The sequence below is a fragment of the Hydrogenophaga sp. NFH-34 genome (assembly GCF_021401345.1).
In the GTDB taxonomy this organism is placed as follows: domain Bacteria; phylum Pseudomonadota; class Gammaproteobacteria; order Burkholderiales; family Burkholderiaceae_C; genus Hydrogenophaga; species Hydrogenophaga electricum.
Genome location: NZ_JACBGE010000001.1, coordinates 111,125 through 336,876 on the forward strand (window position 1 = coordinate 111,125; position 225,752 = coordinate 336,876).

214 protein-coding genes and 1 tRNA gene (2 of these 215 running past the window's edge) are annotated in these 225,752 nt (G+C 68.1%); 147 read left to right on the top strand and 68 right to left on the bottom strand.

The features are described from left to right. The 5 genes from L0977_RS00560 to L0977_RS00580 form a co-directional block, all read left to right on the top strand. Positions 1–740 carry the 3' portion of an STY4528 family pathogenicity island replication protein gene (locus L0977_RS00560; RefSeq protein ID WP_096450752.1) on the top strand. The gene continues 511 nt to the left of window position 1, outside the view, so 740 of the gene's 1,251 nt are visible here — the last part of the coding sequence; the start codon falls outside the window, past its left edge; the stop codon is at positions 738–740. Positions 741–1,049: 309 nt separating this feature from the next. Beyond that, complete coding sequence (locus L0977_RS00565; RefSeq protein WP_096450750.1) at positions 1,050–1,835, top strand: PFL_4669 family integrating conjugative element protein; 786 nt, start codon at positions 1,050–1,052, stop codon at positions 1,833–1,835. Continuing rightward, a complete protein-coding gene (locus L0977_RS00570) occupies positions 1,832–2,383 on the top strand; it encodes a DUF3158 family protein (protein WP_096450748.1) in 552 nt (183 codons plus the stop codon). The genes L0977_RS00565 and L0977_RS00570 overlap by 4 nt, the downstream gene beginning before the upstream one ends. Continuing rightward, a complete protein-coding gene (locus L0977_RS00575; RefSeq protein ID WP_096450746.1) occupies positions 2,380–2,763 on the top strand; it encodes a single-stranded DNA-binding protein in 384 nt (127 codons plus the stop codon). Before L0977_RS00570 ends, L0977_RS00575 begins: the two co-directional genes overlap by 4 nt. 302 nt (positions 2,764–3,065) lie before the next feature. Further along, positions 3,066–5,096, top strand: a complete 2,031-nt coding sequence (locus L0977_RS00580) for a DNA topoisomerase III (protein ID WP_096450744.1) — start codon at positions 3,066–3,068, stop codon at positions 5,094–5,096. Between the two features lie 525 nt (positions 5,097–5,621). On the opposite strand, the gene arsN2 is transcribed toward L0977_RS00580, so the two are convergent. The 5 genes from arsN2 to L0977_RS00605 are packed head-to-tail and all read right to left on the bottom strand — an operon-like array spanning position 5,622 to position 8,865. Beyond that, on the bottom strand, positions 5,622–6,452 hold the full coding sequence (gene arsN2, locus L0977_RS00585; RefSeq protein WP_096450740.1) for an arsenic resistance N-acetyltransferase ArsN2: 831 nt from the start codon (positions 6,450–6,452) through the stop codon (positions 5,622–5,624). Next, on the bottom strand, positions 6,449–7,540 hold the full coding sequence (arsB, locus tag L0977_RS00590) for an ACR3 family arsenite efflux transporter (RefSeq protein ID WP_096450738.1): 1,092 nt from the start codon (positions 7,538–7,540) through the stop codon (positions 6,449–6,451). The genes arsN2 and arsB overlap by 4 nt, the downstream gene beginning before the upstream one ends. Before the next feature lie 9 nt (positions 7,541–7,549). Continuing rightward, complete coding sequence (locus L0977_RS00595; protein WP_096450736.1) at positions 7,550–8,047, bottom strand: arsenate reductase ArsC; 498 nt, start codon at positions 8,045–8,047, stop codon at positions 7,550–7,552. Positions 8,048–8,059: 12 nt separating this feature from the next. Continuing rightward, positions 8,060–8,524 carry an ArsI/CadI family heavy metal resistance metalloenzyme gene (locus tag L0977_RS00600; RefSeq protein WP_234262732.1) on the bottom strand — a complete coding sequence of 155 codons (465 nt, stop codon included), beginning with the start codon at positions 8,522–8,524 and terminating at the stop codon, positions 8,060–8,062. 11 nt (positions 8,525–8,535) lie between these two features. Beyond that, positions 8,536–8,865, bottom strand: a complete 330-nt coding sequence (locus L0977_RS00605) for an ArsR/SmtB family transcription factor (RefSeq protein WP_096450732.1) — start codon at positions 8,863–8,865, stop codon at positions 8,536–8,538. Between the two features lie 325 nt (positions 8,866–9,190). Between L0977_RS00605 and L0977_RS00610 the strand changes: the two genes are divergently transcribed. The 38 genes from L0977_RS00610 to L0977_RS00795 all read left to right on the top strand — a co-directional run bounded on the left by L0977_RS00610 (position 9,191) and on the right by L0977_RS00795 (position 41,951). After that, positions 9,191–9,442 (top strand): hypothetical protein, encoded by a 252-nt coding sequence (locus L0977_RS00610; protein ID WP_041701432.1) that lies wholly within the window; start codon positions 9,191–9,193, stop codon positions 9,440–9,442. A 25-nt stretch (positions 9,443–9,467) separates the two neighbouring features. Further along, on the top strand, positions 9,468–9,860 hold the full coding sequence (locus L0977_RS00615; protein WP_096450730.1) for a hypothetical protein: 393 nt from the start codon (positions 9,468–9,470) through the stop codon (positions 9,858–9,860). 103 nt (positions 9,861–9,963) lie between these two features. Continuing rightward, a complete protein-coding gene (locus L0977_RS00620; RefSeq protein ID WP_096450728.1) occupies positions 9,964–10,428 on the top strand; it encodes a hypothetical protein in 465 nt (154 codons plus the stop codon). An 80-nt stretch (positions 10,429–10,508) separates the two neighbouring features. Beyond that, positions 10,509–11,225, top strand: a complete 717-nt coding sequence (locus L0977_RS00625) for a DUF5983 family protein (protein WP_096450726.1) — start codon at positions 10,509–10,511, stop codon at positions 11,223–11,225. A 292-nt stretch (positions 11,226–11,517) separates the two neighbouring features. Continuing rightward, positions 11,518–12,315, top strand: coding sequence for a GTPase (locus tag L0977_RS00630; protein WP_096450724.1), 798 nt, complete (start codon positions 11,518–11,520; stop codon positions 12,313–12,315). Between the two features lie 77 nt (positions 12,316–12,392). After that, entirely contained in the window at positions 12,393–12,758 is a 366-nt protein-coding gene (locus tag L0977_RS00635) for a DUF3085 domain-containing protein (RefSeq protein WP_096450722.1), read from the top strand. 413 nt (positions 12,759–13,171) lie between these two features. Continuing rightward, on the top strand, positions 13,172–13,735 hold the full coding sequence (locus L0977_RS00640) for an STY4534 family ICE replication protein (protein WP_096450720.1): 564 nt from the start codon (positions 13,172–13,174) through the stop codon (positions 13,733–13,735). Positions 13,736–13,855: 120 nt separating this feature from the next. After that, positions 13,856–14,485, top strand: coding sequence for a DUF3275 family protein (locus L0977_RS00645; protein WP_096450718.1), 630 nt, complete (start codon positions 13,856–13,858; stop codon positions 14,483–14,485). A gap of 101 nt (positions 14,486–14,586) precedes the next feature. Then, positions 14,587–14,979 (top strand): hypothetical protein, encoded by a 393-nt coding sequence (locus tag L0977_RS00650; protein WP_096450716.1) that lies wholly within the window; start codon positions 14,587–14,589, stop codon positions 14,977–14,979. Between the two features lie 7 nt (positions 14,980–14,986). After that, positions 14,987–15,256 carry a hypothetical protein gene (locus L0977_RS00655; RefSeq protein ID WP_096450714.1) on the top strand — a complete coding sequence of 90 codons (270 nt, stop codon included), beginning with the start codon at positions 14,987–14,989 and terminating at the stop codon, positions 15,254–15,256. 135 nt (positions 15,257–15,391) lie between these two features. Further along, entirely contained in the window at positions 15,392–16,219 is an 828-nt protein-coding gene (locus L0977_RS00660) for a DUF932 domain-containing protein (RefSeq protein WP_096450712.1), read from the top strand. A 501-nt stretch (positions 16,220–16,720) separates the two neighbouring features. Continuing rightward, positions 16,721–17,377: a hypothetical protein gene (locus L0977_RS00665; RefSeq protein WP_096450710.1), complete on the top strand. Its 657-nt coding sequence runs from the start codon at positions 16,721–16,723 to the stop codon at positions 17,375–17,377. A gap of 61 nt (positions 17,378–17,438) precedes the next feature. Continuing rightward, on the top strand, positions 17,439–18,554 hold the full coding sequence (locus L0977_RS00670; RefSeq protein WP_096450708.1) for a DUF6094 domain-containing protein: 1,116 nt from the start codon (positions 17,439–17,441) through the stop codon (positions 18,552–18,554). Between the two features lie 112 nt (positions 18,555–18,666). Next, the gene (locus tag L0977_RS00675) at positions 18,667–18,972 is read left to right on the top strand and encodes a hypothetical protein (RefSeq protein WP_096450706.1); all 306 of its coding nucleotides are present in this window, start codon (positions 18,667–18,669) and stop codon (positions 18,970–18,972) included. A gap of 102 nt (positions 18,973–19,074) precedes the next feature. Further along, on the top strand, positions 19,075–21,357 hold the full coding sequence (locus tag L0977_RS00680; RefSeq protein WP_234262733.1) for a helicase-related protein: 2,283 nt from the start codon (positions 19,075–19,077) through the stop codon (positions 21,355–21,357). 163 nt (positions 21,358–21,520) lie between these two features. Continuing rightward, positions 21,521–22,123: a PFGI-1 class ICE element type IV pilus protein PilL2 gene (gene pilL2 / locus L0977_RS00685; RefSeq protein ID WP_096450704.1), complete on the top strand. Its 603-nt coding sequence runs from the start codon at positions 21,521–21,523 to the stop codon at positions 22,121–22,123. Further along, positions 22,120–22,764 carry a hypothetical protein gene (locus L0977_RS00690; protein WP_096450702.1) on the top strand — a complete coding sequence of 215 codons (645 nt, stop codon included), beginning with the start codon at positions 22,120–22,122 and terminating at the stop codon, positions 22,762–22,764. Before pilL2 ends, L0977_RS00690 begins: the two co-directional genes overlap by 4 nt. Before the next feature lie 9 nt (positions 22,765–22,773). Continuing rightward, positions 22,774–23,496: a TIGR03759 family integrating conjugative element protein gene (locus tag L0977_RS00695; RefSeq protein ID WP_096450700.1), complete on the top strand. Its 723-nt coding sequence runs from the start codon at positions 22,774–22,776 to the stop codon at positions 23,494–23,496. Continuing rightward, entirely contained in the window at positions 23,481–24,065 is a 585-nt protein-coding gene (locus L0977_RS00700) for a transglycosylase SLT domain-containing protein (protein ID WP_096450698.1), read from the top strand. The genes L0977_RS00695 and L0977_RS00700 overlap by 16 nt, the downstream gene beginning before the upstream one ends. Continuing rightward, positions 24,062–24,616, top strand: a complete 555-nt coding sequence (locus tag L0977_RS00705; RefSeq protein ID WP_096450696.1) for an integrating conjugative element protein — start codon at positions 24,062–24,064, stop codon at positions 24,614–24,616. Before L0977_RS00700 ends, L0977_RS00705 begins: the two co-directional genes overlap by 4 nt. A gap of 20 nt (positions 24,617–24,636) precedes the next feature. After that, positions 24,637–26,796: a type IV conjugative transfer system coupling protein TraD gene (gene traD, locus L0977_RS00710; protein WP_096450694.1), complete on the top strand. Its 2,160-nt coding sequence runs from the start codon at positions 24,637–24,639 to the stop codon at positions 26,794–26,796. After that, entirely contained in the window at positions 26,793–27,542 is a 750-nt protein-coding gene (locus L0977_RS00715) for a TIGR03747 family integrating conjugative element membrane protein (protein WP_096450692.1), read from the top strand. The genes traD and L0977_RS00715 overlap by 4 nt, the downstream gene beginning before the upstream one ends. Positions 27,543–27,655: 113 nt before the next feature. Further along, a complete protein-coding gene (locus tag L0977_RS00720) occupies positions 27,656–28,066 on the top strand; it encodes an integrative conjugative element protein, RAQPRD family (RefSeq protein ID WP_096450690.1) in 411 nt (136 codons plus the stop codon). After that, positions 28,063–28,302 (top strand): TIGR03758 family integrating conjugative element protein, encoded by a 240-nt coding sequence (locus L0977_RS00725; RefSeq protein WP_096450688.1) that lies wholly within the window; start codon positions 28,063–28,065, stop codon positions 28,300–28,302. The genes L0977_RS00720 and L0977_RS00725 overlap by 4 nt, the downstream gene beginning before the upstream one ends. A 21-nt stretch (positions 28,303–28,323) precedes the next feature. Continuing rightward, entirely contained in the window at positions 28,324–28,701 is a 378-nt protein-coding gene (locus tag L0977_RS00730) for a TIGR03745 family integrating conjugative element membrane protein (RefSeq protein ID WP_096450686.1), read from the top strand. Positions 28,702–28,713: 12 nt separating this feature from the next. Next, the gene (locus L0977_RS00735) at positions 28,714–29,142 is read left to right on the top strand and encodes a TIGR03750 family conjugal transfer protein (RefSeq protein ID WP_096450684.1); all 429 of its coding nucleotides are present in this window, start codon (positions 28,714–28,716) and stop codon (positions 29,140–29,142) included. Further along, complete coding sequence (locus tag L0977_RS00740) at positions 29,139–29,831, top strand: PFL_4703 family integrating conjugative element protein (RefSeq protein ID WP_096450682.1); 693 nt, start codon at positions 29,139–29,141, stop codon at positions 29,829–29,831. Before L0977_RS00735 ends, L0977_RS00740 begins: the two co-directional genes overlap by 4 nt. Continuing rightward, a complete protein-coding gene (locus L0977_RS00745) occupies positions 29,828–30,757 on the top strand; it encodes a TIGR03749 family integrating conjugative element protein (RefSeq protein WP_267966273.1) in 930 nt (309 codons plus the stop codon). Before L0977_RS00740 ends, L0977_RS00745 begins: the two co-directional genes overlap by 4 nt. Next, entirely contained in the window at positions 30,747–32,219 is a 1,473-nt protein-coding gene (locus L0977_RS00750; protein ID WP_096450680.1) for a TIGR03752 family integrating conjugative element protein, read from the top strand. The genes L0977_RS00745 and L0977_RS00750 overlap by 11 nt, the downstream gene beginning before the upstream one ends. Next, positions 32,200–32,646: a TIGR03751 family conjugal transfer lipoprotein gene (locus tag L0977_RS00755; protein WP_096450678.1), complete on the top strand. Its 447-nt coding sequence runs from the start codon at positions 32,200–32,202 to the stop codon at positions 32,644–32,646. Before L0977_RS00750 ends, L0977_RS00755 begins: the two co-directional genes overlap by 20 nt. Next, positions 32,646–35,540 carry a conjugative transfer ATPase gene (locus tag L0977_RS00760; RefSeq protein WP_234262734.1) on the top strand — a complete coding sequence of 965 codons (2,895 nt, stop codon included), beginning with the start codon at positions 32,646–32,648 and terminating at the stop codon, positions 35,538–35,540. The genes L0977_RS00755 and L0977_RS00760 overlap by 1 nt, the downstream gene beginning before the upstream one ends. Positions 35,541–35,552: 12 nt before the next feature. Further along, complete coding sequence (locus tag L0977_RS00765) at positions 35,553–36,308, top strand: DsbA family protein (protein WP_096450674.1); 756 nt, start codon at positions 35,553–35,555, stop codon at positions 36,306–36,308. Between the two features lie 194 nt (positions 36,309–36,502). Next, positions 36,503–37,090, top strand: coding sequence for a hypothetical protein (locus tag L0977_RS00770; protein WP_096450672.1), 588 nt, complete (start codon positions 36,503–36,505; stop codon positions 37,088–37,090). A 142-nt stretch (positions 37,091–37,232) separates the two neighbouring features. Then, positions 37,233–37,679, top strand: coding sequence for a TIGR03757 family integrating conjugative element protein (locus tag L0977_RS00775; RefSeq protein ID WP_096450670.1), 447 nt, complete (start codon positions 37,233–37,235; stop codon positions 37,677–37,679). Beyond that, positions 37,676–38,626: a TIGR03756 family integrating conjugative element protein gene (locus tag L0977_RS00780; RefSeq protein WP_096450668.1), complete on the top strand. Its 951-nt coding sequence runs from the start codon at positions 37,676–37,678 to the stop codon at positions 38,624–38,626. The genes L0977_RS00775 and L0977_RS00780 overlap by 4 nt, the downstream gene beginning before the upstream one ends. Before the next feature lie 9 nt (positions 38,627–38,635). Continuing rightward, a complete protein-coding gene (locus L0977_RS00785; RefSeq protein WP_198363181.1) occupies positions 38,636–40,048 on the top strand; it encodes an integrating conjugative element protein in 1,413 nt (470 codons plus the stop codon). Next, a complete protein-coding gene (locus tag L0977_RS00790; RefSeq protein WP_096450666.1) occupies positions 40,048–40,407 on the top strand; it encodes a hypothetical protein in 360 nt (119 codons plus the stop codon). The genes L0977_RS00785 and L0977_RS00790 overlap by 1 nt, the downstream gene beginning before the upstream one ends. A 23-nt stretch (positions 40,408–40,430) precedes the next feature. Continuing rightward, on the top strand, positions 40,431–41,951 hold the full coding sequence (locus L0977_RS00795) for a conjugal transfer protein TraG N-terminal domain-containing protein (RefSeq protein WP_096450664.1): 1,521 nt from the start codon (positions 40,431–40,433) through the stop codon (positions 41,949–41,951). Positions 41,952–41,960: 9 nt separating this feature from the next. On the opposite strand, the gene L0977_RS00800 is transcribed toward L0977_RS00795, so the two are convergent. The 3 genes from L0977_RS00800 to L0977_RS00810 are packed head-to-tail and all read right to left on the bottom strand — an operon-like array spanning position 41,961 to position 43,113. After that, positions 41,961–42,335, bottom strand: coding sequence for a DUF3742 family protein (locus tag L0977_RS00800; RefSeq protein WP_096450662.1), 375 nt, complete (start codon positions 42,333–42,335; stop codon positions 41,961–41,963). Positions 42,336–42,355: 20 nt separating this feature from the next. Beyond that, entirely contained in the window at positions 42,356–42,793 is a 438-nt protein-coding gene (locus tag L0977_RS00805; RefSeq protein ID WP_096450660.1) for a type II toxin-antitoxin system YhaV family toxin, read from the bottom strand. Then, positions 42,793–43,113, bottom strand: coding sequence for a type II toxin-antitoxin system PrlF family antitoxin (locus tag L0977_RS00810; RefSeq protein WP_096450658.1), 321 nt, complete (start codon positions 43,111–43,113; stop codon positions 42,793–42,795). The genes L0977_RS00805 and L0977_RS00810 overlap by 1 nt, the downstream gene beginning before the upstream one ends. 166 nt (positions 43,114–43,279) lie before the next feature. On the opposite strand from L0977_RS00810, the gene L0977_RS00815 reads away from it, so the two are divergent. The 3 genes from L0977_RS00815 to mobH all read left to right on the top strand — a co-directional run bounded on the left by L0977_RS00815 (position 43,280) and on the right by mobH (position 47,102). Next, positions 43,280–44,035: a type IV toxin-antitoxin system AbiEi family antitoxin domain-containing protein gene (locus L0977_RS00815; RefSeq protein ID WP_096450656.1), complete on the top strand. Its 756-nt coding sequence runs from the start codon at positions 43,280–43,282 to the stop codon at positions 44,033–44,035. Then, the gene (locus L0977_RS00820; RefSeq protein ID WP_096450654.1) at positions 44,028–44,948 is read left to right on the top strand and encodes a nucleotidyl transferase AbiEii/AbiGii toxin family protein; all 921 of its coding nucleotides are present in this window, start codon (positions 44,028–44,030) and stop codon (positions 44,946–44,948) included. Before L0977_RS00815 ends, L0977_RS00820 begins: the two co-directional genes overlap by 8 nt. 288 nt (positions 44,949–45,236) lie before the next feature. Next, positions 45,237–47,102, top strand: coding sequence for a MobH family relaxase (mobH, locus tag L0977_RS00825; protein ID WP_096450652.1), 1,866 nt, complete (start codon positions 45,237–45,239; stop codon positions 47,100–47,102). Positions 47,103–47,156: 54 nt separating this feature from the next. Here the strand turns inward: mobH and L0977_RS00830 are convergent, their stop codons facing one another. After that, complete coding sequence (locus tag L0977_RS00830) at positions 47,157–47,462, bottom strand: helix-turn-helix domain-containing protein (protein WP_096450650.1); 306 nt, start codon at positions 47,460–47,462, stop codon at positions 47,157–47,159. Between the two features lie 122 nt (positions 47,463–47,584). On the opposite strand from L0977_RS00830, the gene L0977_RS00835 reads away from it, so the two are divergent. Next, positions 47,585–48,205: a substrate-binding domain-containing protein gene (locus L0977_RS00835; RefSeq protein ID WP_232516462.1), complete on the top strand. Its 621-nt coding sequence runs from the start codon at positions 47,585–47,587 to the stop codon at positions 48,203–48,205. Between the two features lie 12 nt (positions 48,206–48,217). On the opposite strand, the gene L0977_RS00840 is transcribed toward L0977_RS00835, so the two are convergent. The 3 genes from L0977_RS00840 to L0977_RS00850 all read right to left on the bottom strand — a co-directional run bounded on the left by L0977_RS00840 (position 48,218) and on the right by L0977_RS00850 (position 51,946). Further along, positions 48,218–50,140, bottom strand: a complete 1,923-nt coding sequence (locus tag L0977_RS00840) for a tyrosine-type recombinase/integrase (protein ID WP_096450646.1) — start codon at positions 50,138–50,140, stop codon at positions 48,218–48,220. Between the two features lie 240 nt (positions 50,141–50,380). Next, a tRNA-Gly gene (locus L0977_RS00845) sits at positions 50,381–50,454 on the bottom strand. A gap of 13 nt (positions 50,455–50,467) precedes the next feature. Further along, positions 50,468–51,946, bottom strand: coding sequence for an NAD-dependent succinate-semialdehyde dehydrogenase (locus tag L0977_RS00850; RefSeq protein ID WP_326491031.1), 1,479 nt, complete (start codon positions 51,944–51,946; stop codon positions 50,468–50,470). A gap of 280 nt (positions 51,947–52,226) precedes the next feature. Between L0977_RS00850 and alaS the strand changes: the two genes are divergently transcribed. Continuing rightward, the gene (alaS, locus tag L0977_RS00855; RefSeq protein WP_234262736.1) at positions 52,227–54,902 is read left to right on the top strand and encodes an alanine--tRNA ligase; all 2,676 of its coding nucleotides are present in this window, start codon (positions 52,227–52,229) and stop codon (positions 54,900–54,902) included. A gap of 57 nt (positions 54,903–54,959) precedes the next feature. On the opposite strand, the gene L0977_RS00860 is transcribed toward alaS, so the two are convergent. From L0977_RS00860 to L0977_RS00885, 6 genes are all read right to left on the bottom strand, one after another. After that, positions 54,960–56,033, bottom strand: coding sequence for an acyltransferase family protein (locus tag L0977_RS00860; protein ID WP_234262737.1), 1,074 nt, complete (start codon positions 56,031–56,033; stop codon positions 54,960–54,962). Beyond that, positions 56,030–56,962: a pseudouridine synthase gene (locus tag L0977_RS00865; protein ID WP_234262738.1), complete on the bottom strand. Its 933-nt coding sequence runs from the start codon at positions 56,960–56,962 to the stop codon at positions 56,030–56,032. The genes L0977_RS00860 and L0977_RS00865 overlap by 4 nt, the downstream gene beginning before the upstream one ends. 28 nt (positions 56,963–56,990) lie before the next feature. After that, a complete protein-coding gene (trmB, locus tag L0977_RS00870; protein WP_234262739.1) occupies positions 56,991–57,722 on the bottom strand; it encodes a tRNA (guanosine(46)-N7)-methyltransferase TrmB in 732 nt (243 codons plus the stop codon). Further along, positions 57,719–58,582: a tRNA glutamyl-Q(34) synthetase GluQRS gene (gluQRS, locus tag L0977_RS00875; protein WP_234262947.1), complete on the bottom strand. Its 864-nt coding sequence runs from the start codon at positions 58,580–58,582 to the stop codon at positions 57,719–57,721. Before gluQRS ends, trmB begins: the two co-directional genes overlap by 4 nt. A 122-nt stretch (positions 58,583–58,704) precedes the next feature. Next, a complete protein-coding gene (locus L0977_RS00880; RefSeq protein WP_234262740.1) occupies positions 58,705–59,835 on the bottom strand; it encodes an NAD(P)/FAD-dependent oxidoreductase in 1,131 nt (376 codons plus the stop codon). Between the two features lie 104 nt (positions 59,836–59,939). Beyond that, entirely contained in the window at positions 59,940–60,899 is a 960-nt protein-coding gene (locus L0977_RS00885) for a LysR family transcriptional regulator (RefSeq protein WP_234262741.1), read from the bottom strand. A gap of 129 nt (positions 60,900–61,028) precedes the next feature. On the opposite strand from L0977_RS00885, the gene L0977_RS00890 reads away from it, so the two are divergent. The 4 genes from L0977_RS00890 to L0977_RS00905 are packed head-to-tail and all read left to right on the top strand — an operon-like array spanning position 61,029 to position 63,516. After that, entirely contained in the window at positions 61,029–61,730 is a 702-nt protein-coding gene (locus tag L0977_RS00890) for a pirin family protein (RefSeq protein ID WP_234262742.1), read from the top strand. A gap of 51 nt (positions 61,731–61,781) precedes the next feature. Beyond that, on the top strand, positions 61,782–62,189 hold the full coding sequence (locus L0977_RS00895) for a DoxX family protein (RefSeq protein ID WP_234262743.1): 408 nt from the start codon (positions 61,782–61,784) through the stop codon (positions 62,187–62,189). A 40-nt stretch (positions 62,190–62,229) separates the two neighbouring features. Continuing rightward, positions 62,230–62,784, top strand: a complete 555-nt coding sequence (locus L0977_RS00900) for a flavodoxin family protein (RefSeq protein WP_234262744.1) — start codon at positions 62,230–62,232, stop codon at positions 62,782–62,784. Between the two features lie 36 nt (positions 62,785–62,820). Continuing rightward, on the top strand, positions 62,821–63,516 hold the full coding sequence (locus tag L0977_RS00905; RefSeq protein ID WP_234262745.1) for a DUF599 domain-containing protein: 696 nt from the start codon (positions 62,821–62,823) through the stop codon (positions 63,514–63,516). Here L0977_RS00905 and L0977_RS00910 read toward each other — a convergent pair. Beyond that, on the bottom strand, positions 63,498–64,214 hold the full coding sequence (locus tag L0977_RS00910) for a phosphatase PAP2 family protein (protein ID WP_234262746.1): 717 nt from the start codon (positions 64,212–64,214) through the stop codon (positions 63,498–63,500). The genes L0977_RS00905 and L0977_RS00910 overlap by 19 nt on opposite strands. A 160-nt stretch (positions 64,215–64,374) precedes the next feature. Here L0977_RS00910 and L0977_RS00915 point away from each other — a divergent pair, with 160 nt between their 5' ends. The 16 genes from L0977_RS00915 (at position 64,375) to fabG (L0977_RS00985) (ending at position 77,832) form a co-directional block, all read left to right on the top strand. Further along, on the top strand, positions 64,375–64,620 hold the full coding sequence (locus tag L0977_RS00915) for an acyl carrier protein (protein WP_234262747.1): 246 nt from the start codon (positions 64,375–64,377) through the stop codon (positions 64,618–64,620). Continuing rightward, positions 64,620–65,885 carry a beta-ketoacyl-[acyl-carrier-protein] synthase family protein gene (locus L0977_RS00920; RefSeq protein ID WP_234262748.1) on the top strand — a complete coding sequence of 422 codons (1,266 nt, stop codon included), beginning with the start codon at positions 64,620–64,622 and terminating at the stop codon, positions 65,883–65,885. The genes L0977_RS00915 and L0977_RS00920 overlap by 1 nt, the downstream gene beginning before the upstream one ends. Before the next feature lie 7 nt (positions 65,886–65,892). After that, positions 65,893–66,177 carry a phosphopantetheine-binding protein gene (locus L0977_RS00925; protein ID WP_234262749.1) on the top strand — a complete coding sequence of 95 codons (285 nt, stop codon included), beginning with the start codon at positions 65,893–65,895 and terminating at the stop codon, positions 66,175–66,177. Next, the gene (locus L0977_RS00930; RefSeq protein WP_234262750.1) at positions 66,174–66,872 is read left to right on the top strand and encodes a hypothetical protein; all 699 of its coding nucleotides are present in this window, start codon (positions 66,174–66,176) and stop codon (positions 66,870–66,872) included. The genes L0977_RS00925 and L0977_RS00930 overlap by 4 nt, the downstream gene beginning before the upstream one ends. After that, complete coding sequence (locus tag L0977_RS00935) at positions 66,869–68,248, top strand: AMP-binding protein (protein ID WP_326491033.1); 1,380 nt, start codon at positions 66,869–66,871, stop codon at positions 68,246–68,248. The genes L0977_RS00930 and L0977_RS00935 overlap by 4 nt, the downstream gene beginning before the upstream one ends. Beyond that, positions 68,235–68,531 (top strand): 3-hydroxyacyl-ACP dehydratase FabZ family protein, encoded by a 297-nt coding sequence (locus L0977_RS25515; RefSeq protein ID WP_326491034.1) that lies wholly within the window; start codon positions 68,235–68,237, stop codon positions 68,529–68,531. The genes L0977_RS00935 and L0977_RS25515 overlap by 14 nt, the downstream gene beginning before the upstream one ends. Further along, complete coding sequence (locus tag L0977_RS00940) at positions 68,528–69,433, top strand: LpxL/LpxP family acyltransferase (protein WP_234262751.1); 906 nt, start codon at positions 68,528–68,530, stop codon at positions 69,431–69,433. The genes L0977_RS25515 and L0977_RS00940 overlap by 4 nt, the downstream gene beginning before the upstream one ends. Further along, entirely contained in the window at positions 69,430–70,002 is a 573-nt protein-coding gene (locus L0977_RS00945; protein ID WP_234262752.1) for a LolA-related protein, read from the top strand. Before L0977_RS00940 ends, L0977_RS00945 begins: the two co-directional genes overlap by 4 nt. A 4-nt stretch (positions 70,003–70,006) precedes the next feature. Next, positions 70,007–72,355, top strand: coding sequence for an MMPL family transporter (locus tag L0977_RS00950; RefSeq protein ID WP_234262753.1), 2,349 nt, complete (start codon positions 70,007–70,009; stop codon positions 72,353–72,355). Then, positions 72,352–72,975 carry an alpha/beta hydrolase-fold protein gene (locus tag L0977_RS00955; RefSeq protein ID WP_234262754.1) on the top strand — a complete coding sequence of 208 codons (624 nt, stop codon included), beginning with the start codon at positions 72,352–72,354 and terminating at the stop codon, positions 72,973–72,975. Before L0977_RS00950 ends, L0977_RS00955 begins: the two co-directional genes overlap by 4 nt. Next, positions 72,945–73,790: a polysaccharide deacetylase family protein gene (locus L0977_RS00960; protein ID WP_234262755.1), complete on the top strand. Its 846-nt coding sequence runs from the start codon at positions 72,945–72,947 to the stop codon at positions 73,788–73,790. The genes L0977_RS00955 and L0977_RS00960 overlap by 31 nt, the downstream gene beginning before the upstream one ends. Next, positions 73,787–74,539: a class I SAM-dependent methyltransferase gene (locus L0977_RS00965; RefSeq protein WP_234262756.1), complete on the top strand. Its 753-nt coding sequence runs from the start codon at positions 73,787–73,789 to the stop codon at positions 74,537–74,539. Before L0977_RS00960 ends, L0977_RS00965 begins: the two co-directional genes overlap by 4 nt. 83 nt (positions 74,540–74,622) lie before the next feature. Then, positions 74,623–75,816 (top strand): beta-ketoacyl-[acyl-carrier-protein] synthase family protein, encoded by a 1,194-nt coding sequence (locus L0977_RS00970; RefSeq protein WP_234262757.1) that lies wholly within the window; start codon positions 74,623–74,625, stop codon positions 75,814–75,816. After that, entirely contained in the window at positions 75,813–76,625 is an 813-nt protein-coding gene (locus L0977_RS00975; protein WP_234262758.1) for a beta-ketoacyl synthase chain length factor, read from the top strand. Before L0977_RS00970 ends, L0977_RS00975 begins: the two co-directional genes overlap by 4 nt. Before the next feature lie 41 nt (positions 76,626–76,666). Continuing rightward, the gene (locus tag L0977_RS00980; RefSeq protein ID WP_234262948.1) at positions 76,667–77,056 is read left to right on the top strand and encodes a hydroxymyristoyl-ACP dehydratase; all 390 of its coding nucleotides are present in this window, start codon (positions 76,667–76,669) and stop codon (positions 77,054–77,056) included. 20 nt (positions 77,057–77,076) lie between these two features. Continuing rightward, positions 77,077–77,832 (top strand): 3-oxoacyl-ACP reductase FabG, encoded by a 756-nt coding sequence (fabG, locus tag L0977_RS00985; protein ID WP_234262759.1) that lies wholly within the window; start codon positions 77,077–77,079, stop codon positions 77,830–77,832. A gap of 15 nt (positions 77,833–77,847) precedes the next feature. On the opposite strand, the gene L0977_RS00990 is transcribed toward fabG (L0977_RS00985), so the two are convergent. Genes L0977_RS00990 through L0977_RS01015 form a run of 6 tightly spaced genes read right to left on the bottom strand, consistent with a single transcriptional unit; the run spans position 77,848 to position 83,560 of the window. Further along, the gene (locus L0977_RS00990) at positions 77,848–79,032 is read right to left on the bottom strand and encodes a cation:proton antiporter (protein WP_234262760.1); all 1,185 of its coding nucleotides are present in this window, start codon (positions 79,030–79,032) and stop codon (positions 77,848–77,850) included. After that, positions 79,029–79,784 (bottom strand): class I SAM-dependent methyltransferase, encoded by a 756-nt coding sequence (locus tag L0977_RS00995; protein ID WP_234262761.1) that lies wholly within the window; start codon positions 79,782–79,784, stop codon positions 79,029–79,031. The genes L0977_RS00990 and L0977_RS00995 overlap by 4 nt, the downstream gene beginning before the upstream one ends. Before the next feature lie 23 nt (positions 79,785–79,807). Continuing rightward, positions 79,808–80,602 carry a glycosyltransferase family 2 protein gene (locus L0977_RS01000; RefSeq protein ID WP_234262762.1) on the bottom strand — a complete coding sequence of 265 codons (795 nt, stop codon included), beginning with the start codon at positions 80,600–80,602 and terminating at the stop codon, positions 79,808–79,810. Beyond that, a complete protein-coding gene (locus tag L0977_RS01005) occupies positions 80,595–81,359 on the bottom strand; it encodes a lysophospholipid acyltransferase family protein (protein WP_234262763.1) in 765 nt (254 codons plus the stop codon). Before L0977_RS01005 ends, L0977_RS01000 begins: the two co-directional genes overlap by 8 nt. After that, positions 81,352–82,185, bottom strand: a complete 834-nt coding sequence (locus tag L0977_RS01010; protein ID WP_234262764.1) for a MipA/OmpV family protein — start codon at positions 82,183–82,185, stop codon at positions 81,352–81,354. Before L0977_RS01010 ends, L0977_RS01005 begins: the two co-directional genes overlap by 8 nt. Before the next feature lie 13 nt (positions 82,186–82,198). Continuing rightward, on the bottom strand, positions 82,199–83,560 hold the full coding sequence (locus tag L0977_RS01015; RefSeq protein ID WP_234262765.1) for an NAD(P)/FAD-dependent oxidoreductase: 1,362 nt from the start codon (positions 83,558–83,560) through the stop codon (positions 82,199–82,201). Between the two features lie 83 nt (positions 83,561–83,643). On the opposite strand from L0977_RS01015, the gene dnaE reads away from it, so the two are divergent. Together dnaE and L0977_RS01025 are read left to right on the top strand one after the other, a co-directional pair. After that, the gene (gene dnaE, locus L0977_RS01020) at positions 83,644–87,222 is read left to right on the top strand and encodes a DNA polymerase III subunit alpha (RefSeq protein ID WP_234262766.1); all 3,579 of its coding nucleotides are present in this window, start codon (positions 83,644–83,646) and stop codon (positions 87,220–87,222) included. Positions 87,223–87,315: 93 nt separating this feature from the next. After that, a complete protein-coding gene (locus tag L0977_RS01025) occupies positions 87,316–89,550 on the top strand; it encodes an ATP-binding protein (RefSeq protein ID WP_234262767.1) in 2,235 nt (744 codons plus the stop codon). A 6-nt stretch (positions 89,551–89,556) separates the two neighbouring features. On the opposite strand, the gene L0977_RS01030 is transcribed toward L0977_RS01025, so the two are convergent. Further along, complete coding sequence (locus tag L0977_RS01030) at positions 89,557–90,543, bottom strand: NADPH:quinone oxidoreductase family protein (protein WP_234262768.1); 987 nt, start codon at positions 90,541–90,543, stop codon at positions 89,557–89,559. Between the two features lie 178 nt (positions 90,544–90,721). Here L0977_RS01030 and surE point away from each other — a divergent pair, with 178 nt between their 5' ends. From surE to rlmD, 5 genes are all read left to right on the top strand, one after another. Then, positions 90,722–91,498, top strand: coding sequence for a 5'/3'-nucleotidase SurE (surE, locus tag L0977_RS01035; protein ID WP_234262769.1), 777 nt, complete (start codon positions 90,722–90,724; stop codon positions 91,496–91,498). After that, positions 91,495–92,319 carry a protein-L-isoaspartate(D-aspartate) O-methyltransferase gene (locus L0977_RS01040; RefSeq protein ID WP_234262770.1) on the top strand — a complete coding sequence of 275 codons (825 nt, stop codon included), beginning with the start codon at positions 91,495–91,497 and terminating at the stop codon, positions 92,317–92,319. Before surE ends, L0977_RS01040 begins: the two co-directional genes overlap by 4 nt. Before the next feature lie 150 nt (positions 92,320–92,469). Continuing rightward, a complete protein-coding gene (locus L0977_RS01045; RefSeq protein ID WP_234262949.1) occupies positions 92,470–93,267 on the top strand; it encodes a peptidoglycan DD-metalloendopeptidase family protein in 798 nt (265 codons plus the stop codon). An 11-nt stretch (positions 93,268–93,278) separates the two neighbouring features. After that, positions 93,279–94,064, top strand: coding sequence for a 3'-5' exonuclease (locus tag L0977_RS01050; protein WP_234262771.1), 786 nt, complete (start codon positions 93,279–93,281; stop codon positions 94,062–94,064). A gap of 35 nt (positions 94,065–94,099) precedes the next feature. Then, positions 94,100–95,530, top strand: coding sequence for a 23S rRNA (uracil(1939)-C(5))-methyltransferase RlmD (gene rlmD, locus L0977_RS01055; RefSeq protein WP_234262772.1), 1,431 nt, complete (start codon positions 94,100–94,102; stop codon positions 95,528–95,530). 85 nt (positions 95,531–95,615) lie between these two features. On the opposite strand, the gene L0977_RS01060 is transcribed toward rlmD, so the two are convergent. Next, positions 95,616–96,002, bottom strand: coding sequence for a hypothetical protein (locus L0977_RS01060; RefSeq protein WP_234262773.1), 387 nt, complete (start codon positions 96,000–96,002; stop codon positions 95,616–95,618). A 301-nt stretch (positions 96,003–96,303) separates the two neighbouring features. Between L0977_RS01060 and L0977_RS01065 the strand changes: the two genes are divergently transcribed. Continuing rightward, on the top strand, positions 96,304–98,541 hold the full coding sequence (locus L0977_RS01065; RefSeq protein ID WP_234262774.1) for an NADP-dependent isocitrate dehydrogenase: 2,238 nt from the start codon (positions 96,304–96,306) through the stop codon (positions 98,539–98,541). 111 nt (positions 98,542–98,652) lie between these two features. Here L0977_RS01065 and L0977_RS01070 read toward each other — a convergent pair whose 3' ends face one another. Beyond that, entirely contained in the window at positions 98,653–99,108 is a 456-nt protein-coding gene (locus L0977_RS01070; protein WP_234262775.1) for a DUF192 domain-containing protein, read from the bottom strand. Positions 99,109–99,297: 189 nt separating this feature from the next. Here L0977_RS01070 and icd point away from each other — a divergent pair, with 189 nt between their 5' ends. The 12 genes from icd (at position 99,298) to L0977_RS01130 (ending at position 113,082) form a co-directional block, all read left to right on the top strand. Continuing rightward, entirely contained in the window at positions 99,298–100,563 is a 1,266-nt protein-coding gene (gene icd, locus L0977_RS01075) for an NADP-dependent isocitrate dehydrogenase (protein ID WP_234262950.1), read from the top strand. A gap of 286 nt (positions 100,564–100,849) precedes the next feature. Further along, on the top strand, positions 100,850–101,416 hold the full coding sequence (locus L0977_RS01080; protein ID WP_234262776.1) for a TRAP transporter small permease: 567 nt from the start codon (positions 100,850–100,852) through the stop codon (positions 101,414–101,416). Next, entirely contained in the window at positions 101,413–102,693 is a 1,281-nt protein-coding gene (locus L0977_RS01085) for a TRAP transporter large permease (protein WP_234262777.1), read from the top strand. The genes L0977_RS01080 and L0977_RS01085 overlap by 4 nt, the downstream gene beginning before the upstream one ends. Positions 102,694–102,743: 50 nt before the next feature. Next, entirely contained in the window at positions 102,744–103,757 is a 1,014-nt protein-coding gene (locus tag L0977_RS01090) for a TRAP transporter substrate-binding protein (RefSeq protein WP_234262778.1), read from the top strand. 35 nt (positions 103,758–103,792) lie between these two features. After that, a complete protein-coding gene (locus tag L0977_RS01095) occupies positions 103,793–104,602 on the top strand; it encodes an SDR family NAD(P)-dependent oxidoreductase (protein ID WP_234262779.1) in 810 nt (269 codons plus the stop codon). A gap of 37 nt (positions 104,603–104,639) precedes the next feature. Then, positions 104,640–105,341 (top strand): GntR family transcriptional regulator, encoded by a 702-nt coding sequence (locus L0977_RS01100; protein WP_234262780.1) that lies wholly within the window; start codon positions 104,640–104,642, stop codon positions 105,339–105,341. A gap of 18 nt (positions 105,342–105,359) precedes the next feature. Then, positions 105,360–106,238, top strand: coding sequence for an isocitrate lyase/PEP mutase family protein (locus L0977_RS01105; RefSeq protein WP_234262781.1), 879 nt, complete (start codon positions 105,360–105,362; stop codon positions 106,236–106,238). A 36-nt stretch (positions 106,239–106,274) separates the two neighbouring features. Beyond that, the gene (locus L0977_RS01110; protein WP_234262782.1) at positions 106,275–107,720 is read left to right on the top strand and encodes an FAD-binding oxidoreductase; all 1,446 of its coding nucleotides are present in this window, start codon (positions 106,275–106,277) and stop codon (positions 107,718–107,720) included. Positions 107,721–107,722: 2 nt separating this feature from the next. Next, on the top strand, positions 107,723–108,538 hold the full coding sequence (locus L0977_RS01115) for an SDR family NAD(P)-dependent oxidoreductase (protein ID WP_234262783.1): 816 nt from the start codon (positions 107,723–107,725) through the stop codon (positions 108,536–108,538). Between the two features lie 232 nt (positions 108,539–108,770). Further along, complete coding sequence (locus L0977_RS01120) at positions 108,771–109,280, top strand: sigma-70 family RNA polymerase sigma factor (protein ID WP_234262951.1); 510 nt, start codon at positions 108,771–108,773, stop codon at positions 109,278–109,280. 55 nt (positions 109,281–109,335) lie between these two features. Next, positions 109,336–110,535: a FecR family protein gene (locus L0977_RS01125; RefSeq protein WP_234262784.1), complete on the top strand. Its 1,200-nt coding sequence runs from the start codon at positions 109,336–109,338 to the stop codon at positions 110,533–110,535. 138 nt (positions 110,536–110,673) lie between these two features. Next, positions 110,674–113,082 carry a TonB-dependent siderophore receptor gene (locus L0977_RS01130; protein WP_234262785.1) on the top strand — a complete coding sequence of 803 codons (2,409 nt, stop codon included), beginning with the start codon at positions 110,674–110,676 and terminating at the stop codon, positions 113,080–113,082. 42 nt (positions 113,083–113,124) lie between these two features. On the opposite strand, the gene L0977_RS01135 is transcribed toward L0977_RS01130, so the two are convergent. Genes L0977_RS01135 through mbhE form a run of 9 tightly spaced genes read right to left on the bottom strand, consistent with a single transcriptional unit; the run spans position 113,125 to position 122,065 of the window. Continuing rightward, the gene (locus L0977_RS01135; protein ID WP_234262786.1) at positions 113,125–114,462 is read right to left on the bottom strand and encodes a sigma-54-dependent transcriptional regulator; all 1,338 of its coding nucleotides are present in this window, start codon (positions 114,460–114,462) and stop codon (positions 113,125–113,127) included. A 4-nt stretch (positions 114,463–114,466) separates the two neighbouring features. Next, on the bottom strand, positions 114,467–115,873 hold the full coding sequence (locus tag L0977_RS01140; RefSeq protein ID WP_234262787.1) for a sensor histidine kinase: 1,407 nt from the start codon (positions 115,871–115,873) through the stop codon (positions 114,467–114,469). 52 nt (positions 115,874–115,925) lie between these two features. Further along, positions 115,926–116,753, bottom strand: coding sequence for a monovalent cation/H(+) antiporter subunit G (gene mnhG, locus L0977_RS01145; RefSeq protein ID WP_234262788.1), 828 nt, complete (start codon positions 116,751–116,753; stop codon positions 115,926–115,928). Next, positions 116,750–117,061: a monovalent cation/H+ antiporter complex subunit F gene (locus L0977_RS01150; protein WP_234262789.1), complete on the bottom strand. Its 312-nt coding sequence runs from the start codon at positions 117,059–117,061 to the stop codon at positions 116,750–116,752. Before L0977_RS01150 ends, mnhG begins: the two co-directional genes overlap by 4 nt. Then, on the bottom strand, positions 117,058–117,387 hold the full coding sequence (locus L0977_RS01155) for a Na+/H+ antiporter subunit E (protein ID WP_234262790.1): 330 nt from the start codon (positions 117,385–117,387) through the stop codon (positions 117,058–117,060). Before L0977_RS01155 ends, L0977_RS01150 begins: the two co-directional genes overlap by 4 nt. After that, positions 117,384–118,943 (bottom strand): Na+/H+ antiporter subunit D, encoded by a 1,560-nt coding sequence (locus L0977_RS01160; RefSeq protein WP_234262791.1) that lies wholly within the window; start codon positions 118,941–118,943, stop codon positions 117,384–117,386. Before L0977_RS01160 ends, L0977_RS01155 begins: the two co-directional genes overlap by 4 nt. Further along, a complete protein-coding gene (locus L0977_RS01165; RefSeq protein WP_234262792.1) occupies positions 118,940–119,329 on the bottom strand; it encodes an NADH-quinone oxidoreductase subunit K in 390 nt (129 codons plus the stop codon). The genes L0977_RS01160 and L0977_RS01165 overlap by 4 nt, the downstream gene beginning before the upstream one ends. Position 119,330: 1 nt before the next feature. Next, positions 119,331–119,741: an MnhB domain-containing protein gene (locus tag L0977_RS01170; protein ID WP_234262793.1), complete on the bottom strand. Its 411-nt coding sequence runs from the start codon at positions 119,739–119,741 to the stop codon at positions 119,331–119,333. Beyond that, positions 119,738–122,065 carry a hydrogen gas-evolving membrane-bound hydrogenase subunit E gene (gene mbhE, locus L0977_RS01175; protein WP_234262794.1) on the bottom strand — a complete coding sequence of 776 codons (2,328 nt, stop codon included), beginning with the start codon at positions 122,063–122,065 and terminating at the stop codon, positions 119,738–119,740. The genes L0977_RS01170 and mbhE overlap by 4 nt, the downstream gene beginning before the upstream one ends. A gap of 226 nt (positions 122,066–122,291) precedes the next feature. On the opposite strand from mbhE, the gene clpS reads away from it, so the two are divergent. The 9 genes from clpS to zapE all read left to right on the top strand — a co-directional run bounded on the left by clpS (position 122,292) and on the right by zapE (position 135,566). After that, positions 122,292–122,639 carry an ATP-dependent Clp protease adapter ClpS gene (gene clpS, locus L0977_RS01180; protein WP_234262795.1) on the top strand — a complete coding sequence of 116 codons (348 nt, stop codon included), beginning with the start codon at positions 122,292–122,294 and terminating at the stop codon, positions 122,637–122,639. An 89-nt stretch (positions 122,640–122,728) separates the two neighbouring features. Further along, positions 122,729–125,071, top strand: a complete 2,343-nt coding sequence (gene clpA, locus L0977_RS01185; RefSeq protein WP_234262796.1) for an ATP-dependent Clp protease ATP-binding subunit ClpA — start codon at positions 122,729–122,731, stop codon at positions 125,069–125,071. Between the two features lie 209 nt (positions 125,072–125,280). Next, on the top strand, positions 125,281–125,883 hold the full coding sequence (locus L0977_RS01190) for an isochorismatase family protein (RefSeq protein WP_234262797.1): 603 nt from the start codon (positions 125,281–125,283) through the stop codon (positions 125,881–125,883). Between the two features lie 160 nt (positions 125,884–126,043). After that, positions 126,044–127,963 (top strand): propionate--CoA ligase, encoded by a 1,920-nt coding sequence (locus tag L0977_RS01195; protein WP_326491038.1) that lies wholly within the window; start codon positions 126,044–126,046, stop codon positions 127,961–127,963. Positions 127,964–128,110: 147 nt separating this feature from the next. Further along, positions 128,111–128,485, top strand: a complete 375-nt coding sequence (locus tag L0977_RS01200; RefSeq protein WP_234262799.1) for an ArsR/SmtB family transcription factor — start codon at positions 128,111–128,113, stop codon at positions 128,483–128,485. Positions 128,486–128,728: 243 nt separating this feature from the next. Continuing rightward, positions 128,729–131,620: a 2-oxoglutarate dehydrogenase E1 component gene (locus tag L0977_RS01205; RefSeq protein WP_234262800.1), complete on the top strand. Its 2,892-nt coding sequence runs from the start codon at positions 128,729–128,731 to the stop codon at positions 131,618–131,620. A gap of 92 nt (positions 131,621–131,712) precedes the next feature. Further along, positions 131,713–132,963 carry a 2-oxoglutarate dehydrogenase complex dihydrolipoyllysine-residue succinyltransferase gene (gene odhB / locus L0977_RS01210; RefSeq protein ID WP_234262801.1) on the top strand — a complete coding sequence of 417 codons (1,251 nt, stop codon included), beginning with the start codon at positions 131,713–131,715 and terminating at the stop codon, positions 132,961–132,963. A gap of 63 nt (positions 132,964–133,026) precedes the next feature. Then, entirely contained in the window at positions 133,027–134,454 is a 1,428-nt protein-coding gene (gene lpdA, locus L0977_RS01215; protein WP_234262802.1) for a dihydrolipoyl dehydrogenase, read from the top strand. A 14-nt stretch (positions 134,455–134,468) separates the two neighbouring features. Next, positions 134,469–135,566 (top strand): cell division protein ZapE, encoded by a 1,098-nt coding sequence (gene zapE / locus L0977_RS01220; RefSeq protein WP_234262803.1) that lies wholly within the window; start codon positions 134,469–134,471, stop codon positions 135,564–135,566. Positions 135,567–135,633: 67 nt separating this feature from the next. On the opposite strand, the gene L0977_RS01225 is transcribed toward zapE, so the two are convergent. Beyond that, on the bottom strand, positions 135,634–136,392 hold the full coding sequence (locus L0977_RS01225; RefSeq protein WP_234262804.1) for a PP2C family protein-serine/threonine phosphatase: 759 nt from the start codon (positions 136,390–136,392) through the stop codon (positions 135,634–135,636). Between the two features lie 135 nt (positions 136,393–136,527). Then, positions 136,528–137,310: an outer membrane protein assembly factor BamD gene (locus tag L0977_RS01230; RefSeq protein WP_234262953.1), complete on the bottom strand. Its 783-nt coding sequence runs from the start codon at positions 137,308–137,310 to the stop codon at positions 136,528–136,530. 60 nt (positions 137,311–137,370) lie between these two features. Here L0977_RS01230 and L0977_RS01235 point away from each other — a divergent pair, with 60 nt between their 5' ends. The 17 genes from L0977_RS01235 to L0977_RS01315 all read left to right on the top strand — a co-directional run bounded on the left by L0977_RS01235 (position 137,371) and on the right by L0977_RS01315 (position 153,961). After that, complete coding sequence (locus L0977_RS01235) at positions 137,371–138,399, top strand: RluA family pseudouridine synthase (protein ID WP_326491035.1); 1,029 nt, start codon at positions 137,371–137,373, stop codon at positions 138,397–138,399. Between the two features lie 192 nt (positions 138,400–138,591). Next, positions 138,592–139,317, top strand: a complete 726-nt coding sequence (scpB, locus tag L0977_RS01240; RefSeq protein ID WP_234262805.1) for an SMC-Scp complex subunit ScpB — start codon at positions 138,592–138,594, stop codon at positions 139,315–139,317. Continuing rightward, the gene (locus L0977_RS01245) at positions 139,314–140,573 is read left to right on the top strand and encodes a pseudouridine synthase (RefSeq protein WP_234262806.1); all 1,260 of its coding nucleotides are present in this window, start codon (positions 139,314–139,316) and stop codon (positions 140,571–140,573) included. The genes scpB and L0977_RS01245 overlap by 4 nt, the downstream gene beginning before the upstream one ends. Positions 140,574–140,657: 84 nt before the next feature. Continuing rightward, on the top strand, positions 140,658–141,083 hold the full coding sequence (gene ndk, locus L0977_RS01250; RefSeq protein ID WP_234262807.1) for a nucleoside-diphosphate kinase: 426 nt from the start codon (positions 140,658–140,660) through the stop codon (positions 141,081–141,083). A gap of 18 nt (positions 141,084–141,101) precedes the next feature. Continuing rightward, on the top strand, positions 141,102–142,265 hold the full coding sequence (rlmN, locus tag L0977_RS01255) for a 23S rRNA (adenine(2503)-C(2))-methyltransferase RlmN (RefSeq protein WP_234262808.1): 1,164 nt from the start codon (positions 141,102–141,104) through the stop codon (positions 142,263–142,265). 53 nt (positions 142,266–142,318) lie between these two features. Further along, complete coding sequence (gene pilW, locus L0977_RS01260) at positions 142,319–143,116, top strand: type IV pilus biogenesis/stability protein PilW (RefSeq protein WP_442786601.1); 798 nt, start codon at positions 142,319–142,321, stop codon at positions 143,114–143,116. Continuing rightward, positions 143,109–143,984 carry a helix-turn-helix domain-containing protein gene (locus L0977_RS01265; RefSeq protein WP_234262810.1) on the top strand — a complete coding sequence of 292 codons (876 nt, stop codon included), beginning with the start codon at positions 143,109–143,111 and terminating at the stop codon, positions 143,982–143,984. Before pilW ends, L0977_RS01265 begins: the two co-directional genes overlap by 8 nt. 2 nt (positions 143,985–143,986) lie before the next feature. Then, complete coding sequence (ispG, locus tag L0977_RS01270) at positions 143,987–145,276, top strand: flavodoxin-dependent (E)-4-hydroxy-3-methylbut-2-enyl-diphosphate synthase (RefSeq protein ID WP_234262811.1); 1,290 nt, start codon at positions 143,987–143,989, stop codon at positions 145,274–145,276. A 22-nt stretch (positions 145,277–145,298) separates the two neighbouring features. Further along, on the top strand, positions 145,299–146,594 hold the full coding sequence (hisS, locus tag L0977_RS01275; RefSeq protein WP_234262812.1) for a histidine--tRNA ligase: 1,296 nt from the start codon (positions 145,299–145,301) through the stop codon (positions 146,592–146,594). 65 nt (positions 146,595–146,659) lie between these two features. After that, positions 146,660–147,331 carry a YfgM family protein gene (locus tag L0977_RS01280; protein ID WP_234262813.1) on the top strand — a complete coding sequence of 224 codons (672 nt, stop codon included), beginning with the start codon at positions 146,660–146,662 and terminating at the stop codon, positions 147,329–147,331. Continuing rightward, positions 147,328–148,461, top strand: a complete 1,134-nt coding sequence (gene bamB, locus L0977_RS01285) for an outer membrane protein assembly factor BamB (protein ID WP_234262814.1) — start codon at positions 147,328–147,330, stop codon at positions 148,459–148,461. The genes L0977_RS01280 and bamB overlap by 4 nt, the downstream gene beginning before the upstream one ends. A 40-nt stretch (positions 148,462–148,501) precedes the next feature. After that, entirely contained in the window at positions 148,502–149,836 is a 1,335-nt protein-coding gene (gene der, locus L0977_RS01290) for a ribosome biogenesis GTPase Der (protein ID WP_234262815.1), read from the top strand. Between the two features lie 85 nt (positions 149,837–149,921). Then, the gene (hfq, locus tag L0977_RS01295) at positions 149,922–150,170 is read left to right on the top strand and encodes an RNA chaperone Hfq (protein ID WP_440589173.1); all 249 of its coding nucleotides are present in this window, start codon (positions 149,922–149,924) and stop codon (positions 150,168–150,170) included. 68 nt (positions 150,171–150,238) lie between these two features. Further along, the gene (gene hflX, locus L0977_RS01300) at positions 150,239–151,432 is read left to right on the top strand and encodes a GTPase HflX (RefSeq protein WP_234262817.1); all 1,194 of its coding nucleotides are present in this window, start codon (positions 150,239–150,241) and stop codon (positions 151,430–151,432) included. A gap of 45 nt (positions 151,433–151,477) precedes the next feature. Next, positions 151,478–152,857 (top strand): FtsH protease activity modulator HflK, encoded by a 1,380-nt coding sequence (hflK, locus tag L0977_RS01305; protein ID WP_234262818.1) that lies wholly within the window; start codon positions 151,478–151,480, stop codon positions 152,855–152,857. 15 nt (positions 152,858–152,872) lie between these two features. Then, positions 152,873–153,760, top strand: coding sequence for a protease modulator HflC (gene hflC / locus L0977_RS01310; protein WP_234262819.1), 888 nt, complete (start codon positions 152,873–152,875; stop codon positions 153,758–153,760). 12 nt (positions 153,761–153,772) lie between these two features. After that, a complete protein-coding gene (locus L0977_RS01315; RefSeq protein WP_234262820.1) occupies positions 153,773–153,961 on the top strand; it encodes a DUF2065 domain-containing protein in 189 nt (62 codons plus the stop codon). A gap of 69 nt (positions 153,962–154,030) precedes the next feature. Here L0977_RS01315 and L0977_RS01320 read toward each other — a convergent pair whose 3' ends face one another. Together L0977_RS01320 and L0977_RS01325 are read right to left on the bottom strand one after the other, a co-directional pair. Continuing rightward, positions 154,031–155,281, bottom strand: coding sequence for a branched-chain amino acid ABC transporter substrate-binding protein (locus tag L0977_RS01320; protein ID WP_234262821.1), 1,251 nt, complete (start codon positions 155,279–155,281; stop codon positions 154,031–154,033). Positions 155,282–155,345: 64 nt separating this feature from the next. Then, on the bottom strand, positions 155,346–156,041 hold the full coding sequence (locus L0977_RS01325; protein ID WP_234262822.1) for a TetR/AcrR family transcriptional regulator: 696 nt from the start codon (positions 156,039–156,041) through the stop codon (positions 155,346–155,348). An 84-nt stretch (positions 156,042–156,125) separates the two neighbouring features. Here L0977_RS01325 and L0977_RS01330 point away from each other — a divergent pair, with 84 nt between their 5' ends. From L0977_RS01330 to L0977_RS01355, 6 genes are all read left to right on the top strand, one after another. Next, positions 156,126–157,757 carry an AMP-binding protein gene (locus L0977_RS01330; protein ID WP_234262823.1) on the top strand — a complete coding sequence of 544 codons (1,632 nt, stop codon included), beginning with the start codon at positions 156,126–156,128 and terminating at the stop codon, positions 157,755–157,757. Continuing rightward, on the top strand, positions 157,754–161,119 hold the full coding sequence (locus L0977_RS01335; protein WP_234262824.1) for an acetyl-CoA carboxylase family protein: 3,366 nt from the start codon (positions 157,754–157,756) through the stop codon (positions 161,117–161,119). The genes L0977_RS01330 and L0977_RS01335 overlap by 4 nt, the downstream gene beginning before the upstream one ends. Positions 161,120–161,201: 82 nt before the next feature. Next, on the top strand, positions 161,202–162,374 hold the full coding sequence (locus L0977_RS01340) for an ATP phosphoribosyltransferase regulatory subunit (RefSeq protein ID WP_234262825.1): 1,173 nt from the start codon (positions 161,202–161,204) through the stop codon (positions 162,372–162,374). A gap of 19 nt (positions 162,375–162,393) precedes the next feature. Beyond that, positions 162,394–163,779 carry an adenylosuccinate synthase gene (locus L0977_RS01345; protein WP_234262826.1) on the top strand — a complete coding sequence of 462 codons (1,386 nt, stop codon included), beginning with the start codon at positions 162,394–162,396 and terminating at the stop codon, positions 163,777–163,779. A gap of 97 nt (positions 163,780–163,876) precedes the next feature. Next, positions 163,877–164,401 (top strand): phosphoribosyltransferase, encoded by a 525-nt coding sequence (locus L0977_RS01350; RefSeq protein ID WP_234262827.1) that lies wholly within the window; start codon positions 163,877–163,879, stop codon positions 164,399–164,401. A 97-nt stretch (positions 164,402–164,498) separates the two neighbouring features. Then, on the top strand, positions 164,499–165,698 hold the full coding sequence (locus L0977_RS01355; protein WP_234262828.1) for a cystathionine beta-lyase: 1,200 nt from the start codon (positions 164,499–164,501) through the stop codon (positions 165,696–165,698). Position 165,699: 1 nt separating this feature from the next. Here L0977_RS01355 and L0977_RS01360 read toward each other — a convergent pair whose 3' ends face one another. Both L0977_RS01360 and L0977_RS01365 read right to left on the bottom strand, forming a co-directional pair. Then, positions 165,700–166,455 carry an NBR1-Ig-like domain-containing protein gene (locus tag L0977_RS01360; RefSeq protein WP_234262829.1) on the bottom strand — a complete coding sequence of 252 codons (756 nt, stop codon included), beginning with the start codon at positions 166,453–166,455 and terminating at the stop codon, positions 165,700–165,702. A 139-nt stretch (positions 166,456–166,594) separates the two neighbouring features. Next, positions 166,595–167,266, bottom strand: a complete 672-nt coding sequence (locus L0977_RS01365; RefSeq protein ID WP_442786598.1) for an arylesterase — start codon at positions 167,264–167,266, stop codon at positions 166,595–166,597. Positions 167,267–167,269: 3 nt separating this feature from the next. On the opposite strand from L0977_RS01365, the gene L0977_RS01370 reads away from it, so the two are divergent. The 4 genes from L0977_RS01370 (at position 167,270) to L0977_RS01385 (ending at position 170,348) form a co-directional block, all read left to right on the top strand. Continuing rightward, positions 167,270–167,980, top strand: coding sequence for an ABC transporter ATP-binding protein (locus L0977_RS01370; RefSeq protein WP_234262830.1), 711 nt, complete (start codon positions 167,270–167,272; stop codon positions 167,978–167,980). Positions 167,981–168,172: 192 nt separating this feature from the next. Further along, positions 168,173–168,916 (top strand): 23S rRNA (guanosine(2251)-2'-O)-methyltransferase RlmB, encoded by a 744-nt coding sequence (gene rlmB / locus L0977_RS01375; RefSeq protein WP_234262831.1) that lies wholly within the window; start codon positions 168,173–168,175, stop codon positions 168,914–168,916. 16 nt (positions 168,917–168,932) lie between these two features. Further along, positions 168,933–169,667 carry an SIR2 family NAD-dependent protein deacylase gene (locus tag L0977_RS01380; RefSeq protein ID WP_234262832.1) on the top strand — a complete coding sequence of 245 codons (735 nt, stop codon included), beginning with the start codon at positions 168,933–168,935 and terminating at the stop codon, positions 169,665–169,667. Between the two features lie 93 nt (positions 169,668–169,760). Continuing rightward, positions 169,761–170,348, top strand: coding sequence for a Yip1 family protein (locus tag L0977_RS01385; RefSeq protein WP_234262833.1), 588 nt, complete (start codon positions 169,761–169,763; stop codon positions 170,346–170,348). 13 nt (positions 170,349–170,361) lie between these two features. Here L0977_RS01385 and L0977_RS01390 read toward each other — a convergent pair whose 3' ends face one another. The 5 genes from L0977_RS01390 to L0977_RS01410 form a co-directional block, all read right to left on the bottom strand. After that, positions 170,362–170,958, bottom strand: coding sequence for a chromate transporter (locus L0977_RS01390; RefSeq protein ID WP_234262834.1), 597 nt, complete (start codon positions 170,956–170,958; stop codon positions 170,362–170,364). Further along, entirely contained in the window at positions 170,955–171,566 is a 612-nt protein-coding gene (locus tag L0977_RS01395; protein WP_442786599.1) for a chromate transporter, read from the bottom strand. The genes L0977_RS01390 and L0977_RS01395 overlap by 4 nt, the downstream gene beginning before the upstream one ends. A gap of 260 nt (positions 171,567–171,826) precedes the next feature. Next, positions 171,827–172,570 (bottom strand): 3-oxoacyl-ACP reductase FabG, encoded by a 744-nt coding sequence (gene fabG, locus L0977_RS01400; protein WP_234262836.1) that lies wholly within the window; start codon positions 172,568–172,570, stop codon positions 171,827–171,829. A 3-nt stretch (positions 172,571–172,573) separates the two neighbouring features. Continuing rightward, positions 172,574–174,733: a 3-hydroxyacyl-CoA dehydrogenase NAD-binding domain-containing protein gene (locus L0977_RS01405; protein WP_234262837.1), complete on the bottom strand. Its 2,160-nt coding sequence runs from the start codon at positions 174,731–174,733 to the stop codon at positions 172,574–172,576. A 20-nt stretch (positions 174,734–174,753) separates the two neighbouring features. Beyond that, the gene (locus tag L0977_RS01410) at positions 174,754–175,959 is read right to left on the bottom strand and encodes an acetyl-CoA C-acetyltransferase (protein ID WP_234262838.1); all 1,206 of its coding nucleotides are present in this window, start codon (positions 175,957–175,959) and stop codon (positions 174,754–174,756) included. Between the two features lie 110 nt (positions 175,960–176,069). Here L0977_RS01410 and L0977_RS01415 point away from each other — a divergent pair, with 110 nt between their 5' ends. Continuing rightward, positions 176,070–177,245, top strand: coding sequence for an acyl-CoA dehydrogenase family protein (locus L0977_RS01415; RefSeq protein WP_234262839.1), 1,176 nt, complete (start codon positions 176,070–176,072; stop codon positions 177,243–177,245). A 151-nt stretch (positions 177,246–177,396) separates the two neighbouring features. Then, on the top strand, positions 177,397–177,870 hold the full coding sequence (locus L0977_RS01420) for an RT0821/Lpp0805 family surface protein (RefSeq protein ID WP_234262840.1): 474 nt from the start codon (positions 177,397–177,399) through the stop codon (positions 177,868–177,870). Between the two features lie 28 nt (positions 177,871–177,898). Here L0977_RS01420 and L0977_RS01425 read toward each other — a convergent pair whose 3' ends face one another. Next, positions 177,899–178,564 carry an ABC transporter ATP-binding protein gene (locus L0977_RS01425; protein WP_234262841.1) on the bottom strand — a complete coding sequence of 222 codons (666 nt, stop codon included), beginning with the start codon at positions 178,562–178,564 and terminating at the stop codon, positions 177,899–177,901. A gap of 65 nt (positions 178,565–178,629) precedes the next feature. Between L0977_RS01425 and L0977_RS01430 the strand changes: the two genes are divergently transcribed. Continuing rightward, the gene (locus L0977_RS01430) at positions 178,630–180,633 is read left to right on the top strand and encodes an acyltransferase family protein (protein WP_234262842.1); all 2,004 of its coding nucleotides are present in this window, start codon (positions 178,630–178,632) and stop codon (positions 180,631–180,633) included. Positions 180,634–180,758: 125 nt separating this feature from the next. Here L0977_RS01430 and L0977_RS01435 read toward each other — a convergent pair whose 3' ends face one another. Both L0977_RS01435 and L0977_RS01440 read right to left on the bottom strand, forming a co-directional pair. Continuing rightward, complete coding sequence (locus tag L0977_RS01435; RefSeq protein WP_234262843.1) at positions 180,759–181,961, bottom strand: exo-beta-N-acetylmuramidase NamZ family protein; 1,203 nt, start codon at positions 181,959–181,961, stop codon at positions 180,759–180,761. A gap of 13 nt (positions 181,962–181,974) precedes the next feature. Then, positions 181,975–182,568 (bottom strand): DOMON-like domain-containing protein, encoded by a 594-nt coding sequence (locus tag L0977_RS01440; protein WP_234262844.1) that lies wholly within the window; start codon positions 182,566–182,568, stop codon positions 181,975–181,977. A 345-nt stretch (positions 182,569–182,913) separates the two neighbouring features. Here L0977_RS01440 and L0977_RS01445 point away from each other — a divergent pair, with 345 nt between their 5' ends. The 8 genes from L0977_RS01445 to L0977_RS01485 all read left to right on the top strand — a co-directional run bounded on the left by L0977_RS01445 (position 182,914) and on the right by L0977_RS01485 (position 194,662). Next, a complete protein-coding gene (locus L0977_RS01445; RefSeq protein WP_234262845.1) occupies positions 182,914–183,423 on the top strand; it encodes a hypothetical protein in 510 nt (169 codons plus the stop codon). A 406-nt stretch (positions 183,424–183,829) separates the two neighbouring features. Continuing rightward, entirely contained in the window at positions 183,830–186,931 is a 3,102-nt protein-coding gene (locus L0977_RS25660) for a hypothetical protein (RefSeq protein ID WP_442786600.1), read from the top strand. Between the two features lie 59 nt (positions 186,932–186,990). Continuing rightward, positions 186,991–187,503, top strand: a complete 513-nt coding sequence (locus L0977_RS01460) for an OmpA family protein (RefSeq protein WP_234262848.1) — start codon at positions 186,991–186,993, stop codon at positions 187,501–187,503. Positions 187,504–187,508: 5 nt separating this feature from the next. Continuing rightward, complete coding sequence (locus L0977_RS01465) at positions 187,509–189,227, top strand: Mur ligase (RefSeq protein ID WP_234262849.1); 1,719 nt, start codon at positions 187,509–187,511, stop codon at positions 189,225–189,227. Then, positions 189,224–190,033: a hypothetical protein gene (locus L0977_RS01470; protein ID WP_234262850.1), complete on the top strand. Its 810-nt coding sequence runs from the start codon at positions 189,224–189,226 to the stop codon at positions 190,031–190,033. Before L0977_RS01465 ends, L0977_RS01470 begins: the two co-directional genes overlap by 4 nt. Beyond that, positions 190,030–191,832: a peptidase domain-containing ABC transporter gene (locus L0977_RS01475; protein WP_234262851.1), complete on the top strand. Its 1,803-nt coding sequence runs from the start codon at positions 190,030–190,032 to the stop codon at positions 191,830–191,832. The genes L0977_RS01470 and L0977_RS01475 overlap by 4 nt, the downstream gene beginning before the upstream one ends. Next, on the top strand, positions 191,829–193,166 hold the full coding sequence (locus tag L0977_RS01480; RefSeq protein WP_234262852.1) for an HlyD family type I secretion periplasmic adaptor subunit: 1,338 nt from the start codon (positions 191,829–191,831) through the stop codon (positions 193,164–193,166). Before L0977_RS01475 ends, L0977_RS01480 begins: the two co-directional genes overlap by 4 nt. Next, positions 193,166–194,662, top strand: coding sequence for a TolC family protein (locus tag L0977_RS01485; RefSeq protein ID WP_234262853.1), 1,497 nt, complete (start codon positions 193,166–193,168; stop codon positions 194,660–194,662). Before L0977_RS01480 ends, L0977_RS01485 begins: the two co-directional genes overlap by 1 nt. A gap of 6 nt (positions 194,663–194,668) precedes the next feature. Here the strand turns inward: L0977_RS01485 and L0977_RS01490 are convergent, their stop codons facing one another. The 14 genes from L0977_RS01490 to L0977_RS01560 are packed head-to-tail and all read right to left on the bottom strand — an operon-like array spanning position 194,669 to position 208,186. Next, positions 194,669–196,036 carry a sigma 54-interacting transcriptional regulator gene (locus L0977_RS01490; protein WP_234262854.1) on the bottom strand — a complete coding sequence of 456 codons (1,368 nt, stop codon included), beginning with the start codon at positions 196,034–196,036 and terminating at the stop codon, positions 194,669–194,671. Positions 196,037–196,076: 40 nt separating this feature from the next. Continuing rightward, positions 196,077–198,215, bottom strand: coding sequence for a TadG family pilus assembly protein (locus tag L0977_RS01495; RefSeq protein WP_234262855.1), 2,139 nt, complete (start codon positions 198,213–198,215; stop codon positions 196,077–196,079). Between the two features lie 15 nt (positions 198,216–198,230). Further along, positions 198,231–198,746 carry a TadE/TadG family type IV pilus assembly protein gene (locus L0977_RS01500; protein WP_234262856.1) on the bottom strand — a complete coding sequence of 172 codons (516 nt, stop codon included), beginning with the start codon at positions 198,744–198,746 and terminating at the stop codon, positions 198,231–198,233. Further along, entirely contained in the window at positions 198,743–199,195 is a 453-nt protein-coding gene (locus tag L0977_RS01505) for a TadE/TadG family type IV pilus assembly protein (RefSeq protein WP_234262857.1), read from the bottom strand. The genes L0977_RS01500 and L0977_RS01505 overlap by 4 nt, the downstream gene beginning before the upstream one ends. A gap of 16 nt (positions 199,196–199,211) precedes the next feature. Next, the gene (locus L0977_RS01510; protein ID WP_234262858.1) at positions 199,212–199,556 is read right to left on the bottom strand and encodes a DUF3613 domain-containing protein; all 345 of its coding nucleotides are present in this window, start codon (positions 199,554–199,556) and stop codon (positions 199,212–199,214) included. A 43-nt stretch (positions 199,557–199,599) separates the two neighbouring features. Further along, positions 199,600–200,424, bottom strand: coding sequence for a tetratricopeptide repeat protein (locus L0977_RS01515; RefSeq protein ID WP_234262859.1), 825 nt, complete (start codon positions 200,422–200,424; stop codon positions 199,600–199,602). Continuing rightward, positions 200,421–201,368 carry a type II secretion system F family protein gene (locus L0977_RS01520; protein ID WP_234262860.1) on the bottom strand — a complete coding sequence of 316 codons (948 nt, stop codon included), beginning with the start codon at positions 201,366–201,368 and terminating at the stop codon, positions 200,421–200,423. The genes L0977_RS01515 and L0977_RS01520 overlap by 4 nt, the downstream gene beginning before the upstream one ends. Positions 201,369–201,381: 13 nt before the next feature. Continuing rightward, positions 201,382–202,323: a type II secretion system F family protein gene (locus tag L0977_RS01525; RefSeq protein ID WP_234262861.1), complete on the bottom strand. Its 942-nt coding sequence runs from the start codon at positions 202,321–202,323 to the stop codon at positions 201,382–201,384. Then, a complete protein-coding gene (locus tag L0977_RS01530) occupies positions 202,316–203,647 on the bottom strand; it encodes a CpaF family protein (protein ID WP_234262862.1) in 1,332 nt (443 codons plus the stop codon). Before L0977_RS01530 ends, L0977_RS01525 begins: the two co-directional genes overlap by 8 nt. Positions 203,648–203,656: 9 nt before the next feature. Beyond that, complete coding sequence (locus L0977_RS01535) at positions 203,657–204,949, bottom strand: AAA family ATPase (protein WP_234262863.1); 1,293 nt, start codon at positions 204,947–204,949, stop codon at positions 203,657–203,659. Positions 204,950–204,966: 17 nt separating this feature from the next. Beyond that, positions 204,967–206,430 (bottom strand): type II and III secretion system protein family protein, encoded by a 1,464-nt coding sequence (locus L0977_RS25520; protein WP_326491036.1) that lies wholly within the window; start codon positions 206,428–206,430, stop codon positions 204,967–204,969. Between the two features lie 16 nt (positions 206,431–206,446). Continuing rightward, positions 206,447–207,445, bottom strand: a complete 999-nt coding sequence (gene cpaB / locus L0977_RS01550) for a Flp pilus assembly protein CpaB (protein ID WP_234262864.1) — start codon at positions 207,443–207,445, stop codon at positions 206,447–206,449. 24 nt (positions 207,446–207,469) lie between these two features. Continuing rightward, the gene (locus tag L0977_RS01555; RefSeq protein ID WP_234262865.1) at positions 207,470–207,991 is read right to left on the bottom strand and encodes an A24 family peptidase; all 522 of its coding nucleotides are present in this window, start codon (positions 207,989–207,991) and stop codon (positions 207,470–207,472) included. Between the two features lie 9 nt (positions 207,992–208,000). Then, positions 208,001–208,186, bottom strand: a complete 186-nt coding sequence (locus L0977_RS01560) for a Flp family type IVb pilin (protein ID WP_234262866.1) — start codon at positions 208,184–208,186, stop codon at positions 208,001–208,003. Positions 208,187–208,913: 727 nt separating this feature from the next. On the opposite strand from L0977_RS01560, the gene L0977_RS01565 reads away from it, so the two are divergent. The 6 genes from L0977_RS01565 to L0977_RS01590 all read left to right on the top strand — a co-directional run bounded on the left by L0977_RS01565 (position 208,914) and on the right by L0977_RS01590 (position 215,149). Next, positions 208,914–209,462, top strand: a complete 549-nt coding sequence (locus tag L0977_RS01565; RefSeq protein ID WP_234262867.1) for a hypothetical protein — start codon at positions 208,914–208,916, stop codon at positions 209,460–209,462. A gap of 151 nt (positions 209,463–209,613) precedes the next feature. Further along, positions 209,614–210,462, top strand: coding sequence for a GNAT family N-acetyltransferase (locus L0977_RS01570; protein ID WP_234262957.1), 849 nt, complete (start codon positions 209,614–209,616; stop codon positions 210,460–210,462). Position 210,463: 1 nt separating this feature from the next. After that, a complete protein-coding gene (locus L0977_RS01575) occupies positions 210,464–211,408 on the top strand; it encodes a UDP-2,3-diacylglucosamine diphosphatase (protein WP_234262868.1) in 945 nt (314 codons plus the stop codon). 15 nt (positions 211,409–211,423) lie between these two features. Next, a complete protein-coding gene (locus L0977_RS01580) occupies positions 211,424–212,500 on the top strand; it encodes a glycosyltransferase family 4 protein (protein WP_234262869.1) in 1,077 nt (358 codons plus the stop codon). 64 nt (positions 212,501–212,564) lie between these two features. Further along, positions 212,565–214,649 carry a polyphosphate kinase 1 gene (gene ppk1 / locus L0977_RS01585; RefSeq protein ID WP_234262870.1) on the top strand — a complete coding sequence of 695 codons (2,085 nt, stop codon included), beginning with the start codon at positions 212,565–212,567 and terminating at the stop codon, positions 214,647–214,649. A gap of 17 nt (positions 214,650–214,666) precedes the next feature. Beyond that, a complete protein-coding gene (locus L0977_RS01590; RefSeq protein ID WP_234262871.1) occupies positions 214,667–215,149 on the top strand; it encodes a SixA phosphatase family protein in 483 nt (160 codons plus the stop codon). A 34-nt stretch (positions 215,150–215,183) separates the two neighbouring features. On the opposite strand, the gene L0977_RS01595 is transcribed toward L0977_RS01590, so the two are convergent. The 3 genes from L0977_RS01595 to ppx all read right to left on the bottom strand — a co-directional run bounded on the left by L0977_RS01595 (position 215,184) and on the right by ppx (position 220,890). Then, positions 215,184–218,111, bottom strand: coding sequence for a hybrid sensor histidine kinase/response regulator (locus L0977_RS01595; protein ID WP_234262872.1), 2,928 nt, complete (start codon positions 218,109–218,111; stop codon positions 215,184–215,186). Between the two features lie 39 nt (positions 218,112–218,150). Continuing rightward, positions 218,151–219,266: a response regulator gene (locus L0977_RS01600; RefSeq protein ID WP_234262873.1), complete on the bottom strand. Its 1,116-nt coding sequence runs from the start codon at positions 219,264–219,266 to the stop codon at positions 218,151–218,153. A 139-nt stretch (positions 219,267–219,405) separates the two neighbouring features. Next, positions 219,406–220,890, bottom strand: a complete 1,485-nt coding sequence (gene ppx, locus L0977_RS01605; RefSeq protein WP_234262874.1) for an exopolyphosphatase — start codon at positions 220,888–220,890, stop codon at positions 219,406–219,408. A 219-nt stretch (positions 220,891–221,109) separates the two neighbouring features. On the opposite strand from ppx, the gene pstS reads away from it, so the two are divergent. From pstS to phoB, 6 genes are all read left to right on the top strand, one after another. Beyond that, on the top strand, positions 221,110–222,141 hold the full coding sequence (gene pstS, locus L0977_RS01610; RefSeq protein WP_234262875.1) for a phosphate ABC transporter substrate-binding protein PstS: 1,032 nt from the start codon (positions 221,110–221,112) through the stop codon (positions 222,139–222,141). 79 nt (positions 222,142–222,220) lie between these two features. Continuing rightward, the gene (gene pstC / locus L0977_RS01615; RefSeq protein ID WP_234262876.1) at positions 222,221–223,204 is read left to right on the top strand and encodes a phosphate ABC transporter permease subunit PstC; all 984 of its coding nucleotides are present in this window, start codon (positions 222,221–222,223) and stop codon (positions 223,202–223,204) included. Between the two features lie 66 nt (positions 223,205–223,270). After that, a complete protein-coding gene (pstA, locus tag L0977_RS01620; protein ID WP_234262877.1) occupies positions 223,271–224,131 on the top strand; it encodes a phosphate ABC transporter permease PstA in 861 nt (286 codons plus the stop codon). Between the two features lie 41 nt (positions 224,132–224,172). Next, positions 224,173–224,955 carry a phosphate ABC transporter ATP-binding protein PstB gene (gene pstB / locus L0977_RS01625; RefSeq protein ID WP_234262878.1) on the top strand — a complete coding sequence of 261 codons (783 nt, stop codon included), beginning with the start codon at positions 224,173–224,175 and terminating at the stop codon, positions 224,953–224,955. An 18-nt stretch (positions 224,956–224,973) separates the two neighbouring features. Continuing rightward, positions 224,974–225,675: a phosphate signaling complex protein PhoU gene (gene phoU, locus L0977_RS01630; protein ID WP_234262879.1), complete on the top strand. Its 702-nt coding sequence runs from the start codon at positions 224,974–224,976 to the stop codon at positions 225,673–225,675. Between the two features lie 70 nt (positions 225,676–225,745). After that, on the top strand, positions 225,746–225,752 hold the 5' portion of the coding sequence (gene phoB / locus L0977_RS01635; protein WP_234262880.1) for a phosphate regulon transcriptional regulator PhoB. It continues 725 nt past the right edge of the window; 7 of the gene's 732 nt are visible here — the first part of the coding sequence; its start codon is at positions 225,746–225,748; the stop codon falls past the right edge of the window.

The following is a 225,752-nucleotide window of genomic DNA, read 5'->3' on the forward strand; positions in this document are numbered from 1 at the left end:
ACCTGGGCCTGGTCAGCCAGGCGCTGACCCATGCCGCGAAGGCGGTGCAAATCGTCGGTGCGAACACCCTGCGCGAGATCGCCGAAGACCCGATGCTCAATGGCCGCACGCTGCCCACGCGCCTACAGGTGCTGGCACAACGCATGGCCTGCAACGAATGGGTCGATGCGAGTTATCCACAAGAGCCTGTGGATCACGAATCCGAAGAAGGCCAGGACGGCCTACTTCGGAATCTCGACGGCCCGTCTTCGGATTCCGAAGCAGGGCCGAAACCCGCGCCAGACGGCTCACTTCGGAATCCGAAGGAGGACCGTACAGTACGTAAAGAAAATCATAGTGAAGTACGTACAGTACCGCGCGCGAAGGCGTTGCAGCACCTGCGCCTGCCCGAGCGCCTGCTGCGCTTGAAGGACGAACAGCAAAGCGGCGCGATGGTGGCCTTGCAGCAGGTGGACGAGTCGCTGCGGCAGGCGGTGCTGGACGAATGGGATGCGCGCTGTCGCAACAGCGCGGTGCGCAACCCGGCCGGCTACCTGTTCGGCATCATCCAGAAGGCGATCCGCGGCGAGTTCAAGGCTTGGGCCGGCGAAGGCGGCTCGCCATCGACGCCGCCTGCGCCGCCGCCACGGCCACCCGAACCGGCTCCTTCTGCATCGCCACCGCCCGCACCTAACGGCCCCGGCCGTGAGGCAGCGCGGGCTTACCTGGCGAAGCTGCGTTCGACGTTGGGCAACGCCTGAACAGCTATCCCCAGGGGATAGCTGGGACACGAAGCCTTCCAGCCATCGGCTTCGGTTCTGTCATGTGTCGCACCGTCGCAGCCCGGCGCGGACCTATCCCCAGGGGATAGGTGGAACACGCAGCCTTCCGCGCCCCCGGTTCGGTCCCCGTCTTCATCGCCTGAGACGGGGAGCTATCCCCTGGGGATAGACGCAACACGCGGCCTTCCGGGACGACAACCGGGGACGCACCCGCTGCGGTTTGTTGACTGACGCCCTTCCGGGCGATGCCGATGCTGGCGGCTCGTTCCTTTACCGCGAGTCGTCACCATGGCCAACGAATCCCAGCAGCCCTTGCAGTTGAACCTCGGATCGCTGCGCAGCGCGATGTCGCTGACGCTGCACACCCACCACGCTTCGCGCATCTGGCATGGTCGAGCGCCCGCCGAGGGTCGGCCCGGCATCATCGGCCTCAACGGCTACATCAGCGTGATGAACAAGATGAAGCGCGGTGCCGAGCAGGACGATCCTTACTCGGATTTCTGGATGCTGCGCATCGAGGACAAGCTGACGCAGACCAAGACGAGCTTGCAGGCGCTGCGCGAGCAGGTGGACCAGGCACTGGCCGACGTGCCGCCTGCGCTTTCGCTGGGCGAGAACATGAACGTGCAGCCCGTGAAGCTGCCGCTGTTCGTCAACGCGCAGCTCGGCTTCATGGCGGTGTACCTGCTGGCCGACTATGACGACCTGGCGCGCAAGCTGATCCTTGCCCACCACACCGCACTGATCGACCGCAGTACGTTGGAACGCTGGCTCAACGACGGCGCGCACGCGCTGCGCAGCCTGTTCTCCCTGGCACAGCAGTACCGCTACTCCGGCGCGACGCGCGACGACTTCGCCTCGAAGAACGCGGTGGCGCGGGCGGCGCTGGAGAAGTTCGGCGAACTGCCGCAGGACGTGCTCGAAGGCACGCGCCGCTCGCGCTTTGCACCACCGATCGCGCGGCGGGCGGGCAAGCCTGGCGCAGCCGCTGATGCCGCACCCGTCGCTGGCGCAGCCGACGTAGCGGACGACGACCATGACCATGATCACGGTGGCGAAGGCGCAAAGGCATGACGGCACCGTCTTCCACCGGCCAACCGGCGCGCTTCCTGCCGCTGGAACAGGCGGACTTCCAGCGCCTGGAACACGCGGGCTACCTAAAAGGCCTTTTACAGCCTTTTAAGGGTAAGGGGAGTCTGGAAGCCTGGGCCAACCAATGCACGGCGCTTCGCGACAACCTGATCGCCCTGGCGCAGCGGCGCGTTCTGCAGCAAGCGCGGGCCTACCCGTTCTCGCTGCTCGACGTGCAACTGGCCCAGCAGACCACGGGCGCAGGCACGACCTTCCTGCGCTGGCGCAACCACGACCGTTCCTCGATGGGCGTGGCGCTGTGGGAATCGCTGCTGGACCGCCCGGCGACGCCGGCCTCGCTGATCGACGGCCTGTACGCGATGGAGCTGCAACGCATCGCGCTGAACATGCAGATCAGCCTCCTTCACACGCTGGGCCGCCAGGCCCAGGAGTGCGCCAGCAAGGCCGCGCAGGCCGAAGCGGCTTACCTGCGGCGTGTCCACGGGCATGCCGTGTCCGTTCCATCCACCACCCCCAAGGAGTCACCATGAGTACGCACTTCGTCGGCGAAGGCAACATCGGTTCTGCGCCGGACTACCGCGAATTCCCCAATGGCAATGACGAGCCGCGCCGGCTGCTGCGCCTGAACGTCTACTTCGACAACCCGATCCCGAAGAAGGACGGCGAGTTTGAGGACCGCGGCGGCTTCTGGGCGCCGGTCGAACTGTGGCACCGCGACGCGAACCACTGGCAGACGCTGTACCAGAAGGGCATGCGGGTGCTGGTCGAGGGCCGCACGGTCAAGGACGAGTGGGAAGACGCTGACGACAACGAGCGCACGACTTTCAAGATCGAGGCTCGGCGCGTGGGCATCCTGCCGTACCGCATCGAGTCGGTGACGCTCAGCGCCAAGCCGGCCGGCGGGCAGTAGCTCGCTCGCCGTTTTGCGCTGTGCCGCTCTCCCGAGGGCGGCTGTAGCAACCGTCAGACGCCCGCCATGCACCAGCTATCCCCAGGGGATAGCTCCAGGGTCGTCCACCGAATTCCAGCCGCCCTCCCGAAACGACGCTTCCGCTGCGCCAGTTGCTGCGGTCTTGCTCGCACCACTGCGGCAGCGGATCGCCTGCCGATCACAAAGCGGTGTCTGCGCCAATCGGCTTCCTTGCTGTCGGCATTCGCTGGCCCGGCCAAGCTGGGCCCATCCGACGAACCGCTCATTTCCAAGGAGGCTTCATGCGCGTGTTCCTGTGCGAGAAGCCGTCTCAGGGCAAGGACATCGCCCGTGTGCTGGGCGCCGGCCAACGCGGCAACGGCTGCTATAGCGGTGCGGGTGTCGTCGTGACCTGGTGCATCGGTCATCTGGTCGAAGCGGTTCCGCCCGAAGGCTACGGCGAGCAGTACAAGCGCTGGGCCATCGAGCAACTGCCCATTCTTCCCGAACGGTGGCGCGTCGAGCCCAAGGCGGCGACCGCGGCGCAATTCAAGGTCGTGCAGCAGCTCGTCGCCAAGGCGGGCGAACTGGTGATCGCCACCGATGCCGACCGCGAGGGCGAGATGATCGCCCGCGAGATCATCGAGCTGTGCGGCTACCGCGGCCCGATCCAGCGGCTGTGGCTGTCGGCGCTCAACGATGCGTCGATCCGTAAGGCGCTGGGTGCGCTCAAGCCGTCCGCCGAGACGCTGCCGCTGTACTTCTCCGCGCTCGCCCGGTCGCGTGCCGACTGGCTGATCGGGATGAACCTGAGCCGCCTGTTCACGCTGCTGGGGCGCCAGGCCGGCTACAACGGCGTGCTGTCGGTCGGGCGTGTGCAGACACCGACGCTCAAGCTGGTCGTGGACCGGGATCGCGAGATCACGCGCTTCGTCTCGGTGCCATTCTGGGCCATCGAGGTGGCACTCTCGCATGCAGGCCAGTCCTTCGTCGCAAGCTGGATGCCGCCACAGGGCAGCACCGACGACGCCGGCCGCTGCTTGCAGCAGCCGGTGGCGCAGCAGGCCGCCGAACGCCTGCGCGCGGCCGGCACCGCCCAGGTGCTGTCGGTGGAGACCGAGCGCGTGCGCGAAGGCCCGCCGCTGCCGTTCGACCTCGGCACCTTGCAGGAAGTGTGTTCCAAGCAGTTGGGCCTCGACGTGCAGGAGACGCTGGACATTGCCCAGGCGCTGTACGAGACGCACAAGGCAACGACCTATCCGCGCTCGGATTCGGGCTACCTGCCCGAGAGCATGCTGGCCGAGGTGCCGGCCGTCCTCGACAGCCTGGTCAAGACCGATCCCGGTCTGCGGCCGCTGATCGACCGCCTGGACCGCCAGCAGCGTTCACGGGCCTGGAATGACGGCAAGGTCACGGCGCACCACGGCATCATTCCGACGCTGGAGCCGGCCAATCTCTCGGCGATGAGCGACAAGGAGCTGGCCGTCTACCGGCTGATCCGCGCCCATTACCTCGCGCAGTTCCTGCCGCACCACGAGTTCGACCGGACGGTGGCGCAGCTCACGTGCGGCGGGCAGTCGCTGGTGGCGGTCGGCATGCAGATCGCGGTGGCCGGATGGCGCCAAGTGCTGGCGGCGCCGGAGCCCGAGGACGGTGACGGTGAGGATGCACAGCGCGGACAGGTGTTGCCGGCGCTGCAGGCAGGTGCCGCCTGCCAGGTCGGCCAGGTCGAACTGAAGGCGTTGAAGACGCTGCCGTCCAAGCCCTACACGCAAGGCGAGCTGGTCAGGGCCATGAAGGGCGTCGCAAAGCTCGTGACCGACCCGCGCCTGAAGCAGAAGCTCAAGGACACCACGGGCATTGGCACCGAGGCCACGCGCGCCAACATCATCAGCGGGCTGCTGGCCCGCGGTTATCTGTTGAAGAGGGGTAGGTCCATCCGCGCGTCGGATGCCGCCTTCACGCTGATCGACGCCGTGCCGGCGGCCATCGCCGACCCGGGCACCACGGCGGTGTGGGAGCAGGCGCTGGACATGATCGAGGCCGGCCAGATGACGCTGGACACCTTCATCGCCAAGCAATCGAGCTGGGTCGCTCAGCTCGTGCAGCAGTACCGCGGCGCCACGCTGAACCTCAAACTGCCGCCCGCACCGAGCTGCCCGCAGTGCGGCGCATCGATGCGCCAGCGCAGCGGCAAGAGCGGCGCGTTCTGGTCTTGCAGCCGCTACCCGGACTGCAAGGGCACGCAGCCGGTCGAAGATACCGGAGCAGGCAAGCGCGGCGCATCCAGCCGTGCATCAGGCCCACCGCGTCGGCGCCCCAGGGCGAACTGACGCCCCTATCTCCCTCTGCCACGCCGGCTGCTGCCGACGGCGGGGCAAACCTCCCGCGCCTCGCGGGACTCCCCAGCGCGCGTTCCCTTCTGCAACGGTGTGCGCGTCCTGCACAGGCCGATCACGGCTGGCAGGGCGAGAAGGTCATTGTTCCATCGAATCGCGCTCGCCGCGATTCCGCTGATCGACGTGCTTCCGTCCATCCGCGAGCGGTCTCCTGACGCCTTGGCCCGCAAGGCTGCGAGGTGCCAGGAGACCGCTTGCGGTCGACGGTATTCGGTGCCGGTGCCCGCCGGCGGAACAACGGGTTCCCTTTGTGTGTGGATACACGCCAGAGGATGCCGGCCCCAGCCACGAAACGGGCCGGGTGAGATTGCTGACGCAGCGAATGGCTTTGACGACAGCCTGGCCTGCTTGCAGCCCACAGGTGGATTGATTCCTCTCCAGCCGAAGGTCTGAGTGACCTTCGGCGCTTGTTCCATCAGCGGATTCATCCCCGCTCCGGCACAGTCTTGTGAGACTGCATCACAACGTCATGTGGCGGCTGAGCAGCGCAGCACTCGAAGGGCACAGGCTCGCGGCCTCCCGTGTGGCAAGGATCGCCGCTGGCGCGGCAGCGCGTTCCGCGGGATTGAAGCCCGCGCGCTCGAAGAACGGCGCTGCCGTCGTCGTCAGCAACCAGGCTTCGCGTCCGCCTTCATCGAAGGCGCGGCGCAGCAACAGCGCGAGCATGCCGCTGCCGATGCCGCGATGGCGTGCTTGTGGCAGCACCACCAGGGAGCGCACCAGTACGTCCCGGTCCATGTGCTCGAAGCCGCCGAAGCCCACGCGCTCACCTGACACGGTGGCATAGGCAAAGAAGCGACGCCCCGGCTCGGTCAGGTCGTCGGTGGGAAGACCGGCCTCATGCAGCGCCAGCGCAAGGTCCGGGTCGCTGCCGGCGATCGACGTGTCCACCAGGAGCGACGTGCCGTCCTCTTTGCGTATCTCTTCCGCTGGCCGCTTCGGCAGCAAATCGACCACCATGTCCGAAGGGCGACACAGCCGCACGCCCAAGGGAGACACCACGATTGGCCGATTGATGAGGATCGGGTGCGCCAGCATCTGGTCGATCAACTGGTCGTCGCTCCAATGTGCGGCATCCAGGCCCAGTTCCTTGTAGGGCGTGCCCTTGACGCGCAACGCATCCCGCACGCGCATGCCCATCCGCGCAAATAGCGCCTTCAAGGTCTCGTGGGCGGGCGGCACCTTCACGTACTCGATGACGGTGGGCTCGATGCCGCTGGCGCGGACCAGCGCCAGCGTGTTGCGCGACGTGCCGCAATCCGGGTTGTGGTAGATCGTGATGGTGCTCATGCCGGATGCCTGATCACATTGCGCGGGGCCTGTTCGTACCAGCCGCGAGAACGGTTGACCACACGCACCACCAGCAGCATCACGGGCACCTCGATCAGCACGCCAACCACGGTGGCCAGCGCGGCGCCGGAATGGAAGCCGAACAGGCTGATGGCGGCCGCCACGGCCAGCTCGAAGAAGTTGGACGCACCGATCAGCGCCGAGGGGCCGGCGATGTTGTGCTTCTCGCCGACACGGCGGTTGAGCCAGTAGGCCAGGCCGGAATTGAAGAACACCTGGATGAGGATGGGCACGGCCAGCATCGCGATCACCAGCGGCTGCTGCAGGATGGCCTGGCCCTGAAAGGCGAACAGCATCACCAGGGTCAACAGCAGCGCGGCGATGGACAGCGGGCCGATGTGTTCCAGCGCCCGGTCGAATGTTGCCTGTCCACGACGCAACAGCGAGCGGCGCCATACCTGGGCGATGATGACCGGGATGACGATGTAGAGCACCACCGAGATCAGCAGCGTGTCCCACGGCACGATGATCGAGGACAGGCCGAGCAGCAGAGCGACGATGGGCGCGAAGGCGAACACCATGATGGTGTCGTTCAAAGCCACCTGCGAGAGCGTGAACATCGGGTCGCCGCCCGTCAGCCGGCTCCAGACGAACACCATCGCCGTGCAGGGCGCGGCGGCCAGCAGGATCAGGCCGGCGACGTAGCTGTCGAGCTGGTAGGCCGGCAGCCAGTCGGCGAAGACGTGGCGGATGAATAGCCAGGCCAGCAGCGCCATCGAGAACGGCTTGACCGCCCAATTGACGAACAGCGTCACGCCGATGCCGCGCCAGTGCTGGCGGACCTGGCCGAGCACGCCGAAGTCCACCTTGAGCAGCATCGGGATCACCATGATCCAGATCAGCAGGCCGACCGGCAGGTTGACCTGGGCCACTTCCATGCGACCGATGGCCTGGAATGCGCCGGGCGCGAACTGGCCCAGGGCGATGCCGGCGACGATGCACAGCAGTACCCACACCGTCAGGTAGCGCTCGAAGATGCTCATCGAGAACGATGGCGTGGCGGCAACGGCTTCAGTCTGTATGGCCATCGCGCTACGTCACTGCTTGCCGATGGCGCGCAGCTCGTGCTGGAGCGACATGGCATCGAGCCGTTGGAGCGGCAGCGACAGGAACAGCTCGATGCGACGCTTGAGCGTCAACGCAGCGTCCATGAACGCCTTGCGCTGCTGTTCCTCGCTGCCTTCGACGGCGGCCGGATCGGGCACGCCCCAATGGGCCGAGACCGGTTTGCCTGGCCAAACGGGACACACCTCGCCGGCGGCGTTGTCGCAGACGGTGAAGATGAAATCGAAAACCGGCGCGCCGGGCGCCACGAATTCGTCCCAGCTCTTGCTACGGTAGCCGGTCGTCGGCAGGTGCAGGCGCTCCAGCGTGGCGAGCGCCAGCGGGTGGACTTCGCCCTTGGGGTGGCTCCCCGCCGAATAGGCGTGGAATCGCCCTTGGCCCAGCTCGTCGAGGATGCCTTCCGCCAGGATGGAACGCGCCGAATTGCCGGTGCAGATGAACAGCGCGTTGTAGGTTTTTTCAGTCGTCATGCGCGCCTCGCGTCAGCAGCAGGAAGAAGCCTGCTTCGCGGTAGACCGGCTATCCATCGGCGCGCAGCAAGCCGGAGCGGTGCCCGGCGCGGGCTGCGGCGCTTCGTTGAATACGGGGATGTTGCCCAGCGTGTAATAGTGCTCCCAGGCCACGCCTTGCGGGTCGGTAATCCAGTGTTTCTCGCTGCGCGCATAGCAGCAGGTCGTAGTGCCTTCGTCGAGCAGTGCCATATCAGCGGCCTGCGCGCGGGCCTTCAGGGCGGCGAGTTCGTCGGCGTCGTCGGTCTGGATGCCCAGGTGGTCGATGCCCGGCTTGCTGCCGCACGTGGAGATGGCGAAATTGACCGGCGGATCTTCGAGCATCCACTTCGCATAGTCGCTTTCAATGCGCGCCGGCTGCGCGGCGAACAGTTGGGAATAGAAGCCGACGCTGCGGTCCAGGTCATCGACATGCAGGTGGACGTGAAAGCGTTTCATGGAGGTTCCTTTCAGCAGGAGGTACAGGCGCGGGTGGATTCGTTGGCCTCGCACACGCCGCCTTGGCAGCAGTGCTCGGTCAGGTAGCCGAGCAGCCCGTTCATGTGGGCGAAGTCGGCGCGGTAGATCAGGTTGCGGCCCTGCTGTTCGATGCTGACCAGGCCGGCATGGGCCAGCTCCTTCAGGTGGAAGGACAGCGTGTTGCGGGCCACATCGAGCTGGTCGGCTAGGACGCTGGGCGTGAGCCCTTCGGGGCCGGCGACGACCAGGGCTCGAAACACGCGGAGGCGCTGGGTGTGAGCCAGGGCGCCCAGGGCGGAAATGGCTTGGGTCTCGTTCATGATTCAATAATACAACATTTATCGAATCATTGGGCAGCACCCAGCAGCAATCAGGGACGAGGCGGGAACCGATTCCCCCGTGACGCAGAACGCGCCCCAGCGTGATCCTTTGCGGCACGTGTTGCTGACCTGATCAGCACATGCCAGCAGCCTGGGTCTTTCGGCTGCCGCGGGAATCCTCTCGTGCGACCCACCAGTCCGCTTCGCATCGACCACCGCGGACAGGCGTTTCACAACGCCGATGCCGTTCATGTTCAACCCTTCGGGAGGTATCCGCTCCCGTCAGGGCGTGGTGCTCCCGGTCTTCAACCACCAGGAGAACCCCATGTCCCTTGCGTTCGCATCGGCACCTTTGAGTGCTGAACAGGCCCGCGCGGAATCCATCGGCTACCAGGCCTTGGCCTACGTCGGCAAGCGCCTGCCCCTGCAGGTGCTGTGCAGCGCGGCCGGCCACTACATCGGCACCGCCGATGCGGACGGCCCGGTCTCGCGCGAGTCGGTCAGCTACTTCCGCTCGCACCACGCCGCCGAGCACGCCCTGCAAACGGGCCGCTGGCAGCAGCGCCTCCACCCGTGATGTCCAACCACCAGGAGCCCATGTCATGAACCGTGCCCTGCCTCAAGAGGTACTTGATCAGATCGAGCTGGAACACCAGCACTTCGCCGCCGCGCCCCAAGCCTTCTTCGAGGCGTGGAAACGCGGCGTCGACATCGCCGGAGCCGAATGGTTCGGCGACGGTACCCGCGAAGGCCTGCAGCGTGCCACCACCAAGTGGGATCTGCGGCCGAAGCTGCTGATGCTCAACGATGCCCTCGGCGTCCTGAGCAGCGGCCAGCGGATGTTCCTGTCCGCGATGGTGAGCTTCTACAACGCCCGCGAGGGCGGTGCGATGCTCAAGCGTTGCGGCTTCGAGGGTCTGTCCGACCTGGGCGGTCTCGACCTGGAACGGCGCAAGGTCATCGCCGACCTGACGCTGAACTACAACGGCTGGTGAGCCGCGCTGCGGCCTGCCGACGTTCTTCTTTTCTTCCCACCCCACGAGGGACATGCGTCCCTGCATGGGGCCATGTCCCTCCTTTTCTTGAAAGGAGTGATTCATGTCCCCTGACTTTTCCATCGGTCTGCTCGTGACCGACGACGACATCGATGCGGTCATCCTTGAAGGCTGGCCGGCCGACGTGCGCAAGCCGCGCATCGTGGTGTTCGACTACGCCGGCAATGATGTGCCCGACGAGTATGTGCTGCGTGTCAGCAGCGGAACCCCGAATACCGGATTGACCGGGCGCGAGGTGTTCCCGGTCGAGTACGGACCCGACTGCCGCTACCCATCGCCCGCTGAAGTCCTTTCGGTGCTCGATGCACCTAAGCCGGCCGGAAAACCTTCCGCGCTGAGCATCGCCCGCAACGTGCACCAGAGCATCCTCAACCTGGATGCGCGCCTGGATCGCCTGGAGCAGGCGCCGACCGGCGACGACTACAACCGCCTGTACCAGCTTGCGAATGGCGGCCTGCTCGACCTGTTGAAGGCGCTGGGCGACCCGTCCTCTACCGCTGCCGGCTGACCGGCTGCCACTTCATCCACCCGCTGGGGTTCAATCCCCAGCAGGGGATTGCCTCGGCCATCCCCTGCTGGAGAAATCCCATGTCCTACTCGAACAACAATCCCTTTGTCCGCGGCTACGACGGCCTGTCCGTCCAGCGGCTGCTCGCCATCTCCTACGACGACGACTGCCCGCTGACCTACCTGCCGCTGCATCCTTCGCAGTCGAATCTACCGGACAGCCAGGTCGAACGGCGGGCCTGCATCTTCTCGGACGACTTCGTGCTGATCACCGAGGACCAGGCGGTCCCCGACGAGTTGCAGGCGCAATGCCGCAGCCACGGGCTCGCCCGCAACGTGGTCTATGCCGTGATGGCCCAGGAAGACGGCAAGCCGCTGCACGTGGGCGACACTTACTCCGAAGAAGCAGCGCGGGAAGTCGTGCGGCGCCTGCGCTATGAAACCGGCTACTACAGCCGGTGCTGGGAAATCAGCAGCGCGCACCTCGACGCCGACGCGCATCGCTTCCTCGCCGAGCTTGCGGACATCGCCACGCCGACGCTGTTCCTGTTCGTCGCCTTCCGCATCCCGTACAGCCCGGCCATCGGGTTGAAGCTGATCGCCACGCCCTGGACCGACGAGAACCTGCGCGCGGTCGAAGGCATCACGGCCAAGCGGCTGATGCAGGAGCATCGCAAGAAGGGCATGCCGGAATCCCTCGTGCACGTGCTGCACCTGGCCGCGCTCGCCGACGTGCGCATGCTGATCTTCGATGCCGATGCGCAGGTGCTGGACGGCCTGCCGATCTACGACGACTGACACCACCTTTCGAGCCCCCACGCGGGGCTCGTTCTCTTTCTGGACGAAGCCGGTGGCCGCGCAGTGCCGATTCCCCCGCGACGCTGGCCCACGCCTGACGCATGCTGCTCGCATGTTCGCTGGCGTTGCCGGCAAGCATGCCCAGGCAGTCGAGACCTTCGAGGCTGCGGCACGGTTCGCCGTGCTGGTTGCTTTTCCTTCTCCGGGCGCATGTCGCGTCCATCCACCTCACCCCCAAGGGACACACCTCCCTTGCGGGCGGAAGTCCCTTGGTTGCCACAAGGAGTCTTCCATGGATACCCAAGCCATCCGCGCACAGATGCCGACGCTGGTTCGCGGCCACGTGCCTGCCAACGTCCGCAGCTTCAAGTTCAACATCTTCGACGGCCAGCCCAAGGTTTCGACGCTGGGCTTCCACGTTGATCCCAAGCCCTTCGAGGGCAAGGTCATCGCCACCACCGACGAGGCCATCGTCGTCAAGACGGGGCGGGCCGAGTTCGCGGTGCTCGACAAGGCCCTCGTCACCGACGTGCCCGACGAAGGCGCCAAGGTGCAGGTCGAACCGTATGCGCGGCGCCGCTTCGACGGCTTGCGCGCGGATACGCCCGAGGAGAGCACTGAGTTCACCGCCGACGGCCAGCCGCACACGGTGAAGCGGCTCACCCTGGGTTCCGCGCCGGCCAAGCTGCCGATCCCCGAGCCGCAGTGCCCCGAGCTGCAGGAGCTGATCCACCAACTGGAGCAGTTGCCCGCGCCCGATGGATTCCGCCGCATCACGCACCTGCTGGTGGATGCCGGCGCGCGGGACTTCACGGTGGTCGATCCGAGCCCCAGCAACATCATCGCCACGCCGCCGGCCATCGGCCTCACCGTCGCTTCGGCGAAGTTCCAGGGGCGCGTCACCGTGCTCTACGAACGCGGCCTCGACACCTACGCGGTGGAGCTGCATCGCGAAGGCGAGCTGGTCGAGCGGGTCGATGAAGTGTTCTTCGACACCTTGGGCCAGGTGCTGGAGCGGCTGATCGACGACGGGAGCTGGCGCCTCATCCGCGTGCAGCGCTTGTCCGGTCGCAAGCCCGTCCAGCACTGAGTCCCTGCATCCCCAAGCGGCTTCCCGTCCTCACGGCGGGAAGCCATTTTCTCGTACCTCCATTGGAGATCACTTCCATGACTGTTCGATTCAAAGGCGCCGCGCTTCGGCCCGTGCTCGCCGAGGCAGCGGCCAACCAGTGCCGCGTCATCCTGGTCAAGGACCAGGGCGTGTATTTCATGGCCGAGCGTGGCGAGCGCCAGCCCGATGGACGGCGCAAGACGATCGCCTATGCCGTGGGCTGCAACCCCCATGTCGATGCGTTCGACGACTGGTGGGAACTGACGCGCGCCGAATTCGGCGGCGACGACTTCGGCGAGTTCTTCGACCTGCAGGAACGGGTCTTTACCCGCATCCTGCACAGCGAGGACGACCTCGAAGTGTCGGCCACGGCCACGCACCTGTCGATGCAGCCCATGCCCGCTGCGCCGGCCGGCCACTGACTGGCCTGCTTCCCAGCCCCTTCACGGGGGCTTCTCTTTTTTCTGGTTCAGCGGCCCCGGCCGCATGTCGGCTCAAGCTCCCCACTGGCGCAATGGACTGAAGAGCGCCAGCAATGCGGAGAGTCACGGATACCGATTGCCGCTCGCGCGGGCGCGTGCCAGGCGCCACGCTTACCACCATGTTCCGCTGACACCCGTCAGCAGCATGCCCAGGCAGTCTCGATCTTCAAGACTGCGATGCGGTTCCGACCGCGCTGATCACCCAGTTCGCTCCGGCATCCCAGCGCGAACGGCCATCGGTTCTCCCGATGGTGATGCCACCCAAGCTGTTCCTTCAACCCACGCGGGGGTTCCACACCTTCCCCGCCTTGGGTCGGGTGTGTCTCCGCCTCTTTGTTCTCAGGAGATTCACCATGACCACTTCCACCGAAAAGTCCTTCTTCGACCTGCACATCACCGGACTCGGGTATCTCAATCGCATCCGCGAAGTGAAGCCCAAGAAAGGCGATGCGTTCCTGGCCTGCGACATCGCGGCGCTCAACGGCCCCAGCGATGATGTGGCCTACGTGCGTTTCGACACGCGCGTCTCGGGCTCCGAAGCGCAGCACCTGGTGCGCCGCTGCATCCAAGCGGTTGATGCCGAGAAGAAGGTGATGATCGGCTTCCGCCTGGGCGACCTGTGGACCGACACCTTTACCTACTCCAAGGGCAAGCGTGCCGGCGAGCAGGGCGTTAGCCTCAAGGCCCGCCTGCTGTTCGTCAGTTGGATCAAGGTCGATGGCAAGCTCGTCTACAAGGCCGAGCCCAAGCCGACCGACGCCGACGACCGCGACGAACGCGACGTGCGCGCCACGGATGTCCCCGCGACGTCCGCCGAGCCGCAAGCCGCTGCGTCCGAGCCCGCCAGGCCCGCCGCTGAAGCTGCCGATGAAGCCACTGCCGATGCGCCCGCATTGGAAGTTGCCGAGTCGTTCTGATCCGCAAGGCCCTGACTCTGAATTGAGCCCAGGGCCTTGTCTTCTCCCACTCGCGTGCGCATGCGACCGTCACCATGACGGCCGTGTGCGTGACCGCAGCTTCGTCCGCAGGAGTTCTTCATGATCACCATTCCCGGCCAATTGGCCATCAAGACCATCCACGGCCGCAACGGCGACTTCAACGTCGGGCGCCTTGCGACCTCCATCGGCGAGTTCGTCGTGAAGAACGCCGAACTCGACCAGTACGCCGAAGGCAAGTACGAGGGCGATTTCGCCATCGCGGAGATTCGCCCGTCCACGTACAGCGCCAACGGCCGCATGGTCATCGAGATCCGCGCCCTCCTGGGTGGGATGACTTTGTCCAACATCGACGCCCTGAGCCGTGACGACGCCCGCCGGCTGAGTCCGCAGGAAGTCGATCCGATCGACGAGGAAGCGCAGACCGCCACGCCGACGCCGACGACCGCCCCCAAGGCGGCCGGCCGGAAGAAGGCGCGCAGCTCGCGCGACCCGCTGGTCGATACCACGCCGTTCGGCAGCGAGCCGGCTGCTGCGTCTGCCGAGGCTACGGCCCATGCGGACGACGACGGCGACGCGGCGCTGTTCGACACACTCTGGCCGCTGGGCGATGTCGTCAAGCTCGATGCCACCGTGGATCGGCGCGTGCTGCGCCAGCAGCGCGACCGCCTCGGCGACCTGGGCTACGAGTTCGCTCCGCTGTCCCAGGACTGGCACCTCGCCAGGGTGTGATCCCATCGCCATTTCACGCCGCATGCCTGCGGCTTTCCACCACCCGCCGGGGCTCCTTCCCCGGCGGGAGGACTCCGGCCCTTTCTCACAGGAGTCATTCCATGGGCTGGACATTCGTTCGATTGACGCGCGATCAGTTGATCCGCGAGCTGACCGCAACCGAGGAAACCGAGCGGTCGTGCAGTGAGGTCATCGACCACACGCTGGTCGGCAACGTGCTGTGGACGGTGGTGCGCGTCACCGCCAAGCAGGCCGGTGTCCTGGGTCTCGCACCCGGCGAGTCGGCCACCTTGATCGGCTGCCATCTGCTGGAAAGCGAGGGCCGCGAATGGGGCTACAAGTTCCTGGTCGAGGCCGAGCACCCGTACTACTACTCGTGCCCGCTGCGCTATCTCGACATGGCGCCGCAGCGCTGCGCCACCTGGCGCGCAAGGGTGCATGCCTTCCACCAGCAGCCGACGCGCAAAGCGGCCGGCGATGCAGCCACCGACTGAGGCGCACATGGACACCCTCATGTCGTCCTTGCCGCCCGAGCTGCTTCGCTTCGTCGAAGACCAGTTGGCCAACAACGAGGTTTCCGACGACGACGAACTGCGCGAGCACTTCATCGCCAACGGCCTGAGCGAAGAACAGGCGTGGCAGGCACTGACCTACCGCGCCCTGTACTTGCGCTACATCTTCCTCGAAGGCTTCACGCCGATCCTTAAAGGCCAGGAAGCGCTTTGCTTCAACCCGCATAGCCGAGGCTGGGAGCCGGTTCAGAACCCATAGGCCGCTTCCCAGCGACGCGCTTCTTCATCCCTTCCATCAGGCCCTGTTCAGCAGGGCTTTTCTTCGTCCCATGCAATCCGCGCATCCGGCCTCGGCCGCTGGATACCGATTGCTTCATTCCGCAAGGAGATCATCATGCAACTCGCTTCCCGCTTCGCTTTTCGCTCCCCGGTGCTGCGCGCCGACTATCCGCTGTCGGATGATCAGATTCGCACCGTGGCCCCGTCCATCTTCGCGGACACCCCGCACGAAAGCCGCTCCGAACGGTACAGCTACATCCCCACGGCGGCTGTGCTGACTGAACTGCGCAAGGAAGGCTTCCAGCCGTTCATGGTGTGCCAGACCCGCGTGCGGCACGAGGACCGCCGCGACTACACCAAGCACATGCTGCGCCTTCGCCACGCCAGCCAGATCAACGGTGCCGAGGCGAACGAGATCATCCTGCTCAACTCGCACGACGGCAGCAGCAGCTACCAGATGCTCGCGGGCCTGTTCAGATTCGTCTGCCACAACGGCCTGGTGTGCGGCGACACCTTCGCCGACGTGCGGGTGCCCCACAAGGGCAACGTCACCGATCACGTGATCGAAGGCGCCTACGAGGTGCTGCACGGCTTCGAGCGCGTGCAGGACTCGCGCGACGCCATGCAGGGCATCACGCTGGACAACGGCGAGGCCGAGGTCTTCGCCAGGTCGGCGCTGACCTTGAAGTACGACGATTCGGGCAAGGCCTTGCCCATCACGGAGACCCAGATCCTGCGGCCCCGTCGTTACGACGACAACCGCGCCGACCTGTGGACTGTCTTCAACAGAGTCCAGGAGAACCTGGTCAAGGGCGGCCTGAGCGGCCGTGCTGCCAACGGGCGCCGGCAGCGCACGCGAGCCGTCCAGGGCATCGACCAGAACGTCCGGCTCAACCGGGCGCTGTGGCTGCTCGCGGACGGCCTACGCCAGCTCAAAGCCTGACCCACAAGCGGATCGTGCCTCACGGCATGGTCCGCTTTTTTTTGGCTGGTGCTGTGCTGCCAGCGCACCGTGTTCCATTTGGTTCGGTGTAACCCTAATGCGGCAATTCGCGGCTGCCTCGAAAATCGAGATTCGACTGCATACCTCCCTGGCTTTTCCTCCCTGAGCCAAGCAGTCATCTTTGCCGCCTCGGTGTCCCCGGGGCGGTTTTCTTTTGCGGCCGTCCTTCCGGCGCCGCGGGCGATGCGCCAGCGCAAACAGGGTTGGGCGCCGGGTCGGTTTTTCGCTCACGCGGTGTACGCAGCTTGGCGCAGGCTATGACTCGTGTCCGTCGGCGTAGCCGACAACATGCCCAGGTAGCCCAGACCTTCAAGGCTACGGTGCGTTGCGACGCACGGTCTGATTCTTCACAACGACGTTCACCGCGTCTTCTTTCATCCCCCTGGGGCAGTGACTGCCCTAGCGGGTGGTGCTGTCTCCGCTCACTTCGAGGACATCACCATGCCTGCACCTTCTTCCCCCAAGACGCTCTATCGCATCGACGAATGCCCCGACCTGATGGCCGATGGCGTCGTCGGTGACGAGAACGGCAACCTGGTCTTCATCTCTCTCTGGTCGCGCGACACCGCCGTCCAGGGATTCCTGGCCCGCCTCACCCTGGGCCGGGACGAGCAGGGACTGGACCAGTTCCACGTCATCACCGAGCAGGGCGCGAGCATCCCGGTCTTCGTCGGCAACGTCGAGAACCTGGAAAAGCGCAGCGCACGCGCCTACCGGCGCACGCTGTTCGGCTCGCTGACCAACATCTGGCTGTTCGATCGGCGCTGCGTCAAGCCCGACAAGGCCAACGCCAGCGCGCTGGCGCTCCTGCCCCGCGGCTCCGCGCACCGGCTCGACCGGATGTGGAGGCTGGTGCGGGACACCTGCCCGCTGCCGCTTCTCGATCCCTGGCGCGATGGCGTGCTGGAGCTGCTGCAGGCGAAGTCAATGCTGACGCGCCTGCCGTTCGCCCTCGGTCCCCTGGAAGGCCATCGGCTCGCCATCGACGTGCCGACGCTGACCCAGGTGCTGGGCGGCCTGATCCGCAGCGGTGCGCTGGTCGCCGACACGCCCGTCAGCCGCATGCCCTCGGCCCGCCCGCTCGAAGCGGTGGCTTGAGGTTCCTTCACCGGACATGCACGCGCGCATGTCCGCATCCCTTCATCTTCAGGAGATTCCCATGGCCCTCATGTTCCCGCGGCTCGCCCGCAACTTCATCAAGAACGGGTACTTCCCCACGGATGAACCCACGCTCGAAAGAGCACTCGCCGCACTGGCGCCCGCCGAGGCCTCGGCCGGACCGCTGTGCATCCTCGATCCCTGCGCCGGCGAAGGCGTGGCGATCGCCGAAGCCGCGCACGCCCTCGGGCGCGAGCGGGTCCAGGCCTTCGCCGTCGAGTACGAGGCCGAGCGTGCACGCCACGCCCGGCAGTTGGTCGATCGCTGCATCCACGGCGACCTGATGGACACGCTGATCAGCCGGCAGAGTTTCGGCCTGCTGTGGCTCAACCCGCCGTATGGCGACCTGTCCAAGGATGCCAACGGCAACGTCGGCTACCAGAGCCAGGGCCGCGCCAGGCTGGAAAAGCTGTTCTATCAGAAGGCGCTGCCGCTGCTGCAATACGGCGGCGTGCTGATCTACATCGTGCCGCACTATGTGCTCGATGCCGAGCTGGTCGGATGGCTGACCCGGCACTTCGCCGAGCTGCGCATCTACCGCGCGGTGGACGCGCAGTTCAGGCAAATCGTGATCTTCGGTCGCAAGGTTCGCCAGCGTGACCAGGTATCGGATTCGTGCAAGGCCACGCGCGCGCTGCTGTTGCAGATCGGGCAAGGCGACGCCGAAGCGGAGGAACTGCCGGTTGAATGGCCGTTCCTGCCGTACACGGTGCCTGCCACGGCCGAGCCGGAGCACTTCTACCGCGTGACGATGGAGCCCGAGCAGTTCGCCGATGAAGTCGGCCGGCTGCAAGGACTCTGGCCGACGCTCGACACGCACCTTGGCGCCGCGCAGCAGTCGCTGCGGTCCCCGGCGCGAGGGTTATCGCATTGGCATCTCGCCTTAGCGCTCGCCGCGGGTGCGATTTCCGGCGTGGTGAAGTCTAAGACGGGCCGCGTGCTCGTCGTCAAGGGCGACACGCACAAGGAGAAGACCTTGCAGACGGAGTACACCGAGCGCGACGACGGCACCGTGGCCGAGACGCGCATCCTGACCGACAAGTTCGTGCCGGTCATCCGCGCCTGGGACATGACGCCGGGCTCGTCGACGTGTGGCGAGGTGCTGACCATCCGCTGATCGCTGTTCCCTGACGGTTCGCCGTCGCTTCATCCACCAACTCATCCACCCAACGGGGCCATGTCACCCCGCCGGGTGCCGTGGCCCCTCTTTCATCCGAAGGAGAAACACCATGGCATTCGCAGTTCTCAACGTGGCGTTGCAAGCACGCTTTGCCCCCGGTCACCTTGTCATGACCTGCGGCATTGACGCGCTGGTCCGGCAGGGCCGGCTCAACCCGACCCCGTACCTCTGCCGCCATCTCAGCGGCGATTGGGGCGACCTCGACGACAGCGACCGGCGGCAGAACGATGCCGCGTTGCGCTCCGGCGAGGATCGGCTGTTCTCGTCCTACCAGGTCGCGCCCGACCTGAAGCTTTGGATCATCACCGAATGGGATCGCAGCGTGACCACGCTGCTGTTGCCCAGCGAATACTGATCTTCATCTACCGCGGCCACGCGCCGTTCTTCTCTTCCCACCACGGGGCATGCAATCGCCCCGCAGGGGAGGTGCATGCCCCATTTCATTTGGAGCATCACCATGTCCCTCGATACCGACGTTGTTTCCGCCGCCGATGGCACGCCCGTCCAGGGCGATCTGCTCGAAGCGGCTGCTTCTCCCCTGGCGATGAGCCTCCAGGATTTCGTTGCCGAATTCGGCGACGAGCTGCTGGACTCGCTCAACCGCGCCAACCCCCCCGTCTACGCCGGCCAGGCCCGGCCGCATCGCCAGCTCGTGCTGGCCAGTCTCAAGCGCAAGCTGTTCGGCGCGCAAGCCGAGGTGGTGCATGCCGTCACCGAGCTGCTGGCCGACCGCGGCGAACGCGCCGCGATCGTCAATGGCGAAATGGGCTGCGGCAAGACCACCGTTGGCATTGCCACGGCGGCCGTGCTGCACGCCGAAGGCTACCGTCGCACGCTGGTCCTCTCACCGCCCCACCTGGTCTACAAGTGGCGCCGGGAAATCCAGGAGACGGTGGCCGGTGCCAAGGTCTGGGTGCTCAATGGCCCGGACACGCTGGTCAAGCTCATCAAGCTGCGCGAGCAGTTGGGCGTGCCGGTACGCGGCCAGGAGTTCTACGTGCTCGGGCGCGTGCGCATGCGCATGGGGTTCCACTGGAAGCCCGTCTTCAACGTGCGGCGCACGCGGCACGGCGAAGTGGGCGCATGCCCGGACTGCGGCCAGGTCATCACCAACCTCGACGGCGAGCCGATCAACCCGGTCGAACTCGAAGCCGAGGACTACCGCCGCCGGTGCAGCCATTGCGCCGCACCACTGTGGACGCTGATGCGACCGCGGAGCCTGTCCGCCAGCGACCAGTCCACGGCCGTCTTCAAAGCCTTGCAGCGCATCCCGACCATCGGGGAAGTCACCGCGCAGAAGCTGATGAAGAAGTTCGGCGACGGCTTCCTGGCCTCGATGCTGGGCGACAACATCCACGAGTTCATCAACCTCATGGATGCCAAGGGCGAGCTGGTCTTCTCGGATCGTCAGGCGCACCGCATGGAGCGGGCGATGGCGAACATGGAGTTCGGCTTCGGCGAAGGCGGCTACCAGCCGTCCGAATTCGTCAAACGCTACCTGCCGCAAGGCACGTTCGATTTGCTCATCGCCGACGAGGCGCACGAGTACAAGAACGGCGGCTCCGCACAGGGCCAAGCGATGGGGGTTTTGGCGGCCAAGGCACGCAAGACGCTGCTGCTCACCGGCACGCTGATGGGCGGCTACGGCGACGACCTGTTCCACCTGCTGTTCCGAGCCCTGCCGGGGCGAATGATCGAAGACGGCTACCGCCCGACCAAGAGCGGCAGCATGACCTCGGCCGCGATGGCGTTCATGCGCGATCACGGCATCCTCAAGGACATCTATTCCGAGAGCACGGGCACGGCGCACAAGACGGCCAAGGGCACCAAGGTTTCGGTGCGCACGGTCAAGGCGCCGGGCTTCGGCCCGAAGGGCGTGCTGCGTTGCGTCCTGCCGTTCACGGTATTCCTCAAGCTCAAGGACATTGGCGGCAACGTGCTGCCGTCCTACGACGAGGAGTTCCGCGAGGTGGCGATGGACACGGCGCAAGCCGCGGCCTATCGCGATCTGTCGTTTCGTCTGACCTCGGCGCTGAAACAGGCGCTGGCCAAGCGCGACACGACGCTGCTCGGCGTGGTCCTCAACGTGCTGCTGGCCTGGCCGGATTGCTGCTTCCGGTCGGAGACGGTGGTGCACCCTCGCACGCGCCAGACCTTGGCCTTCGTCCCGGCTCAGTTCAACGAGCTGGAGGTGATGCCCAAGGAGCGCGAGCTGATCGAGATCTGCAAGCAGGAGAAGGCTGCGGGTCGCAAGACGCTGGTCTACTCGGTCTACACCGGAACGCGCGACACCACGTCGCGTTTGAAGGTGCTGCTGGAGCAGGAGGGCTTCAAGGTGGCGGTGTTGCGCGCGAGCGTAGACGCCAGCCGTCGCGAAGACTGGATCGCCGAGCAGTTGGACCGTGGCATCGACGTGCTCGTCACGAACCCGGAGCTGGTCAAGACGGGTCTCGATCTGTTGGAGTTTCCGACGATCGTGTTCATGCAGTCGGGCTACAACGTCTACAGCCTGCAGCAGGCGGCCCGGCGCTCATGGCGCATCGGCCAGAAGCTGCCGGTTCGCGTGATCTACCTCGGCTATGCGGCTTCCTCGCAGATGACCTGCCTGGGGCTGATGGCGCGAAAGATCATGGTCTCGCAGAGCACGTCGGGAGACGTGCCCGAGTCGGGACTGGATGTGCTGAACCAGGACGGTGATTCCGTCGAGGTGGCACTGGCCCGGCAACTCGTCGCGGCCTGATCCCACCCACCCACGCCGGCTGCCCTTCGGGGCGCCGGCTTCTTTTTTGTTCTGCACATCGACGGCAGGCCATGAAGTCGGGCGCATGCCAGTTCCCTTTGTTTGCTGCCCCAACGCCCTGCGGCGGCGATGGTGAGGGCTCCGTGTTCCAGGGAACTGCCCCATGCAACCACTCACCTGCGTCGTTCATCGCCTGGCTGCGCCTGCCTTGCTGGTTGGCTGCGTGCTCATCACCGGCTGCGCCGCCACGGGCACGGCGAGCACCCCGACTGCCCCTGACTCGATTCCCGAGCCTGCGGTGTTGGTCAGGACCATCGCCCCGGAGCCCGAGCCGAGCCTGATCCCGGTGGCCCGTTATGGGCGCTACACGCTGGTCGAGATGGTGCCGGAACCGGCGCAGCGCGACCTGCTGCGGCAGGTGATCGAGATTTCGATTCCGCCGACCTTGGACGCGAGCGTCGGCGATGCCCTGCGGCACGTGCTGCTGCGCACCGGCTACCGCCTTTGCGATGCGCCGGACGCCGCTTCGCTGTTCACGCTGCCGCTGCCGGCGGCGCACCTGCGGCTCGGGCCACTGCCGCTGCGCGATGCCCTGCTGGCGCTGGCCGGTCCGGCCTGGGATCTGTCCGTCGATGACGCTGCGCGCGCGGTGTGCTTCGCGCGCCTGACGACTGCGCGTGCGCCGGGCGCCAGCCCCATTCCTGCGGCTGCCGCATCGAGCGCGCCGGCCGCCGAACCCCACGTGCCCCAGGAGGCCCAGCCATGACCATCCCGCAGCTTCCCGACGAGAACGCCGGCCGCGCGCGCTGGTTGAACATCGCAGCGACCGCGTGGCTGCTGCTCGTGAGCATCCTCGCGGTCGTCAGCAGCGTGGGCCTGTCGCGCCTGAGCGAGCAGAGCCAGGCCAGCGCCCAGGATGCGCACGTGCAGGCGCTCAACACGCGCGTCGCCGAACTCGAACAGCAGGCGGCGGCCTCGAAGAACCAGCCCAAGCCTGTCACCCAGCCCGACTTCGAGGCCGCGCACAAGGCGCTGGACGAGCGCCTGACGCAGGTCGAGCAGGCCCAGGCCGCAGACGCCCATACCGGCGACTTGCAGGCGCTGCAGGCGCGCATGGGCGACCTCGAAGCGCGCATGAAGCGAACCGCCGCGCCTGCCGCGGCACCCCGGCGCACCGCCGAGCCGGCCAATCCCAAGGTGCCCGAACCGCCGTTCAACGTCGTGGGCGTGGAGCTGCGCGGCGGCGAGCGCTTCCTGTCGGTGGCGGCGCCCAAGGCCTCGTCGGTGCTGGACGTGTGGCTGCTGCGCGAAGGCGATGCCGTAGGCGCGTGGCATCTGCTGGCGATCGAGGCGCGCGCCGCCGTATTCCGCGTGGACGGCCAGACCCAGCGCCTTGCGCTGCCATAGGAGCCGGCCATGAAGCACGCCGCGATCTGCTTCGCCGCCATCCTCGCCGCTGTCGCAGGCACGGCCTCGGCGCAGTCGGCGCCGGTCGCGTCCTCTCGCACCGTTCCCGCCCAGGTGCAGAACAGCAGCGACGCTGCGCTGGACGAGCGCCTGGCACGCGATTGGGGCCTGCGCCCCGAGGAGTGGGCGCGCTACCGCCAACTGATGCAGGGGCCGCTGGGCATCTATTCCCCGAACCTCGATCCGCTGACGGCGCTGGGCATCGAGGCGCGCAGCGACGAGGAACGCAACCGCTATGCAGAGCTGCAGGTGCAGGCGGAATCGAAGCGCGTGGGCAAGACGCTGGCGTACCAGCGGGCCTACGACGCGGCGTGGAAGCGGCTCTATCCGGGACAGCAGCGCGTGAACATGCCCGGCGCGAAGGTGCCGGGCGCCGGCAACCGGGGCTCGGGCCGGCTGGCGGTTTTCGTGAAGGCCGAGTGCCCGCCGTGCGAGCAGCGCGTGCGCCAGTTGCAGGCGGCCGGCACCGCCTTCGACCTCTACATGGTCGGCAGCCGCCAGGAGGACGCCCGCATCCGCCAGTGGGCGACGCAGGCCGGCATCGACGCCGGCCGCGTGCGCTCCCGCACCATCACGCTCAACCATGACGCCGGGCGCTGGCTGTCGCTCGGCCTGCCCGGCGATCTGCCCGCTGTGGTGCGCGAGGTCAACGGCCAATGGCAGCGGCAGTAACCCGCCGTGCAGGCTGCGCGGCCTTGGTCCTCGGCCTTTGCGCCCATGCCGCCATCGTCTTCGGCCAGGAGGTGCCGCCACCCGCCTACCAGCTCGCCGCTCAGCAGGCGGGCGTGCCGTCGCCGGTGCTGTATGCGGTGGCGCTGCAGGAGAGCGGCGCCCGGCTGCGCGGCCGGTTGATCCCGTGGCCGTGGACGCTCAACGTCGCCGGCCGCGCCGAACGCTACGCCACGCGGGCCGAGGCCTGCGCAGGCATCCGCCGGGCGCTCGCCCGCACGCCGGCCAACCGCATCGACGCCGGCCTCGGCCAGGTCAACCTCGGCTACCACGCGCACCGCTACGCGCATCCCTGCGAGCTGCTGGACCCATACCGCAACCTCGCCATCGCCGCGGAAATCCTGCAGGAGCAGCACACGCCGGGCGAGGACTGGCTGGTCGCCATTGGCCGCTACCACCGCCCCGCGGGCGGCGAGCCCGCCGCCCGCTACCGCCGCAGCGTCCACCAGCACCTGACCCGCGTGCTCGGGCCGGGCGCCTCACTTCCCTCTGCCCGGAGCCCCATGCCATGAACCGCATCCTCGTTGCCGCGACTGCGGCGCTGCTGGCCACCACCGCCGACGCGCAGGACCGCGGCCCTCTCAGCAAGAACAGCTCCCCGCCGCTGATCGTGGTCGAGGACAAGGGCGGCACCTCGGTGCTGCCGTACTACCGCGCCTTGAACCCGCAGGATGCGCAGCCCGGTCAGCCAGCCACGCCGCAATCCAAGCCGCGCATTGGCGGCCCGGCCGAAGCCGAGGCGGCCATGCTGCCGGTGCGCTCGATGCGGCTAACACCCGGCGACGAGCCGCGCCGCGTGATCCGCGCACCGGGCCTGACGCCGCTGTTCCTGGTCGGCGACGACGACCGCTCGCGCGCCTGGCTCAAACAGCGGGGCAAGGACTTGCAGGCGCTGCGCGCCGTGGGCCTGGTGGTCAACGTTGCGACGCCCGAAGCCCTGGCCGCACTGCGCCGCCTGGTACCGGGCTTGATGCTCTCGCCGGCCTCGGGCGACGAGCTGGCGCAGCGCTTGGGGCTCAAGCACTACCCGGTGCTGATCACCGCCTCCGGCATCGAGCCCTGACGTGACGTGAAGCACCCGCCATGGCCCAGTCCCAAGCCGTCGAAGTCTTGCTGCGGCCAGCGGTGGAGCTATACACCGTCGCGGTCTGTGCGGGCGCCGCGCTTCTGTGCCTGGTGGCCCCGTGGTCGCTCGCGCTGAGCCCCTTGCTCGGCCTGGGCAGCGCGCTCGCTTTCCTCACCTTCGGCACGCTGCGTTTTCACGATGCTTGGGCCATCCTGCGCTACCGGCGCAACATCCGCCGCCTGCCGCGCTACGTGATGACCAGCCGCGACGTGCCGGTGAGCCAGCAGCGGTTGTTTGTCGGCCGGGGCTTCCGCTGGGATCAGCGACACACGCACCGGCTCATGCAGACCTACCGGCCGGAGTTCCGCCGCTACGTCGAGCCGACGACGATCTACCGGATGGCGCGGCGCATGGAAGAGCGCCTGGAGTTCGCGCCGTACCCGCTGTCGAAGATGGCGAAGGCCCTGGCCTGGGACAACCCGCTCAACCCGGCGCGTCCGCTGCCGCCGGTGGGCGGTATGCCGCGGCTGCACGGTATCGAACCGCACGAGGTCGACGTCACGCTGCCATTGGCCGAGCGCGTCAGCCACAGCCTGGTGTTAGGTACGACCCGCGTCGGCAAGACCCGCCTGGCCGAGCTGTTCATCACCCAGGACATCCGGCGCAAGGTCAACGGACAGCACGAGGTCGTGATCGTCTTCGACCCGAAGGGCGATGCCGACTTGCTCAAGCGCATGTACGTGGAAGCCAAGCGCGCCGGGCGCGAAGGCGAGTTCTATGTCTTTCACCTGGGCTGGCCGGACATCTCCGCGCGCTACAACGCGGTGGGCCGCTTCGGACGCATCTCGGAAGTCGCCACGCGCATCGCGGGCCAGCTTTCCGGTGAAGGCAACAGCGCGGCGTTCCGCGAGTTCGCCTGGCGCTTCGTCAACATCATCGCGCGGGCCTTGGTCGAGCTGGGGCAGCGGCCCGACTACCTGCTGATCCAGCGCCATGTCATCAACATCGATGCGCTGTTCATCGAGTACGCCCAGCACTACTTCGCCCGGAACGAGCCCAAGGCCTGGGAGGTCATCGTCCAGCTCGAAGCCAAGCTGAACGACAAGAACATCCCGCGCAACATGATCGGCCGCGAGAAGCGCGTCGTCGCGCTGGAACAGTACCTCTCGCAGGTGCGCATCTACGACCCGGTGCTCGACGGCCTGCGCAGCGCGGTGCGCTACGACCGGACGTACTTCGACAAGATCGTCGCGTCGCTGTTGCCTCTGCTGGAGAAATTGACCACCGGCAAGATCGCCCAGTTGCTGGCGCCGAACTATTCGGACCTCTCCGACCCGCGGCCGATCTTCGACTGGATGCAGATCATCCGAAAGCGGGCCGTGGTCTACGTCGGCCTCGATGCGCTGTCGGACGCGGAAGTCGCGGCGGCAGTCGGCAACTCGATGTTCAGCGATCTCGTCTCGGTCGCCGGCCACATCTACAAGTTCGGCATCGACGACGGCCTGCCGGGTGCCGCGACGGGCGTGAAGGTGCCGATCAACGTGCACGCCGACGAGTTCAACGAACTCATGGGCGATGAGTTTATTCCGATGGTCAACAAGGGTGGCGGTGCCGGCGTGCAGGTCACGGCCTACACGCAGACCCTCTCGGACATCGAGGCGCGCATCGGCAACCGCGCGAAGGCGGGTCAGGTCGTCGGCAACTTCAACAACCTGTTCATGCTGCGCGTGCGCGAGACCGCCACGGCCGAACTGCTGACGCGCCAACTGCCCAAGGTCGAGGTCTACACGACGACGGTGATGAGCGGCGCCACCGACAGCTCCGACCCGACCGGCAACACCGCGTTCACGTCGAACACGCAGGACCGCATCAGCAGCAACAGCGTGCCATTGATCGAACCAGCGCACGTGGTCGGCCTGCCCAAGGGCCAATGCTTCGCGCTGATCGAGGGCGGGCACCTGTGGAAGGTGCGCATGCCCTTGCCGGCACCCGATCCCGACGAGGCCATGCCCAAGGATCTGCAGGAGCTGGCCGGCTATATGCGGCGGCACTACGTCGAGGCCGGCGACTGGTGGGACAACAAGGGGCTTCCCGGTCTGCAGGACCAGGCACTGCCCGACGATCTGCTCGCCGACTTCAAGCAGATGGCGAGCGCGGATGAAGAGGCCACGGCATGAGCGATCCCGCCGTCGCCGTCCAGCGCCAACAGATTCGCCAGCAGGGCCTGATCGCGGGGCTGGTGACGCTGCCGTTCCGGCTGTTCGGTGTGTTGATCGGCTCGCTGCTGCTGTGCATCGTGATCGAGTGCATCGGCATGCACTTCCTCTGGCCCGAGCAGGGCTGGCGCCATGCGCAGGGCATGTTGAACTACGAACTGTCGCAGCTCTCGGAGCATTTCACGCAAAGCGTGCTGGTGCAGGAGCCGGGGCGTAGTGCGCGCCAGCTTGTCGAGTGGGCCTACCAGGGCTTGTTCGTGAAGACGGGCCTGCTGGACTGGATACGCGACGCCGCGGCGCAATCACGCGCCGGTGCCAAGAGCCAGGCGCAGGACTTCCGCTACTACATCGGGCAGCTCTACGCGCATGTCGAGAGCTACGTCATCGCCTCGGCCTACACGGTGCTGGTGTTCCTCGTGCGGCTGCTGGTACTGATCCTGACCTTGCCGCTGTTCCTGATGGCGGCCTTCACCGGCCTGGTGGATGGCCTGGTGCGCCGTGACGTGCGCGGCTTCGGCGCCGGGCGCGAATCGGGCTTCGTCTACCACCGGGCGAGGGCCAGCCTGATGCCGCTGGCGGTGCTGCCCTGGGTCACGTACCTGGCGCTGCCGGTCAGCGTGCATCCGCTGCTGATCCTGCTGCCAAGCGCCGCGCTGCTCGGCGTCGCGGTCTGCATCGCGTCGGCGACGTTCAAGAAGTACCTGTAGCCGCATCGGCCGCCGTCGCGGAAAGCGGTGGCGGGCCGGTTCCGATTGATTGCGGCACCGGAAGACCGGCCGTTTGAGCATCAAGCCATCCGCATCCCTCGGAGAACGGCTCGATGGAAACCACTCGCAATCCCGCGCAGGTTCGGCGCTTTGCCGTCGCGGCACCCTGGACCGTGCGTCTTGTCGCGCTTCTGCTTGCCGCTGCCGGATTGCAGCCCGCCATCGCCGCCGATGCCTCCGACAACGCCGCGGAGCGCGAGATGCTCGCCGCGGTGACGCGCCAGCTCGACCTACTGGACCGCCTCGCCGAGCGAGCCGCCGCCACCGCGCCGCAGGAGCGCACCCGCTACCACTTTGACTACGCGCGGCTGCGTGCTGATCTGGAGCGCGTGCGCACCGGCGTGCACGACTACCTCGTTCCGCAACGCGCCCAGCCGCGCGATCCTGTGCCGCTGCTGGCCGGCGACTACACGCGCAGCAATGCAACCACCGCGACGCCTGCCAAGGAGGCGCCGTCGCCATGACGCCTTCCGCCGATCAGGTCGCCGCCTTCACGGCCAATGGCGGTTTCGCGCCCGGGGCCGTCTCCACCGTCGTGCTCGGTTTCGTCTTCGCCGTCCTGCTGCTGTGGGGCGTGTGGGCGATGCGCACCGCCTATGTCGGCTGGGCCGAACACCACCTGACCCAACGCCAGTTCCTCGGCGTCATCGTGCGCTTCGTCGCGATGTACCTGGTGCTGGGCTTTTTCCTCCTGTCCTGACCCCATGAAAGGTACTTCGCCATGAACGCTCCCGCTACTTCTCGCCGCCCCACGTCGCGGCCCGCCGCGCGCCTCGCTGCGCTGCTGATCCCGCTGGGCATCGCCGCCACGCCGCTGCCGTCGTTCGCCGACCTTCCCACACTGGAAGACCCGTCGCGCGGCACTGGCAGCGGCATCATGCAGACGCTGCAGAACTACGGCTATGACATCGTGCTGCTGGTGGCGTTGCTCGTGGTCGCTTCGATGTTCGTCGGCGTCTGCTACCACGCCTACACGCGCTACGCCGAAATCCACACCGGCCGCGCGACCTGGGGCCAGTTCGGCTTGACCGTAGCGGTGGGCGCGATCCTGCTGGTCGTCGGCATCTGGCTGCTGACCAAGGCCACCGGCGTCCTGTAAGGCCCGGCAACGATGGCCGGCTCCCTGGAGAGTCCGTCGCGCGACGGGCTCGTGACCTTCCTGCCGCACCGCCTCAACCGCCATCCGGTGGTCGTGCGTGGGCTCACGGCCGACGAGCTGTGGGTCTGCGCCGGCCTGTCCGGCACGGCCGGCCTCGTGGTCGGCGTGCCGCTGGCCTGGCTGACGCACAGCATCGCGATGGTGCCCACGCTGATCGTCGCCGGCATCGGCATCGGCGTCTTCGTGGGCGGCGGCCTGCTGCGGCGGTGGAAACGCGGCCGGCCCGACACCTGGCTGTACCGCCAGCTCCAGTGGCGCCTCGCGCTGTGCTACCCCGTGCTGACCGCGCATACGGGCGGGAGCCAGCTCATCACCCGTTCGGGCTGGTGGTCCACGCGGCGCCTGCGGCCTGACCCGTCCCTGCGTCGAGGTAGACCATGAGCCGATTCAAGAACGAGGTCGCGCACCTGCAGGCGCACGTGAAGACCTTGCGCCTGGCCGGCGCTGCGCTTTTCATCGTAGCGCTGCTGCTTGGCTTCGGCTGGTGGAGCGCGCCCAAGAGCCTGACCATCCACGTGCCGCCCGACCTGCGCTCGGGCAGCACGCGCAAGTGGTGGGACGTTCCGCCCGAGAGCGTCTACGCCTTCACCTTCTACATCTGGCAGCAAGCCCAACGTTGGCCGACCAACGGCGAGCAGGACTACCCGCGCAACCTGCATGCGCTGTCGGCGTACTTCACGCCGAGCTGCCGCGCCTTCCTGCAACAAGACTACGAATTCCGGCGCAGCAATGGCGAGTTGCGTCAGCGCGTGCGCGGCATCTACGAGATTCCGGGTCGCGGTTACGGCGACGACTCGGCCATGCGCGTGCGCACTGTGTCGGCCAACAACTGGATCGTCACGCTCGACGTGAGCGCCGACGAGTACCTGGGTGCCGAGCAGGTCAAGCGCGCGCTCGTGCGCTACGCGCTCAAGGTCGTGCGCATGGACGTGGACCCCGAGCGCAACCCCTTTGGCCTGGCGCTGGACTGCCATGCGCGCGCGCCGGAGCGCATCGAAACCCCGCCGCCTGCGGCGCCGCCCGGCCGGGCCGCGAGCGCTGGCTCCAACCTGCAGGGAGACACCCCATGAAGTCCCTCGTGAAGCGTTCATCTGCGGCGGCCCTGGCCGGCCTGCTGCTGTGCCTGGCTTTCGTGCCTGCAGTCCATGCCGTCGAAATCCTGCGCTGGGAGCGCCTGCCGCTGGCGGTGCCGCTCGTCGTCGCCCAGGAGCGCGTGGTGTTCGTCGAGCGCAACGTGCGCATCGGCGTTCCACCCACCGTTGGCGAACAGTTGCGCGTGCAGAGCGCCGGGGGCGCGATCTACCTGCGCGCCAATGCGCCGATCCCGCCCACGCGGCTGCAATTGCAGGACGTGGAATCGGGCGCGCTGATCCTGCTGGACATCGCGGCCGAGCCGGCGAAGGCGGGCCAACCCGCGCTCGAACCCGTGCGCATCGTGGAAGGCGACGTGCCGGCCACGCGCTACGGCGAGCCGGCCAGGCCTGGGGCGACGGCGGACGACGATGCTGAACGCACGGCACCTGCTGCGAAGCGCGCTACGCCGGTGGCGGTCGTGCTCACGCGCTATGCGGCGCAGAACCTCTATGCGCCGCTGCGCACCGTGGAGCCCGTGCCTGGCATCGGCCGCGTCAACCTGCGGCGCGGCCTGGAGCTGTCCACCTTGGTGCCGACGCTGCCGGTGCGTGCGCAGGCGCTGGCCGCCTGGCGGCTCGAAGACCAGTGGGTGACGGCGGTGAAGCTCACCAACGCCTCCGGGCGCTGGCTCGACCTCGATCCCCGCGCGCTGCAGGGCGACTTTCTCGCCGCGACCTTCCAGCACCCGAACCTGGCGCCGGCCGGCCGCGCCGCCGACACCACGGTGGTCTACCTCGTTACCCGTGGCCACGGCCTGGCCGAGTCGCTGCTGCCCAAGCTCTCACCGATCGACGCGACGGTGAACCTGCCGCCGGCTGCGGCGGCCGGCCAGGCCGAAGGAGGTGCCCGCCATGAAAAGTAATCCCCTCCTGAAGTGGCTGCTGATCCCGATGGCGCTGGTGCTGCTGTTCGTCGGCATCAAGATGTTCTCCGGGGATCGCGGCGCCAAGCCCGTTCCGGCCGGCAGCGCCAACCCACTCACGCCCGAAGAGATGAAGGCGCTGGGCATCGAGGGCGACACGCCGCGCGATACCGTCGCGACGCTGGTGGCCCAGGTCAAGCAGTTGCGCAATGAGCTGCAGACGGCGCTCAACGACAACAAGAACCAGAAGAGCGAGAACGAGCGCATGCGCGCGCGGGAGAGCGCCATCGACCAGCGCATCCAGTCCGCGCTCGAAGGCGAGCGCGGCCGCCTGCAGCAGGACCGCGAGCAGTTGGCCGGCGACCGCCAGCAGACCCAGGGCCTGTTGCAAGACCTGCAGCGGCGCCTGGATGGGCTTTCCGGCAAGGGCGGCCAGGCCGACCTGCCGGTGGGGCTGGGCCTGGAGGATGGCGACGGCAAGGGCTTCGGCGGCACCCAGGGCGGCGCCGCGCGCAGCGCCAGCGGCACGCGCTGGGTGGAACCGGACGACGCGAAGCCCTCGGCGAAGAACGGCAGCGGCGGCGCCCTGAACTTCCCGACCAGCTTCGGGCCGGCGCAGAAGACGCTTTCCGACACGGCCGACAACGTGGCCAGCACCGTGGCGGACGCCGGCAGCCGCGCGGTGGGCGCGTCGGCCAAGCCGGTCTACACGGTGCCGTCGAACTCGACGCTGATGGGCTCGATCGCGATGACCGCGCTGATCGGCCGCGTGCCGATCGACGGCACGGTCAACGACCCGTACCCGTTCAAGGTGCTGATCGGCCCGGACAACCTGACCGCCAACGGCATCGACATCCCCGACGTGGCGGGCGCGGTGGTCAGCGGCACGGCCTCGGGCGACTGGACACTTTCCTGCGTGCGCGGACAGATTCGCTCTGTCACGTTCGTCTTCAACGACGGCACGGTGCGCACCATTCCGGAGGACGGCAACCGCAACCAGAATGGCGGCGGTGGCTCGGGCGGCAACGCGAACAGCATCACGCACGGCGGCCTGGGCTGGATCAGCGATCCTTACGGCATCCCCTGCGTCAGCGGCGAACGGCGCAGCAACGCGCAGCAGTACCTGGGCTCGCAGGCCCTCATCACCGCGGCCGGTGCCGGCGCAGCCTCCCTCATCAAGTCGGACAACGGCAGCGTGGCCGTGGTCGCCAACAGCAACGGCTCGCTCGGCACCGTGGGCATCAGCGGCAACGAGGCGATGGGCCGCATCCTGGCCGGTGGCGTGCGCGACATGGCCGATTGGGTCAACAAGCTGTATGGGCAGGCCTTCGCCGCGGTCTACGTGCGCCCCGGCGCCAAGGTCGCCGTGCACCTGGAGCAGCCGCTCAACATCGACTACGACGCCAAGGGGCGCCGGGTCAATCACCGCATCGGAGGCAAGCATGCGTCGGATTTGGATTGAATCGGCCGCGATCCTGTGCGCGGCCGTGGTGCTGGGTGGCTGCGCCACCAGCAAGGACAAGCTGCTGCCGCACGGCGATCACACCATGCTCGATGTGTGGAACCAGGAGACGGGCGGCAGCGCCGGTGGCGCTGCGGGTGGCGGACAGGCTGCACGGCAACTGCTCGATGCACGCCAGGGCCTGCGCCGGCCGCTGACGGAGGCCGACGTGCAGGCAGCACCTGCCGCCGCAGCAGCCTACACGCGCACCGCGGCCAACGAGATCTACCGCCAGTTCCACCGGCTGCCGAACCCCGACCTGGTGATGTACGTGTTTCCGCACCTGGCCGGCAGCGATCCGGTGCCGGTGCCCGGCTACACCACCGTCTTTCCCCTGTATCAGCGCGTGCAGTACGCGATGCCCGGCGAACGCCTGGAGGACTACTGATGGCCTGGCCCTTGCCCTGGCCGCGCAAGGCCCTGACGTCTGCTGGTCCCGACCTGGATGCCGATGACGCCTGGTCGCAGCATGTCACGATGATGGCGTCGCACGGCATCCCCGAGCCGGGCATCGCAGCGGACGACCGGCCGCGCCGACCGGCCACCGAGGCGGACCTGCAAGCGCTCTACGGCGTGGCGCCGTCCTTCGCCGACCTGCTGCCTTGGGTGGAGTACCTGCCGGATTCCAAGAGCATGCTGCTGGAAGACGGCCAATCGGTGGCTGGCTTCTTCGAGCTGGCGCCGGTGGGCACCGAGGGCCGCGAGATGGCCTGGCTGTGGCAGGCGCGCGATGCGTTGGAGAACGCGCTGCAGGACTCCTTCGACGAACTCGACGAGAACCCCTGGGTGGTGCAGCTCTACGCCCAGGACGAATCGACCTGGGACAACTACCTGCGCGGGTTGGCCGACTACGTGCGGCCGCGCGCGCAGGGCAGCACCTTCACAGAGTTCTACGTGAGGTTCTTCGCACACCACCTGCGCGCCATCGCCAAGCCCGGGGGCCTGTTCGAGGACACGACCGTGACGCGCCTGCCGTGGCGCGGCCAGGTGCGGCGCGTGCGCATGGTGGTCTACCGGCGTGCTAACACGGCGAACGCATCGCGGCGCGGCCAGTCGCCCGAGCAGGCGCTGACGACGATCTGCGACCGGCTGGTGGGCGGCCTCGCCAACGCAGGCGTGAAATCCCGGCGCATGGAGGCGGCCGACATCCACGACTGGCTGCTGCGCTGGTTCAACCCGCATCCGACGCTGCTCGGCCCCAGCGCCGACGACCGCGAGCGCTTCTATGCGCTCACGCGCTATCCCGAGCAAGCCGAAGACGGAGAGATCGAATTGGCCAGTGACGACTTCGGACAGCGCCTGTTCTTCGGCCAGCCGCGCTCGGACGTGGCGAACGGTACGTGGCTGTTCGATGGCCTGCCGCACCGGGTCATCGTGATGGACCGGCTGCGCATGCCGCCAGCGACCGGCCACGTCACCGGCGAAACCCGCAAGGGCGGCGATGCGGTCAATGCGCTGTTCGACCAGATGCCCGAGGACACGGTGATGTGCCTGACGGTCGTCGCGGCGCCGCAGGACGTGCTCGAAGCTCACCTGAACCACCTGAGCAAGAAGTCGGTCGGCGAGACGCTGGCCTCGGAGCAGACGCGCCGCGACGTGCAGGAAGCGCGCGGGCTGATCGGCAGCGCGCACAAACTGTACCGCGGCGCGCTCGCCTTCTACCTGCGCGGGCGCGACCTGGCGCAGCTCGACGCCCGCGGCCTGCAACTGATCAACGTCATGCTCAACGCCGGCCTGCAGCCGGTGCGCGAGGAAGACGAGGTGGCGCCGCTGAACAGCTACCTGCGCTGGCTCCCGTGCGTGTTCGATCCGGCGCTGGACAAGCGCCAGTGGTACACGCAACTGATGTTCGCGCAGCACGCTGCGAACCTTGCGCCGGTGTGGGGCCGCAGCCAGGGCACGGGGCATCCGGGCATCACGTTCTTCAACCGCGGCGGCGGGCCGATCACCTTCGATCCCTTGAACCGGCTCGACCGCCAGATGAACGCGCACCTGTTCCTGTTCGGGCCGACCGGCTCTGGCAAGTCGGCAACGCTCAACAACATCTTGAACCAGGTCACGGCCATCTATCGGCCGAGGCTGTTCATCGTGGAGGCTGGCAACAGCTTCGGTCTGTTCGGCGACTTCGCCACGCGGCTCGGCCTCAAGGTGCATCGCGTGAAGCTCGCTCCCGGCGCCGGCGTCAGCCTCGCGCCGTTCGCGGATGCCCACCGATTGGTCGACACGCCCAGCCAGGTGCAGACGCTGGACGCCGATGCGCTGGACGAGGACCAGGAGCCTGTCGCGCAGGCGGTAAGCCGCAGCGAGGAGGTGGACGAGCAGCGCGACGTGCTCGGCGAGCTGGAGATCACCGCGCGGCTGATGATCACCGGCGGCGAGGACAAGGAAGAAGCGCGCATGACGCGCGCCGACCGCAGCCTGATCCGCCAGTGCATCCTCGATGCGGCCCAGCTTTGCGTGGCCGACCGGCGCACGGTGCTCACGCGCGACGTGCGCGACGCGCTGCGCGAGCGCGCCCGCGATACCTCGCTGCCGGAGGTGCGCCGCGCACGGCTGTTGGAGATGGCGGACGCGATGGATATGTTTTGCCAGGGCGTGGACGGCGAGATGTTCGACCGGTCCGGCACGCCCTGGCCCGAGGCCGACATCACCATCGTGGACCTCGCCACGTTCGCGCGCGAGGGCTACAACGCCCAGCTCTCGATCTCGTACATCAGCCTCATCAACACGGTGAACAACATCGCCGAGCGCGACCAGTTCCTGGGCCGGCCGATCATCAACGTGACGGATGAAGGCCACATCATCACCAAGAACCCACTGCTCGCGCCCTATGTCGTGAAGATCACGAAGATGTGGCGCAAGCTCGGCGCCTGGTACTGGCTGGCGACGCAGAACATCGACGACCTACCGAAGGCGGCCGAGCCCATGTTGAACATGATCGAATGGTGGATCTGCCTGTCGATGCCGCCCGACGAGGTGGAGAAGATTGCGCGCTTCCGCGAGCTGAACCCGGCGCAGAAGGCGCTGATGCTCTCCGCGCGCAAGGAGGCCGGCAAGTTCACTGAGGGCGTGATTCTCTCCAAGAGCATGGAAGTGCTGTTCCGTGCGGTGCCTCCCAGCCTCTACCTGGCGCTGGCTCAGACCGAGCCCGAGGAGAAGGCGGAACGCTTCCAGTTGATGCAGCAGCACGGCATCGGCGAGCTGGATGCGGCCTTCAAGATCGCCGAGAAGATCGACCGTGCTCGCGGCATCGAATCGCTGGCGATCGGTGCACTGGCTTGAGGGGAGAACACCATGCGGATCGCTCGCTTCATTCCATCCCGCCCGGTCGCACTGGTCGCCGTGCTGCTCGTCGTCGCGCTGATCGCAGCGGTCTGGCTAGGCATGCAGCCACAGGCGCCGATCGCTGAAGACGTTTCCACGTCGGCCGACTTCAAACCGGCGCCCGCGCCGGCATCCGCCACCACCACCGGCCCGCCGTGGCGCTACGGGCGCGACGATGCGCGCTTCACGGTGGTGGAGTACGCCGACCTCGAATGTCCGTTCTGCCGCGCCTACTTCGCGGTGCTCAAACAGTGGATCGATGCTCACCCCGAGGTGAACTGGCAGTGGCAGCACCTGCCGCTGACCACGCATGAGCCTGCGGCGACTGCCAATGCGCGCCTGGTCGAGTGTGTCGGCGAGGCCGGCGGCCCGGCCGCTTTCTGGCACGCCGTGGAGTGGGTCTACGCGCATACCCGCGGCGACGGCCAGGGCCTGCCCGAGGGCCTGGGCTATCCCGGCATCACGCCCGCCGCCCAGCAATGCCTCGACAGCGACCGTCCCGATGCGCTGATCCGCGCGCAGTCGGCGATCGCCGCGCAGGAGGGCATCAAGGTCACGCCCACGCTGCGCCTGCGGGACCGCCATTCCGGAAAGACGCTGTTGCTGCATGGCCCGGTGGAAGGCGATGCGCTGCTGTCGGCCATCGACCTGCTGGCGGCCGGCGGCACCACCGAGACCGCATCGAAGGAAATGCCTGCCGAGTCCCTCGGCGACATGCCCAGGTAGCCCCGATCTTCAAGGCTACGCCGCGGCCCCCGGCCGCGCTGATCGACCCCGTTCGCTTCGCATCCCTCGACGCGAACAGCCGCCGCGCTGCGGTGGCGGATGCCTGTTCTTCCTTCGCTTGTTGTTTATCCCACGCGGGTCGCCCACGCCCGCAGGGGCGGCATGGCGCTTCCGCACCTTCTTTGGAGACTGCCATGCAACCCAAGATCCATGTTGTTGATGGTGTGACCTTCGTGGCCACGCCTTACCGCGCCGGAACCTTCATCCGCGAGGATGTGTTCTGGCGCCAGTTCACGATCACCTGCCAAGGCTACATCGAGTACCCCGAGGATGATCCCGTTTTCGGGACCTGGTGGACACCTCACATCCTTGAGCTGGGCCAACACGGCCTGATCGAGGAGGCCCTGGCCCTCGCAGCGGACGAACTGTCAAAAGACGAGTTCGATCTGAGATCGGAGATCGAGGCGCTGGACTTTAGGCCGGAGCTGGTCCTGATCCGCGATTCGCTCGATCGGCTGGTTGTCTCCAGCGAGGTGCAGTGCGGCAGTCGCATCCGCTGGTGCGAACCCACCGCCTCAGATGCGGAAGCCGCCGACGTCGCGAAGCAGGTTGATGACCTGCGCGGCGAGGCTTCCTACGAAGCTGGCTGGGACAACCACAGCACGGCCGAGCGCCTGCGCCTGCGTGCCCGCGTGCTCGCCGGCCGGCTGGTCGATCCATTCTGGCAGGCCCATGCCCGCCGCGCCGTTCAAGCCTCGGCGGCCACGGCTGCGGTCGCCTGATCCACACGGGAGCTTCGGCTCCCGTTCTTCTTCCTTGAGGCGCTGGCGAAAGCGGGGTGTGCGCGGTGCGCATTCCTTGTCGCAGCGGACATGCCTTCGGCGTTCGACTAGGGACCTTGCTCTCATTCCCAGGACGCCCGCCATGACGGCTCCCTTGTTCAATTCCATCCCGCGGCTGCGGGCCACGCGCATCGCGTGCGCGGGAGGGCTGCTGCTTGCCCTGTGTGGCCAGGTCGCTTCTGCCGCCGACGTGCTGGTCGTGACCGACAGCAGCCATCCGGTGCAATCCACGTCCGGCGCCCGCGTGGTCGAGCTGGACCTGCCCGAGCGCATCGAGGCCGAGCTGGCGGCCGGTCTGCCCAACGATCCCAGCCGCGCCGCTGCCCTCGTGCAGCAGCGCTTGCGCGATGGCGGCCAGGCCTTGCAGCGCCGGATCGGCACCGCCTACCAAGGTGTGGCCGATGCCTGGGGCCTGGGCATCGCCAAGGTGCCCGCCGTCGTGGTCGATCGCCGGTATGTGGTTTACGGCGAGCCCGACGTGGCGCGCGCCGTGGCCCGCATCCAAGCCCATCGGAGGACACAGCCATGAAGCGCCTGCTGTCGGCATCGTCGCGCCGCGCGCGCCTTGCCATCGCTTCGGTGCTGCTGGGCGGCGCGGCATCGAGCTTCGCCCTGAACACCGCCACCATCGTGTCCTCGGCCCTGTCGCCCGACTGCATCGAGTACCGCGTCGTCGGCATCTGCTACTGGCTGTTCTGCACCACGTTCGGCTGCTCGGTACGCACGTCGGTGAAGGTGCGGCACTACGTGCCGGACGCGGTGGTGTCGAGCTACAGCAACACTGGCGAGAACCCCTGGGTCGAGGTGCGCGCGATGAGCACGCCGAATCCCACGGCGCAGGCCGGCGGCGATGGCACGACGAACCACGACAACGAGAACAACCTCGCCAAGTTCAAGAACGCCGATGTCATCGGCCACCCCGGCGGCTACGTGTTCAGCCAGTTCGCGAGTTCCTTCGGCTACTCCTGCGAGGGCGCCGGCACGGCCTTCATGCCGTACCTGCTCAGCACGCTGGACACCATCGCCTGGCGCTACAACATCCCGGAAGCCTTCTACCCCGAAGCGCTCATTCCCGGCCGGCGCGAGATCGGCACGCGCACCGGCCTGAACCTGTGGGGCAACGTGTACGCCCGCGGGGGCTTCCTGCACCAGACCGATGACCACAAGAGCGGCGCCGTGGTCGCGCAACGCGCGGGCGACGTCGTGACGCGGCGCAACCAGATCCACGTGTACCAGCCGCTGCTCGCCGACGCCCGCGACGGCTACTGGCCGGCCGGCGCACTGATGGAGACCGACGCCTCGACGGGCAAGTGGCAACCGCTCACGCCCACGCTCTCGAACAGTTGCGTTGTCTTCCCGCACAGCGGAAGCCTCACGCAGGCGCAGCAGGGCGACTACGCCTGGGCGCTGTGGCGGCCCTATGCCTGCTGCCAGCGCCGCGGCCAGGTTTTCCTCGGCAGCGTCGATTTCAACTGAGGAAAGCCCATGAAAACCCCCGTGCAAACTTTCATCTCCCGTCTCGCGCAACGCGCCAAGCCCTACACACTCAGCATCGCGCTCGCCTGCGCCATCACCGCCGCGGCCGGCGTCGCGTGGGCGCAGACCCGCATCAACCCGACCGGTGTCGGCGTGAGCGGCAGCGTGATCGGCGACGACGTGCTCTACAGCATCGGTGGCGGTCGGGCCGTGTCCATGGGCGGCGCCGGGAACATGCAGAGCATCGGTGTGGGCATTGGTTGGAACAGCAACCTCATTTGCGGCGACATGAGCATCACGACGACGCTGCAGAACCAGTTGAACGGCATCACCAACGGCTTCCAGCAGATCATGAGCAACGTGATCCAGAGCGCGACCAGCGCGGTGGCCTCTCTGCCGGCGCTGATCATCCAGCGCGCCGATCCGGGCCTCTACAACCTGCTGACAAATGGCGTGCTGCAAGCTCGGCTCGACTTCGACCGCAGCAAGCTGACGTGCAAGGCGATGGCCAACCGGATGGCGGACATGGCCGGTGGCCAGGCCGGTTGGGATCAACTCGCCGAAGGCTTCGCGCTGCGCGATGCGGTGAGTAGCACCGATGCGGTGTCCGCCGTCGAGCAGGCCGAATCGAACAAGGGCAACAACGGCGTGCCCTGGGTCGGGGGCAGCAACGCAGGTGGCTCGGGCCAGGGTTCGATCAAGGTGGTCGGCGACGTGACCCGCGCCGGCTACAACCTGCTGAACAGCCGCGGCGTCACGGACACCTCGTCCATCCCGCGCGCGTCCTGCGGCAACCGGCTGACCTGCCAAACCTGGTCCTCGCCGCAGGCCGCCGCGGACTTCGCAACGCGCGTGCTCGGCGAGCGCGAGCAACGCACCTGCGAGACCTGCACGAAGACGCAGACGACGCCCGGCGTCGGCCTGACGCCGGTGATCCAGGAAGAGTACGAGGCCAAGCTGCAGGCGCTGCAGGGCCTTGTGACGGGCTCGACGCCGATGACGGTGGCGAACCTCGAAGCCGCCGGCAGCAACTCGCTGCCGATCACGCGCGGCGTGGTCGAGGCGCTGCGCGACGAGCCCGATCAAGACCTGCTGGGCAAGCGCCTGGCGTCCGAGGCCGCGCTGTCGAGCGTTCTGGAGAAGGCCCTGCTGTTGCAGCGCACGCTACTGACCGGCAAGAAAGAGCCGAACGTCGCCGCCAACGAGCTGGCCGTGAAGGCAGTCGACCGGGAGAACACCACGCTGGAGCAGGAGATCAACAACCTCAAGACCGAACTAGAGCTGCGGCGCACGCTGGCTGGCAATTCGGCGATGGCGATCGTGCAGCGGCACGGCACCCGCGCCGCCGGCTCGCGCGGCATCTTCGAGGGCGACACCACGCGCGACCGGCTCAAGGAAGTGCAGAAGCCGAGGAACAACTGATGGCCGCGCGCGCATGGGCCTGGCTGCGGCCCGCCTGGTTGTTCAACCGGCGCGTAGTCCTCGCGCTGCTGTGGGTGCTGGCGGTCGCCGGCATCGCGGCGGGTGTCAACGTCGTCGGCGTGCATGTCGTCGGCAGCATCGACGGTTGGGAGCGGTGGCTGCGCGAGCACTCGGCCCACTTCCTAGTGTGGCGGCTGCTGCTCTACGCAGCCACGTCCTACGGCTGGTGGTGGATGCGTCGGCGCCTGCGCGAGCGCGAGCCTTCGCCCGAGGCGCACCAGCGCCTGCTGCGCGTCGAGATCGCGGCCGTCGTCACCCTCGTGCTGCTCGAAGGCAGCCAACTGCTGCGCAGCGGCTGAACGACTGAGGCGAGGAGCACGCCATGACCCTCTACACGACCGACTACCTGGAGTATTACCTGACGCTCGTCGGGTGGATCGTCAACAACGGCATCTGGAACATCCTGGTGGCCAGCGGCGTGTTTGCGCTGCCCTTCGTTGTGATCGTCGTGCAGGAGTGGCTGCGCGCACGCGCCGAAGGCGCCGACGAGGGCAATAAGGGCGTGCTGTCCTCGATGCGCATCGAGAACCGCGTGTGGGTGGCGATCGTCGTCATCCTGTTCGCCGGCATCCCCTTCATACCGGTCGACCTCAGCACGATCCGGTTCGACACGACGCGCTCTGCGCAGTGCCAGGTCAGCGTCCCGCAACCCAACGACACGGGCTGGTCCAACGCCTACACGACGCTCAACAACCAGAACGCGCTGGTGCCGGTGTGGTGGTTCTTCATGCACGCGATCTCGAAGGCGGTCACGGGCGGGGCGGTGGCGGCGATCCCCTGCGGCACCGACCTGCGGCAGATGCGCATGGACGTGGACGCCACCCGCATCGACGACCCAGTGCTGGCTCAGGAGGTGGGCGACTTCGTGCACGACTGCTACGGCCCGTCGCGTGCCAAGTTGTTCATGAACCGGCCCACGCTCTCCGACGAGCAGATGAACGACGTCACCTGGATCGGGTCGAGCTACTTCCTGGGCAGCACGGGCTTCTACGACACATACCACTCCAACACGCCCCGCACCGCCTGGCCGTATGACGCGACGCGCGATGCGGGGCTGGCTCAGGTGGACAGCGGCGGGGGCTATCCCACGTGCCAGCAATGGTGGTCCGACGGCAACAGTGGCCTGCGTGCGCGCCTTCTGGCCCAGGTCGACCCCGATCTGCTGACGCGCATGGGCCGCTGGGCGGGCTTCCTGTCACAGGCGGAGGTGAACGACTCGGTGGTCCGCGCCGTGGTCTCGCCAAAGCAGCAGAAGATGAACCAGGGCTCGGTCTACACCGACTACGGAGGGCAGATCGAAAAGACGCTGCCCAACATCGTCACGCGCGGCGCCGGCGACCTCGGCATGACGATGGGCTCGCTCGGCGTTTTCCCGGCCATGGACGTGGTGCGCCAGGCGCTGCCGATGGTGCTGTCGCTGCTCAAGATGGCGCTGGTCATCTGCATCCCGCTGGTGCTGGTTTTCGGCACCTACGAGCTGAAGGCCCTGGTCGCGGTGAGCTGCGTGGAGTTCGCGCTGTTCTTCGTGGACTTCTGGTTCCAGCTCGCGCGCTGGCTCGACTCGACGATTCTCGACGCGCTCTATGGCTGGGGGTTCGGAGCGAACCGGCCGCACAGCAACTTCGATCCGCTGATCGGGCTAAACAACGCTTTCGGGGACATGTTGTTGAACTTCGTGATGGCGACGATGTTCCTCGTGCTACCCAGCTTGTGGATCACAGCGTTGGGATGGGTCGGTGTCCGTGCTGGCGGTGTTCTTCAAGGCCTCGCCAACGGTACTCGGGACGCGGGCCAAGCGGGACGTTCGGGAGCTAACGTGGCGATCAGTGCAGTGAAAAAGTAGAGCGTTCCGTTAGTCGTCTTTGAATCGCGGATCGGGATCATCGTCATGCATGGCCGGGTGATAGAACAGCCCTTCACGATGGTCTCTCTCTTCCGCTTTGCGCCCGAGGAAATCGGCATCGTCGTCAGAGTCGTGTTGCCAGGCCATCCTCGCAACGACCACGATGCACAGAAGCAGCAACGCCATCCAGAACGCAGCGTAGAGCAGCACGGCAAACGCTGCGATCTTGACGATCAGCATCACGCCCTTTGCGACACCGGGTTTCCAACCCTTTGCCACCAGTCCCTGCATCGCACGTCGATCCAGCCGAACGCAGCCACGCCACAGCCGGCCCAGGGTTCGGCCCACGCGCTCGGGGAATGTTGTCTGTGCTGCGGTCTTCATGGTGCTACCTCATGTTCAATTCATCTTTCCTGGCGAGGCCTGGTCATTCGTTGCCTCCGTACCTTCGTCACTGTCGGGTCGATCTGACTGCTCAGTGCATCCGACTGTTCGCGGCTCGGTGCTATCGCCGTAGCCCGGTCCTTGAGTGCTGCGAACACGATGACTTTCGCCCTCGCGTCGTAGCGGAAGAACAAGCGGAACCGCCTGCCGATCCTCGCGCACCGCCAGTTGGAGTGCGCCGGCTCCGCGATGTTGCAGTAACGAAACTCATCCCGCGAGGGATCGCCCGGCACGGCGTCCATGACCCGATGGCTCAACGCCTGAAACAGCTTGGCGTTGGCATCGCCATCGAACTGCTGCGGCTCGCTGTCGCTGAGCGGCACTGCGGCCGCCTGTACCTTGCGCAACTGCTCGATGAAGCCCTCATGGAACAGCAGGGTCCAGCCGTGCCGCTGCATCAGATTTCCACGCGCCCATCGAAGTCGTCGCCCAGGACAACCTCATGGCCTGCATGCTCCAGCATTGTGCGAGCCAGTTCCTCGGGCAGACCGCGGATGTTTCGCCCTGCCTCGATGTCACGAGCCAGCAGGGTCAGGAACGCACCGATAGCCGGGTCTTCATGCTCTGCCTCCCCGCGGCTGACGACGACCTGGCCATCCTCGCGCAACTCGAACGCCACCTTGTCGCCGGCCTCCACGCCCAGCGCCTGGCGAACCGCCTTGGGCAGGGTGAGCTGTCCCTTGGACGTGACAGTGGCGAGTTCCTTGACGTTGGGCATGACGGCTCTCCTGGCAATCACCGCAAGGAAAATTCCTTACGATGTCAAGGGGTGGCGCCGTCAGGCGCGATTAGAAGGTGCATTGAAAATACCCGATGAGGCGAATTTCAGCGCTGAATCCTGTCCTCTGGAAGCGCTTGATTGGATTCTGTGCTATTTTTCCACGATGGATGGAAATTCACGGCATCAAGTAATCAAGCGGCTGCAGACCACGCTGCCACGTGGTGCGCCGTTCGACCTGACCACCCTGGCGCCGCTGGGGGTGTCGTCCAAGCTCGCCGCGCGCTATGCCGAGGGCGGCTGGCTCGTGCGCCTGGCCCAGGGCGTCTACGCCTTCCCGAACGACGAGTTCGGCGTCTACGGGGCGCTGAAGTTCCTGCAGCAGCGCGTGCCCGGCCTGCACGTCGGCGGCAAGAGTGCGCTGGGCCTGCAGGGTGTGCGCCACAACCTCGGCCGCGACACGCTGGTCCTGTGGGGCAACAGCCGCTACGAGCTGCCGGTCTGGTTCACTTCGCGCTTTCCGGCACGCTACGTCCATGCGCACCTGTTCGACTGGCCCGATGCCGCACTGGCCGACAAGACCCTGACCACGCCGCCCGGCCTGCCCGATCGGTTGCAAGTCGCCGTGTCCGAGCGCGCCGTGCTGGAGCTGCTCTACGAGGCCGGGACGAAGCAGAGCCTGGAAGAGGCCCGCAACCTCTTCGATGGCCTGCGCTCGCCGAGGAAGGAACTGCTCGGGCAACTGCTGTCGTGCTGCACCAGTGTGAAGACCGTTCGTCTGTTCCTCACCTGGGCACGCGAGACGCAGGTGGTCGACGTCAAGGATCTGCTGGAGCGGCATCCGCTGCGCACCGGCAGCGAAAAACGCTGGATGAGCCGACTGGCCGACGGCACCTTGCTGAGCCTGAATCCCCATGGATAAGAACTACGCCGATACCGTTCGCCTGCTGCTGGCCGTCACGCCCGAGGTCTTCGCCAACGACATCTTTGCGATGAAGGGCGGCACAGCGATCAACCTGTTCGTGCAGGATATGCCGCGCTTGTCGGTGGACATCGACGTGGTGTACCGGCCCTGGCAGGTCGCACGCGACGACGCGCTGAAGGCGATCAACGGCGAGCTGGCCGCCATCGCGCAACGCGTGCAACCGCTGGGCATCCAGACGCGCCTGGTGCGCAGCAAGGATCTCGGTGACACCAAGCTGATCGTCGAGAACGACACCAGCCAGGTCAAGATCGAGGTGAACGTCGTCTTCCGCGGCACGGTGCTCCCGGTTGAACGAAAGCCGTTGAGCGCCAAGACCGGCGACCTGTTCGGTGTCGAGTTCGAGGCGCCGATCCTGGCGCGCGACGAGCTGTATGCCGGCAAGTTGGTGGCGGCCCTGGACCGGCAGCACCCACGTGACCTGTTCGACGTCTGGCAGCTCTATGGGTCTGGCGGCCTCAGCGACGGCATGGTCGAGTGCTTCGTGCTCTACCTCGCCGGCCATAACCGGCCGCCGCATGAAGTGCTGTTCGGCAACGACAAGGACATCGCAGCGGAGTACGAGCGCGCTTTCGTCGGCATGACCGAAGTGGAGTGCTCGCTGGACACGCTGCTTGCCGCTCGTGCACAGATGCGACAGGAACTGCCTCGTCGCCTGACCGAGGGGCACAGACAGTTCCTGAGCGGGCTGGTACGCGCCGAGCCCGACTGGTCGCTGGTGCTGTGCCCGCACGCGGCCGAATTGCCCGCCTTGCGCTGGAAGCTCGCCAATCTGGAGGCGTTTCGCAAGCGGCGCCCAGCGGACTTCGCAGCGCAGGCCAACGCCCTCGATGAGGGGCTGGGTCAGGCCTGACGGCGATCCTGCTGGTCATCGACGGCTGTGGAGAGCGGCAGGAGGCGTTTCAGTCTTTGGCGCTGTTTCAACGGCTGCTGAAAGCAGGCCGTTCCTTGAAACATCATCACCAATCGGCCTGGGCCAGCTCCGTATTGGTTGTGGTCGGGACACCCTGGTTGCCCTATATCCAAAGGCTTCCAAAGGCCAAAGGGCTGGGGAAGGGGCAAGGGAATGGGGCCAAGGGGAATGGCCCTACCCGAAAAGGCCAAAAGGCTCCCCCGACCGGCCCGCCGTCCGGGGTTCGCCATGCTCTCGCTGTTCCAACGCAAACGGCCGCCGCCATCCTCTGGCACGACGCCGACACCCATACCTCCCGCCGACACCGGCAAAGGGTTGATGCGGCCCGAGCCGGCCGCATCGCTGCTGGCGACGCCCCGGCGGCAGAAGCTGTTGGAGCACATCTGGCAGCGCACCTCGCTGTCGCGCAGGCAATTCGCATCGCTGTACCTCGCGCCGCTGGAGCGCTACGCCGAGCTGGTCCAGCAATTCCCCGCATCCGAGAGCCACCACCACGCCTACCCGGGCGGCATGCTGGACCACGGCCTGGAAATCGTCGCCTACGCGCTCAAGCTGCGGCAGTCGCACCTGCTGCCCGCCGGCACCACGCCGGAGGCGCAAGCGGCCCAGGCCGAAGCCTGGACGGCCGGCACCGCCTATGCGGCGCTGTTGCACGACGTTGGCAAGGTCGCCGTCGACCTGCACGTGGAGTACGCGGACGGCACGGTCTGGCATCCGTGGCACGGCCCGCTGCGGCGGCCGTACCGCTTCCGCTACCGCAAGGAGCGCGAGTACCGGCTGCACAGTGCCGCCACCGGGCTGCTCTACGCCCGGCTGCTCGATCCGGGCATCTTCGACTGGCTCGCCGGCTACCCCGACCTCTGGGCCGCGCTCCTGTACGTGCTGGCAGGCCAGTACGAGCATGCCGGCACGCTCGGCGAACTGGTGGTGCAGGCCGATCAGGCCTCGGTGGCCCAGGAACTCGGCGGCGATCCCAGCAAGGCGTTGGCCGCGCCCAAACACGCCTTGCAGCGCAAGCTGCTCGATGGCCTGCGCTTCCTGCTGCGGGAGGAATTCAAGCTGAACCAACCTCAAGCCTCGGACGGCTGGCTGACCCAGGACGCACTCTGGCTGGTGAGCAAGACCGTCTCGGACAAGCTCCGCGCCCATTTGCTGCAGCAAGGCATCGACGGCATCCCGGCCAGCAACACGGCGGTGTTCAACGTGCTGCAGGACCACGGCATCGCCTTGCCCACGCCGGACGGCAAGGCGATCTGGAAGGCCACGGTGGCCAGCGATGCCGGTTGGTCGCACAGCTTCACGTTCCTGAAACTCTCGCCCGCATTGATCTGGGAGGCGGCCGAGCGGCCCGCTCCGTTCGCCGGCCAGGTGCAGGTCGAGCAGGAGCACGAGGACGTGGCGCAGCAGGTTCCCGCAACGCCTGGTGCGGCACGCACGGGGCCAGAGCCCGCCTACAGCGGCGCCCCGCCGGTCGCGCCCCCGATGACGGCAGCGACGGCGGACAACGGTGTCGGGGCGCTGCTCGACCTGCTGGACATGGCGCCCGCCGCGTCGGCGCCGCTCCCGATGCCACCCGAGCCCGTCGCCGACGCGCGGGCAGACGCCGAAGGAGATTCCCTGGCCAGCGCGGTGATGGCGCCGCCGACACCGCCAACCTCGGCACCCCGGCCACAGGCCGAGCCCTCCGGCGACGACTTCATGGCCTGGCTGACCCATGGCGTGCGCTCGCGCAAACTCATCATCAACGACGCCAAGGCCCTGGTGCATACCGTCGCCGGGACCGCCTACCTAGTCAGCCCCGGCGTGTTCCAGCGGTACGCACAGGAACATCCGCAGGTGGCGAGCATCGCGCGGCAGGAGAAGCTAGAGGCTTGGCAGTGGGTGCAGAAGCGCTTCGAGAAACTGGCCGCGCACCGCAAGCAAGCCAGCGGACTGAATATCTGGACATGCGAAGTCACGGGACCGCGCAAATCGCGGCGACTGCACGGCTATTTGCTCCTGGCACCGGACAGCGTATTCGGAGAAACGCCACCCGATAACCCTTACCTACGTCTCGCCAGCGACATGCCAAGAGACGAAAATCTCTCGGTTTGAGCAGAACAAATATAACGAACAGGGATAGGTAAAGCGGCCAGCGCGAGACCGGCTTCAATCCTCAGTCTTGGAAGGAGCCGGTTCGGCCAGCTTGGCTTCGGTCAGGGCCATCAGGTGGGCAGAACTGCATTTCAGCGCACGGGCGATCTTGAGGATCAGGGGCAGCGTGGGCGTGTGCTCGCCGCGCTCGATCTTGCCTACGTGCGAGCGCTCGATGCCGGCCAAGTGAGCCAGCGTTTCCTGGGCGATGCCCTGGTTGGTTCTCTCGTCGCGAACGGCGGCCCCAAACGCGATGGCTGGTTCTGCTTCGTAGGTGGTCGTGCCGGTCGGTCGGCCTCTCTGAATCTGGCGCTTCTGCATTAGCAAAAGCGTCGAGCATTGCCTCGATATAAACCACGTTAAACTTAACTCAAAAGCGCGATTGCATGCTTCATGCTTTCACCGTCGCGATGAGTTTCTTGCCCTTGGGAAGGAGGTTGGATGTGACATCGATCTATGCTTCCACCGCGATCCGTGTGGCAGTGCTCGGCGAGTGGGTGCCTTCACAGCTTGCCGACGTGCTGGCACTGCAACGTGCCGAAGAGCCGGAGACCTCTGCTGCATTGGTCCGATGTGCTGCGGCGGAACTGGCGAGCAAGTCGCTGGACGATGACTTCGATTTCGCGTTGTCGTCCACGGACCTGGAATGGCCTGGCTGGGTGTGCGAGCCGTTGTGGCACGACACGCTGGCTGTCGCCGTCGCCAAGCGTTCGCACCTGCTGGTCCATCGCGACGTACCGTGCCATGAACTGCAAAAGCAGCCCCTCATCTGTGCGCAATCTACCGCGGACGAGCCATGGCAGGCCCTGGTGCATCGGTTGATCGGCGACGCGCCACACGAGCAGGTCGTGAGCACCTTCGACATGGCGATGACGCTGGTCGCCGCGGGTTACGGCATCGCCATCGCGCCCGCCGCGCGGCTGGCAGGATACCAGTGCCGCGGCATCGTGGTGCGACCGCTGGCCGGCGCACCGCCGATCGTCATGTCCTACCTGCTGCACACGTCTGAGGCCTTGACCGAACCCCAGGAGCGGTTCGCGCGCCGCGTCCGCTCCGTGACCTGAAGTCCCGCCGCGTCAAGGCTCCATCAGGTCTTCGGCGGCATCGGCCGTGATGGCGTCTTGCACCAGGCGCTGCACGCTGCGCCGCACCTGCACCGGAATGTCGGAGTCCTCGAGATCATCCGCCGCGATGCTCTGCGCCGCGACCAGCCGCGCAGCCAGGTGCAGGTTCTTCGGGTTGACTGCCTCGATGGCAGAGCGCCCGCCGAGCGCGTCATAGGGCTGTAGCAGCGCGTGGTAGATCGCCCAGGTGTCGAGCCCGCGCGGCACCTGCTTGAGCACGGACTGCACGAGCCTGCGCTTGAGCGGATCGAGTTGCCAGTCGGGCACACGCTGCCCGCGGTGGCCCATGTGGATCGACAGCAGGTTGCCAGCCTGGATCTCGTAGGTGATCCACCGGCGCGACTTGCCGGCGAGCTTGGCGTAGTCCGCCACCGAGAGGTTGTGCGGCGCCTCAAAGGTCTCCAGCACCTGCAGGCGTTCGCGCTGCACCTCCGACAGGCGCGGCCGCGCGTACTCGGGCATGCGCACGGCCGACAGCCGCTGCACCGATGCCGGCGCTGCGGGCAGGTCGGGCGTCGGCGCGGTCACGATCAACTGTGGTGCCGTGAGGTCGATCACCGGCGGCTGTACCGCCGCTTGGCCGGCGATGGTCGGCAGGCCCTGCAGCGTGATGGTCAGATGACGGCTGGCGACCTCGACCTGGTTCTGCTCGAACAGGTCCAGGCGATCGGCCCAATCCTGCATCATCACGCGGCGCTGCTCGACGTACTCGGCATGGTTGTAGGTCGCGCTGATCTTGTCCGGGTCGGCGTGCGAGAGCTGGGCATCCACCCACTTCTTCGGGTAGCCAAGTTCGTTGAGCGCGGTCGACATCGTGGCGCGGATGCCGTGCCCCGTGAGCTGGTCCTCGTAGCCCATGCGCTTGAGCGCGCCGTTGAACGTGTTCTCGCTGACGGGATGCTTCAAGCACCAGTCGCCAGGGATGAGGTAGACCTGGGCCGGCTTGCACTGGTCCAGCAGGTGGCGAACGATCTCCTGGGCTTGCACCGACAACGGCACAATGTAGGGCGGGATGTCCACCAGGCGCTTGCGCTTCTTCTTGGTGAGCAGTGCGCGCTGCTTGAGCCTGGCCACCGGGATGATCCACAGGCCTTGCTCCAGGTCGAACTGGTCGGGCGTGGCGAAGCGCAGCTCGCCGGTGCGCACGCCGGTGAGCATCAGCAGCCGAATCCCCAACTGCGTGTTCAGGCGCCCGCGGTACTTGCGCAGCGTCTGCAACATGATCGGCAGCTCGGGCATGCGCAGGAACGGGTTGTGTTCGACCGGCGGCAGCGGCAGCGCGACGACCTCCAAGTCCTTGGACGGGTTGTCGTGCATGTTCGGGATCGCCACCGTGGCGTAGGTGAACAGTTGGGTAAACCAGGTCCGCAGCTTCTCGGCCACCGACAGCGAGCCGCGCTTTTCTACCTTGCCGATGATGTCCAGCAGGTGCGCGCGGGTGATGTCGTAGATGGTCAGGTGACGCAGCACCGGGAAAACGTCCTTCTTGAAGACGCGGGCGATCTGCTCCAGGCTGGTCTGCCGTCCTTCCTCCAGTGACAACTTGCGGTGTTTCAACCATTGGTCATATACCGCCTGGAACGTGTGTTCGCCCGCCAGCACGATCGCGTGGCGCTTGCGCTTCCGTTCGGTGTGCGGGTTAACGCCCTTGGCGAGCAGGTTGTGGGCTTCATCGCGAAGTTCGCGCGCCTCCTTCAGGGAGAGCGCCGGGTAGCTGCCGAAGGACATGCGATCACGCTTGCCGCCCCAACTGAAGCGGAAGTGCCAGGCCTTGGCGCCGTTGGCGGAAACGAAGAGGGAGAGGCCGTCCGAATCGGCCAGCGTGTATGTCTTGCCAGTGGCCTTGGCCTGGCGAACCATGAGGTCTGAGAGCATGCGCCCAACTCCTGAGAATCGAGTTGGCTGCCATGGTCCTGTCCGACCCCGCGCCGCTCCAGCAACTATGCGGAAACGGGAAGCTCCGCTTTCCGATGTACCACTTGATGTACCGTTTTGTACCGGCAGTCAGTGGTTTTCGCTGGAAGTCACTGGATTCAGCGATGGTGAAAAAGCTGAATGGTGACAATCACTTGCGACGTTCCTCGGTCTTTTCTGGAAGTCCCTGGAAAGTCGAAGTGGAGCGGGTGAAGGGAATCGAACCCTCGTATGAAGCTTGGGAAGCTGCCGTTCTGCCATTGAACTACACCCGCGAAGCCGCATAGTTTACTTGAGGATGTCGCCCAGGCAGAGATACTTGATTTCGACGTAGTCATCCATGCCGTGGTGCGAGCCTTCGCGGCCCAGGCCGGACTGCTTGACACCACCGAAAGGCACGTGTTCGGTGGCCAGGATGCCGACGTTGATGCCCACCATGCCGTATTCCAGCGCTTCGCTGACGCGGTAGATGCGGCCGATGTCGCGGCTGTAGAAGTAGCTGGCCAGGCCGAATTCGGTGTTGTTTGCGGCGTCGATGGCTTCCTGCTCGGTCTGGAACTTGAAGACCGGGGCGAAGGGGCCGAAGGTTTCTTCGCGGGCGCAGAGCATGTCGGCGGTGGCGTCGGCGACCACCGTGGGTTCGAAGAACTGGCCCGGCAGGCGCTTGCCGCCAGCGACCACACGGGCACCCTTGGCCACGGCGTCGTCCACATGGCGCTGCACCTTGGCCAGTGCGGCCTCTTCGATCAGCGGGCCCTGGTTCACGCCCTCTTCAAAACCGTTGCCGACCTTGGCCGTTTTGACCTTGGCCGCGAACTTGGCCACGAATTCGTCGTACACGCCTGCCTGCACATACAGGCGGTTGGAGCAGACGCAGGTCTGGCCGGCGTTGCGGTACTTGCTGGCGAAGGCGCCTTCGACGGCGGAGTCGATGTCGGCATCGTCGAACACGATGAAGGGTGCGTTGCCACCGAGCTCCAGCGACATCTTCTTGACCGTGGGCGCGCTCTGCGCCATCAGGATGCGGCCGACTTCGGTCGAGCCGGTGAAGCTGATGTGGCGCACCACGTCGCTGGCGCACAGCACCTTGCCCACGGCGATGGAGCGGTCGCTGTCGGCGGTGAGGATGTTGAGCACGCCGGCCGGGATGCCGGCACGGATGGCCAGCTCGGCCGCGGCCAGCGCCGTCAGCGGCGTGAGTTCGGCGGGCTTGATCACCACCGGGCAGCCGGCGGCCAGCGCGGGCGCGACCTTGCGGGTGATCATGGCCAGCGGGAAGTTCCAGGGCGTGATGGCGGCGCAGACGCCGATGGGCTGCTTGAGCACCATCAGGCGGCGGTTGTTGTCGAACTGCGGCAGCGTCTCGCCGTTGACACGCTTGGCCTCTTCGGCAAACCACTCCACGAAGCTCGCGCCGTAGGCCACTTCGCCCTTGGCCTCGGGCAGGGGCTTGCCCTGCTCGGCGGTCATGATGCGGCCCAGGTCGTCCTGGTTGGCCATCAGCAGGTCGTACCACTTGCGCAGGAGGATGCTGCGCTCCTTGGCGGTCTTGGCCTTCCAGGGGCCCCAGGCGGCGTTGGCCGCGGCGATGGCGGCCTCGGCATCGGCCGGGCCGAGATTGGCCACGTCGGCGAGTTTCTGGCCGGTGGCGGGGTCGAGCACGTCGAAGCGGCTGGTGCCCGGGACCCACTGGCCGTTGATCAGGCCATCGGTCTTGAGCAGGGAGGGGTCGTTGAGCAGGGCCAGAGGCGAGGTCTTCATGTCCATAGGGTGTCTCCGAAGCGGCTGGGCAAAAGGTATTTATTTAATAAGTTAAATAAAGTGGGCGTGATGTTAGCGCATGCGTTCGGGCAGCGGGCCATTGTCTAGCTTACGGGTGGCCGTGGCGGCCCGCCAGTGCCGCCCGGGACAGCCCGATAAGGGCCAATGCCGGGCCAAGGATGACCGCCGGCCACCCAGGGCCCGCGCAGTGTTGGAAAATAGCGGGTTTCGCACCGGCTTGGCCGGTTGCCACCCGATTCCCTACGATCGCCCTGCGACCTTCATCATGACCGCTCCCGTCACCGTTGCCGATATCCGCAAGAGCTTCCTGGATTTCTTTGCTTCCAAGGGCCACACCGTGGTGGCGTCCAGCCCGCTCGTGCCCGGCAACGATCCCACGCTGATGTTCACCAACTCGGGCATGGTCCAGTTCAAGGACGTGTTCCTGGGCACCGACAAGCGCTCCTACAACCGCGCCACCTCGGTGCAGGCCTGCCTGCGTGCCGGCGGCAAGCACAACGACCTGGAGAACGTGGGCTACACCGCGCGCCACCACACCTTTTTCGAGATGCTGGGCAACTGGTCGTTCGGTGACTACTTCAAGCGCGAAAGCCTGAAGTGGGGCTGGGAGCTGCTGACCGAGGTCTACAAGCTGCCCAAGGACAAGCTGCTGGCCACCGTCTACATCGACGACGACGAGGCCTACGACATCTGGACCCAGGAAATCGGCCTGCCGCCCGAGCGCGTGATCCGCATCGGCGACAACAAGGGCGGCAAGTACAAGTCCGACAACTTCTGGATGATGGCCGACACCGGCCCCTGCGGCCCGTGCTCGGAAATCTTCTACGACCACGGCCCGCACATCCCCGGCGGCCCTCCCGGCAGCCCGGACGAAGACGGCGACCGCTTCATCGAGATCTGGAACCACGTGTTCATGCAGTTCGACATGAAGGAAGACGGCAGCATCGTGAAGCTGCCCGCGCCCTGCGTCGACACCGGCATGGGCCTGGAGCGGCTGGCCGCCATCCTGCAGCACGTGCACAGCAACTACGAGATCGACCTGTTCGACAAGCTGATCAAGGCCGCCGCGCGCGAGACAGGCTGCACCGACCTGGCCAACCCCTCGCTCAAGGTGATCGCCGACCACATCCGCGCGACCTCGTTCCTCATCGCCGATGGCGTGATCCCCAGCAACGAAGGCCGCGGCTACGTGCAGCGCCGCATCGTGCGCCGCGCCATCCGCCACGGCTACAAGCTGGGCCGCAAGACCCCGTTCTTCCACAAGCTGGTGCCCGACCTCGTGGCGCTGATGGGCGACGCCTACCCCAACCTGGCAGCCAACGCCCAGCGCATTGCCGACGTGCTCAAGGCCGAAGAAGAGCGATTTTACGAGACGCTGGAAAAGGGGATGGAGATTGTTTTTGGCACTCTGCATCAACTTTCCTATGGGCCTGGTTTTGAAGTCGAGGGGGTCACGCCCGGTATCGCCAGTGAGCTGTACCGGTTCCCTGGTGATGTGGCATTCACGCTTCACGACACATATGGCTTCCCGGTTGATCTGACAGCTGACATTTGTCGCGAGTACGGCATTGGGCTGGATATGCAGATGTTCAATCTGCGTATGGAACATCAGAAGGCCCAGGCCCGCGCGGCCGGCAAGTTCAAGATGGACAAGGCGCTGGAATACACCGGCGCCGGCAACACCTTCACGGGCTACGACTCGCTGCAGGAAAACGCCCAGGTGGTGGCCCTGTACGTGGACGGCACGCCCGTGACCACGCTGCAGGCCGGGCAGGACGGCGTGGTGGTGCTCGACACCACCCCGTTTTACGCCGAGAGCGGCGGCCAGGTGGGCGACCAGGGCGCCCTCAGCACCGCGTCGGCGCGCTTTGACGTGGCCGACACGCAAAAGATCAAGGCCGACGTGTTCGGCCACCACGGCACCCTGGCCCAGGGCACGCTGACCGTGGGCGATCGCGTGAATGCCGCCGTGGACACGGCCGTGCGCGCCGCCATCGTGCGCAACCACAGCGCCACCCACCTGATGCACAAGGCGCTGCGCGAGGTGCTGGGCGATCACGTGCAGCAAAAGGGCTCGCTGGTGAATGCCGAGCGCACGCGCTTCGACTTCGCGCACAACGCGCCCGTCACCGACGAGCAGGTGCGCCGCATCGAGGCCATCGTCAACGCCGAAATCCTGGCCAATGCGGCCACGCAGGCGCGCCTGATGGACATCGAAGCGGCCCAGAAGACCGGCGCCATGATGCTGTTCGGCGAAAAGTACGGCGACACCGTGCGCGTGCTCGACATTGGCTCCAGCCGCGAACTCTGCGGCGGCACCCACGTCAAGGCCACGGGCGACATCGGCCTGTTCAAGGTGGTGGCCGAAAGCGGTGTGGCCGCCGGCGTGCGCCGCATCGAGGCCGTGACCGGCCTGAACGCGCTGGCTTATCTGCAACAGCTCGAAACCACGGTGGACGAAGCCGCGGGCGCGCTCAAGGCGCCCGCCGCCGAACTCACCGGCCGCATCGCGCAGGTGCAGGAGCAGGTCAAGACGCTGGAAAAGGAAGTCGCCGCGCTCAAGGGCAAGCTGGCCTCCAGCCAGGGTGACGAACTGGTGAACCAGGCCGTGGACGTCAAGGGCCTGAAGGTGCTGGCCGCGCGCCTGGACGGCGCCGACGCCAAGACCCTGCGCGACACGCTGGACCAACTCAAGAACAAGCTCAAGAGTGCCGCCATCGTGCTGGCGGCGGTCGACGGTGGCAAGGTGCAGCTGGCAGCGGGTGTGACCGCCGACAGCGTGGGCAAGGTCAAGGCCGGCGAGCTGGTGAACTTCGTCGCCCAGCAGGTGGGCGGCAAGGGTGGTGGCAAGCCCGACATGGCCATGGCCGGTGGCACCGACGCGGCGGGCCTGCCGCAGGCGCTGGCCTCGGTGCCCAGCTGGGTGGCCGAACGGGTGTGAGCCCGCCGCCCGGCCCGGCCGGGCGGGCCTGAGGCCTGTTTCGCGCGGGTGTCCGCCTCAGCCGGCCAGCGGCGGGGCGCGGCGCCGACCGGCTGAGCCGATGCCCTGCGCCAGCGGCGCTTCGACCCAGCGTTCGAACGCCCAGCCCAGGGCCACGCTCGCGGCGCCCATCAGGGCGAAGGCCGCGATGGTGGCGGTACCCCCGTGCAGGCCGGCGCGTTCAAACAGCGCGTTGCCCAGCAGCAGCACGGGGAAGTGCACCAGAAACAGCGCGTAGGACGAACGGCTCAGGATGCCCAGCACCCGTTGGGCGGGGCCGGAAGGCAGCGCCGGGTAGCGGCCCTGCGTGAGCGCCAGCCAGAAGGCCACGGCCAGCGCGAGGGCAATGCGGGTACGGAATTCCAGCACCAGGGCCAACACGCCCACCAGCAACATGGCGCCCAGCCAGCCGATCCGTTGCCAGCGATCCGGCCGCTCGCCCGCCCAGCGGGCGGCCACGCCGAGCCCGTAGGCCCCGAGGAAATACAGCGGCCCGTCGTCGAGGCCGGGGTAGCGGTTCCACCAGCCCAGCGAGAGCGCGGTCGCACCGATCACCAGCGCCATGGCCCGCATGCTCTGCCCGCCGCGCTGGCCCAGCCAGAGCAGCAGCGCCAGCAGGGCATAGAGCTGGAAGTCGATGGCCACGTACCAGACGCCGGCCGACAGAGCGTCGACGTCGAACGTTTCGTGCAGCAGCGCCGCGTGCGCCAGCCACTGGCGCCAGGTGGGCGCTTCGGGCACGACGTCGCCGCCCAGCCAGGGCCGTGCCCAGGCCGCGGCCACCAAAGCCAGCAGCAGGGCAACCAGAAAAGGCGGTGCCAGCCGCAGGTAGCGGCGCCAGACGGTCCGCGCCAGGGCCTCGGCGTGGCCGGCCATGGCCGGCGCCAGGCGTTGCACCGCCAGATAGCCGCCCAGCACCAGAAACACCTGCACCGCCATGCGGGCATAGCCGTAGAGCCAGCCCAGCGGGGCGGGTGCGAGCCGGTGCATGGCCTCGGCCACCGGGCCGTACGCCGACAGGTGGTGCAGCACGATCAGTTGCGAAGCCAGGACCTTGAGCAGGTCGATGCCCGGCTGCCGGGGCGTGCTCATGGCGCCAGCGGGGCCAGCGCTCGCTGGCTGTCGAAGCGTCGCGCCGTGCCGGTGACCGGATCGTCGAACGCCAGGGAGCGGGCCAGCAGGGCCAGCGGTTCGGCAAAGTCTTCGGTTTCCCCGGGCTGGCGGCGCACGCTGGGGTAGAACTGGTCACCGTGCAGCGGCAGGCCCAGCGCGTTCATGTGCACGCGCAACTGGTGGCGTCTGCCGGTGACCGGCTCCAGCCGGAAGCGGGCCCAGGTGCCTTGGGTTTCAAGGAGGTCGATGCGGGTTTCGCTGTTGGGCGTGCCGTCGGTTTCGACCATCCGGTAAAAGGCCTGCGGGTCTTCTTCGATGCGGCTGCGGCGCCACACCGGCCCGCGCCAGTCTGTCGGCGCCGGCCCGATGGCTTCGTAGGTCTTGTGGATCGCGCGCTCGCGGAACAGGCGCTGGTAGGCGTCGCGGTCCTGTGGCCGCACGCTGAACACCACCAGCCCGGCGGTTTCGCGGTCGATGCGGTGCAGCGGGCTCAGGTCGGGCAGGCCGAGCGTGCGCTTGAGGCGCACCAGCAGGGTCTCGCGCACGTAGCGCCCGCCGGGGGTGACGGGCAGAAAGTGGGGCTTGTCGGCCACCACCAGGTGCTCGTCGCGGAACACGATGTGCTCGGCGAACGGAATGGCCGGCTCGTCGGGCAGGGCGCGCCAGTAGTAGACGCGCGCGCCGTTCACATAGGGCGCGTCGGGCGGCAGCGGGCGGCCGTTGTCGTCCACCACCTTGCCCTGGGCCAGGCGCTGGTGCCAGCCTTCGCGGCTGACCGCGGGCAGGCGTTCGGCCAGAAAGTCGAGCAGGCCGGGCCAGGGCACGACCCGCAGGCGCGGCAGCGCCACGCAGCTGGGCGAAACGCCCTCGCGCATGGGGATGGCCGGGTTTTTCGGGACGTGCGCCATGGCGGGCCGCGAGGGCGCAGGCGGGGTGTCAGCGGCGGATGAACACGAGGTCCCAGACCCCGTGGCCCAGCTTGAGGCCGCGGTTCTCGAACTTGGTCAGGGGCCGGTAATCCGGCTTGGGGGCGTAGCCGCCCAGGCCAGCGTCGGTGGCTGTGTTGGCCAGCAGCGGCTCGGCGTTGAGCACCTCAAGCATCTGCTCGGCGTAGGGTTGCCAGTCGGTGGCCAGGTGCAGATATCCGCCGGGCCGCAGGTGGCGCGCCAGCCGGTTCACGAACGCGGGCTGGATCAGGCGGCGCTTGTGGTGGCGGCTCTTGTGCCAGGGGTCGGGGAAAAAGATGTGCACGCCGTCCAGGCTGTTTTCGGCCAACTGGTGCTCCAGCACCTCGACCGCGTCGTGCTGGAAGATGCGGATGTTCTCGATGCCCTGTTCGCCGCAGAGTTTGAGCAGGGCGCCCACGCCGGGCTCGTGCACCTCGCAGCACAGGAAGTTGTCGCCGGGCCGGGTCTGCGCAATCTGCGCGGTGGCGGCGCCCATGCCGAAGCCGATTTCCAGAATCAGCGGCGCGTTGCGCCCGAAGGCGGCCGCGGTGTCCAGCGGCTGCGCCGCGTCGTAGCGCAGCAGGAAGCGCGGGCCGAACTGATCGAACGCGCGCTGCTGCCCGGGGCCGACGCGGCCGGTGCGCAGCACGTAGCTTTTGATCTGGCGCAGGTAGGTGCCTTCTTCGGGCGGCTGGCGCGTGGCGTGGCGGGGATCGGTCATGGCAAGGTGGAAACGGGCGCGGGCGGGTATTTTAGGCGCCAGGCCTCCACCCACCGAGCCAGGGCCTCGGGCACTTGGCCGGTCTGCGTGGGCAGGCCGAGTGCCTGGGCCGCGGCATTCAGCGTGGCCAGCGGGTCGTTCAGGTCCAGCGCCCGGGCGCCGTTCTGCTTGCTGAGTTTTTCGCCGTTGGCGCCGCACACCAGCGGCGTGTGCAGGTACACCGGCGTGGGCAGGCCCAGGGCGCGCTGCAGCGCGATCTGGCGGGGCGTGTTGTCGGCCAGGTCTTCACCGCGCACCACGTGCGTGATGCCTTGGGCCGCGTCGTCCACCACCACCGCCAGTTGGTAGGCCCAGAGACCGTCGGCGCGCCGCAGCACGAAATCGCCCACATCGCTGGCCACGTCCTGTGTTTGTGTGCCGAGCCGGCGGTCGGTCCAGGCCAGCGGGGCAGGAGCCCCGACGTGAAAGCGCCAGGCGCGGGCCGACCGGCCACGCAGTCCGCCGTTTTCGGGCCGGCAGGTGCCGGGGTAGACGGCGGCGTGGTGCCGCTCGCGCTGCAGGCCCTGGGCGAGCAGCGCGGCTTCGATGTCCTTGCGCGAACAGGCGCAGGGGTAGGCGCGGCCGGTGGCCGCGAGTGCGTCGAGTGCCTGCTGGTAGCGCGTGTCGTGCTGTGATTGCCAGCACACGGGCTCGTCGCTGACCAGGCCGCAGCGCGCGAGCTGGTCGAGGATCAGGCGGTCGGCGCCCGGCACGCAACGCGGCGTGTCGACGTCTTCGATGCGCACCAGCCAGGCGCCGCCGTGGGCGCGGGCGTCGAGCCAGCTGGCCAGTGCGGCCACCAGCGATCCGGCATGCAGCAGGCCGGTGGGCGAGGGCGCGAAACGGCCGCGGTACCCAGTGCCCTCGTTTCGCCGCGGCGCGGATTGCGGCCCTCTCTGGGGGCTGTCACCGTCTTGGGGCAACCCGGCGGCGGTGACCGGTGTCACGACCGTTCGGCAATCACACGCAGTGCCAGTTCCAGTCCCGAAATGAAGGCGTCTTCGACGCGATGGCCCAGGCACCAGTCGCCGCACAGGCCGATGCCGAGCGCGGCATCGAACAGATGGCTTTCGCCCAGCGGGGTCTGGGTCTGGGCGAAGCGCCAGCGATGGGCCTGCGCATGGCTGGGGGTGGCGCGGATGCCGGTGATTTCGGCAAAGCCCTTGAGCAGCTTGGCCGCGACGCGTTCTTCGGGATCGTCCAGGTGCTTGCTCGACCAGGCGGGGCTGGCCTGCACGGTCCAGCGTTCCACCGGGTTGCGGCCGGGCTTGCTGTTCTCGCGCGCCAGCCAGCTGATGCGGTGGTGCGTGCTGCGGGCGGCGTTCCAGTGCGGGCCCAGGGTGCCGAGGCCGGGTTGCATGGCGTTGGGGAAGGCCAGCATGAGCGCCCAGCAGGGCGCGACGGACACGGCCGTCAGACGCTGGCGCAGCGCCGGGGCCAGGCCCGAGGCCAGCAGCAGGTCGTGCGCCTGGGGGTGGGGGATGGCCAGCACCACCTGGTCGAAGCCGCCCAGCACGTGCTGGCCACCATCGCTGTCTTCGGCGCGCAGCTGCCACTGGCGCGGTTCGAGCGCATCGGGTTCGATGCGGTGGACGTGGTGGCTCAGCCGGGTCTGGGCGGTCAGGCCGCCGAAGCGCTCGGGCATCAGCAGCGGTTCGCCCCAGTGGCTCACCAGGGCGTTCATGCCGGGTTTGGCCACGAAGTGCGGTTCGGTCGGGGGCGGTGCGCTGGCCAGCACGTGGCCGAGTTCGTCGAGCACGCGCACGGTGCTCACGCTCCAGGGCCGGACGAGGTCCTGCACGCCCAACAGGATGCGGGCAAAGCGGCTGTCGCGCACGGTGAAGTACTGGGCGCCGTGATCAAAGCCGCCGAACTCGGTGTCGCGGGTCGCCATGCGGCCGCCAAACCCTGCGCTCTTTTCCAGCAGGGTCACCCGGTGACCGGCCTGGACCAGGGTGCGCGCGCACACGACGCCGGCCATGCCGGCTCCGATCACCGCCACATGGCGAGTCACGGCAGGACGCGAAGACGGGGAGCGGGCTGTGGAGCGGCGGCGGGCGGCGGGACGGGGCATGGCGCGGTCTCGGTAAGGAGCGTGAAGCCGGCGAGGGCGATGGGGCCACTGTAGCAGCGCCGGACCGGGGCCCGGGGCCGGATTTGCCCGCGGACGTGCCGCACTCAGTTCTGGTGATGGTGGTTCAGCAGCGCTTCGCGCGTGCCCGGGTGCTGCAGGCGCTCCAGCCACCAGCGCAGGGCGCGCCCGGTTTCGGTGGCGCTGCGGGGCTGGCGCCAGGCGTAGGCCACCTTCAGGCCGCGGTTGGGCTGGTGCACGTCCTTGACCACCAGCCGCCCGGCGTTGATGAACGGCTGGGCCAGCGGCTGCGGCAGGAAGCCGGCGGCCAGCCCGCGCAACTGGGCCTCCAGCTTGTGCTGCATGGTGGGCACGGTGAGCACGTCCTGCCCCGGGGCGAGGTTGTGGGTCATGCCCTGGCCGCGCGTGGTGCTGTCGGCCACGGCCACCGCCCGGTGCTGGCGCCGCTCTTCTTCGGTCAGCCGGTGCGCGATCCGGGCCAGCGGATGGTGGGGCGCGACAGCGAAGACGAAATCGATGGTGCCCAGCGGGGCGGTGCGGATGTCGGCCGGATGGGCGCCTTCGCCCACCACGCCCAGGGCCAGATCGGCCTGGCCGCTGTGCAGTGCCTCCTGGGTGCCCGAGAGGGTTTCGGCGCGCAGCTTGAGCCGGGTCGGCGGGTTTTCGGCGTAGAACGCCTCGCACAGCTCGAACAGGGTGGCGCGGGCCACGATGGCGTCGGCCGCGATGGTCAGCTGCGGCTCCCACCCGGTGGCCACGCGCCGCACGCGCTGGGCCACGGCATCGAGTTCGCCCAGCAGGTACTGGCCGGCGCGCAGCAACTCGGCGCCGGCCGGGGTGAGCTGGGCGCGGCGCGCGCTGCGGTCGAACAGCAGCACGTCGAGCGCGTCCTCGATCTGGCGCACTCGGTAGGTGAGGGCACTGGGCACCATGCCCAGTTCGCGGGCCGCCGCGGCCATGCTGCCCAGGCGGGCCACCGCTTCGACGAGGCCGAGGTTTTCGGGCGAGAGGGCGCTGCGCGTGGAGGTGGGATGGGCTGGGGGCATGGTTTTTGAATTCGATTGAATTGAATGATGCCATCAAATTCATGCAAACCAAATGCACGGTTGGGTGCCCAGAATACTGCCCATGCCGTCACATTCTGTGCGGCCCCCACGCATCGGAAAGGAGACCCCATGCTGCACATTCGCCGCTCTGACGCCCGAGGCTATGCCGATCACGGCTGGCTCAAGAGCTTTCATTCGTTTTCGTTTGCCGACTACTTCGACCCGGCCTGGATGGGCTGGGGCAACCTGCGCGTGATCAACGAAGACCGGATCGCACCCGGGACCGGCTTCGGCACCCACGGCCACCGCGACATGGAGATCATCAGCTACGTGCTGCAGGGCAATCTGGCCCACCAGGACAGCATGGGCAACGTCAAGGGCATCCCGCCCGGCGACGTGCAGCGCATGAGCGCCGGTTCCGGCGTGCGCCACAGCGAGTTCAACCACGCGCCCGACCAGACCACGCATTTCCTGCAGATCTGGATCGAACCCAACGTGACCGGCATCCCGCCGAGCTACGAACAGAAGACCTTTGTGGCCGAGGACAAGCGGGGCTGCCTGCGCCTGGTGGCTTCGCCCGATGGCGCCGACGGTTCGGTGCAGATCCATGCCGACGCGTCGCTGTACGCCGGCCTGCTCGACGGCGCGGAGTCCGCCGAACTGGCGCTGGCACCGGGTCGCAAGGGCTATGTGCACCTGGTGCGCGGCGAGCTGGCCGTCAACGGCCAGGCGCTCAAGGCCGGTGATGCCGCCGTGCTGGCGGACGAGTCGCAGATCGCCCTGACCCAGGGCCGCGACGCCGAGGTCCTGGTCTTTGACCTTGCCGCCTGAAGGTTTTTCCCTCACCCTGTAACGTCAATTTCCCCTGCAAGGAGTTTTTTCATGAACGCTCTCCAATCTCCCCTGTCCCTGATCGGCCGTGTCCTGCTGGCCATCCTGTTCGTGCCGGCCGGCTTCGGCAAGATCGCGGGCTTCTCCGGCACCGTGGGTTACGCCACCGCCATGGGCATGCCCCTGCCCACCGTCGGGGTGGCGATCGCGCTGGTGATCGAGCTGGTCGGTGGCCTGGCGCTGCTGGTCGGTTTCGGCACCCGCGTGGCGGCCATCGCCCTGGCCGTGTTCACCCTGGTGGCCAGCTTCTTCTTCCATGCCTACTGGGCCGTGCCGGCCGAGCAGCAGATGGTCCAGCAACTGATGTTCTTCAAGAACATCGCCATCACCGGCGGCCTGCTGGCTTTCGCCGCCTTCGGTGCCGGTGCCTTCAGCCTGGACGCCAAGCGCGCCCGGTGACCCGCCTTCCGTGATATCCCCCCAACCCAGGAGTCTTTGCATGTCCCAGATCGTTGTTGTCTACCATTCCGGCTACGGCCATACCCAGCGCATGGCGCAGTCGGTCGCCGACGGTGCCGGTGCCGAACTCCTGGCCATCGACGCCGACGGCAACCTGCCCGAAGGCGGTTGGGAAGCCCTGGACGCGGCCGACGCCATCGTGTTCGGCTCGCCCACCTACATGGGCAGCGTGAGCTGGCAGTTCAAGAAGTTCGCCGACGCGTCCAGCAAGGCCTGGTTCTCGCAGAAGTGGAAGGACAAGGTGGCCGCCGGTTTCACCAACAGCGCGGGCATGAACGGCGACAAGCTGGCCACGCTGAACACCCTGTTCACGCTGGCCATGCAGCACGGCATGATCTGGGTCAGCCAGGGCCTGATGCCCAGCAACACCCAGGGTGCGCAGCGCAACGACGTGAACTACCTGGTTTCGTACAGCGGGGCCATCGCGCAGTCGCCGTCGGACGCAGGGGCCGCCGACATGCTGCCTGGCGACCTCGAAACCGCCCGCCTGTTCGGCGAGCGCGTGGCCGCCGTGACGAAGAAATTCAAGGGCTGAGGCTGGCCGGCCTCATGCCGCGTTAGCATCCGCGGCATGAAGATCTTCAGCATCCTTCCCTGGGCAGACTGGCTGGCGCTGGTCTGCTTTTTTGCGCTCTGGGTGGGCTACGCGGGTTTCGCCAAGGGGTGGGGCGTGCGGCAGTCGTCGCTGCTGGTCACCACCAACCGTTACCGCGGCTACTGGATGCTGCAGACCACGTTCCGCGATCCGCGCATGCTCGACGGCCTGATCACGCAGACGCTGTCGAACACGCCGGCGTTCTTCTCGTCGACCTCGATCCTGGTGATCGGGGGGCTGTTCGCTTTGCTGGGCACCACCGACAAGGCCACCGAGCTGATGAGCGAGATCCCGTTCGCGCAGGCCACCACGCTGATCGTGTTCGAGTTCAAGATCCTGGTGCTGGTGGCGATCTTCATCTACGCCTTCTTCCGCTTTTCGTGGTGCATGCGGCAGTACACCTTCGTGGCGCTGCTGATCGGTTCGATGCCGCCGCCGGAAGCTTTCGACAGCGGCGAGTTCGACCGCGAGCGGTTTGCCCACCGCGCCGCCAGGCTGGTGGCTTCGGCGGCCGACACCTTCAACGACGGGCTGCGGGCCTACTACTTCGCGTTCGCGCTGCTGGCCTGGTTCGTGTCGCCGGTGGCGATGGTGCTGGCCACTCTGGTGGTGGTGGCCATCCTCTACAGCCGGGAGTTCCGCTCCGACGTGCTTCAGGTGCTGCGCGACTGAGCCAGGCGCTGCTGCAGCCGCTGCGACAGCCGGAGGTCGGCAGGCGTGAGGGACAGCCAGGCGAAGAGCGCGCCGACCAGCGCCCCGGTGATCGCGTCCAGGGCCACGTGCTGCAGCGTGGCCAGCGTCGACCAGGTGATGGCCACACAGACCCCCGCGTTGACGATGTGCCACCCCCGGGGCACCCCCATCTGTCGCAGCAGGTGGTAGAGCCACCAGGCCGAAAACACCGCCGTGGCCACGTGCAGCGACGGCCAGGCGTTGCCGGACGCATCGATGCCCTTGAGCGCCGACAGGCCGGGGTAGTTCGACCAGTCGATGCCGAAATCCGGCACGCGCGTGGGCCACAGCCAGAACACCAGCAGGCAACTGCCGCAGAGCAGGGCCACCCAGGCCCCGAGGCGCAGCAGCGCCCGCAGGTTGCCGATGAGAGCTGGGGGCAGCGACACGTACACCCACAGCGAGGCATAGACCGGGAAGGCGGCCGGGGTGAAGGGCACCAGCCGGTCCAGCCAGATCTCGGGCATCACCCAGGGCGCGCGCGACGGGTGCTGCAGCACATAAAAATAGGCTTGGAAGAACAGCACCATGAACAGGGTGGTGCCCACCGCTTTGAGCAGCCACAGATGGGCCACGCGCAGGCCCATCTCGGTAGGCCAGGTAGCAGAGACAGCGCGGGGAACAGAGCGGTCGGGCATGGTTGTGAAGGCGGGCGGGCCAAGGTCGTGGCGCATCATATCGGCGCCGCTGACGCCCGGTGCGCCGACCCGTGCCAGATACAATGAAACCAGGAACGGGAGGCGGCCAAACAGGGTGTGACGCAGCGGTCCTGGCTCACGAACTGGATGCACATTCACCATGGATTCAACGGAAATCATTCGTAACTTTTTGCAGGACCGTCTCGGCGTCGAGGCCACCCGGGTGGTGGACGACGCACTGTTGGCCGATCTGGGTGTGGACTCCCTGATGCTGGCCGAACTGATGTTCGAGGCCGAGGACCGTCTCGATATTTCCATCGATTCGCCCGATGTGCTGCCCAAGACCGTGGGCGAGATGCGCGGCGTCATCGACCGCGTGCTGGCGGCCAAGGCCGTGGGAACGTGATGCTGCCGCGCCGTGTCGCGGTGACTGGCCTGGGACTGGTCAGCCCGTATGGCGGGAATCTGGACCATTTCTTCGATCGCCTGCTGGCCGGGGAGTCGGCCATCCGCCACGTGGTCACCGACGACCAGCCCCAGCCGATTTCGATGCCCTTCGTCACCTGCCAGGACTTCAGTCCCGAGGCAGTGCTGGGCAAACCCCTGGCCTCGATGATGGAGCGGTTTGCGCACCTGGGGGTGTCGGCCGCCTTCGACGCCTGGGCCGACGCCGGCCTGGAGCGCCAGCCGCAGGACCCGGCCGAGCGCGACGCCTGGGGCTGCGAATGGGGCACCTCGCTGGGCGGGGTGCAGGCGTTTGAACGCGGTTACCGCGACATGTGGATCAAGGGGCGCACCCGGCTGTCACCGCTGTCTGTCGTGCTGGGCATGAACAATGCGGTCAACGCCCACCTGTCCATCCAACTGGGGCTGGGGGGCGTGAGTTCGAGCCATGTGGCGGCCTGTGCCTCGGCCAGCATCGCCATCGGCGAGGCCTTCCGCCGCATCCGGGCGGGCGACGCCGACGTCATGCTGACCGGCGGCTCCGACGCCACGCTGACCTACGGTGTGGCCAAGGCCTGGGAAGCCATGCGCATGATCGCGCCGGGCGAGGGCGAGGCGGCCGCACAAGCCTGCCGACCGTTTGCCGCCGACCGCGGTGGCCTGGTGCTGGGCGAGGGCGCTGCGGCGCTGGTGCTCGAATCCTGGGACCACGCGGTCGCCCGCGGTGCGCGCATCCATGCCGAATTGGTGGGCTATGGCGGCAGTTGCGATCACAGCCACCTGGTCCGGCCCGATGCACTCGGGCAGGCGCGCGCGATGCGCCAGGCCCTGCGGCAAGGTGGCTTGCAGCCCGACGAGGTGGACTATGTGAACGCCCACGGCACCGCCACCCAGGAAGGCGACCCGGTCGAGATCGCGGCCTTGCGCGACGTGTTCGGTGCGCACGCCCCCCGGTTGCCGGTCAGCGCCACCAAATCCATGCACGGCCACCTGCTCGGGGCGGCGGGCGCCATCGAGGCACTGGTCACCGTGCTGGCCCTGGCGCGCCAGTCGCTGCCCCCCACGGCCCACCTGGCCGGCCGCATCGACCCGGCCTGCGAAGGCGTGGACCATGTGCTGGCCGGTCGGCAGAGCACGCGCGTGCGGGCCGCCCTGTCCATTTCGTTTGCCTTCGGTGGCAGCAACGCCGTGCTGGCGTTCCGTGCCGCACCGGCCTCTCTTCATTGAATCCGCCATGACGCAGAACCCCCCATTTCCTTCCGTCGACCTGCTGCTGCCAGAAGTGGCGGCCCTGGTGATCGAGGCGCTCAATCTCGAAGTCCAGCCCGCCGAGGTCGATCCGGACGAGCCGCTCTACGGCGATGGTCTGGGGCTCGATTCGATCGACATGCTGGAAGTGGCGCTGGTGGTGTCCAAGCGCTATGGGTTCCAGCTCAAGTCCGACAACGAGCAGAACCAGCAGATCTTCGCTTCGCTGCGCTCGCTCACGGCGCACATTGCCGAACACCGCACGCAATGAGCGCTTCGGCCGGTTCGGCAAGGTGGCAGGCGCCGCTGATGGGCCTGCTGCTGCTGGGCTGGGTGCTGTCGGCCCACCTGGCCAGCCTGGGCATCGGGCCGGCCGATCTGCATGCGGTGGTCGCCGTGGCCCCCCTCGGGCTGGCGCTGTTGTTGCTGGCCTGGCAATTGCCCCTGCCGCGCGGGGCCCGCAGCGCGGCCGTGGTGGGCGTCGTGGTGCTGACCGGCGCCCTGTTGCTGCGGCACTGGCACTGGCTGCGGGGCAACCTGGCGTGGCTGTACTACCTGCAACACCTGGGCGCCCATCTGGCGCTCGCCCACTGGTTCGGGCGCTCGCTGCTGCCCGGCCATGAGCCGGTGGTCACCGGCATGGCGCGGCTGATCTTCGGCCACGGCATCTCGCCGCGCAAGCAGCGCTACACGCGCGGCGTCACCTGGGCCTGGACCGTGTTCTTCCTGGTCAACGCGCTGGTGTCGACGTTGCTCTTCGCCTGGGCGCCGACCGAAGTCTGGTCGGTCCACGCCAACCTGCTGACCGGGCCGCTGGTGGGCCTCATGTTCCTGGTTGAAATGGGGATCCGCCAGCGCGTGTTGCCGCCCGAAGACCGGCCTTCGCTGCAGGCGATCGTGCGCGCGTACCGCGAGCGCGGCCGCCTGGGCCGGCAACCCGCTCCCCACGACACCCCTCGTTCATGAGTGCTTCCCCCGCTTCCTACTGGCCCCTGGTCTCCGATCGTTCGCCCCAGGACATCCTGGCCTGGCGGCCGCAGGGCCCCGTCACTGTGGCGGACTATGTGCGGCATGTGCTCGCGCTGGCCGCCTGGCTGCCCGAAGGCCACCCCTGGGTGGTGAACCTGTGCGAAGACCGCTACCACTTTGCGGTGCTGCTGGGGGCCTGCGCGGTCAGCGGGCGGGTCAGCCTGCAACCTTCGTCGCAGTCGGCCGAAACCCTGCGCCAACTGGCGCAGAGCCATCCGGGCGCGCTGCTGGTCGGTGAAGCGCCGGTGACGGTGCCGGGCATGGCGGCGCTGGCCTGGCCGGCGCTGGACGGGCTGTCGCTGGCGGCCGAGCCCGCCATGCCACTCATCCCGGTGGAGCGCACGGTCGCCGTGCTGTTCACCTCGGGCTCCACCGGCCTGCCGCAGCCGCACGCCAAGACCTGGGGCAAGCTGGTGGCCAACGGGCGTGCCGAGGCGCAGGCCCTGGGGCTGGACCAGCGTCCACACGCGCTGGTCGGCACGGTGCCGGCGCAGCACAGCTACGGGTTCGAATCGACCTTTCTGCTGGCCCTGCACGGCGGCTGCGGATTCTGGAGTGGCAAACCCTTTTTTCCGCAGGACCTGGTCGAGGCGCTGGCGGCCGTGCCGCGTCCGCGCATGGTGGTCACCACCCCCTTTCACCTGGCCAGCGTGATGGCGGCCGAGGTGGCGCTGCCGGCCGTCGATCTCTGGTTGTCGGCCACCGCACCGCTGGCGCCGGAACTGGCGGCGCGCACCGAGGCGCTGACCGGCGCGCCGGTGCACGAAATCTACGGCTCCACCGAATCGTCGCAACTGGCCACGCGGCGCACCACCGACGGCCCGGTCTGGCGCCTGATGACCGGTGTGGCGCTGGCGCAGACCGCCGGTGACAGCCTGACCTGGGCGCATGGCGGCCACGTCGAAGGCCGTGTGCCGCTGGCCGACCTGATCCGTTGCGAGCCCGACGGCCGCTTCGAACTGCTCGGCCGCCATGCCGACATGGTCAACCTGGCCGGCAAGCGCACCTCGCTGGCTTACCTGAATCACCAACTGACGGCGATCGACGGTGTGCTGGACGGTGCTTTCTTCCTGCCCCACGACGATGAGGTCGACCGGGTGGGGCGCCTGAGTGCTTTCGTCGTGGCGCCGGGGCGCACGCGCGAAGCGATCATGGCCGCGCTGCGCGAGCGCCTGGACGCTGTCTTTCTGCCGCGCCCCCTGGTCTTGCTGGACAGCCTGCCCCGCAACAGCGCCGGCAAGCTGCCGCGCTGCGCGCTGGAACAACTGTATGGGCAGCACGTGTCGGGAAAGGCGCCGGATGCCACACGCTGAATGGACCGTGCCGGCCGACCACCCGGCCCTGGCCGGGCACTTTCCGGGGCGGCCCATCGTGCCAGGGGTCGTGCTGCTGGACCGCGTGATCCTGCTGCTGCAGGGGGTCCAAGGCAGGCAGCCGGGCTGGCAGGTGGTGCGGGCCAAGTTCCTGCGGCCGGTCGTGCCCGGCGAGACGCTGGAGCTGCATTGCGAGCCGACCGCGACCGGTGCCTGGGCATTCCACATCCGTTGTGGCACCGACGCCGTGGCCGCGGGCGTGCTGCAAGCGCCCGGCGCATGAAGGCGGTGGCCGGACCCGACTGGACGCAGCAGCGCGAGCGCAGCCATGCCTGGGTGCTGCGGCTGATGGTCTGGCTGTCGCGGACCTTCGGCCGCCGCTTCGGCCGCGCGATCCTGCGCGGCATCGCCGCCTACTACCTGCTGTTCGCCGGTCGCGCCCGCCGCGCCAGCCGCGATTACCTGGCGCGCGCGTTGGGCCGGCCCGCCACCTGGGCCGAGCGCTACCGCCACATGTTCAGTTTTGCCAGCACCGTGCACGACCGCGTGTTCCTGCTGGGCGGGCGCGAGCGCGACTTTGCGGTGGATGTGCACGGCGCGCCCGCGCTGCTGGCGGCCTGCGCCGCCGGACCCGGGGCCCTGCTGGTGGGGGCGCACCTGGGAAGCTTCGAGGTCATGCGCGCCATGGGCCGCGAACGCGCGGGCCTGCGCGTGGCCATGGCCATGTTCGAGGACAACGCCCGCAAGATCAACGCGACGCTGCAGGCCATCAACCCGGCGGTGGTGCAAGATATCATCCCGCTCGGCCAGCTGGACGCCATGATCACACTGCGCGACCGGCTGGACGAAGGCTGCCTGGTGGGCATCCTGGCGGACCGGTCGGTGGGGGACGAGCTCGGCGCGTTGCGCCCGTTTCTGGGCGAGGCAGCCCGCTTTCCCATCGGACCCTGGCGCCTGGCGGCGATGCTGCGGCGGCCGGTGTTCTTCATGACCGGGCTGTACCTGGGCGGCAACCGCTACCGGCTGCATTTCGAGCCGCTGGCCGACTTCAGCGACGTGCCGCGCGAACGCCGCCAGGCGGCGATCGACCAGGCCCTGGACCGCTACGTGGCCATGCTGGAGCGCTACACCCGGGCCGCCCCCGACAACTGGTTCAATTTCTACGATTTCTGGCGCCATCCATGACCTTCCGAATCCTGCTCGCCGTGTGTCTCGCCGGCCTCTCGCTGGCGGCGCATGCCGCGTTCGACATCGACGACCTCATGAAGAACCTGGCCCAGCAGAAGGGCGGCAAGGCGCGTTTCGTGGAAACCCGCACCGTGGCCCTGCTGGACAAGCCCGTGCAATCCAGCGGCGAGATGAGCTTCACGCCGCCCTCTCGGCTGGAGAAGCGCACGCTGTCGCCGCGGCTGGACACCGTGATCCTCGACGGCGACTACGTGAGCTTCGAACGCATGGACGGCCGCCGCATGACCCTCAATGTGGCCAGCCGCCCGGAAGCGCAGGCCTTCGTGGAAAGCGTGCGCAGCACACTCGCGGGCGACCGCGCGGCGCTGGAGCGCCATTTCCGGCTTGCCCTCAGCGGCACGCCGGCCGAATGGTCGCTGCAACTGACGCCGCTGGCGCCGGCGGTCACGGCGCTGCTGCAGCGCATCACCGTGCAGGGCAAGGGCCAGCAGGTGCGGCGCATCGAGTACTTGCAGGCCGATGGCGACCGCTCCGAGCTGAGCATCGAGCCCATCACCGGACCGTGACGCCGTGAAAGCCGCCGTTTTCAAGCTCGTGCTCTGGGCCATGGCCATGCTGGCCGGCCTGGCCGTGCTCACGCAGACACGCTTCGTGGCCGACATGTCGTTTTTCCTGCCGTCGTCGCCGACGGCCGAGCAGCGCCTGCTGGTCGACCAGATGAAGGATGGTTCGGTCTCGCGCCTGCTCATGGTGGCGATCGAAGGCGGCAGCGACGATCAGCGCGCCCAGGCTTCCAGGGACCTGCGCCAGGCACTGACCGCCAGCGATCTTTACGCCAGCGTGCAGAACGGTGAGCTCGACGGCCTGTCGGCCGAGCGCGACTTTCTGCTGCGTTTCCGCTACCACCTCAGCCCCCGGGTCGCGCCCGGGCGTTTCGAGGTGGCCAGCTTGCGCGACGCGGTGGCCAACGCCATCGATCTGGTCTCGTCGCCCATGGGGCAGCTGTTCAAACCCTATGTGCTGCGCGACCCCACGGCCGAACTGGTCGAGGTGCTCACCGGCATGCAGGCCGGCGGCGAACCCCCGACCCGCCACGGCGTCTGGTCGTCGCCCGACGGCGAGCGCGCCCTGTTGCTGGCGCAGACCCGCGCCGGCGGCGCCGACACCGACGGCCAGGCCCAGGCCATCGCGGCGGTGCAGGACACCTTTGCCCGCCTGCAGGCGCAGCCGGCCCTGTCGGGCCTGCGGCTGGTGCTGTCGGGCCCCGGGATGTTCGCCGTGCAGGCGCGCGCGACGGTGCGCGACGCCATCGAACGCATTTCGCTGATCAGCGGCATCGGCATCGGGCTGTTGTTGCTGGTGATCTGCCGCTCGCCGCGCATGCTGGCGCTGGGCATGCTGCCGGTGGTCAGTGGTGCCATCGTCGCGGCCGCGGTGGTGGCGCTGGCCTACGGCAGCATTCACGGCATCACGCTCGGTTTCGGGGCCGCCCTCATCGGCGAAGGGGTGGACTACGCCATTTATTACTTCGTCCAGGCCGGACGGGTGGGCGTGCAGGGCTGGCGCGAGCGGTTCTGGCCCACCATCCGGCTCGGGGTGCTGACCTCGGTGGCCGGTTTCTCGGTGCTGATGCTGGCCGGCTTTCCCGGCCTGGCCCAGCTCGGGCTGTACGCGGTGACGGGGGTGGTGGTGGCCGCGGTGGTCACGCGCCATGTGCTGCCGGTGCTGGCGGGCGAACGCCTGCAGGTGCCGCCGCCCGGGGCGCTGGCGCGCATCACCCAGGGCTGGCTTTCGCAGGCGGCGGTGCTGCGCTGGCCGCTGGTGGTGGCCGCCCTGGTGGCGCTGGGCTATCTGGCGTTCCAGGGGCCGCGCCTGTGGAGCACCAACCTGTCGGCGCTGTCCACGGTCAGCGTCGAAGAGGCGCAGGTCGATGCCCGCCTGCGCGCCGACATCGGCGCCCCCGACGCCCGCTACCTGGTGCTGCTCTCGGGCGCCGACCGCGAAGCGGTCCTGCAGGCGGCCGAGCAGGCCGGCCAGCGCCTGGATGCGCTGGTGGCGCAGGGCCTGATCGGCGGCTACGACAGCCCGGCCCGTTTCCTGCCGAGCGAACGCACCCAGGCCGCGCGCCTGGCGGCGCTGCCGCCGCGTGAAGTGCTGGCACCGGCCCTGGCGCAGGCCCTGGTCGACGCGCCGCTGCCGGCCACCCGCCTGGGCGGTTTTCTCGACGATGTGCAGGCGGCCCGGCAGGCCGGCCCGCTGACCCGCGCCGATCTGGACGGCACCGCCATGGCGCTGGCCGTGGACGCGCTCATGAACCGCACCCCCGACGGGCGCTGGAACGCGGTGCTGCCGCTGCGTCCGCCCCACGGCGCGGCCGAGGCCGAGGTGCCGGTCGAGCGCCTGGCGCAGGCCCTCGCCGGGACCGGCGCGGTGCTGGTCGACCTCAAGGGCGAGTTCGAAGGCATCTATGCGAGCTACCTCGACCAAGCGATGGGCCTGTCGCTGGGCGGCGTGCTGGCGGTGATCGCGCTGCTGGCCTTCACGCTGCGTTCGCTGCGGCGCCTGGCGCGGGTGGTCACGCCGCTGCTGCTGGCGGTGGCCTTGGTGGCCGCCACGATGCACGCGACCGGCACCCCGCTGCACCTGATGCACCTGGTCGGGCTGTTGCTGATCGTGGCCATCGGGTCCAACTACGCGCTGTTCTTCGATCAGGTCCAGGAGGAAGGCGGGCTGACGCCCGACCTGTGGCTGTCCATGAGCGTGGCGGTGCTGACCACCGTGATCGGTTTCGGCGCGCTGGCGGTGTCCCACGTGCCCGTGCTGCGCGCCATGGGGGTCACCGTGGCGCCGGGGGTGCTGCTGACCCTGCTGCTTTCGGCGGCCTTCATGCCGCCCCCGCGCGGCGGGCAGACGGCATGAAGGGCCTGAGCTTCGGGCCGGACGCCCCGCGCGCGCTGGTGCTGCTGCCCGGGGCGCAGATGTCGCCCGAACACGTGGAGCAGGCCGGCTTGCCGGCCACCCTGGCGCAAGCCCGGTCGCCGCTGACCCTGCATGTGCCCGACCTGCATCTCGACCCCACCACCGGGGATGCCGCGACCGAAGCGCTTGTGCACACGGTGCTGCGGCCGCTGCGGCGGCGGCATCACGAGCTGTGGCTCGGCGGCATTTCCCTGGGCGGGCTGCTGGCGCTGCGCGCGGCCCAGCGCGAGCCCGACGGGCTGGCGGGCCTGTGCCTGCTCGCGCCGTACACCGGCAGCCGCCTGACCCACAACGCCCTGGCCCAGGCCGGCGGGCTCGACGCCTGGCAGCCGAGCGCCGCCCAGCAGGCCGACCCGGAGTTCTGTCTCTGGCACGACCTGCGTGCCGGCCGGCCGGACCTGCCCTGTTTTGTCGGCTGGGGCCGCGACGACCGTTTTGCCGGGGCCATGCGCGACCTGATGGCGTGGTTGCCGCGCGCCGTGGCGCACGAGGTCGATGGCGGGCACGATTGGTCGGCCTGGCTGCCCCTGTGGCAGCGCTTTCTGGCGGGTTGGCGGTGAACGTGCGCCCGGCGCCGCCGTCCCGCTGGACGCCCAGCCCGTTGCTGCGGCTCTCGGGCGTGGTCCATGGCGCCGCCGTGCTGGGTGTCGTCGCGGTGCCGTCGGCTTGGCCCTGGGCGCTGGGTGCGGTGGCCGCCAACCACGCACTGATCACCACGGCGAGCCTGTTGCCACGCTCCTCGTGGCTGGGGGCCAACATCACCCACCTGCCGCCGCGCACGGCGGGGGCGGGGCGGGTCGCGCTGACCATCGACGACGGACCCGATCCCGAGGTCACGCCGCGGGTGCTCGACCAGCTCGATGCCCTGGGCCTGCGCGCCAGCTTTTTCCTCATCGGACACCGCGCGCAGCGCCACCCGGCGCTGTGCCGGGAGATCGTCGCCCGCGGCCACCGCGTGGAGAACCACGGCCACAGCCATTCGCACGCCTTTTCGCTGTTCGGCCCGGGCCGCATGCGCGCCGACATTGCGCAGGCGCAGGCCGTGCTGTCGGACCTGAGCGGGCAGGCGCCGCGCTTTTTCCGCCCGACCGCCGGGCTGCGCAACCCCTTTCTCGACCCGGTGCTGGCCGGCCTGGGGCTGCGCCTGGCGTCCTGGACGCGCCGTGGCTACGACACGCGCAACCCCCACGCGGACACGGTGCTGGCGCGCCTGACGCGGGGGCTCGGGGATGGCGACATCCTTTTGCTGCACGACGGCCACGCCGCCCGCACGACCGAGGGCCAGCCCCTGCTGCTGGCCCTGTTGCCGGTGCTGGCCGAGCGGCTGCAGACCCAGGGGTTGGCGACCGCCACCCTTCACGAGGAGCTGGATTGACCCCGTTTTCGGCCCTTCCCGACGGACTGCTGGCGCGCGCCTGCGAGCGTTTTCGCCGCGCCGACCGGTTTGCCTACCACTACGCGCGCGGCAAACTCGGCGGCGACGCGATCTTCGCGGAACTGCTGCGCCGCGGCCTGCTGCCCGCGCGGCCCGATGTGCTCGATCTCGGCTGCGGCCAGGGCAGCCTGTTCGCGTGGCTGCTCGCGGCCGCCGAACAGCACGCCGACGGCCGCTGGCCGGCCGACTGGCCACCACCGCCCCGGCCGGTGCGGCTGCGCGGTGTGGAGCTGATGCCACGCGACGTGTGGCGTGCCCGGCAGGCGTTCGGCGCCGACCACCCGCTGGTGCGGGTGGAGCAGGGCGACATGAATGCGGTGGATTTCGGCCGCTGCGACGTGGTGACCATCCTCGACGCGCTGCACTACTTCGACCACGAGCGCCAGCGCCAGGTGGTCCGACGCATCCGGCGCGCGATCGGGCCCGGCGGGCTGTTCGTCACCCGCGTCGGCGACGAGGCCGCCGGCTGGCCGTTCGCGCTGTCGACCTGGGTCGACCACGTGGTGACCTTCCTGCGCGGGCACCGGCTGCCGCGCCTCTATGCCCGGCCGCTGGCCGACTGGCGCGCGCTGCTGCAGCAGGAGGGCTTCGCGGTGGAAAGCCTCGACATGAACGGCGCGCTGCCGTTTGCCAATGTGATGCTGGTGTGCCGGGCCCTGCCCGAAGACGCCGCCCCCGCCATCGCCTAAGATCGCCTCCCTGTCACCGCGCTCCCGAGGGGCGTCTCCGGCGTCCCGCCCAGGGGCGCTGCCGTTTTTGCCAGCGAGTTTCCGTGTCGCCTCTCCAGCTATCTGCCTGCACGCTGACCACCTGTCTCGGACAGGGTCTGGACGCCCACCGCCAGGCCCTGCGCGACGGGCGCAGCGGCCTGCGCCCCTGCCAGTTCGAAACCGTGGTGCTCGACACCTGGGCCGGCGAGGTGGCCGGCGTGGACGCCTGCCACCTGCCGCCCGCGCTGCGCGAGCACGACTGCCGCAACAACCGGCTGGCCGTGCTGGCCCTCGAAACCGACGGGTTTGCCGATCGCGTGCGCGACGCGGTGCGCCGCCAGGGTGCCCACCGCGTCGGGGTGTTCCTGGGCACCAGCACCTCGGGCATTCTCGAGACCGAGATCGCCTATCGCCAGCGCCATCCCGCCACCGGGGCGCTGCCGTCCGGCTTCGTGCACCACGGCTCGCACAACCCGTTTTCGGTGACCGACGCGGTGCGCCGCTACCTCGGCGCCGAGGGGCTGGCGCTGACGATTTCCACCGCCTGTTCGTCCAGCGCCAAGGTGTTTGCCGCCGCGGCGCGGCAGATCGCGCTGGGCCAGTTGGACGCCGCCGTGGTCGGCGGGGTCGACAGCCTGTGCCTGACCACCCTGTACGGCTTCGCGTCGCTGCAACTGACTTCGCGCCAGCCCTGCCGGCCCTACGACGCGGCGCGCGACGGCATCTCGGTCGCCGAGGGCGCGGCCTTCGCGCTGCTCGAACGCCCGGGGGCGGGCGAAGCGCCCGGCGGCGTGCACCTGCTCGGGGTGGGCGAGTCCAGCGACGCGTACCACATGTCGGCGCCCCACCCCGAAGGGCTGGGCGCGCGCCAGGCCATGGCCACCGCCCTGCGTTCGGCCGGGCTGGAGGCGTCGGCCATCGACTACATCAACCTGCACGGCACGGCCACGGTGGCCAACGACGCGGCCGAAGGCCTGGCGGTGGCGGCCCTGTTCGGCAGCGGCGTGCCCTGCAGTTCCACCAAAGGCGCGACCGGCCACACCCTGGGCGCGGCCGGCGCGGTGGAGGCCGTGATCGGCTGGCTGGCCCTGACAGAAGGCTGGCTGCCGGGCAGCCCGGGCACCCAGGTGGTGGACCCAGCGGCGGCACTCGACTACCGCCTGACCGGCGCGCCGGCCCCGCTGCGCACCGTGCTGAGCAATTCGTTCGGTTTTGGCGGCAGCAATTGCGCGCTCGTGCTCGGGAGGTCCGCATGAACCCCGCATCGCCCCTGCAGGGCTGGATCGAGGGCATCGGCCTGATCGCCCCCGGCCTGCCCGACTGGCCGACCGCCGCCGCGGTGCTCGCCGGCCGGCAGGCCCACGCGCAGGCGCCGTCGGTGCTGCCGGCCCCGGCGCTGCTGCCGCCGGCCGAACGCCGCCGTGCCAGCCGCGTCATCCGTCTGGCCCTGGCGCTGGGGCAGCAGGCCGTGGAACACGCGGGCGCCGACGCGGCGACGCTGGCCACGGTGTTCGCCGCCTCCGAGGCCGATGGCCACAACTGCCACGCGCTGTGTGAACAGCTGGCCGGTGACGACCGCCAGGTCTCGCCCACCCGTTTTCACAACTCGGTGCACAACGCGGCGGCGGGTTACTGGGGCATCGCCACGCGCAGCATGGCGCCGTGCCAGGTGCTGTGCGCGCACGACGCCAGCCTGGGCGCGGGCCTGCTCGATGCGCTGGCGCAGGTTCAGGTCGACCAGGTGCCCGTGCTGCTGGTGTGCTACGACAGCGAATACCCCGAGCCGCTGCACGCGACGCGGCCGTTCCCCGACGCGGCCGGGCTGGCGCTGCTGCTGACCCCGGCACACACCGGGCGTTCGCTGGCCCGCCTGGCCGTGGGGCCTGCGGACAGCGCCGCCGCCGTGGCGCGCCTGCCGCAGGCGGGGCTCGAAGCGCTGCGCCAGGCGTTTCCCGCCTTGCGCCTGCTGCCGGCGCTGGCCGCGCTGGCGCAGGGGCAGGCGGCCAGCCTGGTCATGGAACAGTTGCCGGGCGAGCCGCTGGACATCGAGATCGCGCCGTGCTGAACCGCGACTGGATCGCCGCCCACATTCCGCACCAGGGCCGCATGTGCCTGCTGGACGCGGTGCTCGACTGGGACGCCCAGCGCGTGCGTTGCCGCGCCACCGGCCACACCGCCCCGGACCATCCGCTGCGTGAGGCGGGGCGCCTGGGCGTGGCGGCGGGCATCGAATACGCGGCCCAGGCCATGGCCGTGCATGGCGTGCTGCTGGCGGCCGATGGCGCGCCGCTGGGTGTGGGCTACCTGGCCAGCGTGCGCGGAGTGCGCCTGCACGCGGACCGCCTGGACGACGTGGCCGACGAGCTGCTGGTGCAGGCCGAACGCCTCTCGGGCGACGACAGCGTCATCCTCTACCAGTTCACCGTGTCGGCTGCGGGCCGCTGCCTGCTCGAAGGCCGCGCCTCGGTGGTGCTGGACGCGGCCCGTCTGACCTGACCGCATTTCCTTTTGTTGCCATGAACGCTGCCACCGCCCCGACGTCCCCCGCTCCTGTCCGCCGCGCGCTGGTCACCGGCGGCAGCGGCGGCATCGGCGCGGCCATCTGCGAGCGCCTGGCGGCCGACGGGCACCACGTCATCGTGCACGCGCACCGGGGGCTGGAGCGGGCCCAGGCGCTGGTCGCGCGCATCCAGGCGCAGGGCGGCCGGGCCGAGGCCATCGCCTTCGATGTGGCCGACCGCGCCGCCACCGCAGCCGGGCTGGAAGCCTTGCTGGCGGCAGGGCCGATCCAGATCCTGGTGAACAACGCGGGCATCCACGACGACGCCGTGTTTCCGGGCATGAGCGGGGCGCAGTGGGACCGGGTGGTCGATGTCTCGCTGGGCGGTTTTTTCAACGTGACCCAGCCGCTGACCCTGCCCATGCTGCGCACCCGCTGGGGCCGCATCATCAGCCTGTCGTCGGTGGCGGCGCTGGCCGGCAACCGCGGGCAGGTCAACTATTCGGCGGCCAAAGGGGCGCTGCACGCGGCCAGCAAGTCGCTGGCGCAGGAGGTGGCCAGCCGCGGGGTCACCGTCAACGTGGTGGCCCCGGGGCTGATCGCCACCGGCATGATCGACGGCCAGTTCGACGCCGACGCGGTCAAGCGGCTGGTGCCCATGCAGCGCGTGGGCCAGCCCCGCGAGGTGGCCGACCTGGTGGCTTTTCTGGCCTCGGACCAGGCGGCTTACATCTCGGGCCAGGTGATCTCGATCAACGGCGCCATGCTCTGACGGCGCCGGCCGGGCTCAGGGTGCCCGCCGGTTGGCCAGACGCGGCGCCACCATCGGCGTGGTGAGCATGGTGCTGGCCACGGCCATCAGCAGCAGGGCGGTGAAGCTGGCGCTGGTGATGATCTGGCGGTCCAGCAGGATGTTGGCAAAGATGATCATGATCAGCGCCTTGGTCTGCAGCAGCCAGCCGATGATGGGCGCCTCGCCCGCCGGCCAGCCCAGCACCCGGCCGGCCAGGTGCACGCCCAGCAGTTTGCCGGCGACCGTGGCTCCGAGCAGCAGCGCCGCCGCCGCGAAAACCTCGCCGCCACCGACCGACCAGCCGGTGCGCAGGCCGGTGGACAGGAAGAACACCGGCATCAGCACCAGCAGCACGTGGTGGCGCAACTGGTCCAGCCGCGCCTGGTCGAACCAGGCCGCTTCCAGCACCGCACCGGCCAGAAACGCGCCCACCATGTAGTGCAGCCCGGCCCAGTCGGCGGTGAAGCCGCACAGGGCCAGCCAGATCAGGGCCACGTGCCAGCGGTCGGCCTCGGGCAGCCGCACCATCAGGCGGCGAAACCCCCAGGCGGCCAGGGCAAAGCCGGCCAGGAACAGCGCCTGCCGGCCGACCCGGCTCCAGTCCATGAGGATCAGGGCCAGCAGGCCCCAGACGGCGATGTCGTCCAGGCTGGCGTAGCGCAGGATGCGCTGGCCCAGCGGCTGGCGCAGCAACTGCAGCTTTTCCATCAGCAGGATCAGGATCGGCAGCGCGGTCACCGCGCAGGCCATGCCGATGCCCAGTACGAACTGCCAGCCCTGCGCCGCCTCGCCGACCCAGCCGGGCAGGTGCAGCAGCACGCCGGCGGCGGCGCAGCCCAGCAGCAGCGGTACACCCAGCGCCAGGCCGGCCGTGATACCGCTTTCGCGGCGGTGCCGCCAGGCCTGGCCCAGATCGAGTTCGGTGCCGGCGATCATGACGAACAGCATCACCGCCCACAGGGCCAGGCCGTTGAGCGCCTGCACCACGGGCGGCGCAAACACCCAGGCGTGGTAGTCCGGAAACCAGCGGCCCAGCACGCCGGGGCCGAGCAGGATGCCCATGACGATCTGCACCACCACCAGCGGCGCGAAGTAGTCGGTGCGGCACAGCCGCCAGACCAGCCACGGCAGGCTGAAGATGATCAGCATGGCGACGAGGAAGACCTCGTTCGCGCTCATGGTTTTCGGGCGGTGTATTCCCGGAACATGCCCAGGGTCACCGAGCACTTGACGTCGGTGAAACCGGCGCGCTGCAGCGCGTCCAGGATCGGTTGCGGGGCCAGGGCGGCTTCGATGGTGTCGCCGTAGTAGCGCCAGAGGCGCTTGATGTCGGCGTGGCGCCCGCTGAGGCGGGCCAGGGCAGGTACCACGGCGCCGATGTGGAAGCCCAGCAGGGTGCGCTGCAGGCGGCTGGCCGGGCGGCTGATTTCCATCAGGCAGACTTGCCCGCCGGGCTTGAGCACGCGCCGGTATTCGGCGAAGGCGCGGTCCAGATCGCCCACGTGCCGCAGCGCGTAACCCATGGAGAGGAAGTCGACCTCCGCGTCGGGCAGCGGAATCGCCTCGGCGTAGGCCTCCAGGGTCTCGACCGACAGTTTCTTCTTCAGCTCGGCCAGCATGCCGGGCGAGGGGTCGAGCGCGATGACCCGGCCGCTGGGGCCGGTCAGCGCGTGCCCGGCCACCGTCACCAGACCGGTGCCGGCGGCGACGTCGAGCAGCGTCATGCCTTCGCGCAAGCCGGCGCGTTGCAGCACCTGGCGCCGGTACCAGGCGCCGCTGCCCAGGGCGGTGAGGCTTTCGGCGTGGTCGTAGCCGCTGGCGCCTTCGTCGAACAGGGCGCGGGTGATGCGCCGGCGTTCGTCTTCGCCCTCGAAATAGCCGCGCAGGCGGTCACTGTCGACCATGGCGCCCAAGCGCCGGGAATCGTTCATGTTCGGGCTCCCTTCGGTGAATGTCAGGTTCTCTGGCCCGCCTGGCGCAGGCGCCGGGCGATCAGCAGGGGCAGGCGCAGCACGAAGCCCAGGAACAGGCGCGTGTGCATCCCCGTCAGCAGCGCGTTGTCGCGCAGGTATTTGAAGTGGGAAACACCGCCTTCCTCGGCGCTCAGGTAGCGCACGGGGGCGTCGATGTTGATCGGCCGCACACCGGCCCAGCACAGCCGTACGACGGCCTCGGGGTCGAAGTCGAAGCGGCGCATGAAGCGGGTGCCTTCCATGATCCGCCGCAGCGGCGCGATGGGGTAGACGCGGAACCCGTACAGTGAGTCGCCCACGCCCATCCACAGGGTTTCCAGGTTGGCCCAGCCGTTGGACACCTTGCGGCCGTTGACGCGCAGCGCGGGGGCTTCGGGGCCGAACACGGGCTTGCCCAGCACCATGGCGCCGGCCGCCCGCTGCGAGGCGGCCATGAAGGCGGGAATGAGGGCCGCCGGGTGCTGGCCGTCCGCGTCCATCGTCAGCGCATGGGTGAAGCCCTGGGCCTGGGCGCGGCGGATGCCTTCCAGAACGGCGGCGCCCTTGCCCTGGTTGACGGGCAGCTCCAGCACCTGCAGCCCCGGGTCGTCGGCGGCCAGCTCCCGCAGCCGGGCGGTGCTGCCGTCGGTGCTGCCGTCCACCACCACCCAGACCGGGTTCCACTGCTGGCGGGCCTGTCGCACGGTGTCCACGACAGTGCGGCCCGGGTTGTAGCAGGGGATCAGCACCAGGTGGCTGGTGGAGGGGGTGGCTTGCGGCGGCGGATGCTCAGTCATGACGGGGGGTGGCCAGCTCGGCGCGGAAGTACTGCTCCAGCCCGGCGGTGAAGGCATGGTGTTCGGTCGTGACCTGAAAGCGCTGGCCCAGCCGCGCCGTGCAGCGCAGGGGCAGCACCGGGGGGCGCCAGAGCGGCCAGTCCTTGCCCAGGTAGGGCGTGGAGAACTCCAGCAGCACGGTCTGCAGCGGCACGCCGGAGCGGCGGGCGATCAGCGCCGCCGTCGGGTCGAGGGGGTCGAGCGGAAAGTGCTTCGTGCGCGAGCTTTCGGGAAACAGCACCAGTTGCGCGCCTTCGGCCAGGCTGCGGCAGCTGCGTTTGACGATGTGGTGGGCGCTGCCGTTGCCGACATAGCGCGCCAGCCGGGCCGCAGCCCCGAAGAGCAGGTTGTCGAGCAGGCTGGCCTTCATCACGCACACCGCGTTGGGCAGGCGCGACGCGAGCAGCACCGCGTCGAGCAGCGAGGGGTGGTTGGCCACGATGATCAGCGACTTTTCGTCGCGCAGCCGGTCCAGCGCGTCGAGTTCGAAGCGGCAGGCGCACAGCAGCGACAGCAGGCCCAGGTAGAAGCGGAACGCGCACGCGATGACGCGGCGGCCCAGCCACTGGCCGGCCTGGCGGGGCAGCAGCGGGTGCAGCAACGCGGCGAAGGGCAGCCAGGTCAGGCACAGCAGCGCCAGGCTGCCCAGGCCGACCAGCATGGCCAGCCGTTCGTAGAGCGGCCACAGCGGCCCGCGCTGCCGGGCGCGCTCAGTCATCGGCCACGACGCGGGTGGACGACTGGCCGAGGATCCAGGAGATGGCCACCCCGCCCGCCACGTAATGGCGGGTGCGCACCAGCGGGCTGTCGGCGAAGGTGGCGCCGGACAGGTTGTCGTAGCGCAGGAATGCGCCGATCCAGTAGCGGTCGTAGCGCCGCGAGATGGCCGCCAGGTACTGCATGCCGGCAAACCCGGCACCGGCGCGGTAGGCCGGCCGGTCGGGGGTGGCGTAGGCGGCATCGACGCCATAGAAGTACTGGTGCTGGCGGCGGTCGCCGAACAGCGGGCCGGCCTGAAGGCCGACGTTCCAGCCCGGCAGGCCGGGCAGGTCCTGCAGGTCGAGATTGAGCTTGGGGTGGAACACCCAGCCGATGTTGCGCACGTCGCGGTCCAGGGTGTGGGCCACGCGCAGCGGCAACTGGAGCTTGAGCTGCCGGCGCTGGTTCTCGGCGGTCCAGAGCGTGAGGTCCAGTTCGGGGCCGATCTCGAAGTTGGCTTCCAGGTCGGGCATACCCGCGCGGGCGTCGATGCGGCGGCTCGGGGCCGGCGGCGAGAGCGCGCCCGAGACGGTCAGGTCGACCCGGTCCGAGGCGAACAGCTGCCCGCGCACGCCGTGGCGGTCGGCCTTGAGAAAACGGCCGTGGTAGATGAAATACGGGGTCGGCAGCACGTACTGCTGGGACTGGTCGGACCCCCGGTAGGCCGGGAAACTGACCGCGCCCACGCCCAGGCCAACTTCCCAGAGGGGCTTGTCCTCGGCGGCAAAACCGGTGCGGGCCAGCGCCAGGGCCGCCAGCACACAGGCAAAAGATGAACGCTTCATGGGGCTGCGGGCCTCAGGTGGAGACGGCCGGGTCGTCGACCGGGCGGATGTTGGCGCGCCGACGCCGCCAGGCCGCGAAGGCGCGGCGCGGCTGCAGCAGATTGGAGCTGTAGTACAGCCCTTTGAACAGCCACAGGGAGCGCCAGATCGGGGTGGTGCCGAAGACATCGCCGGCCAGCACCGACAACAGCGCCTCCTTCATGCGCAGCACGTTCTTCGGGTACATGAAGAAGTCCCGCATGATGGGGTTGGTGACCCGGTAGATGAACCACGAGAACTCGCGCGGACCGTGGCGCATGGCGCGGTCGAAGCGGCGCATCGCGGCCGCCGCCTGGGCCGGCTGGCGCAGGCAGGTGTCGACCGTTTCGGCGCCGATCACGCCGCTGTGCATGGCCAGCCATACGCCGGAGGAGAACACCGGGTCGATGAAGGCGAAGGCATCGCCCAGCATCAGATAACCGGGGCCGTGGTTGCGCTCGGCGACGTAGGAGAAGTTGCCGGTGGCTTCCACGGCAGTCATGCGCTCGGCCTGCGCCAGCCGCTGCTGCAGCTTGGGGCAGGAGGCGATGTTGTCCATCAGGAACTGGTCGAGGCTGCGGCCCTGGCGGGTCTTCATGTGGTAAGGCCAGGTCACCATGCCCACGCTGGTGGTGTCGTCGGTCATGGGGATGAACCAGAACCACCCGTGCTCGAACCAGAAGATGGAGATGTTGCCCTCGCTGGCGCCTTCGTGGCGGCGGGCGTGGCGGAAGTGCGCATAGACGGCGGCGCTGTTGTGGCGCGGGTTGCGGTGCTTGATGCGCAGCCGGCTGGCCATGAAGGTGTCGCGCCCGGAGGCGTCGATCAGGAAGCGTGCCTGCCAGACCACCTCGCTGCCGTCGTCGCGCCGCGCGGTCACCCGGGCCTGGTGCCTGGCGTCGAATTCGACCGCCGTGGCCCGCGTGCCTTCGTGCACCTCGGCGCCGCGACGCACCGCGTTGCGCAGCAGCACCTGGTCGAATTCGGCGCGCTTGACCTGGTAGGCGGCGGGCATGGACTTGTCCCAGGCTTCGGCGAACAGAAAGGTCTGGGTGTGTTCGTGGTGGGGCGAGACGAACTCCGCACCCGGCTTGTGCATGCCGATGGCCCGGATCTCGTCGGCGATGCCCATGCGCTCGAACAGCGGCAGGTTGGCCGGCAGCAACGATTCGCCGATGTGAAAGCGCGGGTGCCGGTCCTTGTCGAGCACCACCACGTGGTGGCCTTTTTCGGCCAGCAGGGCCGCCACGGTCGAACCGGCCGGGCCGCCCCCGATCACCAGTACGTCGCAGGGCAGGCTGGCAGAAGGCTGGGGCGCGTGCGCAGGAGCCGGGTCGGTCGGGGAGGAGGCGGTCATCGGTGGCTTGGGAGGTGGCGATCTGTCCGGATAATACCTGCGGCATTCCGCCATCCGGTACGGTGCGGTGGCATCATCGCGGCATGTTTGTTCACCTGCGTCTGCATACCGAGTTTTCCGTGGTCGATGGCACCACACGCATCGACGAGGTGGTGGCCGCCGCCGCAGCCGACGGCCAGCCCGCCCTGGGCATGACCGATCTGCACAACCTGTTTGGCGGGGTCAAGTTCTACAAAACCGCCCGGGGCGCGGGCGTCAAACCGGTGCTGGGCGCCGAGGTGGCGCTGCAGGGGTTCGGCATCGAAGCCGGCGGCCCGCCCGGGCTGCCGTCGGCCGGCCCGCAACTGCCACCGCCGCGGGTGCTGCTGCTGGTGCAGGACAAACAGGGTTACCTGAACCTGAGCGAGCTGATTGCGCGCGCCTGGACCAGCAATGTGGTGCGCGATGTGCCGCTGCTCAAGCGGGAATGGCTCGAAGAGCTGGGCGCCGGGCTGATCCTGATCGCGGGCGCCCAGGCCGGGCCGGTCGGGCAGGCGCTGATGGCCGGTGACGCCGCGCGCGCCGCCGGTGTGGCGCTGCAACTGGCGGGCCTGTTTCCTCACCGGTTTTACATCGAGTTGCAGCGCGCCGGTCGCGCCGACGACGAGCGCCATGTGGCCGCCGCCGTGGAACTGGCGGCTCGCTTGCGCCTGCCCGTCGTGGCCACGCACCCGGTGCAGTTCCTGGAGCCCGACGATTACGAGGCGCACGAGGCGCGGGTGTGCATTGCCGAAGGGGAAATCCTGGGCAACAGCCGGCGCATCCGCCGGTTCACGCGCGAGCAGTATTTCAAGTCGGCGGCCGAGATGGCCGCGCTGTTTGCCGACCTGCCATCGGCCGTGGCCAACACGGCCGAGATCGCCAAACGCTGCAACCTGACCCTGGTGCTGGGCAAGCCGCAGTTGCCGAACTTCCCGATCCCGCCGGTCAACGGGCAGGTGCTGTCCACCGAGGACTATTTCCGCCACGTCTCCTTCGAAGGGCTGGAAGGGCGCCTGAAGCACCTGTTCCCCGACCAGGCGGTGCGCGAGAAAGAGCGCCCACGCTACGTGGAGCGGCTGGAATTCGAGCTCAACACCATCCTGAAGATGGGGTTCCCGGGCTACTTCCTCATCGTGTCGGACTTCATCCAGTGGGCCAAGGAAAACGGCTGTCCGGTGGGGCCGGGCCGGGGCTCGGGCGCCGGTTCGCTGGTGGCCTATGCCCTGCTCATCACCGACCTGGACCCGCTGCAGTACAACCTGCTGTTCGAACGCTTCCTGAACCCGGAGCGGGTGTCCATGCCCGACTTCGACATCGACTTCTGCCAGGCCAACCGCGACCGGGTGATCGATTACGTGAAGGACCGCTACGGCAAGAACGCGGTGAGCCAGATCGCCACCTTCGGCACCATGGCCGCGCGCGCGGCCATTCGCGACGTGGGTCGCGTGCTGGACCTGTCCTACGGCTTCTGCGACGGCATCTCCAAGCTGGTGCCCAACAAGCCGGGCATGAGCGTGACGCTGCAGTACCCGCCGGTGCCCAAGAAAGAAGGCGACAAGAACAACTACGCCATCGAGATGGAGCCCATCCTGGCAGAGCGCATCGAGAAGGAGGAGGAAGTCCGGACCCTGATCGAGCTGGCGCAGAAGCTCGAAGGCATGACGCGCAACATCGGCATGCACGCCGGGGGCGTGCTGATCGCGCCGGGCAAGCTGACCGATTTCTGTCCGCTCTACATGCAGCCGGGCAGCGAATCGGCGGTGAGCCAGTACGACAAGGACGACGTCGAAGCCATCGGCCTGGTGAAGTTCGACTTTCTGGGGCTGGCCACGCTGACCATCCTGGAGATCGCGCGCGAGTTCATCATGAAGCGCCACAAGGGCCAGGAGCACTTCCGCTTCGAGGACATCCCGCTGGACGACAAGGCGGTCTACGCGCTGTTCTCCAAGGGCCAGACCGAAGCCGTGTTCCAGTTTGAAAGCCGCGGCATGCAGGGCATGCTGCGCGACGCCAAGCCCAGCCGGCTGGAAGACCTGATCGCGCTGAACGCGCTGTACCGGCCGGGCCCGATGGACCTGATCCCCAGCTTCGTGGCGCGCAAGCACGGGCGCGAGACGGTGGACTATCCGCACCCGGCCGTGGCCGAGATGCTGAGCGAGACCTACGGCATCATGGTCTACCAGGAACAGGTGATGCAGACCGCGCAGATCCTGGGCGGCTACTCGCTGGGCGGCGCCGACTTGCTGCGCCGCGCCATGGGCAAGAAGAAGGCCGAAGAAATGGCCGAGCACCGCGAGAAGTTCCGCGCCGGTGCCCTGGCCACCCACGGCATCACCCAGGAGAAGGCCGACGAGGTCTTCGACCTGATGGAAAAGTTCGCGGGCTACGGCTTCAACAAGTCGCACGCGGCCGCCTACTCGCTGCTGGCCTATCACACGGCCTGGCTCAAGGTCCACTACACCGCCGAGTTCTTCTGCGCGAACATGACGGTGGAAATGGACGACACCGACAAGCTCAAGGTGTTGTGGGAAGACGCGCTGAAGATGGGCATCAGCTTCGAGCCACCCGACGTCAACCGCGGGGTCTACCGCTTCGAGCCGGTGACCGACAAGGTGGTGCGTTATGGGCTGGGCGCGATCAAGGGCACGGGCCAGCAGGCCATCGAAGCCATTGTGGCGGCCCGCGAAGGTCGGGGCGAAGGCCCCAACGGGCAGGAAACCGGCCCCTTCACCAGCCTGTTCAATTTCTGCCTGCGGGTGGACCGCTCGCGTCTGAACAAGCGCACGGTGGAAGCCCTGGTCAAGGCCGGCGCGTTTGACGCCCTGCACCTGAACCGGGCCGAACTGCTGGCATCGATCGACGTCGCTTTCGAATACGCCGCCGCCACCCAGGCCAACGCCAACCAGGGTGGCCTGTTCGACATGCTGGGCGACGACGGGCACGGCTCCAGCACCCAGGAGCCCGACCTCGTGACCACCGTGCCCTGGGGTGTCAAAGAGTGCCTGTCGCACGAAAAGACCGCCATCGGCTTTTACTTTTCGGGCCACCTGTTCGACGAAGTGCAGGCCGAAGTGCGCCGCTTCGTGCGCACGGCGCTGGCCGACGTGAAGGAAAGCCGCGACCCGGTGCTGCTGGCCGGCATCGTGTCGGATTTCCGGGTCATCAACGGTCAGCGGGGCAAGCTGGCGTTTTTCAAGCTCGATGACCGCTCGGCGGTGTTCGAGGTCAGTGCCGACGAGAACCTGATCAACCAGCACCGCAACCTGCTCAAGGAAGACGAGCTGATCATCGTGCAGGCACTGGCCCAGCCCGACCGCTTTTCGGGCGGGTTGCGCCTGAAAATCCAGCACATCTGGGACCTGCCGTCGGCACGCTGCCGTTTCGGCAAGTACCTTCGCGTGGCGGTCAATGGCCACGCCCCGGCGGTGGCGCAACTGGTGCGGGATTTCCCGCCGCGCCGCGAAGACACCGAACAGGGCGATCTGGTGCGTGGATTGCCGGTCCGGCTGGCGCTGCAGCGCCCCGGTGCGCAATGCGAAATGGCGCTGGATGACCGGGCGCTGTTCTTCCCGTCGGACGCCGCGCTGGCCAGCTGGATGGCCCAGGCGCACGAGCGGCGCGCCGAAATCGTGTTCGACTGAGGGCACAAACATGTCTCCGGCGCCAAACTTGTCACGGTTGGCGCGTGGAGACGGCTCAAGCAGGCGGGCCGGCGGTCGATGAGTCGGAGGTCTATGAAACTGCAACACAAAGCCTGGGCGGTGGTTCTCGTCGTCGTCGGGCTGGCCGCGTTCGGGGCCATGCTCGGAGCCCGACACATCGTCTCAAACGCCTTCGCGACGCTGGAGCACGACCGTGCGCATCTGGAGGGCGAGCGTGCCCGCCGCGTGCTGGACCAGCAGTTGCAGGCCCTGGAAAACAACGCGCGCGACTACGCCTGGTGGGGCGAGGCGGCGGCCTATGCGGAAGGGCGCAATCCGGGTTTCTTCCACAGCAACTTCGGGCCTGAAAACATGGGGTACCTGCGGTTGTCGCAGGTGATGGTGTTCGACGGCGGGGCCCGCCTGCTGGATTCGGCGGTTCGCGACCCGAGCGGGCAGGTGACGGCCTTGCCGGCCGCCCAGACCGCCGCGGCCCGGGCGCTGGCGGTGGCCATGCTCTCGCGCCCCGAGGCCACGGCCAGCATCCGGACCTACCAGGTGGCGAACGACCGGCTCGACCTGGTGGCGGCGGTGGCGATCCACGACCCGGCCCGGCCAGAGGCTGGCCCGAAGGGCGCGCTGGTGCTGGTCCGACATCTGGATGCCCCGGAAATCGAGCGCCTGGGGGAGGTGCTCATGACCCAGGTGGGCCTGGCCTTTGGTCTGGCCGACGGGGTCGACGAAGATTCGCATGTGCTGGCGGGCGCAGACGGCCGGCCGGTGCTGCATTCGATCCTGCGCGACTACCGGCGCCAGCCCGTGGCCGAACTGACGCTCGCGCTGGACGACACCATGGCCCAACGGGGGCGTGCTCTGACCGGGCAGGGCATGTTGCTGGCGGTGCTGGCCGGGCTGCTGGCGGCGGTGTTGCTGGTCTGGCTGCTGAACCGCCTGGTGCTGCGCCGGCTGCTGCAACTGCATGCCGACCTGCAACGGGTGACGGCGGAGGGGGTCACGCCGACGTCGCGGGTGGGCGGGGTGTCCGGCAGCGACGAGATCACGACCCTGGCCAGCGGCATCAACAACCTGCTGGACCGCGTCCGCAACGACGTGGAAGAGCAGCGCGAGGCGCATGAACGGCAGGAAGTGCTGCAGAACCAGCTGATGCAGAGCCAGAAGACCGAAGCCCTGGGTCGCCTGACCGGTGGCATTGCCCACGACTTCAACAATTCGCTGGCGGCCATCACGGGCTGGGTGCGGCTGGCGGCGGAAGACCTGGACACCGAGCACCCCAGCCACGAGGCCCTGCAGCAGGCCCTGAAGGCCAGTCGCTACGCCGATGGCCTGATGCGCCAGTTGCTGGCATTCGGCCGCCAGTCGGCCCCCAAACTGCGGCGTCTGCACTGGGCCGGCTTGATCGAAGAAACCCGGCAGATGGTGGCCTCGGGCCTGACCAAGGACTGCGAACTGGTGATTCACTACCGGCTCGATGACGATGAGGTCGATGCAGACCCCACGCAACTGCAACAGGTCATGGTCAACTTGCTCATCAATGCGGCCGATGCCATGGGCGGCAAAGGGCGCATCGATCTGTCCCTGGATGCGCTGGAACTGCCCACGGCCGCCAGTGAACTGCCGCCGCCGGGCACGGCCGAACTGCCGCCCGGCAGCTACCTGGTGCTGGCGGTGAGCGATCACGGTCCGGGGATCGACGACGCGCTCAAAGACCGGGTGTTCGAGCCGTTTTTCACCACCAAGGGCAAAGGCCGGGGCACGGGCCTGGGGCTGTCGGTGGCCCAGGGCATCGTGGCGCGACATGGCGGCGCCATCGGCTTGAGCAGCGTGCCCGGGGAGGGCGCCACGTTCTTCATCTACCTGCCGGCCAGCCGGCGCGAGGCCCAGGTGCCGCCCGTCACCCTGCCTGGCGGCGGGGTGGGGCAGGGGCGCAGCATCCTGTTCGTGGACGACGACCAACTGGTGCGCCACGCCTGGTGCGCGCTGCTGGAGCGCCAGGGCTGGATCGTCACACGCTCGCGCGATGGCGAGGAAGCCTGGCTGCAGTTCTCGCAGAGCGGCAAACATTTCGACCTGGTGCTGACCGACCAGTCCATGCCGCGGCTCGACGGGGTGGGGCTGGCCCAGCGCATCCGCGCCACCGCTTCGCCGCCGCCCATCGTGCTGATGAGCGGGCACGTCAACGAAGTGCCCGCTGATCTGCTCGACAGCCTGTTCGCCGCGGTGCTGCACAAACCGGTGGAGGCGGCCGAGCTCGACCGGTTGCTGCAGGAGGTGCTGCAGGCGCCGCCGAGCGGGTTGGCGCCGCTTTAAGGGGTCTCAGTTCACCAGCACCAGCTTGCCCTTGACGGCGCGCGATCCCATGATTGCGTAGGCCTTGGACAGCTCGCTCATGGGCAGGGTCTGGTCGATCACGGGCTTGATCTGGCTCTGGAGGTACATGCCGGCCAGTGTCTGCATCATCTGGGCATTGGCCTTCGGCTCGTTCTTGGCGAAATTGCCCCAGAACACGCCCACCAGGCTGGCACCCTTGAGCAAGGGCAGGTTCAGCGGCAGGTTGGGGATGGGGCCGCTGGCGAAGCCCACCACCAGGTAGCGGCCGCGCCAGGCGATGGAGCGGAACGCCGGTTCGGCGAAATCCCCACCGACCGGGTCGTAGATCACATCGGGGCCGTTGCCGCCGGTCAGGCGCTTGATTTCGTCGCGCAGCGTGCCCTGCGGCGTGTGCACGCTGTAGTTGATGGTCTCGTCGGCGCCCAACTCGCGGCACAGCGCGCACTTTTCGTCGGTGGAAGCGGCCGCGATGACCCGCGCGCCGGTGGCTTTGGCGATCTGGATCGCCGCGGTGCCCACACCCCCGGCGGCGCCCAGAATGAGTACCGTTTCGCCGGCCTTGAGGGCGGCGCGGTCGATCAGCGCGTGGTACGAGGTGGCGTAGATCATGATGAAGGCCGCCGCGTCGACATGGCCGAAGCCATCGGGCAGCGGCATGCACAGTGCCGCCGGGGCCAGCGTGTGGGTGCCGAAACCGCCCGTGCCGCTGAGGCAGGCCACGTTCTGGCCCACTTTCAGGTGCTGGACGCCTTCGCCCACGGCCCGCACCACGCCGGCGTATTCCGAACCCGGCACGAAGGGCAGGGGCGGTTTCATCTGGTATTTGTTCTGCACGATCAGCAGATCGGGGAAGTTCAGGCTTGCGGCCTTGATCTCGATCAGCACCTCGCCCGCCTTGGGTTCGGGGGTCGGCAGCTCTTTCCAGGTCAGGGCTTCCACGCCCACGGGGTTCTCGCACAGCCAGGCATGCATCGGTTGGTCTCCTTGTGGGGTGCCCCGCTTGGGCACCGGTGGTCCGCATGATAGGCAGGGCCCCCCGATACCGGACCCGTGCAGTCCCGCGGTTTTGTCGCCGCCGTGACCCGCTGCCGGGCGGGGAGACCGTCGCCCCGTGGCCAAAAAGGGCGGCGCGTTTCCCTAGAATCGGGGGATGAAAATCCTCATCGCCAACGACGACGGCTACCAGGCGCCCGGCATCGTGGCCCTGTACGAAGCACTCCAACCCCTGGCCGATGTGGAGGTGGTGGCGCCCGAGCAGAACAACAGCGCCAAATCCAATGCGCTGACGCTGCATTCGCCGCTGTACGTGCACCGGGCGGCCAACGGCTTCCGCTATGTGAACGGCACCCCGGCAGACTGTGTGCACATCGCGCTGACGGGGCTGCTCGATTACAAGCCCGATCTGGTGGTTTCCGGCATCAACAACGGCGCCAACATGGGCGACGACACGCTCTATTCCGGCACCGTGGGGGCGGCGATGGAAGGCTACCTCTTCGGCATCCCGGCGATCGCGTTCTCGCAGACCGAAAAGGGCTGGGCGCACCTGGATGCCGCCGCCGAAAAAGCCGCCGAGCTGGTGCGCCAGTTGCTGCCGTCGCTGGCCGAGCCCGGTCGCCGCAGCGCCCCGTGGCTGCTCAATGTCAACATTCCCAACCGGCCGCTGGCCGAACTCCAGGGGGTCAAGGTGGCCCGGCTCGGGCGCCGGCACGCGGCCGAACCGGTGATCACGCAGCCCAGCCCGCGCGGCGAGACCATGTACTGGATCGGCAGCGCGGGGCCGGCCATGGACGCGGCCGAAGGCACCGATTTCCACGCCACGGCCCAGGGGTTCGTGAGCATCACGCCGCTGCAGATCGACCTGACCGACCACGATCGGCTGCCGTACTGGGCGCCTTTCGCCGCACAACTGGGCGGGGGGGCGCGTTGAAGCGCCACACGCCGCCCGCGCCCGCTCCGCGGCCCCGGCCGGGTTTCCCGGCCCGCCTGCCGACAGCGGGCTCCCCGGCCGCATCCTCGTCGGGCGGCCAGCCGCGTTCGGCGCTGGCAGGTGGCCCGGGGCGTGCAGCGCCAGGCCCGGCCGTGGCATCGTCCCCCGGGGGCGTCGGCATGGACTCCCAGGCGGTCCGTTCGGCCATGGTGCGGCGCTTGCAGGCGCAAGGGGTGTCGCACCCGGCCGTGCTGGCCGCCATGGGCGCGGTCGAACGCCACCGTTTTGTCGACACCGCACTCGCGGGCCAGGCCTACGAAGACACCAGCCTGCCCATCGGGCTGGCGCAGACGATCTCCAAGCCGAGCGTGGTGGCCCGCATGGTCGAGTTGATCTGCCAGGGGCGCAGCGAGCGGCTCGGGCGCGTGCTGGAGATCGGCACGGGCTGTGGTTACCAGGCTGCGGTGCTGAGCCATGTGTCACGCGAGGTCTATACCATCGAGCGGCTGCGCGGCCTGCATGAAAAGGCCCGTGAGAACCTTCGGCCGTTCCGGTTGTCGAACGTCCATCTGCTGTTCGGTGACGGCATGCTCGGGTTTGCCCAGGGCGCTCCCTACGCGGCCATCATCGCCGCAGCGGGAGGCGAGGACATTCCGGCGGCCTGGGTCGAACAGCTGGCGGTCGGTGGTCGGCTGGTGGCGCCTGCGCACACCGTGGCCGGTCGGCAGAACCTGGTGGTCATTGACAAAACCGCCGCAGGCGTTCAGCACACGGTGCTGGAGGCCGTTCATTTCGTCCCCCTAAAATCGGGCGTGGCCTGAGAGCAGGCCGGCCCGCCCTGGTGGGCCTTTGTTGGTTGCCGCACGGTTCTGACCGCGCGGCGCGCATCCGCTGGAGTGCCTATGTATCGATTCAACCTGACCACCTCGCCTGTGCTGGACGGCCGTTGGCAACGCCCGCTGGCTCTGCTGATGGTGGCCAGCCTCACCGTGATGGCCGGTTGCTCGACCCGCCGTGTCAGCAGCCCCGCTCCGGTGGAGGACCGCGCGGGCGGCGCCCACGCTGCTGCCGCGGTGGACCCCAAGACCTTGCCCGGCGCCGAAAACGCCGGCAAACCCGGTTATTACACCGTCAAACCCGGCGACACCCTGTTTCGCATCGCCCTGGAAGCCGGTCAGAGCTGGCGCGATGTCCAGGCCTGGAACAGCCTGGCCAACCCGAACATGATCGAGGTCGGGCAGGTGCTGCGCGTGATGCCGCCGGCCGGCACCGCGCCGGTGCCGGCGACCACCGTCGTCGGCAAGCCCCTGCCGCCGGCCAGTGCCCCCGCACCGGGCAATGGCACGACCGCCGTGGCCCCGGTGGCGCCCGCTGCGCCGGCCGCCGAGCCGGCCGGTGCCGAAGAGGTGCAGTTCGTCTGGCCGGCCAACGGGGCCGTGATCGCTACCTTCGACGAGGCGCGCAACAAGGGTATCGGCATTGCCGGCCGCGTCGGTGAACCGGTCCTCGCCGCCGCCGATGGCCGCGTGGTCTACGCCGGCGCTGGCTTGCGCGGCTACGGCAACCTGATCATCCTCAAGCACAACAACACCTACCTCACGGCCTACGCGCACAACCAGGCGCTGCTGGTGCGCGAGGACCAGTCGGTCAAGCAAGGGCAGAAGATCGCCGAGATGGGCAGCAGCGACGCTGATCGCGTGAAGCTGCATTTCGAGGTGCGCCGCCAGGGCAAGCCCGTGGACCCGCTGGGCTACCTGCCCAAGCGCTGAGGGCCCGCACGTTGAGCTGGCCGGTCCTCGTCTTCGACATCGAGTCCATTCCCGACGTGGCAGGCCTGCGCCTGCTGCGTGGAGAGCCCGCCGAGCGCACCGACGACGAGGTGCACGCCGCCTGGCTGGCCGAACGGCAGGCCGACGGCAAGAGCGACTTTGCCCCGCTGCATCTGCAGCGGGTGCTGGTGATCAGCTGCGTGCTGCGCGACGCCAGCGGGCTGTACGTGCGTTCCTTCGCAGACCGCGACGGCCAGAGCGAAGGCCGGGTGATCCAGAACTTCTTCACCTCGGTCGAAAACAAGGTGCCCCAGCTCGTGAGCTGGAATGGCAGCGGCTTCGACCTGCCCGTGCTGCACTACCGCGGGCTGCGCCACGGGGTCGAGGCCGGCAAGTACTGGGACCTGGGCGAGGACGACCGCGAGTTCAAGTGGAACAACTACATCAGCCGCTACCACATGCGCCATCTGGACCTGATGGATCTGCTGGCCATGTACTCGCCCAAGAACAACGCGCCGCTGGACGCGCTGGCCAAGCTGTGTGGCTTTCCGGGCAAGCTGGGCATGGACGGCTCGCAGGTCTTTGCGCAGTACCGTGAGGGGCGGCTGGAGGACATCCGCCGCTACTGCGAGACCGACGTGATGAACACCTACCTGATGTACTGCCGCTTCCAGAAAATGCGCGGCGGCCTGACCGAGGCCGAGTACACCCAGGAAATCGCCTTCGTGAAGGACACGCTGGGCGCGCTCGCCCCGACCGAGTCGCATTGGCAGGAATACCTGGCGGCCTGGGTCTGAACCGGGCGGCGGCCCGGCCCTGAGACAATCGGTGCATGAGTTCCGAGAGCCCCACACCCGAACAAGCCGCCGTCCAGGCGGCATTCCCCTCCGCCGACCTGCCCGAAGGCTGGCTGGCCGTCGAATCCCTGGACATCGAGGCCCAGGGCATTGCCCACCGGCCCGATGGCAAGGTGGTCTTCCTGGACGGCGGGCTGCCCTTCGAAGTGGTCAGCGCCCAGGTCACCCGCCGCAAGAACAACTGGGAAGCGGCCACCGTCACCGACATCCACCGCGAATCGCCGCAGCGCGTGCGCCCCGGGTGCCCGCATTTCGGGCTGCACGCGGGGGCCTGTGGCGGCTGCAAGATGCAGCACCTGCACGAGTCGGCGCAGGTCGCGATCAAGCAGCGCGTGCTGGAGGACAACCTCTGGCACCTGGCCAAGGTCAAGGCCGAAACCCTGCAGCGCCCGATCCAGGGGCCGGCCTGGGGCTACCGCTACCGGGCGCGCCTGTCGGTGCGCTACGTGCACAAGAAGGGCGAGGTGCTGATTGGTTTTCACGAGCGCAAGAGCCGCTACGTGGCCGACATGCGCGTCTGCCACGTGCTGCCGCCGCACGTGAGCGCCTTGCTGGTGCCGCTGCGCGCGCTGATTTTCGGCATGGACGCGCGCGAAACCTGCCCGCAGATCGAGCTGGCCTGCGGCGACGAAGTGACCGCGCTGGTGTTGCGCCATCTGGAGCCGCTCAGCGAAGACGACCTCGCCCGCCTGCGGGCTTTTGCGCAGCAGCACGGCGTGCAGTGGTGGTTGCAGCCGAAGGGGCCGGACACGGTCAAGCTGCTGGACGCCGGCGGGCCACCACTGGCCTACAGCCTGCCCGAGTTCGGCGTGACGATGCCGTTCAAACCGACCGACTTCACCCAGGTCAACCCCCACATCAACCGGGTGCTGGTGGCGCGGGCGCTGCGCCTGCTCGGCGCCCAGCGGCACGAGCGCGTGATCGACTGGTTCTGCGGCCTGGGCAATTTCACCCTGCCCATCGCGACCACGGCCGGCGAGGTGCTGGGCATCGAGGGCAGTGAGGCGCTGGTGGCCCGTTCGCGCGAGAACCTGGCGTTCAACCAGTCGGGCCGGACGCAGCCGCTGGCACCGACCCGGTTCGTGGCACGCAACCTGTTCGAGATGACGCCCGATCTGCTGGTGGCCGACGGCGTGGCCGACAAGTGGCTGGTCGATCCGCCGCGCGAGGGCGCTTTTGCCCTGGCCAAAGCCCTGGCCGACCTCCACCAGCAACCCGAACTGCGTGGCGCCTGGATGCCACCCCGCCGCATCGTCTACGTGAGCTGCAACCCGGCCACGCTGGCGCGCGACGCCGGCCTGCTGGTGCACCAGGCGGGCTACCGTTGCGTGTCGGCCGGCGTGGTGAACATGTTTCCGCACACCGCGCACGTGGAGAGCATGGCGGTGTTCGAACGGGTGGACTGAAGCCTCGGGGCCGGGGCGGAGAAGGCGCCCCGGCTACACAAGCGCGGGGCGCTTCGGTCCCCTGCGTCGGGTGCGGGTCGGGCGCTCAGGAGCGCTGCGTACTGCCGCTGCGCGGGGCCACGCCGCTGCCGCCGTCGTGGCTGCTGCCGTGGGCGGGATCGGCCGCTTCGCTGGCGGCCCGGTCGGCCGGGGAGCCCGCGTTTTCCGACCAGGGCATGCCCACGACCTGGTTGTCGCGCATGTACTGATCCATTTCGCGCCACCCGGCAAACACGGCGGCCTTGCCGGCGCGTGGGTTGGTGCGGAAGCAGTCTTCGATGCTGCGTACCGCATGGCGGCAGGCGCTGCCGATGGCTTTGCCTTCCGCTTCCTTGCGCGCGGCGATCTGCGGGGCGGTTTCGATGCCCAGCAGATCGCAGCCGGTCAGCAGGCTGGAGGCGGTCAGGCAAAGGGCGAGGGCAAGTCGGCGCATGGTGGATCTGTCGGTTGCCTGTAGTTTCGGCAGATGGGCGGTCAACTTGATGGCGGCTCGCCAGGCTTTTGGCAGCGTGTTTAGGACCGGCGGGCCCGAAGATCGTGGGCAGGGTGGCATTCGTGGAAAAAAAATCCATGACGAAGTCACGATTTTTCATGTTATGGGATTTGACTTCAAAAAACGGGTTTCCGATCAGGACACTGAAAGCAAAATCACGCACGATCTTTGTCTGTCGCCGCCAACCGGGCCCCGAGACACCGGCGGCGCCTCTTCCACAACGACTTCACGGAGCCAAGCCATGAGTAACCAACCATCCACCATCATCTACACGTTGACCGATGAGGCGCCCCTGCTGGCCACGAGTTCGTTCCTGCCGATCATCCGCACCTTTGCGGCGCCGGCGGGTGTGAACGTGGAAACCAGCGACATCTCGGTGGCCGGCCGCATCCTGGGCCTGTTCCCGGATTGCCTGAGCGAAGAGCAGCGCGTGCCCGACAACCTGGCCGATCTGGGCAAGCTCACGCTCAAGCCCGAAGCCAACATCATCAAGCTGCCCAACATCAGCGCGTCGGTGGCCCAGCTCAAGGCCGCGATCAAGGAACTGCAGGACAAGGGCTACAAGATCCCCGACTACCCCGAAAACCCGCAGACCGACGAAGAAAAGGAAATCCGCGCGCGCTACAACAAGTGCACGGGCAGCGCGGTGAACCCGGTGCTGCGCGAAGGCAACTCCGACCGCCGCGCGCCCAAGGCCGTCAAGGAATACGCGCGCAAGAACCCGCACAGCATGGCCGAATGGAGCCAGGCTTCGCGCTCGCACGTCTCGCACATGCACGCTGGCGACTTCTACCACGGCGAAAAGTCCATGACGCTGGACAAGGCGCGCAACGTGAAGATGGAGCTGATCACCAAGAGCGGCAAGACCATCGTGCTCAAGCCCAAGGTCGCGCTGCTGGACCGCGAGATCATCGACTCCATGTTCATGAGCAAGAAGGCGCTGCTGGCCTTCTACGAAAAAGAGATCGAAGACGCTCGCAAGACCGGCGTGATGTTCTCGCTGCACGTCAAGGCCACGATGATGAAGGTCTCGCACCCCATCGTGTTCGGCCACTGCGTGCGCATCTTCTACAAGGACGCGTTCGAGAAACACGCCAAGACCTTTGAAGAGCTGGGCGTGAACGTGAACAACGGCATGGTCGATCTGTACACCAAGATCGAATCCCTGCCGCAGAGCCAGCGCGACGAGATCAAGCGCGATATCCACGCCTGCCACGAGCACCGCCCCGAGCTGGCCATGGTCGATTCGGCCAAGGGCATCACCAACTTCCACTCGCCCAACGATGTCATCGTCGACGCCTCGCTGCCCGCCATGATCCGCAACGGCGGCAAGATGTGGGGGGCCGACGGCCGCCTGAAGGACACCAAGGCGGTGCAGCCGGAGAGCACCTTCGCCCGCATCTACCAGGAGATGATCAACTTCTGCAAGTGGCACGGCGCTTTCGATCCCAAGACCATGGGCACGGTGCCCAACGTGGGCCTGATGGCGCAGCAGGCCGAAGAGTACGGCTCGCACGACAAGACCTTCGAAATCCCCGAAGACGGCGTGGCCAACATCACCGATCTGGACACCGGCGAAGTGCTGATGAGCCAGAACGTGGAGCAGGGCGACATCTGGCGCATGTGCCAGGTCAAGGACGCCGCCATCCGCGACTGGGTCAAGCTGGCCGTCAACCGTGCCCGCAACTCCGGCATGCCGGTGGTGTTCTGGCTTGACGCCTACCGCCCGCACGAAGCGCAACTGATCACCAAGGTCAAGATGTACCTGCACGAGCACGACACCACCGGTCTGGACATCCAGATCATGAGCCAGGTGCGTGCCATGCGCTACACGCTGGAGCGTGTGATCCGTGGCCTGGACACCATCAGCGCCACCGGCAACATCCTGCGCGACTACCTGACCGACCTGTTCCCGATCATGGAACTGGGCACCTCGGCCAAGATGCTGTCCATCGTGCCGCTGATGGCCGGCGGCGGCATGTACGAAACGGGTGCCGGCGGCTCGGCACCGAAGCACGTGCAGCAACTGGTGGAAGAAAACCACCTGCGCTGGGACTCGCTGGGCGAATTCCTGGCGCTGGCCGTGAGCCTGGAAGAGCTGGGCATCAAGAACCACAACGCCAAGGCCAAGATCCTGGCCAAGACGCTGGATGCCGCCACGGGCAAGCTGTTGGACAACAACAAGAACCCCAGCCCCAAGACGGGCCAGCTCGACAACCGCGGCAGCCAGTTCTACCTGTCCCTGTACTGGGCGCAGGCGCTGGCAGCGCAGACCGAGGACGCCGAACTGGCGGCCAAGTTCGCGCCCCTGGCCAAGGTCCTGGCCGAAAACGAAAAGACCATCGTCGACGAACTGGCGGTGGTGCAGGGCAAGCCGGTGGACATCGGCGGCTACTACAAGCCCGATTTCGAGAAGCTCTCGGCCATCATGCGTCCCAGCGCCACGTTCAACGCGGCCCTGGCATCGATGACGGCCTGATCGCCTGGGAACCCCTGGGGTCGAAGCCGCCGCAAGGTGGCGCCGGCCAGGCACAAAAAAGCGCAGCTCCGGCTGCGCTTTTTTTGTGGGCGAGTGGGCGGGATCTGGTGCTCAGCGGCGGCCGCCGAACGGCGAGCCGGCGAGGCGGGTGCCGGCGACCAGGCCGCGCTTGGCGAACCAGCCCTGGTTCATCTCCAGCACGTAGCGCACCGGCTTGGTCGAGCAATGCGAGTCCAGCGTCTGGGGCTTCATGTCGGCCAGGTTGACGATGCTGCCGTCGTCGGCGATGAAGGCCGCGGTCAGCGGCAGCAGCGTGTTCTTCATCCAGAAGCACTGCACGGCCGGTTCCTCGAACACGAACAGCATGCCTTCGTTGACAGGCATCTCCGGCCGGTGCATCAGGCCAATGGCCCGTTGTTCGGGGGTGAGCGCCACCTGGGTGTGGATGAGGTGCATGCCTGCCTGGAGGGTGATGCGGGGCAGGTCCATCTGGGGGTCTTGTTGGGCCCAGGCCGGGGCGGTCAGGCAGGACAGCAGCCAGAACAGGCGGGAGAGCAGGGATCGCATAGTCGGGTGTGGGAAGGTCGAGGACGAGCGAGCGGATTGTCGGCGATTCGGCCGTTCTGTGGCAAAGCTTTGCCCGCAGGCGACGGGGTGCCATTTCCTTAAGACATAAAATTCCCGGGCAGTTCCTGCACGCTGAGGGCCCCGGGCGCGTTTGCCGATCCAGGGGCCGGTTGTCCTTCCCGGAGTCGTATTCACATGTACCAGCACATCCAGGTGCCCACCCAAGGTCAGAAGATCACGGTCAATGCCGACCGGACGCTGAACGTGCCCGACGAGCCCATCATTCCCTTCATCGAAGGTGACGGCATTGGCGTCGACATCACGCCGGTGATGATCCGGGTGGTCGACGCGGCCGTGGCCAAGGTCTACGGCGGGCAGCGCAAGATCCACTGGATGGAGGTTTATGCCGGCGAAAAGGCCACGCGCGTTTATGGCCCTGATGTTTGGCTGCCCGAAGAGACGCTGGCGGCGGTGAAAGATTACGTGGTCTCGATCAAGGGGCCACTGACCACGCCGGTGGGCGGCGGCATCCGCTCGCTCAACGTGGCGCTGCGCCAGGAACTCGACCTGTACGTCTGCCTGCGCCCGGTGCAGTACTTCCAGGGCGTGCCCAGCCCGCTCAAGGAGCCCGAGAAGACCAACATGGTGATCTTCCGCGAGAACTCGGAGGACATCTATGCCGGCATCGAATACCCGGCCCAGAGTGACAAGGCCAAGAAGCTCATCCGGTTCCTGCAGGACGAGATGGGCGTGACCAAGATCCGCTTCCCCGAAACCTCGGGCATCGGCGTCAAGCCGGTGTCGATCGAGGGCACCGAGCGCCTGGTGCGCAAGGCCATCCAGTACGCGATCGACAACGACAAGCCCAGTGTGACCCTGGTCCACAAGGGCAACATCATGAAGTTCACCGAAGGGGGCTTCCGCGACTGGGGTTACGCCCTGGCCAAGAAGGAATTCGGCGCGGCCGAGCTCGACGGCGGCCCGTGGTGCCAGTTCAAGAACCCCAGGACCGGCCGCAACATCGTCATCAAGGACGTGATTGCCGACGCCTTCCTGCAGCAGATCCTGACGCGCCCGGCCGAGTATTCGGTGATCGCGACGCTCAACCTCAATGGCGACTACATCTCCGACGCGCTGGCGGCGCAGGTGGGCGGCATCGGCATCGCCCCGGGCGCCAACATGAGCGACTCGGTGGCCTGCTTCGAGGCCACCCACGGCACGGCGCCGAAGTACGCCGGCAAGGACTATGTGAACCCGGGCTCCGAAATCCTGTCGGCCGAGATGATGCTGCGCCACATGGGCTGGCGCGAAGCGGCCGACCTGATCATCCGTGCGATGGAACAGGCCATCCTGTCCAAGAAGGTGACCTACGACTTCGCCCGCCTGATGGACGGCGCCAGCCAGGTCAGCTGTTCCGGTTTCGGGCAGGTGATGATCGACGCGATGAACGACTGACCCCGCTTCCCGGCGTCCGGCCCTCGCCCCGAACCCCCGACCCACCGCCAGGTGGGTCGGGGGTTTTTGTTTGCGCGCGCGCGGTGGCCTGGGCGGCGGTTGCTTTGCGCGACAGGGTGGCGTGAAAACAGAGGGTTAACCCTTATTTCCATGCAGAACCTTACATACAACAATCCGCCATCTCAAAAATATCCATGCGTGGAGACGGCAGGATGGTGGTCTTTTTTTCTTTGTGGATGAGGTTCCCCGGCACCTCGGATGGCATCGCGGTGCCGGGTGGGGCGGCATGAGCACGCGCGGTCATTCGCCGTTGGCGATCCGGGCCATGGAGGCCTTTCTGGCCTTCTGCCTGCTGTCCATGGTGGTCATGGTGTTCGGCAACGTGGTGCTGCGTTACGGCTTTGACTCCGGGATCATGGTGTCCGAGGAGCTCTCGCGCTTCGCTTTCATCTGGCTGGTGTTCGTGGGGGCCGTGGTGGCCATGCACGAAGGCGCCCACCTGGGCGTGGACAGCCTGGTCAGCCGCCTGCCTCGGCAGGGCAAGCTGGTGTGTCTGGCCATCAGCCAACTGCTGATCGTGATCTGCTGCGCGATGTTCTTCTGGGGCACCTGGCGGCAGCACGAGGTCAACCAGACCACGATGGCGCAGGTCACGGGCCTGTCGATGATCTGGGTTTTCGGGATGGGCTACTTCAGCAGCCTGGGGATTGGCAGCATCGCACTGCACAAGCTCTGGTGCATCGTCACCGGGCGCATCGCCGATGACGAACTGGTGGCCGTTCGCGAGAGCGAAGAAGAAACCGATCCGGATCATGGCGCCGCCCCGGTGGGCACCCAGGGAGAGCGCGCATGACCGTCGGCGTCTTCGTTATTTCGCTGCTGGGCGCAATGGCCCTGGGCATGCCGATCGCGTTCGCTCTGATGGTGTGTGCGGTCGCGCTGATGCTGCTGCAGGGTTCGGTGGACACCACCATCCTGTCGCAGAAGATCATCGAAGGGGCCGACAGCTTCCCGCTGCTGGCGATCCCTTTCTTCATGCTGGCGGGCGAGTTGATGAATGCCGGCGGTATCTCCCGGCGCATCGTCAACTTTGCGCTGGCTTTCGTCGGACACATCCGGGGTGGCCTGGGCGTGGTGGCCATCATGGCGGCCGTGATCATGGCGGCAATCTCCGGCTCGGCCGCGGCGGACGCTGCCGCGCTGGCCACGATGCTGATTCCCATGATGCGCCAGGCGGGCTACAACATTCCGCGCTCGGCGGGGCTGATTTCGGCCGGGGGCGTGATCGCGCCGGTGCTGCCGCCTTCGATCGGCATGATCATCTTCGGCGTGGTGGCCAACGTGTCCATCGGCAAGCTGTTCATGGCCGCCATCGTTCCCGGGCTGCTGATGGGCGTGTCGCTGTTGCTGGCCTGGATGATCGTGGCGCGCAAGGACCAGGTGCAGGTGCTGCCGCGCATGCCGATGCGCCAGCGCCTGCGCGTCGCGCTCGACAGCCTGTGGGCGCTGGTCATGCCCGTGGGCATTGTTGGCGGCATGAAGTTCGGCGTGTTCACGCCGACCGAGGCGGCGGTGGTGGCTGCGGTCTATGCCTTCGTGGTGGGCATGTTCGTCTATCGCGAACTGAAGTGGCGCGCCATCTACCCCTTGCTGGTGAGCGCGGCCAAGACCACCGCGGTCGTGGTGTTCCTGATTGCCACGGCCCTGGTGTCCGGCTGGCTGATCACGGTGTCGGACATCCCGCAACAGGTCAGCGACCTTCTGCAGCCCTTCATCGACAGCCCGATCCTGCTGATGGCGCTGATGATGATGCTGGTGGTCATTGTCGGCACGGCGCTGGATTTCGCCCCCACGCTGCTGATCCTCACGCCGGTGCTGATGCCGATCGTGCGTGAGGCGGGCATCGACCCCGTGTACTTCGGCGTGCTGTTCATCATGAACAACGCCATCGGCCTGATCACCCCCCCGGTGGGCATCGTGCTCAACGTGGTCTGTGGCACCGCCAAGGTGACCATGGGCGAGCTGATGAAGGGGATCGCCCCCTTCCTGTTGGCCGAGATCGCCGTGCTGTTTCTGCTGGTGATGTTCCCGTCCATCGTGCTGGTGCCTCTGCGCTGGCTCACGGGTTGACCCCCTGCGTCCATTTCCCCTGTCCGATCCATTCACAAAGGAGACACTTCATGACCGCTCCCCGCATCCGCCTGGCCGCCATGGCCCTGGCTGCCCTGGCCACCAGCGCCGCCCATGCCCAGTTCGAAGCCCGCACCGTGCGCGTTTCGTCCGGCGTCACCAAGGGGCACCCGATCAGCTTCGGCATCACCAAGATGACGCAATGCGCGGCCGACAAGAGTGGCGGCAAGCTCAAGCTGCGGACCTACTACGACGGGGCCCTGGGCAACGACACCACCGCGTCGCAGCAGGTGCGCACGGGATCGCTGGACATGGTGCTGACCTCCACCGCGCCGCTGGTGGGGGCGATTCCGCAACTGGCCGTGTTCGACCTGCCGTTCCTGTTTGCCAACGAACGCGAGGCCGATCAGGTGCTCGATGGCAAGGTGGGCCAGTCCTTCGAACCCAAGTTCGAGGAAGCCGGCCTGGTGAACCTGGCGTATTGGGAAAACGGTTTCCGCAACGTCACCAACTCCAAGCGTCCGGTGACGCGCTGGGAAGACCTGCAGGGCGTGAAGATGCGCGTCATGCAGAACAAGGTGTTCCTTGACACCTTCAGTGCACTGGGCAGCAACCCGACGCCGCTGGCCTTCTCCGAGGTGTATTCCGCGCTGGAGACCCGCACGGTGGACGGCCAGGAAAACCCGGTCGCGCTGATCGAGAACATGAAGTTCTACGAAGTGCAGAAGTACCTCTCGCTCACGCGCCACGCCTACAGCCCGCTGGCCGTCCTGTTCTCGAAGAAGCAGTTCGACAAGCTCTCGCCGCAGGAGCAGGGGGTCATGCGCGAATGCGCGGTCGCGGGTCGCGAAGAGTCGCGCCGTGTGGGCCGCGAGCAAGACGCCACGGTCATCGCCAGCCTGAAGAAGCAGGGCATGCAGGTCAACGAAGTCTCGCCCGCCGAGTTGCAGCGCATGCGCGACAAGGTCAAGGACGTCTACCAGGCGCAGGCCAAGCTCGTGGGTGAGGACATCGTGAACGAAGTCCACGCCGAATTGCAGCGCATCCGCGCAGCCGCCAAGTGAGCGTCGATCAGGGAGGCGCGGTGCAACCCGCAACCATGCCGGGCATCGCAGGCCTGGCCGTGGCGATCACCGGGGCTGCGCAGGGCATCGGTCGCAGCCTGGCGCTGCGTTTCGCCGAGGCCGGTGCCCACGTGGCGGTGGCCGACCTGCGGCAGGAGGCTTGCGACGCGGTCTGCGATGGGTTGCGTGCCTTCGGCGTGAACGCCGTCGGGGTGGCGGCCGACGTGACGCAGCCCGCGGATGTCGAGCGCCTGGTGGCGACCGCTGCACAGGCCTTCGGCCGGCTCGATGTGATGATCTGCAATGCCGGTGTGGCGCAGGTCAAGCCGTTCATGGAGTTGCAGGCGGCCGACTGGGACCTGCACCTGGGTGTCAACGTCAAAGGGGCCTTCCTGTGTCTGCAGGCTGCCGCGCGCCAGATGGCCCGGCAGGCGCCGCTGGCGCCGGGCCGGCCGCGGGGCAAGGTCATCAACATGGCCTCGATTGCCGGGCGCTACGGCGCCGGGCCGATGGCCCCCTACCAGGGGCCGTACCGGGCCAGCAAGGCGGCGGTCATCAGCCTCACGCAGACGGCGGCCTACACCCTGGCGCCCGATGTCACGGTCAACGCCATCTGTCCCGGCCTGGTGGCCACCGACATGTGGGCCCGCATGGACCGCACGCTCTCGGCCCTGGAAAACGGGCGTGAAGGCGACGTGTTTGCCCGCCGGGTGGCGGCGGTACCGATGGGCCGTGCGCAGACGCCGGAGGACGTGGCGGGGCTGGCGCTGTACCTGGCGTCACCGGCGGCCGACTACATGACGGGCCAGTCCATCAACATCGATGGCGGCCTGATGTTCGGCTGATACTGGCCATTCGATTCATCACCGCAGGAGTTCCGGCATGGTTCAGAAGTTCGACATCGAGATGCCCAAATCGCTGACCGAGATCGTGGCCGCGCGCGTGCGCCAGGCCATCATCGACGGCGAGTTCACGCTGGGGCAGATGATTTCGGAGGAGTCGCTCGCCGAGTCCTTCGGCGTCAGCCGCACGCCGGTGCGCGACGCGCTGACCCTGCTGCAGACCACGGGCCTGGTGGAGATCCGGCCCAAGCGGGGCAGCTTCGTGTTCCAGCCCACGGAAGACGACGTGCAGGCAATCTGCGACTTCCGCGTGATGCTGGAGGTGCAGGCCGCGCGCCGGGGCTGCGCGATCGACCGCACCGGTCTGCTGGCCGCCATGGAGGCGCTGTGCCGCGAGATGCGCGAGGCCTCCGAGGCCGACGACGACGTGCGCTACGGTCGCGTCGACTCGCAATTCCACGAGGTGCTGTTCGCGCATTGCGCCAATCCCTACATGCGCGACGCCTACGGTCTCGTGGCCGGCAAGATTTCGGCGCTGCGCACCGCCATGTCGCGCCAGTTCTTCGACTCGCGCGAGGTGTCGCTGGCCGAACACGAGCGCATGGTCGATCTGATCGGGCAGGGCCAGTTCGACGGCCTGCACGCGCTGCTGTCCGACCACATTGGCCGCACCGTCGACGCCTTCCGCCTGGCGGCCGACAGCGGCCAGTTCTCGGCTCCCCGGGCGCGGCAACGCGCCTGATTTCCCGTACTGCTTTTCATGACCCCATCTTCCCTCCATCCCGCCCGGCAGTTGCGCCAGCTCCTCGCCGCTGGCCCGATCGTCATGGCCCCGGGCGCGCCCGATGCGCTGTCGGCCCGCCTGGTGCAGCAGGCCGGTTTTCCGGCCATTTACATGACCGGCTTCGGTGCCACCGCCACCCGCCTGGGCCAGCCCGACATCGGCCTGCTGAGCCAGACCGAGATGACCACACATGCCCGCGACATGGTGCGCGCGGTCCAGATTCCCGTGATCGCCGATGCCGACACCGGTTACGGCGGCCCGTCCAACATCCACCGCACCGTGCGCGAGTACGTGCAGGCGGGTGTGGCCGCCATCCACCTGGAAGACCAGGTCGCGCCCAAGCGCTGTGGCCAGATGGCCGGCATCCGCCTGATGGACGCGGCCGAAAACGCCCAGCGCCTGCGCTGCGCCCTTGAAGCGCGCGGCAGCGACGAATTGCTGATCATCGGCCGCACCGACGCCTTGCCCGCCGCCGGCATCGACGAGGCGGTGAGCCGCGCGCACCGGTACCAAGACGCGGGTGTGGACCTGGTGTTCGTCGACGGCATCAAGAAGATCGCCGAGGTCGAGGCCGTGGCGCGTGCTGTGCCTGGTCCCAAGGTGGTGTCCATCGTCGACGGCAACGAAACCACCGCGCTGACCGCGGCGGAACTGCAGCAGATGGGCTTCTCGGTGGTGTTCTACGCCGTGACCGCGCTGTTCACCGCGGCCCGCGCCACGGCCGACGCCCTGGCCGCCCTGCGGCGCGACGGCACGCCCCGCGCCAGCGCCGGCGCGCAACTCACCTACGCCGAGTTCAGCGAACTCGTCGGCCTGGACTTCCACCAGGATCTGGACGCCCGTTTCGGCGCCTGAACCCGCCTCCCTTTTTTTCATCTCCTTCCGTTCACCATGAGCGCCACCGCTTTTCCCGCTGCCGAAATTCCCTCCGACACGCCCAGCCCGGGTGCCCACGCCGCCGTGCGCGAACTGCTCGACCTGCTGGGCCCTGTGGCCGTGATGGCCGGTGCCGATGTGCCCGCGCGCAACCGCAACGACTACAGCGGCCTGCTGCCGACCGAGCCGCTGGCCGTGGTGCGCCCGGCCAGCACGGCCGAGGTGGCAGCCACGCTGCGTATCTGCCATGCGCACGGCGTTGCGGTGGTGCCGCAGGGCGGCCTGACCGGGCTGTGCGGCGGTGGCCGTGCACAGGGCGGCGAGATCGCGCTGTCGCTGGAGCGCATGACCGGTATCGAGGAGATCGATCCGGCCGCGGCCACCATGACCCTGGCCGCCGGCACGCCGCTGGAAACCGTGCAGCAGGCCGCCGATGCGGCCGGCTTCTTCTGCCCGCTGGACCTGGGCGCACGGGGCTCCTGCGCCATCGGCGGCAACCTGTCGACCAACGCCGGGGGCAACCGCGTCATCCGCTACGGCATGGCGCGCGAAATGGTGCTGGGCCTGGAGGTGGTGATGGCCGACGGCACCGTGGTCAACAGCCTCAACAAGATGATCAAGAACAACGCGGGCTTCGATCTCAAGCACCTGTTCATCGGCAGCGAAGGCACGCTGGGCGTGATTACCCGCATCGTGCTGCGCCTGTTCCCCAAGCCGGGATCGCGCATGGTCGCCATGTGCGCCTGCGAGGACTACGCCACCGTGCTGCGCCTGCTGGGCGAAGCGCGCAGCGGCCTCGGGCCGCTGATGTCGGCCTTCGAGGTGATGTGGCCCGACTACTGGGGCCGCGCGGTGAACGAACTGCGCGCCCGCAACCCCTTCGCCGGTGACGACACGGCGTATGGCGCCTACGTGCTGATCGAGGCCCTGGGCACCGACCCCGAAGCCGATCTGCCGCGCTTCGAAGCCTGGCTGGAGCGCCTGCTGGAACAGGGTGTCGTGCCCAACGCCGTGGTCGCGCAGTCGCTGGCCGACGAGCAGGCTCTCTGGGGCGTGCGCGATGCCTGTGGCGAGCTGCACCAGACCTGGCCCGGCCACCTGGCCTTCGACATCGGCCTGCCACAGACCGCCATGGATCACTACGCGCGCGCCTGCAAGGCCGAGCTGGCCGAGAAGGTGCCCGGTTGCGAGACCGTGTTCTACGGCCACATCGGTGACGGCAACGTGCACATCGTCGCTTACCGGGCCGGTGACGCCGAGCAGCCCAAGGACGCGGTGGAGGAAGTGGTGTACGGCCTGGTGCAGAAGTTCGGCGGCACGGTGTCGGCCGAGCACGGCATCGGCACGCTCAAGCGCCGCTGGCTGGGTCATGCCCGCTCGCCCGAACAGATCGAGCTGATGCGCACCCTGAAGCTGGCGCTGGACCCCAAGGGCATCCTCAACCCCGGTAAGGTGCTGTGAGCGTGGGCGCGTTGACCGGCCGTGTGGCTGTGGTGACGGGGGCTGGCCGCGGTATCGGGCTGGCCATTGCCGAAGATTTGGCGGCGCGTGGCGCCGACCTGGCGCTGTTCGACCTGCAGGCGCCCGAAGCCGCGGCCGATGCGCTGGCGCGTGCCCATGGCGTGCGCACCCTGGCGGTGACCGCCGATGTCAGTGACGAGGCGGTGGTCAATGCCGGCTGCGCGGCGGTGGCGGCCCAGTTGGGCACGGTGTCGGTGCTGGTGAACAACGCCGGCATCATGCAGCGCGAATCGGCCGACCACCACACCCTGCCGGCGAGCGACCTGCAGCGCATGCTGGCGGTGCACGTGGGTGGCACGGCCGCCATGTGCGCGGCCGTGTTGCCTGGCATGCGGGCGCAGGGTTTTGGCCGCATCGTGAACCTGTCGTCGGTCATCGGCCTGGTGGGCCTGCAGCGCCGCACGGCGTATTCCACCGCCAAGGCAGCCATCGCCGGCCTCACACGTGGCCTGGCGCTGGAGAACGGCCGCCACGGCGTGACCGTCAACGCGGTCGCACCGGGTTATGTGCTGACCGACGTGCTGCGCGAAAAGATGCAGCGCGGCACGCTCGACTACGCGCTCTACGCCGAACGGTCGGCCGTGGGCCGCTGGGCCCTGCCGGCGGAGATCGCGCGTGTGGTCGGCTTTCTGGCCGAGCCGGCGTCCGGTTTCATCACCGCCGCCATCTGGCCGGTGGACGGCGGTTACGCCGCCAACGGCAACCCCGGCGAAACGCTGGGGCCGCTGCAGGCCCTGGACGGAGCCTGCGCCGACTGATCCCTCTGGTCGCTCTGCGACGGCACGGCGTTTGAACGCGCGCGCGGCACCGTTCGCGCGAAGTGATGCGGTACCGGCAGGGCGGGCGGAACAGCGTCATCCATGCGCACGCCGGGACCCGCCGGGTGGGGACGCGGATTCATGATCGATAATAGAAATAATTCTTATTTGATCTGATTCCCGGGCAGTGGCCGTGCGCGCCCGGATCCCACCACCAGGCCGATACCCCGCCGTGCTGGAGCGCTACCACCGCGAACTGCTGAACTTCCTGACCGGCCAGGTCAAGGACCGCGACACCGCGGCCGACCTGGCCCAGGAGAGCTGCGTCCGCGTGCTGGCGGTGCAGCAGGCGGGGCGCCCGGTGTTCGACCTGCGCGCGCTGCTCTACCGCACCGCGCGCAACCTGCTGGTCGACCAGCACCGGCGCGCCGAAGTCCGCCGCCACGAGCCGCTGGATGCCCTGGCTGAGGAGCAGCAGCCCTGTGCGCCGGCCCATTGGCAGCCCGATCAGGTGCTGGCGTCCCGGCAGATCGTGCAGGCCTATGTGGCCACCATCGAGGCATTGCCGCTGCGGTGCCGCGAGGCATTCGTGCTCAATGTGTTCGACGAACTGGGCCACGCGCAGATCGCCGCCCGCATGGGCATCTCGGTCAGCATGGTGGAAAAGCACCTGGTGCGGGGCATGGTTGCCTGCAAACTCTGCGAACGGCGCCTGCGCGGCGAGTTGGACCGGCCGGGGTGAGGATGCGAGCGCCCCGTGCGTCTGCCTTGAGAACCGTCCGCTTTCCTGTTCACCCATGCCCTTGATCCCGCCTTCTTCGTCCCCTGACCCCGCCGCACCGGCGGACGCCGACGAGCGCGAGTTCGACGCCTTCGCGCAGGCGCAGGACGGGCTGGACATCGAGGCCGCGACCTGGGTGGTCCGCCAGCGCGACGGGCTGGACGACGACGGCGAGGCCGCGTTGCAGGCCTGGCTGGCGGCCGACCCGCGTCACCGCGCGGCTTTCGACGACATGGCGGACACCCTGGGCGAAGTGCAGCAGTTGCCGGCCGGCGACCAGGCGGCTTTGCGCGACAGCCTGGGGGACCGCGCCGCCCCGGCCCGGCCGGTGGCATCGGCCCAGGAGGTACCCGGTACCGGCCGCCCGGCGTGGCCGCCACAGAGCCCTGTTCCGGACGCCAGCCGCCGCACCGGTCGCCCGGTCGCACCGGGCTGGGGTGGGTTCGCGCTGCGCCGGCATGCCCTGTTGGCGAGCCTGGTGCTGACGGCGGGCATGGCGGGCTGGATGGGCTGGGACCACTGGCAGCGGCAGCCCTGGTTCGAACAGCACTACGCCACGCTGCGCGGGCAGCAGCGTATGGTTCGCCTGCCCGACGACGCCGCCGACCGGGGGCAGCCGGGCAGCACGCTGCATCTGGACGTGGCCACGCAGCTGGACGCCCGGCTGTATCGCGACCGGCGCGAGCTGCGGCTCGATGACGGGCAGGTCATGCTGGCCGTGGCCCCCGACGCCGCCCGGCCGCTGCAGGTGCGGGCCGGGGCGCTGCGGATCACGGTGGTCGGGACCCGGTTTGCGGTGCGCCACACCGCGTCGGGGCTGGGCGCCGGTCGCACCGAAGTGGTGGTGGAAGAGGGGCGCGTGCGCGTGTCTGGCCCGCTGGAGGACGCGCCCGCGCTGGAGCTGACCGCCGGCCAGCGCGTGTCGGCGGACGCCGAGGGCCGTCTCGGCCCGGCCGAAGCCGTGCCCGCGGCGTCTGTGGCGGCGTGGCGCGAGGGCCGGATCAGCTTCGACCACACGCCGCTGGCCGAAGCGCTGGCCGAGTTCGAGCGCTACGGTCCCACGGGCGTGGTGGTCACCGACCCCGGGGTCGCGGCGCTGCCGGTCGGTGGCAGCTACAGCGTGCGCCAGTTCCCGCGTTTTGTGGACACGCTGCCCCAGATGCTGCCCGTGCGGCTGGTGGTGCGCGGGGCGGTGACCGAGGTGCTGGCCCGTTAGCCGGGCTCCCGAAGTAAACAGGAAAAATTCTCATTGGCAACGTGTGGGTTGAGGCCACCCATGCGTCTACCCCGGTGGAAGCCGCTCTGCGCGCCGCGCAGCAGCCCCGAACCCATCATCACCGAGGAGTCTTTCACCATGCCGTCTTTCCCCCGCAAGCGCTGGGCGCCCGCCCCCCTGGCGCTGGCCGCCAGCCTCGCCCTGACCCTCGCAGCCGGGCACGCGCCGCTGGCACACGCCCAGGATGCCGCTGCGCCTGTTTCGGTCCAGATTCCGGCCCTGCCCCTGGGGCAGGCACTGAACGAACTGGCCCGGCAGGCCCGGCTGCCGCTGACGTTTCCGGCGCCGCTGGTGGCGGGCAAGACCGCACCGGCCGTGACCGGCGCGATGACCGTGCGCCAGGCGCTGGACCGTCTGCTGGCCGGCAGCGGGCTGGCCGCCGCCTTCGAAGGCGGCGCGGTGGTCGTGCGGCCGGCGCCGCCCCGCGCACCGGGGGCCGAAACCACCCTGAAGACGGTGACCGTGACCGCCTCGGCGGCGGCCCCCGAATCGCCGCTGCGCTACCTGTCGGCAGACGTGGCCGCCGGGGCGCTGGGCAGCAAGTCGGTGCTGGACACGCCGTTCTCCCTGACGGTGGTGGACAGCGAGAGCATCACCGAGCGGGGCGCCAGGTCCATCGGCCAGATTTTCGTGAACGACCCGTCGGTCTACACGCCCACGTCGGCGGCGACCACCGACTGGTGGGGCACGCAGATCCGGGGCCTGGGTGTGCGCAACAGCTACATCGACGACATACCCATGCTGCTGTACTGGGGCGGCGATTTTCCGACCGAGGTGGTTGAAAGCGTGACGGCCCTCAAGGGCCTGACCGGCTTCATGTACGGCTTTGGCGAGCCCGGCGGGGCGCTGAGCTACCAGCTCAAGCGGCCCAAGGCGCACAACGAGACCACGGTGGACCTGGGCCTGCGCAACCCCGGCCTGTGGTCGGTGCATGTGGACACCAGCCGGGTGCTGGACGATGGCCTGGCGCTGCGCGCCAACATCGCCAAGGAAGACGGCAAGGCCTACAACGGCGCGCGGATCGACCGCACCGTGGCGTCGCTGGCGGTCGACAAGGTGATCGATCCGTCGCTCAAGTGGTTCGGCACGCTGACCTACGAAGACAGCCGCAACCGGGGTGAGCCGCTGCAGTTCTACCTCTCGGCCTACGACACGGCGGGCAGCGGCGGCCGGCTGCCGCGCATGACCTACGTCTACGACGACGTCAACGTCGACAACGGGTTCTACAACACCAAGACCTCGCAGGCTTCCACCGGCCTGCGCTGGGACATCGATGGCCGCTGGCGGCTGACCACCCAGATCGGGGCCTCGCGGCGCGAGCACTATGCGAACAAGGCGTTTGCGGACCTGCTGAACCTGGAAGGCGACTACGCGGGCAATTCCTACAACTTCGCGGGCAAGCTGGACAACCTGTTCACCCAGGCCGTGGTGGAAGGTCGTTTCGAGAGCGGGGCGGTGCGCCACGAACTGGTGGGTGGCGTCGGCATCCAGCAGGCCAAGGACACCTGGAGCAACGACTGGTACTGGGTCAACGACTTCAATGGCAATCTTTACCAGCGCCAGCCCTTCCGCACCACGCGGGCGATCGATTTTTCGATGGGACCTTTGGGCGCCGACACCCGCCAGACCTATGCGTTCGCCAGCGACACCGTCCATTTCGGGCCGCACTGGCAGGCGATCGTGGGCCTGCGCTACACCGACTACCGCGTGAAGGATCTGGACGGCGACCCTTCGGTCGATTCGGGCTACGACGCGCAAAAGGCCAGCCCCACGCTGGCGCTGATCTACAAACCCGATCCCCAGACCAGCTACTACGGCAGCTACGTCGAAGGCCTGGAGGCGGGCACGCGCGTGGCCCAGACCTATGCCAATGCGGGCGAGATGCTGGGCGCGACCGTCTCGCGCCAGTACGAAGTGGGCGTCAAGCGCGAGTCGGGCGGCGTGGACTACACGGCGGCGCTGTTCCGCATTGAGCGGGCCAACCAGATGGACATCTGGCGCGACGGCGCCCGCTACCTCACGCAGGACGGTCTGCTGGTCTACCAGGGGGCGGAGTTCTCCGGCGCCTGGCAGGCCACGCGCAACCTGAACCTGGGTTTCGGGGCCATCTATCTGGACGGCGCCATTGACAAGGTCTCGGCCGACAACGCGGCCCTTCAGGGCAACACGCCGGCCAACGCGGCCAAGTGGCAGGTCGTGGCCAACACCCAGTACCGTGTGCCGGGCATGGCCGGCCTGAAGCTGCACGGCAATGTGCGCTACTACGGGGCGCTCTACGCCAGCGATGCCAACGACCTGAAGGTGCCTGCGCACACGGTGGCCAATGCCGGCTTCAGCTACGACTTCCGCGTACAGGCACAGCCCTGGACCCTGATCGGCAACATCTACAACCTCTTCAACACCCGGTACTGGGCGGCGGGGGGCTGGTCGTCGGCCAATCAGGGCGAAGCGCGCAACGTCTCGTTGGTGCTCAGAACGAGGTTCTGAGCGGCGCTGGGCCCTGGCTCTGGGTGCCGGTGCGGCACCGGGTCAGGCGTCGTCCGGGTTGCCGCCCAGGCGTTTGCGGCGCTTCCACAGCGTGGTGCGCGACACGCCCAGCCGCTGGGCGGCTTCGGTCAGGCGCCCGCCCGAGAGTTCCAGGGCGCGCTCGATCTGGGCCAGTTCGGCCTGCTCGCGGGCATTGGCCAGGGTGTCGCCAGCCACGTCGGGCGGGTCGAGCGCGCGCTCCGGAAACAGGTCGCCGGCGTCGAGCACCGGCGTGTCGCACAGCGCCACGGCCCGTTCGATCCGGTTGCGCAGTTCGCGCACGTTGCCCGGCCAGGCGTGGGCCAGCAGCGCGCTGTGCGCCAGCGGGCTGAGTGTGGGGCAGGGCAGGCCCTGGCGCTCGGCCGCCTGGGCCATGAAGGGTTGGGCCAGGGCCAGGATTTCGGCCGGCCGCTCGCGCAGCGGTGGAATCGGCAGTTCCACCACCGCCAGCCGGAAATACAGGTCTTCGCGGAAGCGGCCGGCGCGCATGCGCTCGGCCAGGTCGGCGTTGGTGGCGGCGACGATGCGCCCCTGGAAGCGCTGGTCCTGCCGGGCGCCGACGCGGCGGAACACGCCGTCCTGCAGCACGCGCAGCAAGGTGGCCTGCAGGCGCGGATCGAGTTCGCCGATCTCGTCCAGAAACAGGGTGCCGGTGCCCGCTTCTTCAAAAAAGCCGATGTGTGCGCCGTGGGCACCGGTGAACGCGCCCCGCTCGTGGCCGAAGAACTGGCTCTCCATCAGCTCCGGCGGGATGGCGCCGCAGTTGACCGCGACAAAAGGCGCCTCGGCGCGGGGCGACATCGCATGAAGCTGGCGCGCGGCCACCTCCTTGCCGACGCCGGTTTCCCCACGCAGCAGCACCGGCACGTCGCGCGGGGCCAGCCGGCGCAGGTCGGCTGCCAGCCGCTCGGTGACCGCGGACAGGCCGAAGCCCTCGGTCGGGGTGGCCGCTGCGGCGGCCGGCGGGCTGGCCAGTTCGCGGATGCGGCGCACCAGTTCGTCGGCGTCGCAGGGTTTGGTCAGGTAGTCGTCGGCGCCGGCGCGCACCAGGCGCACGGCCTGGCCGATGTCGGCGAAGGCGGTGGCGAACACGATGGGCGTGTCGCCCAGATAGGGCTGCGCCTGGCGGTAAAGGTCTTCGCCGGAGCCGTCGGGCAGCCGGATGTCGGAGAGCACGAACGCGGGCCGGGCGCGGCGCATGGCCTGCAGGGCGTCGGCGCAGGTGGTGGCCCATTCGACGCGAAAGCCCTCCAGACGCAGGCGCTGGACGAGGGCACCGCCGAGCACGGGGTCGTCTTCGATCAGCAGCACGGGCAGGCCGGATGCGGGGGCGTTGGTCATGGGGTCAGTCGGCCGCTGGCGTCGGGGCCAGCGGCAGGTCCAGGGTGATGTGGGTGCCGCGGCCGGGCTGGGCCACCACGGTGACGCGCCCGCGCAGTTGCTGCAGCAGGCGGATGACCACCGCCACGCCGAGCCCGGCTTCGTCGGTGGGCTCGGTGCCGGCTTGCAGGTGCTGCGCCAGGACGGCGGGCATGCCCGGTCCCGGGTCCAGCACTTCCAGCCGCAGGTCCAGCGGCTGCAGCGTGCAGCGCAGCGTGACATCGCTGTCCGGAGGGCTGGCTTTCACGGCGTTGAGCAACAGGTTGAGCAGGATCTGGCGCACCTCGTGGCCGCCCACCGGCACGGCCTGCGCCAGCGTGCTGTCGACGTGCAGGCGGACCCGGGCGCGGCGGGCCTGGGGCTCGATCAGGCGCTGGATGTCCAGCAGATCCTGCGGGCCGAACGCCTGCAGATCCTGCGGTGGGCGGTGCGTGGCCAGCGTGGCGTCTGCCACGCCGGCCAAGGCCCGCATGCCGCGCTCCATGAAGTCGAGCGCCTCGGCCCGGGTCTGGGGCTGGTCGCCGAACTTGCGCAGGGTGTCGATGGCGGTGAGCACGCCCGCCAGCGGGTTGCGCACTTCGTGCGCCAGCGTGGCGGCCATGCGGCCGAGCACGGCCTCGCGTTCCTGCTCGGCCATGCGGGTCAGCAGGGCTTCGCGGTCCTGGGCCGCCAGGGCCATGCGGTTGTAGGCCTGCAGCAGGCGCGCGGTTTCCTGGTCGTCGTCGTTGACCAGGCCCTGCGGAACGGGTTCGGGGCCTTGCTCGGTGCTGCGCTGCAGGTGTTCGGTCAGCACGGCCACGGGGCGCTGGAGCCGGCGCACCAGCACCAGCGCGACCAGGGCGCAGGCCAGGCTCAGCGCCAGGTCGAGCGCGACGACGCGCCACCAGAGCTGGCGGCGTTCGCTCACGTAGCTGGTGACGTCGAGGTTGGCGACCACCCGCAGGGGCGCCGAGGCCTGGCTGTCCAGCCGGTCGTCCGTCAGCGGGCGCCAGATCCAGTAGGAACTGTCCTCGTCGTCCAGCCAGTGCCCGTAGGGGCTCTGGGCCACCGCTTCGGGCATGGCCACCGGTTCCAGGCCGGCGCGGTCGGCGCGGGCCAGGGGCTGGCGCTGTGCGTCCAGCACGAACAGGCGCCGGTCGACCAGCCCCTGGTGGAGGCGCAAGGCTTCCTGCAGCGTGCGCGCGATGCCCTCGCGGTCGTCCCGGATGACGGGGGGCAGCAGGGCGGCGCCCAGGCCGTCGAGGTAGATCTGGCCCATGCGGTCGAGCTGCCGCTCGATCTGCTGCGACAGACCCTGAACGGCCCACTGGGTGGTGCCGGCGGCCGCGATCAGCACCATGGCCGCCACGGCCAGGGGCAGCCGCGTGGTCATGGGGAGTCGGTGGAACCAGTTCAACATGGGACGGGGCAAAGGCCCCGCCATCTTATGCGGGCCGGGCGCCGCGCAGCACGCGCACGGGATGCCGGCCGGTCCAGCCCAGGCGGGCTGCCACGTCGGGGCGCAGGTCGAGCACGCCGTGGTCGAACCAGGCGTCGGCACCGGCCAGCAGCAGGTCGTCGGCGTGGCAGTGCTGGCGCAGCGCCGTGCTGGGGCGGCCTTCCGCCAACTGGGTCGACCAGGCCAGCGAGGTCCGGCGCGCCGCCGCCTCGAAGCGCTGGATCACCCCGGCGGCGCCCTGGCGGGCCTGGGCGATGCGGCGTTCGCGCATGCCCTGGGCGTGCCAGCCCGCGCCGATGGGCACGGGGCCGACGTTCTGCAGGCGGGGCAGGTCGATGAGCGCCATGCCGCAGAGTTCCGCGCCCTGTTCGCGGGCGAGCTGCACCGCCTGTGCGATGGCGTGGTCGGCATGCGGGCCTTCGGCCAGCATCAGCACGACCCGGCGCACCGGCGCGCTGGTCGGGGCGATCGAGGGGGTGGGGCTGGCGCGGCCGAGCAGGCCTTGCAAGGCGTCTTCGTGCGTGCCACGCCACAGCGGCGCGCCGCTCACGTAACCGGCGCGCCCGATCAGGTGCCCAGCCACCGGGGTGGTCAGCAGCAGGAACAGCACGGCCAGGCCGGCCTTGATCCAGGTCGATGCGCTGCCATCGAAGGCCGCCACGCCCAGCAGCACCAGGCCGCTGCCGGCCACGCCGGCCTTGGTGGCGGCGTGCATGCGCATGAAGAAATCGGGCAGGCGCAGCACGCCGATGGCGGCGAACAGGCACAACACGGCGCCGCCGAGCAGCAGCAGGGTTCCGATCCAGGTGTTCATGGCGTGTCCTCCTTCGGGGTGCCCTCGGTGGAGCGGATGGCACCGCGGGCGATGAAGCCGGCAAAGGCCACCGTGGCCAGAAAGCCGACCAGGGCCACGCCGAGCGCGATGTCGATGAAGGCCGCCGAGCCCGAAACCAGCGCGGCCAGGCCGGCTGCGGCGACGCCGATCAGGCCGAGCATGTCCAGCGCGATCACGCGGTCGGCGGCGCCGGGGCCGCGCACGATGCGCACAGACGCGGCCAGGGTGGCGGCGGCCAGCAGCAGCGCGGCCGCCACCTGGACCAGGGAGAGCAGGGTGTGGTTCATTCCAGGGCCTCCTTCACGCGGCGTTCAAAACCGTCCTGAATCTGGGCCACGGTGTCGTCGCCCAGATTCATCACATGCACATAGAGCCAGCGGCGGTCGTCGCTGACATGCAGGCTGGTGGTGCCCGGCGTCAGCGTGACCAGGTTGGCCAGCAGGGCGATGCCGGTGTCGGTGCGCAGGCTCAGTGGCACGGCGACGATGCCGCTGCGGCGGATGCACCGGGGGTCCAGCACCGCCTGCAGCACGTCGCGCACCGACAGCACCAGTTCCCGGATGAAGAGGCCGGCCAGCACGAGCCAGGCCGGCAGACGGGTCAGGGGTTTCATGGCGCCACTCCCGGGTCGTTGAAGGGGGCGGCCGGCGCTGCGCTGGGGCGGGTGGCGAGCACGGCCTGCACATAGGGTTCGCGGGCCAGCAGCTGTTCGGCCGCCCGCAGCGAAAAGTCGACGAAGGGTTGGGTCCAGAGGCCGATGGTCAGCGTCACCGCCGCCAGCGCGCCGATGGGCACCAGCATGGCCGCCCGCGCCGCCGGGTTGGCGCGCCACTGGCGCGCGGCTTCCTGCGACAGCGGCGGTGCGGCCTTCCAGAACGCCTCGTTCCAGATCTTGAGCATGGAATACAGCGTGAGCGCGCCCACGGCGAGCGCCGCCACCGCCAGGGCGACGTGGCCGGCGTCCAGGCTGGATCGGATCACCACGAACTTGGCCCAGAACCCCGACAGCGGCGGCAGGCCGGCCAGCGACAGCGCCGGCACCGCGAACAGCAGCGCCAGCACGGGCGCACTGCGGTGCAGGCCGCCGATGCGCTTGAGGTCGTAGGAGCCGCCCGCCAGGCGCACGGCGCCCGCGATCAGGAACAGGTTGGCCTTGACCACGATGTGGTGCAGCACATACAGGATCGCTCCGGCGATGGCCAGCGGCGTGGCCACGGCCAGCCCGACCAGCATGTAGCCGATCTGGCTGATGATGTGGAACGACAGGATGCGCCGGATGTCGTAGTGGCTGGCGGCGCCCAGCACGCCGGTGACCATGGTCAGCACCGCCAGCACGCCGACGATGGGGCCGATGAAGCCGATGTCGGCCCCGAACAGCAGCGTGAAGCAGCGCAGGATGGCGTAGACCCCGACTTTGGTGAGCAGCGCGGCGAAGATCGCGACCACCGGGGCGCTGGCCGTGTGGTAGGCCGCCGGCAGCCAGAAAAACAGCGGGAACACCGCCGCCTTGGCCCCGAAGGCGAGCAGGAACAGCACCGCCAGCGTGGTCACCAGGCCGGTGTTGCCGACGGTCGGCAGCGTGCGCGCGAGGTCGGCCATGTTCAGCGTGCCGGTCAGGCCGTAGAGAAAGCCCACGCCCATCAGGAACAGCGTGGTCACCAGCAGGTTCAGCACCACGTACTTCACCCCGGCGTCGAGCTGGGCGCGCGTGCCGCCCTGCACCAGCAGACCGAAGGAGGCGATCAGCATCACCTCGAACCAGACGTAGAGGTTGAAGATGTCGCCGGTGAGGAAGGCGCCGGTCACGCCCAGCAGCAGCCCGTGGTAGAGCGGGTGGAACCAGGCGCGCTCGCGTTCGCGGGCGCCGTCGGCCAGCGCGTAGACCGAGATCGCCACCGCCATCAGGCCGGTGATCACGACCATGGCGGCGCTGAACAGGTCGGCCACGAAGCTGATGCCGAAGGGGGCGGCCCATTGGCCGAACTGCGTGGCCAGCACGGTGCCGCCGTACACGGCCTGCAGCAGCGCCAGGCTGGCGGCCAGCAGCAGCACACTGCCGGCCAGGCTGGCCCAGCGCTGGGCCCGGGGCCAGGGGTGCAGCAGGGCGCCCAGGGCCACGCTGAGCAGAGGCACCGCGATGGGCAGGGTCAAGAGCAGGTGGGCGTTCATGCGCGCTCCTCGGCCCGGGCCGGGTGGCCGGTGGGCGCGGCTTCCGGTTCCGCGGCGCCCATGGCGTCGGGGTCCAGCGTGCCCAGGGCGCGGTGCGAGCGTTCGAACAGCACGACCGCGTAGGCCACGAGCGAAAACGAGATCACGATGGCGGTGAGGATCAGCGCCTGCGGCAGCGGGTTGGCGCTCACCACCAGATCCCGCGCGCCCTCGGGCACCAGCGGGGGCACCGCCGACGAGAGCCGGCCGCCGGTGAAGATGGCCAGGTTGACGGCGTTGCCCATGAGCAGCAACCCCAGCACCATGCGCAGCAGGTTGCGCGACATGAGCAGGTACAGGGCGGCTGCCAGCATGGCGCCGAAGGTCAGGGCGTACAGGGTTTCCATGTCAGGCGGTCTCCTCGTCGAGGTAGTAGCTCACGAAGGCGGTCACCGCACCCAGCACCGCCAGGTAGACGCCAACGTCGAAGATCAGCGCCGTGCCCAGGGCCAGGCCGCCCTCGGTCAGCACCCACTGGTGGGTGAGAAACGGCGCCTGCGCCAGCAGGCCGGGTCCGCCCGCCAGCAGCGCGAGCAGCAGGCCGGTGCCGGCCACCGCCGCCGGCGGCCAGCGCAGGGCGGCCAGCAGCGCGGCGCGGCCGCGGGGCAGGGCGTAGACCGTAAACCCGGCCGCCGCCACCAGGCCGCCGACGAAACCGCCACCGGGTTCGTTGTGTCCGCGCCAGAGCAGGTAGAGCGAGAACAGCAGGGCCATGGGCAGCAGGAAGCGGCCGGCCACACGCAGGATCAGGGCATTCATCGGGGAGGCTCCTCGACCGGGGATGACGAAGCGGGACGGGGGCGTGTGCCCGCCAGCACCGCCGCGGCGGCCAGCGCCGCGAGGGCCAGCACGGTGATCTCGCCCAGGGTGTCGAGCGCGCGGAAGTCCACGATGATCACGTTCACCAGGTTGCGGCCGTGCGCCTCGGGCACGCTGGCCGCGCGGAAGAAGTCGGACAGCCGCTGATCGAAGGGGCTGGCCAGCACCGACAGCAGCACGCCGGTGGCGACCGCGCCGAAGCCGGCGGCGATCAGGGCGTCGGTTCGTCGCTGGCCGGGCGAGCGGGCATCGGTGGTGGCAAAGGGCATGCGCCCGACGATGGCCAGCAGCACCACGATGGCCACGGCCTCGACCGAAAACTGCGTGAACGCCAGGTCCGGTGCGCCGTGGAACAGGAACACCAGGGCCAGGCCGAAACCGGCCATGCCGGCGGCCACGATGCCCGGCATGAAGTTCGGCGCCCGCAGCAGCGCGGCGGTGGCCAGCAGCAGCAGCGCCGGCAGCAGCGCGTGCAGCGACAGCGCGCCGTCCAGTGTCGGCCAGGCCAGTCCACCCCGGGCCCAGAGCGTGGTGCCGACGGCCAGGCCGATGACCACCAGCGTGGCGCCGATGTAGCGGCGCAGGCTGCCCGACTGGATGACCCCGGTCTGCCAGGTGGCCAGGCGCTGCAGCCCGCGCATCAGGTGGTCGTAGGCCGCATCGGGGCCGTGCCGGTCGATGGCAGGGCGGGCCTTCAGCACCCGGTGCAGCCGGTCCCAGCCCTGGTAGATGCCAGCGCCCAGCGCCAACGTGAGCACGCTCAGCGCCAGCATGGGGGTGAGGCCGTGCCAGAGGGCGAGCGAGGTGGGCGCTGCGTGGCCGGCCACCGCTTCGGCGGCGGCATTCACCAGGCCGCCGGCCAGGCCGGGCGCGACGCCCAGCATCAGGCCGGCGACGGCCAGCAGCACCGGACCCAGCCACATGGCGGCGGGCGGGTCGTGCGGAGTCTGCGGCGTGGGGCGCAGCGGCCCCCAGAACGTGCGCACGGTGACGACGCCGGCCACGGCCACCATCACGCCGTTGGCCAGGATCGCGATGGCCACCGGCAGCCACGAGGCGGCCGCCTCCAGATGCGCTTCGTACACCAGTTCCTTGGCCACGAAGCCCACGAACGGTGGCAGCCCGGCCATCGACAACCCGGCCAGCAGCGCCACCGCCGCGGTCAGCGGCATGCGGCGTGCCAGGCCGCCCAGCCGGGTGGTGTCGCGCGTGCCCGCCTCGTGGTCGACGATGCCCGCCACCATGAACAAGCAGGCCTTGTACAGCGCGTGCACGATCAGGAAGGTGGCCATGGCCGTGGCAGCCAGCGGATGGGGCAGGGCCAGCAGCAGCACCAGCGTGCCCAGCGACACGACGGTGGAATAGGCCAGCACGCGCTTGAGGTCGGTCTGGCGCAGCGACAGCACCGCGCCGGTGAGCATGGTGGCCAGCCCGGCCGTCACCAGCAGGCTGGTCCACAGGGCGTGGTCGCCGTACACGGGATTGAGCCGGGCCAGCAGATAGACGCCCAGCTTGACCATGGTCGACGAATGCAGGAAGGCCGACACCGGCGTGGGCGCGACCATGGCGTTGGGCAGCCAGGCGTGCAGCGGGACCTGGGCCGACTTGGCAAAGGCTCCGAGCGCCACCAGGGCGATCACCCAGGGCGCGCTGGCGTGGGCGGCCAACGCCGGGCCCTGGGCCAGGATTTCCGACACCCGGAAGGTGCCGGCCGCCGATCCCAGCACGATGGCGCCGGCCAGCAGCGACAGCCCGCCGCCCACGGTGATCAGCAGCCCCTGTTGCGCGGCGCGGCGCGAGGCGGGGTCTTCCGGCTTGAACCCGATCAGCATGAACGAGGCCAGGCTGGTCAGCTCCCAGAACACCAGCAGGGTGATCAGGTCGTCGGCCAGCACGGCGCCCAGCATGGCGCCCATGAACACGCTGAGCCGGGCAAAAAAGCGCGGCTGGTCCGGGTGGTCGGCCAGATACCGTGCGGCGTACAGGAAGATGAAGCTGCCGATGCCGGTGATCAGCAGCGCCATCAGCAGCGACAGACCGTCCAGCCGCAGCGCCAGCGTCACGCCCAGGCTGGGAATCCAGTGCCAGGCTTCGGTGGGGTGCTGGCCGCCCAGAACCGCCGGCACCTGGCTCGCCAAACCGGCGAACAGCACCGCCGGCAACAGGGCCACCCAGGGCGTCAGGTGGCGCCTGGGGGCGCGCAGCAGCCAGACCAGCCAGGGGCCGATGGCAAAGCTCGAAAAAGTGATCAGGGTCAGCAGCATGTTCCGCTCCGGTGGGCCACGGAAAGTGCAAGCCATGTGCCCGCCCGGGGTGGCGGAGGCTTCCCTTACAAATCAAAGGTTTGCGAGCGGCGGCGCGGTGGGTGTGTTCACCGTGCTGAACAGCGCGGGGGTTCTCTGTTCAGGAAAGTGGACAGCGCAGCGGTGGGCGCAGTCTCAAAATGCCCACACCGCGTTTGCACCCGTGCGCGCTGGCTAGAATGAATCCATGGCCAACAAACCTGTCAAACCCCCGGTCGCGCCGCCACAAAGTGGCAGCGACGACTCGGTCGTGCTCGAGCGTCGCACGCAGCGGGTCCAGCCTCCGCAGATGTACCAGGTGGTGCTGCTCAACGACGACTTCACCCCCATGGAATTCGTCGTCCAGGTCATTCAGGAATTCTTCAGCAAAGACCGTGAAACTGCCACCCAGATCATGCTGAAGATCCACCTGGAAGGCAAAGGCGTGTGCGGCATCTATTCCCGCGATGTCGCCAACACCAAGGTCGACCAGGTCCTGCAGGCGTCGCGGCAGGCCGGACATCCGCTGCAGTGCGCCAGTGAACCCATTGAATAAGCTGGAATCGAACCCATGTGATGGTCTCTTCCCCCGATCCCACCCGGACTCACCGCGTATCCTGACCCACCACCCAAAAGGAAGTGTCCATGATTGCCCAGGAACTTGAAGTCAGCTTGCATATGGCCTTTGTCGAGGCCCGGCAACAGCGACACGAATTCATCACCGTCGAGCACCTGCTGCTGGCGCTGCTGGACAACCCCAGTGCGGCCGAAGTGTTGCGGGCCTGCTCGGCCAACATCGACGACCTGCGCAAGTCCCTGACGAACTTCATCAAGGACAACACGCCGCAGGTCGCGGGCACCGACGAGGTGGACACCCAGCCCACGCTGGGCTTCCAGCGGGTGATCCAGCGCGCCATCATGCACGTGCAGTCCACCGGCAACGGGAAGAAGGAAGTCACTGGCGCCAACGTGCTGGTGGCGATCTTCGGCGAGAAGGACTCCCACGCGGTCTACTACCTGCACCAGCAGGGCGTGACGCGCCTGGACGTGGTCAATTTCATCGCCCATGGCATCCGCAAGAGCGATCCGCCCGAAGCGTCCAAGCCGGGCGATAGCGCGGCCGAAAACGAAGAGGCGGCCGAGTCGGGCGGCAAGGGCAATGAAAAGCAGTCGCCGCTGGAACAGTTCACGCAGAACCTGAACCAGGCCGCAAAGGACGGCAAGATCGACCCGCTGATCGGTCGCGAATACGAGGTCGAGCGCACGATCCAGATCCTGTGCCGTCGGCGCAAGAACAACCCGCTGCTCGTGGGCGAAGCCGGCGTCGGCAAGACCGCCATCGCGGAAGGCCTGGCGTGGCGCATCACCCAGGGCGATGTGCCCGAAATCCTGGCCGAAGCCAATGTGTACTCGCTCGACATGGGCGCGCTGCTGGCGGGCACCAAGTACCGCGGCGATTTTGAACAGCGCCTCAAGGCCGTGCTCAAGTCGCTCAAGGACAAGCCGCACGCCATCCTGTTCATCGACGAAATCCACACGCTGATCGGCGCGGGCGCCGCCTCGGGCGGCACGCTGGACGCGTCCAACCTGCTCAAGCCGGCGCTCTCCAGCGGCCAGCTCAAGTGCATCGGGGCAACCACCTTCACCGAGTACCGCGGCATCTTCGAGAAGGACGCAGCGCTGTCGCGGCGCTTCCAGAAGGTCGACGTGGTCGAACCCACGGTGCCCGAAACCATCGAGATCCTCAAGGGGCTCAAGAGCCGTTTTGAAGAGCACCACAGCGTCAAGTACGCGAATGCGGCGCTGCAGGCGGCGGCCGAGCTGTCGGCCAAGTACATCAATGACCGGCACCTGCCCGACAAGGCCATCGACGTGATCGACGAGGCCGGCGCGGCCCAGCGCATCCTGGTGGCCAGCAAGCGCAAGAAGACCATCGGCAAGGCCGAGATCGAGGACATCGTGGCCAAGATCGCGCGCATCCCGCCCGCGAACGTCTCCAACGACGACCGCAGCAAGCTGCAGACGCTGGAGCGCGACCTCAAGAGCGTGGTGTTCGGCCAGGACAAGGCCCTCGAAGTGCTGGCCGCCAGCGTGAAGATGGCGCGTTCCGGCCTGGGCAAGGCCGACAAGCCCATCGGTGCCTTCCTGTTCAGCGGCCCGACCGGCGTCGGCAAGACCGAAGCGGCCAAGCAACTGGCCTACATCATGGGCATCGACCTGATCCGCTTCGACATGTCGGAGTACATGGAGCGCCATGCCGTCAGCCGCCTGATCGGTGCGCCTCCGGGCTATGTCGGTTTCGACCAGGGCGGCCTGCTGACCGAAGCGATCACGAAGAAGCCGCACTGCGTGCTGCTGCTCGACGAAATCGAGAAGGCGCACCCAGACATCTTCAATGTGCTGCTGCAGGTCATGGACCACGGCACGCTGACCGACAACAACGGGCGCAAGGCCGACTTCCGCAACGTCATCATCGTGATGACGACCAACGCGGGGGCCGAGACCATGAACAAGTCGACCATCGGGTTCACCAACCCGCGCGTGGCCGGTGACGAGATGGGCGACATCAAGCGCCTGTTCACGCCCGAGTTCCGCAACCGCCTGGACGCCATCGTCAGCTTCAAGCCGCTGGACGAGCAGATCATCCTGCGCGTGGTCGACAAGTTCCTGCTGCAGCTCGAAACACAACTGGCCGAGAAGAAGGTCGAGGTCACGTTTACCGACACGCTGCGCAAGCACCTGGCCAAGAAGGGCTTTGATCCGCTGATGGGCGCCCGCCCGATGCAGCGCCTGATTCAGGACACCATCCGCAAGGCGCTCGCGGACGAACTGCTGTTCGGCCGCCTGACCGAGGGTGGCCGCCTCACGGTGGATCTGGAAACGGTGACCGGCGAAGATGGCCAGGACAAGCAGGAGGTCAAGCTCGACATCCAGCCGCTGCCCAAGAAAGAGGGCAAGGCCAAGCCGGAAGAGGCGACCGCCGACTGAGGGCTATCGCGCCTGCCGCCCATACCGCGGGCGGCGTGACTGCTTCCGAGGCCCCTGTTCGCAGGGGCCTTTTTTCTGGGGCATGCTCCGCGTGTCCCGTTCGGAAGGCATTGCCTTCGCCGGAGCCAGCCGCCGGATGGGTCATGGTTCACAATCGGGCGCTTTCCGAACCCTGCCGGGACATGGTGCCCGGCCTCGCGAGAATTCCCATGCTGCTTGACGCTTCCGAATCCCAACTCGTCCTGATCGATTACCAAGCCCGCCTGATGCCGGCGTTGCACGACGGCGCTGCCGCCCTGGCCAACGCCTTGCGCCTGGCGCAGGCGGCGCAGCAGTTGCGGGTGCCGGTGTTCGGGACCGAGCAGAACCCCGGGAAGCTCGGGACCAACGACGAGGCGCTGAAAGCCCTGTGCCAGAAGACCCTGGCCAAGATGCATTTCAGCGCCGTGGCAGAAGGCCTGGGCGAGTGGTTGCGTCCGCCGGCGCGGCCGGCCGGCAATGCACGCAGCCTGCCCAAGCACCTGCAGAAACCGGCCGCACCGGCGGTCAGCGAGCGCGGGTCCATCGTGGTGGCCGGTTGCGAAACCCATGTCTGCCTGCTGCAGACGGCACTGGAATTGCTGGAAGAGGAGTTCGAAGTCTGGGTGGTCACCGATGCCTGTGCTTCGCGCACCGAGCGCAACCGCGACGCAGCGTTCGACCGGCTGGCCGGTGCCGGCGCCGAACTGGTGACCACCGAGATGGTGGTGTTCGAATGGTTGCGCACAGCGGAGCATCCAGCTTTTCGCGAGGTGCAGGCGCTCATCAAGTGATGCCGTCGCCCGGCGCGTGATGCGGCGCGCAGGCGGGTGCACAAAGCGCAGCTCGGCCGGGCGCTTTGTCAGACTGTCGCAAGTCTGCGATTCATAATTATGAATTCAGTTTCGAGGTGTGCTGGGGCCACCTCGCCGTGACAGACGCATCCGCCACCGCATTGAGGAGACGACCATGAGCCAGGCGCCGGGTTACGCCGAATTCCACCGCCGTTCCATTGAAGACCGTGACGGTTTCTGGCGTGAGCAAGCCCAACTGATCGACTGGCACCGCCCGTTTGACCAGGTTTGCGACTACAGCCAGCCGCCCTTCGCCCGCTGGTTTGCGGGCGGGCAGACCAACCTGTGCCACAACGCGGTGGACCGGCACCTGAAAGACCGGGCCGATCAGAACGCGCTGATCTTCGTGTCCACCGAAACCGATACCGAAAAGGCCTACAGCTTCCGCGAACTGCATGCGGAGGTGAACCGCATGGCGGCCATCCTCCAGGGGTTGGGGGTGAAAAAGGGCGACCGGGTGCTGATCTACATGCCCATGATCGCCGAGGCCTGTTTTGCGATGCTCGCCTGCGTGCGCATCGGGGCCATCCACTCGGTGGTGTTCGGGGGCTTCGCCAGCCATTCACTGGCCAGCCGCATCGACGACGCCAAACCGGTTGCCATCGTCAGTGCCGACGCCGGCATGCGAGGGGGCAAGGTCGTTCCCTACAAGCACCTGCTGGACGATGCGATCAACCTGGCCGTGCACAAGCCTGCCAAGGTGCTGATGGTCAATCGGGGGTTGGCCGATCTGGCGCCGGTGCCGGGCCGCGACGTCGATTACGCCGCCGAGCGCGCCCGGCTCCTGGACGCCCAGGTGCCGTGCGAGTGGGTGGACAGCACCCACCCCAGCTACATCCTCTACACCAGCGGCACCACCGGCAAGCCCAAGGGGGTGCAGCGCGACACGGCGGGCTACGCGGTGGCGCTGGCCGCGTCCATGAAACACATCTACATGGGCGAGCCGGGCGAAACCTACTTCTCCACCAGCGATATCGGCTGGGTGGTGGGCCACAGCTACATCATCTACGGCCCGCTCATCAATGGCATGGCCACCATCATGTACGAGGGGCTGCCGATCCGTCCCGATGCCGGCATCTGGTGGAGTCTGGTTGAAAAGTACAAGGTGTCGGTGATGTTCAGCGCCCCCACGGCGGCGCGCGTGCTCAAGAAGCAGGACCCGGCCTACCTGAGCAAGTACGACCTTTCCAGCCTCAAGGCCTTGTTCCTGGCCGGCGAGCCGCTGGATGAACCGACCGCCACCTGGATTGCCGGTGCCATCAACAAGCCCATCATCGACAACTACTGGCAGACCGAAACCGGCTGGCCCATCATGGCCATCTGCAATGGTGTGGAGAAAGCGCCGACCAAGTTCGGCTCGCCGGGCAAGGCGGTGTACGGCTACGACGTGCGTCTGATCGACGAGAGCACGGGCGAGGAGATCACCGAGCCGAACAAGAAGGGCGTGATCGCCGTCAACGGTCCATTGCCGCCTGGTTGTCTGCAGACGATCTGGGGCGACGACAAGCGCTACGTCAGCACCTATTGGTCGAGCATCCACAACAAGGTGATGTACTCCACGTTCGACTGGGGCATCAAGGATGCGGACGGCTATTTCTTCATTCTGGGGCGCACCGACGACGTGATCAACGTCGCCGGCCACCGTCTGGGCACACGCGAGATTGAAGAGAGCATTTCCAGCCATCCGAACGTCGCCGAGGTGGCTGTGGTGGGGGTGGCCGACCAGCTCAAGGGCCAGGTCGCCGTGGCCTTTGCCGTGCTCAAGGACCCGGCCCTGGCGGGGACGGAGGCCGAAGCGCTCAAACTGGAGGGTGCCATCATGAAGGTGGTGGACGACCAGCTCGGCGCAGTGGCCCGGCCTGCCCGGGTGCGCTTTGTCTCGGTGCTGCCCAAGACCCGCTCCGGCAAGCTGCTGCGGCGGGCCATCCAGGCGGTCTGCGAGGGGCGTGATCCCGGCGATCTGACCACGATGGAAGACCCCGCCGCGCTCCAGCAAGTCAAGGAGCTGGTCGCGCGTTGACCGCGGTCTTGCATCGCCGCACACCGCTGCACCGGTCGGCGGGATCACGGCCGTGATCGTTTTCCCGGACCCGCGCACGCATCCTGTGGTCGTGCGCGGGTGTTCCCAGTATGATCCATGCTTATATTGACAAAGGTGTGGTCAATCATGGAACAGATGATCGGGACGGAATCCAGTGTCGAAAAAGTCCGGGTGTTCGAGTTGGCCGCCGAGCTGTTCGGGGTGTTGGCCACGCCCATGCGCTTGCGCATCCTCAGTGCCCTGTGCGACAAGGAAAAGTCGGTGTCGCAACTGCTGCAGGAAATCGACACCACGCAGCCAAACCTGTCCCAGCACCTGAACCTGCTGTACCGTGCCGGTGTCCTGGCCAAGCGCAAGGAAGGCACGCAAGTGATCTACCGCGTGCAGAGCGAAAAGGCTGTGACGCTGTGCCGCACGGTGTGCACCCAGATCGCGATCGAGATGGACGAGCCCGGCTCCGTGCCCGCATCCGAACGCCTTTCCCCCCGCATCGTTTCCTGAGCCATCCAACCCCGGTGGCGGTACGGCGGCCTCGCCGTACGTCGTGCCGTCGGTACGTTTGCCCTCCTTTTTGTGTCGACGTGCCCGGAAGGGCTATCGGGCCAGGGTGTCTGGTGGCACAATCTTGGGCTGCAGTCAGTTCCTTCCAGTCACTGTCGCATCCGCCAACCGGTTCAGCCGTGTCGCGGGAGGTTTTCTTAACCAGCTAATGCTTCCCGCAGGGAAGCGGAGGTCAGCGGATCAATGAGCGAAGCACAATCCAGCTCGGGCAGCGTGTACGTTGCATACAAGGGCAACTCCTATCTCTTCGGGGGCAACGGCCCGTACGTCGAAGAGATGTACGAAAAATACCTGGAAAACCCGGGTAGCGTTCCCGACAACTGGCGCAGCTACTTCGACGCGCTCCAGCACGTTCCCGCCTCTGACGGTTCCGACGCCCGCGACGTTCCCCACCTGCCGGTCATCAATGCTTTCGCCGAGCGCGCCAAGCAGGGCGGCACCAAGGTTGTCATCGCCGCCGGCGCAGATTCCGATCTTGGCCGCAAGCGTGTGGCGGTGCAGCAGCTCATCGCCGCCTACCGCAACGTCGGTTCCCGCTGGGCCGACCTTGATCCGCTCAAGCGCACCGAGCGCCCCGTGATCCCCGAACTGGAGCCGTCGTTCTACGGTTTCAGCGACGCCGACATGGAAACGGTGTTCAACACCAGCAACACCTTCTTCGGCAAGGAAACGATGAGTCTGCGCGAGCTCATCAATGCCCTGCGTGAAACGTACTGCACCACCATTGGTGCTGAGTACATGTTCATCACCGACCAGGCCCAGAAGCGCTGGTGGCAGGAGAAGCTGGAGTCGATCCGCTCCAAGCCGGCATTCAATGCCGACAAGAAAAAGCACATTCTCGACCGCCTGACGGCTGCCGAAGGCCTGGAGCGCTTCCTGCACACGAAGTACGTGGGCCAGAAGCGCTTTTCGCTCGAAGGGGGCGAAAGCTTTATCGCCGCCATGGACGAGCTGATCCAGCAGGCCGGCTCGCAAGGTGTGCAGGAAATCGTGATCGGCATGGCCCACCGGGGCCGCCTGAACGTGCTGGTCAACACCCTGGGCAAGATGCCCAAGGACCTGTTTGCCGAGTTCGACCACACCGCGCCCGAAGACCTGCCCGCCGGTGACGTGAAGTACCACCAGGGCTTCAGCTCCGACGTGACCACCGCCGGTGGCCCGGTTCACCTGTCGCTGGCGTTCAACCCCTCGCACCTGGAAATCGTGAACCCGGTGGTCGAAGGTTCGGCCCGCGCCCGCATGGATCGCCGCGGCGACCCGCTGGGCATGCAGGTGCTGCCCGTGCTGGTGCACGGCGACGCGGCCTTTGCCGGCCAAGGCGTGAACCAGGAAACCCTGGCGCTGGCCCAGACCCGTGGCTACACCACAGGCGGCACGGTGCACCTGATCATCAACAACCAGATCGGTTTCACCACCTCCGATCCGCGCGATCTGCGTTCCACGCTGTACTGCACGGACATCGTGAAGGGCGTGGAATCGCCGGTGCTGCACGTCAACGGCGATGACCCCGAAGCCGTGGTGCTCGCGGCCCAGCTTGCGCTGGAATTCCGCATGACCTTCCGCAAGGACGTGGTCGTCGACATCGTCTGCTTCCGCAAGCTGGGCCACAACGAGCAGGACACCCCCAGCCTGACCCAGCCGCTGATGTACAAGAAAATCGCGGCCCACCCCGGCACGCGCCGCCTGTACGCCGACAAGCTGGCCGCTCAGGGCCTGGGTGAGACTCTGGGCGACGACATGGTCAAGGCCTACCGCGCCGCCATGGACGCGGGTAAGCACACGGTCGATCCGGTGCTGACCAACTTCAAGAGCAAGTACGCGGTCGACTGGTCGCCCTTCCTGGGCAAAAAGTGGACCGACTCGGCCGAAACCGCCATTCCGCTGGCCGAGTGGAAGCGTCTGGCCGAGAAGATCACCACCATTCCCGCCAACGTCAACGCCCACCCGCTGGTCAAGAAGGTCCTCGACGACCGTGCCGCCATGGGCCGTGGCGAGATCAACGTGGACTGGGGCATGGGCGAGCACATGGCGTTCGCCTCGCTGGTGTCGAGCGGCTATCCGGTGCGCCTGTCGGGCGAGGACAGCGGCCGAGGTACCTTCACCCACCGTCACGCGGTGATCCACGACCAGAACCGTGAGCGTTTCGACGAAGGCACCTATGTGCCGCTGCAGAACGTGGGCGAGGGCCAGGCCCCGTTCGTGGTGATCGACTCGATCCTGTCCGAAGAGGCGGTGCTCGCCTTCGAATACGGCTACGCGTCGAACGACCCGAACACGCTGGTGATCTGGGAAGCCCAGTTCGGCGACTTCGTGAACGGTGCCCAGGTCGTGATCGACCAGTTCATCGCCTCGGGCGAAGTGAAGTGGGGTCGGGTCAACGGCATCACCCTCATGCTGCCGCACGGCTACGAAGGCCAGGGCCCCGAGCACAGCTCGGCCCGTCTGGAGCGCTTCATGCAGTTGGCGGCCGACACCAACATGCAGGTCTGCCAGCCCACCACGGCCAGCCAGATCTTCCACCTGCTGCGCCGCCAGATGATCCGCCACTTGCGCAAGCCGCTGGTGATCATGACGCCCAAGTCGTTGCTGCGCAACAAGGACGCCACCTCGCCGGTGTCCGATTTCACCAAGGGCGCCTTCCAGACGGTGATTCCGGAAAACAAGGAAGCGGTGGTCAAGAAGGCCGACAAGGTCAAGCGTGTGATCTGCTGCTCGGGCAAGGTCTACTACGACCTGGTCAAGAAGCGCGAGGAAAAAGAGTCGGACGACGTGGCCATCATCCGCGTGGAACAGCTCTATCCCTTCCCGCACAAGGCGTTTGCTGCCGAGCTGAAGAAGTACCCCAACGCCACCGACGTGGTGTGGTGCCAGGACGAGCCCCAGAACCAGGGCGCCTGGTTCTTCGTACAGCACCAGATCCACGAAAACATGCTGGATGGCCAGCGCCTGGGTTACGCCGGCCGCGCTGCCTCGGCTTCGCCGGCCGTGGGTTATGCCCATCTCCACCAGGAGCAGCAGAAGGCTTTGATCGAAGGCGCTTTCGGCAAGCTCAAGGGCTTCATCCTCACCAAGTAATCCCCTGAGGCGCCCACCCCGTGCCCTTTCCCCGGTGATGATCCGGGGCTGCACGGGGCCCGCGCCAACCGCATCACCAAGGTAGAACACACATGGCAATCGTAGAAGTCAAGGTTCCGCAGCTCTCCGAGTCCGTGGCCGAAGCCACCCTGCTGCAATGGAAGAAGAAGGCCGGCGAAGCCGTCGCCGTCGACGAAATCCTGATCGAAATCGAGACCGACAAGGTCGTTCTGGAATGCCCGGCGCCTGCTGGCGGCGTGCTGGTGGAAATTGTGCAGGGCGACGGCGCGACCGTCACCGCCGACCAGGTGATCGCCAAGATTGACACCGAAGCCGTGGCCGGCGCTGCCGCCCCGGCAGCGGCAGCCGCTCCTGCCGCCGTGGCCGCCGCCCCGGCTGTGGCCGCCGCACCGGCGTCCGACAGCAAGGCCGGCGTGGCCATGCCCGCTGCCGCCAAGCTGCTGGCCGACAACAACCTGTCTGCCAGCGCCGTGGCCGGCACCGGCAAGGACGGCCGCATCACCAAGGGCGACGTGCTGGCCGCGGCCGCTGCGCCGAAGGCGCCCGCTGCCGCCGCCATCCCCACCGGTGCGCCGACCAAGGTGCTGCCGCAGGTGGCCGTGGCCACGCCGGATCTGGGCGACCGCCCGGAAGAGCGCGTGCCCATGACCCGCCTGCGCGCCCGTATCGCCGAGCGCCTGCTGCAATCGCAATCGACCAACGCCATCCTGACCACGTTCAACGAAGTGAACATGGCTCCTGTGATGGACCTGCGCAAGAAGTTCCAGGACGCCTTCACCAAGGAACACGGTACGAAGCTGGGCTTCATGAGCTTCTTCGTCAAGGCCGCCGTGCACGCGCTGAAGAAGTACCCGGTGCTCAACGCCTCGGTGGATGGCAACGACATCGTCTACCACGGCTACTTCGACATCGGCATCGCCGTGGGCTCGCCGCGCGGCCTGGTGGTGCCCATCCTGCGCAATGCAGACCAGATGAGCTTCGCCGACATCGAGAAGAAGATCGCCGAGTTCGGCAAGAAGGCGCAGGACGGCAAGCTGGGCATCGAAGAGATGACCGGTGGCACCTTCTCGATCTCCAACGGCGGCACCTTCGGCTCGATGCTGTCGACCCCGATCATCAACCCGCCGCAGTCGGCCATCCTGGGGGTGCATGCCACCAAGGACCGGGCGGTGGTCGAGAACGGCCAGATCGTGGTGCGGCCGATGAACTACCTGGCCATGTCCTACGACCACCGCATCATCGACGGCCGCGAAGCCGTGCTGGGCCTGGTCGCGATGAAGGACGCGCTGGAAGACCCGTCGCGCCTGCTCTTCGACATCTGATCGACCCGCTCATTGCGAACAACGCCCCTTCGGGGGCGTTTGTCCAACCTCACAGGAAACAACATGTCCCAAGCATTTGACGTCGTCGTCATCGGCGCCGGTCCCGGCGGCTACATCGCGGCCATCCGTGCTGCCCAGCTCGGCTTCAAGGTCGCCTGCATCGACGAATGGAAGAACGCTGCTGGCGGCCCGGCCCCAGGCGGCACCTGCACCAACGTGGGCTGCATTCCCTCCAAGGCGCTGCTGCAGTCGTCCGAACACTTTGATCACGCCAGCCACCACTTCGCTGAACATGGCATCAGCACCGGCACGGTGAAGATGGATGTGGCCAAGATGGTCGCCCGCAAGGACGGCGTCGTGAAGCAGAACAACGACGGCATCCTCTACCTGTTCAAGAAGAACAAGGTGACCTTCTTCCATGGCCGTGGTTCCTTCGTGGCCGCCAAGGACGGTGTCTACGAGATCAAGGTCGCTGGTGCCCAGGAAGAGGTCATCTCCGGCAAGCAGGTTGTGGTGGCCACGGGTTCCAACCCGCGCGCGCTGCCCGGTGTGGCCTTCGATGAAGAGAACATCCTGTCCAACGACGGTGCACTGCGCATCGGCGCCGTGCCCAAGAAACTGGGCGTGATCGGCTCCGGCGTGATCGGCCTCGAAATGGGCTCGGTCTGGCGCCGCCTGGGCGCCGAGGTCACGATTCTGGAAGGCCTGCCCACGTTCCTGGGCGCGGCCGACGAGGGCGTGGCCAAGGAGGCCGCCAAAGTCTTCGCCAAACAGGGCCTGAAGATCGAGCTGGGCGCCAAGGTGGGCGAGGTCAAGAGCGCCAAGAAGGGCGTGACCGTGGCCTACACCAACGCCAAGGGCGAAGCCCAGGAACTGGCGGTGGACAAGCTCATCGTGTCCATCGGCCGTGTGGCCAATACCATCGGCCTGAACCCCGAAGCGGTGGGCCTGCAGCTCGACGAGCGTGGCGCCATCGTGGTCGATGCCGAGTGCAAGACCAATCTGCCGGGCGTGTGGGCCGTGGGCGACGTGGTGCGGGGCCCGATGCTGGCGCACAAGGCGGAAGAAGAGGGCGTGGCCGTGGCCGAGCGCATCGCCGGCCAGCACGGGCACGTCAACTTCAACACCATCCCCTACGTCATCTACACCAGCCCCGAGATCGCCTGGGTCGGCAAGACCGAGCAGCAGCTCAAGGCCGAAGGCGTGGCCTACAAGGCGGGCCAGTTCCCGTTCCTGGCCAATGGCCGCGCCCGTGCGCTGGGTGACACCACCGGTTTCGTGAAGATCGTGGCCGACGCCAAGACCGACGAAATCCTGGGCGTGCACATCATCGGCCCGATGGCTTCCGAGTTGATCGCCGAAGCCGTGATGGCGATGGAGTTCAAGGCCAGCAGCGAAGACATCGCCCGCATCTGCCATGCGCACCCGTCCCTGAGCGAAAGCACGAAGGAAGCCGCGCTGGCGGTGGACAAGCGCACGCTGAACTTCTGATTGCCGCGCCACGCATGTCCGTCAAGGCGACCTACGAAGCCGCGCTCGCCGAGCGCGGCTTTTCTTCCGACCCGGCCCAGCTGCGGGCCATCGAGGCGCTGGAGCGCTGCGCCGCCGAATGGGCGGTCTACAGGCAGCGCCGCTCCAACGCGCTGAAGAAGCTGTTTGTCAACCCGGACATTCCGCGCGGCGTCTACATGTTCGGGGGAGTCGGGCGCGGCAAGTCCTTCCTGATGGACTGCTTCTACAACGCGGTGCCCATCCGGCGCAAGACGCGCCTGCACTTCCACGAGTTCATGCGCGAGGTGCACCGCGAACTGGCGGCATTGCAAGGCACGGTGAACCCGCTCGATGAACTGGGCGCACGCATCGCCAAGCGCTACAAGCTGATCTGCTTCGATGAGTTCCACGTGGCCGATGTGACCGACGCCATGATCCTGCACCGCCTGCTGGATGCGTTGTTCAAGGCGGGCGTGGGGTTTGTCACCACCTCGAACTTCCACCCGGACGGGCTTTACCCGGACGGGCTGCATCGCGACCGCATCCTGCCGGCCATCGAACTGCTCAAGCAGAAGCTGGAAGTGATCAACGTCGACAACGGCACCGATTACCGCCAGCGCACGCTCACGCACATCCAGCTCTACCACTGCCCGCTCGGTGAAGTGGCCGACGCGGCCATGGCCGAGGCATTCGGGCAACTGGCCGAAATGGCCGATGAGAACCCGGTGATGCAGATCGAATCGCGGGAAATCCAGGCCCTGCGGCGCGCGGGTGGGGTGATCTGGTTCGACTTCCGAACCTTGTGCGGGGGGCCGCGCTCGCAGAACGACTACCTGGAAATCGCCAGCCAGTTCCACACGCTGCTGCTGTCGAACGTGCCGCAGATGGCGGTGCGGCAGGCTTCCGAAGCGCGGCGCTTCACCTGGCTGATCGACGTGCTCTACGACCGCCGGGTCAAGCTCATCATGTCCGCCGAAGTGCCGCCGGAGCAACTCTATCTGGAGGGCCCCATGTCGCACGAGTTTCCGAGAACGGTATCGCGGCTGGGTGAAATGCAATCGGCCGAATACTTGGCGCTGGAACACCGCACCGTCGATACAGGACTGACCTGAAGCCGGGTCTTCAGGGCTCACCGGGGCCCCGCCGTCGCACAGGGTGTGGCGGGGGCGGGTGTCCCGATCACTCCAGCGGATCGAGCCGCACGATGACCAGAGAGAGGTTGTCGCCCATGCCCTTGCCGCGAGCGCGGGCCTTCTGGATCAGGAATTCGCAGGCCTCCCGGGGCGAGAGCATCGACACCGAACTGGCCAACTCTTCCGGGGTGAAGTAGTGCCAGATGCCATCGCTGCAGGCCAGCAGGGCGTCACCAATGGCCAACTGGGGGACCACATGCAGGTCGACCGGCGGATCGTTGTCGGTGCCGAGGCACCCCATCAGGATGTTGGAGTGCGGGTGTTCCAGGGCCTCCTGCTCGCTGATCTCGCCCTGGTTCACCAGGGTCTGCACGTAGGAATGGTCCATGGTGCGGAAGATCATGCGGCCACCCCGGAAATGGTAGATCCGCGAGTCGCCGGCGTGGATCCAGTGGCTGCCGCCATCGGGGTTGAGCACGAAAGCGGCCACTGTGCTGTGGGGTTCCTGCTCGGCCGAGACCGCGGTGAGCTTGATCACCAGATGCGACTCTTCCACGATCTGCCGCAGCAGTGCAGAGGCGTCGTCGGTCTCGGGGTCGTACCGTTCGAAGAGCTGGCGCGCGGTCAGCATGACCTGATCCGAGGCCTTGCGTCCTCCGCTGCGGCCGCCCATGCCGTCGGCGATCACCGCCAGAAGGCATCCGGCCTGGCGCGGGTGATGCAGCAGGCAGACCTGGTCCTGCTGGTAGTCACGATCCCCCCGGTGGATGCCGGTGGATGCTTGAATGCGATAGCCTTTGGACATGGTGGCGGAAAAGGTGACAAACGGCAGAGATGTTAACCATTTGTTGACAGCTTTCCGCCCGCGGCGACCATGTGTCGCCGCTGACCGACAGGGGCCGACACCGTTTGCCCCGGGGCCGGACTCTGTCTCAGCCGGTTACCAGAGCTTCCACCAGGAGGTGCTCGGGCGCGCGAAGCCGCTGCTCAGGTAGGTGCTCTGCGGGTAGTTGGCGACCAGCACACGCTGGGCGTCATCGCGCAACTGCGTCATGCCCAGGGCGTCGTAGGAACGCACCAGAATGAACAGCGCCTCTTCCAGCGCGGGCGCATCGGTGTAGTCGGTCAGCGCGGTCTGCGCACGGTTGACGGCGGCCAGATAGGCGCCGCGCTGGTAGTAGTACCGGGCCACATGGACCTCGTACTGCGCCAGGGAGTTGACGATGTACGTCATGCGCGAACGCGAGTCCGCGGCGTACTTGGAGTCCGGGAAGCGGGTGACGAGGTCGCGGAACGACTCGAACGACTCCTTGGCTGCTTTCTGATCGCGTTCGGACAGGTCCTGCTGCGACAGCCAGCCGAACAGGCCCAGGTTGTCGTTGAAGTTGATCAGGCCTTTGAGGTACAGCGCGTAGTCCAGCGCAGGGCTGGCCGGGTGCAGCCGCATGAAACGGTCTACCGTGGCCAGCGCCTGTGCCTTGTCGCCTGCCCGAAACTGGGTGTAGGCCTTTTCAAGCTGGGCCTGCTGGGCCAGCGGCGTGCCGGCGGCGCGGCCTTCGAGTTTTTCGTACAGGGTGACGGCGGCCTCGAAGTTGCCGGCGGTGCTTTCGTCCTTGGCTTCGCTGTAAAGCCGGTTGGGGCTCCAGCCGGCGGTCTTGTCCACCGGCTTGGACGAGCATCCCTGAAGCGCGGCGGCCAAGGCCAATGCACCCAACGACACCATCGATAATCTGTTTGAAATCGTCACGCGTGCACCTATAGCTGTAGCTTCGGGAATCAGGTTTTGCCAGCAAAAATTATATCGACCGGGGGGGATGCCGACCCGGTCGAGGTCGATGAAGGTCTGACGGGCGGTGATAGCCTGGCCGAGGCGGAGGTGCGCGCCTGCGATGTGCCGGCCGAATTGCATGGCTGGCGTGTCGACAAGGCGCTGGCGACCCTGATCCCGGAGTTCTCCCGATCCTATCTGCAGCAGTTGCTGGCGGAAGGCGAGGTGCAACTGCGTGGCAGCCCGCTGCGCAAGAGCGCGATCAAGGTGTCCGCCGGGGATCGGCTGGAGGTGGTGCTGAGGCCGACGCCCCAGGCCATGGCTTTTGTGGCCCAGCCGATGGCGCTGCAGGTGGTTTACGAGGACGCCCATCTGCTGGTGATCGACAAGCCGGTGGGTTTGGTGGTGCACCCGGCGGCGGGCCACTGGAGCGGGACCTTGCTCAACGGTTTGCTGGCCCACCATGCGGCGGCAGCCCAGTTGCCCCGCGCCGGCATCGTGCACCGGCTGGACAAGGACACCTCCGGCCTGATGCTGGTGGGCAAGAGCCGCCAGGCGATGGAGGCGCTGGTGCGCGCGATCGCTGCGCGCGAGGTGCAGCGCTCCTATGTGGCGCTGGGGCAGGGGGGCTGGCGCGGCAGCGATGAGGTGCAGGTCGACCAGGCGGTCGGGCGCGACCCGGTCAACCGTTTGCGCATGGCCGTGTTGCGGGGCGATGCCACGGGTGCCAAGCCGGCACGGACCACGGTGCTCCGCCTCGATGATCATGACCAGGCCACACTGGTCATGTGCCGTCTGCACACGGGGCGCACCCATCAGATCCGGGTGCACATGGCCTGGTTGGGGCATCCGCTGGTGGGGGATGTCTTGTACGGAGGCCGGCCGCAGTGGGGGCTGTCCCGCCAGGCCTTGCATGCCACCCGCCTTTGTCTGGCGCACCCGTTGACCGGTGAACCCTTGGCGTTCGAAACGCCGCTGCCCGATGATCTGGCGCAGGCTGTTCAGGCCTCGGGGCTCCATTACAATGGCTTGCCTCCGGCCTGAGCGGCCGGGCGGTTGCCGGCAGGGCGGCCGCTTTCATCAGGGCCGGGCAGTTTGCCGGCCCGGTTTCCAATGATGACCTCAGACCGTGGCAGGCATCGCCGACGCGGCGACCGACAGGCCTGACAGCCGGGTGGACCCCGGTTGGCACGGTGGACCGCCTCCACCCCTTCCGATAGATCGACACCAAGACACATGAACACCACGGATGCGCGCCGTGTGCTCGAAACGGCCTTGATTTGTGCCCAGCAACCGCTGACCGTGCGCGACATGGGGGTGCTGTTCGACGGCGAGGTCGCCGCCGACACCCTCAAGCGGCTGCTGGCTGATCTCCAGTTCGAGTGGGCGGGCAAAGGGGTCGAACTGGTCCAGGTGGCCAGTGGCTGGCGCTTTCAGAGCCGTCCCGAATTGCGTCCGTACCTGGATCGCCTGCACCCGGAGAAGCCGCCCCGGTACACCCGTGCCACGCTGGAGACGCTGGCCATCATCGCGTACCGGCAGCCCGTGACCCGTGGGGACATGGAAGACATCCGGGGCGTGACCATCAATTCGCTGCTGCTCAAACAGCTGGAGGACCGGGGCTGGATCGAAGTGATCGGACACCGCGAGACCGTGGGCCGTCCGGCGCTGTTTGCCACCACCCGGCAGTTTCTGGATGATCTGGGCCTAGCTTCGCTCGACCAGTTGCCGCCCCTGGAAGACAGTGGCGTGCAGGAGTCTGCGCTGGAGCGCCTGGACTTTGATGCGCTCTCGGCCAGTCTGCCCTTTGGTGATGAGACCGCCGACGCCGTTGAATCTGCCCATCCCGCAGCCCCCTTACCTGAAGCCGGGGTCGAATCACCGTCCGCCCCTGCTGGTGCTGATGACCCTCAGGCCGCCGCCCCCGCGACACCCAACCCGACACCCGAAAACCCCACATGACACCGGAACACACGCCTTCTCCCGCCGATGATGCGGACCAGCCTCAGGCACCCGAGGCCAAGCCGGCGCACGCGGCCGATGCGGCGCTGCAGGCACTGAGCTTTGATGCGGTGGTCAGTGGCGATTTCGACGCCGAACAGGCCTCGGACCTGCCGCTACCGGTCAAACGCGTGCTGGCGCCGGAAACCGAGTCGCCCAAGCTGCACAAGGTGCTCGCTCAGGCCGGTATGGGTTCGCGCCTGGAGATGGAGCAGCTCATCCTGGAAGGGCGCATCTCCGTCAACGGCGAGCCGGCCCATATCGGCCAGCGCATCCGTCATGGCGACAGCATCAAGGTCAATGGCAAGCCGGTGCGGGTGCGTATTGCCCCGCCACCGCCGCGGGTGCTCGCCTATCACAAGCCGGCCGGCGAGGTGGTCACCCACGACGATCCGCAGAACCGCCCGACCGTGTTCCGCCGCCTGCCGCGCCTGCCGCAGGGCAAGTGGCAGTCGGTGGGGCGGCTCGACCTCAACACCGAGGGCTTGTTGTTGCTGACCAATTCGGGCGATCTGGCCAACCGGTTGATGCACCCGCGTTTTGGCCTGGAGCGCGAGTACGCGGTGCGTGTGCTCGGGGCGCTGAGCAATGAAGAAAAGCAGCGCCTGCTCGGGGGCGTGCAGCTTGACGACGGCGTCGCCCAGTTCGGCAGCATCGATGACGGTGGTGGTGATGGGGCCAACTGCTGGTACCGCGTGACCATTGCCGAAGGGCGCAATCGCGAGGTGCGGCGCATGTTCGAGGCGGTGGGACACGCTGTCAGCCGCCTGATCCGCATCCGCTACGGCGCCATGGTGCTGCCGCGCGGTCTGCGCCGCGGTGTCTGGATGGAACTGGATGCCCGGGACATCGACCGCCTGATGTCGGTGGCTGGCATGCCCGCGCCCGACGCCACGCCCCGGCCGGCGGGTCGCCACCCGGCGCAACGGGGGCGGCGCGGGACGGGGGGACCCCGTCCTTCCCGTCCGTCGATGCCTGACGAGGCGCCACCGCCAGCAGTCCGTCGGCCTGCCGCTCCGGGCAAGGCGCGGGGGCCGGGCGGGGCAGCGCCCGGCAAGGGTGGCAAGGCGGGGAAAAGCCCTTCCGGCCAGCCCGACCCGATGCGCACGTCCTACGGCTACATCGGTCAGGACGCCATGGGTCGACGCGGCAAGCCTTCTGGTGGGCAAGGGCAGGGGCCGCGATCCGGTGGGCCACGCCGCCGCAGCGGTCGCTGAGCGACGCCCCCGGCGTTGTAGAATCAAAGGCTTTTCGGAACCGCCCGCGCGCTTTCGAATCCATTCAAAAACCCAAGGAAAATCATGGCCATCGAACGCACCCTGTCCATCATCAAGCCCGACGCCGTCGCCAAGAACGTTATCGGCCAGATCTACGCCCGTTTCGAAGCCGCCGGCCTGAAGATTGCCGCTGCCAAGCTGGTGCAACTCTCGCGCGGCGAAGCCGAGCAGTTCTATGGCGTGCACAAAGAGCGCCCCTTCTTCAAGGATCTGGTCGATTTCATGATCTCCGGCCCCGTGATGATTCAGGTGCTGGAAGGTGAAAACGCCATCGCCAAGAACCGCGAACTGATGGGCGCCACCGATCCGAAGAAGGCCGAAAAGGGCACCATCCGTGCCGACTTCGCCGACAGCATCGATGCCAACGCCGTGCACGGCTCCGACGCTCCCGAAACCGCTGCCGTGGAAGTGGCTTTCTTCTTCCCCGGTCTGAACATCTACACGCGCTGAGCGCGCGTAAGCCGTGACATGACGGTCAACCTGCTCGACTTCGATCTCGAGGGCTTGACCGCCTTTTGCGAACAGCTGGGCGAAAAGCGCTTTCGCGCCGTTCAGCTGTTCCGCTGGATTCATCAGAAGGGCGCTTCCCGGTTCGACGAGATGACCGATCTCGCCAAGAGCCTGCGCGAGAAGCTGCCCTCGGTCTGCACCATCACCCCGCTGCCCGTGTTGTCGCGCCAGGATTCGGCCGATGGCACCATCAAGTGGCTGTTCGATGTGGGCGACGGCAACGCCGTCGAAACCGTTTTCATTCCCGAGGACGACCGCGGCACTTTGTGCGTGTCGTCGCAGGCCGGTTGCGCCGTCGGCTGCCGTTTCTGCTCTACGGGCCATCAGGGTTTTTCGCGCAACCTGTCGACCGGTGAGATCCTGGCGCAGCTGTGGTACGCCGAGCATTTCCTGCGCCGTCATCTGAACAGCCCGGAGAGGGTCATCACCAACGTGGTGATGATGGGCATGGGCGAACCGCTGCAGAACTACGGTGCACTGCTGCCGGCCCTGCGCACCATGCTCGACGACCACGCTTACGGACTGTCGCGACGCCGGCTGACGGTGTCCACCTCCGGGGTGGTGCCCTTCATGGACCGTCTGGCGCAAGATTGTCCGGTGGCGCTGGCCGTGTCGCTGCACGCGCCCAACGACGCGCTGCGTGACAGCCTCGTCCCGCTCAACCGCAAGTACCCGATCGCCGAGTTGCTGGACGCCTGCCTGCGCTACCTGCCGGCGGCCCCGCGTGACTTCATCACTTTCGAGTACTGCATGCTCGATGGGGTCAATGATCAGCCCGAACACGCACAGCAACTGCTCGACCTGGTGCGCCGCCATGGCGGGCGCGGCGTGCCCTGCAAAATCAACCTGATACCCTTCAATCCGTTTCCGGATTCCGGTCTGCGCTGCTCGCCGCGGGCGGCGGTGCTGCGCTTTGGCCAGGTGCTCAACGAAGGGGGCGTGGTGACCACGGTGCGCAAGACCCGCGGCGACGATATCGACGCCGCCTGCGGCCAGCTGGCCGGAGACGTGCTGGACCGGACCAACGCCGCCAAGCGGCTGGCGCAGCGCCGCCAGACCATTGAACAACCCGTTCGTGTCGTGGGTCGTGGCCCGGCACCCGTCAAGGAAGGACAGGCATGACATCGACTCCCCTGCGCACCGTTTTCCTGGCACCATCCGGCGCCGGTCGCCGGATGGTGCCTCGCTGGATCTGGTGTCTGGGGGCGGTGGTGGTGCTGGCGGGGTGCGCTGGTGCGCCCTCGGCGCCCGATACCACCGGCAGCGGTGTGGTGCCGATCACGGCATCCGACGAGCCCGAAGCCCGCAAGCGGGCGCGCATCCGCCTTGAACTGGCGTCGGGCTATTTCGAGCAGGGCCAGACCGAGGTGGCGCTGGACGAGGTCAAGCAGTCGCTGGCAACCGATCCCGGTTTCGGGCAGGCCTATGTGCTGCGCGGCCTGATCTTCATGCGGCTCAACGATCCCCGACTGGCCGAAGAGAGTTTTCAGCGGGCGCTGCAGATCAACCCGCGCGACCCGGATGCGTTGCACAACTACGGCTGGTTTGCGTGCCAGACCGAGCGCTACCGCGAAGCGATCGACATGTTCCAACGCGCGCTGGCCAGCCCGGTCTATGGCGGACAAGCCCGCACTCTGATGGCCAAGGGCGTCTGCCAGATCCGCATGGGTCAGCTGGCCGAGGCCGAAGGCAGCCTGGCGCGGGCCTACGAGCTCGATGCCGGCAATCCCATCACCGGGTTCAACCTGGCGTCGCTGCTGTACCGGCGCGGCGAATACACCAAGGCGCAGTTCTATGCGCGCCGTCTGAACAACTCCGAACTCGCCAACGCCGAAACGCTGTGGCTGGGTATCCGGATCGAACACCAATTGCGCAACACCGAAGCGCAGGAACAACTGGCCCAGCAACTGCAGCGTCGCTATCCGCAGTCGCGGGAATGGGCGGCCTACCAGCGCGGAGCCTTCAATGACTGATTCCCAACCCTTCGAACCCGTGGCACCCCCCGTGGCCCTGCGCCAGGCGCGCGAAGCCGCCGGACTGCACGTGGCTGCGCTGGCCGCGGCCCTGAAGGTGCCGGTCAAGAAGCTCGAAGCACTGGAAGCCGGACGTTACGAAGAGCTGCCTGACCTGACCTTCGCCCGGGCGCTCGCTTCCAGTGCCTGTCGGCATCTCCGTGTCGACCCGGCCGTGGTGCTGGCCCAGATTCCTCAGGCCCAGCGGCCGGCGCTGGGTGAGTCTTCGCAGGTGATCAACGCCCCGTTCAAGCCGGCCGAAAAACTGGTTTCTTCCAGCCCGGCCGGCTGGTTGTCGCGCACCGCATTGCTCGGAGCCATTGCGCTGCTGCTGGCGGCGCTGGTCCTGGTGTTCATGCCCGATCTCGGGGAGCGGTTTTCGTTTGGCTCGCCGTCGACCGATACCCCCTCCACAGTGATCCAGGAGACACTCGCGCCGGCGGAAGAACCTGCGGGTGTGGCGTCTGCCCCGGCCGAAGCGGTGGCTGCCGCCCCGGCCGCTGCTGAAGCAGTGGCAAGCACACCCGCTGCTGCGGCGGCCGAGTCGGCGGCCCCTGCCGCAGCACCGGCGCCAGAGGCGGCAGCTCCCGGCGCCGCGATCCTGAGCCTGACGGCTGCAGGCGACTCCTGGATCGAGGTGATCAACGGTTCGGGGTCCGTGGTGGTGCAGCGCATGCTGCGCACGGGCGACGTGCTGGATTTTTCCACCGCACCGCCTTACGCCGTGGTGCTCGGGCGCGCCGATGCCGTCAAGGTCACCGTGCGTGGACAGGCTTTCGACGTGACGCCATTTGCCCGCAACAGCGTGGCCCGTTTCGAGGTGAAGTGAGCATGGACGCGCTGGTGTCTGAACCCTGCCTGGATCACGCGGCCCAACCGATTCCGCTCGGGCATGCGCGTCCTCGCCGCAGCCTGCAAGGCGTGGTGGCCTGGGGTGACCACCGCGTGACGGTGGGCGGGGATGCGCCGGTGCGTGTGCAGTCCATGACCAACACCGACACGGCGGATGCCATCGGCACGGCGATCCAGGTCAAGGAGCTGGCCCAGGCCGGTTCGGAGCTGGTGCGTATCACGGTCAACAACGACGAAGCGGCCAAGGCCGTGCCGCACATCCGCGAACAGCTGGATCGCATGGGCGTGGCCGTGCCGCTCATCGGTGACTTCCACTACAACGGTCACAAGCTGCTGAGCGACCACCCGGCCTGCGCCGAAGCCTTGTCCAAGTACCGCATCAATCCCGGCAATGTGGGCAAAGGTGAAAAGGGTGATCGACAGTTCGCCCAGATGGTGGAGATTGCGGCGCGCTGGAACAAGCCGGTGCGCATCGGGGTCAACTGGGGCAGCCTCGATCAGGAGCTGCTGGCACGGCTGATGGACGAGAACGCCGCGCGCGCCCAGCCCTGGGACACACGCCAGGTCATGTACGAGGCGCTGATCACCTCGGCGCTGGATTCGTCGAACAAGGCCGAGGCCCTGGGCCTGCGGCGTGACCAGATCGTGCTTTCGTGCAAAGTCAGCGGCGTGCAGGACCTGATCGCCGTCTATCAGGAGCTGGCACGTCGCTGCGACAACCCGCTGCACCTGGGGCTGACGGAAGCCGGCATGGGCACCAAGGGCACGGTGGCCTCGACGGCCGCGCTGGCCGTGCTGTTGCAGCAAGGCATCGGGGACACCATCCGGGTGTCGCTCACGCCGCAACCCGGTGAGTCGCGCACGCAGGAGGTGGTGATCGCTGCCGAAATTCTGCAGGCGCTGGGGTTGCGGGTGTTTGTCCCCAGCGTCACGGCCTGTCCGGGCTGTGGGCGCACCACCAGCACCACGTTCCAGGAACTGGCCAAACAGATCGACGACTACCTGCGGGCGTCCATGCCGCTGTGGCGCAGCCAGTACCCGGGGGTGGAAGGCCTGAAGGTGGCGGTGATGGGCTGCATCGTCAACGGCCCCGGGGAAAGCAAACACGCCGACATCGGCATCAGCCTGCCGGGGACCGGCGAAGCGCCTGCGGCGCCGGTGTTCATCGACGGCGAAAAGGTCCTGACATTGCGCGGAGAGGGCATCGCCGCCGAGTTCCAGCGCATCGTCGACAACTACATTCAAAAGCGGTTCGGCCCGTCGGCCTGACGCCGCATCCGTCTTCACAGCTATGGCAGAGAAACTGAGCGCCGTCAAAGGCATGAACGACATCGCGCCGCCCGAATCGGCGCACTGGGAGTGGCTGGAGGAGCGCATCCGCGAGCTGATGCGGCGCTATGGCTACCGCAACTTCCGCGCGCCCATTGTGGAGCCGACGGCGCTGTTCGTGCGCGGTCTGGGCGAGGTGACGGACATCGTCGAGAAGGAGATGTATGCCTTCGAGGACAAGCTCAACGGCGAGCACCTGACCCTGCGCCCCGAAGGCACGGCCGGCGTTGTGCGGGCCGCCATCGAACACAACCTGACCTACGACGGCGGCAAGCGGCTGTATTACATCGGGCCGATGTTCCGTCACGAGCGCCCGCAGCGCGGGCGCTACCGCCAGTTCCATCAGGTCGGCGTGGAAGCCCTGGGGTTTCACGGCCCGGACGTGGATGCCGAGCTGATCCTCCTGGCCAGCGACCTCTGGGCCGAGCTGGGCTTGCAGGACATCGCGCTGGAGATCAACAGCCTGGGCCAGCCGGCCGAACGCCTGGCCCACCGGCAAGCGCTGATCGCCCACCTGGAGGCTCACGTCGACCAGTTGGACGAGGATGCGAAGCGGCGCCTGCACAGCAACCCGCTGCGCATTCTGGATACGAAGAACCCAGCCATGCAGGCCATCGTCGAGGCTGCGCCCAAGCTGATGGATTTTCTGGGGGCCGAATCGTTGCGCCACTTCGATACGTGGCGCAGCCTGCTGGACAAACAGGGCATCACCTACCGCATCAATCCGCGCCTGGTGCGCGGTATGGATTACTACAACCTGAGCGTGTTCGAGTTCGTCACCACGGAACTGGGGGCGCAGGGCACGGTCTGTGCTGGCGGTCGCTACGACGGTCTGTTCGCCCAGATCGGCGGCAAGCCGACACCGGCGGTGGGCTGGGCGCTCGGGGTGGAGCGCATTCTGGAACTGCTCAAGGCGCAGCATCGTCTGCCCGAAGCTCCGGTACCGGATGCCTACGCCATCATTCCCGAGGCGACCGCCACCGAGACCGCTCTGGGCGTGCTCCGGGCGCTGCGCCAGGCTGGTGTGAGCGTGACCATGCACACAGCGGGTGCCGAGGGCATGGGCAGCATGAAGTCGCAATTCAAAAAGGCCGACGCGAGCGGTGCCCGGTATGCGCTGATCTTCGGTGCCGACGAACTGGCTCAAGGCACGGTGGGTGTGAAGACCCTGCGTGCGACGCCTTCGGGTGAAGTGCCGGCCCAGGTGCTGCGCCCGCTGGCTCGGCCGGCCGAATGGGCTGCCAGCCTGCGCGCCTGACCTGTTGTGTCGGCCGTCCCGGCCAGCCACCTACAATCTTCCGATTCCCGAGCGATACCCGAAACATGGCCAAACATCTCGACCTCGAAGAGCAGGAACAGCTCGACCAGATCAAGCACTTCTGGAACCAGTATGGCAATGCCATCACCTGGGTGCTGATCGTCGTTTTTGGGGGCGTGGCGGCCTGGAACGGCTGGAACTACTGGCAGCGCTCCCAGGGCGCCAAAGCCGCCGCCATGTACGACGAGGTCGAGCGGGCGGTGCTGGCCAGTGACGCGGCCCGCCTCGAACAGGTGCTGGGCGATCTCCAGAAAGGCTACGGACGCAGCACCTATGCCGCGCAAGGAGCACTGCTGGCTGCGCAGTCGCTGGAATCGGCAGGCAAGGCCGACGCCGCCCGCGCCGCGCTGACCTGGGTGGCCACCGATGCCGGCGACGCATCGCTCAAAGCCGTGGCCCGTTTGCGGCTGGCGGCGCTGGATCTGGAGGCCAAGGCCTACGACCAGGCGCTCAAAACGCTCTCCGAATCCATGCCCAAGGCGTTTGAGCCGTTGGCAGCCGATCGCCGCGGTGACGTTTTGTTGGCCCAGCAGAAGCTCGATGAAGCCAAGGCGCAGTACCAGGCGGCTTGGCGTGGGCTGTCCGACCGGACGGAGTACCGGCAACTGGTGGAAGTGAAACTGGCGGCCTTGGGGGTGGATGCCTCCGCTGTCGCAGCCTCGGGAGTGGCGCAATGACCCCAAAAACCGTTCTGCAGCGTGGGCTCCAAGGGACATGCGCGTTGGCGCTGGCGGCGGTGTTGGCGGCCTGTTCGTCCGGGCCGGAAAAACCCAAGCTCACCCCCCTTTCGCCGGCGGCTTCGGTGGTCGGTACGCGGCTGATCTGGTCGGCCCAGGTGGGCAAAGGGCCAGCCCAGGCCTTTCCGCTCGCGGTGGGGCGGCAGGTGCTTGTGGCCGGAGGCGACGCCGTGGTGGCGCTGGATGCCGACAAAGGCCAGGTGCTCTGGCGCGTTGCCGTGGACCGGCCTGCCACGGGGGTGGGCTCGGACGGGCAGACAGCGGCGGTGATCACCGAGAGCAACCATCTGGTGGCCATGGAAGCGGGCAAGGAAATCTGGCGCACACGTCTGCCAGCCGCTTCGTTCACGGCGCCGCTCGTCGCGGGCCGTCGCGTCTTTGTATTGGCGGCGGATCGCTCCGTGTCCGCCTATGACGCGGGCACCGGTGCGCGCCTGTGGACCCAGACCCGGGCGGGCGAGCCGCTGGTGCTGCGCCAGAGCGGCGTGCTGCTGGCCGTGGGCGATACGCTGGTGGTCGGCCTGTCGGGGCGCCTGGCGGGGCTGGATCCACTTAGCGGTGCCCTGCGCTGGGACGCTCCGATCACGACCGCCCGAGGGACCAATGAGGTGGAACGCCTGGTCGACCTGGTGGCGCCGGTCAGCCGCGTGGGCAACCAGGTTTGCGCACGGGCCTATTCGGCGGCCGTGGGCTGTGTCGACGCCAGCCGCGGGCAGGTGCTGTGGAGCAAACCGGCCAACGGCAGCACGGGGGTGCATGGCGACGACGATCTGGTCGTGGGCAGCGAGGTCGACGGGCGCGTGCGCGCCTGGAAGCGTGCGCAGGGTGACGAGGCCTGGTCGGTGGATCGCTTCAAATTCCGCGGTCTCACCGCGCCGTTGGCGGTGGGTCGTGTGGTGGCCTTTGGCGACAGCACGGGGCTCGTGCACCTGATCTCCCGCGAGGACGGCAGTGATCTCGCCCGCCTGAGTACCGACGGATCGGCCGTGCAGGGAGCGCCCGTGGTGCTGGGGCAGACGCTGGTGGTCCAGACCCGTAACGGCGGCGTCTTCGCCTGGCTGCCACAGTGAACGCGGGCGCTCCGTCGCCCGCCAACAGAGAATCTTTCGCGTGAAACCTGTCATCGCCCTTGTGGGCCGCCCCAATGTCGGCAAGTCCACCCTGTTCAATCGGCTGACGGGGACGCGCGATGCCATCGTGGCCGACTTCGCCGGTCTCACGCGCGATCGCCACTATGGCAATGGCCGTGTCGGTGCCCGCGAATTCATCGTCATCGATACCGGTGGTTTTGAGCCCACGGCCGAGTCTGGCATCTACCGCGAAATGGCCAAACAGACCCGGCAGGCGGTAGCCGAGTCGGACGTGGTCATCTTTGTGGTGGATGCCCGTGCCGGCCTGAGCGCTCAGGACCATGATATCGCCAATTACCTGCGCCGCCTGGGCAAGCCTACCCTGCTGGTGGCCAACAAGGCCGAAGGCATGCAGCAGGGCCTGCAGCTGGTCGAGTTTTTTGAACTGGGGCTGGGCGAGGTGTTGCCGGTGTCGAGCGCACACGGCCAAGGGGTGCGCTCGATGGTCGAGACCGCGCTCGATCTGCTGCCTCCGCCGCCGGAAGACGCGGAGGACCCGGACGGTGCCGACGATGGGGTGATCCGGCTGGCGGTCGCCGGGCGTCCGAACGTGGGCAAATCCACGCTGATCAATGCCTGGTTGGGCGAGGAGCGGCTGGTGGCCTTCGACATGCCGGGAACGACGCGCGATGCGATCACCGTACCGTTCGAGCGTGACGGACGCCGGTTCGAGCTGGTGGATACCGCCGGGTTGCGCCGCAAGGGCCGGGTGTTCGAGGCGATCGAGAAGTTTTCGGTGGTCAAGACCTTGCAGGCCATCGAGCGCGCGCATGTGGTCGTGCTGCTGCTGGATGCCACGCAGGGCGTGACCGACCAGGACGCCCACATTGCCGGCTACATCCTGGAAAGTGGTCGCGCGGTGGTGTTGGCTATGAACAAGTGGGATGCGGTGGACAGCTACCAGCGGGAACAGGTCGAGCGGCAGATGGAAAACCGGCTCTCGTTTCTGAAATTTGCGCCTTTGCACCTGATCTCGGCCAAAAAGCGGCAAGGGCTCGGGCCGTTATGGAAGTCCATTGCGCAGGCCCATGCATCGGCCATGCGCAAGATGCCCACGCCGCAGCTCACGCGACTGCTGCAGGAGTCGGTGGCATTCCAGTCGCCGCCCAAGACCGGCATGTACCGGCCGAAGATGCGTTATGCCCACCAGGGGGGCATGAACCCGCCCGTGATCGTGATCCACGGCAACTCTCTCGAGCAGGTGCCCGAGGTGTACCGGCGCTTTCTGGAAGGGCGGTTCCGCAAGGCGTTCAACCTGATCGGCACGCCGCTGCGCATCGAGTTCCGCACCGCGAGCAACCCTTTCGACGAATGAGTTGCCCGAAGGGGTGTTGCGCCAGCGTGGGCTGTGTGTGGTAAGGTGCTTCCCTTATCAACTTTTTTTGAACACGGAGCATATCGTGAGCAATAACAAAGGCCAACTTTTGCAAGACCCTTTCCTGAACCAGCTGCGCCGGGAACATGTGCCGGTGTCGATCTATCTGGTCAACGGCATCAAACTGCAGGGTCAGATCGAGTCCTTCGATCAGTACGTCGTGTTGCTGCGCAACACCGTGACCCAGATGGTCTACAAGCACGCCATCTCCACCATCGTTCCGGGCCGCCCCGTCCAGTTCTCGGTGCACAACCCTGACGACGCGGCATCCTGACCGCAGTTCCACCCCCTGGCCGGGCCTCCCAACGGTCCCGGTCGGTCCCGGCGGATCGTGCAGACACCTTGAACCCATCCGCCCGCTCTGATTCTGCCCCTCCCTCGGTTGTTCTGGTGGGCGTCGATTTCGGCTTGCCGCATTTCGACGCTGAGCTGGAAGAACTTGGCCTGCTGGCCCAGACGGCGGGATATGCCGTGGCCGAGCGGGTGAGCTGCAAGCGCCGAGCGCCCGACCCGGCGCTGTTTGTCGGTTCCGGCAAGGCCGATGAGATCCGGATGCTCGCGGACGCAACCGGTGCCAGTGAAGTGCTGTTTGACCAGGCCTTGAGCCCGGCCCAGCAGCGCAACCTGGAGCGCCACCTTGGCCGCCCGGTCAACGACCGCACGCTGCTGATTCTCGAAATTTTTGCGCAGCGTGCGCGAAGCCACGAAGGCAAGCTGCAGGTCGAACTGGCCCGGCTGCAGTACCTGTCTACCCGGTTGGTGCGGCGCTGGTCGCACCTGGAGCGGCAAAGCGGGGGCATCGGCATGCGCGGTGGTCCGGGTGAAACGCAGATCGAGCTGGACCGCCGCATGATTGGCGAGGCCATCAAGCGCACGCGTGATCGGCTGGAGAAGGTCAAGCGTCAGCGGGCGACCCAGCGGCGCCAGCGGGAGCGGCGCGAGGCGTTCAACATCTCGCTGGTCGGCTACACCAACGCGGGCAAATCGTCGCTGTTCAATGCCTTGGTCAAGGCCCGGGCCTATGCGGCCGACCAGCTCTTCGCCACGCTGGACACCACCACGCGCCAGCTCTATCTCGGCGAAGCGCAGCGCTCGGTGTCGCTGTCCGACACGGTCGGGTTTATCCGCGACCTGCCGCATGGCCTTGTCGATGCCTTCGCCGCCACCTTGCAGGAAGCTGCCGACGCGGATCTGTTGCTGCACGTGGTCGATGCGTCCAACCCCGGGCACCTGGAGCAGATCACCTCGGTGCTGTCGGTCCTGCGCGAAATCGGTGCCGACGAAGTACCTCAATTGCTGGTATTTAACAAACTGGACGCGATGGATCCGGCCACGCTGCCGCTCTCGCGGGTCGATACCGTGGAACTCGACGGGGTGTCCGTACCTCGTATCTTCGTCAGTGCACGCACGGGCGAGGGTTTGCCTGAGCTCCGTGGGTTGCTGGCGCAGCGTGCGATGGCACGCGATGCCGCGTTCGCGGCGGAAACACTGGCGTCGGCTGCGTCCGGCGACGGTTCTCCCGAGGGCCCGATGTGATTGGGCACAATGTGATGGTTTTCGTTTGAATCGAGAAGAGAACTCATGGACCTGAAGCTGCAAACCCCTGGGACGGCCTTGTCCGCGCTGGCCGCTGGCCTGCGCCGGATCGGGAGCCGCCTGCCGGGCGTTTTCAACCTCAACGATCCGCGCTGGGGGCGGGGCGATGACAGCGCGGGCGGCGATCAGCGTCCCTCTGGCGAGGACCCGCCGCGCCCGGGGGGCAACCGGCCTCAGGGCCCGAATCAGGGGCCGCCGGATCTGGACGAACTCTGGCGCGACTTCAACCGCAAGCTTGGGGGGCTCTTTGGTGGTGGCAACGGGGGCGGTGGCCGCCGTGGTGGGCAGGGCGGAGGCTCGGGCCCGTCCGGCTTCACGCCCGACCCCAAGACCACCGGGATCGGCGTCGGGCTCATTGCGGGGGTGGCGGCGCTGATCTGGCTCGGTACGGGCTTTTTCATCGTGCAGGAAGGCCAGCAGGCGGTGATCACCCAGTTCGGGCGTTACCACAGCACCGTCGGAGCAGGCTTCAATTGGCGCCTGCCGTATCCGATCCAGGGGCACGAGACCGTTTCGGTGACGCAGTTGCGCTCGGTCGATGTCGGGCGCGACACGATCGTGCCGGCCACCGGCATCCGTGAGTCGTCGATGCTGACCGAGGACGAGAACATCGTCGACATCAAGTTTGTGGTGCAGTACCGCCTGAGCGACGCCCGGGCTTTCCTGTTCGAGAGCCGCGATCCGGACGCCGCCGTCGTCAAGGCGGCCGAAACGGCGGTGCGCGAGGTGGTGGGCAAGATGAAGATGGATGCTGTGCTCGCCGAAGAGCGCGATCAGATCGCACCGCGCGTGCGCAATCTGATGCAGACCATTCTGGATCGCTACAACGTCGGGATCGAGATCGCCGGCGTGAACCTGCAGCAAGGTGGGGTGCGCCCACCCGAACAGGTGCAGGCCGCATTTGACGATGTGCTCAAGGCCAGCCAGGAGCGGGATCGTGCCAAGAATGAAGCCGAAGCCTATGCCAACGATGTGGTACCGCGGGCCCGCGGTACGGCATCGCGCCTGAAGGAGGAGTCCGAAGGTTATCGCGCCCGTATCGTGGCGCAGGCCGAGGGTGATGCGCAACGCTTCAAGTCGGTGTTGGCCGAGTACCAGAAGGCCCCGCAGGTGACGCGCGACCGCATGTATGTCGATACGATGCAGGAGATCTACGCGAATGTCACCAAGGTTCTGGTCGACAGCAAGTCGGGCTCCAACCTGCTGTATCTGCCGCTGGACAAGATCCTGCAGCAGAGCCAACAAGCCAGCCCGTCGGCCGCTGCAGCCGCCACGAGCTCTTCGACACCCGTGACGACATCGCCCTCGCTGCCTTCAAGCAACAGCAACGCCGGTGCCCGCTCGCGCGAGCGCGAAAGCCGCTGAGGAAGGGCCAACACCATGAACAAATTGGGTTTTTTCATCACTTCCGTGCTGGTGGCGTTGGCCATCGGCAGTTCCATGCTCTTCGTCGTGGACCAGCGCCAGTTCGGCGTGCTGTTCCAGCTCGGCCAGATCAAGCAGGTGGTTACCGAGCCGGGGCTGAACTTCAAGCTGCCGCCGCCGTTCCAGAACGTGTCCTACATCGACAAGCGCCTGCTCACCCTGGAAAGCAACGATACCGAGCCGACGCTGACCGCCGAGAAGCAGCGGGTGGTGATCGACTGGTACGTACGCTGGCGCATCAGCGATCCGCAGGCCTACATCCGCAACGTCGGCCTGAACGAAGCCGCTGGCGCGCTGCAGCTCAACCGCGTGGTGCGCAACTCCTTCCAGCAAGAGGTCAACAAACGCACGCTCAAAGAGCTGCTGAACACGCAGCGTGAGCAGCTCATGGCCGACGTCAAGAAGGAAGTGCTGGAGTCCGTGCGTGGTGCCGACAAGCCCTGGGGCATGGACGTGGTCGACGTGCGCATTACCCGCGTGGATTACGCGGACACCATCACGCGTTCCGTCTACGACCGCATGGAGGCCGAGCGCAAGCGCGTGGCCAACGAGCTGCGGTCCACCGGTTTTGCCGAGGGCGAGAAGATCCGCGCCGAGGCCGATCGCCAGCGCGAAACCATCGTGGCCGAGGCCTATCGCGACGCCCAGGCCATCAAGGGTGATGGCGATGCCAAAGCCAACGCCGCCTACGCCGAGGCCTTCGGCCGCGACCCGGCATTTGCCCAGTTCTACCGCAGCCTGGACGCCTACAAGGCCAGCTTCGCGGGCAAGTCCGACGTGATGGTGATCGACCCGTCGTCCGACTTCTTCCGCGCCATGCGCACGCCGGCACCGGCTCGCTGAGCCTGCTGCACGGTGGGCGACCTGCTCTGGCCTGCACTGGCTCTGATGCTGGTGTTCGAGGGGCTATTGCCCCTCATCGCACCCCAGGCCTGGCGCCGCGTGTTCTCGGAGATGTTGCGCTTGCAGGACGGGCAGATCCGTTTTTTCGGTCTGCTCAGCGTGGGAGGCGGCCTGCTTCTGTGGTGGTTCTTGCAGCCCTGAGTGCCGAGGGCCGCTTGACTTTCGTCGGCGGCCCTCGATCGTCTGGTCAGCAGGGATTGGCCAACGGGTTCAAGGTCGCTGCATCTTGCATTCCGTGCCCTGCGCCAGTTCGTTGCCGCTGTAGGCCGCTTCGGTACGGAAACCGTACCGCGTACCTTCCCAGCCGACGCGCACCGACTTGCCATCCACCGGGGCAATGGTGTTGACCACCTGGGGCAGCAGCAACTGGTGGTCTTCCGCCCGCATGCGCACCGGGCCCACGGTGGAATCGAAGGTCAGATCTTCCAGTGCACGCGCCACCTTGACGGTTTCCGTGCTGCCGGCCTTGTCGATGGCGGCCACCAGCATGCGGGGCGTGAGATCCATGCGCGGCGAGAGGAAGTCCTTGCCCGTGCGCGCTTTGTAGGCCTTTGCGAGGGCGTCGACCTGGGGTGTGCCGGCCTGGCCCGGATGCCATTCGGCCACCCAGGTCAGCTGGCCGGTGCCGGTGGCGGCCACCGCGGCCACGGTGCCGGGCATCGAGCCCGCACTGTGGTTGAAAAAGCGCAGATTTTCCCCGGCTTCGGCAGACGCTTTGAGCAACAGGGTCATGTCCTGGCCCCAGTTGCCGGTGATGACGGAGTCCGCGCCGGCAGCCTTGATGTTGGCCACATAGGGCGCGAAGTCCTTGACGCGACCGATCGGGTGCAAGGCCTCACCCACGAACTGGATGTCCGGTCGCGCGAGTGCAAACAACTGTTTGCCGTAGCTGGCCCACTGCCGGCCGTGGGCGTAGTCCTGGTTGAGCAGGTAGGTCTTCCGGATCTCGGGCGTTTTCTTGACGAAGTTGGCGATGGCCTTCATCTTCATCGCGGTGTTGGCTTCGGTCTGGAAATGCCAGAAGCTGCAGGCTTTGCCCGTCAGTTCGGGGTCGATGGACGAGTGGTTGAGGATCAGAACCTCTTTGCCGGGGTTGCGCTGGTTCCAGCGGTTGGCGGCCTGGATCAGGGCGGCCACGACCGATGAGCCCGAGCCACCGGTGACGATGGCTTTGGCGCCCTGGTCGACCGCTGACTGGAAGGCACTCTGGCTTTCCTGGGCAGAGAGCTTGCTGTCGAACTGCAGCAGCTGCAGCTTGATCTGGCCCTTGAGGGCTCCGCCCTGGTTGTTGAGGTCGTCCACCGCGTACGCGACGTGGGTCAGCATGATCTCGCCCACGTTGCCGAAAGGCCCGGACAGCGGGTCGATGTAGGCGAGCTTGTAGGTTTCCTGGGCGTGGGCGCCGCCGCAGGTCATGAGGGTGGCCAGGGCCAGGGGGGTGAAGGTGCGCCGGATGGGCATGTTGTCTCCTGTTGGGGTGATGGTGGCCGCGCGGTGGCGCGGCGGGGAAACGGTGGACCCGATTTCAGGGCGGGCTGGAGCCGGACGGTGGATTCGCGGTGGGGGGCGTCCTCGCGGCCACGCCAAGCAGGCGCATCGCCAGTTCGGTCAGTTCGTCGGTGACCGCTTCCGGCGAAAGGCGGCCATCGGTTCGGTACCAGCTGTAGAGAAAGCCGGGCAGGCTGCACGCGGCCAGTGCGGCCAGCTTGGCATCGCGGAAATCGAGGTCGCCGTCCCGGCGCGCCTGTTCCAGCAGCGGCACCAGCCGGTCGTAGAAGTGGTTGGCCAGGCGTTTGACCGCGGCGAGGTATTCGGCGCGGTAGACCTGCGGTTCCCGGTAAGGAAAAAACGCCGCGGGGTGGTTGGCAATGGTTGCCCGGATCAGGCGTTGCAGGCCTTCGCGCACCTTCTCGCTGGCGCGACGGTCGTCGAGGTCGGCAAAGTCCAGTGCGGTGAAACATTCCACCGAGGGACGCCAGGACAGCGTCTCGAAGATTTCCTGCTTGTCCTTGAAGTAGTAGTAGACGAACGGCTTGGTCACGCCCAGCGCACGCACGATCTGCTCGATGGTGGTTTGCGCGTAGCCCTGCGCGGCGAACAAGGTCTCTGCCACACGCAGGATCCGTTCGCGCTGCACGTCCGTGCCGGCGGTGGTGGCCCGTTGCCGGCCACGCTTGGCGGCGGCTTGGGGTTTGCGAGCTGTCTCCAAAGTTCTACCCATCGGTAGGATTGTTCCGTCAAGATGGCTCCCACACAAGAGCCCGACCGCCGAACCAGGCTAGCGCTAACCCTGAAAGACGACACCATGGAGACACCCCAGAACCTTGCACCGCGCCCCCAGAAGCCGCTGCACGAGTACCTGCGCCAGCACGCACGCGAGCGCCCTGACCACCCAGCGTGCATCTGGTACGGCCAGGCCATTTCCTGGGCCGAACTGGATCGGGCCAGTGATGCCTTTGCCGCGCACCTGCAGGCTCTGGGTGTGGCCAAGGGCGAGCCGGTGGTGCTGTTCCTCAACAACTGCCCGCAATACCTGGTGGCCCATTTCGGCATCCAGAAGATCGGGGCCATCGTCTGCCCCAGCGGACCGTTGAACAAGGAGCACGAGCTGGCGTACCAGGTCAACGATCTCCAGGCACGGGTGATCGTGGCGGCCGACAACCTGCTGCCGGTGGTGGAGAAGGTGCGTGGACAGAGCGCGTTGCAACACGTCTTCGGCGTGCGCTACACCGACTGGCTGCCCGAGCAGCCCACGCTGGACCTGCCACCCGAGCTGGCGGCAACGGCCCAGACGCCCGTTGCCTGGCCTGCCGGCGTGGAAGACTTCTGGCGTGTGATGCACGAGGACGCCCGGCCACAGGCGGTGGACATGGCGCTGGACGACGTCGCGCTCATGACTTACACCTCGGGCACCACCGGCCTGCCCAAAGGCGCGATGCTCAGCTACGGCAATGCGCTGTTCAAGACCACGGTCTGCGCCGACTGCAACGGCGTGGGCGGTGACGACGTGCTGCTGTCGGTGGCGCCGCTCTATCACATTGCTGGCATGCTCATGGGCGTGAACGTGCCGGTGATCACCGGGGCCAGCAGCGTGCTGCTGCACCGTTTCGACCCCAATGCTGTGCTGCAGGCCATTGCCACGTACCGCGTGAGCTGGTGGTACAGCATCGCGCCGATGAACGTCGCCTGCATGCAGGTGCTGCAGGCAGCGGGGCCTGGCGCATTTGATCTGGGCAGCCTGAAGAGGAATCCGGTCACCAGCTTCGGCATCGCGTTCACCGAATCGCTGGCCACGCAGTGGCAGTCCTTCGCGCCCCACTGCCTGTCGCAAGAGGCGGCGTATGGCCTGAGCGAGACCCACACCTGCGACACCTACACCCCGGCGGGCAAGGCCAAATGGGGCACGCAGGGCATCGTCGCGCCGGGCGTGACGATCCGCATTCTCGACCCGGACTCGGGCCAGGAGCTGCCCGTGGGTGAAGTGGGTGAAATCGTGCTGACCAGCCCGGGGGTGTTCAAGGGGTACTGGAACAAGCCGGAAGCCACGGCGGCGACGCTGCGCGACGGCTGGGTCCACACGGGCGACATGGGCAAGATGGACGCCGAGGGCTATCTCAGCTTCATCGGCCGCTTCAAGGAAATGATCAAAGTCTCGGGCTACAGCGTCTTCCCGGAAGAGGTCGAGACCATCCTCATCAAGCACCCGGCCGTGGCGCAGGCAGCGGTCATTGCCGAGCCCGACGCCGAGAAGGGTGAGGTGGTCAAGGCCTTCATCGTCAAGAAGGCTGGCGCCGAAGTGTCGGCCGAGGCGCTCGTGGCCTGGTCGCGCGAGAACATGGCGCTCTACAAGGCGCCGCGCCATGTGCGTTTCATCGATGCGCTGCCGGCCACGGGCGCCGGCAAGGTGCTGCGTCGTCTGCTGAAGGATCTGGCGTGAGCGAAGCACTGTTTTTTCGCAAGGTGTTGATCGCCAACCGGGGCGAGATCGCGGTGCGCCTGGTGCGGGCGTTGCAGGACCTGGGCATCGCGAGCGTGGCCGTGTACGCGCGCGACGATGCGCAGGCCCTGCACGTGCGGCTGGCCGACACGGCGGTGGCGCTGGACGCAACCGGTCCTTCGGCCTATCTCGACATCGAGGCGCTGCTGAAAGTGGCGCGGGAGCAGGGCTGTGACGCGGTGCATCCGGGTTACGGCTTTCTGAGCGAACGGGCCGACTTCGCACAGGCATGCGCCGCCGCAGGACGGGTGTTCATCGGCCCGACGCCGGAACAGCTCGCGCTTTTTGGCGACAAGGCGCGGGCCCGCGCGCTGGCTGCGCAGTGCGCGGTGCCGGTGATGCCCGGCAGCGAGGGTGCGGTGACGCTGGCGCAGGCGCAGGCCTTCTTCGCGCAGCAGGCGACCGAAGGCGCGGGCATGATGATCAAGGCCATCGGTGGCGGCGGCGGCCGGGGCATGCGCGCGGTGCTGGATGCTGGCGAGGTGGCCGAAGCCCACGCGCGCTGCACCTCCGAGGCGCGCGCCGCGTTCGGCGTCGACGGTGTGTACGTCGAGCGCCTCATGACCCGCGCGCGCCACATCGAGATCCAGGTGCTGGGCGACGGCCAGGCGGTGGCGAGCCTGGGCGAACGCGAATGCACGCTGCAGCGGCGCTTCCAGAAATTGGTCGAGATCGCGCCCAGCCCCATGCTGTCGGCCGACCTGTGCGAGCGCATCACGCAGGCCGCGCTGTCCATGGCGCAGACCGTGGGCTACCGGGGCCTGGGCACCTTCGAGTTCCTGGTCGACGAGACGGCCATCGAGCCGCCGCCGGGCCACCCCAAGGCGGCGAGCGTGGGGGCCACATCCCTGCCGTTCGTGTTCATCGAGGCCAATCCGCGTCTGCAGGTCGAACACACCGTGACCGAGGCCGTGACCGGGCTGGATCTGGTGCAACTGCAACTGGGCGTGGCGGCGGGCCGCACGCTGGCCGATCTGGGCGTGGCCCCCGGTCGCACCGCGCCCCAGAAGGGCTTCGCGATCCAGTGGCGCATCAATGCCGAGACGCTGGACACCCAGGGCCAGGCCCGTCCTTCGGGCGGGGCACTGGCCCGCTTTGACCTGCCCAGCGGGCCGGGCGTGCGGGTCGATACGCACGGTTATCTGGGTCTGGCGCCGTCGCCCCACTACGACACCCTGCTGGCCAAGCTCATCGTGGCCAGTCCTTCGCCGAGTTTCGGCGACGCCTTGCGGCGCTCGCAGCGCGCGCTGGCCGAATGCCGCATCGAAGGCATGGCCAGCAACCTCGGGCTGCTGAGGGCGCTGGCCGAGCAGCCCGAATTCGCCGCCCAGGCGGTGCACACGCGTTTTGTCGAAGAGCGGTTGCCGCCGCTGCTGGCGCGGGCCGCGTCGCTGGCAACGCCGGAGCCGCCGTCGCTCGCGGCGCAGCCGGTCGCCGGCGGGGACGGGCACCCTGTCGAAGACGATGGCCGCCATGTCTGCGCCCCCATGCCGGCGCGCCTGGTGCAGTTCGAGGTCGCGGTGGGCGACCTGTTGCCCGCCGGCGCGCAGGTGGGCGTGCTCGAAGCGATGAAGATGGAGCACCTGATCCACACGCCGCACGCCGGCCGCGTGATGGCGCTGCTGGCCCAGCCGGGCGACTATGTGACCGAAGGCCAGCGTCTGCTGGCGCTGGAGCCGGTCGAGGCCGGCGAGGTGCAGGCGGTGACAGCGGTCGCGCTCGACCCCGACGCCATCCGCGGCGATCTGCAGCGGGTGATCCACCGCCATGCGCCCACGCTCGACGCCCACCGGCCGGTCGCCGTGGCCAAGCGCCACGCGCAGGGCGGGCGCACGGCGCGCGAGAACGTGGCCGACCTGTGTGACCTGGCCGACGATCCGGGCAATTTCCTGGAGTACGGGCAACTGGCCATTGCCGCCCAGACGCGGCGCCGCAGCCTGGAGGACCTGGTGGCCAACACCCCGGCCGACGGCATCGTCACCGGCATCGGGTGTGTCAATGCGCGCGATTTCGGCCCCGAGCGCTCGCGCGCGGTGGTGATGGCCTACGACTACACCGTGCTGGCCGGTACCCAGGGCATGCGCAACCACCACAAGCAGGACCGCATGCTGGCCATTGCGCACCAGTTGCGGCTGCCGGTGGTGCTGTTTGCTGAGGGCGGGGGCGGGCGGCCGGGCGATACCGACATGCCCATCGTTGCCGGGCTCAACAACCACACCTTCAGCCAGTTCGCGGCCCTGTCCGGCAAGGTGCCGGTGGTCGGTATCGTGCACGGGCGCTGTTTCGCGGGCAACGCGGCGCTGCTGGGCTGCAGCGACGTGATCATCGCCACGCGCGCCAGCAACATCGGCATGAGCGGGCCGGCCATGATCGAGGGCGGTGGTCTGGGGACTTTCCGTCCCGAGGAGATCGGGCCCAGCCACGTGCAGTCGGCCAACGGCGTGATCGACGTGCTGGTCGAGGACGAAGCCGAAGCGGTGGCGGTCGCCAAGCGCTACCTGGGCTACTTCCAGGGGGCTCTGCCGCACTGGGACTGCCCCGACCAGCGCCTGCTGCGCCACGCTGTACCGGAAAACCGGCTGCGGGTTTACGACGTGCGCGCCGTGCTGGAAGGGCTGTTCGACAGCGGCTCCGTGCTGGAACTGCGCGCCGGCTTCGGCGCCGGCATGATCACGGCGCTGGCCCGCATCGAAGGGCGGCCGGTGGCGGTGATGACCAACAACCCGCACCACCTGGGTGGCGCGATCGATGTCGAGGCGGCCGACAAGGCCGCGCGCTTCATGCAACTGGCCAATGTGCACGGTCTGCCCATCGTTGCGCTGGTTGATACCCCGGGTTTCATGGTCGGCCCCGACATCGAGGCGCAGGCGCAGGTGCGCCACGTCTGCCGCATGTTCGCCGTCGCCTCGCACCTGCGGGTGCCGTTTTTCTCGGTGGTGCTGCGCAAGGGCTACGGCCTGGGCGCGCAGGCGATGACGGCGGGCGGCTTCGATGCGCCGGTGTTCAACGTGTCCTGGCCCAGCGGCGAGTTCGGTGCCATGGGGTTGGAGGGGGCGGTGCGCCTGGGCTTCCGCAAAGAGCTGGAAGCGGTGCCGGCCGGGCCGCAGCGCGACGCCCTGTTCCAGTCCCTGGTGGCCCAGCAATACGCCAACGGCGAGGCCATCAACATGGCGCAGACGCTGGAGATCGACGCCGTGATCGACCCGGCGGAAACCCGCGCCTGGCTGGTGCGCGGTCTGGCTTCGGCGCACCGGGTGACCGCCGGGCAGGGCGCCCCCGCCGCCTATGTCGACACCTGGTGATTTCGGGGGGCGTTGTCCGAATAACGGCAGGGGCCCCACGGGGTCGGTAAAATGCCGTTTTTAACAGCGCCCCACCATGCCCATGTCTGCCTGGGTCCTGCCGGACCACATTGCCGATGTCCTGCCTTCCGAGGCGCGGCACATCGAGGAACTTCGCCGGGGATTGCTGGACACCGCCCGTGGCTACGGCTACGAGCTGGTCATGCCCCCGCTGATCGAACACCTGGAATCGCTGCTCACCGGAACGGGCGAGGCGATGGGCCTGCACACCTTCAAGCTGGTGGACCAGCTCTCCGGCCGCTCGCTCGGCCTGCGGGCCGACAGCACCCCCCAGGTGGCCCGCATCGACGCCCATTTGCTCAATCGCCAGGGGGTGACCCGCCTGAGCTATTGCGGCCCGGTGGTGCACACACGCATCGACCGGCCCACCGCGAGCCGCGAACCGCTGCAATTCGGCGCTGAAATCTACGGTCACGCCGGTCTTGAGGCCGATCTGGAAGCGCTCGAACTGGTGCAGGCCTGCCTGCGCAGCGCCGGTGTGCAGCCGCTCTGGCTGGATCTGGCCGATGTGCGCGTGATCGATGCGGTGCTGGCGCCGGTGGCGCTTGACGCTGGCCGCACCAGCGCCATTCACGCTGCGCTCGCGGTCAAGGACGTTGCCGCCCTGCGCGAGCTCTCCCGTGATCTGCCGGCGGCGGTGCAGCGCGATCTGTGCACGCTGCCGCAGCTGTTCGGTGATGCGGGCGTGATCGAGGAAGCCCGGCGCGTGCTGCAGCCCTCGGCCGCGCTGGCCCAGGCGCTGGACAGCCTGGCCTGGTTGACGGCCCAATTGCAGACGCAGCCCGCGCTGCGCCTGTCGGTCGACCTGGCTGACCTGCGTGGCTACGCGTACTACACCGGCATGCGTTTCGCCGTGTTCGCACAGAACCCCAAGGGCGAGCCGGTGGAACTGGCGCGCGGTGGCCGGTACGACGAAGTCGGCGCCGTTTTCGGGCGCAACCGCCCGGCCGTGGGCTTCAGCCTGGACCTCAAGGAAATCGTGGCCGCCGTGCCGCCGCGCCCGCTGGTGGCTGCCGTGCGCGCGCCCTGGGGCATGGATGCCGGCCTGCGCCAAGCCATTGCCGACCTGCGCCGTCAGGGCCAGACGGTGGTGTGTGTGCTGCCCGGCCATGAGCACGAAGTCGATGAATTCCATTGCGATCGCGAGCTGGTCCAGGACCCTGCCAGCGGCGCCTGGACTGTGAAAACCCTTTAACCGGAATCTGCAACAGATGATGAACAACAGCCGCGCCGTGCAACCCGGGCGCAACGTGGTCGTGGTCGGCACCCAATGGGGCGACGAAGGCAAGGGCAAGCTGGTCGACTGGCTCACCGAAACCGCCACCGGTGTGGTGCGCTTCCAGGGCGGGCACAACGCCGGCCACACGCTGGTGATCAATGGCGTGAAGACCGCGCTGCACCTCATTCCCAGCGGCATCATGCGCGCCGGGGTCAAGTGCTACATCGGCAACGGGGTGGTGCTGTCGGTGTCCAAGCTGTTCGAGGAGATTGCCGGGCTGGAAAAAGCCGGCGTCGAAGTGCGTTCGCGCCTGCGCGTGAGCGAGGGCTGCCCGCTGATCCTGCCGTTCCACGCCGCGATCGACGTGGCGCGGGAGGCGGCCAAGGTCAAGGCCGGCGCCGAGAAGATCGGCACCACCGGGCGCGGCATCGGTCCGGCCTACGAAGACAAGATTGCCCGCCGCGCCCTGCGCGTGCAGGACCTGAAATACCCCGAGCGCTTCGCCAGCAAACTGCGTGAACTGCTGGCGCTGCACAACCACGTGCTCAAGACCTTCCTGCATTCGGCCGACATGGCCTGGGACGAAAAGACCCTGTCGTACATGCAGGACGGCGAGATCCAGTTCGAGCCGGTGTACGCCGAAGCGATGCAGCAGGCCGAACTGCTCAAGCCCATGATCGCCGACGTGTCGCGCGAACTCAACGAGGCTCACAAGGCTGGCGCCAACTTGCTGTTCGAAGGCGCACAGGGCACGCTGCTGGACATCGACCACGGCACCTATCCGTTCGTCACGTCGAGCAACTGCGTGGCGGGCAACGCCGCCGCCGGTGCCGGTGTCGGCCCCCAACTGCTGCACTACGTGCTCGGCATCACCAAGGCCTATTGCACCCGCGTGGGTGGGGGGCCTTTCCCGACCGAACTGGAATGGGAAAAGGAAGGCACACCGGGCTGGCACATGAGCACCGTGGGTGCCGAAAAGGGCGTCACCACCGGCCGTTCGCGCCGCTGCGGCTGGTTCGACGCTGCGCTGCTCAAGCGCTCGGCCCAGGTCAACGGCCTGTCGGGTCTGTGCATCACCAAGCTGGACGTGCTCGATGGCCTGTCGGAGCTGAAGCTGTGCACCGGCTACCAGCTCGACGGCGAGGTGGTCGACATCCTGCCCATGGGCGCCGACGACATCGCTCGCTGCCAGCCGATCTACGAAACGCTGCCGGGCTGGACCGAGTCCAGTGTGGGCGTGACCCGCTATGAAGACCTGCCGGTCAACGCCCAGCGCTACCTGAGCCGCATCGAGGCCACCACGGGCGTGCCCATCCACGTGGTGTCCACCAGCCCCGATCGCGACCACACCATCCTCATCCACCACCCCTACGAAGTCTGAGGCGCGCCGGCGCGTTCCGGCCGGCGGTATTCACCGTGCCGGAGCGTGCCGAGTTCGTGCAGAATCGGCCTTCCCCACACCCCCAAGCGGAGCCCCCATGCTGACCGAAGACGGCAAGCACCTCTACGTCTCCTACGACGAGTACCACAACCTCATCGAGAAACTGGCGATCAAGGTCTACCAGTCGAGCTGGCAGTTCGACACCATCCTGTGCCTGGCCCGTGGTGGCATGCGTCCGGGGGACATCCTCTCGCGCATCTTCGACGTGCCGCTGGCCATCATGTCTACCAGCTCCTACCGCTCCGACGCTGGCACGGTGCAGGGCAAGCTGGACATTGCCCGCTACATCACCACGCCCAAGGGTGAAATCGCCGGCAAGGTGCTGCTGGTCGACGATCTGGCCGATTCGGGCCACACCCTCAAGGTGGTGATCGACACGCTCAAGAACCAGTACGCGCCCATCACCGAACTGCGCAGCGCGGTCATCTGGACCAAGGCCGTCTCGGTGTTCTCGCCCGATTATTCGGTCGAATTCCTGCCGACGAACCCCTGGATCCACCAGCCCTTCGAGGGCTACGACAGCCTGCGCCCGGCGCAACTGCTGGAGAAGTGGAAAGTCTGACGCGGCCGGGGCCCTTCGCGGCCTCTGGCTTCCGTGTCTGCGGCCCGATGAGGGCCGCTGTCGTTTTCAGTCCGGTCTTTCTTGTAGGGAGCCTGCCATGTCCGCCGACGCGCATCTGTCCACCCGCCTGATCCACCACCCGTACCGCCCGCCCGAGGGCTTCGAGGCCGTGGCACCCGGCGTGCACAAGGCCTCGACGGTGATCTTTCCCGACGTGCAGGCGCTGCACACGCGCGACTGGAAAGACAAAAGCGGCTACACCTACGGCCTGCACGGCACGCCCACCACTTTCACGCTCGAAGAGCGCATCGCCACGCTGGAAGGTGGGCAGCACTGCATGCTGGTGCCCAGTGGCCTGGCGGGTATTTCGCTGGTGGACATGGCCCTGCTCAAGCAGGGCGACGAAGTGCTGCTGCCCGACAACGTGTACGGCCCAAGCAAACACTTCGCCCAGGTGGAGTTGGCGCACTGGGGCATCGGCCACCGCTTCTACGATCCGATGGACCCGGCCGACCTGGCCGCCCAGCTCACGCCGGCCACGCGCCTGGTCTGGCTGGAGGCCGCCGGGTCGGTGACGCTGGAATTTCCCGACCTGCCGGCGCTCACGGCCGTGATCCGCGCGGCCAACGCGGGGCGCGAGCGGCCCATCGTGGCCGCGCTGGACAACACCTGGGGTGCGGGCGTGGCGTTCTCGCCCTTCGATCTGGGTGTGGACGTTTCCATGCAGGCGCTGACCAAGTACCCCAGCGGTGGTGCCGACGTGCTCATGGGCTCGGTGGTGACGCGCGATGAGGCCTTGCACCGCCAGATCTTGCTGACACGCATGCGCCTGGGGCTGGGTGTGGGCGCCAACGACGTCGAACTGGTGCTGCGCGGACTGCCGTCCATCGCGGTGCGCTACGCCGCCCAGGACGCGGTCACGCGCGAACTGGCCCGTTGGATGGTGGGGCAGTCCGGCGTGGTGCGCGTTTTGCACCCGGCCTTGCCGGATTCACCGGGCCATGCGGCCTGGCTGCGCGATGCGACGGGGGCGGCCTGCCTGTTCAGCGCGGTGTTCGATGAGCGCCGCACGCCGGCGCAGATCGACGCCTTCTGCGACAGCCTGCGCCTGTTCCGGCCGGGCTGGAGCTGGGCTGGGCCGATCAGCCTGTGCGCGCCTTACCAGGTGGCCGGCATGCGGCCGGCTTCGCGCTGGCCTTACCGCGGCACGCTGGTGCGGTTTGCAATCGGGCTCGAAGCGGTGGAGGATCTGCGCGCCGATCTGGCGCAGGGGCTGGCGACGCTGGCCGCCGCCTGATTCACGCCGGGCGGTGCTGCGGGCGGAAAGCCCGCGTTTCGGCCAGCGTGGTCACGTGGACGCACACTTCCAGGCCGGCATCTTCGCCAAAGCAGGGGCGCCCATCGGCGAGGGTGCCGACCCAGTAGGAAATCACGGTGCCGGTTTCGGTCGGGGCCGTGAAACCCATCGAGAGCTCGACGACCCCGCCTGGCGGGGTGGCGGGAACCAGCAGTTCGGTCCGGTCCGGGCGCAGCCGCTGGCCAATCGGCAGTCGGCGGCTGCCGGCGCGCAGGAAGGCTTCAATCTGCTCGTCCCAGCACACCAGCTTGCGCTGGCGCCAGGGCGTGTTGCCGAGGTTTTGCACGCGCCAGACCTTGGTGAAGTGGCTGCCGGGCGCCACCATGGCGCCGCCGGGGTAGGTCACGTCGCGCACAAGACCGGCGCGGTCGCCTTGTTGCGGCTGAGCCAGTGCGGCATCCACCACCACGTTGGCGAACAGGCCGTCGACGAGCCAGAACGGGTGGACCCGCAAGGCTGCGGCCAGGGCCACCAGGGTGTTCACGCGCGGCATGCGGTCGTCGCCGTCACGGCCCATGTCCAGGATGGTGTAGAGCGTCTGGCGGGCGATGCCCGCCCGCGCGGCCAGCGCCTTTTTGCTCAGGCCCAGCGCCAGCATGCGGGTTTCAATGCGGCGGGCCAGCTCCGAGACGGGCTCCCGTCCGGCCGGTGCATCGTTGGGCACCGGCCGCTTCGGAGGCAGGGCAGTGGGGTTCACAGGCGGTTCGTTGTGCGGCTGAAGAATCGCGAAAATTTTAATTCTAAAGAATTAACAATCATCCGAAGCCCGACCCGGACTTCGTGCGGATTGTCTCGATTGCGGCGATCAGGCGGGGCCAGCACCCTGCCGAATGGCGTCAGCGCGGCAGCAAAGGGCGCAGTTCGGCCCAGACATTGGCCATCATCTGGGGCTGGGCCGTCTCGTTGGGGTGGATGCGGTCGTTCTGGAACAGCTGGAGCGGATCGGCCGTGTCGGCCACGCCCTTGAGCAGGAAGGGCACCAGCCCGGCTTTTTCGGTGCGCGCCACGGTGGCGAACACCTCGCGGAAATCCTGCGCGTATCGGGCGCCGAAGTTGGGCGGGATCTCCATGCCGACGATCAGCACCTTGGCGCCCGATTCGCGCGCGGCGCGGGCCATCGCGCTCAGGTTGTCGCGTGTCATGTTCAGTGGCAGGCCGCGCAGCGCATCGTTGGCACCCAGCTCCAGAATCACCAGGGCGGGCTGGTGCTGCTTCAGCAGCGTGGGCAGGCGCGATCGGCCGCCAGCGGTGGTGTCGCCGCTGATGCTGGCGTTGACCACCTGGCCTTTGAACTTTTCCCGTGCCAGCCGCTCCTGCAAGAGGGCGACCCAGCCGCTGCCCCGCTTGAGGCCGTATTCGGCGCTCAGGGAGTCGCCGACCACCAGCACCGTGGTGCCCTGTGGGCGGGTCTGGGCCAGCGCCGGCATTCCCCAGGGGCACAAGGCCAGCGTCAGGGCGCCGGCCAGCCGGGCGTTAAAGTGACGTCGTTCCAAATCCCATCCTTTCATGGCATGAATCCTTCTTCCCTCACGACCACCGACCCGATGATCGCTGTGCAGCACGTGTCCAAGTCGGTGACCGATGCCACCGGCACGCTGGACATTCTGCGCGATGTCAGTTTCGAGCTGCTGCGCGGTGAAACGGCTGCCATCGTGGGGGCTTCCGGGTCGGGCAAGAGCACCTTGCTGTCCATCGTTGCGGGGTTGGATACGCCTTCGCGCGGAACGGTTCACATCGACGGCACCGATCTGTTTGCCTTGGACGAAGACCAGCGCGCCGCGCTGCGCGCCCAGAAAGTGGGCTTCGTGTTCCAGAGCTTCCAGCTGCTTGGCAACCTCACCGCGCTGGAAAACGTGATGCTGCCGCTGGAGCTGGCCGGCCGGCGCGACGCGCGCACGGCCGCGGCGGCCATGCTGGAGCGTGTGGGCCTGGGGCAGCGGCTGGGGCACTATCCCAAGGTGCTGTCCGGTGGCGAGCAGCAGCGGGTGGCGCTGGCACGCGCTTTTGTCGTGCGCCCGGCCGTGCTGCTGGCCGATGAACCCACGGGCAGCCTGGATTTCGCCACCGGCGAGCGGGTGATGGCGCTGATGTTCGAACTCAACCGCGAGCTGGGCACGACGCTGGTACTGGTCACGCACGACCGCGGTATCGCCGCGCGCTGCGAGCGCCGCATCACCATCGAAGCCGGGTGCGCCACGGAAGCGGCCGAGGCGGCCGCCTGAAAGATGTGCTGAACGTGTCCGCGACGGGATTCCCGCCTTCGCGGGAATGACGGACGCGGGACCCCGCGACCCGCGCAGCGGCGGAGCGTGGGGGCAAACGATCCGGCGCCGGGCCGCCCCCAGCCGGATCAGCCCCCTCGGGGGGCAGCGACCCGCGCAGCGGCGGAGCGTGGGGGCAACGATAATCCGCGCATGTCTACCCCCAAAGTCCTGTTCGGCTTCCACGCGGTGGGCGTGCGCCTGAAAACCGCGCCCCAGTCCATCATCGAGGTCTACTTCGAACCCACGCGCCGCGACGCGCGCATGCGCCAGTTCCTGGACCGTGCCCGCGAAGCCGGTGTGCGCCTGATCGAGGCCGATGGGCTGCGCATCGCCAAGCTGGCCGGCAGCCATGGCCACCAGGGCGTGGCCGCGCGGGTCCAGGCGCTGGAGCAGGCGCATTCGCTCGACGATCTGCTGGAACAGCTGGAGGCCGCCGGTCAGGCGCCGCTGCTGCTGGTGCTCGACGGCATCACCGATCCACACAACCTGGGGGCTTGCCTGCGTGTGGCCGACGGTGCCGGTGCGCACGCGGTGATCGCGCCCAAGGACCATGCCGCCGGCATCAACGCCACCGTGGCCAAAGTGGCCAGCGGGGCGGCCGAAACCATGCCGTACTTCATGGTCACCAACCTGGCGCGCACGCTGGGCGAGCTGAAGGAGCGCAACATCTGGATCACCGGCACCAGCGGCGACGCGCCCAAAACGCTCTACCAGGTCGATCTCAAAGGCCCGACGGCCCTGGTGCTGGGCGCCGAAGGGCAGGGCATGCGCCAGCTCACGCGCAAGACCTGCGACGAGCTCGTGAGCATTCCCATGCGCGGCGCGGTCGAGAGCCTGAACGTGTCGGTGGCTTCGGGCGTGTGCCTGTACGAGGCGCTGCGCCAGCGCGGCTGAAAGGCCCACGCCCGCCATGACCGCCACGCTTGAGACGCTGCGCCAGTGGGTGCAACAGGCGCGGCATCTGGCGGTGCTGACCGGGGCTGGCATGAGCGCCGAGTCGGGCGTGCCCACATTTCGCGATGCCCAGAGTGGCCTGTGGGCGCAGTTCAACCCGAAGGAACTGGCCACCGAAGCCGCGTTTCGCGCCGATCCCCAGCGCGTGTGGGACTGGTACCAATACCGGCGAGCGCTGATTGCCCGGGTCCAACCCAATGCCGGCCACCGGGCGCTGGCGGCGTGGGCGCAGCGGCATCCGGGGCGCCTGACGCTGATCACCCAGAACGTGGACGGCCTGCACGAGCGGGCCGGTCTCGACGAGACCATCGCCCTGCATGGTCGCATCGACGCCGACCAGTGGCTGGACCGCCCGCGCCCGTGCTGCCAGCCCGATTTTCTGGAAGACGGTCGCCCGCCACGCTGTTCCGTGTGCGGCAACCTGCGGCGGCCTGCCGTGGTCTGGTTCGGCGAGATGCTGCCAACCGAGGCCCTGGCGGCCGCCGAAACCGCTGCCCAGGCCTGCGATCTGATGCTGGTGATCGGCACCTCGGGCCTGGTGTACCCGGCTGCCGGGCTGGCCCACACGGCGCACCGCAGCGGGGCGCAGGTGGTGGTCATCAATCCCGAACCGACCGAGCTCGATACCGTGGCCCAGACCTGTTGGCGCGAACGCGCCGCACAAAGCCTGCCGGCCCTGCTGGCCGACTGAAGGCCGGCCGGCTTGCGGGGATTCACCGGATCGTCACGTCGGCACCCATAATGGCCGGGCCCGATCGGGGCTTTGTCCAGCGAGGAGTGACACATGAATCTGGTGCAGCGCGTGCAGGACATCCTGCTCAAACCCAAGTCCACCTGGCCCGTGATCGACACGGAAACCGAGGACGTGGCCACGATCTACAAGACCTACCTGGTCTACCTGGCGGCGGTTTCGGCCATCGCGACCTTCATCGGGTTCAGCGTGGTCGGCACCCACGTGATGGGTGTCAGCTTCCGGGTGCCCTTCCTGGCCGGGATCGCCAACATGGTGGTCGGGTTCGTGCTGTCGCTGGCCGTGATCTACGTGCTGGCCCTGATCGCCGATGCTCTGGCCCCCACTTTTGGCGGCCGCAAAGACCTGCTGAGCGCTTTCAAGCTGGTGGCCTACGCGTCCACGGCCGGTCTGCTCGGGGGCATCTTCAACCTCGTTCCGGCGCTGAGCATGCTCAGCCTGCTGGCCTCGCTGTATTCGATCTACCTGCTCTACACCGGCATTCCGGTGCTGATGAAGACCCCACCCGAAAAAGCGCTGGGCTACACCGCCGTGCTGGTGGTGTGCGGCATCGTGGCCGGCATCGTTCTGGGCGCGATCGGGTCTGTGTTCTCGGGCGGACCGGGGATGGCCTTCGGCTGAAACCGTCCGCCGGTCAGACCCAGCCCAGGGCGCCCAGCAGGGCGCCGGTGCCGATCAGCCACAGCAGGTGGATGCGCGTGCGCCACACCAGCACGATCGACACGGCGGTCAGCAACCACAGGCGCCAGTCGCGCGCCGGCTGGTTGTGGGTCGCACTGAGCAGCCAGCCGGTGGCGATCAGCAGGGCGATCACGATCGGTGCCATGCCGGTCTTGAAGGCGCGCACCGAGCGCAGTTCGCGGTTGCGGTGGGCCCAGCGGGTGGCGGTGTAGGTCAGCACCGAAGACGGCAGCATGATCGCCACCAGGCTCAGTGCCACGCCCATCAGGGCCAGGCCCCAGGCGGGCCAGCCGGCGGCCGGACCCCCGCCCGCGTTGAGGCCGAGGTTCCAGCCGAGCAGGGCGACGAACAGCACGTTCGGACCCGGGGCGGCCTGCGAGATCGCGATCGATGAGGTGAACTGCGCGTCGGTCAACCAGCCTTGCTGGCCGACCAGGTAACGGTGCATGTCGGGGGCCGTGGTGATGGCGCCGCCCACGGCCAGCAGCGAGAGCGAGGCCAGGTGCTGGCACAGGGCCAGCCAGTCGCCGGGGGTCAGGGTGATCGTCATGAGCGGGGCTCCGGCTGGCGCCCGAGCACGCGATAAGCCCACAGGCAGGCCACGCCGCCAATGCCCAGCAGGACCCAGATCAGGGGCCAGCGCAGCAGCGCAATGGCCACGAAGGTCAGGGCGGCCAGGGCGATGCACGCGGCCAGGCCCAGCGCATTCTTGTCCAGGGCCGCGATGAGCTTGATGCCGGTGGCGGTCACCAGGCCGGCGGCCACGGCGCCCATGCCGCGCAGCGCGCCCTGGGCGGCGGCGGTGTCGGCCACGCTGCCGTAGAGCGCGGCCATCAGCAGCACCAGACACAGGGGGGCAGCCAGCATGCCGGCCAGTGCGGCCAGTGCGCCCGAAAGGCCGAAGAACCGGTCACCGATCATGAGCGAGAGATTCACCACATTCGGGCCGGGCATGATCTGGGCCACGGCCCAGTCCTCCAGGAACTGCTCGCGCGTGAGCCAGCGTTTCTTCTCGACCAGCTCGCGCTGCACGATCGCCAGCACCCCGCCGAATCCCTGCAGGGCCAGCCAGGTGAAGGACAGAAACAGGTCGGAGCGGGAGCGGGGAACCAAGGGGCCGGAATCGGCGTGGGGGGCGGTGGGCTGGCGAGGGGGCATGTTGCGGTGGCGGGGTCGCAGCGGATTATCGCGGCGCCACGGATGCGCGGGTGGGCGGTTGCGCAATGGCACCACAGCCTGTGGGTGCCTGCACGGGCAGCCCGGAAGCGCCGGGCCGGACCGCGTTGCGGCATACCCGGACCGAAGGCTGCCGCTCGCCCACCGATCCGGCACAGGCCCTGCGGATGAAGGAATCCTGGAGGCGATGCGCGAGCCCGGGGCGCGTGGCGGGCTCGCGTCGGTGGGCGTCCGGGCCGGTCTCAGACCGACATGCCGCCCGAGACTTCGATCACCGCGCCGTTGATGTAGCTGGCCTCGTCGCTGGCGAGGAATGCGTAGACGTTGGCGATCTCTTCGGGCTGGCCAAGGCGCTTGAGCGGCACGCGGTGCTCCATCTCCTGGATCACCTTCTCGGGGATGGTGCTCAGGATGGGCGTGCTGATGAAGCCAGGGGCGACTGCGTTGACGCGCACGCCCTTGGGGCCGAGTTCGCGGCTCCAGGTCTTGGTGAAACCGATCACGCCGAACTTGGTGGCGGCGTAGTTGGTCTGGCCGAAGTTGCCGTAGATGCCGACCACCGACGAGGCGTTGAGGATCACGCCGCTGCCCTGCGCGGTCATGGTGTCGGCCACGGCCTGCGCGCAGTGGAAGACCCCGCGCAGGTTGACGTCGATCACCTTGTCGAACTGTTCCAGCGTCATCTTCTGCAGGCGCGCGTCCTGCGTGATGCCGGCGTTGTTGACCAGCACATCGATGCGGCCAAAGCGCTCTTTCACCTGCGCGACCACGGCGTCGACCATCTCGCGCTGGGTCACGTCCATCACGAAGCCCACGGCCGTGGCGCCTTCGGCCTGGCATTGTTTGACGGCCTCGTCGACCGCCGCCTGCTTCACATCGCAGACGACGACGGTGGCGCCTTCGCGCGCGAACTTCAGGGCCGTGGCCAGGCCGATGCCTTGAGCGGCGCCGGTGATGAGGGCGATTTTTCCTTCGAGTCGTTTCATGAGTCAGTACTGGGGTTGGTGTTGACGCAGCGCGGCTTTCACCGCGTCCGCGAGTATGAAGCCGCTGCCATGGCGGGCGGCCAGCGCGGCGCAGCGCGCCTCGAAGGCCTCGATACCCAGGCCATAGATGAACTGCAGCGCGCCACCGGTCCAGGCTGGGAAGCCGATGCCGAAGATGGAGCCGATGTTGCCGTCGTGCACGCTGGTGAGCACGCCTTCGGCCAGGCAGCGTGCGGTTTCGACGGCTTGGCGGTAGAGCAGGCGGTCTTTCACGTCCTGCAGATCCCATTCGATGCCCGGTTTTTCGTACAACGCCTGGAGCTGCGGCCACAGGTGCTTCCTGCCGCCTTCGGGGTAGTCGTAGAAGCCGCCGCCGCCCGCGCGGCCATAGCGGTGGTGCTGCTTGACCATCTGCTCAACCAGGGTCTCGCCCGGCGTGGCGACGTATTGCTTGCCTTCCTTCTGGAAGTCGACGCGGGTCTGTTCCAGCACGTGCACCGACAGGCTGAGCGCGGTTTCGTCCAGCACCGCCAGCGGCCCGACCGGCATGCCGGCCTGCATGGCAGCGTTTTCGATCACCGGTGCCGGAATGCCTTCGCCCAGCATGGCGGCACCTTCCATCACGAAGGTGCCGAAGGTGCGGCTGGTGTAGAAGCCACGCGAATCGTTCACCACGATGGGCAGCTTGCCCAGCGCCTGCACATAGTCGTAGGCGCGGGCGATGGTCTCGTCGTCCGTGTCCTGGCCGCGGATGATTTCGACCAGCTTCATCTTGTCGACCGGGCTGAAGAAGTGGATGCCGACGAACTTCTGCGGTTGGGCGCTGGCCTGGGCCAGGCCGGAGATGGGCAAGGTGGAGGTGTTGCTGGCGAAGAAACCACCTTCGGCCAGCATGGGTTCGGCTTCTTTCGTCACCATGGCCTTGAGTTCGCGCTGCTCGAACACCGCCTCGATGATCAGGTCGCAGCCCTGCAGGCCGGCGGCGCTGGCAGTGGGCGTGATGAGGTTCAGGATGCCTTGTTGCTTCTCGGCGCTCATCTGGCCCTTGTCGACCCGCTTCTGCGTGAGCCTGGCGGTGTAGCCCTTGCCCTTCTCGGCGGCTTCCAGGCTCACGTCCTTGAGCACGGTGGCGATGCCGCGGGTGGCCTGCGCGTAGGCGATGCCCGAGCCCATCATGCCGGCGCCCAGGATGCCGACCTTCTTCGGCTGGTACTTCGCCACATCCTTCGGCCGCGACTGACCGCCCTTGATGGCGTTCATGTTGAAGAAGAAGGTGTTGATCATGTTGCGCGCCACGTTGCCGGTCATCAGCCCGGCGAGGTAGCGGCTTTCCACGCGCATGGCGGTGTCGAAGTCGACCATCGCGCCCTCGACCATCGCGGCCAGCGCGGCTTCCGGCGCCGGGTAGAGGCCGCGCGTCTTCTGCTTGAGCACGGCGGGCGCCACGCTCAGCATGCCGGCGATCTTGGGGTTGCTCGGCGTGCCACCGGGCATCTTGTAGTCCTTGCGGTCCCAGACGTGGGTGCAGGCCTCGGGCTTGCCCTGGGCGGCTTCGATGTAGGCCAGCGCTTTGGGCATCAGTTCCTCAGGCGAGGCGACCAGCTCGTGCACCAGGCCCAGCTTGAAAGCCTCTTCGGGGCCGAACAGCTTGCTTTCCAGGATGTAGGGTTGCGCCGCCATCAGGCCGAGCATTCGCGTCATCTTGGTGATGCCGCCAGCGCCAGGAATCAGGCCGAGTGTGATCTCGGGCAGGCCGAACTGGATCTTGGGGTTGTTGACGGCGATGCGGTGGTGGCCGACCAGGGCCACTTCCCAGCCACCGCCGAGCGCCGCGCCGTTGAGGCAACTCACCACCGGCACGCCCAGGGTCTCGATGGTGCGGAAGTGCTTCTTCATGCGCTCGATCTCGCCGAACACGCGCGGCCCGTCGGCCTCGGTCGAGCGCATCACGCCCTTGAGGTCGGCGCCGGCGAAGAAGGTGCTCTTGGTGGAAGCCAGCGCTATGCCCTTGATCTGTGCGCGGTCCGTGACGAGTTGGCCGGTGACGGCCGCCAGATCGTCCTGCCACTGCAGGCACATGGTGTTGACCGGCGAGCCCTGCTCGTCAAAGGTGATGGTCGCAATGCCGTTGGCGAGTTCGTAGCGGATGGTTTGGGTGATCATGGTGCTTTCTCCGCTTTCGATCAGATCCGTTCAACGATGGTGGCAATGCCCATGCCGCCGCCGACGCAGAGGGTCGCCAGTCCGTAGCGCTTGCCGGTCCGGTGCAACTCGTCGATCAGGGTGTTCAGAATCATGGCGCCCGTGGCGCCCAGCGGGTGGCCCAAGGCGATGGCGCCGCCGTTGACGTTGACCTTCTGATGCGGCACCCCCATTTCCTGCATGAACTTCATGGGCACGGCGGCAAAGGCCTCGTTGACCTCGAACAGGTCGATCTGGTCGATGCTCAAGCCGGCCTTGGCCAGCGCCTTGCGCGCCGCCGGCATGGGGCCGGTGAGCATGATGGTCGGGTCGGCGCCCGACAGTGCTGCGGCGACGATGCGGGCGCGCGGCGTGAAACCGTGGGTCTTGCCGGCGGCTTCGCTGCCGATCAGGATGGCGGCCGCGCCGTCGACGATGCCGGACGAGTTGCCCGCATGGTGCACGTGGTGGATGCGCTCGACCTGCGGGTAGCGTTGCAGCGCCACGCTGTCAAAGCCCATGGCGCCCAGTTGCTCGAAGGCGGGCTTGAGCCCGGCCAGGCCGTCCATCGTGGTCCCTGGCTTGATGAACTCGTCCTTCTCCAGGATGGTCAGCCCCATCTTGTCTTTGACCGGCACGACCGAGCGGTCGAAGTGGCCGGCGGCGCGCGCGGCGGCGGCGCGCTTCTGCGATTCGAGTGCGAAGGCGTCGACGTCCTCGCGGCTGAAGCCGCTGAGCGTGGCGATCAGGTCGGCGCCGATGCCTTGCGGCACGAACAGGGTGGCGCTGTTGGTCTCCGGATCCTGGGCCCAGGCGCCGCCGTCCGAACCGATGGGCACGCGGCTCATGCTTTCCACGCCGCCGGCTACCACCAGGTCTTCCCAGCCGCTGCGCACCTTCATGGCCGCCATGTTCACGGCCTCCAGGCCCGAGGCGCAGAAGCGGTTGAGCTGCACGCCGGCGCAGCGCCAGTCCCAGCCGGCCTTGAGGGCCGCGACCTTGGGAATCACCGAACCCTGTTCGCCGATGGGCGAGACCACGCCCATGACCACATCGTCCACCGCGGCGGTGTCCAGGTCATTGCGTTTCTGAAGCTCGGTCAGCAGGCCGGCGAGCAGGTTGATCGGCTTGACTTCGTGCAGGCTGCCGTCCTTCTTGCCCTTGCCGCGTGGTGTGCGGATGGCGTCGTAGACGAAGGCTTCGCTCATGGTGTCTCCTCGGGGATGGGACCGGATGGTCTGGACGATCGGATCAGTATAGACTTTTGCCAAGCAATCGCTTTGTGAAAATTAACCCCCATCGTCCTGAAGGTGACACCATGATTCCCCGCACCCTGTTCAACGCCGACCACGAAGCTTTTCGCGACAGTTTTCGTCGCTTTGTCGAGAAGGAGATCAGCCCCTTTCACGACGCCTGGGAAGAGCAGGGCTATGTGGATCGCGAGGTCTGGCGCAAGGCCGGAGAAAACGGCTTTCTCTGCATGACCATGCCCGAGGCCTACGGCGGTGCCGGTGCCGACCGGCTGTATTCGGTGGCGCAAATGGAGGAGATCGCGCGCGCTGGCGTCAGCGGCATCGGCTTCGGCCTGCACAGCGAGATCGTGGCGCCGTACATCCTGCACTACGGTACCGAGGCGCAGAAACAGAAATACCTGCCGCTGCTGGCCACGGGCGAGATGGTCGGGGCCATCGCGATGAGCGAGCCGGCTGCCGGCAGCGACCTGCAAGGCGTGAAAACCACGGCCATCCGGCAGGCCGATGGCAGCTACCTGCTCAACGGAAGCAAGACCTTCATCACCAACGGCTGGCACGCCGATCTGGTGATCGTGGTCGCCAAGACCGATCCGGCCGTGGGCGAGCAACGGGGAGGAAAGGGCACCAGCCTGCTGTTGGTCGAGCAGGGCATGGAGGGCTTCAGCAAGGGCAAGCGCCTGAAGAAGCTGGGGATGAAGGCGCAGGACACCTCCGAGCTGTTCTTCGACAACGTGAAGGTGCCGGCCGAGAACCTGCTGGGTGGCGCCGCGTTCGAGGGCCGCGGTTTCATCTGTCTGATGGAGCAGTTGCCGTGGGAGCGGCTGCAGATCGCGATTGGCGCCGTCGCTTCGGCACAGGCCGCCATCGACTGGACGGTGCAGTACGTGAAGGACCGCAAGGTGTTCGGCCAGCCGGTGGCGAACTACCAGAACACCCGTTACACCCTGGCCGAGCTGCAGACCGAGGTGCAGGTGGCGCGCGTGTTCGTGGACAAGTGCTGCGAACTGGTGTGCGAAGACAAGCTCGACACCGCCACCGCCAGCATGGCCAAGTACTGGTGTTCCGACCTGCAGTGCAAGGTGATGGACGAGTGCGTGCAACTGCACGGCGGCTACGGCTACATGTGGGAATACCCGATCACCCGGGCGTATGCCGACGCGCGCGTGCAGCGCATCTACGGTGGCACCAACGAGATCATGAAAGAGGTGATCTCGCGCGGTATGGGCCTGGGCGGACGCTGAAGATGATGCAGAAGGTTAACGCCGGGTAAACAGGCGGAAAAGGCGTGTAAGCCTGCAACCGGCCGATGGGGTGCCGGCCTATGATCGCGGCACGGCCTCGGGGAACCCGCCGGCAGGCGGCGTGGTCCAAGAGGCATTCAAGGAGAACAAGATGAACCTTCGAACCCTTCCGCTTCGCCATGGGGTGCTCGCCGTGTCCGCCGCGCTGGCGCTGGCCGGTTGCGGCACCATGGGCGGGCCCAATGAACAGTCTGGCGCCATCGTCGGCGGCGTGCTCGGCGGCGCCGTCGGCTCTCAGGTGGGTGGCGGCAGCGGCCGCATCGTGGCCACCGTGATCGGCACCATGATCGGGGCCAACATCGGTGCCAACGTGGGCCGGTCCATGGACGCCAATGACCGCTCCCGGGCAGCCTACGCGTTCGAGACCGCGCGCACCGGGCAGCCGACGGGCTGGGTGAACCCCGATACGCGCAACGAATACAACGTCACGCCCACGCGCACCTACGAGCAGAACGGCGCGCCCTGCCGCGAATACACCATGCATGCCCGCGTGGGGGGCCAGCCCGACACGGTGTACGGCACCGCTTGCCGGCAACCGGATGGCAGCTGGCGCGTGGCCAACTGACCGACCGGGAGCACGCTCCGGCCGGCTTTCAGGGCAGCCGGATGTGTGCGGCCAGCGGCACGCCTTCGGGCACTTCGTAATCAGCGACCACCCAGGCCCGGCCCGGGTGGTCGCTCGCGTCTGTGAACAGCGCGCGCAGGCAGCGCATGGACGGCCCGTCCAGCGCGGCAAAGGGCTGGTCGATCAGCGTCAGTGTGGCGCCGGAGGCGAACCCCGCCGTCAGCCAGACCTTGCGCCGGCTGCCGGCCGAGAGCATGTACAGCGGCTTGTCCAGGTGCGGGGCGAGCGCGAAGTCCTCGCTCAGTGCCTCGACGGCATCGGCCGAAAAGCGCGGCCACACCTGGGCCTGCCGGTCCCAGAACTGGCGCGGGCTCAGCGCATCGTGGGCCTCGGTGGCCGGGTCGATCCAGAACACCTGACGGCGCCAGGCGGCCGGATCGCCGTCCGGACTGCACCAGGCGCCGTCGGCCCACAGAGCGATGCGGCCGGCTTGCGGCACCAGGTCGCCGGCCAGCAGGCGCAGCAGGGAGGTCTTGCCGCAGCTTTCGTCGCCAGTGACGAAGCTCACGCCAGCGGGAAGGCGCAGGTCGCGCCCTGCCAGCAGCGGGGGCTGGCCGGGCCAGCCGAACTGCAGGCCCTGGGCGTGCAGCAGAAGCGGCGCTTCGGTGCGGGGGTGATCGGGGGATGGCATCATGCCCGCCACCCTAACACTTCGGCACGGCGCGGGCCCTTGGCACGCGCGGCCGAGCGGCCTTCTGCATGACCCCTCCGGCCCCTTCGCCCCTGAGTTACCGGCCCGATGTCGACGGGCTGCGCGCCGTGGCCGTGCTGGCGGTGCTGCTGCACCACGCCTGGCCCGCGCGTTTCGCCGGCGGGTTCATCGGGGTCGACATCTTTTTCGTCATCTCGGGTTATCTGATCAGCGGCATCGTGCTGGGGCAACTGGCGCACGGCCGCTTCAGCTTCCGGGATTTCTACGTCCGTCGCATCCGCCGCATTTTCCCGGCGCTGGCGCTGGTGCTGGCGGCCGTGCTGGTCTTTGGCGCGTGGTGGCTGACACCGGCCGACTACGCGGCGTTGGGCCGGCATGTGGCGGCCGGGGCGCTGTTCGTGGCGAACCTGGCCTACTGGCGCGAAGCGGGCTACTTCGACGCTGCGTCGGCGGCCAAGCCGCTGCTGCACCTGTGGTCGCTGGCCATCGAGGAGCAGTTCTACCTGCTGTGGCCGCTGGCGCTGTGGGCCTTGTGGCGCGGAGCCCGGGGCGCGGGGGCGGCGCGCACCGGGTGGTGCATCGTAGGCCTGGGGCTGCTGTCGTGGGGCTTCAACCTGTGGCTGGTGCGCACCGACATGGCGGCCGCGTACTTCCACCCGTTCGGGCGGTTCTGGGAGCTGATGGTCGGGGCCTGGCTGGCGGCCCGGCAGGTGGCGCGGCCGGCGCGTGCCGCCACCGGCTGGCGACAGCACGCCCTGGCCGCGACCGGGGTGGCGCTGCTGGTGCTGGCCTTCGTGCAGATCCATCCGGAGCGGCGCTTCCCCGGGGGCTGGGCGGTGTTGCCCACGCTGGGCACGGCGCTGCTGATCGCGGCCGGGCCGCACGCCTTTGTGAACCGCTGGCTGCTGGCGTGGCGGCCGATGGTCGCGATCGGCCTGGTCAGCTACCCGCTGTACCTCTGGCACTGGCCGCTGCTGGTCGGGGCCCGCCTGCGCTACGGTGACGACGCCGGGGCCGTCGTGCTGGCCGGGGCACTGCTGCTCGGCGGGCTGCTGGCGGTGTTGACCTGGCGCTGGGTGGAGCGGCCGATTCGCCGCGGCGGCGAGGGGGGGCGGTGGCGCACGCCGGTGACCGCCGCCTTGCTGGGTGGCATGGCGGCGCTGGCCGCTGCCGGGCTCTGGGTGCAGCAGCAGCGGGGCTTCGAGGCGCGCTTTCCGCCGGTGGTGCGCGCCATGACCGCACAGGGCGGATCGGCCGTGGTCACGCGCGGCTGGCGCTATCACGACTGCATTCTCGACTTCCGCGTGCCCCCGTCCGACTACAAACCCTTCTGCATTGAAGAGCGGCGGCCGCTGCTGTTCATCTGGGGCGACTCGCACGCGTCGTCGCTCTACCCGGGTTTCAAGGCCTTGCAGGACAGCGGGGCCTGGCGCTTCGGCATCGCCGAGCGCGCGGGGGCGGTGTGTCCGCCGATTCTGGGCGCCGATCCGCGCCCCGGTTGCCGGGCGCTCAACGACGACAACCTCCGCGCGATCCGTGCTGCGCGGCCCGACATCGTGCTGCTCTACGCCTGGTGGCACCATGCGCGCTATCAGCTTGACGGGCTGGAGGCCACGGTGCAGGCCTTGCGTGCGGCCCGGGTGCCGCGCATCGTGCTGCTGGGCCCGACGCCCGACTGGCAGCAACCCCTGCCGCAGGTGCTGCTGGACGCCTGGAAGCGGGGGCCGTTCTCGCAGCCGCCACCGCTGCGCCTGCCGCTGGGGCAGGACGGCCCGGTGCGCGCGGTGACCGAACAACTGCGCCAGCGCGCGGCGGCCATGGGCATCGACTTCATCGACGGCCTGGCCGTGTTCTGCGACGCCCAGGGCTGCCTGACCCGGGTGGGTGACACGGCGAAGGAGCCGCTGAGCTACGACTACGGCCACCTGTCGCTGGAAGCGGTGCAGGTGTTCGTGGCCCGCATCGCGCCGCAGGTGTTCGGCCCGTCAGGGCAGCCGCCAGTGCCGGTGGTTACCCAGCCGCACACCAGCACAGGCGCTGCCAGGCCGTAGGGCGGCGGGGAAGTCCCCACGCCAGGGGCACCGTGGAACCGGCTCGGCCGGGCCTCAGGTGCCTGCCCACTCGAAGCGCCGAAGGCGCGCCGCAGAGGGGGCGCCGCGCCAGTGGTGCAGGGGGATCAATAGATCACATACGGCTGCCGGGCTTCGCGCCAGGCCGCTTCATCGGGCTGGGCGATGGCGTCCAGATCGGCCGCGCTGGTGGCGGGGTTGTCGACCCACTCGCGCAGCGCCGGCCCGCCGTTGATGAGGTCGATGGCCAGCCGGTCGGTTTCGTATTCGTAGGGGAAGTCGCGCCACAGCGGGTAGTCCGGCGCCTGCGCCCGCAGCGCCTTGAAGGCCAAGGCTTGCAGGCGCCACGGCTGGAAAGCGCCGTGGTCGTAATGCAGCGGGTCTTCCACGTGGATCTGCACGCCCGCGCAAAGCTGGCCCGCGTGTTTGTGGAAAGTCGGCTCGAACCAGCACGGGCGCAGCCGGCAGCCGGCCAGCCACTGCGGGGCGATGCGCTGCATGTCGGCCAGCAGGCGGGTGGTGTCGAGGCCGGGCGCGCCGAACAGTTCGAGCGGGCGTGTGGTGCCCCGGCCTTCGCTCAGCGTCGTGCCTTCGAGCATCACGGTGCCGGCGTAGGCGCGCGCCATCCAGAGGTTGGCGGCGTTCGGGCTGGGGTTGACCCAGGTTCTGTCCACCGGCCAGCCGAAGCCGGGGCCGGCGTCGGGCAGCCAGCCGTCCATGGCGATGACGCGGTATTCCAGATCCAGTTTGAGCAGGGCGATGAACCAGTGGCCGAGTTCGCCCATGGTCATGCCGTGGCGCATGGGCATCGGGCCGGCGCCGACGAAGCTTTCCCAGCCTGGGCGCAGCAGCGTGCCTTCCACCGGCCGGCCGGCCGGGTTGGGGCGGTCCAGCACCCACACCGCCTTGCCGTGTGTCGCCGCCGCTTCCAGCACATAGCGCAGCGTGGTGATGAAGGTGTAGATGCGGCAGCCCAGGTCTTGCAGGTCGACCAGCAGCACGTCGAACGTGTCCATCATGGCGTCGGTGGGGCGGCGCACCTCGCCATACAGGCTGAACACCGGGACGCCGAGCACGGGGTCGGTGAAGTCGGGCGACTCCACCATGTTGTCCTGCTTGTCACCGCGCAGACCGTGTTGCGGGCCGAAGGCGGCGCTGAGCCGCACATCGGGCAGGGCGGCCAGCGCGTCCAGCGAATGGGTCAGCTCGCGCGTGACCGAGGCCGGGTGGGCGAGCAGGGCGACGCGGCGGCCGGCGAGCGGGGCGCGCAGCGCGGGGTCCTGGAGGAAACGTTCGATACCGAATTGCATGGCGAGATCAGGCTCAGGCGGCGTGGGCGGGCAGGCGCAGCGTGCGTCCGGCCGGGTGGTGGAAGTCGGGGCGGGGCGCCGGGTGGTGCAGCGCCCAGTGGCTCAGGTGGCCGTCGGTGGTTTCGATCACGGCGCTCAGTCCCCAGCAGCGCACATCGCCGGCGTCGCCCGGCAGGGCGTCCAGCGGCAGGTGCACGTCAAGCGTCCAGCGCCGGGGCGATGCGGTGATGTCCATGGCCGGCCGGGCCGGGCCGGCCTGCTGCTCGGCCGGCAGGTCGCGTACGCGCTCCTGGCTGAAGCGGTAAGCCGCCCATTGGCCCGAAGGGGAGAAATTGAATTCTCGGTAGGCCGCGGCGCCTTCCAGCGCCACAAAGGCCTCGAAGCAGGTGTGCTGCCAGAGCCCGTCGGCCGGGCCCGGGCCGCACACGGGGGCGGGCATGCGCACGCGGGCGCAGTCGCCCGCCAGCACGTACCGCAGGCCGATACCCGGGGCACCCGCATGCAGCCGGGGCGCGAGGCTGACCGACAGCCTCAGCGGCACGGGGCAGGGGTGCGCCGGGTGGGCGTCGAGGTGGCATGTCGCCGGGATGGTGGGGGGCTGGCTCATGGGATGGCGCGAACGGGCACCGCATTCTGACAGCAAGGCCATCGCCGGCCGAGGCGGCCGCGTGGCGCCGAGCCCCTGGCCGGCAACCACCCGCAAGGTGTGACCGTCCGTGTTTCCGTGTGGGGGCGTGTTACGTAACGAAATCTATTTTCGCGTTGCCTGGGGTGTGTGATGCCTTGGAAATCAAGGGGTTGCGCGCGTGTGCCGGAATAAATCAGGGGCGCGAACGCATGGCATTCAATTTGCTCCCTGTGACAGAGTGCATCTTCCCATGGTTGGGTGTAACGCCTGGTTAACACGCCAGGTCAACGGGTATCGCCCATTGTTCGTTGGACTGGAAGCAAAGTGATCATCATGGACTTGGATCGACCTCTTTATGTCTCGTTGGCCACCCTGATGGGCCATGGCGATAGCCAGGATTTCGCCGATGGCGAACCGGGATTTCACGATTCCGAATTGACGCCGCTGAAACACATGGATTTCTCCCTGATGAGCCGTTCCGATTTCATGGAATTGGCGCGGCTGGCGGAATCGTCGCTGAATGTGAACAACATCATGGGAGCCCTGATCAGCATGGCGCGGTCTGGCTGGGGGCTTCGCATTCCCGGTCTGCTGATCGACATGCGGCTGCGCGCCTCGACGGCCGACCGCCAGCGCCTGGTGAAAGCGGTGAAAAACCTGCTCGAACACCATGTGCGGGTGGTGCTTGTGGACGGTGATGGCTATTGCGTGAATTTGTCCGAACTGGACGAATTTTGCACATCGCGCGATTTTGTCGATATGTATATGGGTGGCATTTTTTCGGCCCATTGGAGTTTTTCCCTGGCGCCCAAGGTTTCGGCGGTCTGGAATTGATGATTTTCTGGCGTGGGCTTGCGGTGATGCCGACAGGTCGGTGTTCTGTTACCCACTCGGTGTTTCCGGTGTTACGTAACGCGCCATCCCTTGATCCCGTTCGGGGCGATGAACCCGGCGTCTGAGGTCGATATCGGTGGTGTGGCTTCATAAGAATCAAAGACTTGCGTGGGCTGCCGGTGCTGCCGAAGCCCGGAGAAAAACGGGCATAGCGCTTGCAATTGCAGAGGGGAACCGTGGTGCGGTTGCCGTCTGGTGGGTGTTTATCGGTCTCCTGATTTCCAGGAATTCAGGGATATCCATTTCTATTGGCCGGCGACCGCTTTTGTATTGAATCTCCAACTACCTTGAGGGTGTCATGATCCAGTCAACATCGAATCTGTCCGGAAGCTCGCCGCTTGCACCGATGCCGGAAACCACACAGCTGGCGCAAGCGTCTTCGGGCAGCGGCACCAGCGCTGGAATGCCCCTTGTGTCGCCGGCCGGTGCCCAGCCCGTCGGCACCATCTCGCAAGCCACCCGTGGCGTCGAGATCGTGCGCGACGGACAGCGCATCGCCGTCGAGGGTGCGCAGCCCCTGATGGTCGGTGACCGGGTGATCGTTCCCGAAGGTGGCCAGGCAGCGGTGGCTTTTCAGGGCACGGGCGCCAATCAGGCACCGCTGACCGGCACCCTGAAGAGCGGCACCGACGCCACGATTTCTGCGGTCAGGCTGCCCAACGGCATCGAGCAGGTGTCGGTGGATCTGGCGGCGGGCGATCTGGAGGTGTACCAGGATGGCTCGGCGGAAGCGGCAGCGCTGCTCGTAAAAAAGAGCGTGCCGGCCATGGGCGGCGGTCTGGGTCTCGGCGAGTTCGCCCTCGGTGCCCTGGGTGTGGGCGCCCTGGCCAGCCTGTTGAACGACGACGATGACAACGCGACGGATGGCGATGCTGACGCCGACGCGGATGCCGACGCGGATGCCGATGCTGACGCCGATGCCGATGCCGATGCCGATGCCGATGCCGATGCCGATGCCGATGCCGATGCCGATGCTGACGCTGATGCTGATGCTGATGCTGATGCTGATGCGGATGCGGATGCGGATGCCGACGCTGATGCCGATGCCGATGCCGATGCCGATGCCGATGCCGATGCCGATGCCGACGCTGACGCTGACGCTGACGCTGACGCTGACGCTGACGCTGACGCTGACGCTGACGCTGACGCTGACGCTGACGCTGACGCTGACGCTGACGCTGACGCTGATGCTGATGCCGATGCCGATGCCGATGCCGATGCCGATGCCGATGCCGATGCTGACGCGGATGCGGATGCGGATGCGGATGCCGACGCTGACGCTGATGCCGATGCCGATGCTGACGCTGACGCTGACGCTGACGCCGATGCGGACGCTGATGCCGATGCCGATGCCGACGCTGACGCTGACGCTGACGCTGACGCTGACGCTGACGCTGACGCTGACGCTGACGCTGACGCTGACGCCGATGCGGACGCTGACGCCGACGCCGACGCTGACGCCGACGCCGACGCAGACCAGTTGCTGGATCCAGGCACCTCGGCCGTGGATGGCCTGGTCGACGCGCTGGACGACGCCCTCGGCCTGGGTGGCGCCCTGGGGCCGGTGGTCGAGACCGTGAGCGGCCTGACCGGCCTGCTCAACGACGCGCTCGCGCCCCTGGTGGGCGGCGAATTCACGCCCGATGACCCGAACGGCCTCGATCCGGTCGACGACACCGTGAGCGATGTGGCGAACACGCTGGGCGGCCTGCTCGCTCCCGTGGTGGACGGTTTGCTGGGCAGCGGCGCCACCAGCGAACTGCTGGGCGACGTGGCCGGGCAGGTCGACTACGTGACCGATGCCATCGTCAACCTGCTGGACGACCAGGGCCTGCTCGGCAACCTGCTCTCCGGCCTGGGGCTGGGCGGTCTGACCAGTGGCCTGCTCGCGGAGGGCGGTGCCGTGGAAGGCCTGCTGGATCCGCTGCTGGGTGACCAGGGCCTGGTCACCGGCCTGCTGGCCGATGAAGGGCTGGTCGGCGGGCTGCTGGCTGACGAAGGCTTGGTGGGTGGCCTGCTCGCAGAAGACGGTCTGGTCGGCGGCCTGCTGGCCGAAGAGGGGCTGGTGGGTAGTCTGCTGGCCGAGGATGCCCTGGTGGGCGGTCTGCTCGGCGAAGACGGGCTGGTGGGCGGCTTGCTGGGCGGGCTGCTTGGCGGTGTGCTGGGCGAACAAGGCCTGGGCGGCGCCTTGCTGGGTAACGACGGTCTCGTGGGGGGCTTGCTGGTGGAAGACGGCCTGCTGGGCGGCCTCGTGGCGGAAGGCGGCGCGGTCGACGGGCTCCTGGGTGACGCGGGGCTGGTCGATGGCCTGACGGGTGGTTTGCTCGGCGAAGGCAATCCCCTGGATGGCCTGCTCGGTGGGGATCTGCTCGGCGGCCTGCTGGGTGGGGGCGGCGAGGTGCCAGAAGGGGCGATGGCCCTGCTCGACCCGGTGGACAGCCTGGCGGGCAATCTGAGCGGTGTGGTCGCCGGCCTGCCGGTGGTCGGTGACACCCTGTCCGGCGTGCTGGCGCCCGTGGCCCCGCTGGTCGATGGCGTCACCGATCTGGGCAGTGGCCTGCTGGCCCCGGTGGTCGGTGCCGGCTTCGAGCCCAACGACCCGAACCTGCTCGATCCGGTGGACGCGGTCGTCGGCACCGTGGCGGAAACCGCCGGTGGCCTGGTGGCTCCCCTGGTCGATGGCCTGCTCGGGGCGGGCACCACCGCCGCCGTGCTGGACCCGGTGGGTGCGCAGCTCGACTTCGTGACCGATGGGGTGGCCAACGTGGTGGACGGTCTGCTCGGCGGCGACCTGCTGGGCGGTGTGCTGGGTGACGGCAACCCGCTGGGCGGCCTGCTCGGCGGTGACCTGCTGGGTGGTGTGCTCGGTGGCGGGACCGCGCCGGGTGAGGGGGCGGCCCTGCTCGACCCTGTGGACGGCCTGGCCGGCAACGTGGTCGACGTGGTGTCGGCGCTGCCGGTGGCGGGTGTGCTGCTGGAAGGCGTGGCCACCGCCGTGGCGCCCGTGGTCGACGGCGCGACCGATCTGGGCAGCGGTCTGCTGGCGCCCGTGCTGGGCGAAAGCTTCACGGCCGACAGCCCGAACACGCTGGACCCGGTGGACGGTCTGGTGGGCACGGTGGTCGGCACCGTCGGCGGCGTGGCCGAACCCCTGGTCGACAGCGTGCTCGGCGACGGTGCCACCGCCGGTTTGGTGGAACCGGTGCTGACCCAGGTCGACTACCTGACCGACGGCGTGGCCAACGTGGTGGACGGCACGCTGGGGGGCGATCTGCTCGGCGGTGGTTTGCTGGGTGGCGACCTTCTGGGCGGGGATCTGCTTGGTGGCGATCTGCTTGGTGGCGATCTGCTGGGCAGCATCACGCAGCCGATCACCAGCCAGAACGACGGCGGTGCCACCGACCTGTCGCTCGGTGGGCTGCTGTCCAACACCCTGCTGGCGGCCTGAACGCGCCTTTCCTGAAACCCTTCCGGCGCCTGGCGCCGGAAGCCATCGGCACTCCCGACATGAAAACGCCTCTTCTTCTTTGGACCGGCATCGCGGTGCTGCTCGGCGGCTGCGCCAGCGTCTCGCGCGATGGCAGCGACCAGCAGGCCTATTACTACGCCTACAAACCCCAGACCGTGGCGGCACCCCAGGTGCTGCCCCTGCAGGCACCGCCGGCTGCCGCGCCCGGCCGGGGGCCGGCGGATGTGGCGCACATCGTGTACTTCGGCTTCGACCAGTGGCATGTCGAGGCCCGGTACCAGGGCGTGGTGGCCCAGCACGGGGCCTACCTGCGCGCCCATCCCCAGCGCAAGGTGTTCCTCGAAGGCCACACCGACGAGCGCGGCGGCACCGAGTACAACCTCTCGCTGGGCCAGCGGCGCGCGGAAGCGGTGCGCAGCGAACTGCGGCGCCTCGGCGTGGCCGACCAGCAACTGGAGGCCGTGAGCTTCGGCGAGGAAAAACCCGCCGACCTGTCCCGCACGGAAGAGGGCTATCAGCTCAACCGCCGCGTGGAGTTCAACTACCGCTGACCGGCATGTCGCTGTGCGCCCAACTGGCTGCCGTGCGTTCGGCGCTGGCACTGCCGGACGGCCCGAACGGGGCCGGGCCGGTGGTCCAGGTGCTGGAGCCCGGTTGCGTGCCGGCGCCGGACTGGCCGGCGCACACGCTGTTCTTTTCCGTCAGCGACCGGCACAGCCGAGCGCACACCCTGCACGTGCGGGCCGCGTCGTTCGACGAAGCCTGGGCGCAGGGCCAGGCGGCGGTGCTGGCGCTGTGCGCCGCACAGGGCTGGGCGGGCGACGGGCTCTGGCTGCGGGTTGACCGCGTCGAGCGGGTGCGCGTGCTGTCCTGGCAGGGGCTGCAGCAGGCGTTGCAGCGCGTCAAGCGCAACTATTTCCGCCACGGCCTGGCGCTGGACGCGCAATGCCGCTGGGCCTTCACCGAGCAGGAGCTCAACGCCAACGCCATGCTCTACGCGGGCGGCGGCGTGGCGCATGCGCGGGTCAATCCGGCGCACTTCCAGCGCTACGGCCGCCTGCGCCATGGGGCGGACTTTGCCCTGGCGCTGGCGCCGCAGGATCCGGTGTTCCTGCTCGGCACCGCCGGCGCCTTCTGCGGCGAAGACGGGGTGGTGCACCGGCTCGTGGGCGAAGGCCCGGGCGTCGGCCGGCGCGAACAGCCGCCGCTGCGCGCTCCCGACGTGCGGGCGCTGGTGGCTTCGGGTGCGGACCACCTGGCGCGCCAGGTCCAGGCCGACGGCCGTTTCGTCTACGGCCACTTTCCGTGTTTCGGCCGCGAGATCGGCACCTACAACGCCCTGCGCCACGCCAGCACCACCTACGCCATGGCCGAGGCCTGGGGGCTGCTGGGCGGCGAGGCCCTGCGGGCGGCCACCGAGCGCGCGTTGCACCACCTGGTCCACACGCTGATCGTGCGCCGCACGCTGCCCGACGGCCGGGCCGCCGCCTTCCTGGTCGATACCGGCGGCGAAATCAAGCTCGGTGGCAACGCCGCGGCGCTGCTGGCCTTGGTCCAGCACGCGGAGACCACGGGCAGCCGCGAACACACCGCGCTGATGACCGAACTGGCCGAGGGCATCGTCTTGATGCAGGACGGACACAGCGGCGCGTTCCGGCACGTGCTCCACGCCGACGACCTGTCGCTCAAGGAGGCGTTCCGCATCATCTATTACGACGGTGAGGCCGCCTTCAGCCTGTGCCGGCTGCACGCCTTCGATGGCCAGGCCCGCTGGCTCGACCGGGTCGAAATGGCGTTCGCGCATTTCATCGACGCCCGCCACTGGCAGGCCCACGACCATTGGCTGGCCTACGCCGTCAACGAACTGACGCGGCACCGCCCCGATCCGCGCTATTTCCGCTTCGGCCTGCAGAACGTCGTGGGCCACCTGGACTTCGTGCTGCAGCGCCAGACCACCTTCCCGACCCTGCTGGAGCTGATGCTGGCCGCGCGGCGCATGCTGGACCGGCTGGCGGCCCTGCCGGCCCTGCGCCACCTGCTCGACGAGGTGGACATGGACAAATTCCAGCGCGCCCTGGCGCACCGCGCCAACCACCTGATCAACGGTTTTTTCTGGCCCGAAATGGCGATGTTCTTCAAACGCCCGGCCTCCGTGGCCGGCGCCTTCTTCATCCGGCACCAGGCTTTTCGCGTGCGCATCGACGACATCGAACACCACCTCTCGGGCTACGTGGCCTACCACCGCTGGCTGTCGGCGCGGGAGGCGCTGGCATGAGCGCGACCGGGCACGTCAACGTGGTCGGCGCGGGGCGCTTCCTCGGCGAGGAAGCCCTGGCCAGCCTGGAAGCCGATCCGGCCCGGCTGCAGCGCATCGACCTGTCGCAGACCGTGCTGCGGCTGGGTGCCCAGGCGCGCGAGCGGTTTGGTGGCACGGTCATCGGCGTGGTCGGCGACCGGGCCGGCATTTCCTGTGCCGACCTGCTGGCCCGGGTGCTGGCGCTGCAGGCCACGGTGGGCCGCACCGAAGACCGCTTCAGCGGCGCCTTCAGCCTGGCCAGCGGCATGACGCGGCTGCCGGTGTCGGCCGACCACTGGGTGGTCGAGCTGTCCATGCTGCACCCGGCCGCGCTGCTGCGCCAGGCCCGGGCGCAGGTCTTGCTGATGGCCGATTTCCAGCGCCCCTACGCCGGCAACGGGCTGCTCGAATCGCTGGCCCGGCGGCGCCTGCTGCGCGCCATGGAGCCCGCCGGCCACGTGGTGCTGTGCCGCGACGTCGACGGCTTCGACTGGCTGGCCGAAGCGGCTCAGGCCCGGGGCCTGTCGCTCAGCACCTACGGCAGCCACCCTGCGGCGGACTATCGCCTTGAAGAACAGGCCGGCACGGTGGCGGTGCTGCGCCTGCCGGGCATCGCCGAGTCGCTGGCCACCCGCGTGCCCGGCCGCGGCTGGGCGCTGGCACTGCTGGGCGCGCTGGCGGTGCTGGCCGCTTCGGGCGGGTCGGTGCCGGGCGTGCAGGCGCACATCCCGTCGGTGTGGTCCGACGCACAGGGCCACGCACGTGGCTTTCGGGGAACCCCATGATCAAACTCCTGTTGCCGCGCCAGTTGGTGAACCGGCCGTCGGCGCGCGATGAGCAGCGCCCCTTTGCCCAGGCGCTCCCGCAGGCGTTCGAGCGCGCCTACCCGCTGCTGCGCCGTGCCGCGATGGGGTCGCTGCCGATCAGCCTGTTCGGGCTGCTGCCCTCGATCTTCGTGCTCCAGGTCTACGACCGCGTCATCTCGCGCAGCGCCACCGCCACGCTGGTGGCGCTGGTGGCCGGCATCTTCTGTTTTCTCGGGGTCGAATACTTCCTGCGCGCGCGCCGCTCGCGCGCCTTGCGCAATGCTGGCGCCACCATCGACCACCAGGTCTCGGGCGCCTTGCTCGCGTCGCTGATGCGGCGCCCGCTGCGTGTGCTCGAAGCGCGGCCGACCTCGGCCTGGCTGATGCTGTTTCGCGACGTGTCGGCGGTTCGCGGCACCGTCACCGGCGGGCTCATGAGCGCCATCTTCGACCTGCCCATGGCCCTGTTCGCGCTGATCGTCATCGGCATCGTCGCCTGGCCGGTGCTGCCGGTGGTGCTGGTGTTCCTGGGCCTCATGGCCTTTCTGGCCTGGTGGTGGGCCGACGAGGTGCGCGCTGGCCGGGTGGAGGAGACGGCGCGGGCGCGTGACCTCGACCGCATCGCGTCCGAAATCTGCCGGGCGCGCGAGACCATCAAGACCCTGGGGCAGGACGCGCCCGTGACCGAACTCTGGCGCCGCTCCTACGACGACTGGCTCACCGAGAGCTTCCGCAAGAACGGCGAGCTGGAAAACGCGCGCGAGGCCAGCACGGTGCTGCTGACGGTGTTTTCGGTGCTGGCGGTCACCGCCGGGGCCCTGGCCGTGACCGACCAACTGATGACCGTGGGCAGCCTGATGGCCGTGAACATGCTCGCCATCAAGGCCCTGTCGCCCGTGGCCGGCCTGGCCACCAACTGGCGCCTGCTGGCCCGCGCGTCGGAAGCGGCGCAGCGCCTGGAGACGGTGCTGTCGGAACCGGTGGAGCGCGCCGACAGCGGCCTGAACCTGCCCAAGCCCACCGGCCGGCTGCTGCTCGCGGACGTGAGCTTCACCTTCCACGAAAACGCCCGCCCGGTGTTCGAAGGGCTGAACCTGCAGATCGGCCCCACCGGCCTGCACGTCATCGTCGGCCGCAACGGGGCTGGCAAGAGCACGCTGGCCAAGCTGTTGTCGGGCCTGTACACGCCGACCAAGGGGCAGGTCCGGCTGGACGAATACGACCTGGCGCAGTTCTCGCGCGGCGAACTGGCGCCCTGGGTGAGCACCCTGTCGCAGGAGGTCTACTGGTTCAGCGGTCCGCTCATCGACACGCTGCGGCGCACCGCGCCCGGCCAGACGGACGAACAGATCTTCGCGGCCTGCCGGCTTTCGGGGGCGCACGAATTCATTGCTCGCCTGCCCGACGGTTACCACACCGAAGTGGGCGAGGGCGGGGCCGGGCTGTCCGTGGGCGAGCGCCGCAAGCTGGCGCTGGCGCAGCTCTTCCTGCGCCAGCCGGCCGTGCTGGTGCTCGACGAACCCAGCAACGACCTCGATTTCGCCAGCGAGGCCGCGCTCATCGCCGCGCTCTCGGCCGTGGCGCGCCAGCGCACGGTGATCGTCGTCACGCATTCGCTGCGCCTGGTTTCGGCCGCGACCCAGATCTACCACGTGCGTGATGACGGCCAGGTCGAACAGGGGCCGCCCGCCGCCATGGTGCCGCGCCTGTTCGGCGTGCAGCGCCCGTTGCCGGCCGCCCTGCCGGACATGCCTTCGCAGGCCGGAGTTCCCGCATGACAGACCGCCACCAACAGGGCGACCGCCCCGACATCCTGGCCGCGCCCGCCGCCCCGGGCGGGCCCGACACCCGCGCGCGCGACGCCTGGTCGCTGCCACGCAAGCTGCTCTGGGGCGGCGTGATCGCGCTGGCGCTGATCGGCCTGGGGTATCCGGTGGAGACCGTGGTCACGGCGCCGGGCCGGGTGATCCCGTCGGACCGGGTGAAGTCGGTGCAGCATCTGGAAGGCGGCATCGTCAGCGCTGTGCTGGTCAAGGACGGCGACCGCGTCCGCCAGGGCCAGCCGCTGGTCGAGATCGACCTCGGTGGCGCCGGCCTGAACCTGGAGGAAACCGCCGCCCGGTTCGATGCCAGCCAGGCTGCGCGCATCCGGCTGCGCGCCGAAAGCCAGGGCCAGCCGCTGGCGCGCGAGGACTTTCCGGCCTCGCTCGACGACGACGTGGTCCAGGGCCAGCTCGGCGCCTACGAAGCGCGCATGCAGGAGCAGCGCGGCCAGACGCTGGGGGCCAGCTCGGTGCTCGAACAGGCGCGCAGCCGCGAACAGGAACTGCAGGCCAAGATCGAAGGGCTGCGCCAGCGGCAGGCGCTGTACGAAAAGGAACTGAACATCTCGGAACAGCTGCTCAGCGAAAAGCTGGTGGGCCAGATCGAGGTGCTGCAGAAGCGGCGCGAGTACGAAACCGTGCGCGGGGAACTGAGCGTGGCGCGGCAGGGTCTGGTTTCGGCGCAGGCGGCCATCGCCGAAGCACGGGCCAAGCAGGCCGAGGTGGCGGGGCGTTTCCGCCGGCGCGCGTCCGACGAACTGGCCGAGGTGGAGCGCGAACTGGCCAGCCTGACCGAGAACCTCAACCGGGCCCGCGCGCAGCGCCAGCGCACCGTGGTGCGTGCGCCCACCGAAGGCATCGTCAAGGGTTCGCGCAACCCCAGCCCGGGCTGGGTGGTCAAGCCCGGCGAGCAGATCATGGAGATCGTGCCCGACGAGGAGCAGGTGGTGGTGGAGGCGCGGCTCAGCCCCAACGACCGCGGCTTCGTCTACGCCGGTCAGCCTGCCAGGATCAAGGTCACGGCCTACGACTTCCTGCGTTACGGCACGGTCGACGGCGAGGTCACCCTGGTGGCCGCCGATGCCGACAAGGACGCTTCGGTGCCCGATTCGCCGGCCTTCTACCGCCTGCTGCTCAGCGCCAGCCAGTTCTACGTGGGCAACCGCGAAAACCGCGTGACCGCCGGCATGCAGGCCGATGTGGACCTGCAGGTGGGGCGCGATCCCTTCATCTGGTACCTGCTGCGGCCTGTGCTCAAGCTGCAGCGCGAAGCCTTCCAGGAGCCGTGATGCGACCGTCCGTTTTCAAGCCGCCTGTTCGCGTCGTCTGGCTGGCCATCGGCCTGCTCGCGGGGCCGGTTCACAGCGCCGACATGGTGCTCGCCCGCCAGATGGGCACGCGTTCGCTGATCGTCTCGGGCCAGGCGGTGCAGGTGCGCCAGGGCCTGATCCGTGCGCTGGGCCAGCACCCCGAAGTGCTCAGCGCGCGCGCGGCCGAAGAAACCATGGGCTACCAGGTCGATGCCGCGCGTTACGCGCGCTTCCCGCGCCTGCAACTGGCCTCGGGCACCGGCTCGACCAGCGCCGCCGTGGGGGGCGAGAAGGACTACAACGTGCTGTCGGTCAGTGCGCGCATGACGTTCATCGACGGTGGCGTGATCGGCTCGCGCATCGACGCGGCCGAGGCCAACAGCGAAGCCTCCAGCGCGGCCGTGCGCTCGACCCAGCAGAAGGTGGCGCTCGACGCGCTGACTGCCTACATGCAGGTGCTGCGCCACGACCAGAAACGTGCTGCGGCGCAGCGCGCGATCGACGCGCTCGACGAACTGGTGCGGCTGGAAAAGCGCCGCGTCGATCTCGGTGCGACGGGCGAAAACGAACTGCGCCTGGCGCTGTCGCGGCGCGCCACGTTTGCCGCCAAGCGCCAGGAGTTCGCATCGCAACTGGCCGAAGCTCGGGCCCGGTTTGAAAGCTATTTCGGCTTTGTGCCCGACCCCAGCGGGCTGCCCGATCTGGCCTTGCCCGCGCATTGGCAAGCCTTGCCCACGCTCGAAGCCACCTGGCTGGTGGCGCAGGCGCAGAGCAGCGAACTGGCCGAGGCCCGCAGCCGCATTGACAACGCCCAGGCCCTGGTGCGCCAGCAGGAGGCGGCACGCTTCCCCTCGCTCGACGTGGTGCTGGCCAAGACGCGCGATCCGCGCGGCGTGGTCTACAGCGACGCGACGCGCTCGGGCGTCGAGCTGAACTGGAACTTCGGCAACGGCTTCGATCTGCAACTGCGCATCAAGAGCGCGCTGGCCGAAGTGGCCAACCAGGAAGCCCGCCACGAAGCCGCGCGCCTGAACCTGCAGCAACTCACCAGCACCGCCTGGAACCAGGCCCAGGCCGGCCGCGGCAAGGTCGAGGAACTGGGCAACGCGGTGCGCGAGGCCGGGCAGGTGCTGCAGGGGCGCCGCCGCATGCTGGAGGTCGGGCGCGAGGTGCTGACCCAGGTGCTGGACGCCCAGGTGGAGTACGAGCTCCAGGCGCTGGACTACCTCGATGCGGTGGCTGACCAGCGCATCAACGAACTGCGCGTGGCGCGTGTCATGGGGCGCCTGCGGCCTGAAGACGCGGACGTGCCCTGGGTGGGGCAGATCTTTGCGGGCCACGGCCAGCGCACGCTGGCCTTGCCGGCCGCGCCGCCACCCGCTGCAGCGCTGGCCGCTGCCCCGGCGCCCGGCACTGAGGACACCCTGGCAGGCCTGCGCCTGCAACCGAGCTACACCCTGCTGGCCGCGCGCTGAAGCCGATCAGGCGACTTCCGGGATGCCCGGCTCGCCGTCGTTGATCTGGTACTTGCGCATCTTTTCCCACAGCACCTTGCGGCTGATGCCCAGGTGCTGTGCCGCGTCCTGGCGCTTCCAGCCGTGGCGCTCCAGCGCCTCGATGATGCGGTTGCGCTCGCTGCCGTCCCAGCGCCGGCGGTCGGCGGACCGGTCGGCGCCGGGCTGGGCCTCGCGCACCTGGCCCAGCGCGCGCTGGATCAGGCCCTGGTCCCAGCGCCCGACCTGGCGCACCACCACGCCCACCCGTTCGGCCACGTTGCGCAACTGGCGCACATTGCCGGGGTATTCCATGTTGGCGATGGTTTCCACCAGCCAGTAGGGCACTTCGGGGTCGATGCCCTCGGCCCCCTTGAGCACCGTCTGCAGCAGGCTCTTGAAGATCGCGATCTTGTCGACCTCGCCACGCTGTTCGAGGTTGGGCACATGCAGCTCGATTACGGCCAGCCGGTAGAACAGGTCGGCCCGGAATTCACCGCTGCGCACCATGTCGCGCAGGTCGCGGTTGGTGGCGGCCACGAGCCGAAAGTCCAGCTTGATCGGGCTGGTGGCGCCGATGCGGGTGACCGCGTTGTCTTCCAGCACGCGCAGCAGCTTGACCTGCTGGTAGCGCGGCAGGTCGCCGATTTCGTCCAGGAACAGCGTGCCACCCGTGGCCTGCTCGAAGTAGCCCTTGTGGGCGTTCACCGCGCCGGTGAAGGAGCCCTTGGCGTGACCAAAAAAAAGCGATTCGAAGAGGCCGTCGGGGATGGCGCCGCAGTTCACGGCCACGAAGGGCCCGCTGGCGTAGCCGGTGTGGCCCCTGTGCAGTTGCTGCGCGATGCGCTCCTTGCCCACACCGGTTTCACCGCGGATCAGCACGTTGTGGTCGCAGTTGGCGAAGGTGCGTGTTTCCTCCAGCAGCGCGAGCATGCATTCCGAATGCGCGATCAGCGCCTCCGGCTTGTCGACGGAGGTGCCGTGGGCGCGCAACTGGCGGGCCAGTTTGGCCACCATGTTGCGCAGTTCGGCGCCGGTGAAGTCGTAGGGCAGCACATGCAGGTATTCGGGCGGGTAGGCGTGCGCATCGCGGTCGCGCGTGGCCGCGCCCACCCACACCACCGGGATGCCCTGCAGCATTTCGGGCGCCATCGTCAGGCGTCCGCTTTCGATGGCGGAGACGCTGATGATGGCCACCGTCATGCGGTGGCGCATCGGGTCCACCGGCATCGGCTGGCCGTCGGCGTGCACCACGGCCACGTCGAAGCTGGCCATGCATTGAACGATGCGGTCATAGATGTCGACTTTGCCTTCCCAGACATAGATGTCGAGTTGGTCGAGCGAGGAGAGGGGCATGGAGAAACGGCGCTGGACGGATCGAAAGAGAATACCCGGGTCAGTAGACAAGCCGGGCCTGGGCCTGGCAGTTGAGGGTGCGCAGATGAACATCGACCTCGCCGAGGTTGATGCCCAGCACGTCACGCAGCAGCGGGGTCAGGATGGCGTTCCCGATGCTGTCGAGAATGGGCTGCAGGACCTGGAAAATGAAGGCGACCAGGGCCACGATGGCGTTGGGGACGGTGCCGCCGGAGCCACTGGATGCATCGCCGCCCAGATCGCTGGCGATCTTGTTGACGCAGGCCGGATCGTTGGAGCCGATGAGGGCGGTGCAGCCACCGATCAGGCCCCCCAGCAGATCGCCCACGGCGCCCAGCAGGCCCCCCACCAGGTTGCCCACGCCCTGGAGCAGGCCCAGCACATCGAGCGTGAGCAGGTCGGCCACGATGCCCAGCGTGTCGCCGACCAGGCCCCCGAGAAAACCGCCCAGGCCGTTGGTGGCGTTTTCGATCTCGGCCTGGATGGCTTCCATTCTGGCGATACGGCAACTGCGGGTGCTGCAGGCCGCACCCTGTTCGTTCCACAGCTGCTGCGCCAAGGCCTGGCGTTGCGACAGGCTCAGCGACGGACCCTGGTCCAGCGCCTCGCCGAGCAGGACCGCGAGCAGCGCGTCGGTGATGTTCTGCAGGGTCGAGCCCAGCAGCAGGTTGTTGCCGACGGTTCCCGTTTCGCCTTCGGCCAGGACCACACGGTCCCGCAGCTCCAGGGCATCGATGTCGAAGTGGGTGTTCAGCGACGCCAGGTTGACTCCCAACAGGCTGACGCGCAGCAACTGTTCGTTGGCCAGGTCGGTCTCGCAGCTCGACCGGGTGGAGAAGATCTCGTTTTCGTTGGCCGGGTTGGCGCCCGGACGGCCCACGCAGACCTTGGCCACCGAGGCCTGCACCTCGATCTCGGCGCGGTCTTCGCCCACGGGTGAGCGCAGGTCGGCCGAGCACATGCCGGTGATCGTGCCGCGGCCATTGACCAGGTCGATCATGATCGGCAGCTTGACGCGCACCGCGCTGCCGATGACGGGCAGCGAGCCGGTGTCGACGTCCACGAAGGCGCGCACCTGCGCGGTGTAGGCCGTGGCGCCGATGCCGCCCATGGCCACCGAGGGCGGCTCGATCACCACGACCTTGGCGCTGACCAGGTTCGCGATGCTGCCCAGGTCGACCGCCACCGCATGGTTCTTCGTCGCGACGCCGATGGCCGAATAGACCAGGTCCAGCGCGTTCACGCCCACGTCCAGCGCGGCGCTGGTGGTGGGGGCCTCGATCTGGGCGAACAGCCCCGAGGCGCCGGACAGCGAACCCAGTTGCACCAGCAGGTCGCTGACGCCCAGCCGGGCCTGGAGGGCGTTGAGCAGGGCCACGTTGGCGCCCAGCAGCGAGCTTTCGCCGGCGACCGTGACGACGGCGTCCAGCAGATCGCCCAGCGCCACCTCGCGAGCGGCCAGCAGGTCGTTGAATTCGCCGATGCCGATGTCGGCATCGACGGGGATGCCCAGCGCTTCGAGCAGGCCCCGGGGCGTGACTTGGGCCTGGGCCAGGCCGTCGTAGCTCACCAGGGAGGTGCCCGTCAGGTCCAGTCCGATGCCTTTGAGCAGGTCGCCGAGCAAGGAGTCGCCGACCCGGGCGAGCCGGCTGCCCACGGAGAACGCGGCCATCGGCGTGTCCACGGCGGCCAGCGCTTCGACCCGGATCTGGCGCGTGCCCGGAAAAAACGGCAACAGGGAGGGCGGCGCCGCGTCGATGGTGATGTGCACGGCGTTGTGGTCGGTTTCGCCGGGCCGGAAGTGGCGCTCTTCGGTGTACGCCGCGTCCCAGTGGCCGCAGACGATCTGCTCGTCGCTGAGGCTGAAGCCCCGCGGCAGGTTGCGCGTGCTGTCGTTTTCACCGCTGCCGCTGCCGTTGGCGTTGGCCCGGGCGGCGGCGCGGGCGCTGTCGCAGCGGGTGGGTTCCACCGACTGCGCACCGGCCAGCGCAGCCAGGTCGACGGCCTTCTGCAGTTCGCGCTTCTGATAGAAGAGGTAGCCGAGTTCGGTGCCGATCAGCAGCACGATGATGAGGCTGAAGGCGATGGTGGCGTTGACCGCGACCGAGCCGAGCTGGCGCGAGCGGTGGGTGAGAGCGGAGGCCGGGGTCTTCGTCACGGTGCGCGCCTCCTTTCAGATCGGGGCCACCGCGATCCGGGCATGGCTGCGCAGTTCCTCGGGGATCCAGGTGCTGGCGTCCAGCAGGGGAATGTGGGGGAAGACACCGCTGCTGGCGTAGGGGTAGGCAACCACCACGCTGACCGAGGTGGCCGGCTGCGGCACCGTCACGGTCACGCTGACCTGGCTGCTCACCCAGTTGCGCCGGGTCGTGGCGTCGGTGGCGTGGGTGCCCGGCACGATCAGCGATCGGGCCAGGGAATCGATCACCGCGTCGCTCACCCGGTCCTGGGCCGCCGCGAGCGCGGCGGGGGTGGCGCTGCCGGCGCCGCTGACCGTGGCCAGCTCGGGCAGGATGCGGCTGACCCGCACCCCGTCTTCCGCCGCGCGTGCCAGCACCTGCTGCGTGTAGAACACGGTGCCGAAGGTGGCGATGCCATACAGCGCCAGCACCAGCGTGAGGAGGACGAAGGCGAACTCGATCGCGGCCACACCCCACTGGCCGCGGCGCGGCAGGTGGCGGGCGGTCACAGCGTCCTCCCGTCCAGCAGCACGCTGGCCTGGCCGGTGAGCCGGTCGGGCAGCGCGAAACCGGGGATCGGGGGCAGCACCTGCTGCAACTGGCTGGCCTGGATGGTGACGGTGAGCGAGCAGCGGTCGAGCCAGCCGCGCCCGCACGACGCGTCGGCCTGTTCGAGCTGGCTGGAGATGGTCAGCGGCGCGGCCGCCGGGGGCCACCAGCCGGCGGTTCGCTGCTGGGCCACCAGCTCGGCCTGCGCCTGGCGGGCGGGAATGCCGACCTGGTGGCGCAGGGCCGCCCGCGCGGCGTCTTCGGCCGCCGCCTGGAGCCCGAGCTTGAAGGTGAACAGGATGCCGTAGCAGACGAGGCCGTAGATTAGGCCGAACAGGAACAGGAACACGAAGGCGTATTCGACGGCGTAGAAGCCTCGCTGGTGGTGCGGACGTCTCAGGCGGGTCATGGGGCGCGAACGGTCCTTACTTGGCGGTGCTTTGCAGGTGGGAGCCGAACCAGAGTGGCAGGGGGTGGTCAAAACTCTTGCGGTAGCGCTGGTAGCTGGCTTCGGCCATGGCGCCGTCCATCGCGCCCGCTCCGCTGGCGCTGGTGCCTTCGCGTTGGCGTTGCAGCAGCTGGCGCGTGGCCTCGCCGACGGCGGGCGCCGCGGGCGGCAGCGCTTCGGGGGCGGCGGCCGCCGGGCCGGATTCGGGCGTCGCGGCGACCGTGGCCACGGCGTCGGCCGCCTGGGCCCACACGGGCACCGACAGCGACCAGACCGGCAGCAGAACCAGGGAGAGGCGGCGAAGGGGGCGGAGGGTGTTCATGGCGGGCTTCTCGGGGCGGGGCGTGGACAAAAGCGGGGCGGGATCAGGGGGCGGCGGTGCCGGGCTCGTGGCTCAGTGCCTGGCTCAGGCGCAGGCTGCTCTTGAGCAGGAGCCCGCTGCTGCCGGCCGACGGCACGGGCACCACGGGCCCCACTGGCCGCTGGCCGGTCACGGCCGCTGGGACGGTGGCGGCGCTGTTCAGCTCCTGCGCCAGTTGTTCGATGGCCCGGCGGGTGGCCGCGCTCAGGCCGGCTTCGTCCATCAGGCGGCGGGCTTCGGCGGGACGCTGGTCCACCAGCAGGTAGAGCACCAGGTTGCTGCGCACTCGGGGCTGCTGGGGCAGCAACTGCACGGCCTGCATGATGGGCAGCCGGGCCTGCTCGGGGCGGCGGTCCATCAGCAGGGCGTAACCCAGGTCGTTGAGCAGCAGGCCGTCGGTGGGCGCGATCTGGCGCGCGTTTTCGAAGCACTCGGCGGCGCGCGCGTAGTCGCCCTGGCTGCCGCTGATGAGACCCAGGCCGCGCCAGGCGGCGGCGCGCTCGGGGGTGTCGAGCAATTGCTGGTAGAGCGCGGCGCTGGCGGCGGCCTGGTCGGTGTGGCGCAGCGCTTCGGCGCGCATGAGGCGGGTTTCGCTGGTGGCGCCCCAGCGCCTTTCCAGCGCGTCGATGTGGGCCAGCGAGGCGAACCACAGGCCGTTGCCCTGCATCTGCCGCACCAGGGCACCGTGGGTGGCGGCGTTTTCCAGGGCCGCGCCGGAGGCGGTGGCTTCGGCGGCCGCACTGTCGCTTTTTGACGGCTGGCTCGCGCAGCCGCCCAGCAGGGCAGCGGCCAGCGCCAGCGGGAGGAGTCGGGCGGGGCGTTTCATCATCGGGTTCCCATGCTGGAGACGGAGCGCGCGATGGCCAGGAAGCCGGGGCCGGCGGTGATGACGATCAGGGCCGGCAGCAAGGTGGTGACCATGACCACGGTCATCTTCACGGTGATCTTGCCGATGCGGGCTTTCATGTCGGTCTTGCGCTGCAGACGCAGGCGCTCGCTGAACTGGCGGATCGGCTCCTGGATCGCGCCGCCATGCCGGTCGACCTGGATCACCAGCGTGACGAGGTCGGCCAGGTGCGGGTTGTCGTGCAGGTGCGCGATGCGCTGGAAAGCGTGTTCGCGGGTGCGACCCTGGCTGTACTGGCGGTTGGCGGCATCGAGTTCGGCACCGATCACGGGCAGCACGTGGCGGAAGTCGGCGGCGATGATCTGCAGGCTCTGGTCGAGGCTGAGACCGACGCTTTGCAGCAGGCCGAGCAGGTCGACGAACAGCGGCAGTTCCTGGCCCACTTTGTCGCGCCGTTTGCCGGCCCAGTGGCCGAGCAGCCATTTGGGCAGCATGAAGCCGGCGCCAAAGGCGCAGCCGAGCACGAGGTAGGTCTTGCGCACCGGATCGGCGTCGCCGAGCAGCAGGGCGTTGGCCAGCAGGGGCAGCGCCACGGCCAGCGCACAACGCGAGACCAGCAGCGCCAGTTGTGCCCGGGTGGACGGAAAGCCGCATTGCGCGATCAGCCGGCGGTCTTCGTCGGCCACCAGCAGGCGGCCCAGGCGGCTGTTGAGCCAGTGCGTGGGCAACTGGTCGTCGCGCAGGAAGGCGAGGTCGGCCGGGTTTGCGGGCTCGTCGCCCGGCGGCATGCCCTGGCCCAGCGCGCGCTGGAGGGTCTTGGCGCTCTGGCTGCGCAGGGCCTGCTGGCGCAGCAGCAGGCCGGCGCCGAGCAGCAGCGCCAGGGCCAGCAGGATCAGGGCAAGAATGGCCAGGTGCAGCGGGGTCATGCGCGGGCCTCCTTCAGTCCAGCCGGGCCAGGCGGTACAGCAGGCCGACGCCGACCAGTTGCAGGCAGCCGGCGCCGATGACCATGCGGCGGCCCACCGGGTCTTCCCACATGCGCAGGAAGTAGTCGCCGTTGAGCATCAGGATCGCGCCGCCGACGATCAGGGGCAGCAGGCCCAGCACCCAGGCCGAGAGCCGGGTTTCGGCGGACATGGCCGAGAGTTCGTGCTCGGACTCCTTGCGGTCGCGCATGAAGTTGGCGACCCTTTCGAGCAGCACGTCGGAGCGGCCACCGTAGCGCACGCCCAGGCCCAGAATGGCCGAGAGCAGGAACATCTCTTCCACACCGACCCGGCGCGCGGTCTGCAGCAGGGCCTGGTCGATGTCGACCCCGGCGCGCACCATCGCCATGGTCCGGTCCATGTGCCCGCGCAGCGGCTGCTTGGCGCTGCCGACGGCGGTCTGGAAGGCGGCCTGCGTCGAGTTGCCGACACCGATGAGCCGCACGATGATGTCCAGGAAGCCGGGCAGCTGGCGCACCAGTTCCTGCCGCATCTTCTGGATGCGCAGCCACAGCAGGAAGGCTCCGGCCGCGGGCAGCACCACCAGCAGGGCCAGGGCGTGGAAGCCCCCTTTGAGCACCAGAGCCAGCAGCACGGCGATGCCCATGGCCAGCAGGCCGCCATAGAAGACGTCGGGCGGGACGGCGCCTTGCACCCAGCCCGGCAGGGGCCAGCGCGCCGCTGCCGGGTGGGGCTCTGCGGTTTCCAGCGGCGGCGGGGCGCCAAAGCGCAGATCGCCCAGGTTGACGCCCATGGGGGCCGGCGTCAGTTTTTCCTTCAGGTGGCGCTGCACCGCAAGCCGGCTCTGGCGGCGCACGCTGAAGTCCCACAACAGCAGGCCGGCCGCGGCCAGCAGCAGCGCGAACACGCACAGCAGGATCAGCACCTCAGGCATGCGAACCCCCTTCGCGCTGGCCCTGCAACTGCTGGCGCTGCAAGGACTGGCGCAAGCGCGCGATCTTGGGCGAGTGCGGGCTGATGCCCAGCGAGACCCAGCGGTCGCGCTCTTCGCCGTCGGGCGTGGTCATGGTGTCGTGGCGGAACAGCTCCTGCATGGCCACCACGTTGTCGTTGAGGCCGGTGACCTCGCTGATCGAAACGATCCGCCGCGCGCCGTTGGGCAGCCGGCCGATCTGGATGATGAAGTCGATGGCGTTGGCGATCTGCCGCCGCAGGCTGACCTCGCTGCCCTGGTAGCCGGCGAAACCGGCCAGCATTTCCAGGCGGTACAGGCATTCGCGGGGCGAACTGGCGTGGATGGTGCCCATCGAACCGTCGTGGCCGGTGTTCATGGCCTGCAGCATTTCGATGACCTCGCCGCCGCGCACCTCGCCCACGATGATGCGGTCGGGCCGCATGCGCAGGGTGTTGCGCAGCAGGTCGCGGATCGCAACGCTGCCGGCACCGTCGTAGCCGCCGGGGCGGCTTTCCAGCCGCACCACGTGCGGGTGGTTGAGCGCGAGTTCGGCCGTGTCCTCGATGGTGACCACCCGTTCGGTGGCGGGCACGAAGCTGGCCAGGGCGTTGAGCAGCGAGGTCTTGCCCGAACTGGTGCCGCCGCTGATGAGGATGTTGCAGCGCGAGCGCACAGCCAGCTCCAGCAACTGGCCCATGGCCAGGTCGAAGGTGCCGAGCTTGAGCAGGTCTTCGGGCGTGAGCGGATCCTTGCGGAATTTGCGGATGGAGACCGCCGGGCCGTCGATCACCAGCGGCTCGATCACCACGTTGATGCGGCCGCCGTTGCTCAGCCGCGCGTCCACCATGGGGTTGGACTCGTCCAGCCGCCGGCCGATGGGCGCCAGGATGCGCCGCACGATGCGCATCAGGTGCTCGTTGTCGTTGAACTTGAGCTGGGCCTTCTGCAGCACGCCGTGGCGCGAGACGTAGACGTGGTGGCTGCCGTTGATGAGGATGTCCTCCACGGCCGGGTCTTCCAGCAGGTCTTCGAGCGGGCCGAAGCCGGCGAATTCCTTGGTCAGTGCGTCGGCGACGGCCTGGGTTTCCTGGGCATTGATGGGCACCCGGTGCAGCCGCACCAGGCTCTCGCATTCGAGGCTGACGAACTGCGAAATGGTGGCGCGCGACCAGCGACCGAATTCGGCGCCGAGCTCCTCGATGCGGTTGAGCAGGTGTTCATGAATGAACGCCTTGACCGTCTGGAACTCCTGCGAACTCAGGAAGGCCCGGTTGCTGTCCGAGAATTCAACGTCGATGGACATGGCTCCTCTTTACCCTTGGTGTTTTGTCCAGGTTCGCAGCCAGTGCGCTGCGCGCTCCGCCCAGTGTTTGCCGCTGGCCCGTTCGGGCAGCGCCCCGCCGTCGACCCAGGCCAGCAAGCCGCGCGCCATGCCGTTGACGGTCTGCGAATAGGGGTCGCCCGGCGCGGCCTGTGTGAGCAGCTTGCCCTGCGCGGTGGCCGCCAGTTGCGCCGCATGGCGCGAGGGCAGCACATGGGCCAGGGGCAGGCCGAGCTGGCCCGCCACGTCCCTGGCCGGCAGATCGACACCGGGCTCGAAGCGGTTGACCACCAGCGAAAAGGGCTGCGTGTCGACCTCGTGCTCGCGCAGTTCACGCAGCAGGGCCGCGGTGGAGACAATGCCGCCCAGGCTCTGGTTGCAGACGACCCAGACCTGATCGGCCTCGCGCACCATGTGGGCGACGAATTCGGTTTTGGAGAACCCGCCCAGATCGACGATCTGCAGATCGAAGAATTCCGTGAGCTTGCGCGTGAGCGTCACCGACTGGGTGTGCGAGATCTCCCGCACCTGGGCCAGGTTGACCGGCAGCGGCAGCACGGCGACGCCGTGGGCGTACTGGGGCAGGGCGGTCTGCAGCAGGGTCCGGTCGAGCCGGTGCAGGTTCTGCACGCCGTCGACGAAGCTGAAATGGCTTTGCAGGCCCAGGTACAGCAGGCTGTCGCGCGCGGGCAGACCCAGATCGAGCAGCGCCGTTTCGTGGGCCGGCGCACCGGGGGCGGCCGCGCGGGTGCGGGCCTGGGCACGTTGCGCCTGCAGGCTGGCGGCGAGGTTGCAGGCCAGGGTGCTGACGCCCAGCCCGGGCCGCGCGCCCAGCAGCGCCAGGATCTTGCCGCGCCGGGGGGCGGGGCGTTGGGCATCGCGCTGAGCCAGGCGCTCGCGCAGCAGCGGCCAGACCGCGTCGGGGGCGCCGTCGAGATCGACGAAGTCGTCCACACCGGCACGCCAGGCGCACAAGGTTCCCTGCGCCTGGCTGGCGTGGCCAAAAGCGATCAGTACCAGCGTGGGCCATTCTTGCCGCAGCGCGGCCACCAGCGGGGCATTGCGCTCGGGCTGGCTGCCCGAAAAATCGAGAAAGACGGCCCGGGGCTGCGTGGCGGTGATGCGCGCCTTGAGCAGCTTTTCGTCCAACGCCACGGCCGTGAGCAGGCCCTGGCCGCTGAGCGCGGTCATCAGCCAGGCGGCGTGGGCGCCTTCGTCCGTGGCGTGCAGAAAGACGGCACTGCCGAGGGCAGGGTCGCCGCCGAAGCTGGGCAGGGTGGTCATGGGGGGCCTCGGGGTGTTCACCGGGAGAACCCAGGCAAGGCGTCGTCGCTGGCCGCGCCGCTGAGGTAGCTGCGCCACACGGGCGCATCGCCGCGCTGTTCGTTGGCGCCGGGCAGCGCGTCCTCGCGCACCGCGCCGCGGGCCATGGGCTGCACCAGGTGCGGGGTGACGATGATCACCAGCTCGCTTTCGTTGCGCTGGAATTCCATGCTTTTGAACAGCGCGCCCAGCACCGGGATGTCGCCGAGCATGGGCACCTTGTCGATGTTGGACCAGGTCTGGCGACTGACCAGGCCGCCGATGACGAAGCTTTCGCCGTCGCTCAGCTCGACGGTGGTGTCGGCACGGCGGGTGGCGATCGCGGGCACGACCGTGCCGTTGAGCGCGACCGCGTTGCTGTAGTTCAGCTCACTCGCTTCGGGCGCGACCTTGAGCGCGATGCGGTTGTTGGCCAGCACGGTGGGCGAGACCGTCAGGCCGATCCCGAAGGGTTTGTATTCCACGCTCACCGTGCCCAGCCCCTGGGCGATGGGAATGGGAATCTCGCCACCGGCCAGGAAGTTGGCGCTTTGGCCCGACAGCGCCACCAGCGTGGGCTCGGCCAGCACGCGCGCGAGGTTGTTGCCTTCGAGCAGACCCAGCGCCATGCCGATGCCGGCCTTGGTGGAATAGCCCAGCAGGTTGAAGGCGTCGACCACCGGCGAGGTGAGGCCGTAATTGAGCGCCGTGGTGCCGGCGCTGCCTGCGGCGGCCGCGCTCGACAGCGCACCCGCCAGAGTCAGCGACCCGGTGGCCTGGGCGCCCGGCACCACGGTGACGCTGCCGTTGGCGCCCAGGCTGGATGTGCTGTTCTGGCTCTGGGTCAGCGTGTTGGACACGCCCACGCCGTAGGTCGGGGTGGTGCCCGGTGTGGACACGCCGAAGGTGAAGCCGTGCCGGTTGGAGGCGGCGCTGAAGAAATTGATGCCGGCGCGCTTGAGCACATTCTTGTTGAACTCGACGATCTTCACGTCCACCTGAACCGTGTGGCTCTTGAGCTGCACGGTCGAGCGGTCGATGGCCTCGGTCTTCTCGGGGTGGCTGGCCAGCGCGGTGGCCAGGGCCAGCCGGCGCGCCTGCGTGTCGGGAAAGTCGCCGTCGAACACCGCCAGGCGGCGCTGCACCTGCACGGTGTAGGTGCGGGCGCGTGTGCTGCCGGGCTCCCAGACCAGCAGCGAGGTGCTGCCCGGGGCCTTGGCGGTGATGACGAGCCGGGCTGCGGGCGAGCCCTTGGTCTGGCGCGTGAGCGTGACGCCCACCACGCCTTCATCGGCGATGGCGATGCGGCTGACGCCTTTTTCCACCAGCAGCTCGTGCTGGGTGCCGCTGGTCAGGTTGAGCAGTTCGGTACCGGCCTGGGCGTGGGTGCTCAGCGGCACGGCCCCCCAGAGCAGCAGGGGAAACAGAGCGCGAAGGGACGAGGGCGGGATGGGGCGAAGCATCGGGGGTGTCTTCCAGTCAGTAGCGCACGGTGTCGCGGCGATCGCCGCGCAGGATCTCGACTTCGGTGCCGGCCGGCCGCGCGCGCGGTGCGTCCGACGACCGGGCTGCGGTGCGCGTCTGGCGCGCCGGGGCGGGGCCACCGGCCACCAGGTCGACCGTGGCCAGGCCGGCCTGCGCACGGTCCACCCCGGTCAGCGGCGCACGGGCAGGCGCGCCACGCTGGGCGGGCAGCGGTTGCAGCGCCGGTGGCAGCTCGGCAAACAGCGTGGGATCGGGCTCGCGGGTGTCGGTGGGGTGGCGCAGCGCCAGCACCAGCCGGCCGCTGGCTTCGCCCAGCGTGAGGCGGTTGACGTCTTCCACCGGCACGGCCAGCACCACGGTGCGGGCAGGCGGTGTGCGCTCGGTGCTCTTGCGCGTCGGCGTGCTCAGCGAGCGGCCCTTGGTTTCCGCTTCTTCGGCTCCGGCTTCGTCGGGCAGCGCTTCGAGCGAGGCCTGCCCGTAGGCCAACACCCGCTTGCGGGCGAGCAGCAGGCGGGCCTGGCTGCGGTCGACGTCCTTGTGGTCGACCTTGACGGTGAAGAACACATCGACATAGTCGCCCGGGCGCACGTTGTTGCCGACGCCCATGACCTCGTCGGCCTTGACGGCCACAGCGCGCTCGCCAGGGCCGAGGCGCAGGGCCAGGCCGGACGCCATCTGCCCATCGAGCAGCGGCGTGCCCTCGCTCAGATCGAGCACCGGGATGCGCCCGGTGGCGGCGGCCACGGTCTTGAAGGCACCACTCGGGTTGATGGGCAGTTCGGCCAGGCGCAGCGCGTCGGCGGGAATCGGTTCGCCGGCGGGCAAGGGTTTTGTGGTGACGACCACCGGGAAGGTGGGGACAGCAGCCTGGCGGTGGGCGTTGGCCGGCGCCGGGCGCGGCGCGGGCTGGCGGCTGAGCTTCCAGGCGTAGGCGGCCAGCACGAGGGCCAGCAGCACCAGAACGGCAGCAATGATCTTGGAAAAGCGGAGCATGGCAGCAGAGCCCTGGGGCGTTGGCTAGGAAAAGAGGGGAGTGGCGGTCCGGTGCCACGCCATCCAGCCCAGGGCGGCGATGGCGAGGTAGGCGGCCAAAGGCAGGTGCCGCGCCTGGCGCGCGGGCGCCGGGTCAGGTGGCTGCACCGGCCCACCGTGAGGGTGGGACAGGGCCCGCAGCAGGCGGGGGGCTACCTGCAGCCGGTGCAGGGCCAGCCAGACGAGGGCGTGCACGGCCGCCAGCAGGGTGGCCGCGATCCAGATGGCTGGCAGCGGTGCCAGGCCGGTCCACAGGCCCAGCGCACCGGCGAACTTGACGTCGCCGGCGCCCATGATGCCCATCGCGTAAACCAGCAGCAGCGCGCTGAATGCCGCGCCACCACCGGCCAGGGCCTGCCGCCAGCCCAGACCGAACGGCTGCTGGTTCAGCAGCAAGGCCGCGATGGCACCGAGCGCACCCAGCAGCACGAGGCTGTTGGGCACGCGGCGGCGGCCGAAGTCGCTGACCACGACGGCGAGCAGGAAGAGGGCCAGGCCGGCGAGCATGGCAACGGCTTATTCGCCAGCGCCGGTGGCGATGTTCTTGACGTTGGTGAAGATGTCGCTGAGCGTTTCCTGGATGACGCCGTCGGTGCCGAAGATGGTGACCAGCATCAGGGCCATCAGGCCGGCGATGATGCCGTATTCGATGGCGGTGGCGCCTTCTTCGTCGCGCAGGAACTGGATGATGCGTGCTTTCATGGGGAACTCCTGGGTGTAAGGGTGAACGGGCAGTGACAGCGGATGCGCCCAGTGGCCGCGCGGGCCGGCTGGTTACATTTCATAGCACCTTCGGTGCCAGCGTTACGGCGCGCCGGCGGAGCGCGGGGCAATCCGGCGCGGGCGATCTTCTGCGGCGCTGAGCGGGCGCCTGCAGCGCGGAAAAAACCCTTTGATTTCAAGGATTCTTTCGTGTATGGGGCGCTAACCCCACGGGCGGTCTGGCGTAAGACGAAGGCATTCACGTTGCGTGGCCTCCGGTTTTTCAGCGGTTTGCTGTGTGTCTGTTACGTCGCATCCTTCCCTCCTGTTACGTAACGAATTGGCCTGATCTCAGAAGTTGATCTGAATCAACACTGGTGGCGAAATTCTTTTCTTCGTATTCTTATTTTTCTTCTTGTGTGATAGGCATCGACGCGTTCGCTGTGCTCCTGAGCGGTTGGCGACCAGCGGTTGATCTGATGCTGCGAATGGTTGTTGCTAATCTTGTCTGCCGCCTTCGTTTCTGTGAGCACGTAACGGGTCGGCCGTAACACCGACCCTGGCTGGTGGTCTTTTCTTCAGGGTTATCCCTCGGCCTTCTGGGCAGACACCGGGGGCTGGACGGTTCCTGGGGCCCCGCAGGCTGGGCATGGAACTTGCCGATCGGCGGGTCAGCTGGGCACGCGTTGAGGCCCACCGACAGCGAACGGACAAGGAGCGTGGGTCGATGAGTGCTTCGCGAGAGCCGACACCGCAAGGCGAGGCCGCCCGGCAGACCGAAGAGCGGCTTCAGACACTGGAGGCGCTGCGCCAGGAGCGGGATCGTCTGGCGCAGGTGGCTGAAGGGCGGCGCGCGGAAATCGTCGCGCTTCAGGGGGAACTGCGCCGCCTGGGCCAACGCGTCGAGGGTTCGGCGGGCGAGGCCGCCAGGCTCGAATTCGATCTCGGTCGTGCCCAGGCCGACTACCGCGCGCTGGTCGAGCAGCACGACCAGCTCAGCGTGCTCCATGAACAGTTGCTGGCACAGCGTGCGGCACTGATGCAGGAACTGGCCGGCTTGCAGGCGCAAGTGGACCAGTGGATGGAGGCGTGCAGCCTGCAGGCGCAGCGCCGCACGCAGGCCGAGGCGGAAACCAAGGAACTGAGCGACGCCCTGTTGAAAGCGGCCGGCCATGCGCAGCGTTTGCGTGCCCAGGTGGCGGCGCTGGAAGCGCAGGCGGCGCACGATCGGCACGGCCTCGGTGTGCCGGCCGAGCGCCCGACCGGGCGGTGCTGAGCGGTTCGCGCGGTGGGGCCGTGTTCGGCGTCATGCAAATGCCACGGTTCTGACACGGAGGGTTCATCGGCGATTTCCAGAATGCGGGCTCATGACACCAAGTACCGCTGACACCGTGCCCCTGTCGGGCACCCAGTTCCAGGAGATCGCCATGAAAGAATTGCCCACCCCGACGCTGGACCTCTCGCCCGTCTCCTTGCCCAGGGGGTCACTTCATCCGCGCACGGATTTCCAGCCTCGCCCCCTGGCGACACCGGCCGCTGGCGGCATCGAGGTTGCCTGGGCGCGGCATCTGGACGAGGTTCGCGAAGCGCAGCGGTTGAGGCACGCCGTGTTCGCCGGCGAGATGGGGGCCATTCTGGCCAACACCGTGCCCGGCCACGACGTCGACCTGTTCGACGACTACTGCGAACACCTGCTGGTGCGCGATGTGGTCACGCGCGACGTGATCGGCACCTACCGCGTGCTCACCCCGGCCCAGGCGCGCCGTGTCGGCAGCTTCTACAGCGACACCGAATTCGACCTGACCCGCTTGCGTGCCCTGCGCGAATCCATGGTCGAGCTGGGCCGCAGCTGCGTGCACTGCGACCACCGCCACGGCGGCGTGATCATGGCGCTGTGGGGCGCGCTGGGCGAGTTCATGGTGCGCAACCGGCTGGACACCATGATCGGCTGCGCCAGCATCCCGATGAACCTGGAAGGCCCGCACGGCATGGTCGGCGGCGGTCATGCTGCGGCCAGTATCTGGCGCCAGGTGCGCGAGAAGCACCTGGCCTCGATCGAATTCCATGTGCGACCGCGCCTGCCGCTGCCGGTGGATCAGCTGGACGACACGCTGGATGTGGAGCCGCCGGCCCTGATCAAGGGCTACCTGCGGCTGGGCTCCAAGGTGCTCGGCCCGCCGGCCTGGGACCCGGACTTCAACGCCGCCGACCTGCCGCTCATGATGCGCCTGCAGGACCTGCCGGCCCGGTACCGCAAACACTTTCTGGGTGCTTGACATGATGGCGCCCCCCGCCGCGCTCCGCACGCTCCCACAGGGGGCGGTACAGGCGGCCTGGCAGAGCCAGTTTCGCGGTGCCCTGGCCGAAGAGGATGCCGATCCACTGCCCGACGAGGAACGCCCGGGTGATGCCGCCGAACGGTCCCGTTACCGGGCCGTTTTCATTTCCGACCTGCACCTGGGCACCGCCGGCTGCCAGGCCGAGGCGCTGCTGGACTTCCTCAAGCACTACCCGAGTCAGACCCTGTACCTGGTCGGCGACATCGTCGACGGCTGGCAGTTGCGCCGCCGCTGGTTCTGGCCGCAGGCCCACAACGACGTGGTGCAGAAACTGCTGCGCCGCGCCCGCAAGGGCTGCCGCGTGGTGTTCGTACCCGGCAACCACGACGAATTCGCGCGCCAGTTCCACGGCCACAGTTTCGGGGGCATCGAGGTGCGCAACGAAGCCGTGCACGAAACCGCCGACGGGCGCCGCCTGTGGGTGGTGCACGGCGACCACTTCGACGGTGTGATTCAGTGCGCCAAATGGCTGGCCTATGTGGGGGACAACCTCTACGAGTTCACGCTGCGCCTGAACCGCCACCTCAACAGCCTGCGGGCCCGGCTCGGTCTGCCGTACTGGTCGCTCTCGCAATACCTCAAGCACAAGGTCAAGACGGCGGTGAACTACGTCAGCGACTTCGAGGGCGCGGTGGCTGCCGAGGCCCGTGCGCGCGGTTACCAGGGGGTGGTCTGCGGCCACATCCACCGCCCCGAGATGCGCTGGATCGACGGCACGCTCTATTGCAACGACGGCGACTGGGTGGAGAGCCTGTCGGCCCTGGTCGAACACAGCGACGGCCGGCTGGAGCTGGTGCACTGGCAGCCGCCGGCGCGCCAGACCCGGATACCGCTGCCCGAAGCCTTGCCCGCGCCCCTGTCGGTCAGGGCGGCCACAGCCTGAACCGGTGCCAACCGCATGAAGATCGTTCTGGTGACGGATGCCTGGGCGCCCCAGGTCAACGGGGTGGTGACGACCCTGGTCGAACTCGTGCAGCAACTGCGCCAGCGCGGGCACGAGGTGCTGGTGATCGAACCCGGGGATTTCCGCGCCCGCCCTTGTCCGGGCTACCCGGGCATTTCCATCGCGGTGTGGCCGGGCCGCCGGATGAAGGCGCTGTTCGATCAACTCCGGCCCGATGCCGTGCACATCGCCACCGAAGGGCCGCTGGGCTGGGCCGCGCGGCGCCAATGCCTGCGTCGCGGCTGGCCGTTCACGACCGCGTTCCACACCCGGTTTCCCGAAATCCTGCACGCGGCACTGCGCGTGCCCGTGGCCTGGGGTTACGCCTTGCTGCGGCGCTTCCACCGGCCCAGCCAGGCGGTACTGGTGCCCACCGACGGTGTGCTGAACATGCTGTCCGGCCGCGGGTTCCGCCGACTGCGCCCCTGGACCCACGGCGTCGATACGCGGCTGTTCACGATGGCGCCCGCGCCGCACGCGACCGACCTGCTCGGGGCGTTGGCACGGCCCGTGAGCCTGTACGTGGGGCGGGTCTCTTACGAAAAGAACATCGACGCCTTTCTCTCGCTGGATGTGCCGGGCAGCAAGGTGGTGTGCGGGGTCGGCCCGCTGGAGAACGCGCTGCAGGCGCGCTACCCCGACGTGCACTGGCTGGGCCTGCTGTCGCGGCCCGAGCTGGCGCACGTCTACGCGGCGGCCGACGTGTTCGTGTTCCCGAGCCGCCACGAAACCTTCGGGCTGGTGATGCTGGAGGCCATGGCCTGCGGCACGCCGGTGGCCGCCTACCCGGTGGACGGCCCGCTGCAGGTGGTGGGCGACAGCGGCGGCGGTGCGCTCGACGACGACCTGCAGGTGGCCTGGGCGCAGGCGCTGAAACTGCCGCGGCACCAGGCCCGTCAGCGCGCGCTGGGCTTCGGCTGGGACACCGTGGCCGCCCAGTTCGAGCGCGAGCTTGTGCCGTTTTCCGCAGCGGCCGGGGCCGGGGCTGGTGTGCGCCGGCAGGGTGTCACACAAACGTCATCAGGTCGTTGAATAATGGTCACATTGCCGTCATCTGCGATGCCCGGACCGTCTTCTGCCGGCACGCTCGCCCACCATGAGCGCCAGTTCCCAGAACAACAAACTGCCCTTTCTTGACCGCGACCACAGCATCCTCGCTTTCAACGAGCGGGTGATGGACTGGGCCCGCCGGCCCGACGTGCCGTTGCTGGAGCGGCTGCGCTACCTGGCCATTGTCTCGTCCAACCTCGACGAATTCTTCGAGGTGCGCATGGCGCCGCAATTGACTGCCGGCAAGAGCCACGAGCAGAACGGTTTGTACACCGAGCAGAGCTACCAGCAACTGTCGGGCAAGGTGCACGATCTGGTGGCCCAGCAGTACGCGATCTACAACGACGAGCTGATGCCCCTGCTGGAGAAGAAGGGCATCAAGATCGTCTCGCACGGTGAGCGCAATCCGCGCCAGCGCCGCTGGGTGCGCGAGCACTTTCAGAAAGAGGTGCAGCCGCTGCTCATCCCGGTCGGTCTGGACCCGGCCCACCCGTTTCCCCAGGTGGCCAACAAGTCGCTGAACTTCATCGTCCGGCTGACCGGCAAGGACGCGTTCGGCCGCGAAAACGAAGTGGCCATCGTCAAGGTGCCGCGCATCCTGCCGCGTTACCTGCGCATGCCGCCCGTGCGTGGCTCCAAGCAGAGCCATTTCGTTTCCATCTCCAGCCTGATCCGCTCGCACCTGGCCGACCTGTTTCCCGGCCGGCAGGTGACCGAGTTCTCGCAGTTCCGCGTCACCCGCCACTCCGATCTGGCGGTGGACGAAGAAGAGGTGAAGAACCTGCGCACTGCCTTGCGCAAGGGCCTGCAGCAGCGCCACTATGGCGAGGCGGTGCGCCTGGAGGTGTCGGCCGGTTGCAGCGAATTCCTCTCAGGTTTCCTGCGCGCGCAGTTCGCCCTGCCGGCCGAGGCGCTGTACCGCGTGCCGGGCCCGGTCAATCTGGTGCGGCTGAACCAGCTGATCGACCAGATCGAGGCCCCGACGCTGCGCTTCGAGCGCTACCAGGCCGGCTGGCCCCGCCAACTGGTGCCGGGGCAGTCGTATTTCGAGCGCCTGCAGCAGGGCGACGTGCTGATCCACCAGCCCTACGAAAGCTTTGACGCGGTGCTGGCGTTTCTGCGCGAGGCGGTGGAAGACCCCGATGTGCTGGCCATCAAACAGACCATCTACCGCACCGGCGCGCGCTCCGAGCTGATGGAGTTGCTGCGCGAAGCCGTGCGCCGCGGCAAGGAAGTCATGGCCGTGGTGGAGCTGAAGGCCCGCTTCGACGAAGAGGCCAACATCAGCTACGCCGAGCGGCTGGAGTCGGTCGGGGCGCAGGTGGTGTACGGCGTGGTTGGTCTCAAGACCCACGCCAAGATGCTGCTGGTCACGCGCCGCGAAAACGGCCGTCTGCGCCGTTATGCCCACCTGTCCACCGGCAACTACAACGCCGGCACAGCCCGCCTGTACACCGACTTGAGCTATCTCTCGGCCGACGAGGCGCTGACCGCCGACCTCGACCAGCTCTTCCTGCACCTGGCCAGCCAGAACCGTTTGCCCAAGCTGAGCAAGGTGCTCAACGCGCCGTTCAATCTGCACAAGACGATGCAGGACAAGGTCGACGCGGCGGCGGCAGCTGCTGCCGCCGGCAAGGAGGCGCGCATCGTGCTGAAGATGAACGCGCTGACCGACGAACCGCTGGCGCGTGCGCTGGCCCTGGCGTCGCAGCAGGGCGTGAAGATCGACGCCATCGTGCGCGGTGCCTGCATCCTGCCGGCGCAGTTGCCGGGCGTGACCGACAACGTGCGCGTGCGCTCCGTCATCGGCCGCCTGCTGGAGCATTCGCGCGTGTTCTATTTCCGCGTCGATGACCAGGAGGAGCTGTGGCTGTCCAGCGCCGACTGGATGAACCGCAACATGCTGCGGCGGGTGGAGCTGGCCTGGCCGGTGACCGATCCCGAGCTGCGCCGCCGCATCATCGACGAATGCCTCACCGCCTACCTGCACGACACGCGGGACGCCTGGCTGCTGCAACCCGACGGGCGCTACGTGCCGGCGGGCAGTTTGCCGGGCGCACGTGGCAAGGCCGCGCCCACGCCGCTGTCGGCGCAGGCCAGCCTGATGGCGCGTTACGGCAGCAAGGGTTGACCACGGGAGCCAATGCCATGGACCTGCTTCTCTGGCGCCACGCAGAAGCCGTTGATCACCCGGAACTGGAGCAGGGGCGCCAGGGCGATGCGCTGGACCTGGCCCGGCGGCTCACGCCGCGCGGCGAGAAGCAGGCGGCCCGCATGGCCGCCTGGCTCGACCGCCAGTTGCCCGACGGCGCGCGCATCTTCGCCAGCCCGGCGCAGCGCACCGAACAGACCGCACTGGCGCTCGGGCGCAGGTACAAGCTGCGCGACGAACTCGCGCCCGAAGGCGATCCGGCCGACCTGCTGACCCTGGTGCAGTGGCCGCACGGCAAGTCGCCCACGCTGGTGGTGGGGCATCAGCCCACCCTGGGGCGCGTGATCGCGCGCCTGCTCGGCTTGCCGGAAGACGGCTGCCCCATGAAAAAAGGCGCGGTCTGGTGGCTGCGCCAGCGCGAACGAAACGGCCGCCTGGAGACGGTGATCGTGACGGTGCAGACGCCCGAATTGCTCTGAGCCGCCGCGCGCTGCCGCGCCCCAGGGCGGAGCTTCAGACCGCCGGCTGGATCAGCGTCTGCAGGGCGGCCCGGGTCGGCGCCACGCCCGCCTGGATGATGGCCAGTTGCTGCACCTGCTCGGCACCACTGGCATGGGCCGCCATCTGCTCGGCCGCCATGCAGGCCGCCGCCAGCCGGCTGGCGCCGACGTTGGCCGCCGATCCCGCCAGGAAATGCGCCCGCTCACGGAACAGCGGGATGTCGCCGTCCTGCAGGGCCTGCGTCAGACCGGCCAGGCGCGCGTCGAGCGCGGCCAGAAACTCCCCGATCACTTCGCGCCGCAAGGTGCCTGCGGCATCGTCGAATTCGGCAAACCCCGCCCAGCGCCCGGCGTCGAGCCAGGGCAGGGCTTCGGTGGGCAGGGCGGCCACGGCGGGTGGCGCTGGCTGCGCGCCGGCGGTCGGGCTGGCCAGGGCCTGCGCCAACTCGGCCAGTTGCAGCGGTTTGGCGAGGTAGTCGCTCATGCCGGCGTCGAGGCAGCGCTGGCGGTCTTCACCGAGGGACGAAGCCGACACGCCGATGAGGCGCGGGGCCTGGTCGCCCCAGCCGGCCAGGATGGCCCGGGCGGCGGCGATGCCGTCCAGGTCGGGCATGTGGCGGTCGAGCAGCACGTGGGTGAACGGCTGGCCGGCCGTGTGGGCGGCGGCAATGGCTTCAATGGCCGCCTGCCCGCCGTCGGCGGTGGCGTGGGCATGGCCCAGGCGGTGCAGCATGGCGGCGGCCACGCGCAGGTTCACGGTGTTGTCGTCCACCACCAGCACCCGCAGGCCGGCCCGCGAAGGGGGCAGGGTGGCCGCGTTGGCCGGTTGCAGGTCGTCGGTGGTGCCGGCGGTGGTGCGGATGTCGAAGGTGAAAGCCGAGCCCTGGCCCGGGTGGCTCTGGACGCGAATCTGCCCGCCCATCAGGCCGACGAGGTGGCGGCAGATGACCAGGCCCAGGCCCGTGCCGCCGTAGACCCGCGTGGTCGAGGTGTCGCCCTGCGCGAAGGGCTGAAAGAGTTGCCCGAGCTTTTCGGGCCGGATGCCCACGCCGGTGTCGGTGACGGTGAAGCCGATGCGCTGGCTGCCATCCGCCTCCGTGCCCAGTTGGCGCACGTCCAGCGTGATGCCGCCGGTGTGGGTGAACTTGATGGCGTTGCTCAGCAGGTTCAGCAGCACCTGGCGCAGCCGGGTCACGTCGCCGACGATGACCCGGGGCACGTCCGCACCGATGTGCGTCTGCAGGCTCAGGCCTTTTTCCAGCGCGGCCAGTTGCACCATCTGGCGCGAATCGCCAATGGCGGCATGCAGGTCGAACGGGCGTTGTTCGAGGTCGAGCCGGCCCGCTTCGATGCGCGAGAAGTCGAGGATGTCGCCCACCACCGACTGCAACTGTCCGCAGGACAGGCGCAGCACGTTGAACAGGCCGCGCTGGGTGTCGGTCAGCGGGGTGTCGGCCAGCAATTCGCTCATGCCCATCACGCCGTTGAGCGGGGTGCGGATTTCGTGGCTCATCACCGCCAGGAAGCCGGCCTTGGCGCGCGCGGCCGCCAGCGCTTCCTCGCGCGAAGTCGCCAGTTCGGCCGTGCGCGCGCGCACCCGCTCCTCCAGCAACTGGGCCGCTTGCAGCAGTTGTTCGTTCTTGAGCCGGATCTCGCGGTTGTAGGCCTGCAACTGGTGGGCGCTGTCGTGCATCACCTGGGACAGGTGACGCACCTCGTGCAGGGGGGCGTCGTTGTGGATCGGTGGAATGTCGCCGGCCCCGAGCGCGGAGGCCGACGCGTTGAGCCGCGAAAACTGGCGCGACAGGCCGCGCGCCAGCATCAGGGCGGCGGCGGCGCAGACCAGCATCAGCCCGACCATGCCGGCCAGGGCCCACTGGCGTGCGCGGATGACGGAGCCGGTGAAATCGCGTTCCGGCGCAACGACGATGAGGCGCCAGTCAAGGCCGAACTTGGCGCCGAACGGGCGTTGCAGCGCGATCAGGCGGCTCTCGCCCAGGCCGATCTGGTGCCACAGGCTGGGTGGTGGCGACAGCCGCACCAGGCCGGCGGAGGTCTGGTCTTCCGTCGGCGGCAGCGTGCGCAGCTGTTCGTAGGACGTGCGCACCAGCGGATCGCGGCTCTGTTCGGGCGAAAGGCGGCGATGCCGCCCGTCGACCAGGGTGCTCAGTTCCTCGTCCACGGACGAGGCGACGAACAGCCCCTGCTGGTCCACCAGGTAGGTCACCGCGTTCTCGCTGATGCGGGTGCTGCGGATCAGGTCGGTCAACCGGGCCAGGCTCATGTCGACCGCGATCACGCCCAGCAACTGATGACCGCCTGCGGTGTAGATGGGGTGGGCCAGCGTGAGGTCGAACTGGGGCTTCACCGCCGAGCGATAGACGCTGGTGAAGACCCGCTGCCCCGAGCGGGCCGCGAGCTGGTACCAGGGGCGCTGGCGGGGGTCGTACAGCGTGTCCTCCACCTTCTCCAGCGTGCTGCGGTCACCGGGTTTGCGAATCAGGTACTGCCGGCGGCCGGGCTCTCCCGGCTGGATTTCGCGGACCACGAAACCCCGTTCCTCCTTTTCCAGCCCGAAGAAGGCGCCGTCGGCCTTGCCCGCATACAGATAGGGCACGTTGGGTGACTGCTGGGTGAGGGCATAGGCCATTTCTTCCAGTGCCTGCGTGTCGCGCAGCCAGTTGCGGGTGCGCGAAGCTTCGGCACCCGAAATTTCGAACGGCGGCACCAGGGCGTTGACCACGGTGTGCGACTCACCCAGATGGGCCAGCGCCCCCACGTCGACCCGGTGGGCGGCCTGGCTCATGGCGTTCTCGGCCAGCGTCTTGATGGACTGGGAGCTGTTGGACGACAGCAGCCAGGCGACCATGGCCGCTGGCAGCAGGGCCGTCAGCAAGAAGGCGGCCATCAGGGTCGGGCCGAGGGAGAGGCGGCGGGCCATGGTGCGCGACTGTGAAAAAAAGGGGGGGAAGAGGGGGCGTCAGAGCGTCAGCGCTTCGATGCGGCAGACATCGATCGGCTGCTCCCGGTGCGGCAGCGCCAGCAGGTAGCGCTGGGCCGCGATCACGGCGCCGGTGATGCTGCGCAGCACCGGGACGCTGACGGTGATCGGGGTGCCGCCGCCCACGGCATGGCGCTGGATGGCCAGGGTGTCGACCACGGTCTGGCCGACCGGCACCGTCTGCGCCGCGCCGCCGATCAGGCCTTCCAGGCGCATCAGCCCGACCGGGCCACAGTGCACGGCCATGCCGATGTCGAACGTGGGCAGCGCCAGGCCCGGATGCTGGCGGGCGATGAAGGCGCGCAGGGCCGCGACCGATTTCTGCAGACCCAGCGCCGCCTTGATCGCGCGCAGGGCCGGGGAGGTGGCGAGCGTGGGAGACGGGTCCTGGTACAGGGCCACGATGCCGTCGCCCGTGAACTGCATGTGGCTGGCGCCGAACAGGTGGGCCGTGTCGCCGCAGCTTTCGTGAAAGCGCTTGAGCAGGTGGGCCAGCGCCGGGGGGGGCAGGGTGGCGGCCCACTGGTCGTGCGCGAGGATGCCGGCGCACAGCAGCACGCCCTGCACCTCGGGGGCTCCGCGGCCTTCGTCGTGCGTGCCCGGCCATTGCTGGCTCAGCGCCAGCGCGAGCTTGTCCTCGTAGTCATCGCCCAGGTCGCGCGCCTGGGCCTCCAGCGCGTCGTGCAGGCGGGCGTGGAACTGCATTTCCTGCGATGCCGCCCGCAAGGCCTGTTTGCCCAGTTGGGCGTTCACGGCGTCGATGAGTTCGCGGCTCTGGAACGGTTTGGTCAGGTAGTCGTCGGCGCCCATGCGCATGCCCTGGCGCATGTCGCGGCGCTCCTGCAGGGAAGTCAGCAGGATGAAGGGGGTGAGGGCCAGGTCGATGTCGTCGCGCACCTGGCCCAGCAGGTCGAACCCGGTCATGCCGGGCATGTTGATGTCACTGACCACCAGGTCGGGACGCAGGCGCTGGATCAGGTCCCAGGCCTGGGTGCCGGTGGTCGTTTCCACCACATCGTGACCCTGGTGCTGCAGCACCACACTCAGGAGTTTGAGCGTGCCCGGATCGTCTTCCGCCACCAGGATCAGGGCCATGCCGTCTGCCTTGTGTGTTTTGTGAGGGCGCTCATGGGCGCATGGTAGGCCGGCAGAAGGCAGCCGAAGCACGTGCCGGCGCGCAAAAGCGCAACCGTGTCCGGTTTGCGTGACAGATTCACGGGCGTGACGCCCAGGGTCAACGGATGTCGGCCTGCAGTTTCCAGGGCGTTTTCTGCCAGGCCTGCACCTCTTCCCCCAGCAGCCAGGCCGATTGCGGGAAGCGTTTGGCCCAGCCCGGCGCGGTGCTCAGGCGGAACGTGCCGGGCTTGTAGCCCAGCTTGAGCAGCTCGTATTCGGGCATCTGGCGGGCATGGCAGAGCAGCACCGCCAGCCGCAGGCTCATCAGCTGTTTGGCGAACAGCTCGTCGGTGAGCGCGTCTTCCATCTTCTTGAGTTTGCCGCGTTGCCCCAGCACGAGTTGGCTCATGCGGTGCAGTTCGGCCAGCGAGAAGCCGGGCGCGTCGACGTTGTCCAGGATGTAGGCACCGTGGTGGTACGAACGGTCGTGCGAGATATGGGTACCGATCTCGTGCAGGTGCGCGGCCCAGGCGAGTTTCTGCGAATAACGGCCGGCCAGCGGGTCGTCGGCCGCGATCTGGGCAAACAGCGCCGTGGCGACGCGGCTGACGCGGTCGGCCTGCCCGCCATCGATGGAGAAGCGCTCGCCCAGCCAGCGCACGGTGCGCTCGCGCACGTCGGTGCCGTCGGTTTCGCGATCGATCAGGTCGTACAGCGCGCCATGGCGCAGCGCGCCCTGGGTCGGGATCATCTGTTCGATCCCGAACAGGTCGAAGATCGCACGCAACACGCTCACCCCGCCGCACAGGACCGGGCGCCGCTCGTCCTTGAGCCCCTCGACCCGCAACTGGTCGACGTGGCCGGCCTTGATCATGCGTTCGACCAGCCAGTCCAGTCCGGAGCGCGTGACCACGCCGGAGGCCCAGCCGTTGGCCGACAGGATGTCGGCGACCGAACTGACGGTGCCCGAGGAGCCGTAGGCCAGGCTCCATTCGCTGGGCGGAAACACGTCGAGTGCCTGGTCGATTTCGGCCTTGGCCGCGACCTCGGCGGTGCGGAAGGCCGTGGCGGAAATCTGGCCCTTGGCGAAATAGCGGCCCGTCCAGGCCACGCTGCCCAGCCGGTAGGACTCCATTTCGCGCGATTCGTAGCCGTGGCCGAGGATCATCTCGGTCGAGCGCCCACCGATGTCCACCACCAGACGCCGTTCGTCCGACTGGGGCAGCAAGCGCGACACCCCCTGGTAGATCAGGCGGGCCTCTTCATGGCCCGAAATCACCTCGATCTGGAAACCCAGGATGCTCTGGGCCTTGCGCAGGAATTCGTCGCGGTTGCGGGCTTCGCGCAAGGTCTGCGTGGCGACGGCACGCACCTGGTGTTTCTTGAAGCCGTGCAGGCGCTCGGCAAAGCGCGCCAGGCAGTCCCAGCCGCGCTGCATGGCGGCCTGGTTGAGCACCTTGTTTTCGTCGAGGCCACTGCCCTGGCGGACGGTTTCCTTGAGGTATTCGATGCGTTCGATGTGACCGGAGTGGTAGCGGCCGATTTCGAGCCGGAAGCTGTTCGAGCCCAGGTCGATGGCGGCAAGCGGGGTTCCGTTTTGCATGGAGAAGTCAGGCGGGCCGACCCCGGAAAGGGGTGGCCGGTGCGAAAGTGCGTCGGGGGGGATTGTGACGCATTGCCATGCCCCTGGCCGTGGTCGGGCCAGCGCCGGGTGGCGGCCGGCAGACGGTTTCCGGATTTCTTTGTGACTGTCACAGAGCTGTCACATGGCGTCCCTAGAGTCTCGGTCGAACCCCCTGTTTCATCTACCGAGAGGACCCGAATGAACACCAAACGAACCCTTCTGAAGACCGTGGCCGCTGCCGCTTTCGCCTCGCTGGCCATGGGGGCCGCCCTGGCCGCCGACATCACGGGCGCTGGCGCTTCGTTCCCGTTCCCGATCTACGGCAAGTGGGCCGAAGCCTACAAGGCCCAGACCGGCGTGGGTCTGAACTACCAGTCGATCGGCTCGTCGGGCGGCATCCGCCAGATCCGCGCCAAGACCGTGGCCTTCGGTGCCAGCGACGCCCCCCTCAAGGGCGAAGAGCTGGACAAGGATGGCATGGTGCAGTTCCCCGCCATCATCGGCGGCACGGTGCCCGTGTTCAACATCGACGGCGTCAAGCCCGGTGAACTGCGCGTGACCGGCCCGGTGCTGGCCGAGATGTTCATGGGCAAGATCGCCAAGTGGAACGATCCCAAGATCGTGGCCCTGAACCCCGGCAAGACGCTGCCCGACCAGATCATCACCGTCGTGCACCGTTCGGACGGCTCGGGCACGACCTTCAACTTCACCGACTACCTGAACGAAGTCAGCAAGGACTGGTCCGCCACCGTGGGCAAGGGCGCTGCCGTCAAGTGGCCGGCTTCCACCTCCGTGGGCGGCAAAGGCAACGAAGGCGTGGCCGCCAACGTCAGCCGCGTCAAGGGCGCGCTGGGCTACGTGGAATACGCCTACGCCAAGAAGAACAACATCCCCTACCTGCAGCTGCAGAACAAGGATGGCAAGTACGTCTCGCCCGACGACAAGTCCTTCGCCGCCGCTGCCGCTGGGGTGGACTGGTTCAGCGTGCCGGGCATGGGCGTGTCCATGGTCGACGCCAAGGGCGCCGAAAGCTGGCCCATCAGCACCGCTTCGTTCATCCTGATGTACAAGCAGCCGGCGGACAAGGCGCAGTCGGCCGAAGTGCTCAAGTTCTTCGACTGGGCCTTCAAGAACGGCAAGCAGATGGCTGCCGACCTGGACTACGTCGCGCTGCCCGACAGCCTGACCAACGAGATCCGCAGCAAGGTCTGGTCGCAGATCCAGAAGTAAGTTGGCCGGGCCCGCCGCCGCCATGGGCGGCGCGGGCCCTTTGAACGAACCGGGAGCCAACATGAGCCTGGATACCACCATGACTTCGCCCTCCGCGCCGGCGCAGACCGGCACCACCGTGTCGATGGAAACCATCGCCCGCCGCCAGCGTCTGCAGGACGCACTGTTCCACCGTGTCACGCAGGTCTTTTCGCTGCTGGTGCTGGTGGCGCTGCTGGGCATCATCATTTCGCTGTTCATCAACGCCTGGCCCGCTTTCCAGCGCTTTGGCGTTCAGTTCATCTGGCACGTCGAATGGGACGTGGTCAATGAAGATTTCGGTGCCGCCATCGCCATCGTCGGCACCCTGGCCAGTGCCGGTATCGCGCTGCTGATCGCGGTGCCGCTGGCTTTCGGCATCGCGCTGTTCCTCACCGAAACCTGCCCGACCTGGCTGCGCCGGCCGCTGGGCACCGCCATCGAACTGCTGGCCGCCGTGCCCTCGATCATCTACGGCATGTTCGGCCTGTTCGTGTTCGCCCCGCTGTTTGCCGACTACCTGCAGGTGCCGCTGCAAAGCGTGCTGGGGGGGCTGCCGCTGGTGGGCTTCCTGTTCGGGGGCGCGCCCAACGGCATCGGCATCCTGGCCGCGGGCATCGTGCTGGCGTTCATGATCCTGCCGTTCATCGCGGCGGTGATGCGCGACGTGTTCGAGATCGTGCCGCCGATCCTGCGCGAATCGGCCTATGGCCTGGGGTGCACCACCTGGGAAGTCGTGCGCCGCGTCGTGCTGCCGTACACCAACAAGGGCGTCATCGGCGGCGTCATGCTCGGCCTGGGCCGGGCCCTGGGTGAAACCATGGCCGTCACCTTCGTGATCGGCAACGCCAACCGCATGCCGACCTCGCTGTTTTCGCCGGGCACGTCGATTGCCTCGACGCTGGCCAACGAGTTCGGTGAGGCGGCCGACTTCCACCTCTCCACCCTGTTCGCGCTGGGCTTCCTGCTGTTCGTCATCACGTTCATCGTGCTGTCGCTGGCCAAGGTCATGATCCTGCGCGCCGAAAAGGCCAAGGGAGCGTGAGGGTGACCTTTCCTGCCACGGTGTGGCAGGCGATGTGCCTGGTGTCCGACGCTTTGGAAAACTGAGATGAATCCCAACTTCGACCAAAAACGATATGCCCGCCGTCAGCGCGCCAACGCTGTGGGGCTGACGCTCTCCATGGGCGCCATGGTGCTCGGCCTGGCCGTGCTGCTGTGGATCCTGGGCGTGCTGCTCAGCAACGGGCTGTCTGCGCTGGACGGCAACCTGTTCACGCACGACACGCCGGCGCCCGGCACCGAAGGCGGGGGCCTGCGCAACGCCATCGTCGGTTCGCTGATGATGGTGGGGCTGACGGTGCTGGTGGCCACGCCCGTGGGCATCCTGGCCGGCATCTACCTCACCGAGTACGGCGACCGCAGCAAGACCGCCGAGCTGACCCGCTTCGTCACCGACATCATGCTGTCCGCTCCGTCCATCGTACTGGGCCTGTTCGTGTACGCCATCGCGGTGGCCACGGTGGGCAACTTCTCGGGTTTCGCGGGCAGTCTGGCGCTGTCGCTGATCGCGGTGCCGGTGGTCGTTCGCACCACCGAAAACATGCTGCGCCTGGTGCCCGGCAGCCTGCGTGAAGCGGCCTTCGCCCTGGGCGCGCCGCGCTGGAAGGTGTCGCTCATGGTCACGCTGCGCGCCGCCAAGAGCGGCGTCATCACCGGCTTGCTGCTGGCGGTGGCCCGCATCAGCGGCGAAACGGCGCCGCTGCTGTTCACCGCGCTGAACAACCAGTTCTTCAGCACCGACATGACCAAGCCGATGGCCAACCTGCCCGTGGTGATCTTCCAGTTCGCCATGAGCCCCTACGACAACTGGATCCGTCTCGCCTGGGCCGGTGCGCTGCTGATCACACTGGCCGTGCTGGTGCTGAACATCCTGGCCCGCGTCTTCTTCCGCGAGAAGGTTTCCGCCTGATCGCGCCGTCACCTCTTCACACCGATCACGAAAGACCTGTCATGACCGCCATGGCCGCCGACATCCAGCAGCGCAACGCGCTCGAGGTGCGCAACCTCAACTTCTTCTACGGCAAGTTCCAGGGGCTCAAGAACGTGAGCATGGACATTGCCGAGCACAAGGTCACCGCCTTCATCGGCCCGTCGGGCTGCGGCAAGTCCACGCTGCTGCGCACGCTCAACCGCATGTACAGCCTCTACCCCGGCCAGCGCGCCGAGGGCCAGATCAGTTTCTACGGCGAGAACATCCTGGACGAGAAGCAGGATCTGAACCTGCTGCGCGCCCGCATCGGCATGGTGTTCCAGAAGCCGACGCCGTTCCCGATGTCGATCTACGACAACATCGCTTTCGGCGTGAAGCTCTATGAAAGCCTGAGCAAGGGCGAGATGGACGACCGCGTGGAATGGGCGCTGACCAAGGCCGCACTGTGGAACGAGGTCAAGGACAAGCTGCACCAGAGCGGCCTGTCGCTCTCCGGTGGCCAGCAGCAGCGCCTGTGCATCGCGCGCAGCGTGGCGGTCAAACCTTCGGTGCTGCTGCTCGACGAGCCGACTTCGGCGCTGGACCCGATCTCCACCGGCAAGGTGGAAGAGCTGGTGCACGAGCTCAAGAACGACTACACCATCGCCATCGTCACACACAACATGCAGCAGGCCGCCCGCTGCAGCGACTTCACGGCCTACATGTACCTGGGCGAGCTGATCGAATTCGGCGCCACCGAACAGATCTTCTTCAAGCCCACCAAGACCGAGACCGAGGACTACATCACCGGCCGCTTCGGCTGATCTTCCAGGGAGACCGACATGGGTGACAAACACATTTCCAGCCAGTTCGACGCCGAACTCAACTCCATCTCCACCCACGTGCTGGAGATGGGTGGCCTGGTCGAATCGCAGCTCCACCAGGCCGTGTACGCGCTCGTGCACCTGAGCCTGGAGACGGCCGAGCAGGTGCTCGAAACCGAGAGCCGCATCAACCAGATGGAGCTGAACATCGATCACGAGATCATCTCCACCATCGGTCGGCGCCAGCCCACCGCCCGCGATCTGCGCTTCCTGATGGCCATCTCCCGCACCACCCAGAATCTGGAGCGTGCGGGTGACGAGGTCGCCCGGGTGGCGCGCATGGTCAAGTCCATCATCGAAGCCGGCACGCCGCGCTCGCTGCCGATTTCGGAGCTACGCACGGCGGCCGACCTGGCGGCCGGCCTGCTGCGCAAGACGCTCGATTCCTTTGCACGGCTGGACACCACCATGGCGCTGGCCATCATCAAGGAGGACAATGCCATCGACACCGAATACGATGGCTTCCTTCGCAAGCTGATCACCTACATGATGGAAGACCCTCGCACCATTTCGCCCAGCCTGGACCTGCTGTTCCTGGCCAAGTCGCTGGAGCGTGTCGGCGACCACGCCAAGAACATTGCCGAGCAGATCATCTTCATCGTCAAGGGCGAAGACGTGCGCCATGTGCCCATGGACAAGGTGGAGTCGGTCGTCGGATGAACAGCATGCGCCGTTTTGTGTCTCGCACCCACCGAGGGGAAAGCCGGCCAGCCGGGCGGGGGAGGCCTTCGTGAAAA

Excerpts from the sequence above, each read along its gene's own strand:
- L0977_RS01510 (WP_234262858.1), bottom strand. The coding sequence starts at position 199,556 with ATGAACACCCTCCGCCCCCTTCGCCGCCTCTCCCTGGTTCTGCTGCCG.
- arsN2 (WP_096450740.1), bottom strand. The coding sequence starts at position 6,452 with ATGAGCACCATCACGATCTACCACAACCCGGATTGCGGCACGTCGCGC.
- L0977_RS01005 (WP_234262763.1), bottom strand. The coding sequence starts at position 81,359 with ATGACTGAGCGCGCCCGGCAGCGCGGGCCGCTGTGGCCGCTCTACGAA.
- surE (WP_234262769.1), top strand. The coding sequence starts at position 90,722 with ATGAAAATCCTCATCGCCAACGACGACGGCTACCAGGCGCCCGGCATC.
- L0977_RS01125 (WP_234262784.1), top strand. The coding sequence starts at position 109,336 with ATGCCCTTGATCCCGCCTTCTTCGTCCCCTGACCCCGCCGCACCGGCG.
- L0977_RS01430 (WP_234262842.1), top strand. The coding sequence starts at position 178,630 with ATGACCCCTCCGGCCCCTTCGCCCCTGAGTTACCGGCCCGATGTCGAC.
- zapE (WP_234262803.1), top strand. The coding sequence starts at position 134,469 with ATGTCCGTCAAGGCGACCTACGAAGCCGCGCTCGCCGAGCGCGGCTTT.
- L0977_RS00675 (WP_096450706.1), top strand. The coding sequence starts at position 18,667 with ATGGCATTCGCAGTTCTCAACGTGGCGTTGCAAGCACGCTTTGCCCCC.
- L0977_RS00680 (WP_234262733.1), top strand. The coding sequence starts at position 19,075 with ATGTCCCTCGATACCGACGTTGTTTCCGCCGCCGATGGCACGCCCGTC.
- L0977_RS01135 (WP_234262786.1), bottom strand. The coding sequence starts at position 114,462 with ATGACCAACGCCCCCGCATCCGGCCTGCCCGTGCTGCTGATCGAAGAC.
- L0977_RS01140 (WP_234262787.1), bottom strand. The coding sequence starts at position 115,873 with ATGACCACGCGGCTGCCCCTGGCCGTGGCGGCCATGGTGCTGATCGCG.
- L0977_RS00890 (WP_234262742.1), top strand. The coding sequence starts at position 61,029 with ATGCTGCACATTCGCCGCTCTGACGCCCGAGGCTATGCCGATCACGGC.
- L0977_RS00865 (WP_234262738.1), bottom strand. The coding sequence starts at position 56,962 with ATGGCGCACGTCCCGAAAAACCCGGCCATCCCCATGCGCGAGGGCGTT.
- L0977_RS00880 (WP_234262740.1), bottom strand. The coding sequence starts at position 59,835 with ATGCCCCGTCCCGCCGCCCGCCGCCGCTCCACAGCCCGCTCCCCGTCT.
- L0977_RS01200 (WP_234262799.1), top strand. The coding sequence starts at position 128,111 with ATGGAACAGATGATCGGGACGGAATCCAGTGTCGAAAAAGTCCGGGTG.
- L0977_RS01130 (WP_234262785.1), top strand. The coding sequence starts at position 110,674 with ATGCCGTCTTTCCCCCGCAAGCGCTGGGCGCCCGCCCCCCTGGCGCTG.
- L0977_RS00850 (WP_326491031.1), bottom strand. The coding sequence starts at position 51,946 with ATGGACATGAAGACCTCGCCTCTGGCCCTGCTCAACGACCCCTCCCTG.
- clpA (WP_234262796.1), top strand. The coding sequence starts at position 122,729 with ATGATTGCCCAGGAACTTGAAGTCAGCTTGCATATGGCCTTTGTCGAG.
- L0977_RS00640 (WP_096450720.1), top strand. The coding sequence starts at position 13,172 with ATGACCACTTCCACCGAAAAGTCCTTCTTCGACCTGCACATCACCGGA.
- L0977_RS00735 (WP_096450684.1), top strand. The coding sequence starts at position 28,714 with ATGGCCGGCTCCCTGGAGAGTCCGTCGCGCGACGGGCTCGTGACCTTC.
- hflK (WP_234262818.1), top strand. The coding sequence starts at position 151,478 with ATGGACCTGAAGCTGCAAACCCCTGGGACGGCCTTGTCCGCGCTGGCC.
- L0977_RS25520 (WP_326491036.1), bottom strand. The coding sequence starts at position 206,430 with ATGCTTCGCCCCATCCCGCCCTCGTCCCTTCGCGCTCTGTTTCCCCTG.
- clpS (WP_234262795.1), top strand. The coding sequence starts at position 122,292 with ATGGCCAACAAACCTGTCAAACCCCCGGTCGCGCCGCCACAAAGTGGC.
- L0977_RS00565 (WP_096450750.1), top strand. The coding sequence starts at position 1,050 with ATGGCCAACGAATCCCAGCAGCCCTTGCAGTTGAACCTCGGATCGCTG.
- L0977_RS00765 (WP_096450674.1), top strand. The coding sequence starts at position 35,553 with ATGCGGATCGCTCGCTTCATTCCATCCCGCCCGGTCGCACTGGTCGCC.
- L0977_RS01560 (WP_234262866.1), bottom strand. The coding sequence starts at position 208,186 with ATGAAAGCACGCATCATCCAGTTCCTGCGCGACGAAGAAGGCGCCACC.
- L0977_RS01065 (WP_234262774.1), top strand. The coding sequence starts at position 96,304 with ATGAGTAACCAACCATCCACCATCATCTACACGTTGACCGATGAGGCG.
- L0977_RS00745 (WP_267966273.1), top strand. The coding sequence starts at position 29,828 with ATGAAGTCCCTCGTGAAGCGTTCATCTGCGGCGGCCCTGGCCGGCCTG.
- L0977_RS00610 (WP_041701432.1), top strand. The coding sequence starts at position 9,191 with ATGTCCCTTGCGTTCGCATCGGCACCTTTGAGTGCTGAACAGGCCCGC.
- L0977_RS00930 (WP_234262750.1), top strand. The coding sequence starts at position 66,174 with ATGAGCGCTTCGGCCGGTTCGGCAAGGTGGCAGGCGCCGCTGATGGGC.
- L0977_RS01340 (WP_234262825.1), top strand. The coding sequence starts at position 161,202 with ATGTCTGCCTGGGTCCTGCCGGACCACATTGCCGATGTCCTGCCTTCC.
- ispG (WP_234262811.1), top strand. The coding sequence starts at position 143,987 with ATGGACGCGCTGGTGTCTGAACCCTGCCTGGATCACGCGGCCCAACCG.
- L0977_RS25515 (WP_326491034.1), top strand. The coding sequence starts at position 68,235 with ATGCCACACGCTGAATGGACCGTGCCGGCCGACCACCCGGCCCTGGCC.
- L0977_RS00905 (WP_234262745.1), top strand. The coding sequence starts at position 62,821 with ATGAAGATCTTCAGCATCCTTCCCTGGGCAGACTGGCTGGCGCTGGTC.
- L0977_RS00945 (WP_234262752.1), top strand. The coding sequence starts at position 69,430 with ATGACCTTCCGAATCCTGCTCGCCGTGTGTCTCGCCGGCCTCTCGCTG.
- L0977_RS01530 (WP_234262862.1), bottom strand. The coding sequence starts at position 203,647 with ATGTCCATCGACGTTGAATTCTCGGACAGCAACCGGGCCTTCCTGAGT.
- L0977_RS01010 (WP_234262764.1), bottom strand. The coding sequence starts at position 82,185 with ATGAAGCGTTCATCTTTTGCCTGTGTGCTGGCGGCCCTGGCGCTGGCC.
- L0977_RS00630 (WP_096450724.1), top strand. The coding sequence starts at position 11,518 with ATGGATACCCAAGCCATCCGCGCACAGATGCCGACGCTGGTTCGCGGC.
- L0977_RS01415 (WP_234262839.1), top strand. The coding sequence starts at position 176,070 with ATGATTCCCCGCACCCTGTTCAACGCCGACCACGAAGCTTTTCGCGAC.
- L0977_RS00760 (WP_234262734.1), top strand. The coding sequence starts at position 32,646 with ATGGCCTGGCCCTTGCCCTGGCCGCGCAAGGCCCTGACGTCTGCTGGT.
- L0977_RS01070 (WP_234262775.1), bottom strand. The coding sequence starts at position 99,108 with ATGCGATCCCTGCTCTCCCGCCTGTTCTGGCTGCTGTCCTGCCTGACC.
- pstS (WP_234262875.1), top strand. The coding sequence starts at position 221,110 with ATGAACACCAAACGAACCCTTCTGAAGACCGTGGCCGCTGCCGCTTTC.
- L0977_RS00895 (WP_234262743.1), top strand. The coding sequence starts at position 61,782 with ATGAACGCTCTCCAATCTCCCCTGTCCCTGATCGGCCGTGTCCTGCTG.
- L0977_RS01230 (WP_234262953.1), bottom strand. The coding sequence starts at position 137,310 with ATGGTGTCGTTGGGTGCATTGGCCTTGGCCGCCGCGCTTCAGGGATGC.
- L0977_RS00625 (WP_096450726.1), top strand. The coding sequence starts at position 10,509 with ATGTCCTACTCGAACAACAATCCCTTTGTCCGCGGCTACGACGGCCTG.
- L0977_RS01525 (WP_234262861.1), bottom strand. The coding sequence starts at position 202,323 with ATGCCTGAGGTGCTGATCCTGCTGTGCGTGTTCGCGCTGCTGCTGGCC.
- L0977_RS00840 (WP_096450646.1), bottom strand. The coding sequence starts at position 50,140 with ATGCTCTCAGACCTCATGGTTCGCCAGGCCAAGGCCACTGGCAAGACA.
- L0977_RS00810 (WP_096450658.1), bottom strand. The coding sequence starts at position 43,113 with ATGCCCAACGTCAAGGAACTCGCCACTGTCACGTCCAAGGGACAGCTC.
- L0977_RS00860 (WP_234262737.1), bottom strand. The coding sequence starts at position 56,033 with ATGAGCACGCCCCGGCAGCCGGGCATCGACCTGCTCAAGGTCCTGGCT.
- L0977_RS01265 (WP_234262810.1), top strand. The coding sequence starts at position 143,109 with ATGACTGATTCCCAACCCTTCGAACCCGTGGCACCCCCCGTGGCCCTG.
- pstC (WP_234262876.1), top strand. The coding sequence starts at position 222,221 with ATGACTTCGCCCTCCGCGCCGGCGCAGACCGGCACCACCGTGTCGATG.
- L0977_RS00705 (WP_096450696.1), top strand. The coding sequence starts at position 24,062 with ATGAACCGCATCCTCGTTGCCGCGACTGCGGCGCTGCTGGCCACCACC.
- L0977_RS01505 (WP_234262857.1), bottom strand. The coding sequence starts at position 199,195 with ATGACCCGCCTGAGACGTCCGCACCACCAGCGAGGCTTCTACGCCGTC.
- L0977_RS01435 (WP_234262843.1), bottom strand. The coding sequence starts at position 181,961 with ATGCAATTCGGTATCGAACGTTTCCTCCAGGACCCCGCGCTGCGCGCC.
- L0977_RS00615 (WP_096450730.1), top strand. The coding sequence starts at position 9,468 with ATGAACCGTGCCCTGCCTCAAGAGGTACTTGATCAGATCGAGCTGGAA.
- rlmB (WP_234262831.1), top strand. The coding sequence starts at position 168,173 with ATGTCTACCCCCAAAGTCCTGTTCGGCTTCCACGCGGTGGGCGTGCGC.
- L0977_RS01355 (WP_234262828.1), top strand. The coding sequence starts at position 164,499 with ATGTCCGCCGACGCGCATCTGTCCACCCGCCTGATCCACCACCCGTAC.
- L0977_RS00715 (WP_096450692.1), top strand. The coding sequence starts at position 26,793 with ATGAGCGATCCCGCCGTCGCCGTCCAGCGCCAACAGATTCGCCAGCAG.
- rlmD (WP_234262772.1), top strand. The coding sequence starts at position 94,100 with ATGAGTTCCGAGAGCCCCACACCCGAACAAGCCGCCGTCCAGGCGGCA.
- L0977_RS00690 (WP_096450702.1), top strand. The coding sequence starts at position 22,120 with ATGACCATCCCGCAGCTTCCCGACGAGAACGCCGGCCGCGCGCGCTGG.
- L0977_RS00940 (WP_234262751.1), top strand. The coding sequence starts at position 68,528 with ATGAAGGCGGTGGCCGGACCCGACTGGACGCAGCAGCGCGAGCGCAGC.
- L0977_RS00935 (WP_326491033.1), top strand. The coding sequence starts at position 66,869 with ATGAGTGCTTCCCCCGCTTCCTACTGGCCCCTGGTCTCCGATCGTTCG.
- L0977_RS25660 (WP_442786600.1), top strand. The coding sequence starts at position 183,830 with ATGCCGGAAACCACACAGCTGGCGCAAGCGTCTTCGGGCAGCGGCACC.
- L0977_RS00750 (WP_096450680.1), top strand. The coding sequence starts at position 30,747 with ATGAAAAGTAATCCCCTCCTGAAGTGGCTGCTGATCCCGATGGCGCTG.
- L0977_RS01085 (WP_234262777.1), top strand. The coding sequence starts at position 101,413 with ATGACCGTCGGCGTCTTCGTTATTTCGCTGCTGGGCGCAATGGCCCTG.
- L0977_RS00755 (WP_096450678.1), top strand. The coding sequence starts at position 32,200 with ATGCGTCGGATTTGGATTGAATCGGCCGCGATCCTGTGCGCGGCCGTG.
- fabG (WP_234262836.1), bottom strand. The coding sequence starts at position 172,570 with ATGAAACGACTCGAAGGAAAAATCGCCCTCATCACCGGCGCCGCTCAA.
- fabG (WP_234262759.1), top strand. The coding sequence starts at position 77,077 with ATGAACGCTGCCACCGCCCCGACGTCCCCCGCTCCTGTCCGCCGCGCG.
- trmB (WP_234262739.1), bottom strand. The coding sequence starts at position 57,722 with ATGACCGATCCCCGCCACGCCACGCGCCAGCCGCCCGAAGAAGGCACC.
- L0977_RS00605 (WP_096450732.1), bottom strand. The coding sequence starts at position 8,865 with ATGAACGAGACCCAAGCCATTTCCGCCCTGGGCGCCCTGGCTCACACC.
- L0977_RS00570 (WP_096450748.1), top strand. The coding sequence starts at position 1,832 with ATGACGGCACCGTCTTCCACCGGCCAACCGGCGCGCTTCCTGCCGCTG.
- mbhE (WP_234262794.1), bottom strand. The coding sequence starts at position 122,065 with ATGCTGCTGACCCTGATCACTTTTTCGAGCTTTGCCATCGGCCCCTGG.
- L0977_RS01045 (WP_234262949.1), top strand. The coding sequence starts at position 92,470 with ATGGTGGCCAGCCTCACCGTGATGGCCGGTTGCTCGACCCGCCGTGTC.
- L0977_RS01590 (WP_234262871.1), top strand. The coding sequence starts at position 214,667 with ATGGACCTGCTTCTCTGGCGCCACGCAGAAGCCGTTGATCACCCGGAA.
- hisS (WP_234262812.1), top strand. The coding sequence starts at position 145,299 with ATGGCAGAGAAACTGAGCGCCGTCAAAGGCATGAACGACATCGCGCCG.
- traD (WP_096450694.1), top strand. The coding sequence starts at position 24,637 with ATGGCCCAGTCCCAAGCCGTCGAAGTCTTGCTGCGGCCAGCGGTGGAG.
- L0977_RS01225 (WP_234262804.1), bottom strand. The coding sequence starts at position 136,392 with ATGTCCAAAGGCTATCGCATTCAAGCATCCACCGGCATCCACCGGGGG.
- L0977_RS00800 (WP_096450662.1), bottom strand. The coding sequence starts at position 42,335 with ATGAAGACCGCAGCACAGACAACATTCCCCGAGCGCGTGGGCCGAACC.
- L0977_RS00635 (WP_096450722.1), top strand. The coding sequence starts at position 12,393 with ATGACTGTTCGATTCAAAGGCGCCGCGCTTCGGCCCGTGCTCGCCGAG.
- L0977_RS01165 (WP_234262792.1), bottom strand. The coding sequence starts at position 119,329 with ATGGAAACCCTGTACGCCCTGACCTTCGGCGCCATGCTGGCAGCCGCC.
- rlmN (WP_234262808.1), top strand. The coding sequence starts at position 141,102 with ATGACGGTCAACCTGCTCGACTTCGATCTCGAGGGCTTGACCGCCTTT.
- L0977_RS01280 (WP_234262813.1), top strand. The coding sequence starts at position 146,660 with ATGGCCAAACATCTCGACCTCGAAGAGCAGGAACAGCTCGACCAGATC.
- L0977_RS01090 (WP_234262778.1), top strand. The coding sequence starts at position 102,744 with ATGACCGCTCCCCGCATCCGCCTGGCCGCCATGGCCCTGGCTGCCCTG.
- L0977_RS00580 (WP_096450744.1), top strand. The coding sequence starts at position 3,066 with ATGCGCGTGTTCCTGTGCGAGAAGCCGTCTCAGGGCAAGGACATCGCC.
- L0977_RS00655 (WP_096450714.1), top strand. The coding sequence starts at position 14,987 with ATGGACACCCTCATGTCGTCCTTGCCGCCCGAGCTGCTTCGCTTCGTC.
- L0977_RS01160 (WP_234262791.1), bottom strand. The coding sequence starts at position 118,943 with ATGAACGCCCACCTGCTCTTGACCCTGCCCATCGCGGTGCCTCTGCTC.
- L0977_RS00700 (WP_096450698.1), top strand. The coding sequence starts at position 23,481 with ATGGCAGCGGCAGTAACCCGCCGTGCAGGCTGCGCGGCCTTGGTCCTC.
- alaS (WP_234262736.1), top strand. The coding sequence starts at position 52,227 with ATGACCGCTCCCGTCACCGTTGCCGATATCCGCAAGAGCTTCCTGGAT.
- L0977_RS01490 (WP_234262854.1), bottom strand. The coding sequence starts at position 196,036 with ATGCCCCTCTCCTCGCTCGACCAACTCGACATCTATGTCTGGGAAGGC.
- L0977_RS00660 (WP_096450712.1), top strand. The coding sequence starts at position 15,392 with ATGCAACTCGCTTCCCGCTTCGCTTTTCGCTCCCCGGTGCTGCGCGCC.
- L0977_RS01110 (WP_234262782.1), top strand. The coding sequence starts at position 106,275 with ATGAGCGCCACCGCTTTTCCCGCTGCCGAAATTCCCTCCGACACGCCC.
- L0977_RS01480 (WP_234262852.1), top strand. The coding sequence starts at position 191,829 with ATGACAGACCGCCACCAACAGGGCGACCGCCCCGACATCCTGGCCGCG.
- L0977_RS01575 (WP_234262868.1), top strand. The coding sequence starts at position 210,464 with ATGATGGCGCCCCCCGCCGCGCTCCGCACGCTCCCACAGGGGGCGGTA.
- bamB (WP_234262814.1), top strand. The coding sequence starts at position 147,328 with ATGACCCCAAAAACCGTTCTGCAGCGTGGGCTCCAAGGGACATGCGCG.
- L0977_RS00785 (WP_198363181.1), top strand. The coding sequence starts at position 38,636 with ATGAAAACCCCCGTGCAAACTTTCATCTCCCGTCTCGCGCAACGCGCC.
- L0977_RS00780 (WP_096450668.1), top strand. The coding sequence starts at position 37,676 with ATGAAGCGCCTGCTGTCGGCATCGTCGCGCCGCGCGCGCCTTGCCATC.
- L0977_RS00795 (WP_096450664.1), top strand. The coding sequence starts at position 40,431 with ATGACCCTCTACACGACCGACTACCTGGAGTATTACCTGACGCTCGTC.
- L0977_RS01345 (WP_234262826.1), top strand. The coding sequence starts at position 162,394 with ATGAACAACAGCCGCGCCGTGCAACCCGGGCGCAACGTGGTCGTGGTC.
- L0977_RS00955 (WP_234262754.1), top strand. The coding sequence starts at position 72,352 with ATGAAGGGCCTGAGCTTCGGGCCGGACGCCCCGCGCGCGCTGGTGCTG.
- L0977_RS01470 (WP_234262850.1), top strand. The coding sequence starts at position 189,224 with ATGAGCGCGACCGGGCACGTCAACGTGGTCGGCGCGGGGCGCTTCCTC.
- L0977_RS00790 (WP_096450666.1), top strand. The coding sequence starts at position 40,048 with ATGGCCGCGCGCGCATGGGCCTGGCTGCGGCCCGCCTGGTTGTTCAAC.
- scpB (WP_234262805.1), top strand. The coding sequence starts at position 138,592 with ATGAACACCACGGATGCGCGCCGTGTGCTCGAAACGGCCTTGATTTGT.
- pstB (WP_234262878.1), top strand. The coding sequence starts at position 224,173 with ATGACCGCCATGGCCGCCGACATCCAGCAGCGCAACGCGCTCGAGGTG.
- mnhG (WP_234262788.1), bottom strand. The coding sequence starts at position 116,753 with ATGAACACCTGGATCGGAACCCTGCTGCTGCTCGGCGGCGCCGTGTTG.
- L0977_RS00920 (WP_234262748.1), top strand. The coding sequence starts at position 64,620 with ATGCTGCCGCGCCGTGTCGCGGTGACTGGCCTGGGACTGGTCAGCCCG.
- L0977_RS01390 (WP_234262834.1), bottom strand. The coding sequence starts at position 170,958 with ATGACGATCACCCTGACCCCCGGCGACTGGCTGGCCCTGTGCCAGCAC.
- L0977_RS01395 (WP_442786599.1), bottom strand. The coding sequence starts at position 171,566 with ATGCCCCCTCGCCAGCCCACCGCCCCCCACGCCGATTCCGGCCCCTTG.
- pilW (WP_442786601.1), top strand. The coding sequence starts at position 142,319 with ATGGTGCCTCGCTGGATCTGGTGTCTGGGGGCGGTGGTGGTGCTGGCG.
- L0977_RS01105 (WP_234262781.1), top strand. The coding sequence starts at position 105,360 with ATGACCCCATCTTCCCTCCATCCCGCCCGGCAGTTGCGCCAGCTCCTC.
- L0977_RS01015 (WP_234262765.1), bottom strand. The coding sequence starts at position 83,560 with ATGACCGCCTCCTCCCCGACCGACCCGGCTCCTGCGCACGCGCCCCAG.
- L0977_RS00910 (WP_234262746.1), bottom strand. The coding sequence starts at position 64,214 with ATGCCCGACCGCTCTGTTCCCCGCGCTGTCTCTGCTACCTGGCCTACC.
- L0977_RS01095 (WP_234262779.1), top strand. The coding sequence starts at position 103,793 with ATGCCGGGCATCGCAGGCCTGGCCGTGGCGATCACCGGGGCTGCGCAG.
- L0977_RS01030 (WP_234262768.1), bottom strand. The coding sequence starts at position 90,543 with ATGCATGCCTGGCTGTGCGAGAACCCCGTGGGCGTGGAAGCCCTGACC.
- L0977_RS01440 (WP_234262844.1), bottom strand. The coding sequence starts at position 182,568 with ATGAGCCAGCCCCCCACCATCCCGGCGACATGCCACCTCGACGCCCAC.
- L0977_RS01000 (WP_234262762.1), bottom strand. The coding sequence starts at position 80,602 with ATGACTGAGCATCCGCCGCCGCAAGCCACCCCCTCCACCAGCCACCTG.
- L0977_RS00995 (WP_234262761.1), bottom strand. The coding sequence starts at position 79,784 with ATGAACGATTCCCGGCGCTTGGGCGCCATGGTCGACAGTGACCGCCTG.
- L0977_RS01330 (WP_234262823.1), top strand. The coding sequence starts at position 156,126 with ATGGAGACACCCCAGAACCTTGCACCGCGCCCCCAGAAGCCGCTGCAC.
- L0977_RS00805 (WP_096450660.1), bottom strand. The coding sequence starts at position 42,793 with ATGCAGCGGCACGGCTGGACCCTGCTGTTCCATGAGGGCTTCATCGAG.
- L0977_RS01520 (WP_234262860.1), bottom strand. The coding sequence starts at position 201,368 with ATGACCCCGCTGCACCTGGCCATTCTTGCCCTGATCCTGCTGGCCCTG.
- L0977_RS00620 (WP_096450728.1), top strand. The coding sequence starts at position 9,964 with ATGTCCCCTGACTTTTCCATCGGTCTGCTCGTGACCGACGACGACATC.
- L0977_RS01350 (WP_234262827.1), top strand. The coding sequence starts at position 163,877 with ATGCTGACCGAAGACGGCAAGCACCTCTACGTCTCCTACGACGAGTAC.
- L0977_RS00650 (WP_096450716.1), top strand. The coding sequence starts at position 14,587 with ATGGGCTGGACATTCGTTCGATTGACGCGCGATCAGTTGATCCGCGAG.
- L0977_RS01555 (WP_234262865.1), bottom strand. The coding sequence starts at position 207,991 with ATGCTCGCCGGCCTGGCCCTCTTCCTGCTCGCCGTCGTGGTCAGCGAC.
- L0977_RS01565 (WP_234262867.1), top strand. The coding sequence starts at position 208,914 with ATGAGTGCTTCGCGAGAGCCGACACCGCAAGGCGAGGCCGCCCGGCAG.
- L0977_RS00725 (WP_096450688.1), top strand. The coding sequence starts at position 28,063 with ATGACGCCTTCCGCCGATCAGGTCGCCGCCTTCACGGCCAATGGCGGT.
- L0977_RS01245 (WP_234262806.1), top strand. The coding sequence starts at position 139,314 with ATGACACCGGAACACACGCCTTCTCCCGCCGATGATGCGGACCAGCCT.
- pilL2 (WP_096450704.1), top strand. The coding sequence starts at position 21,521 with ATGCAACCACTCACCTGCGTCGTTCATCGCCTGGCTGCGCCTGCCTTG.
- L0977_RS00815 (WP_096450656.1), top strand. The coding sequence starts at position 43,280 with ATGGATGGAAATTCACGGCATCAAGTAATCAAGCGGCTGCAGACCACG.
- L0977_RS01080 (WP_234262776.1), top strand. The coding sequence starts at position 100,850 with ATGAGCACGCGCGGTCATTCGCCGTTGGCGATCCGGGCCATGGAGGCC.
- L0977_RS00775 (WP_096450670.1), top strand. The coding sequence starts at position 37,233 with ATGACGGCTCCCTTGTTCAATTCCATCCCGCGGCTGCGGGCCACGCGC.
- L0977_RS01370 (WP_234262830.1), top strand. The coding sequence starts at position 167,270 with ATGAATCCTTCTTCCCTCACGACCACCGACCCGATGATCGCTGTGCAG.
- L0977_RS01405 (WP_234262837.1), bottom strand. The coding sequence starts at position 174,733 with ATGATCACCCAAACCATCCGCTACGAACTCGCCAACGGCATTGCGACC.
- pstA (WP_234262877.1), top strand. The coding sequence starts at position 223,271 with ATGAATCCCAACTTCGACCAAAAACGATATGCCCGCCGTCAGCGCGCC.
- L0977_RS01410 (WP_234262838.1), bottom strand. The coding sequence starts at position 175,959 with ATGAGCGAAGCCTTCGTCTACGACGCCATCCGCACACCACGCGGCAAG.
- L0977_RS00980 (WP_234262948.1), top strand. The coding sequence starts at position 76,667 with ATGTGCCTGCTGGACGCGGTGCTCGACTGGGACGCCCAGCGCGTGCGT.
- L0977_RS01420 (WP_234262840.1), top strand. The coding sequence starts at position 177,397 with ATGAACCTTCGAACCCTTCCGCTTCGCCATGGGGTGCTCGCCGTGTCC.
- L0977_RS01385 (WP_234262833.1), top strand. The coding sequence starts at position 169,761 with ATGAATCTGGTGCAGCGCGTGCAGGACATCCTGCTCAAACCCAAGTCC.
- L0977_RS01425 (WP_234262841.1), bottom strand. The coding sequence starts at position 178,564 with ATGATGCCATCCCCCGATCACCCCCGCACCGAAGCGCCGCTTCTGCTG.
- L0977_RS01570 (WP_234262957.1), top strand. The coding sequence starts at position 209,614 with ATGAAAGAATTGCCCACCCCGACGCTGGACCTCTCGCCCGTCTCCTTG.
- dnaE (WP_234262766.1), top strand. The coding sequence starts at position 83,644 with ATGTTTGTTCACCTGCGTCTGCATACCGAGTTTTCCGTGGTCGATGGC.
- L0977_RS00740 (WP_096450682.1), top strand. The coding sequence starts at position 29,139 with ATGAGCCGATTCAAGAACGAGGTCGCGCACCTGCAGGCGCACGTGAAG.
- L0977_RS00600 (WP_234262732.1), bottom strand. The coding sequence starts at position 8,524 with ATGAAACGCTTTCACGTCCACCTGCATGTCGATGACCTGGACCGCAGC.
- L0977_RS00720 (WP_096450690.1), top strand. The coding sequence starts at position 27,656 with ATGGAAACCACTCGCAATCCCGCGCAGGTTCGGCGCTTTGCCGTCGCG.
- ppk1 (WP_234262870.1), top strand. The coding sequence starts at position 212,565 with ATGAGCGCCAGTTCCCAGAACAACAAACTGCCCTTTCTTGACCGCGAC.
- L0977_RS00595 (WP_096450736.1), bottom strand. The coding sequence starts at position 8,047 with ATGACGACTGAAAAAACCTACAACGCGCTGTTCATCTGCACCGGCAAT.
- L0977_RS00665 (WP_096450710.1), top strand. The coding sequence starts at position 16,721 with ATGCCTGCACCTTCTTCCCCCAAGACGCTCTATCGCATCGACGAATGC.
- L0977_RS00975 (WP_234262758.1), top strand. The coding sequence starts at position 75,813 with ATGAACCCCGCATCGCCCCTGCAGGGCTGGATCGAGGGCATCGGCCTG.
- lpdA (WP_234262802.1), top strand. The coding sequence starts at position 133,027 with ATGTCCCAAGCATTTGACGTCGTCGTCATCGGCGCCGGTCCCGGCGGC.
- L0977_RS01475 (WP_234262851.1), top strand. The coding sequence starts at position 190,030 with ATGATCAAACTCCTGTTGCCGCGCCAGTTGGTGAACCGGCCGTCGGCG.
- L0977_RS01515 (WP_234262859.1), bottom strand. The coding sequence starts at position 200,424 with ATGATGAAACGCCCCGCCCGACTCCTCCCGCTGGCGCTGGCCGCTGCC.
- ndk (WP_234262807.1), top strand. The coding sequence starts at position 140,658 with ATGGCCATCGAACGCACCCTGTCCATCATCAAGCCCGACGCCGTCGCC.
- L0977_RS00820 (WP_096450654.1), top strand. The coding sequence starts at position 44,028 with ATGGATAAGAACTACGCCGATACCGTTCGCCTGCTGCTGGCCGTCACG.
- L0977_RS00770 (WP_096450672.1), top strand. The coding sequence starts at position 36,503 with ATGCAACCCAAGATCCATGTTGTTGATGGTGTGACCTTCGTGGCCACG.
- L0977_RS01025 (WP_234262767.1), top strand. The coding sequence starts at position 87,316 with ATGAAACTGCAACACAAAGCCTGGGCGGTGGTTCTCGTCGTCGTCGGG.
- L0977_RS01320 (WP_234262821.1), bottom strand. The coding sequence starts at position 155,281 with ATGCCCATCCGGCGCACCTTCACCCCCCTGGCCCTGGCCACCCTCATG.
- odhB (WP_234262801.1), top strand. The coding sequence starts at position 131,713 with ATGGCAATCGTAGAAGTCAAGGTTCCGCAGCTCTCCGAGTCCGTGGCC.
- L0977_RS00575 (WP_096450746.1), top strand. The coding sequence starts at position 2,380 with ATGAGTACGCACTTCGTCGGCGAAGGCAACATCGGTTCTGCGCCGGAC.
- L0977_RS00730 (WP_096450686.1), top strand. The coding sequence starts at position 28,324 with ATGAACGCTCCCGCTACTTCTCGCCGCCCCACGTCGCGGCCCGCCGCG.
- L0977_RS01205 (WP_234262800.1), top strand. The coding sequence starts at position 128,729 with ATGAGCGAAGCACAATCCAGCTCGGGCAGCGTGTACGTTGCATACAAG.
- hflC (WP_234262819.1), top strand. The coding sequence starts at position 152,873 with ATGAACAAATTGGGTTTTTTCATCACTTCCGTGCTGGTGGCGTTGGCC.
- L0977_RS01150 (WP_234262789.1), bottom strand. The coding sequence starts at position 117,061 with ATGAACCACACCCTGCTCTCCCTGGTCCAGGTGGCGGCCGCGCTGCTG.
- L0977_RS01060 (WP_234262773.1), bottom strand. The coding sequence starts at position 96,002 with ATGCGCCGACTTGCCCTCGCCCTTTGCCTGACCGCCTCCAGCCTGCTG.
- L0977_RS01595 (WP_234262872.1), bottom strand. The coding sequence starts at position 218,111 with ATGGCCCGCCGCCTCTCCCTCGGCCCGACCCTGATGGCCGCCTTCTTG.
- L0977_RS01600 (WP_234262873.1), bottom strand. The coding sequence starts at position 219,266 with ATGGCCCTGATCCTGGTGGCGGAAGACGATCCGGGCACGCTCAAACTC.
- L0977_RS00830 (WP_096450650.1), bottom strand. The coding sequence starts at position 47,462 with ATGCAGAAGCGCCAGATTCAGAGAGGCCGACCGACCGGCACGACCACC.
- L0977_RS00990 (WP_234262760.1), bottom strand. The coding sequence starts at position 79,032 with ATGAGCGCGAACGAGGTCTTCCTCGTCGCCATGCTGATCATCTTCAGC.
- arsB (WP_096450738.1), bottom strand. The coding sequence starts at position 7,540 with ATGGCCATACAGACTGAAGCCGTTGCCGCCACGCCATCGTTCTCGATG.
- L0977_RS00670 (WP_096450708.1), top strand. The coding sequence starts at position 17,439 with ATGGCCCTCATGTTCCCGCGGCTCGCCCGCAACTTCATCAAGAACGGG.
- L0977_RS01535 (WP_234262863.1), bottom strand. The coding sequence starts at position 204,949 with ATGACCACCCTGCCCAGCTTCGGCGGCGACCCTGCCCTCGGCAGTGCC.
- L0977_RS00925 (WP_234262749.1), top strand. The coding sequence starts at position 65,893 with ATGACGCAGAACCCCCCATTTCCTTCCGTCGACCTGCTGCTGCCAGAA.
- L0977_RS00695 (WP_096450700.1), top strand. The coding sequence starts at position 22,774 with ATGAAGCACGCCGCGATCTGCTTCGCCGCCATCCTCGCCGCTGTCGCA.
- mobH (WP_096450652.1), top strand. The coding sequence starts at position 45,237 with ATGCTCTCGCTGTTCCAACGCAAACGGCCGCCGCCATCCTCTGGCACG.
- L0977_RS00885 (WP_234262741.1), bottom strand. The coding sequence starts at position 60,899 with ATGCCCCCAGCCCATCCCACCTCCACGCGCAGCGCCCTCTCGCCCGAA.
- L0977_RS00645 (WP_096450718.1), top strand. The coding sequence starts at position 13,856 with ATGATCACCATTCCCGGCCAATTGGCCATCAAGACCATCCACGGCCGC.
- L0977_RS01380 (WP_234262832.1), top strand. The coding sequence starts at position 168,933 with ATGACCGCCACGCTTGAGACGCTGCGCCAGTGGGTGCAACAGGCGCGG.
- L0977_RS01155 (WP_234262790.1), bottom strand. The coding sequence starts at position 117,387 with ATGAAACCCCTGACCCGTCTGCCGGCCTGGCTCGTGCTGGCCGGCCTC.
- phoU (WP_234262879.1), top strand. The coding sequence starts at position 224,974 with ATGGGTGACAAACACATTTCCAGCCAGTTCGACGCCGAACTCAACTCC.
- L0977_RS01485 (WP_234262853.1), top strand. The coding sequence starts at position 193,166 with ATGCGACCGTCCGTTTTCAAGCCGCCTGTTCGCGTCGTCTGGCTGGCC.
- L0977_RS01100 (WP_234262780.1), top strand. The coding sequence starts at position 104,640 with ATGGTTCAGAAGTTCGACATCGAGATGCCCAAATCGCTGACCGAGATC.
- L0977_RS00915 (WP_234262747.1), top strand. The coding sequence starts at position 64,375 with ATGGATTCAACGGAAATCATTCGTAACTTTTTGCAGGACCGTCTCGGC.
- cpaB (WP_234262864.1), bottom strand. The coding sequence starts at position 207,445 with ATGCTCCGCTTTTCCAAGATCATTGCTGCCGTTCTGGTGCTGCTGGCC.
- L0977_RS01465 (WP_234262849.1), top strand. The coding sequence starts at position 187,509 with ATGTCGCTGTGCGCCCAACTGGCTGCCGTGCGTTCGGCGCTGGCACTG.
- L0977_RS01580 (WP_234262869.1), top strand. The coding sequence starts at position 211,424 with ATGAAGATCGTTCTGGTGACGGATGCCTGGGCGCCCCAGGTCAACGGG.
- L0977_RS01170 (WP_234262793.1), bottom strand. The coding sequence starts at position 119,741 with ATGAATGCCCTGATCCTGCGTGTGGCCGGCCGCTTCCTGCTGCCCATG.
- L0977_RS01365 (WP_442786598.1), bottom strand. The coding sequence starts at position 167,266 with ATGAAAGGATGGGATTTGGAACGACGTCACTTTAACGCCCGGCTGGCC.
- L0977_RS01460 (WP_234262848.1), top strand. The coding sequence starts at position 186,991 with ATGAAAACGCCTCTTCTTCTTTGGACCGGCATCGCGGTGCTGCTCGGC.
- L0977_RS01190 (WP_234262797.1), top strand. The coding sequence starts at position 125,281 with ATGCTGCTTGACGCTTCCGAATCCCAACTCGTCCTGATCGATTACCAA.
- ppx (WP_234262874.1), bottom strand. The coding sequence starts at position 220,890 with ATGCAAAACGGAACCCCGCTTGCCGCCATCGACCTGGGCTCGAACAGC.
- L0977_RS01325 (WP_234262822.1), bottom strand. The coding sequence starts at position 156,041 with ATGGGTAGAACTTTGGAGACAGCTCGCAAACCCCAAGCCGCCGCCAAG.
- L0977_RS00900 (WP_234262744.1), top strand. The coding sequence starts at position 62,230 with ATGTCCCAGATCGTTGTTGTCTACCATTCCGGCTACGGCCATACCCAG.